The 230,686-nt window shown below is 37.5% G+C and carries 207 protein-coding genes and 8 tRNA genes (2 of these 215 only partly in view); 73 read left to right on the top strand and 142 right to left on the bottom strand.

All coding sequences use genetic code 11. The features are described from left to right. A protein-coding gene (locus APB85_RS13900; protein WP_057482030.1) for a tetratricopeptide repeat-containing hybrid sensor histidine kinase/response regulator crosses the window boundary here: on the bottom strand, positions 1 to 321 show its beginning. Its footprint begins 1,893 nt before the window's first position; 321 of the gene's 2,214 nt are visible here — the first part of the coding sequence; the start codon lies at positions 319 to 321; the stop codon falls past the left edge of the window. Positions 322 to 460: 139 nt separating this feature from the next. Between APB85_RS13900 and APB85_RS13905 the strand changes: the two genes are divergently transcribed. Together APB85_RS13905 and APB85_RS13910 are read left to right on the top strand one after the other, a co-directional pair. Further along, positions 461 to 820: a DoxX family protein gene (locus tag APB85_RS13905; RefSeq protein ID WP_057482031.1), complete on the top strand. Its 360-nt coding sequence runs from the start codon at positions 461 to 463 to the stop codon at positions 818 to 820. A gap of 3 nt (positions 821 to 823) precedes the next feature. After that, a complete protein-coding gene (locus APB85_RS13910; RefSeq protein ID WP_057482032.1) occupies positions 824 to 1,408 on the top strand; it encodes an alpha-ketoglutarate-dependent dioxygenase AlkB family protein in 585 nt (194 codons plus the stop codon). A 59-nt stretch (positions 1,409 to 1,467) separates the two neighbouring features. Here APB85_RS13910 and APB85_RS13915 read toward each other — a convergent pair whose 3' ends face one another. Next, on the bottom strand, positions 1,468 to 2,250 hold the full coding sequence (locus APB85_RS13915; RefSeq protein ID WP_057482033.1) for a S1/P1 nuclease: 783 nt from the start codon (positions 2,248 to 2,250) through the stop codon (positions 1,468 to 1,470). A gap of 163 nt (positions 2,251 to 2,413) precedes the next feature. Here APB85_RS13915 and APB85_RS13920 point away from each other — a divergent pair, with 163 nt between their 5' ends. The 8 genes from APB85_RS13920 (at position 2,414) to mqo (ending at position 10,487) form a co-directional block, all read left to right on the top strand. Next, on the top strand, positions 2,414 to 3,274 hold the full coding sequence (locus APB85_RS13920) for an SPFH domain-containing protein (RefSeq protein WP_057482034.1): 861 nt from the start codon (positions 2,414 to 2,416) through the stop codon (positions 3,272 to 3,274). A gap of 8 nt (positions 3,275 to 3,282) precedes the next feature. Beyond that, positions 3,283 to 4,221, top strand: coding sequence for an alpha/beta hydrolase family protein (locus APB85_RS13925; RefSeq protein WP_057482327.1), 939 nt, complete (start codon positions 3,283 to 3,285; stop codon positions 4,219 to 4,221). Between the two features lies 1 nt (position 4,222). Further along, the gene (locus tag APB85_RS13930; RefSeq protein WP_070053311.1) at positions 4,223 to 4,390 is read left to right on the top strand and encodes an Arc family DNA binding domain-containing protein; all 168 of its coding nucleotides are present in this window, start codon (positions 4,223 to 4,225) and stop codon (positions 4,388 to 4,390) included. After that, positions 4,390 to 5,211, top strand: coding sequence for a Cof-type HAD-IIB family hydrolase (locus APB85_RS13935; protein ID WP_057482035.1), 822 nt, complete (start codon positions 4,390 to 4,392; stop codon positions 5,209 to 5,211). The genes APB85_RS13930 and APB85_RS13935 overlap by 1 nt, the downstream gene beginning before the upstream one ends. 61 nt (positions 5,212 to 5,272) lie before the next feature. After that, on the top strand, positions 5,273 to 6,538 hold the full coding sequence (locus tag APB85_RS13940; protein WP_057482036.1) for a DUF819 family protein: 1,266 nt from the start codon (positions 5,273 to 5,275) through the stop codon (positions 6,536 to 6,538). Between the two features lie 144 nt (positions 6,539 to 6,682). Next, positions 6,683 to 7,444 (top strand): DUF4369 domain-containing protein, encoded by a 762-nt coding sequence (locus tag APB85_RS13945; RefSeq protein ID WP_057482037.1) that lies wholly within the window; start codon positions 6,683 to 6,685, stop codon positions 7,442 to 7,444. A 170-nt stretch (positions 7,445 to 7,614) separates the two neighbouring features. Next, on the top strand, positions 7,615 to 8,889 hold the full coding sequence (locus APB85_RS13950) for an L-lactate MFS transporter (protein ID WP_057482038.1): 1,275 nt from the start codon (positions 7,615 to 7,617) through the stop codon (positions 8,887 to 8,889). Between the two features lie 86 nt (positions 8,890 to 8,975). After that, entirely contained in the window at positions 8,976 to 10,487 is a 1,512-nt protein-coding gene (gene mqo, locus APB85_RS13955) for a malate dehydrogenase (quinone) (RefSeq protein WP_262506258.1), read from the top strand. Between the two features lie 73 nt (positions 10,488 to 10,560). On the opposite strand, the gene APB85_RS13960 is transcribed toward mqo, so the two are convergent. From APB85_RS13960 to APB85_RS13985, 6 genes are all read right to left on the bottom strand, one after another. Then, a tRNA-Thr gene (locus APB85_RS13960) sits at positions 10,561 to 10,634 on the bottom strand. Positions 10,635 to 10,643: 9 nt separating this feature from the next. Continuing rightward, positions 10,644 to 10,907 carry a hypothetical protein gene (locus APB85_RS13965; RefSeq protein WP_037316387.1) on the bottom strand — a complete coding sequence of 88 codons (264 nt, stop codon included), beginning with the start codon at positions 10,905 to 10,907 and terminating at the stop codon, positions 10,644 to 10,646. Positions 10,908 to 10,970: 63 nt separating this feature from the next. Further along, the gene (locus APB85_RS13970) at positions 10,971 to 11,429 is read right to left on the bottom strand and encodes a peroxiredoxin (RefSeq protein ID WP_057482040.1); all 459 of its coding nucleotides are present in this window, start codon (positions 11,427 to 11,429) and stop codon (positions 10,971 to 10,973) included. Beyond that, entirely contained in the window at positions 11,430 to 11,840 is a 411-nt protein-coding gene (locus tag APB85_RS13975) for a 6-pyruvoyl trahydropterin synthase family protein (protein WP_057482041.1), read from the bottom strand. It abuts the gene before it with no gap. Next, complete coding sequence (gene idi / locus APB85_RS13980; RefSeq protein WP_057482042.1) at positions 11,837 to 12,355, bottom strand: isopentenyl-diphosphate Delta-isomerase; 519 nt, start codon at positions 12,353 to 12,355, stop codon at positions 11,837 to 11,839. The genes APB85_RS13975 and idi overlap by 4 nt, the downstream gene beginning before the upstream one ends. A 102-nt stretch (positions 12,356 to 12,457) precedes the next feature. Continuing rightward, positions 12,458 to 14,059 carry an OmpA family protein gene (locus APB85_RS13985; protein WP_057482043.1) on the bottom strand — a complete coding sequence of 534 codons (1,602 nt, stop codon included), beginning with the start codon at positions 14,057 to 14,059 and terminating at the stop codon, positions 12,458 to 12,460. Positions 14,060 to 14,291: 232 nt separating this feature from the next. On the opposite strand from APB85_RS13985, the gene APB85_RS13990 reads away from it, so the two are divergent. Next, a complete protein-coding gene (locus APB85_RS13990; RefSeq protein ID WP_057482044.1) occupies positions 14,292 to 15,881 on the top strand; it encodes a peptide chain release factor 3 in 1,590 nt (529 codons plus the stop codon). 103 nt (positions 15,882 to 15,984) lie between these two features. Beyond that, entirely contained in the window at positions 15,985 to 17,355 is a 1,371-nt protein-coding gene (locus APB85_RS13995) for an alanine/glycine:cation symporter family protein (protein ID WP_057482045.1), read from the top strand. Between the two features lie 3 nt (positions 17,356 to 17,358). On the opposite strand, the gene APB85_RS14000 is transcribed toward APB85_RS13995, so the two are convergent. From APB85_RS14000 to APB85_RS14120, 25 genes are all read right to left on the bottom strand, one after another. Next, complete coding sequence (locus tag APB85_RS14000; RefSeq protein ID WP_057482046.1) at positions 17,359 to 18,939, bottom strand: Ppx/GppA phosphatase family protein; 1,581 nt, start codon at positions 18,937 to 18,939, stop codon at positions 17,359 to 17,361. Positions 18,940 to 19,089: 150 nt separating this feature from the next. Next, entirely contained in the window at positions 19,090 to 19,407 is a 318-nt protein-coding gene (locus APB85_RS14005; RefSeq protein WP_057482047.1) for a DUF3467 domain-containing protein, read from the bottom strand. 162 nt (positions 19,408 to 19,569) lie between these two features. Then, the gene (gene rpoC / locus APB85_RS14010; RefSeq protein ID WP_057482048.1) at positions 19,570 to 23,871 is read right to left on the bottom strand and encodes a DNA-directed RNA polymerase subunit beta'; all 4,302 of its coding nucleotides are present in this window, start codon (positions 23,869 to 23,871) and stop codon (positions 19,570 to 19,572) included. Positions 23,872 to 23,944: 73 nt separating this feature from the next. After that, the gene (rpoB, locus tag APB85_RS14015) at positions 23,945 to 27,757 is read right to left on the bottom strand and encodes a DNA-directed RNA polymerase subunit beta (protein ID WP_057482049.1); all 3,813 of its coding nucleotides are present in this window, start codon (positions 27,755 to 27,757) and stop codon (positions 23,945 to 23,947) included. A 128-nt stretch (positions 27,758 to 27,885) separates the two neighbouring features. Next, entirely contained in the window at positions 27,886 to 28,263 is a 378-nt protein-coding gene (rplL, locus tag APB85_RS14020) for a 50S ribosomal protein L7/L12 (protein WP_057482050.1), read from the bottom strand. Positions 28,264 to 28,321: 58 nt separating this feature from the next. Continuing rightward, positions 28,322 to 28,843, bottom strand: coding sequence for a 50S ribosomal protein L10 (gene rplJ, locus APB85_RS14025; RefSeq protein WP_057482051.1), 522 nt, complete (start codon positions 28,841 to 28,843; stop codon positions 28,322 to 28,324). 11 nt (positions 28,844 to 28,854) lie between these two features. After that, positions 28,855 to 29,553 (bottom strand): 50S ribosomal protein L1, encoded by a 699-nt coding sequence (rplA, locus tag APB85_RS14030; protein WP_057482052.1) that lies wholly within the window; start codon positions 29,551 to 29,553, stop codon positions 28,855 to 28,857. An 18-nt stretch (positions 29,554 to 29,571) separates the two neighbouring features. Beyond that, positions 29,572 to 30,009: a 50S ribosomal protein L11 gene (gene rplK / locus APB85_RS14035; protein ID WP_057482053.1), complete on the bottom strand. Its 438-nt coding sequence runs from the start codon at positions 30,007 to 30,009 to the stop codon at positions 29,572 to 29,574. Between the two features lie 76 nt (positions 30,010 to 30,085). Further along, the gene (nusG, locus tag APB85_RS14040) at positions 30,086 to 30,637 is read right to left on the bottom strand and encodes a transcription termination/antitermination protein NusG (RefSeq protein ID WP_057482054.1); all 552 of its coding nucleotides are present in this window, start codon (positions 30,635 to 30,637) and stop codon (positions 30,086 to 30,088) included. 11 nt (positions 30,638 to 30,648) lie between these two features. Beyond that, positions 30,649 to 30,846, bottom strand: coding sequence for a preprotein translocase subunit SecE (secE, locus tag APB85_RS14045; protein WP_057482055.1), 198 nt, complete (start codon positions 30,844 to 30,846; stop codon positions 30,649 to 30,651). Between the two features lie 19 nt (positions 30,847 to 30,865). After that, positions 30,866 to 30,938 (bottom strand) — tRNA-Trp (locus tag APB85_RS14050). Between the two features lie 62 nt (positions 30,939 to 31,000). Further along, on the bottom strand, positions 31,001 to 32,188 hold the full coding sequence (gene tuf / locus APB85_RS14055) for an elongation factor Tu (protein ID WP_057482056.1): 1,188 nt from the start codon (positions 32,186 to 32,188) through the stop codon (positions 31,001 to 31,003). 56 nt (positions 32,189 to 32,244) lie between these two features. Continuing rightward, positions 32,245 to 32,316, bottom strand: a tRNA-Thr gene (locus tag APB85_RS14060). Between the two features lie 145 nt (positions 32,317 to 32,461). After that, positions 32,462 to 32,534, bottom strand: a tRNA-Gly gene (locus tag APB85_RS14065). Between the two features lie 80 nt (positions 32,535 to 32,614). Next, positions 32,615 to 32,697, bottom strand: a tRNA-Tyr gene (locus tag APB85_RS14070). A gap of 200 nt (positions 32,698 to 32,897) precedes the next feature. Next, a tRNA-Thr gene (locus tag APB85_RS14075) sits at positions 32,898 to 32,971 on the bottom strand. Between the two features lie 100 nt (positions 32,972 to 33,071). After that, entirely contained in the window at positions 33,072 to 33,374 is a 303-nt protein-coding gene (gene hpf, locus APB85_RS14080; protein WP_057482057.1) for a ribosome hibernation-promoting factor, HPF/YfiA family, read from the bottom strand. A gap of 29 nt (positions 33,375 to 33,403) precedes the next feature. Further along, positions 33,404 to 34,297 carry a tyrosine-type recombinase/integrase gene (locus tag APB85_RS14085; protein ID WP_057482058.1) on the bottom strand — a complete coding sequence of 298 codons (894 nt, stop codon included), beginning with the start codon at positions 34,295 to 34,297 and terminating at the stop codon, positions 33,404 to 33,406. Between the two features lie 98 nt (positions 34,298 to 34,395). Next, positions 34,396 to 34,590, bottom strand: a complete 195-nt coding sequence (gene rpsU / locus APB85_RS14090) for a 30S ribosomal protein S21 (RefSeq protein ID WP_037316435.1) — start codon at positions 34,588 to 34,590, stop codon at positions 34,396 to 34,398. 90 nt (positions 34,591 to 34,680) lie between these two features. After that, complete coding sequence (locus APB85_RS14095) at positions 34,681 to 35,850, bottom strand: acyl-CoA dehydrogenase family protein (RefSeq protein WP_057482059.1); 1,170 nt, start codon at positions 35,848 to 35,850, stop codon at positions 34,681 to 34,683. A 121-nt stretch (positions 35,851 to 35,971) separates the two neighbouring features. Then, complete coding sequence (locus APB85_RS14100) at positions 35,972 to 36,838, bottom strand: ComEA family DNA-binding protein (protein ID WP_057482060.1); 867 nt, start codon at positions 36,836 to 36,838, stop codon at positions 35,972 to 35,974. A gap of 12 nt (positions 36,839 to 36,850) precedes the next feature. Beyond that, a complete protein-coding gene (locus tag APB85_RS14105; RefSeq protein ID WP_057482061.1) occupies positions 36,851 to 38,929 on the bottom strand; it encodes an amino acid carrier protein in 2,079 nt (692 codons plus the stop codon). A gap of 170 nt (positions 38,930 to 39,099) precedes the next feature. Further along, positions 39,100 to 39,330, bottom strand: a complete 231-nt coding sequence (locus APB85_RS14110) for a PspC family transcriptional regulator (protein WP_057482062.1) — start codon at positions 39,328 to 39,330, stop codon at positions 39,100 to 39,102. Between the two features lie 18 nt (positions 39,331 to 39,348). Continuing rightward, entirely contained in the window at positions 39,349 to 40,629 is a 1,281-nt protein-coding gene (locus tag APB85_RS14115) for a DUF2851 family protein (RefSeq protein WP_057482063.1), read from the bottom strand. Positions 40,630 to 40,672: 43 nt separating this feature from the next. Then, positions 40,673 to 41,383 carry an SGNH/GDSL hydrolase family protein gene (locus APB85_RS14120; protein ID WP_057482328.1) on the bottom strand — a complete coding sequence of 237 codons (711 nt, stop codon included), beginning with the start codon at positions 41,381 to 41,383 and terminating at the stop codon, positions 40,673 to 40,675. Positions 41,384 to 41,452: 69 nt separating this feature from the next. Between APB85_RS14120 and APB85_RS14125 the strand changes: the two genes are divergently transcribed. The 3 genes from APB85_RS14125 (at position 41,453) to APB85_RS17215 (ending at position 42,660) form a co-directional block, all read left to right on the top strand. Further along, on the top strand, positions 41,453 to 42,007 hold the full coding sequence (locus APB85_RS14125; RefSeq protein ID WP_057482064.1) for a hypothetical protein: 555 nt from the start codon (positions 41,453 to 41,455) through the stop codon (positions 42,005 to 42,007). A gap of 114 nt (positions 42,008 to 42,121) precedes the next feature. Then, positions 42,122 to 42,316, top strand: coding sequence for a hypothetical protein (locus tag APB85_RS14130; protein WP_057482065.1), 195 nt, complete (start codon positions 42,122 to 42,124; stop codon positions 42,314 to 42,316). A gap of 125 nt (positions 42,317 to 42,441) precedes the next feature. Continuing rightward, positions 42,442 to 42,660 carry a hypothetical protein gene (locus APB85_RS17215; RefSeq protein ID WP_146035384.1) on the top strand — a complete coding sequence of 73 codons (219 nt, stop codon included), beginning with the start codon at positions 42,442 to 42,444 and terminating at the stop codon, positions 42,658 to 42,660. Between the two features lie 94 nt (positions 42,661 to 42,754). Here the strand turns inward: APB85_RS17215 and APB85_RS14140 are convergent, their stop codons facing one another. The 3 genes from APB85_RS14140 to APB85_RS14150 all read right to left on the bottom strand — a co-directional run bounded on the left by APB85_RS14140 (position 42,755) and on the right by APB85_RS14150 (position 47,317). Continuing rightward, positions 42,755 to 44,851, bottom strand: coding sequence for an amino acid carrier protein (locus APB85_RS14140; RefSeq protein WP_057482067.1), 2,097 nt, complete (start codon positions 44,849 to 44,851; stop codon positions 42,755 to 42,757). Between the two features lie 171 nt (positions 44,852 to 45,022). Next, positions 45,023 to 46,003: a PLP-dependent cysteine synthase family protein gene (locus APB85_RS14145; protein ID WP_057482068.1), complete on the bottom strand. Its 981-nt coding sequence runs from the start codon at positions 46,001 to 46,003 to the stop codon at positions 45,023 to 45,025. An 81-nt stretch (positions 46,004 to 46,084) separates the two neighbouring features. Then, positions 46,085 to 47,317: an ABC transporter permease gene (locus APB85_RS14150; RefSeq protein WP_057482069.1), complete on the bottom strand. Its 1,233-nt coding sequence runs from the start codon at positions 47,315 to 47,317 to the stop codon at positions 46,085 to 46,087. 9 nt (positions 47,318 to 47,326) lie between these two features. Here APB85_RS14150 and APB85_RS14155 point away from each other — a divergent pair, with 9 nt between their 5' ends. Together APB85_RS14155 and APB85_RS17705 are read left to right on the top strand one after the other, a co-directional pair. Next, positions 47,327 to 48,559: an exo-beta-N-acetylmuramidase NamZ family protein gene (locus APB85_RS14155; protein WP_057482070.1), complete on the top strand. Its 1,233-nt coding sequence runs from the start codon at positions 47,327 to 47,329 to the stop codon at positions 48,557 to 48,559. Between the two features lie 58 nt (positions 48,560 to 48,617). Continuing rightward, complete coding sequence (locus tag APB85_RS17705; protein ID WP_057482071.1) at positions 48,618 to 48,821, top strand: PLDc N-terminal domain-containing protein; 204 nt, start codon at positions 48,618 to 48,620, stop codon at positions 48,819 to 48,821. On the opposite strand, the gene APB85_RS14165 is transcribed toward APB85_RS17705, so the two are convergent. Then, positions 48,818 to 49,312 carry a YkgJ family cysteine cluster protein gene (locus APB85_RS14165; protein WP_057482072.1) on the bottom strand — a complete coding sequence of 165 codons (495 nt, stop codon included), beginning with the start codon at positions 49,310 to 49,312 and terminating at the stop codon, positions 48,818 to 48,820. The two genes, APB85_RS17705 and APB85_RS14165, sit on opposite strands and share 4 nt — an antisense overlap. Positions 49,313 to 49,347: 35 nt before the next feature. Between APB85_RS14165 and APB85_RS14170 the strand changes: the two genes are divergently transcribed. Further along, positions 49,348 to 50,082: a class I SAM-dependent methyltransferase gene (locus APB85_RS14170; RefSeq protein WP_057482329.1), complete on the top strand. Its 735-nt coding sequence runs from the start codon at positions 49,348 to 49,350 to the stop codon at positions 50,080 to 50,082. A 30-nt stretch (positions 50,083 to 50,112) separates the two neighbouring features. Further along, positions 50,113 to 50,895 carry a hypothetical protein gene (locus APB85_RS14175; protein WP_057482073.1) on the top strand — a complete coding sequence of 261 codons (783 nt, stop codon included), beginning with the start codon at positions 50,113 to 50,115 and terminating at the stop codon, positions 50,893 to 50,895. A 130-nt stretch (positions 50,896 to 51,025) separates the two neighbouring features. Here APB85_RS14175 and recQ read toward each other — a convergent pair whose 3' ends face one another. Beyond that, positions 51,026 to 53,224 (bottom strand): DNA helicase RecQ, encoded by a 2,199-nt coding sequence (gene recQ, locus APB85_RS14180; RefSeq protein ID WP_057482074.1) that lies wholly within the window; start codon positions 53,222 to 53,224, stop codon positions 51,026 to 51,028. A gap of 84 nt (positions 53,225 to 53,308) precedes the next feature. Between recQ and APB85_RS14185 the strand changes: the two genes are divergently transcribed. The 4 genes from APB85_RS14185 to lptB are packed head-to-tail and all read left to right on the top strand — an operon-like array spanning position 53,309 to position 56,241. Beyond that, positions 53,309 to 54,274, top strand: coding sequence for a KpsF/GutQ family sugar-phosphate isomerase (locus APB85_RS14185; RefSeq protein WP_083482208.1), 966 nt, complete (start codon positions 53,309 to 53,311; stop codon positions 54,272 to 54,274). Continuing rightward, a complete protein-coding gene (gene tatC / locus APB85_RS14190; RefSeq protein ID WP_057482075.1) occupies positions 54,274 to 55,101 on the top strand; it encodes a twin-arginine translocase subunit TatC in 828 nt (275 codons plus the stop codon). The genes APB85_RS14185 and tatC overlap by 1 nt, the downstream gene beginning before the upstream one ends. 2 nt (positions 55,102 to 55,103) lie before the next feature. Further along, on the top strand, positions 55,104 to 55,457 hold the full coding sequence (locus APB85_RS14195; RefSeq protein ID WP_057482076.1) for a carboxymuconolactone decarboxylase family protein: 354 nt from the start codon (positions 55,104 to 55,106) through the stop codon (positions 55,455 to 55,457). Between the two features lie 43 nt (positions 55,458 to 55,500). Then, positions 55,501 to 56,241, top strand: coding sequence for an LPS export ABC transporter ATP-binding protein (gene lptB / locus APB85_RS14200; protein ID WP_057482077.1), 741 nt, complete (start codon positions 55,501 to 55,503; stop codon positions 56,239 to 56,241). Positions 56,242 to 56,548: 307 nt separating this feature from the next. Here the strand turns inward: lptB and APB85_RS14205 are convergent, their stop codons facing one another. Beyond that, a complete protein-coding gene (locus APB85_RS14205; RefSeq protein WP_057482078.1) occupies positions 56,549 to 57,307 on the bottom strand; it encodes a CDP-alcohol phosphatidyltransferase family protein in 759 nt (252 codons plus the stop codon). 159 nt (positions 57,308 to 57,466) lie between these two features. On the opposite strand from APB85_RS14205, the gene lnt reads away from it, so the two are divergent. Then, positions 57,467 to 59,062: an apolipoprotein N-acyltransferase gene (lnt, locus tag APB85_RS14210; RefSeq protein WP_057482079.1), complete on the top strand. Its 1,596-nt coding sequence runs from the start codon at positions 57,467 to 57,469 to the stop codon at positions 59,060 to 59,062. Between the two features lie 42 nt (positions 59,063 to 59,104). Here the strand turns inward: lnt and APB85_RS14215 are convergent, their stop codons facing one another. The 20 genes from APB85_RS14215 to APB85_RS14310 all read right to left on the bottom strand — a co-directional run bounded on the left by APB85_RS14215 (position 59,105) and on the right by APB85_RS14310 (position 84,179). Further along, complete coding sequence (locus APB85_RS14215; protein ID WP_057482080.1) at positions 59,105 to 60,499, bottom strand: sugar transferase; 1,395 nt, start codon at positions 60,497 to 60,499, stop codon at positions 59,105 to 59,107. A 263-nt stretch (positions 60,500 to 60,762) separates the two neighbouring features. After that, the gene (locus APB85_RS14220) at positions 60,763 to 61,776 is read right to left on the bottom strand and encodes a glycosyltransferase family 4 protein (protein WP_057482081.1); all 1,014 of its coding nucleotides are present in this window, start codon (positions 61,774 to 61,776) and stop codon (positions 60,763 to 60,765) included. Further along, complete coding sequence (locus APB85_RS14225) at positions 61,773 to 62,789, bottom strand: glycosyltransferase family 4 protein (protein ID WP_057482082.1); 1,017 nt, start codon at positions 62,787 to 62,789, stop codon at positions 61,773 to 61,775. Before APB85_RS14225 ends, APB85_RS14220 begins: the two co-directional genes overlap by 4 nt. Next, entirely contained in the window at positions 62,746 to 64,107 is a 1,362-nt protein-coding gene (locus APB85_RS14230) for an O-antigen ligase family protein (protein WP_057482083.1), read from the bottom strand. Before APB85_RS14230 ends, APB85_RS14225 begins: the two co-directional genes overlap by 44 nt. Then, positions 64,095 to 66,545: a glycosyltransferase gene (locus APB85_RS14235; protein WP_063870584.1), complete on the bottom strand. Its 2,451-nt coding sequence runs from the start codon at positions 66,543 to 66,545 to the stop codon at positions 64,095 to 64,097. Before APB85_RS14235 ends, APB85_RS14230 begins: the two co-directional genes overlap by 13 nt. After that, the gene (locus APB85_RS14240; protein WP_057482084.1) at positions 66,542 to 67,351 is read right to left on the bottom strand and encodes a class I SAM-dependent methyltransferase; all 810 of its coding nucleotides are present in this window, start codon (positions 67,349 to 67,351) and stop codon (positions 66,542 to 66,544) included. Before APB85_RS14240 ends, APB85_RS14235 begins: the two co-directional genes overlap by 4 nt. Positions 67,352 to 67,365: 14 nt before the next feature. Continuing rightward, on the bottom strand, positions 67,366 to 68,433 hold the full coding sequence (locus APB85_RS14245; protein WP_057482085.1) for a glycosyltransferase family 4 protein: 1,068 nt from the start codon (positions 68,431 to 68,433) through the stop codon (positions 67,366 to 67,368). 36 nt (positions 68,434 to 68,469) lie between these two features. Then, complete coding sequence (locus APB85_RS14250; RefSeq protein ID WP_057482086.1) at positions 68,470 to 69,204, bottom strand: hypothetical protein; 735 nt, start codon at positions 69,202 to 69,204, stop codon at positions 68,470 to 68,472. 61 nt (positions 69,205 to 69,265) lie between these two features. Then, complete coding sequence (locus APB85_RS14255; protein WP_057482087.1) at positions 69,266 to 70,246, bottom strand: glycosyltransferase family 2 protein; 981 nt, start codon at positions 70,244 to 70,246, stop codon at positions 69,266 to 69,268. Further along, a complete protein-coding gene (locus tag APB85_RS14260) occupies positions 70,243 to 72,084 on the bottom strand; it encodes an asparagine synthetase B family protein (protein ID WP_057482088.1) in 1,842 nt (613 codons plus the stop codon). Before APB85_RS14260 ends, APB85_RS14255 begins: the two co-directional genes overlap by 4 nt. A gap of 9 nt (positions 72,085 to 72,093) precedes the next feature. Continuing rightward, positions 72,094 to 73,629: a glycosyltransferase family 2 protein gene (locus APB85_RS14265; protein ID WP_057482089.1), complete on the bottom strand. Its 1,536-nt coding sequence runs from the start codon at positions 73,627 to 73,629 to the stop codon at positions 72,094 to 72,096. Between the two features lie 347 nt (positions 73,630 to 73,976). Further along, entirely contained in the window at positions 73,977 to 74,969 is a 993-nt protein-coding gene (locus tag APB85_RS14270) for an N-acetylneuraminate synthase family protein (RefSeq protein WP_057482090.1), read from the bottom strand. A 95-nt stretch (positions 74,970 to 75,064) separates the two neighbouring features. Further along, the gene (locus APB85_RS14275; RefSeq protein ID WP_057482091.1) at positions 75,065 to 75,934 is read right to left on the bottom strand and encodes a class I SAM-dependent methyltransferase; all 870 of its coding nucleotides are present in this window, start codon (positions 75,932 to 75,934) and stop codon (positions 75,065 to 75,067) included. Positions 75,935 to 75,988: 54 nt separating this feature from the next. Beyond that, positions 75,989 to 77,077 carry a glycosyltransferase family 2 protein gene (locus tag APB85_RS14280; protein WP_057482092.1) on the bottom strand — a complete coding sequence of 363 codons (1,089 nt, stop codon included), beginning with the start codon at positions 77,075 to 77,077 and terminating at the stop codon, positions 75,989 to 75,991. Then, positions 77,077 to 78,222 (bottom strand): glycosyltransferase family 4 protein, encoded by a 1,146-nt coding sequence (locus tag APB85_RS14285; RefSeq protein WP_057482093.1) that lies wholly within the window; start codon positions 78,220 to 78,222, stop codon positions 77,077 to 77,079. Before APB85_RS14285 ends, APB85_RS14280 begins: the two co-directional genes overlap by 1 nt. A 3-nt stretch (positions 78,223 to 78,225) precedes the next feature. After that, positions 78,226 to 79,104, bottom strand: a complete 879-nt coding sequence (locus APB85_RS14290) for an N-acetylneuraminate synthase family protein (RefSeq protein ID WP_057482094.1) — start codon at positions 79,102 to 79,104, stop codon at positions 78,226 to 78,228. Beyond that, entirely contained in the window at positions 79,091 to 80,254 is a 1,164-nt protein-coding gene (locus tag APB85_RS14295; RefSeq protein WP_057482095.1) for an acylneuraminate cytidylyltransferase, read from the bottom strand. Before APB85_RS14295 ends, APB85_RS14290 begins: the two co-directional genes overlap by 14 nt. A gap of 97 nt (positions 80,255 to 80,351) precedes the next feature. Then, a complete protein-coding gene (locus tag APB85_RS14300) occupies positions 80,352 to 81,815 on the bottom strand; it encodes a hypothetical protein (RefSeq protein ID WP_057482096.1) in 1,464 nt (487 codons plus the stop codon). A 29-nt stretch (positions 81,816 to 81,844) separates the two neighbouring features. Then, positions 81,845 to 82,894, bottom strand: coding sequence for a class I SAM-dependent methyltransferase (locus APB85_RS14305; RefSeq protein WP_057482097.1), 1,050 nt, complete (start codon positions 82,892 to 82,894; stop codon positions 81,845 to 81,847). Between the two features lie 28 nt (positions 82,895 to 82,922). Further along, positions 82,923 to 84,179: a glycosyltransferase family protein gene (locus APB85_RS14310; RefSeq protein WP_083482217.1), complete on the bottom strand. Its 1,257-nt coding sequence runs from the start codon at positions 84,177 to 84,179 to the stop codon at positions 82,923 to 82,925. A gap of 326 nt (positions 84,180 to 84,505) precedes the next feature. On the opposite strand from APB85_RS14310, the gene wecB reads away from it, so the two are divergent. Both wecB and APB85_RS14320 read left to right on the top strand, forming a co-directional pair. Continuing rightward, positions 84,506 to 85,600: a non-hydrolyzing UDP-N-acetylglucosamine 2-epimerase gene (gene wecB / locus APB85_RS14315; protein ID WP_229792178.1), complete on the top strand. Its 1,095-nt coding sequence runs from the start codon at positions 84,506 to 84,508 to the stop codon at positions 85,598 to 85,600. Positions 85,601 to 85,610: 10 nt separating this feature from the next. After that, entirely contained in the window at positions 85,611 to 86,768 is a 1,158-nt protein-coding gene (locus APB85_RS14320; RefSeq protein ID WP_057482099.1) for a glycosyltransferase, read from the top strand. 4 nt (positions 86,769 to 86,772) lie between these two features. Here APB85_RS14320 and APB85_RS14325 read toward each other — a convergent pair whose 3' ends face one another. The 5 genes from APB85_RS14325 to APB85_RS14345 form a co-directional block, all read right to left on the bottom strand. Then, positions 86,773 to 87,636 (bottom strand): glycosyltransferase family 2 protein, encoded by an 864-nt coding sequence (locus tag APB85_RS14325; RefSeq protein WP_057482100.1) that lies wholly within the window; start codon positions 87,634 to 87,636, stop codon positions 86,773 to 86,775. 5 nt (positions 87,637 to 87,641) lie between these two features. Further along, positions 87,642 to 88,352: a class I SAM-dependent methyltransferase gene (locus APB85_RS14330; RefSeq protein ID WP_160319252.1), complete on the bottom strand. Its 711-nt coding sequence runs from the start codon at positions 88,350 to 88,352 to the stop codon at positions 87,642 to 87,644. 28 nt (positions 88,353 to 88,380) lie between these two features. Then, entirely contained in the window at positions 88,381 to 89,649 is a 1,269-nt protein-coding gene (locus APB85_RS14335; protein WP_057482102.1) for an ABC transporter ATP-binding protein, read from the bottom strand. A 147-nt stretch (positions 89,650 to 89,796) separates the two neighbouring features. Beyond that, a complete protein-coding gene (locus APB85_RS14340; protein ID WP_057482332.1) occupies positions 89,797 to 90,549 on the bottom strand; it encodes a class I SAM-dependent methyltransferase in 753 nt (250 codons plus the stop codon). 248 nt (positions 90,550 to 90,797) lie between these two features. Then, a complete protein-coding gene (locus APB85_RS14345) occupies positions 90,798 to 91,661 on the bottom strand; it encodes an ABC transporter permease (protein ID WP_057482103.1) in 864 nt (287 codons plus the stop codon). Between the two features lie 119 nt (positions 91,662 to 91,780). On the opposite strand from APB85_RS14345, the gene APB85_RS14350 reads away from it, so the two are divergent. The 5 genes from APB85_RS14350 (at position 91,781) to APB85_RS14370 (ending at position 98,028) form a co-directional block, all read left to right on the top strand. Beyond that, complete coding sequence (locus tag APB85_RS14350) at positions 91,781 to 92,755, top strand: polysaccharide deacetylase family protein (RefSeq protein WP_057482104.1); 975 nt, start codon at positions 91,781 to 91,783, stop codon at positions 92,753 to 92,755. After that, positions 92,727 to 93,515, top strand: a complete 789-nt coding sequence (locus tag APB85_RS14355; RefSeq protein WP_057482105.1) for a formyltransferase family protein — start codon at positions 92,727 to 92,729, stop codon at positions 93,513 to 93,515. The genes APB85_RS14350 and APB85_RS14355 overlap by 29 nt, the downstream gene beginning before the upstream one ends. Before the next feature lie 176 nt (positions 93,516 to 93,691). Further along, entirely contained in the window at positions 93,692 to 95,086 is a 1,395-nt protein-coding gene (locus APB85_RS14360; RefSeq protein ID WP_057482106.1) for a glycosyltransferase family 28 protein, read from the top strand. Positions 95,087 to 95,446: 360 nt separating this feature from the next. Beyond that, complete coding sequence (locus APB85_RS14365) at positions 95,447 to 96,736, top strand: hypothetical protein (protein ID WP_057482107.1); 1,290 nt, start codon at positions 95,447 to 95,449, stop codon at positions 96,734 to 96,736. Positions 96,737 to 96,891: 155 nt separating this feature from the next. Further along, the gene (locus APB85_RS14370; RefSeq protein ID WP_057482108.1) at positions 96,892 to 98,028 is read left to right on the top strand and encodes a glycosyltransferase family 4 protein; all 1,137 of its coding nucleotides are present in this window, start codon (positions 96,892 to 96,894) and stop codon (positions 98,026 to 98,028) included. A gap of 270 nt (positions 98,029 to 98,298) precedes the next feature. On the opposite strand, the gene APB85_RS14375 is transcribed toward APB85_RS14370, so the two are convergent. Continuing rightward, positions 98,299 to 99,138 carry a polysaccharide pyruvyl transferase family protein gene (locus APB85_RS14375; protein ID WP_057482109.1) on the bottom strand — a complete coding sequence of 280 codons (840 nt, stop codon included), beginning with the start codon at positions 99,136 to 99,138 and terminating at the stop codon, positions 98,299 to 98,301. Positions 99,139 to 99,574: 436 nt separating this feature from the next. Here APB85_RS14375 and neuC point away from each other — a divergent pair, with 436 nt between their 5' ends. The 3 genes from neuC to asnB all read left to right on the top strand — a co-directional run bounded on the left by neuC (position 99,575) and on the right by asnB (position 103,470). Next, positions 99,575 to 100,732 (top strand): UDP-N-acetylglucosamine 2-epimerase, encoded by a 1,158-nt coding sequence (neuC, locus tag APB85_RS14380; protein ID WP_057482110.1) that lies wholly within the window; start codon positions 99,575 to 99,577, stop codon positions 100,730 to 100,732. A gap of 21 nt (positions 100,733 to 100,753) precedes the next feature. Next, a complete protein-coding gene (locus tag APB85_RS14385; protein ID WP_057482111.1) occupies positions 100,754 to 101,467 on the top strand; it encodes an acylneuraminate cytidylyltransferase family protein in 714 nt (237 codons plus the stop codon). 290 nt (positions 101,468 to 101,757) lie between these two features. Continuing rightward, positions 101,758 to 103,470 (top strand): asparagine synthase (glutamine-hydrolyzing), encoded by a 1,713-nt coding sequence (gene asnB / locus APB85_RS14390; protein WP_057482112.1) that lies wholly within the window; start codon positions 101,758 to 101,760, stop codon positions 103,468 to 103,470. A gap of 401 nt (positions 103,471 to 103,871) precedes the next feature. Here the strand turns inward: asnB and APB85_RS14395 are convergent, their stop codons facing one another. Both APB85_RS14395 and APB85_RS14400 read right to left on the bottom strand, forming a co-directional pair. Next, positions 103,872 to 106,343 carry a polysaccharide biosynthesis tyrosine autokinase gene (locus tag APB85_RS14395; protein ID WP_057482113.1) on the bottom strand — a complete coding sequence of 824 codons (2,472 nt, stop codon included), beginning with the start codon at positions 106,341 to 106,343 and terminating at the stop codon, positions 103,872 to 103,874. Next, positions 106,344 to 107,141 (bottom strand): polysaccharide biosynthesis/export family protein, encoded by a 798-nt coding sequence (locus APB85_RS14400; RefSeq protein ID WP_225573077.1) that lies wholly within the window; start codon positions 107,139 to 107,141, stop codon positions 106,344 to 106,346. A gap of 165 nt (positions 107,142 to 107,306) precedes the next feature. Between APB85_RS14400 and APB85_RS14405 the strand changes: the two genes are divergently transcribed. The 5 genes from APB85_RS14405 to APB85_RS14425 all read left to right on the top strand — a co-directional run bounded on the left by APB85_RS14405 (position 107,307) and on the right by APB85_RS14425 (position 113,452). Then, the gene (locus APB85_RS14405; protein ID WP_057482115.1) at positions 107,307 to 109,172 is read left to right on the top strand and encodes an ABC-F family ATP-binding cassette domain-containing protein; all 1,866 of its coding nucleotides are present in this window, start codon (positions 107,307 to 107,309) and stop codon (positions 109,170 to 109,172) included. 67 nt (positions 109,173 to 109,239) lie between these two features. After that, on the top strand, positions 109,240 to 109,602 hold the full coding sequence (locus APB85_RS14410; RefSeq protein WP_057482116.1) for a four helix bundle protein: 363 nt from the start codon (positions 109,240 to 109,242) through the stop codon (positions 109,600 to 109,602). 105 nt (positions 109,603 to 109,707) lie between these two features. After that, positions 109,708 to 110,451, top strand: coding sequence for an O-methyltransferase (locus APB85_RS14415; protein WP_229792177.1), 744 nt, complete (start codon positions 109,708 to 109,710; stop codon positions 110,449 to 110,451). A gap of 45 nt (positions 110,452 to 110,496) precedes the next feature. Beyond that, positions 110,497 to 111,195 (top strand): ABC transporter ATP-binding protein, encoded by a 699-nt coding sequence (locus APB85_RS14420; protein WP_057482118.1) that lies wholly within the window; start codon positions 110,497 to 110,499, stop codon positions 111,193 to 111,195. Positions 111,196 to 111,403: 208 nt separating this feature from the next. After that, positions 111,404 to 113,452, top strand: a complete 2,049-nt coding sequence (locus APB85_RS14425) for a dipeptidyl-peptidase 3 family protein (protein WP_057482119.1) — start codon at positions 111,404 to 111,406, stop codon at positions 113,450 to 113,452. Positions 113,453 to 113,595: 143 nt separating this feature from the next. Here APB85_RS14425 and APB85_RS14430 read toward each other — a convergent pair whose 3' ends face one another. After that, on the bottom strand, positions 113,596 to 114,177 hold the full coding sequence (locus APB85_RS14430; protein ID WP_057482120.1) for a PhnA domain-containing protein: 582 nt from the start codon (positions 114,175 to 114,177) through the stop codon (positions 113,596 to 113,598). A gap of 239 nt (positions 114,178 to 114,416) precedes the next feature. Here APB85_RS14430 and APB85_RS14435 point away from each other — a divergent pair, with 239 nt between their 5' ends. Both APB85_RS14435 and APB85_RS14440 read left to right on the top strand, forming a co-directional pair. Next, positions 114,417 to 114,782 carry a BlaI/MecI/CopY family transcriptional regulator gene (locus APB85_RS14435; protein ID WP_057482121.1) on the top strand — a complete coding sequence of 122 codons (366 nt, stop codon included), beginning with the start codon at positions 114,417 to 114,419 and terminating at the stop codon, positions 114,780 to 114,782. A gap of 2 nt (positions 114,783 to 114,784) precedes the next feature. Beyond that, positions 114,785 to 116,284, top strand: coding sequence for a M56 family metallopeptidase (locus tag APB85_RS14440; RefSeq protein WP_057482122.1), 1,500 nt, complete (start codon positions 114,785 to 114,787; stop codon positions 116,282 to 116,284). 74 nt (positions 116,285 to 116,358) lie between these two features. On the opposite strand, the gene APB85_RS14445 is transcribed toward APB85_RS14440, so the two are convergent. The 9 genes from APB85_RS14445 to ruvC form a co-directional block, all read right to left on the bottom strand. After that, positions 116,359 to 118,068 (bottom strand): DUF885 domain-containing protein, encoded by a 1,710-nt coding sequence (locus tag APB85_RS14445; RefSeq protein WP_057482123.1) that lies wholly within the window; start codon positions 118,066 to 118,068, stop codon positions 116,359 to 116,361. Positions 118,069 to 118,309: 241 nt separating this feature from the next. Further along, positions 118,310 to 119,317: a metal-dependent hydrolase gene (locus tag APB85_RS14450; protein WP_057482124.1), complete on the bottom strand. Its 1,008-nt coding sequence runs from the start codon at positions 119,315 to 119,317 to the stop codon at positions 118,310 to 118,312. Between the two features lie 92 nt (positions 119,318 to 119,409). Next, on the bottom strand, positions 119,410 to 121,188 hold the full coding sequence (locus tag APB85_RS14455; protein ID WP_057482125.1) for a MutS-related protein: 1,779 nt from the start codon (positions 121,186 to 121,188) through the stop codon (positions 119,410 to 119,412). Then, on the bottom strand, positions 121,181 to 121,546 hold the full coding sequence (locus APB85_RS14460; protein ID WP_057482126.1) for an MmcQ/YjbR family DNA-binding protein: 366 nt from the start codon (positions 121,544 to 121,546) through the stop codon (positions 121,181 to 121,183). Before APB85_RS14460 ends, APB85_RS14455 begins: the two co-directional genes overlap by 8 nt. Before the next feature lie 119 nt (positions 121,547 to 121,665). Continuing rightward, positions 121,666 to 122,280, bottom strand: a complete 615-nt coding sequence (locus APB85_RS14465) for a DUF4230 domain-containing protein (protein ID WP_037316639.1) — start codon at positions 122,278 to 122,280, stop codon at positions 121,666 to 121,668. 1 nt (position 122,281) lies between these two features. Further along, a complete protein-coding gene (locus APB85_RS14470; RefSeq protein ID WP_057482127.1) occupies positions 122,282 to 122,632 on the bottom strand; it encodes a DUF4260 domain-containing protein in 351 nt (116 codons plus the stop codon). Beyond that, on the bottom strand, positions 122,629 to 123,375 hold the full coding sequence (locus tag APB85_RS14475; RefSeq protein ID WP_057482128.1) for a cyclase family protein: 747 nt from the start codon (positions 123,373 to 123,375) through the stop codon (positions 122,629 to 122,631). Before APB85_RS14475 ends, APB85_RS14470 begins: the two co-directional genes overlap by 4 nt. A 230-nt stretch (positions 123,376 to 123,605) precedes the next feature. Beyond that, positions 123,606 to 124,751 carry a radical SAM family heme chaperone HemW gene (hemW, locus tag APB85_RS14480; RefSeq protein WP_057482333.1) on the bottom strand — a complete coding sequence of 382 codons (1,146 nt, stop codon included), beginning with the start codon at positions 124,749 to 124,751 and terminating at the stop codon, positions 123,606 to 123,608. An 84-nt stretch (positions 124,752 to 124,835) separates the two neighbouring features. After that, positions 124,836 to 125,435, bottom strand: coding sequence for a crossover junction endodeoxyribonuclease RuvC (gene ruvC, locus APB85_RS14485; RefSeq protein ID WP_057482129.1), 600 nt, complete (start codon positions 125,433 to 125,435; stop codon positions 124,836 to 124,838). A gap of 187 nt (positions 125,436 to 125,622) precedes the next feature. Between ruvC and APB85_RS14490 the strand changes: the two genes are divergently transcribed. Both APB85_RS14490 and APB85_RS14495 read left to right on the top strand, forming a co-directional pair. Further along, positions 125,623 to 126,771 (top strand): glycosyltransferase family 2 protein, encoded by a 1,149-nt coding sequence (locus APB85_RS14490; RefSeq protein ID WP_057482130.1) that lies wholly within the window; start codon positions 125,623 to 125,625, stop codon positions 126,769 to 126,771. Between the two features lie 2 nt (positions 126,772 to 126,773). Beyond that, the gene (locus APB85_RS14495) at positions 126,774 to 127,049 is read left to right on the top strand and encodes a YciI-like protein (protein ID WP_057482131.1); all 276 of its coding nucleotides are present in this window, start codon (positions 126,774 to 126,776) and stop codon (positions 127,047 to 127,049) included. A gap of 1 nt (position 127,050) precedes the next feature. Here the strand turns inward: APB85_RS14495 and APB85_RS14500 are convergent, their stop codons facing one another. The 5 genes from APB85_RS14500 to APB85_RS14520 form a co-directional block, all read right to left on the bottom strand. Further along, positions 127,051 to 127,620: a hypothetical protein gene (locus APB85_RS14500; protein WP_229792176.1), complete on the bottom strand. Its 570-nt coding sequence runs from the start codon at positions 127,618 to 127,620 to the stop codon at positions 127,051 to 127,053. A 69-nt stretch (positions 127,621 to 127,689) separates the two neighbouring features. Continuing rightward, a complete protein-coding gene (locus tag APB85_RS14505) occupies positions 127,690 to 128,088 on the bottom strand; it encodes an ExbD/TolR family protein (RefSeq protein ID WP_057482132.1) in 399 nt (132 codons plus the stop codon). Between the two features lie 129 nt (positions 128,089 to 128,217). Continuing rightward, positions 128,218 to 129,336 carry a tetratricopeptide repeat protein gene (locus APB85_RS14510; protein WP_057482133.1) on the bottom strand — a complete coding sequence of 373 codons (1,119 nt, stop codon included), beginning with the start codon at positions 129,334 to 129,336 and terminating at the stop codon, positions 128,218 to 128,220. Between the two features lie 22 nt (positions 129,337 to 129,358). Further along, on the bottom strand, positions 129,359 to 130,816 hold the full coding sequence (locus tag APB85_RS14515) for a M56 family metallopeptidase (protein WP_057482134.1): 1,458 nt from the start codon (positions 130,814 to 130,816) through the stop codon (positions 129,359 to 129,361). Further along, the gene (locus APB85_RS14520; RefSeq protein WP_057482135.1) at positions 130,816 to 131,178 is read right to left on the bottom strand and encodes a BlaI/MecI/CopY family transcriptional regulator; all 363 of its coding nucleotides are present in this window, start codon (positions 131,176 to 131,178) and stop codon (positions 130,816 to 130,818) included. The genes APB85_RS14515 and APB85_RS14520 overlap by 1 nt, the downstream gene beginning before the upstream one ends. Positions 131,179 to 131,529: 351 nt before the next feature. On the opposite strand from APB85_RS14520, the gene APB85_RS14525 reads away from it, so the two are divergent. Continuing rightward, the gene (locus APB85_RS14525; RefSeq protein ID WP_057482136.1) at positions 131,530 to 132,027 is read left to right on the top strand and encodes a DUF456 domain-containing protein; all 498 of its coding nucleotides are present in this window, start codon (positions 131,530 to 131,532) and stop codon (positions 132,025 to 132,027) included. 104 nt (positions 132,028 to 132,131) lie between these two features. On the opposite strand, the gene APB85_RS14530 is transcribed toward APB85_RS14525, so the two are convergent. From APB85_RS14530 to APB85_RS14550, 5 genes are all read right to left on the bottom strand, one after another. Then, positions 132,132 to 132,431, bottom strand: a complete 300-nt coding sequence (locus tag APB85_RS14530; RefSeq protein WP_057482137.1) for an HPF/RaiA family ribosome-associated protein — start codon at positions 132,429 to 132,431, stop codon at positions 132,132 to 132,134. A 96-nt stretch (positions 132,432 to 132,527) separates the two neighbouring features. Further along, positions 132,528 to 132,968: a hypothetical protein gene (locus tag APB85_RS14535; protein ID WP_057482138.1), complete on the bottom strand. Its 441-nt coding sequence runs from the start codon at positions 132,966 to 132,968 to the stop codon at positions 132,528 to 132,530. Between the two features lie 78 nt (positions 132,969 to 133,046). Continuing rightward, the gene (locus APB85_RS14540; protein WP_057482139.1) at positions 133,047 to 135,674 is read right to left on the bottom strand and encodes a cation-translocating P-type ATPase; all 2,628 of its coding nucleotides are present in this window, start codon (positions 135,672 to 135,674) and stop codon (positions 133,047 to 133,049) included. 106 nt (positions 135,675 to 135,780) lie between these two features. Beyond that, positions 135,781 to 138,147: a phosphoenolpyruvate synthase gene (ppsA, locus tag APB85_RS14545; protein ID WP_057482140.1), complete on the bottom strand. Its 2,367-nt coding sequence runs from the start codon at positions 138,145 to 138,147 to the stop codon at positions 135,781 to 135,783. 11 nt (positions 138,148 to 138,158) lie between these two features. Further along, complete coding sequence (locus APB85_RS14550; protein ID WP_057482141.1) at positions 138,159 to 138,545, bottom strand: hypothetical protein; 387 nt, start codon at positions 138,543 to 138,545, stop codon at positions 138,159 to 138,161. Between the two features lie 167 nt (positions 138,546 to 138,712). Between APB85_RS14550 and APB85_RS14555 the strand changes: the two genes are divergently transcribed. Then, positions 138,713 to 139,984, top strand: a complete 1,272-nt coding sequence (locus APB85_RS14555) for a cation:proton antiporter (protein WP_057482142.1) — start codon at positions 138,713 to 138,715, stop codon at positions 139,982 to 139,984. Here APB85_RS14555 and APB85_RS14560 read toward each other — a convergent pair. The 3 genes from APB85_RS14560 to APB85_RS14570 are packed head-to-tail and all read right to left on the bottom strand — an operon-like array spanning position 139,961 to position 141,785. After that, positions 139,961 to 140,665, bottom strand: a complete 705-nt coding sequence (locus APB85_RS14560; RefSeq protein ID WP_057482143.1) for an LrgB family protein — start codon at positions 140,663 to 140,665, stop codon at positions 139,961 to 139,963. The two genes, APB85_RS14555 and APB85_RS14560, sit on opposite strands and share 24 nt — an antisense overlap. Next, positions 140,665 to 140,997: a CidA/LrgA family protein gene (locus tag APB85_RS14565; protein WP_057482144.1), complete on the bottom strand. Its 333-nt coding sequence runs from the start codon at positions 140,995 to 140,997 to the stop codon at positions 140,665 to 140,667. The genes APB85_RS14560 and APB85_RS14565 overlap by 1 nt, the downstream gene beginning before the upstream one ends. Positions 140,998 to 141,011: 14 nt before the next feature. After that, a complete protein-coding gene (locus APB85_RS14570) occupies positions 141,012 to 141,785 on the bottom strand; it encodes a creatininase family protein (RefSeq protein ID WP_229792175.1) in 774 nt (257 codons plus the stop codon). 93 nt (positions 141,786 to 141,878) lie between these two features. Here APB85_RS14570 and APB85_RS14575 point away from each other — a divergent pair, with 93 nt between their 5' ends. Continuing rightward, entirely contained in the window at positions 141,879 to 142,931 is a 1,053-nt protein-coding gene (locus APB85_RS14575) for a flavin-containing monooxygenase (RefSeq protein ID WP_057482145.1), read from the top strand. Between the two features lie 256 nt (positions 142,932 to 143,187). Here APB85_RS14575 and APB85_RS14580 read toward each other — a convergent pair whose 3' ends face one another. The 10 genes from APB85_RS14580 to APB85_RS14625 all read right to left on the bottom strand — a co-directional run bounded on the left by APB85_RS14580 (position 143,188) and on the right by APB85_RS14625 (position 150,004). Next, the gene (locus tag APB85_RS14580) at positions 143,188 to 143,544 is read right to left on the bottom strand and encodes a GIY-YIG nuclease family protein (RefSeq protein ID WP_317039032.1); all 357 of its coding nucleotides are present in this window, start codon (positions 143,542 to 143,544) and stop codon (positions 143,188 to 143,190) included. Between the two features lie 29 nt (positions 143,545 to 143,573). Beyond that, positions 143,574 to 143,822, bottom strand: coding sequence for a GIY-YIG nuclease family protein (locus tag APB85_RS17710; RefSeq protein ID WP_057482146.1), 249 nt, complete (start codon positions 143,820 to 143,822; stop codon positions 143,574 to 143,576). A 46-nt stretch (positions 143,823 to 143,868) separates the two neighbouring features. Further along, positions 143,869 to 143,943, bottom strand: a tRNA-Val gene (locus tag APB85_RS14590). 196 nt (positions 143,944 to 144,139) lie between these two features. Further along, positions 144,140 to 144,217: transfer RNA gene (locus APB85_RS14595), tRNA-Val, on the bottom strand. Between the two features lie 66 nt (positions 144,218 to 144,283). After that, the gene (locus APB85_RS14600) at positions 144,284 to 145,474 is read right to left on the bottom strand and encodes a bifunctional folylpolyglutamate synthase/dihydrofolate synthase (protein WP_057482337.1); all 1,191 of its coding nucleotides are present in this window, start codon (positions 145,472 to 145,474) and stop codon (positions 144,284 to 144,286) included. 30 nt (positions 145,475 to 145,504) lie between these two features. Further along, positions 145,505 to 146,323, bottom strand: coding sequence for a hypothetical protein (locus APB85_RS14605; protein WP_057482147.1), 819 nt, complete (start codon positions 146,321 to 146,323; stop codon positions 145,505 to 145,507). A gap of 8 nt (positions 146,324 to 146,331) precedes the next feature. Then, positions 146,332 to 146,724, bottom strand: coding sequence for an ExbD/TolR family protein (locus APB85_RS14610; RefSeq protein ID WP_057482148.1), 393 nt, complete (start codon positions 146,722 to 146,724; stop codon positions 146,332 to 146,334). A 1-nt stretch (position 146,725) separates the two neighbouring features. Then, a complete protein-coding gene (locus APB85_RS14615; RefSeq protein ID WP_057482149.1) occupies positions 146,726 to 147,427 on the bottom strand; it encodes a MotA/TolQ/ExbB proton channel family protein in 702 nt (233 codons plus the stop codon). Between the two features lie 220 nt (positions 147,428 to 147,647). Continuing rightward, complete coding sequence (locus APB85_RS14620) at positions 147,648 to 148,874, bottom strand: Glu/Leu/Phe/Val dehydrogenase dimerization domain-containing protein (protein ID WP_057482150.1); 1,227 nt, start codon at positions 148,872 to 148,874, stop codon at positions 147,648 to 147,650. Positions 148,875 to 148,939: 65 nt separating this feature from the next. After that, on the bottom strand, positions 148,940 to 150,004 hold the full coding sequence (locus APB85_RS14625; RefSeq protein WP_057482151.1) for an anhydro-N-acetylmuramic acid kinase: 1,065 nt from the start codon (positions 150,002 to 150,004) through the stop codon (positions 148,940 to 148,942). A gap of 93 nt (positions 150,005 to 150,097) precedes the next feature. On the opposite strand from APB85_RS14625, the gene APB85_RS14630 reads away from it, so the two are divergent. The 3 genes from APB85_RS14630 to APB85_RS14640 all read left to right on the top strand — a co-directional run bounded on the left by APB85_RS14630 (position 150,098) and on the right by APB85_RS14640 (position 157,464). Next, the gene (locus APB85_RS14630) at positions 150,098 to 151,240 is read left to right on the top strand and encodes an acyl-CoA dehydrogenase (RefSeq protein ID WP_057482152.1); all 1,143 of its coding nucleotides are present in this window, start codon (positions 150,098 to 150,100) and stop codon (positions 151,238 to 151,240) included. Positions 151,241 to 151,477: 237 nt separating this feature from the next. Continuing rightward, positions 151,478 to 156,001 carry a glutamate synthase large subunit gene (gene gltB / locus APB85_RS14635; protein WP_057482153.1) on the top strand — a complete coding sequence of 1,508 codons (4,524 nt, stop codon included), beginning with the start codon at positions 151,478 to 151,480 and terminating at the stop codon, positions 155,999 to 156,001. Between the two features lie 2 nt (positions 156,002 to 156,003). Beyond that, complete coding sequence (locus APB85_RS14640) at positions 156,004 to 157,464, top strand: glutamate synthase subunit beta (protein ID WP_057482338.1); 1,461 nt, start codon at positions 156,004 to 156,006, stop codon at positions 157,462 to 157,464. 52 nt (positions 157,465 to 157,516) lie between these two features. Here APB85_RS14640 and APB85_RS14645 read toward each other — a convergent pair whose 3' ends face one another. Continuing rightward, positions 157,517 to 159,358: a T9SS type B sorting domain-containing protein gene (locus APB85_RS14645; RefSeq protein ID WP_057482154.1), complete on the bottom strand. Its 1,842-nt coding sequence runs from the start codon at positions 159,356 to 159,358 to the stop codon at positions 157,517 to 157,519. 131 nt (positions 159,359 to 159,489) lie between these two features. On the opposite strand from APB85_RS14645, the gene folE reads away from it, so the two are divergent. The 5 genes from folE (at position 159,490) to APB85_RS14670 (ending at position 163,403) form a co-directional block, all read left to right on the top strand. Then, positions 159,490 to 160,167, top strand: a complete 678-nt coding sequence (folE, locus tag APB85_RS14650) for a GTP cyclohydrolase I FolE (RefSeq protein ID WP_057482339.1) — start codon at positions 159,490 to 159,492, stop codon at positions 160,165 to 160,167. A 37-nt stretch (positions 160,168 to 160,204) separates the two neighbouring features. Further along, entirely contained in the window at positions 160,205 to 161,695 is a 1,491-nt protein-coding gene (gene cysS, locus APB85_RS14655; RefSeq protein WP_057482155.1) for a cysteine--tRNA ligase, read from the top strand. A gap of 102 nt (positions 161,696 to 161,797) precedes the next feature. Beyond that, on the top strand, positions 161,798 to 162,043 hold the full coding sequence (gene yidD, locus APB85_RS14660; RefSeq protein WP_057482156.1) for a membrane protein insertion efficiency factor YidD: 246 nt from the start codon (positions 161,798 to 161,800) through the stop codon (positions 162,041 to 162,043). A 50-nt stretch (positions 162,044 to 162,093) separates the two neighbouring features. Further along, the gene (gene lgt / locus APB85_RS14665) at positions 162,094 to 162,915 is read left to right on the top strand and encodes a prolipoprotein diacylglyceryl transferase (protein WP_057482157.1); all 822 of its coding nucleotides are present in this window, start codon (positions 162,094 to 162,096) and stop codon (positions 162,913 to 162,915) included. Further along, positions 162,912 to 163,403, top strand: a complete 492-nt coding sequence (locus tag APB85_RS14670; RefSeq protein ID WP_057482158.1) for a DUF192 domain-containing protein — start codon at positions 162,912 to 162,914, stop codon at positions 163,401 to 163,403. Before lgt ends, APB85_RS14670 begins: the two co-directional genes overlap by 4 nt. Before the next feature lie 217 nt (positions 163,404 to 163,620). Here the strand turns inward: APB85_RS14670 and APB85_RS14675 are convergent, their stop codons facing one another. The 5 genes from APB85_RS14675 to gyrB form a co-directional block, all read right to left on the bottom strand. Further along, positions 163,621 to 164,172, bottom strand: coding sequence for a hypothetical protein (locus APB85_RS14675; RefSeq protein ID WP_057482159.1), 552 nt, complete (start codon positions 164,170 to 164,172; stop codon positions 163,621 to 163,623). A gap of 188 nt (positions 164,173 to 164,360) precedes the next feature. After that, on the bottom strand, positions 164,361 to 167,357 hold the full coding sequence (gene secDF, locus APB85_RS14685) for a protein translocase subunit SecDF (protein WP_057482161.1): 2,997 nt from the start codon (positions 167,355 to 167,357) through the stop codon (positions 164,361 to 164,363). Between the two features lie 164 nt (positions 167,358 to 167,521). Continuing rightward, the gene (gene mdh / locus APB85_RS14690; protein ID WP_057482162.1) at positions 167,522 to 168,448 is read right to left on the bottom strand and encodes a malate dehydrogenase; all 927 of its coding nucleotides are present in this window, start codon (positions 168,446 to 168,448) and stop codon (positions 167,522 to 167,524) included. 92 nt (positions 168,449 to 168,540) lie between these two features. After that, a complete protein-coding gene (locus APB85_RS14695) occupies positions 168,541 to 169,563 on the bottom strand; it encodes a DUF6588 family protein (protein WP_057482163.1) in 1,023 nt (340 codons plus the stop codon). 123 nt (positions 169,564 to 169,686) lie between these two features. Continuing rightward, a complete protein-coding gene (gene gyrB / locus APB85_RS14700) occupies positions 169,687 to 171,627 on the bottom strand; it encodes a DNA topoisomerase (ATP-hydrolyzing) subunit B (RefSeq protein ID WP_057482164.1) in 1,941 nt (646 codons plus the stop codon). Between the two features lie 526 nt (positions 171,628 to 172,153). Between gyrB and APB85_RS14705 the strand changes: the two genes are divergently transcribed. Next, positions 172,154 to 172,729, top strand: a complete 576-nt coding sequence (locus APB85_RS14705) for a DUF2911 domain-containing protein (protein WP_057482165.1) — start codon at positions 172,154 to 172,156, stop codon at positions 172,727 to 172,729. A gap of 53 nt (positions 172,730 to 172,782) precedes the next feature. Here APB85_RS14705 and APB85_RS14710 read toward each other — a convergent pair whose 3' ends face one another. The 5 genes from APB85_RS14710 to APB85_RS14730 form a co-directional block, all read right to left on the bottom strand. Next, positions 172,783 to 173,415, bottom strand: a complete 633-nt coding sequence (locus APB85_RS14710) for a 7-carboxy-7-deazaguanine synthase QueE (protein WP_057482166.1) — start codon at positions 173,413 to 173,415, stop codon at positions 172,783 to 172,785. A 57-nt stretch (positions 173,416 to 173,472) separates the two neighbouring features. Further along, positions 173,473 to 174,930 (bottom strand): M14 family metallopeptidase, encoded by a 1,458-nt coding sequence (locus tag APB85_RS14715; RefSeq protein WP_057482167.1) that lies wholly within the window; start codon positions 174,928 to 174,930, stop codon positions 173,473 to 173,475. Continuing rightward, positions 174,927 to 175,598 carry a peptidoglycan recognition protein family protein gene (locus APB85_RS14720; RefSeq protein WP_057482168.1) on the bottom strand — a complete coding sequence of 224 codons (672 nt, stop codon included), beginning with the start codon at positions 175,596 to 175,598 and terminating at the stop codon, positions 174,927 to 174,929. The genes APB85_RS14715 and APB85_RS14720 overlap by 4 nt, the downstream gene beginning before the upstream one ends. A gap of 71 nt (positions 175,599 to 175,669) precedes the next feature. Further along, positions 175,670 to 177,082, bottom strand: coding sequence for a SusD/RagB family nutrient-binding outer membrane lipoprotein (locus APB85_RS14725; RefSeq protein WP_057482169.1), 1,413 nt, complete (start codon positions 177,080 to 177,082; stop codon positions 175,670 to 175,672). Between the two features lie 17 nt (positions 177,083 to 177,099). After that, complete coding sequence (locus tag APB85_RS14730; protein ID WP_057482170.1) at positions 177,100 to 180,186, bottom strand: SusC/RagA family TonB-linked outer membrane protein; 3,087 nt, start codon at positions 180,184 to 180,186, stop codon at positions 177,100 to 177,102. 169 nt (positions 180,187 to 180,355) lie between these two features. On the opposite strand from APB85_RS14730, the gene dacB reads away from it, so the two are divergent. The 6 genes from dacB (at position 180,356) to APB85_RS14760 (ending at position 185,865) form a co-directional block, all read left to right on the top strand. Then, positions 180,356 to 181,690, top strand: coding sequence for a D-alanyl-D-alanine carboxypeptidase/D-alanyl-D-alanine endopeptidase (gene dacB, locus APB85_RS14735; protein WP_103294476.1), 1,335 nt, complete (start codon positions 180,356 to 180,358; stop codon positions 181,688 to 181,690). A gap of 24 nt (positions 181,691 to 181,714) precedes the next feature. After that, a complete protein-coding gene (locus APB85_RS14740) occupies positions 181,715 to 182,767 on the top strand; it encodes a S66 peptidase family protein (protein ID WP_057482172.1) in 1,053 nt (350 codons plus the stop codon). Positions 182,768 to 182,843: 76 nt separating this feature from the next. After that, positions 182,844 to 184,373: a helicase HerA-like domain-containing protein gene (locus tag APB85_RS14745; RefSeq protein ID WP_057482173.1), complete on the top strand. Its 1,530-nt coding sequence runs from the start codon at positions 182,844 to 182,846 to the stop codon at positions 184,371 to 184,373. Between the two features lie 25 nt (positions 184,374 to 184,398). Continuing rightward, positions 184,399 to 184,956 (top strand): hypothetical protein, encoded by a 558-nt coding sequence (locus APB85_RS14750; RefSeq protein ID WP_057482174.1) that lies wholly within the window; start codon positions 184,399 to 184,401, stop codon positions 184,954 to 184,956. Between the two features lie 10 nt (positions 184,957 to 184,966). After that, positions 184,967 to 185,572, top strand: coding sequence for an inorganic diphosphatase (locus tag APB85_RS14755; RefSeq protein WP_057482175.1), 606 nt, complete (start codon positions 184,967 to 184,969; stop codon positions 185,570 to 185,572). 89 nt (positions 185,573 to 185,661) lie between these two features. Next, on the top strand, positions 185,662 to 185,865 hold the full coding sequence (locus APB85_RS14760) for a hypothetical protein (protein ID WP_057482176.1): 204 nt from the start codon (positions 185,662 to 185,664) through the stop codon (positions 185,863 to 185,865). Positions 185,866 to 185,947: 82 nt separating this feature from the next. On the opposite strand, the gene ftsZ is transcribed toward APB85_RS14760, so the two are convergent. The 13 genes from ftsZ to mraZ all read right to left on the bottom strand — a co-directional run bounded on the left by ftsZ (position 185,948) and on the right by mraZ (position 201,895). After that, positions 185,948 to 187,993: a cell division protein FtsZ gene (ftsZ, locus tag APB85_RS14765; protein ID WP_057482177.1), complete on the bottom strand. Its 2,046-nt coding sequence runs from the start codon at positions 187,991 to 187,993 to the stop codon at positions 185,948 to 185,950. A gap of 118 nt (positions 187,994 to 188,111) precedes the next feature. Continuing rightward, positions 188,112 to 189,479 (bottom strand): cell division protein FtsA, encoded by a 1,368-nt coding sequence (gene ftsA, locus APB85_RS14770; protein WP_057482178.1) that lies wholly within the window; start codon positions 189,477 to 189,479, stop codon positions 188,112 to 188,114. A gap of 3 nt (positions 189,480 to 189,482) precedes the next feature. Then, positions 189,483 to 190,199, bottom strand: a complete 717-nt coding sequence (locus tag APB85_RS14775) for a cell division protein FtsQ/DivIB (RefSeq protein ID WP_057482179.1) — start codon at positions 190,197 to 190,199, stop codon at positions 189,483 to 189,485. Continuing rightward, positions 190,189 to 191,544, bottom strand: a complete 1,356-nt coding sequence (murC, locus tag APB85_RS14780) for a UDP-N-acetylmuramate--L-alanine ligase (protein WP_057482180.1) — start codon at positions 191,542 to 191,544, stop codon at positions 190,189 to 190,191. Before murC ends, APB85_RS14775 begins: the two co-directional genes overlap by 11 nt. Positions 191,545 to 191,613: 69 nt before the next feature. Further along, on the bottom strand, positions 191,614 to 192,705 hold the full coding sequence (gene murG, locus APB85_RS14785) for an undecaprenyldiphospho-muramoylpentapeptide beta-N-acetylglucosaminyltransferase (RefSeq protein ID WP_057482181.1): 1,092 nt from the start codon (positions 192,703 to 192,705) through the stop codon (positions 191,614 to 191,616). A gap of 11 nt (positions 192,706 to 192,716) precedes the next feature. Then, on the bottom strand, positions 192,717 to 193,925 hold the full coding sequence (locus APB85_RS14790; protein ID WP_057482182.1) for an FtsW/RodA/SpoVE family cell cycle protein: 1,209 nt from the start codon (positions 193,923 to 193,925) through the stop codon (positions 192,717 to 192,719). Positions 193,926 to 194,075: 150 nt separating this feature from the next. Next, a complete protein-coding gene (murD, locus tag APB85_RS14795) occupies positions 194,076 to 195,440 on the bottom strand; it encodes a UDP-N-acetylmuramoyl-L-alanine--D-glutamate ligase (RefSeq protein WP_057482183.1) in 1,365 nt (454 codons plus the stop codon). A 6-nt stretch (positions 195,441 to 195,446) separates the two neighbouring features. Next, positions 195,447 to 196,685, bottom strand: a complete 1,239-nt coding sequence (mraY, locus tag APB85_RS14800; protein ID WP_057482184.1) for a phospho-N-acetylmuramoyl-pentapeptide-transferase — start codon at positions 196,683 to 196,685, stop codon at positions 195,447 to 195,449. Positions 196,686 to 196,721: 36 nt separating this feature from the next. Next, the gene (locus tag APB85_RS14805) at positions 196,722 to 198,188 is read right to left on the bottom strand and encodes a UDP-N-acetylmuramoyl-L-alanyl-D-glutamate--2,6-diaminopimelate ligase (RefSeq protein ID WP_057482185.1); all 1,467 of its coding nucleotides are present in this window, start codon (positions 198,186 to 198,188) and stop codon (positions 196,722 to 196,724) included. Next, positions 198,185 to 200,176, bottom strand: coding sequence for a penicillin-binding protein (locus tag APB85_RS14810; protein ID WP_057482186.1), 1,992 nt, complete (start codon positions 200,174 to 200,176; stop codon positions 198,185 to 198,187). The genes APB85_RS14805 and APB85_RS14810 overlap by 4 nt, the downstream gene beginning before the upstream one ends. Beyond that, entirely contained in the window at positions 200,177 to 200,494 is a 318-nt protein-coding gene (locus tag APB85_RS14815) for an FtsL-like putative cell division protein (RefSeq protein ID WP_057482340.1), read from the bottom strand. It lies immediately after the preceding gene. A gap of 50 nt (positions 200,495 to 200,544) precedes the next feature. Then, complete coding sequence (rsmH, locus tag APB85_RS14820; protein ID WP_057482187.1) at positions 200,545 to 201,441, bottom strand: 16S rRNA (cytosine(1402)-N(4))-methyltransferase RsmH; 897 nt, start codon at positions 201,439 to 201,441, stop codon at positions 200,545 to 200,547. Continuing rightward, complete coding sequence (mraZ, locus tag APB85_RS14825) at positions 201,428 to 201,895, bottom strand: division/cell wall cluster transcriptional repressor MraZ (protein ID WP_057482188.1); 468 nt, start codon at positions 201,893 to 201,895, stop codon at positions 201,428 to 201,430. The genes rsmH and mraZ overlap by 14 nt, the downstream gene beginning before the upstream one ends. 280 nt (positions 201,896 to 202,175) lie before the next feature. Between mraZ and APB85_RS14830 the strand changes: the two genes are divergently transcribed. Then, positions 202,176 to 202,940, top strand: a complete 765-nt coding sequence (locus APB85_RS14830) for an alpha/beta fold hydrolase (RefSeq protein WP_057482189.1) — start codon at positions 202,176 to 202,178, stop codon at positions 202,938 to 202,940. Positions 202,941 to 203,019: 79 nt separating this feature from the next. After that, entirely contained in the window at positions 203,020 to 203,637 is a 618-nt protein-coding gene (yihA, locus tag APB85_RS14835; RefSeq protein ID WP_057482190.1) for a ribosome biogenesis GTP-binding protein YihA/YsxC, read from the top strand. Here yihA and APB85_RS14840 read toward each other — a convergent pair. The 3 genes from APB85_RS14840 to gldB all read right to left on the bottom strand — a co-directional run bounded on the left by APB85_RS14840 (position 203,634) and on the right by gldB (position 205,372). Beyond that, the gene (locus APB85_RS14840; protein WP_057482191.1) at positions 203,634 to 203,999 is read right to left on the bottom strand and encodes a hypothetical protein; all 366 of its coding nucleotides are present in this window, start codon (positions 203,997 to 203,999) and stop codon (positions 203,634 to 203,636) included. The two genes, yihA and APB85_RS14840, sit on opposite strands and share 4 nt — an antisense overlap. Before the next feature lie 75 nt (positions 204,000 to 204,074). Further along, on the bottom strand, positions 204,075 to 204,413 hold the full coding sequence (gldC, locus tag APB85_RS14845) for a gliding motility protein GldC (RefSeq protein ID WP_057482192.1): 339 nt from the start codon (positions 204,411 to 204,413) through the stop codon (positions 204,075 to 204,077). Continuing rightward, on the bottom strand, positions 204,413 to 205,372 hold the full coding sequence (gene gldB, locus APB85_RS14850) for a gliding motility lipoprotein GldB (RefSeq protein ID WP_057482193.1): 960 nt from the start codon (positions 205,370 to 205,372) through the stop codon (positions 204,413 to 204,415). Before gldB ends, gldC begins: the two co-directional genes overlap by 1 nt. A 105-nt stretch (positions 205,373 to 205,477) precedes the next feature. Here gldB and nadE point away from each other — a divergent pair, with 105 nt between their 5' ends. Both nadE and APB85_RS14860 read left to right on the top strand, forming a co-directional pair. Next, positions 205,478 to 206,269 carry an NAD(+) synthase gene (nadE, locus tag APB85_RS14855; protein ID WP_057482194.1) on the top strand — a complete coding sequence of 264 codons (792 nt, stop codon included), beginning with the start codon at positions 205,478 to 205,480 and terminating at the stop codon, positions 206,267 to 206,269. Between the two features lie 114 nt (positions 206,270 to 206,383). Further along, positions 206,384 to 207,022, top strand: coding sequence for a response regulator (locus tag APB85_RS14860; RefSeq protein ID WP_057482195.1), 639 nt, complete (start codon positions 206,384 to 206,386; stop codon positions 207,020 to 207,022). Here APB85_RS14860 and dnaG read toward each other — a convergent pair. The 4 genes from dnaG to APB85_RS14880 all read right to left on the bottom strand — a co-directional run bounded on the left by dnaG (position 207,015) and on the right by APB85_RS14880 (position 211,475). After that, a complete protein-coding gene (gene dnaG / locus APB85_RS14865) occupies positions 207,015 to 208,979 on the bottom strand; it encodes a DNA primase (protein ID WP_057482196.1) in 1,965 nt (654 codons plus the stop codon). The genes APB85_RS14860 and dnaG overlap by 8 nt on opposite strands. 87 nt (positions 208,980 to 209,066) lie before the next feature. Then, complete coding sequence (locus tag APB85_RS14870; RefSeq protein ID WP_057482197.1) at positions 209,067 to 210,116, bottom strand: porin family protein; 1,050 nt, start codon at positions 210,114 to 210,116, stop codon at positions 209,067 to 209,069. 56 nt (positions 210,117 to 210,172) lie between these two features. After that, on the bottom strand, positions 210,173 to 210,928 hold the full coding sequence (locus APB85_RS14875) for a hypothetical protein (protein ID WP_057482198.1): 756 nt from the start codon (positions 210,926 to 210,928) through the stop codon (positions 210,173 to 210,175). Beyond that, the gene (locus APB85_RS14880) at positions 210,915 to 211,475 is read right to left on the bottom strand and encodes an RNA polymerase sigma factor (RefSeq protein ID WP_057482199.1); all 561 of its coding nucleotides are present in this window, start codon (positions 211,473 to 211,475) and stop codon (positions 210,915 to 210,917) included. The genes APB85_RS14875 and APB85_RS14880 overlap by 14 nt, the downstream gene beginning before the upstream one ends. 134 nt (positions 211,476 to 211,609) lie before the next feature. On the opposite strand from APB85_RS14880, the gene rluF reads away from it, so the two are divergent. The 4 genes from rluF to APB85_RS14900 all read left to right on the top strand — a co-directional run bounded on the left by rluF (position 211,610) and on the right by APB85_RS14900 (position 214,399). After that, on the top strand, positions 211,610 to 212,416 hold the full coding sequence (gene rluF, locus APB85_RS14885; RefSeq protein WP_057482200.1) for a 23S rRNA pseudouridine(2604) synthase RluF: 807 nt from the start codon (positions 211,610 to 211,612) through the stop codon (positions 212,414 to 212,416). 89 nt (positions 212,417 to 212,505) lie between these two features. Then, on the top strand, positions 212,506 to 212,928 hold the full coding sequence (locus APB85_RS14890; RefSeq protein WP_057482201.1) for a VOC family protein: 423 nt from the start codon (positions 212,506 to 212,508) through the stop codon (positions 212,926 to 212,928). Between the two features lie 18 nt (positions 212,929 to 212,946). Further along, the gene (locus tag APB85_RS14895; protein WP_057482202.1) at positions 212,947 to 213,966 is read left to right on the top strand and encodes an AI-2E family transporter; all 1,020 of its coding nucleotides are present in this window, start codon (positions 212,947 to 212,949) and stop codon (positions 213,964 to 213,966) included. A gap of 31 nt (positions 213,967 to 213,997) precedes the next feature. Further along, complete coding sequence (locus APB85_RS14900; RefSeq protein ID WP_229792173.1) at positions 213,998 to 214,399, top strand: YkvA family protein; 402 nt, start codon at positions 213,998 to 214,000, stop codon at positions 214,397 to 214,399. A 91-nt stretch (positions 214,400 to 214,490) separates the two neighbouring features. Here the strand turns inward: APB85_RS14900 and APB85_RS14905 are convergent, their stop codons facing one another. From APB85_RS14905 to argS, 4 genes are all read right to left on the bottom strand, one after another. Beyond that, complete coding sequence (locus APB85_RS14905; protein WP_057482203.1) at positions 214,491 to 215,399, bottom strand: bifunctional 5,10-methylenetetrahydrofolate dehydrogenase/5,10-methenyltetrahydrofolate cyclohydrolase; 909 nt, start codon at positions 215,397 to 215,399, stop codon at positions 214,491 to 214,493. A 34-nt stretch (positions 215,400 to 215,433) separates the two neighbouring features. Continuing rightward, a complete protein-coding gene (locus tag APB85_RS14910) occupies positions 215,434 to 215,802 on the bottom strand; it encodes a four helix bundle protein (protein ID WP_057482204.1) in 369 nt (122 codons plus the stop codon). A gap of 34 nt (positions 215,803 to 215,836) precedes the next feature. Continuing rightward, positions 215,837 to 217,165, bottom strand: coding sequence for a signal recognition particle protein (ffh, locus tag APB85_RS14915; protein ID WP_057482205.1), 1,329 nt, complete (start codon positions 217,163 to 217,165; stop codon positions 215,837 to 215,839). A gap of 342 nt (positions 217,166 to 217,507) precedes the next feature. Then, a complete protein-coding gene (argS, locus tag APB85_RS14920) occupies positions 217,508 to 219,289 on the bottom strand; it encodes an arginine--tRNA ligase (RefSeq protein WP_057482206.1) in 1,782 nt (593 codons plus the stop codon). A 180-nt stretch (positions 219,290 to 219,469) separates the two neighbouring features. Here argS and APB85_RS14925 point away from each other — a divergent pair, with 180 nt between their 5' ends. Together APB85_RS14925 and APB85_RS14930 are read left to right on the top strand one after the other, a co-directional pair. Then, entirely contained in the window at positions 219,470 to 219,895 is a 426-nt protein-coding gene (locus tag APB85_RS14925) for a hypothetical protein (RefSeq protein ID WP_057482207.1), read from the top strand. A 107-nt stretch (positions 219,896 to 220,002) separates the two neighbouring features. Beyond that, on the top strand, positions 220,003 to 220,635 hold the full coding sequence (locus tag APB85_RS14930) for a MarC family protein (RefSeq protein ID WP_057482208.1): 633 nt from the start codon (positions 220,003 to 220,005) through the stop codon (positions 220,633 to 220,635). A 2-nt stretch (positions 220,636 to 220,637) separates the two neighbouring features. On the opposite strand, the gene APB85_RS14935 is transcribed toward APB85_RS14930, so the two are convergent. Beyond that, positions 220,638 to 220,841, bottom strand: coding sequence for a hypothetical protein (locus APB85_RS14935; RefSeq protein WP_057482209.1), 204 nt, complete (start codon positions 220,839 to 220,841; stop codon positions 220,638 to 220,640). A gap of 69 nt (positions 220,842 to 220,910) precedes the next feature. Here APB85_RS14935 and APB85_RS14940 point away from each other — a divergent pair, with 69 nt between their 5' ends. Both APB85_RS14940 and APB85_RS14945 read left to right on the top strand, forming a co-directional pair. Then, the gene (locus APB85_RS14940; protein ID WP_057482210.1) at positions 220,911 to 222,356 is read left to right on the top strand and encodes an SDR family oxidoreductase; all 1,446 of its coding nucleotides are present in this window, start codon (positions 220,911 to 220,913) and stop codon (positions 222,354 to 222,356) included. 60 nt (positions 222,357 to 222,416) lie between these two features. After that, a complete protein-coding gene (locus APB85_RS14945; RefSeq protein ID WP_083482210.1) occupies positions 222,417 to 223,907 on the top strand; it encodes a BCCT family transporter in 1,491 nt (496 codons plus the stop codon). Positions 223,908 to 224,017: 110 nt separating this feature from the next. On the opposite strand, the gene ctlX is transcribed toward APB85_RS14945, so the two are convergent. The 6 genes from ctlX to carA form a co-directional block, all read right to left on the bottom strand. Continuing rightward, on the bottom strand, positions 224,018 to 224,941 hold the full coding sequence (gene ctlX / locus APB85_RS14950) for a citrulline utilization hydrolase CtlX (protein ID WP_057482211.1): 924 nt from the start codon (positions 224,939 to 224,941) through the stop codon (positions 224,018 to 224,020). A 4-nt stretch (positions 224,942 to 224,945) separates the two neighbouring features. Then, positions 224,946 to 225,893, bottom strand: a complete 948-nt coding sequence (locus tag APB85_RS14955; protein ID WP_057482212.1) for a dimethylarginine dimethylaminohydrolase family protein — start codon at positions 225,891 to 225,893, stop codon at positions 224,946 to 224,948. 47 nt (positions 225,894 to 225,940) lie between these two features. After that, entirely contained in the window at positions 225,941 to 227,221 is a 1,281-nt protein-coding gene (locus APB85_RS14960) for a citrate synthase (protein ID WP_057482213.1), read from the bottom strand. 200 nt (positions 227,222 to 227,421) lie between these two features. Continuing rightward, positions 227,422 to 228,708: a phosphopyruvate hydratase gene (gene eno / locus APB85_RS14965; protein ID WP_057482214.1), complete on the bottom strand. Its 1,287-nt coding sequence runs from the start codon at positions 228,706 to 228,708 to the stop codon at positions 227,422 to 227,424. 252 nt (positions 228,709 to 228,960) lie between these two features. Next, complete coding sequence (locus tag APB85_RS14970) at positions 228,961 to 229,644, bottom strand: hypothetical protein (protein WP_057482215.1); 684 nt, start codon at positions 229,642 to 229,644, stop codon at positions 228,961 to 228,963. 178 nt (positions 229,645 to 229,822) lie between these two features. Beyond that, positions 229,823 to 230,686 carry the 3' portion of a glutamine-hydrolyzing carbamoyl-phosphate synthase small subunit gene (gene carA, locus APB85_RS14975; RefSeq protein ID WP_057482216.1) on the bottom strand. The gene runs 249 nt beyond the window's last position, so only the last 864 of its 1,113 coding nucleotides appear in the window; its start codon lies beyond the right edge, outside the window; its stop codon occupies positions 229,823 to 229,825.

Genomic DNA, 230,686 nt, shown 5'->3' on the forward strand with positions numbered 1-230,686 from the left:
ATCGTTTTCCAAACTATGGGCAATCTTCAACGCTTTTACATAATTAGATTTTGCGCGCGGGTTATCTTTTAATTCATTGTAAGCTATCCCTAAGTAATTGTGAGCATGGAATTTGTAGTAATTATCTCCTGAATTTTCGGCGTGTTCAAGTAGAATATAGGCATGCTCAATACCATCCTTATAATTGTATTTGGTTAAATATTCTGTAGTAATCTCGGTTAAATGCTCAAGACTATCTTTAGAAACAGGCTTATTATTTTGCGCAGAAAGCAAATTAAAACCTATTAAACAAAAAGTAAGCAGAAGGTAATTATGTTTCAATATTCCAGTAAGTTAGGTTGTAGAAAAGGGTCTCGAAAATTACTTTATTTTTGCCAAATACACAAGATTTTCAGTATTTTACAGACAATTTTCTTAAAAAATATAATTGATGCTGAAAATATATTTTTATCTTTAAAATATGCAATACCCCTGGCATCTTTATCTCATGGGCGCGATGTATATCGTAGCCGGAACAATACACTTTATAAAACCTAAAATGTATATGCGTATTATGCCTCGCTATTTGCCTGCGCATAAAACTCTGGTTTTACTCAGCGGCCTGGCCGAAATCTTTCTTGGATTTATGCTATTCTTTCCTGAAACAAAAGATCTTGCGATCTACGGAATTATTTTAATGTTACTGGTTTTTCTCCTGGTACATTTCTATATGCTTTCCTCAAAAAAAGCCGGTGCCGGTATTCCAAAATGGGCTTTGTTGCTAAGGGTCCCACTGCAATTTTTTCTTATGTATTGGGCCTGGTTCTATTTACAATTTTAAAAGATGAAATCAGAAATTTTTAGTTTACCTGATGCAGAGCTGGAGTATTTCCCAAATTTTCTAAACAAAGAAAAAGCTGATCTTTTGCTCGAGAAGTTGTTAAAAGAAGTTCACTGGCAACAACAAAATATTAAGCTCTTTGGGAAAGAGATTCCGCAGCCACGCTTAACATCATTCTATGCCGAACAGGGAATTTCCTATACTTACTCCGGATTACAGCTTAAACCAAATAGTTTTTCAACTGAATTGTGGGAATTAAAACAAGCTACCGAAGAACTTTCAGGCTTTGATTTCAATACCTGCCTTGCCAATCTTTATCGGCATGGAAATGACAGCATGGGCTGGCACGCCGATGATGAAAAGGTGCTAGGTAAGAATCCCGTGATCGCTTCAATTAGTTTAGGAGGCATCAGAAGGTTTCAATTTAAACATAAAACCAATAAAGATTTAAAGGAAAGTATTGAACTACAACACGGCAGCCTGCTAATTATGAAAGGCAGTATGCAGCATTTCTGGAAACACCAACTCCCAAAAACTAAAAAAGAAGTTGCTCCCAGGATCAATCTTACTTTTAGGAAAATAAATTAAAAAAGCCATTGCGAATGGTGCTCCACAATGGCTTTTCTAAAATAATTTCAGGCTTAAATTTATCCGTAAATCTCATTTAATATTTTCGCTAAGCGTATGCCGCCTTTTTGCAATTGCTTTAGCACAGTTGGTAAATGCTTATACATATACTCGTAACCCAGCTTCTCTCCTACTTCAACCGAATCGTAAAGTTCATCTGCCATTTCGCGAGACTCATATACCCAGTCTATAACCTCACCTTTTTCAATAGCTTCTATTTGCGCTCGGCTTAGTGTGCGGCTATTTTCAGCAAGTTCGGTATAACTCATCTGGTAAGAATCTATCATTTGGCTATCCCAAACCCTGTGAATATTAGAACCCTCATTGTACCAACGCACCTGTATATCGTTTCCACCTTTATCAGCTCCTCTTCCTACGTGAAAAGGCTGATGAAGGTCACCCACAAAATGCACCAACATTTTAAGGTAGAATTGTTTGTCTTCTTTAGAGGCATTTTCGTCCTTTAAAACCTCTTTACATTTTAAAATTGCCTGGTATAGATCTCCCTTAGGATTTGCGGTTTCTTCATTATATTTTTCCTCATCTGGAGCTAGATTCACGTAATGCCATGGCCCATATTTTCTAAAATCTGGATCACTTTTAATATCATCGGCATAATTTGCTACAAAAGCTAAGCCCTGTCCGTTTAAAATTTTATCAATTGCTTTTTTAGCTTTCTTGTTCAAATAGTTTTCAGCTATTTCTCCGGTAGCACGGTGTCCCGTTTTCCCCCAGTCATTATCATTGGCAAAACCAGCGTTTCCCATCAATAATACAAAAGCTAACATCAGTAATTTTTTCATCTATAGATTTTTTTAAAGATTAACGAAGATAAAAGCCTATCTCCATCATATTTTTTGCAAATATAATGAAGCCCATATTTTTTATATGTTAAATCTTTTCCAGGTTTAAACTAATATAATATATTTATGATATCAATTTAATATCAACCAATTTTAGAACATCATGACTCAGGAAAAAGAACTCAAGGCCTCAAACGGTTATATAATGCTGTTTGTTTTTTTAATTTTATTCTTTGGAAGCATTATAGGTTTCATTGTACTCAGCAATGCCTGGTTTATTCTTGGAATAATTATCGCACTATTTATCCTTCCCGGACTTATTCTGGTTAATCCAAACGGTTCCAGGGTACTTTTACTTTTTGGAGATTATAAAGGCACGGTTAAGCAAAACGGACTCTTTTGGGTAAACCCTTTTTACACCAAAAAGAAAATTTCTCTCCGCGCCAGAAACTTTGACAGTGAACGCCTAAAAGTGAACGATAAGTTGGGAAACCCAGTAATGATAAGCACTATCCTGGTTTGGAGGGTACGCGATACTTATAAAGCCTCTTTTGATGTTGATAATTTTGAAAATTTTGTAGTGGTACAAACAGATGCTGCGGTTAGAAAACTTGCCAGTCTATATCCTTATGATAATTTTGCCGACGAAGGTTTAGATGAAGATATCACCTTGCGTTCCAGCGTAAATGAAGTTAGTGATGCTCTGGAAAAAGAGCTGGAAGAACGCTTACATATAGCAGGAATTGAGGTTCTGGAAGCTAGAATTGGTTACCTGGCTTACGCCAACGAGATTGCCAGTGCGATGTTAAAACGCCAACAAGCAACAGCAATTGTTGCTGCCCGACACAAAATTGTTGAGGGTGCGGTGAGTATGGTAGAAATGGCCTTACATCAGCTAAACGAAAAAGAATTAGTAGACCTTGATGCCGAAAGACGTGCAGCAATGGTTAGCAATTTAATGGTGGTTCTTTGTAGTGATAAAGACGCTACACCCGTAGTTAATGCCGGTACTTTAAATCATTAAAAATGCCTATGAGACATTTAAAGTTTAGTTTAATCTTAATTTTCCTAGGAAGTTTTAGCTCCTTCGCCCAGGAAACAACATTTTCTGAAGAAGAGATTGCTATAGATAAATTTACCGATGGAACTCTCACAATGCCTTCTGATGTTAAAAATCCTCCTTTGGTTATTTTTATTCAGGGCTCGGGCTTAACCAATCGCGATGGCAACCAAAGTGGTATGCAGAGTAATTTTTCAAAAAAAATTGCTCATCAATTAGCTGAAAATAAAATTGCAAGTTTCAGATTTGATAAACGAAGTATTAAAGCAAAGGAGTTAAACCTGGAGACAATTTCATTTGACGACTTTATAACCGATGTAGAAAATATTCTTAGCTACTTTAAAAAAGAAAACTTCAGCAAATATGTTATTGCAGGACATAGTCAGGGTTCGTTAATAGGTATGATTGCTGCAAAAGATAATGCAGATGCTTTTATCTCGCTTGCGGGCCCAGGAGAAAGTATTGATTCTCTTTTAGCCAAACAACTTTCAGCACAATTACCTCAGCTAAAAGATGATATCACGAAAAGTTTACAGGAAATTAAGATAACCGGAAGTACTTCAGATTACCCGAAGATCTTTCAAATGGTTTTACATCCTAAAAATCAAGCTTTTTTATCTTCCTGGATGAAATATGATCCTTCAGAAGAAATTGCCAAACTTAAAATTCCCGTTTTGGTGATAAACGGAACAAATGATGCCCAGGTAAAAGAAGAACAAGCCAAAATTCTGCATAAAGCTGCTCTTAATTCCGAATTAGTATTATTGGAGAATATGAACCACGTTTTTCGTGAAATAGTTTCTAATGATTTGACTAAAAACTACCAGACATATAATAATCCTGAATTACCCTTGCATCCCGAATTAATTCCGGTTTTAACCGATTTTATTAAAAATCTGGAAATTAAATAAAATGAGTAATAAAAAAGCATTCGCCCTTAGAGTTGACGAAAAGATGCTGAAAGCCATTGAAAAATGGGCTGCTGATGAATTCAGGAGTACCAATGGGCAGATCGAGTGGATGCTAAATAAAGCACTTAAAGAAGCAAATCGCCACCCTAAGAATAAAAAAGAAGAATAATGGAATACAAAATAGTTTTCTCAGACATTGACGGGACTTTATTAAACCATGACAGGGCATTATCTCCTGCTACAATTTCAACGATAAAAAATTTAAAAGATAAGCTGCCCTTCGTGCTCATTTCGGCAAGAATGCCGGCAGCGATGAGACACCTTCAGGCAGATCTGGATATAAACGAGCAACCCATAATTTGCTACAATGGTGGATTGATCTTAGTGAATGGAAAAGCGGTGAGTTCTACTGAAATTCCAATAAACACGCTTGAAAATCTTTGTGATTTTAATAAGAATATGAATTGCCATTTAAGCCTTTACCATAGTGACGAATGGTATGTTCCGCAGTATGATCAATGGGCGGCGCGTGAAGAAAACAACACCAAAGTAAAACCGGAAATTAAGTCAAATAGAGATGTGCTTTCTTCCTGGAAAAAAGACAATAAAGGTGCGCACAAAATCATGGCCATGGGAGATGAAGCGCATATAGATGAAATTAAAGATTTTCTTTCCCAAAACTTCCCAGATCAATTGCATTTATACCGTTCTAAACCCACTTATCTGGAAATTGCTAACAAAGAAATTTCAAAACTTACTGCAATTAAATTTCTTCTTAAAAATCATTTTGATCTAAGTCCTGAACAAACTATTGCATTTGGCGACAACTATAACGACGTAGAAATGATAAAAGGCGTAGGTATGGGCGTAGCAGTTGGAAATGCAAGAAAAGAAGTGCTGGAAGTTGCTAATATTGTAACGCAAAGTGGTAAAGAGGATGGAGTTGCAAATAGTTTAAAAGAATTGTTTAAAATCAATGTACAGGATTAGTGACAATCCTTAAGAAGAGTTTAAGAAAAATTGTATTTTGGCGCCGCTTAAAACTTTTCTAATGCAAGATACACCTGTTTTTACCAATGATGCGATAGTATTCGGACTTTTAATGCTCGCCCTGGGTTTTGTGTTTGTCACTTCTTCCCAAAAAGAGGGGTTCTGGAAAAAATTCTATGCAGTTGTTCCTGCACTTCTCATGTGCTATTTAATTCCGGCGATTTTTAATTCGCTTGGATTAATAGATGACAGCACCTCTCAACTTTATTTCGTGGCCAGTCGCTACCTCTTACCTGCCTCCCTGGTTTTAATGACACTTAGTATAGATCTAAAAGCCATTTTTAACCTTGGGCCAAAAGCACTTATTATGTTTTTTGCAGGTACCGTTGGAATTATCGTTGGTGGTCCGCTTGCCATTTTAATTGTTTCAGCAATTTCTCCTGAAACTGTTGGCGGCGTTGGCCCAGATGCCATTTGGCGTGGTCTTTCTACCATTGCGGGAAGCTGGATTGGCGGTGGAGCTAACCAGGCAGCAATGCTGGAAATATATGAGTATAACCCAGAACTGTACGGTGGGATGGTACTGGTAGATATCGTAGTAGCTAACTTGCTCATGGCAGGTTTACTTATGGGTATTGGAAAAAGCGAAAAAATTGATGAATGGCTAAAAGCAGACAACTCAGCTATAACCGAACTTAAAAATAAAGTTTCCAATTATGCTGCCAGCGTAACCCGAAATCCAAGCCTGCCAGATTATATGGTGATGTTAGGGCTTGCTTTTGTTGCGGTTGGGCTCGCACATTGGGGAGCCGATGAGATTTCAGCATATTTATTAGCAAATTTTGAAATTTTCAACGATAGCAAAAGTGCACTTTCTTCCTTCTCTTCTTCTTTTTTCTGGATGATCACTATCGCAACAGCTATTGGTATAGCTCTTTCTTTCACTAGATTTAAAAAGTACGAGGGCGCCGGTGCCAGTAAATTAGGAAGTATTTTTATTTATATTCTTGTAGCAACCATTGGTATGAAAATGGACCTGGGCATGGTTTTCGACAATCCGGGTCTCATCGGCATCGGACTTATATGGATGTCTATCCACGTGATTTTTCTATTTGGTACCGCCAAACTTATTAAAGCACCTTATTTTTTCCTTGCGGTAGGCAGCCAGGCTAATGTTGGAGGAGCAGCATCAGCACCTGTTGTTGCAGCGGCATTTCACCCATCCCTTGCGACCGTAGGAGTATTACTTGCGGTTTTTGGATATGTAGTAGGTACCTATGGTGCAATTCTAACTACTATTTTAATGCAAATCGCAGCCGGGAGTTAGTTTAAAATAGAAAATTATAAGATATTTGCCGCCTGAATCAGAAACCTGAAACCAGCTTGATTCTGAACACAACAAATCAGGAAAACACAAAAGAAGATTGATCAACTTGTGAAAATTCCTACATCGAAAGAAAATTAGAAACAAATGAAAAAAATTAGCATTCTTTTACTGGCAATTATTGCCCTAAGTTCTTGTAACAATAAAGAAAGCAACCTTACCGTAAACGCCAATATTGAAGGCCTTAAGAAAGGAACGGTTTATCTTCAAAAGATAGAAGATACGCTTATGGTAGATGTAGATTCGGTAGAAGTTAACGGCAATGCTAATATAAGCCTGGAAGCTTTCATTGAAAGTCCGCAAGTGATGTACCTTTATCTTAAAAAGGTAGACAACTCTCAGTACGACGATCGCATAGATTTCTTTGCTGAAGAAGGAGAGGTGACCATTAATACCACTCTAGAAAAGTTTGTAACTGATGCAGAGATAATCGGTGCAAAAAACCAGGAAAAACTGGAAGAATATCGTAAAATGATGACGCGTTTTAATGACAAAAACCTGGAGTTAATTAAGGAAAATTTTGAAGCACAGAAGGAAGAAAATGAAGAAAAATTAATAGAAGTAAATAAGCAATATGAAAGCTTGCTTAAAAGAAAATATCTTTACACAGTAAACTTCGCTATTAACAACAAAGACCTGGAAGTGGCTCCTTATTTAGCCCTTTCTGAAGTTTTTGATGCTAATATTAAATACCTGGATACTATTTATAATTCTTTGGAACCAAAGGTGAAAAAATCTATGTACGGGAAAGAGTTAAAAGATTTCCTAAAGGAGCGAAAAGAAGAACAAAAAGAAATAGAAAATATTAAGACTGAAGAAACAGATACCACTGAAGAAAGTGTGAGTTAATTCAGCATTTTATTTAAGAAACTAAAAGCCCGCAATTAAAAAATTGCGGGCTTTTTTATTATATCATTTCTAAGAACACAGTGATTTCATATCTATTTTCACAATAAAAACTTATACTTGTTATCTTATTCAGCTTAATAGCATCATAATATTGAAAAATTCTTTGTAAAATGGAAACCACCACGAAAAATCGTTGGCTAATTGCCGCTTCTGCAGTTTTTATTCATATATCTATTGGGGCGGCATACGCTTACAGCGTTTACACGCAACCTCTTGTTGAAACAAAAGGATGGTCTATGGCTTCGGTTACCACTGCATTCACGATAATGATGGTTCTTGGTGGAGGTTCCGCAGCATTATTCGGAAAATTTGTAGAGAGAAGTGGTCCACGAAAATCGGCCATGTTAGCCGCGGTATTATTTGGATTGGGCCAGGCAGGGTCTGGTTTCGCAATTTCTATGGATTCCTTAACAGGTTTTCTGCTCTCTTACGGGCTTCTAAGCGGCCTTGGGCTTGGAATTGGCTATATAGCGCCGGTTTCAACATTAGTGAAGTGGTTTCCAGATAAACGGGGGCTGGCAACAGGAATGGCAGTGCTTGGTTTTGGTACCGGCGCATTAATAACCGCACCGGTAGCGGCAAGCTTAATAGAATCTATAGGGATAAGTTATACTTTCTATATTTTAGGAATCTCCTATTTTGTTTTAATGACACTTGGTGCATCTTATATAGCTCCACCCCCAAGAAACTGGATGCCGGCAGGAATGAAAGCAGCCGTAAAAGCCGGAACCAGGAAAATCAAAAAGGACTTATCGCAAGCAACATCTGGCGAAGCTGTAAGAACTAAGCATTTTTGGATGCTATGGACTATGATGCTCATTAATACCAGTGCAGAGATCATGATGATCTCGGTAGCATCTCCAATGGCCCAAAACATCGTTGGGTTATCAGCCGGGGCGGCTGCCACAATGGTAGGGATTATGGGAGTATTTAATGGTGGCGGAAGATTAGGCTGGGCAGCAGCCTCAGATTATATTTCCCGCCCAAAGGTTTTTATTATTTTCTTTATCATTCAGCTAGCTGCCTTTATTACACTGCCAATCATTACCAGTGCATTCATTTTTCAAATTTTCATCTTTCTTGTGGTAAGTTGCTACGGTGGCGGATTCTCTAATCTTCCGGCTTTTATAGGCGATCTCTTCGGCACTAAAGAACTGGGAGCAATACATGGTTATCTTTTAACCACGTGGTCTTTGGGCGGACTTATAGGTCCTACCCTGGTCTCACAGATCTACACGAGAACTGGAAGTTATACCCCCGTATTTTATGTTTTTACCGGGTTAATCATCATTGCACTTATCATTAGCATATTATTAAACAGAAGTATTCAAAAAGTTAAAAGCAAGGAAGAAAAACTTCAATACGAGACTGCAACCCCGGAATAATCAATCCTTTTGAAGTTTCTACTAAGTATCGACCTTTAATATTTTATTGGCTAAGATTGGTTTCCTGTTTTTCTAAATTTGAGAAAATCCAAACCATGAATCAAAAAGTACTTGAAGAAAACAACTACGATCTTATTTGCGTGGGTGGCGGAATTATGAGTGCCACGCTCACATTAATGTTGAAATTAGTTGATCCAAAGCTTAAAATAATCATATTTGAAAAGCTAGGTGAGGTAGCTAAAGAAAGTTCTGGGGCGTGGAACAACGCCGGCACGGGCCATTCTGCCTTATGCGAACTTAATTACACGCCAGAAAAACCCGATGGTAGCATAGATATTAGCAAAGCCATTGAAATATTCAGCCAGTTTGAAACCAGTAAACAATTTTGGGCCTACCTGGTAGAACAAAATCTGGTAAAAGATCCTAAAAATTTTATCCATTCGGTACCACATCATAGCTGGGTGACGGGAAATGATAATATTGAATTTCTTAAAAAGCGTTTTAAAGCTTTAACTCAAACAGCAATGTTTGAAGAAATGAAGTTTTCTGAAAACTCGGAGAAACTAAAAGAATGGTTCCCATTAATTGTTGAAGGACGAGAGAATGAGAAAATGGCCGGCACAAGGATGGAAATTGGAACCGAGGTTAATTTTGAAGCGATCACGCAACAGTATATCAAGATTTTAGAAGAACAATTTAATGTACCGGTTTTAAGAAATACAGATGTTTTAGACGTAGACCCAGATGAAAACCTGGAGTGGACGGTAGAAGCTCAAAATTTAGATACTGGAGAAGTAACTTATTATGATGCAGAACACGTGTTTATTGGTGCCGGTGGTGGCGCTCTACCCTTACTTCAAAAGGTAGAGATCGAAGAAAAAGATGGTTATGGCGGCTTTCCGGTAGATGGACAGTGGTTAGTATGTAAAAACCGAGAGGTAATTGAAAAACATTTAGGGAAAGTTTATAGTAAAGCGGGGCCAGACGCTCCACCAATGTCTACACCGCACTTAGACACACGATATATAAACGGAAAACAAGAGTTGCTTTTTGGACCATTTGCAGGATTTACCACTAAATTTTTAAAAGAAGGTTCTATCATGGATCTTCCCTTAAGTATCAATAAAGACAATATCCCCTCTATGTGGGGAGTTTTTTGGCACAATCTACCACTTACCAAATACCTTATGAAACAGGTCACCATGGATCATTCAGACAGGATGGATGATCTTAGAAAATTTATAAAAGATGCAAGGGCCGAAGATTGGGAGTTAAAAGTAGCCGGAAAAAGGGTGCAAATTATCAAGAAAGATGAAGAGCAAGGCGGCGTACTAGAATTCGGTACCGATGTAGTACATAGCAAAGATGGTTCTATAACTGCTTTACTTGGTGCTTCTCCGGGAGCTTCAGTAGCAGTTTCTATTATGCTGGAAGTTATTAATACTGCTTTTCCGGAAAAAGTAAAATCTAAAGAATGGCAACAGAAACTTTCAGAAATGATTCCTTTCTGGAATAAGAATATTGAGGGAAATGAAGCTGAATTCAAAAAAGTACAGGCCAATTCTTCCAAAAAACTGGAGCTCGATGTTCTGCATTAACTTTCAATAGCAGCTTTAATACAGAAGTATACAAAATAAAAAATCCCCTTCAATTCTGAAGGGGATTTTTTTGAGCCGATGGAGGGACTCGAACCCACGACCTGCTGATTACAAATCAGCTGCTCTAGCCAGCTGAGCTACATCGGCCAGTAATTTTTATAGCGCGTTGATCTTCGCTATAAGAGCTTCAGCTTTTGCTTCCAACTCTTTTTCTATTGCTTTAAAATGTTGTTTTTTATTCTCAACATCTTTTTGGTTGATCTTAGTGATCAATTCGTCAAAATCTGCAATGGCTTCGTCTACAATCGCTTCAGTTTTAGATGCGTCTTCAGGGTTAGCCATTTGATGTATGTATGCGGCATCAATAATGTCTCCCATTACATAATTCACATCTCTTTTTAATAATCTTTTACTTGCCATATCACTTAAATTTCGGCTGCGAATTTAGTATATTTTTCAATACAAATAACCTTAGCCCTAAAATTATTTTTCCTGAATTTTCTTTAAGGAATTAAGTGCTTCGGGAATGTGCTGGGAAGCCCCCATGCTATTGAATCTATGTATTAACCTTTTATCTTTATCAAATACAAAAGTTTCTCGTCCTGGTAATAGCCCCATTAAACCTGCTTTTACACCAAAAGCTTTTCGGGCTCGTTTTTCTTTGTCAGAAAGTAGCACGTATGGTAGCTTATGTTTAGAAGCGAACTTTTTATGCGAGTTTTCATTATCGGTACTTATTCCAATAACCTCAGCTCCCAAATCCTGAAATTCTTCATAATGATCACGAAAACTACAAGCTTCTTTAGTGCAGCCCGGTGTAAAATCTTTTGGATAGAAAAATATAACCAGAGCCTTGTCTTCCAGCCTCGAAAAATGAAAGTTCTCCCCTTCCTGGTCTTTTAAGGTTAATCTCGGTAATTTATCGCCAATTTTAAGTGCCATCTATTCTCCTTTATAGGTTACATAATTTCTTGGAGTCTCATAGAGGGTAATCTCCAAATCCAATTCGGGTTTTAACTTTGCCCTGATTTTATTCCAAATCACCACCGTAATATTTTCAGCAGTTGGATTAAGTTCATCAAAAGGAGCCACCTCTTCGTTTAAGTTCTTATGATCAAAAGGCACTTCCACTTCTTCGTAAATTAGGTCCTTGAGTCTTTTTAGATCCATCACAAAACCCGTTTCAGGGTCTATTTCACCGGTCACTTTTACTATTAAATCGTAATTATGCCCGTGGTAATGCGGATTGCTGCATTTCCCAAAAACCTTCAGGTTTTTTTCATCGCTCCAATCTTTACGGTAGAGCCTGTGCGCCGCATTAAAATGAGCTTTTCTGTGTACACTTAACCTCATTTTTGAATGCTTGTATAGTATTTATCGAAAATAATCTTGAACCATTCGGTATAAACTCCGGGATTCACTTCCATATCAGATTTAATTTCACCGAGGCTCATCCATTTCCAGTTAGCCACTTCATCGGGATTAGGGTCTGGATCATCTTCGTAGTTTCCAATAAGAATATAATCGAACTCATGTTCTGTAAGCCCGTTATCAAAAGGAGCTTTATAAATAAAATTCATCACTTCCTTTAGTTCGGTACTAAAGCCCATTTCTTCCTGAAGTCTTCTTTTTCCGGCAGTAATATTGCTTTCTCCTTCCCTTTGGTGACTACAGCAAGTGTTGGTCCATAAACCAGGAGAATGATATTTGGAATGTGCACGCTGCTGGATCATCAATTCGTCTTTTTCATTAAAAACAAAGACTGAAAATGCCAGGTGCAACAAAGCTTTTTCGTGAGCTTCTATCTTTTCCATCAAGCCAATCTGCTCGCCTTTCTCGTTAACTAATACTACGTTATCTGTTCCCATTTTTTTCTTTGAATGCCAAATGTACGAAATGAAGCGCGGCTTTTACAAGTCCACATTTCCTAAAATTATGTTGCAATTATTATTCCCAATAAGGCTTTAAAACTAATTTAAACCCTTCTCCGAATATAAATCACAATCTATACTGAGGATAAATTCTGAACGTCGGTTTTTTCTCTGCTCTTCTTCGGGACAGTTATTATTATTTCCGCAATAATTAACCAATTCAGTTTCCCCATAACCTCTTCCTGTAATTCGTGAACCAGAAATCCCTTTTTCAATTAAATATTGAATTGTAGCTTCAACTCTTCTTTGAGAAAGCTGCATATTATATTCATCATTAGCCCTGCTATCGGTATGTGATCTTATGTCCAGCAAGAGAGCGGGATGAGTGTTCATGAATTTTACTATACTGTCTAAAGCAGGTTTATCTTTAGTTCTTATTTCAGCCTTATCCAGGTCAAAATGAATGGGATCTAAGCTCAAGGCTCCCGTAAGATCGTCGCCAACTTTAGCATCAACTACCGGCAAGCCTTTCCTATTCCCAAATTCCAATGAATTTTTTCTTCGTTTTACTTCTGCGGCATAAAAACTCCAGTTAAAAAAAGCGCGCATCGCTGCAACATGATGAGGATCTCTTCCATAAATACTATGTCCCGCCTGGTACATTACCAATCCATTTTCTGTATTCCCATAAGCGTGGCCGTAGGCAGTAATCACTGCAGTATCTTCGGCAATTTCAGGAATATCGGGCGCATTAGAATCTATTACAATTTTCTTTGTTTCCTTTCGCCACCTGTTTATTTTCTTCGGAAGAAAAATTCTTTCCGAGCCGTTTAGATGAGCCTCATCCGGGCTTCCAATATATTGCGCTACCGGATCTGCCGGCAATAAATTTTGATAAGGCGGTGTGCCGTGTCTATGTTTTTTATAGGGAATTAAACCTGCACTTTGAGCTCCCGGAAACCCGGAACTTAAAAAATTTAACTGAATAAATTCTGTGCTATCACTATTTTCCAGTTTAATATTTCCGGTAAGATTTTCTAATTTACTTACTGCGTGGCAACCCGCCCAAATGGCTCCTTTATATTTCTTATTCCATTTATATAGATTCTTATGAGAATTAAAGCCGGGATCGGCGTGGGGCATTACAAAAATATCATCGCAAATTCCAAGATCTTCAGGGCTTTTCCAATTTTTCCTATTGCTTCCACCGTAAGCATCTACAGGGATTGCTGCAGCTTTAAAAAAAGGCACAGCAATATGCCCATTTTCCCTATCCAGTGTCCATCTGGGCGTTACGGATAAGCTTGTAAAAACCGGAACTTTAACCGATTCCTCCAAATACATTCCCGCAACTCCTTTTTCTTCCCACGCGCTAATTAATTCCCTAATATCATCAGTTAAATAGGAAACGGGGATAATAAATGCCCCACCCCTAAAGGTTGTGTCGCGATAGGTAAAATCGGCAGCATCTTTTGTTTTCTTTGGGTTAATGCACCATTTAATTTCAATCTCTTCATTCTTCAACAAACTATAGATCAATCCATAAGGCTGTATAGAGTTTTCTACAGTTTGTGGATTTGAACCCATATTTATCACATAAGCTCCCTTTGCTATTTGTTGTTCGCCAGGTTGTGCGTAAAAAATTAGACCCTTCAATAAAACAGCCCCAACAACCATTATTATTCTAAAAAATTGCCCCATAATGTAAAATTACTGAATGTTTTCAAAGCCTAAAGTTTTTGACAGATTTTTGAGAAAAGCTTCAGGTATGTTATCATCAGGAGCTTTTAAATAATCCTTAATTTTCCTTAAAATAATAGTACTTTTGCAGCTCTAAATTATCTGGGGTTAACTCCGGGAATTAGCGTTTTACCAAAGAGGTTTTCTTAGCTTTACTATACAACAGGCAGGAAACCCATTAATATTTTTATAGATGAAGAGTTTTCAAAAAGAACTAAAGCGAAGAAGAACTTTTGGGATCATTTCCCACCCCGATGCGGGTAAAACCACACTTACTGAAAAGTTACTGCTTTTTGGTGGTGCTATTCAGGAAGCCGGGGCTGTAAAATCTAATAAGATCAAAAAAGGCGCGACCAGTGACTTTATGGAAATTGAACGTCAAAGAGGAATCTCGGTAGCGACTTCGGTTTTAGCTTTTGAATATAGAGATATAAAGATTAATATACTGGATACTCCGGGTCACAAGGATTTTGCTGAAGACACTTTTAGAACCTTAACTGCGGTAGATAGTGTGATCGTGGTGATAGATGTTGCCAAAGGTGTCGAGGAACAAACTGAAAAACTGGTAGAGGTTTGTAGGATGCGAAACATCCCGATGATCGTTTTCATTAATAAAATGGACCGGGAAGGGAAAGATGCCTTTGAATTACTTGATGAGATTGAACAAAAATTAAACCTTACCGTAACTCCTTTAAGTTACCCAATTGGAATGGGTTACGACTTTAAAGGAATCTATAATATTTGGGAAAAGAATGTAAACCTATTTACCGGCGATCCTAAAAAAGATATTGAAGATACTATTAAAATTTCTGATTTAACTTCTAATGAATTAGATGAATTAATTGGTAGTACTGCCGCAGATAATTTAAGAGAAGAACTGGAACTCGCCCAGGGTGTTTATCCTGAATTTGACAAAGAAGCTTACCTGGAAGGCCGATTACAACCGGTGTTTTTTGGTTCGGCTTTAAATAACTTTGGAGTTCGGGAATTATTAGATTGCTTTATTAATATCGCTCCCACTCCAAGACCTAAAGAAAGTGAAGAACGTGTAGTTAAACCAGACGAAGATAAATTTACCGGCTTTGTGTTTAAGATCCACGCGAATATGGATCCTAAGCATCGTGATAGGCTTGCTTTTATAAAGATTGTTTCCGGAAAATTTGAGCGAAATAAAGCTTACTTGCACGTGAGGCATAATAAAAATCTTAAGTTTTCCAGCCCAAATGCCTTTTTTGCTGAAAAGAAAGAAATTGTAGATGTTTCATATCCCGGTGATATTGTTGGTTTACACGATACCGGCAATTTCAAAATTGGCGATACGCTTACCGAAGGTGAAAATTTAAATTACCGCGGAATTCCAAGTTTCTCTCCAGAGCATTTTAGATATATCAACAACGCCGATCCTATGAAATCAAAGCAGCTTGCCAAAGGAGTTGACCAGTTGATGGATGAAGGTGTAGCCCAACTTTTTACCCTGGAATTAAACGGAAGAAAAATTATAGGAACCGTGGGAGCACTTCAGTTTGAAGTTATTCAATACAGGTTAGAACACGAATACGGTGCTAAATGTACCTACGAAAACCTAAACGTTTACAAAGCCACCTGGGTAGAAGCCGAAGATGAAAAAAGTGAGGAATTTAAAGACTTTAAAAGGCTAAAATCCAAGTTCCTTGCGAAAGACAAAAAGGGACAATTGGTGTTTTTAGCAGATTCTCAATTCTCTTTACAAATGACCAGGGATAAATATCCGAATATTAAATTTCATTTTACTTCAGAATTTTAAGCTTCTGATTCTAAACTATTAAGGAATAAGAAAAAAGAAACCTACTAACACGCTGTATTAAATAGGAGTTAATTTCATATATTTTCAGCGTAATTGAGGTTTTATGAATGCAATAGATGAACTCGTTTCCCAGTTCGCTTCGGCGGTTTGGGGACTTCCTTTGGTAATTTTATTAATTGGCGGCGGATTTTACCTGCTTATTTTATCTAATTTCCTTCCATTTAGGTACCTGGGACATTCATTAGATCTTCTGCGCGGGAAATATAATAATCCCAATGATCCCGGGGAAATCAATCATTTTCAATCGCTTTCTACTGCCCTCTCCTCTACTGTAGGAATGGGAAATATTGCCGGCGTAGCCGTGGCTATAGCTTTGGGTGGTCCGGGAGCTATTTTCTGGCTTTGGGTTAGCGCTGTGGTTGGTATGGCTACGAAGTTCTTTACCAATACCCTGGCAGTAATGTACAGAGGCAGGGATACACAAGGAAATATTCAGGGTGGAGTAATGTACTTTATTGAAGAAGGTCTAGGAAAGAAATGGAAGTTTCTGGCCATCTTTTTCAGTGTGGCAGGCCTTATTGGTGCTTTACCCGTTTTCAATGTAAATCAACTTACGCAAGCTATAAATTACATTCTTTTAGAACCAAATGATATTCCTACCGGTTTTGGCACGAATCTAATTATCGGTATTATTTTGGTGATTCTTACGTCAGTGGTGATTCTTGGTGGATTGCAAAGAATAAGCAAGACCGTTTCTAAACTGGTGCCGGCAATGGTGGCGCTTTATTTTATTTCGGTAATTATTATTTTAATTGTAAACTTTGACGTTGTTCCTTATTATTTCTCCTCAATTTTTACTGATGCTTTTGCGGCAGAAAATTATAAAGGCGAACCAATGCTTGGCGGCGTGCTGGGTGGTTTAATTATTTTAGGAGTAAGAAGAGGTGCTTTTTCTAACGAAGCCGGGATAGGAACCGCTACAATGGCTCATGGAGCCAGTAAAACTTCAGAGCCGGTCAGAGAAGGTCTGGTAGCAATGTTAGGGCCGGCGATAGACACTTTAATAGTGTGTACACTTACCGCACTCGCTATTTTAGTGACCGGAATTTGGCAAACTACAGATGTAAATGGGGTAAGCCTTACTGCAGCTGCTTTTGAAGATTCAATTCCGTATGTTGGAGATTATCTTTTATTGCTCTGCATCTCCGCTTTTAGTATTTCGTCCTTATTTTCTTTTTCTTACTACGGAACAAAATGTCTCTCTTATTTGGCCGGTGCAGAAAACAAACATTATTACAATTATTTCTATATTATAAGTATTCTTTTGGGAGCCACAACTTCTTTGAGTATGATGATTAATCTTATTGATGGATTCTTTGCCCTTATGGCAATTCCAACCATGATTTCCACCTTAATTCTGGCTCCAAGAGTGATGAAAGCTGCAAGAATTTATTTTAAGAAACTTAAAGAATAATTTTTATTTCTTATCCAGAACCTGAAAAACCTTTAGCTTTTTACCGGTTAATTTTTCTAGCAGATCGCCTTTTCGCAAAGTGCCCCAAATCTCAAGTTCGGGATCACTATGGGTGGTAATTAATAATTCTATAGTTTCTTCTTTATTATTTATTTCCAGCTTTTGTACGTTTTGATAGTGACTGCGATCTAAACCATCGGCAACTCTTAAGATAGCCGAAAGCTTTTTCACTCTTTTCCGTAACTTTTCATTCAACTGTTTGTACGGTTTATGGCGCTTACGCGGTTTAGATTTTCTATGATACCTACTTACATTAGCCATAATATTGATCTCATCTTCTTTAAAACCGAGTAGGTCTGAATATTTAATAAGATATAAAGCATGTTTATGGTGTTTTCGGTAGGAAATATAATAACCTATATCGTGCATTAAACTGGCATATTCCAACAGCTCCCTATCTGACTCTTTTAAATTTAATTCTTCTTTAAATTCATCAAAAAACTGTAACGAAAAATTAGTCACGTGCCGGGAATGTGCTTCAGCCCAATTGGTCTTTCGCAGTAATTCGTAGATACTTCTTCGGCGTGGATCTTTAAAATTAGCTACAAGGTCCAGGTTAAGCTGCTCCTTCTTATTTTCGATATAATTAAGGATCATACCCTCCCGAAGTGCTCCTTCCGAAATTTTAATATTTTCAAGGTCTAATTTCTCTATAAGAAATTTCACTAAAACCATCCCGGGGTTGATAATATCTATTCTTTTTTCATCGAGATCTTTTTCCTTCTTTCTTTGCTTGCGATCCAGTTTTATAAAATCCGAATACAAATCATTAAAATCGTTCGTAGAAAACTCAAGTTCATTTAGGCTTCTCTCTGCAGTTAAAGATTTTCTACTGGCCACCATCTCGGCAATGTTTTCCATAGTGCCCGAAGAACCTATAATGGTTTTTACCTTATGCTTTTTGGCCAATTTGATTATTTCAGAAAGTTCCTTTTTAAAGTGATCTTGAAGCTTTTTAATATCCTTTTCTGTAATAGGATCTGATTCTACAAATGCGGCAGCCATCCTGGCAACTCCCAATTTTAAGCTATTGTAATAAATAAATTCCTTGTCGTTGCCAATAATAAATTCCACACTACCTCCACCAATATCTGCCATAAGCACCATTTCTTCATTTAAAACGATACTGTGCATTATAGCAAGGCCAATCATTTCGGCTTCCATTTTCCCTGAAATGGCGCGCACTCTTATTCCAATATCTTCGCCAACCTCTTTAATAAAATCACCTCCATTTTCTGCTTCCCGAATAGCACTGGTAGCAAAAGCAAGAATATTCTCTACGTTATGGCTATCACACAAGAATTTAATGCGTTTAAGCGCTTCTAATCCCCTGTCCATAGCTTCGCGACTCAATCTGTCTTCCAGGCCTTTTTCCGCCAGGCTAACCATTTCTTTCAGTTTATTAACTGTTCGAAAACTGCCATCAGGATAAATATCGACCAAAACGGCATGAAAGGAATTGGTTCCAAGATCTATTGCCGCTATTCTTTTGGTTGGTTCAGAGTTATTTTGCTTATCGGTCATTATTCAGAAGGTTTAAGCTGAAGAAAAAAATGATTTACAATACTTCTAAGTTAGGCAATATTTATAAAATCTATTTTCTTAGGAAAAAACCAATAAAAAACCCCGCAGATTAAAATATCTGCGGGGTTTTAAAGTATATTTTTTGCCTAATTAAGCCTGGCCGGTTGGTCCAAAATTTAACGGCATTGGCGCCTTTTCGTAATCTCTAATTTCGCCATGGGCTTTTTCAAAACGTTGAATATTGTCGTTTAAAGCTTTTAATAATCTTTTGGCGTGTTGCGGAGTTAATATAATTCTCGATTTCACCTTGCTTTTAGGCCTTCCAGGCATGATGTTCACAAAATCTACCACAAATTCTGAAACCGAATGATTGATTATAGCTAAATTAGAATAAGTTCCTTCTGCTACTGCTTCATCCAGCTCTATATTTATTTGACCTTTCTTAGGTTTCTTCTTTTCTTCACTCATAATATTATATCGAATTTTATTAAATACTTCTAATTTGTATCGGAAAGCCCCGATGCCTTTATTTAAGGTGAAATATAAAAGTACAAAAAATCCCGACTATAGGTCGGGATTCCTTATTTTATAAAAAGAAAAGAGCCGCTTTTGCGGCTCTTTTCATAGGCATTAGTTATAATTAACTTCTTGCTTGTGTTCCATCATTTCGTCAAATTCTTCTTTAGAACCAACGATAATGCTATCGTACTTGCGCATACCTGTTCCTGCAGGAATTCTATGTCCTACAATTACATTTTCTTTCAATCCTTCAAGCTTATCGATCTTACCGCTTACGGCAGCCTCGTTCAATACTTTGGTAGTTTCCTGGAAGGAAGCCGCAGAAATAAACGATTTTGTTTGTAGCGATGCACGAGTAATACCCTGAAGAACCGGTGTAGCGGTTGCAGCAGTTACGTCTCTTGCAGTTGCAAGGTTTTTATCTTCACGTCTCAACAATGAGTTTTCATCTCTAAGCTCTCTAGGTGAAACGATTTGTCCTGGTCTTAAATTCTCTGAATCTCCAGCGTCTTCAACCACTTTCATTCCGAAGACTTTATCGTTCTCTTCAATGAAATCTGATTTATGAACAAGTTGGTTTTCTAAGAAAATAGTATCTCCCGGATCCTGAATTCTAACCTTACGCATCATTTGTCTTACTACAACCTCAAAGTGCTTATCATTAATCTTCACACCCTGCAGTCGGTAAACTTCCTGAACTTCGTTTACAAGATATTGTTGTACCGCGTTTGGCCCTTTGATATTAAGAATATCTTCAGGAGTTACAGAACCATCAGAAAGTGGCATACCTGCACGAACATAATCGTTTTCCTGAACAAGGATCTGGTTAGATAACTTCACTAAGTATTTCTTAACCTCTCCTAATTTAGATTCAACGATAATCTCGCGGTTACCTCTTTTGATTTTTCCGAAGGAAACAACACCATCGATCTCACTCACAACAGCTGGGTTAGATGGGTTACGTGCTTCGAAAAGCTCGGTTACCCTTGGAAGACCACCGGTAATATCACCTGCTTTAGATGATTTACGAGGAATCTTAACCAAAATCTTACCAACTCCAATTTTCTCTTCGTTATCTACCATAAGGTGAGCCCCTACCGGAAGGTTATAAGAACGAATTACTTCGTCTTTTTTACCTAAAATATGTAGGGTTGGAATAAGCTTTTTGTTACGAGATTCAGAAATTACTTTTTCCTGGAATCCTGTTTGCTCATCTATCTCTACCTGGTAAGTAACACCTTGCTCAACATTTTCATATTTAATCTTACCGGCAAATTCTGAAATAATTACCCCGTTATATGGATCCCATTGGCAAACAAGGTCGCCTTTGGAAACTTCAGTTCCGTTATCGATAAAGATTTGAGAACCGTAAGGAATGTTATTGTTACTCAATACCACCCCGGTTTTCTTATCTTTTATTTTAAGCTCGGCAGTTCGTGAAATTACAATTTCAGCCTGGCTACCATCAGGAGCTTCTCCTTTTACTACTTTAAGGTCTTCAATTTCGGCAATACCGTCAAATTTAGCCTCAAGTTTATTATCTTCTGAAATGTTACCTGCAATACCTCCCACGTGGAACGTACGTAGTGTTAACTGTGTACCAGGCTCTCCAATAGATTGCGCGGCAACAACACCTACAGCTTCACCTCTTTGTACCAGTTTATTGGTAGAAAGGTTTCTTCCGTAACATTTTACACAAATTCCTTTTTTAGCTTCACAGGTTAATGGAGATCTTACTTCTACGCTTTCAATTGGAGCGTTTTCAATTTTCGTTACAATTTCTGAAGTAATTTCTTCGCCTGAAGCTACTAAAAGTTCATTATTAGAAGGATTAAGAACATCGTGCAGAGAAATACGTCCTAAAATACGTTCTCCAAGAGATTCTACAATTTCTTCGTTCTTTTTAAGTGGTCTAACTTCTACTCCTCTTAAAGTTCCGCAGTCTTCTTCATTTACAATAACATCTTGCGAAACATCTACCAATCTACGGGTTAAGTAACCAGCATCGGCTGTTTTAAGTGCGGTATCGGCAAGTCCTTTACGTGCACCGTGAGTAGAGATAAAGTATTCAAGAATTGAAAGACCTTCTTTAAAGTTAGAAAGAATTGGGTTTTCAATAATTTCCCCTCCACCAGAGTTAGATTTCTTAGGCTTGGCCATAAGACCACGCATACCGGTTAACTGACGAATCTGTTCTTTAGATCCACGAGCACCAGAGTCAAGCATCATAAACACAGAGTTGAATCCTTGCTTATCTTCACGAATACGTTTCATAGCCAATTCGGTTAGACCGGCATTGGTAGATGTCCAGATATCAATTACCTGGTTATAACGTTCGTTGTTAGTAATAAGACCCATATTATAGTTTCCTACAATACCTTCAACCTGCTCATTAGCCTCATCAATCATAGATTGTTTCTCTTCAGGGATAATAATATCACCTAAACTGAAGGAAAGTCCACCACGGAAAGCATATCCATAACCCATTTCCTTAATAGCATCAAGGAATTCTCCGGTTTCAGGAACACTGGTTTTAGCCAATACATCACCAATAATATCCCGAAGGTTTTTCTTGGTTAATACTGTATTCACATATCCTACTTTTTCTGGTACAGCTTGATTAAACAATACTCTACCAACCGTAGTTTCTATAATCTGGTAAGTTAACTCACCTACTTCATTAAAATCTTTAGCGCGAATCTTGATTTCGGCGTTAAGGTCTACTCTCTTCTGGTTATAAGCGATTACCACTTCTTCATCAGAATAGAAAGTAAGTCCTTCTCCCTTAACCTTAACCTCGTCTGTAGATTTTCTAGACTTGGTCATATAATAAAGACCAAGAATCATATCCTGAGACGGTACTGTAATAGGAGAACCGTTTGCTGGGTTAAGAATATTATGAGAAGCCAGCATTAATAGCTGAGCTTCTAAAATAGCCTCTGGCCCAAGCGGTAAGTGAACCGCCATCTGGTCACCATCAAAATCGGCATTAAATGCCGTACAGGCTAATGGGTGTAATTGTATCGCTTTACCTTCAATAAGTTTTGGCTGGAATGCCTGGATACCTAAACGGTGAAGCGTAGGAGCACGGTTAAGTAATACAGGGTGTCCTTTAAGAACGTTCTCAAGGATATCCCAAACTACCGGCTCTTTTTTATCTATTATTTTCTTGGCAGATTTTACTGTTTTTACAATTCCTCTTTCAATTAGTTTTCTAATTACAAAAGGCTTGTAAAGTTCAGCAGCCATATTCTTTGGAAGACCACATTCGTGCATTTTCAATTCTGGCCCAACAACAATTACCGAACGTGCTGAATAATCTACACGTTTACCAAGTAGGTTTTGACGGAAACGTCCCTGCTTACCTTTAAGAGAATCTGAAAGCGATTTTAACGGACGGTTAGAGTCTGTTTTTACCGCTGAAGATTTTCTTGTGTTGTCAAACAATGAATCTACTGATTCCTGAAGCATACGTTTTTCGTTACGTAAAATAACTTCAGGAGCTTTGATCTCCATTAATCTTTTTAGACGGTTGTTACGAATAATTACCCTTCTATAAAGATCATTTAAATCTGAAGTCGCGAAACGTCCACCATCAAGAGGTACAAGAGGTCGTAATTCTGGTGGAATTACAGGAACCACTTTCATAATCATCCATTCCGGAAGATTTTCGCGATTGTTATTGGCATCACGGAAAGCTTCTACAACCTGAAGACGCTTAAGTGCTTCAGTTTTACGTTGTTTTGAAGTTTCGTTATTTGCCTTGTGTCTTAACTCGTAAGAAAGTTCGTTAAGATCTATTCTTCTTAGTATTTCAATAAGACATTCTGCTCCCATTTTAGCGATAAACTTATTTGGGTCGCTGTCTTCTAAATACATATTTTCCTGCGGAAGGCTATCTAAAACGTTTAGATACTCTTCTTCAGTAAGGAAATCCATTTTCTTTAATGGTTCACCTTCTTCGTTTTTAGCAATACCGGCTTGAATTACTACGTAACGCTCGTAGTAAATGATCATATCTAATTTCTTAGATGGAAGACCAAGCAAGTATCCAATTTTATTAGGTAAAGAACGGAAATACCAGATATGTGCTACAGGAACTACCAAATTAATGTGCCCAACACGGTCTCTACGTACTTGTTTTTCGGTTACTTCTACCCCACAACGGTCACAAACAATTCCTTTGTAACGTATTCTTTTATATTTACCGCAGGCACATTCGTAATCCTTTACAGGACCAAAAATACGCTCACAAAACAAACCGTCACGTTCGGGTTTGTGCGTACGATAATTGATAGTTTCCGGTTTTAGAACTTCACCACGAGATTCTGCGAGGATAGATTCCGGGGAAGCCAAACCGATAGAGATTTTATCAAATCTCTTTACTGTATTCTTATCATTATTTCTAGCCATAATAACTCTGCTGCTATAATTATTGTGAAAAATCTGTTTTTGGGGCGTCGAAACGCCCCTTTAAAACAGTATTTTATTCTTCTAATTTAATATCCAAACCAAGACCTTTCAATTCGTGCATAAGTACGTTGAAAGATTCCGGCAGGCCGGGTTCTGGCATAGGCTCTCCTTTTACGATAGACTCGTAAGTTTTAGCCCTTCCTATCACGTCATCTGACTTTACTGTTAAGATTTCACGCAGGGTGCTTGATGCTCCATAAGCTTCAAGTGCCCAAACCTCCATCTCACCAAAACGCTGTCCACCAAATTGTGCTTTACCACCAAGTGGTTGCTGTGTAATAAGCGAGTATGGTCCAATAGATCTGGCGTGCATCTTATCTTCAATCATATGTCCTAGTTTCAACATATAGATTACCCCTACAGTTGCAGGTTGGTCAAAACGATCTCCTGTTCCACCATCGTAAAGATAGGTATGTCCATATCTTGGAATTCCGGCTTCGTCTGTAAGCTCGTTAATCTGGTCTATGGTAGCTCCATCAAAAATTGGAGTTGCATATTTCTTTCCAAGCTTTTGTCCTGCCCATCCAAGTACAGTTTCGTAGATCTGACCAATGTTCATACGTGAAGGTACCCCAAGTGGGTTCAACACAATATCAACCGGTGTACCATCATCAAGGAATGGCATATCCTCCTGGCGAACTATTCTAGCAACAATACCTTTGTTACCGTGACGTCCCGCCATTTTATCACCTACTTTTAGTTTACGTTTCTTAGCGATGTAAACCTTAGCAAGCTTGAGGATACCGGAAGGAAGCTCATCTCCCACAGAGATTGTAAACTTCTCTCTTCTTAGGTTACCCTGAAGATCGTTTTCCTTGATCTTATAGTTGTGAATAAGATCTGCTACTAAAGTGTTCAAATGATCATCTGTAGTCCAGGTACCGTGAGTTAAGTGAGTATAATCGTCTACAGAGTTAAGCATTTTCAACGTATACTTCTTACCTTTTGGCATTACCTCTTCTCCAAGATCATTCTGAACTCCCTGAGCAGTTTTTCCGCCGATAATAGCGAATAACTTATCTACAAGTTCAGCCTTTAAATTGGCGAATTTAGCATCGTACTTTTTCTCAAGCGCTGCAACATCTTCCTTATCCTGAGCTCTTTTACGCTTATCTTTAATGGCACGAGCAAAGAGTTTCTTCTCTATTACCACACCATTTAAAGATGGAGAAGCTTTAAGCGATGCATCTTTAACATCACCGGCTTTATCTCCAAAGATAGCACGAAGTAATTTTTCTTCTGGTGTTGGGTCACTTTCACCTTTTGGAGTAATCTTACCAATAAGAATATCTCCAGGTTTAACCTCTGCACCAATTCTAATCATCCCGTGCTCATCAAGATCTTTAGTAGCCTCTTCTGAAACGTTAGGAATATCATTAGTTAATTCTTCGTTACCTAATTTAGTATCACGAACTTCAAGAGAATACTCATCTACGTGAATAGAAGTAAAGATATCTTCTCTAACCACTTTTTCTGAGATTACAATCGCATCCTCAAAGTTGTAACCTTTCCAGGGCATAAAGGCAACTTTCATATTTCTACCTAGTGCAAGTTCCCCAGCTTCGGTAGCGTAACCCTGACATAAAACCTGACCTTTAGTTACTCTATCTCCAACCCTAACAATAGGCTTAAGGTTAATAGAAGAACCCTGGTTAGTTTTACGGAATTTTATAAGATCATAGCTCTTTGAATCACTATCAAAGCTTACCATTCTATCTTCTTCAGTTCTATCATACTTAATGATGATCTTTCTGGCATCTACATATTCTACTTCTCCTTCTCCTTCAGCATTAATCAATACTCGAGAATCTGTAGCTACCTGGCGCTCAAGACCGGTTCCTACAATTGGAGAATCTGCCTGAAGCAATGGTAGTGCCTGGCGCATCATGTTAGATCCCATCAACGCACGGTTCGCATCATCGTGCTCCAGGAACGGAATTAACGAAGCCGAAATAGATGAAATCTGGTTTGGTGCAACATCGGTATAATGAATCTCTTTAGGATCTACTACCGGGAAGTCACCTTCCATTCGAGCAATTACCCTATCTGAATCTATAGTACCATCGTCTGTAAGTGGAATGTTAGCCTGAGCAATTTTCTTATCCTCTTCCTCTTCAGCACTTAAATAAATAGCTTCTTCTGAAAGATTTAATTTTCCATTCTCAACCTTACGGTATGGCGTTTCAATGAAGCCCATTCCGTTCACTTTAGCATAAACTGAAAGTGAAGAAATAAGTCCAATGTTTGGACCTTCAGGAGTTTCAATAGGACAAAGTCTTCCGTAGTGAGTATAGTGAACATCACGTACCTCAAACCCTGCTCTTTCTCTTGATAAACCACCTGGCCCTAATGCCGAAAGTCTACGCTTATGTGTAATTTCTGCAAGCGGGTTAGTTTGGTCCATAAACTGAGACAACTGGTTGGTACCAAAGAAAGAGTTGATTACAGAAGAAAGTGTCTTCGCATTAATCAAATCTATCGGGGTAAACACCTCGTTATCACGAACGTTCATTCTTTCACGAATGGTTCTCGCCATACGAGCAAGACCAACTCCAAACTGTTGAGATAATTGCTCACCTACAGTTCTAACACGACGGTTAGATAAGTGGTCAATATCATCAATCTCAGCTTTAGAATTAATAAGCTCGATTAAATATTTAATTATGGTAATAATGTCTTCTTTGGTAAGCACTTGCTTATCCATAGCCACATCAAGACCTAATTTTTTATTCATTCTATATCGACCTACTTCTCCAAGGCTGTAACGCTGATCTGAGAAGAATAATTTATCGATAATACCACGTGCAGTTTCCTCATCTGGCGGTTCTGCATTACGAAGTTGACGATAAATATGTTCTACCGCTTCTTTTTCAGAGTTGGTAGGGTCTTTTTGTAATGTATTATGAATAATGGCATAATCACCGGTTTGGTTATCCTCTTTATGAAGAAGAATAGTTTTACTTCCGGTTTCAAGAATTTCTTCTATATGCTCTTTTTCAAGTTCTGTATCACGATCTAAAACGATCTCATTACGTTCTATTGAAACTACCTCTCCTGTATCTTCATCAACAAAATCTTCATACCAGGTATTCAATACACGGGCCGCTAGCTTACGACCTAATACTTTTTTAAGTCCTGTTTTTGAAACTTTAACCTCTTCAGCAAGGTCAAAAATCTCTAAAATATCTTTATCACGCTCAAAACCAATAGCACGGAAAAGCGTAGTAACAGGTAATTTTTTCTTTCTATCGATATAAGCATACATTACGCTGTTAATATCGGTAGCAAATTCTATCCACGAACCTTTAAAAGGAATTACACGGGCAGAATAAAGTTTTGTTCCATTTGCGTGGAATGATTGTCCAAAGAAAACTCCGGGAGAACGGTGAAGCTGAGAAACTACTACACGCTCAGCTCCATTGATACAAAAAGTACCGCTGGGAGTCATGTAGGGAATAGTCCCCAAATATACGTCCTGTACGATGGTTTCAAAATCTTCGTGTTCAGGGTCAGTACAGTATAGTTTTAATCTAGCCTTTAGTGGCACACTATACGTTAGACCACGCTCTATACACTCCTGAATGGAATATCTTGGCGGGTCCACAAAATAATCTAAAAATTCTAGTACAAATTGATTACGGGTGTCCGTAATTGGGAAGTTTTCCAGGAAGGTATTATAGAGACCTTCATTTCCCCGCTCTTCTGATTTGGTTTCTAATTGAAAGAAGTCCTGAAAAGACTTGATCTGGATATCCAGGAAGTCCGGGTAATCAGGTCTGTTCTTTACAGAAGAGAAACTCACTCTTTCAGTTTGCTTTGCTAACATCAATGGACGGATTATAATTTATAAAAAAACGGGCGCGCTATAGGTTATCCTCTATATACGCAAAAGGGTTTAGACCTTCAGGAGCGAATCCTGAGGTCTAAACCTAAATAATATTGCTTTCGTCAAGCTTATTTAAGCTCAACCTCGGCTCCTGCTTCTTCTAGCTGTGATTTAAGTGCTTCAGCTTCGTCTTTAGCAACTCCTTCTTTTACTGGAGCTGGAGCGCCATCTACTAATGCTTTAGCGTCTTTAAGACCAAGACCGGTAAGCTCTTTTACAAGCTTAACAACCGCTAGTTTAGATCCACCTGGAGCTTTAAGAATTACATCAAATTCTGTTTGCTCTTCAGCTTCTTCACCACCACCAGCAGCACCGCCACCAGCAACAGCTACTGCAGCAGCTGCAGGCTCAATACCGTATTCTTCTTTTAAAATATCAGCTAACTCGTTTACTTCTTTTACGGTTAGGTTAACTAATTGTTCTGCGAAATCTTTTAAATCTGCCATTTTCTATCGTTTTTAAAAAGTTCTTTAAATTTATATTTGTTAAAAAGTGCGTACTAGGTTATCCTTCCTTTTCAGAAAGTGTTTTAAGAATTCCAGATAATTTACCACCACCAGACTTAAGTGCTGAAATAACATTCTTAGCAGGTGATTGTAACAATCCAACGATATCCCCAATAACTTCTTCTTTAGATTTGATGTTAACCAAGGTATCAAGGTAGTCATCACCTACATAAATTCCTTCATCAACAAACGCACCTTTAAGAAGTGGCTTCTCGTTTTTCTTTCTGAATTCTTTAATTACTTTAGCTGGTGCATTACCAACCTCAGAAAACATTATGGATGTATTGCCTTTTAAAACTGAAGGAAGTTCTCCAAATTCTTTATCTGAAGCTTCCATAGCTTTAGCAAGCAATGTATTTTTAACTACAGCCAGCTTTACGTTAGCTTTAAAACAAGCTCTACGTAAGTTTGAAGTTGTTCCGGCATCAAGGCCAGATATATCTGCTAAATAAACAACAGAATTATCTGTTAACTGGGCAGTTAAATCTTCAATTACTATTGATTTTTCTTCTCTTGTCATAATCTATACTATTATTGCTCAGTGAACCTTTTAGTATCAACCTGAACGCTCGGGCTCATTGTAGAAGACATGTGAATACTTTTAATATACACACCCTTAGCTGCCTGAGGTTTCAACTTCACTAAAGTAGTTAATAATTCTCTTGCGTTTCCAGCAAGCTTTTCGGCGTCAAATGATGCTTTTCCAATTCCAGCGTGAACAATACCAGTTTTATCAACTTTAAAGTCAATTTTACCAGCTTTAACATCAGATACTGCTTTTGCAACATCCATAGTTACTGTTCCTGTTTTTGGATTTGGCATAAGCCCTCTTGGTCCAAGTACTCGTCCCAAAGGTCCTAATTTACCCATTACACTGGGCATAGTGATAATTACATCAACATCTGTCCATCCACCTTTTATCTTGTCAAGATATTCATCAAGACCAACATAATCAGCTCCGGCTTCTTTAGCCTCTTCTTCTTTATCTGGAGTAACTAACGCAAGTACTTTTACATCTTTACCAGTACCGTGTGGTAGGGTTACAACACCTCTTACCATTTGGTTGGCTTTTCTTGGATCTACGTTCAAACGAACCGCTAAATCCACAGATGCATCAAAGTTTTCGTTAGCAACGTCTTTAATTAAAGCAGAAGCTTCTGCAACCGAGTACATCTTATTGCTCTCGATCTTAGATTGGGCTTCTTTTTGCTTTTTAGTCAATTTTGCCATTTTTAATTTCTTTTTGGATTAAAACGGTGCATCACCTTTTACAGTTATTCCCATTGAACGAGCTGTTCCAGCAACCATTTTCATTGCAGATTCTACGGTGAAGGCATTTAAATCCTGCATCTTATCTTCTGCAATAGTTCTAACCTGATCCCAAGAAACACTTGCTATTTTCTTTCTGTTTGGTTCTCCTGAACCTTTTTTGTTCTTAGATGCTTCCAACAATTGTACTGCAGCTGGAGGAGTTTTAATCACAAAGTCAAAAGACTTATCTGAATAAACCGTAATCGCAACCGGCAATACTTTACCTTGTTTATCCTGGGTTCTACCATTGAATTGCTTACAGAATTCCATGATATTTACCCCGGCAGCACCTAAAGCAGGTCCAACTGGTGGTGATGGGTTAGCAGCACCTCCGCGAACTTGTAGTTTTACAACTTTACTTACTTCTTTTGCCATTTTCTAAATTTTTAAGGTGATAGTTTATTAGAGTGGAAGCTTTAAAAAACCATCAAAAAATATGTAACTAAAATCTTTATACTTTTTCTACTTGCATATAGCTTAATTCCAACGGTGTTTTTCTTCCGAAGATTTTCACCATTACTTCAAGCTTACGCTTTTCTTCATTAATCTTTTCTACTGTACCATTAAAGCCGTTAAACGGACCGTCTATAACTTTTATGGTTTCCCCAATAGTAAAAGGTATCGCAACATTATCGGTTTTTACTGAAAGCTCATCTACTTTTCCAAGCATTCTGTTCACTTCAGATTTTCTAAGCGGAACAGGATCCCCTCCTTTTGTTTCCCCTAAAAAGCCAATAACGCCGTTAATATTTTTTATCACGTGTGGCATCTCTCCATCAAGACTAGCCTGAATCATTACATAACCAGGAAAATAAACACGCTCTTTATTTACTTTCTTACCGTTTCTAATTTGAATTACTTTCTCGGTAGGAACTAAAACCTGATCTAGATAGTCTTCCATCCCAAGATGGTTAACTTCCTTCTCAATATAGTCTTTAACCTTATTTTCCTGACCGCTAACGGCACGAACTACATACCATTTTTTTTCCTTTCCCTCTGCCATTGTAATATTTTTTAAGATTTAATCCATTCGAAATATTGCTCAATAGCCGAGCTGAAAACGGTATCAATTCCCCAGATAGCCAGAGAAAAAATTATAGAGAATACCGCCACCAATATGGTTAGCCTTTGTGCTTCGGGCCAGCTTGTCCAGGTAACGTGGTTTGTTAACTCGTTGTAAGATTCTGATATATAATTGCTAATTCCTGCCATGTGATTCTTAAGGTATTTGCACGGGTTGAGAGGCTCGAACTCCCGACACCTGGTTTTGGAGACCAGTGCTCTACCAACTGAGCTAAACCCGTAAATATAATATAAAGGAAGGTTTCCCGCCCTGGCGGGAAACCTTTTTATATATAAACTGTAATTAGTCTAAAATTTCAGTAACCTGTCCAGCACCTACTGTTCTACCACCTTCACGGATAGCGAAACGTAGACCAACATTCATTGCAATTGTCTGGATAAGTTCAACAGTAATTGTAAGGTTATCACCAGGCATTACCATTTCAACTCCATCAGGAAGACTAATTGTTCCTGTTACGTCAGTTGTACGTACGTAGAACTGAGGACGGTAGTTGTTGTGGAATGGAGTGTGACGTCCACCTTCTTCTTTTTTAAGGATATAAACCTCTGCTTTAAACTTAGCGTGAGGAGTTACAGATCCAGGCTTGGTAATTACCATACCTCTAGAGATCTGAGACTTTTCAATACCTCTTAATAAGATACCTACGTTATCTCCAGCTTCACCTCTATCAAGGATCTTACGGAACATCTCAACACCAGTAATAGTAGAAGTAAGTTTTTCAGCTCCCATACCGATGATCTCTACAGGATCTCCAGTGTTAGCTACACCGGTCTCAATACGACCAGTTGCAACAGTACCACGTCCAGTAATAGAGAATACATCTTCGATAGGCATTAAGAAATCCTTATCAACATCACGCTGAGGAAGTTCAATCCAATCATCTACAGCCTCCATTAAATCAAGAACAGTCTTAGACCATTTCTCATCTCCTTCTAAAGCTCCAAGTGCAGATCCAGAAATAACAGGACCATTATCACCATCATACTCATAGAAAGAAAGAAGATCTCTAACTTCCATTTCAACAAGCTCTAAAAGCTCCTCATCATCAACAAGGTCAACTTTGTTCAAGAATACAACGATTCTTGGAATACCAACCTGACGTCCAAGAAGGATGTGCTCACGAGTTTGTGGCATAGGCCCATCAGTTGCAGCAACTACAAGAATTGCACCATCCATTTGAGCAGCACCAGTAACCATGTTCTTCACATAATCGGCGTGACCAGGACAGTCAACGTGAGCGTAGTGACGGTTAGCAGTTTGATACTCTACGTGAGAAGAGTTAATTGTAATACCTCTTTCTTTTTCTTCAGGAGCATTATCAATTTGATCAAAAGCACTAGCTTCTGAATATCCAGCATCAGCCATTACTTTAGTAATCGCTGCTGTTAAAGTCGTTTTTCCGTGATCTACGTGTCCAATTGTACCTATATTAAGGTGCGGTTTGGAACGATCATAAGTTTCCTTTGCCATAATTAATACTTATTTAATCTTAGTTATATATTAGTGTTCAATTTAATACAATCTAGAGCCAACGACGAGAATTGAACTCGTGACCTCTTCCTTACCAAGGAAACGCTCTACCCCTGAGCTACGTCGGCAAGCCGAAAGTTCCACTTTCAAGGTTCACCGGTTACAACAAGAAAAACCATAAACCAACACTGGTTTACGGATATTTAATTGTTACTCAAAACCGGAAAAATAAATCAAGAAAACAGAAATTAAATTTTCTGTTCCCCAATTAAGAGCGGGAGACCGGGTTCGAACCGGCGACATTCAGCTTGGAAGGCTGACGCTCTACCAACTGAGCTACTCCCGCATTGTTTTAATTCAAATCCTATTATTTAAAGCCAAGAAACGAATTCTTAAACTTTTAAACGTAAAACCGAATCAATTAAGTGGGGAGAGCAGGATTCGAACCTGCGAAGTCGAAAGACAGCAGATTTACAGTCTGCCCTCGTTGGCCGCTTGAGTATCTCCCCAATTTATTTTTCCACTATTTCATAGAACCGTAGCCGGCGTGCCAGCTAAGCTTTATGACGGTTTGTTTTTTTAACGGCTGCAAATAAACGTAATTTTACAGCACCGTCCAAAGCATTTTTAAAAATTTTTCTATAAAATTTTTAGCAACTTAATTTTCAATAAATTAAGCTTAAAAAAATACTTACTTCAAAATTTCAAGAGCCGATGGAGGGACTCGAACCCACGACCTGCTGATTACAAATCAGCTGCTCTAGCCAGCTGAGCTACATCGGCCTTTACGCTACTTTTCAGCATAAAAAAGTCCGCTATTTCTAACGGACTGCAAATGTATATAAATTATTCCTTTCACAAAACAATTTTTCAAAAAAAATATCTAAACATGCGCACTTAATTTTTCCTTACGCTTAATTAACTGCCGTTGCAAGGATGAAGCACATTCATCTACACATTCTTCAAATTTCTTACACGTTTTCTTAACCATAATGTCTCCACCAGGAATGCTCAATAAAATCTCGGTAATCTTGTTATCTTTTCCACTGGTATTTTGAACCTTTAGAAAGACGTCAGCATAGATAACTTTATCATAGTAATTCTCAAGCCTATCCAATTTTCGTTGGATGAAATCAATTAATTTTTGATCGGCGTTGAAGTTGACAGACTGCACATTTACTTTCATATTCTGTAGAATTTAATTAAACAATTATTTCAATTGACCTTTTTATTCCGTGGATGCGCCATTTGATGCACCCTACTAAGCTCTGAAATGCTATTATGAGTATACACCTGCGTAGCCGCAAGGCTTGAATGCCCAAGCAATTCTTTTACAGCGTTAAGGTTAGCGCCCTGGTTCAATAAATGTGTTGCAAACGAATGCCGCAGGATATGCGGACTTCTCTTTATTTTGCCAGATACCTTACTAAAATAATTATTTATAATTCTATAAACAAGACTTTCATATAATTTAATACCTTTTTGGGAGACAAATAGATACGGCATCTCCTGCCCGGCTAAAATATTTTCACGTTCCTTTAAATAAACCTTCAAGTTTGAAATCACACCCGGCAGGATTGGAATAATTCTTTCTTTTTGTCTTTTACCCAAAACCTTTAACTGCTTCCCGGCAATATTCACATCCTGGACTTTAATATCTATTAACTCTATACGCCGCATCCCAGTGGTGTAAAAAAGCTCCACGATTAGCCTATCTCGTAATCCTTCAAAATCTGAAGTATCAATCTGTTCTAACACTTTTGTTATTTCAGCTTCAGAAAAAGGAACCTGGATCCTGGAAGCGGTTTTTAAAGCTTTGTGTTTTGCTAATGGCGAGAATTCTATATCACCTGTTTTTTGCAAAAAGCGATAATACGCTTTTAAGGAAGAAATTTTGCGGTTTATGCTTCGGTTAGAAACTCCCTGATCTACCAGACTAATTATCCAATTTCTAATCTGAGAATAATGTAATTTACTTAAATCTTTTTCTTCAAATTCATAAAAGATAAATTCTGAAAAAGATTCTAAATCGGCTTTATAAGCAGTGAGGGTGTTGGGAGAATATTTTTTCTCTAATTGAAGGTAATCTATAAACTGGGAAAAGGGCATAAAAAAACTGTTGATAGACAAAGTTAGCAAACTTTAATCTATCAACAGTTATATTGCTTTTCCGAATAACTTCGGAAAAATTCGATTATATCCTTTTACTAGATATCTTCCTGATCTCTCAAATGCTGAATGTACTCGGCTTTTTGAACCTGAGCTCTCTTCGCAACAGAAGGTTTCGTGAAATGCTGGCGGCTTCTCAGCTGGCGCATTGTTCCGGTTTTATCGAATTTTCTCTTAAAACGCTTCAGCGCTCTATCAATATTTTCTCCGTCTTTTACTGGTATTATTAACATAGTGTCATCACCCCCTTTCTTTAGAAATAGGCTGCAAAGATAATTTAAATCTAAGAACCTACAACCAATATTTTAATTAATTCTTTCAGTCTATTTTGCCGCTGGCTTATACTCTTTTTTATCGATCACCATCTTGGCTATGATTTCCCTAAGTATCTCTGAAGTTCCTCCTCCAATAGGCCCTAAGCGGCTATCTCTAAACATTCTCGCTAAAGGATAATCTTCCATATACCCATAACCACCTAATAATTGCAGGCAGTCGTAAATAACCTTATCGGCCATTTTAGTAGAAAGTAGCTTAGACATACTGGCTTCTTTCACCACATATTGCCCATCATTAAGTCGCTTAGCAATAGAATAATTAAATTCCTTATTCATTTCCACTTCGCTGGCCATATCGGCTACCGAATGTCTTAAAGCCTGGAATTTATCTATGGTGGTACCAAAAGCTTCTCTTTCGGCCATATAACCTAAGGTATAATCCAGTGCGTATTCAGCACGAGCGTGAGCGTTGATTCCCATAATAAGGCGCTCTAAAGCAAAATGCTGCATAATATAAGAGAAGCCTTTCCCCTCTTCTCCCATAAGATTTTCAGCAGGAATTTCAACATCATCAAAAGCAAGTTCAGCCGTATCTGAAGCTCTCCAGCCCAATTTATCTAGTTTTGAAGCAGAAATTCCGGCAGTATCCCTGTCTACAATAAAAATACTCATTCCTTTATTTCCTTTGTCAGGATCAGTTTTGGCAGCAATTACCAAATAATCTGAATAAACCCCATTTGTAATAAAGGTCTTGGAACCGTTAAGAATATATTTATCTCCTTTTTTGATCGCGGTACTACGCATTCCCGCAACATCAGAGCCACCAAAAGGTTCGGTAATACAAAGACAACCAATTTTTTCGCCTTCAATACTGGGCGTTAGGTACTTTTTCTTGATCGCATCGTCTCCTTCTTTGTTTACGTGCGTCATTGCTAAATAGGCGTGAGCCCACATAGCAGCTGCGAAACCACCGCTGTTTATCTTTTGAAGTTCTTCCAAAAAGATTACGGTATAGAAAATATCAAGATCCATCCCGCCATATTCTTCCGGTTGATTAAGGCCAAAATAGCCCATCTCACCAAATTTTTTCCAAATAAAACGCTCTATAGTTCCAGATTTCTCCCATTTATCAATATGCGGAACCACTTCTTTTTGCAAAAAGTCCTGAAAACTTTTTCTAAAAAGTTCGTGTTCCTCGGTAAAATACATTGTATTCATGCTAATTTCTTTTTTCTTTTATTTTCAAATCAAAGCTATTTTCAAAACCTTAATTAAATCAATGTTTGATTCTATTAATTTTTGATAAGTTAATATCTCCATAGCCTAATATTCCGAATATTCAATTTAAGCTCAAATATAATTGAATTCTATCGATTTTATCTGAAGGAAAACTTTCTATTTTTGATAATTCCTCAAAAGATTCAATTTTTTCGTATAGCTGTCGATAATCTATAATTTCACGAGCTAATTCGTACTTAATATAAGGCACCTCTAACAGTTCTAAAAGCCTGGCCTGGTTAATATTTATTAAGCCAAAATTTTCCTTCCCGATAACACGAAAATGTCTTTGAAGCTTTTCCCGGGTTTCATAGTTTAAACCATAAATATCTTTTAATTGCAATTCACTTCTGAAACCACCAATTTTATTCCGATAATTTAATATTCTATTTGCCAACACCTCACCTATTCCATTTACTTTTTGTAGGTCTTCCGTTTCAGCTTTATTTAAATCTGAAACAGAAATTGGAGTTGTTGTTTTTACTTTGCTTTTTTTCTTCTCAGCCCCAATCACCCAATCCGGGAACTTAAAATAAGGAGCAATTGAAGCAAGTAAAGAATCTGAAACACCCGTAACTTTTTGAAAATCTTTTGCAGAATTAATCCAATTATCACTATCTCTAAACTTATGAAGCCTATCAATTTCTTCTACACTCATTCCTAAAGTATAAGCTTTAAAATCGGTTATATAATTTGGATTAAAAGGATAGATCTTTACAGAGTCTGCTTCAGCCCTGGCTAGTTTTATAGAATCTATCTGCGCCTGAAAAGACTCTAACTCTTCCGGGTTTAAACTTTCAGCTGAGTCTTCAGTAGAAAAATCTAAAAAATAATAGATCGCCTGGAGTACGATTATAATTATCACCAAAAGAAAAATCCCATTTTGTTGGCTCCTGTTGAACACAAAATGGGATTTTATCGATTTCATAATTTCACAAGATTAGCTGGCTTTTGCCTCTCGTTGTTTCTTGAATAATTCTCCTGCTTTTAGCTTTCTGGAATATTCATTAAGATCTCTTCTAACTTCACTAGACATAATATAAAGTCCTATTATGTTCGGGAAGGACATTGCCAGGATCATCATATCAGAGAAGTCTAATACGGCTCCTAAACTAATGGAAGCTCCTACTACAACAAACACAAGGAATAATATTTTATATGCTAATTCTGTTTTTTTACTTTTTCCGAACAGGTAAGTCCAGGAACGCATCCCGTAATAAGACCAGGAGATCATTGTTGAAAATGCAAATAAGAAAACCGCCATTGCCAACACATATGGGAACCAGGAAACTACACTCGCAAAAGCATCTGAGGTTAATTGAACCCCACCTACTCCTTCAACTTCGTGCATCCCAGTAAAGATCAATACTAAAGCGGTTAAAGTACAAACCACTACGGTATCAATAAAAGGTTCTAATAAAGCTACAAAACCTTCAGATGGCGGATGATTTGTTTTTGCTGCCGAGTGGGCGATCGCTGCCGATCCCACACCTGCTTCGTTAGAGAAAGCTGCACGTTGAAAACCAACAATTAGCACTCCTATAAATCCACCTTTCAATGCTGTGGCGTTAAATGCACCATCGTATATAGCTCCAAATGCCGGAACAACATTTTCTATGTTTATAAATATCACCGTTAAAGCACCAAGAACGTAAACTGCAGCCATAAATGGCACCACTTTACCGGTAACTTTAGCGATACTTTGAATACCTCCAATAATAACAATACCAACGAGCACTGCTACTCCAACTCCAAACCAGAAACCATTACCGATTAAGAAAGTAAACTGTCCGGAAAGGATTTCAAAAGACTGATTGGCCTGGAACATATTTCCACCACCAAAAGAGGCACCAATACCTAAAATCGCGAAAAAGGCAGCAAGGAATTTACCTAAACCACGCATATTTCTTTTTTCAAGTCCGTAGCGCAAATAATTCATTGGTCCTCCAAAGATTCTTCCTTCAGAGTTTATAAAACGATATTTTACACCAAGTGTACATTCTACAAATTTTGATGCCATACCAAGTAAACCGGCAATAATCATCCAGAAAGTTGCTCCTGCACCACCAAGGGAAATTGCAACAGCTACACCGGCAATATTACCAAGACCTACGGTAGCAGAAACTGCGGTAGCCAGCGCCTGAAAGTGGGTAATACTACCTGGCGCGTTAGGCTCGTCATATTTCCCTCTAGCAAGTTCTATAGAATGTTTAAATCCTTTAAAGTTGATGAAACCCATCTTTACGGTAAAGAATGCTGCTCCAAAGATTAACCAAACTACAATAAAAGGAATATTATGTTTTTGTGGAGTTCCGTTAGGATTTGTTAAAATCTGAGGTTCATCATATTGAATTTGAGCCAACATATGGGCATTGGTTTCAATAAGGTCGGCACTATTTTGATAATCCCAAATCGTTTCTCCTTCTCCTACCAGATAATCTACTGTTCCGGTAGCATTAGCCATAACTTGCAGATCACCACTATTTTGAGAGCCAACGATAGCAATAAGGTCACCTTCTTCTACGTGAGCTCCTTCTTCTACTCTCCATTCTTTTAAAGTAAATTTATCTTCTGCATCGGCGCTCCAATCTGGAGTAGGAACTAACCTTTGTTCCGCATACACCTTTGGATCGTAGATTCCTACAGCAGTAAATGGATCCCAGAAAAGAATAGCCGTCATTCCCTCTACAATTGGAACAAAAGTACCATTGAAATGTTCAGTAATGGCTTCAGCTTCTATTTCAAAACTTCTGGTAACAGAGTTGTTTTGGCTGTCGGTTACAGTAACTTCGTAAGGCACACCTTCAGTTAAACCTTCGGCCCGCGAAGACTCTAGCGAAGTTTCGGGGTCTGACCACTTGTATTGATAGGGAGGTTCACCTCCTGTTACTTCAAGGTCTATAAACCCGTTGTTAATAATATTTGAAGGATTGCCAACTTTGGCCTTCACATCCAGTTCTTGTGCATTAATCGCCAAAATTGAAAACAAAAAGAACATTGAAAGTAGATACTTTCTCATACAGTATATGGGTTGTTTAATTTAGAATTAATATTTCCGCGAAGCAAGATGCTAAAAAATTAGGCTTTTTCAAATTTTTGGGAGTTAAATTGTAAAGATATTGTTAAATAATATTTGAGGAAATTCGCCCTATCTCTGTTTTAATTATAAAAAATGCAGTCAAATCTAGCTTATAAATCAAAAACTGAAGTTCTTTTAGTATACACTAAGTCCTTAAGCTTTAACCAAAAGGCCAAAACTAAATAAACCACAAACCAGGAACCCAGCGTAAAAAATGAAGCATAAATAAAAAACAAACGTACGCTTTTAGCGCGCATCCCTAATTTATCGGCTACACGCGAAGACACATAAAAGCCGCGTCTTTCAAAATAATATCTAATATTATGCACCATTTTTGTCATCACTACAAATATAACATTTTAAGCTTTTCCTTGCAGCAATTTTACACCAATAGCACAATCCAGGCATTTATTAGCTTCACAATATATCTTTTTTAATTGCACCATTGCCTGGGATTGCAGGGAAGTCTCCACACAGCCTTCTCGAAGCTTTTTAAAATTTTGAACGATCTTATTATTCTCAGCAGGAATTTGTTCTATTAAAGAAAGCAACTCCTCCACTTCATCATTTCCAATTGCTCGGGAATAACAAAAACGCAGCGGAATAATAGTATTGATAAGCACCAGGTCTTTAAAAGCATCACTTAAAACCTTCTTTCTCTCTTTGTGTTTCTTCGGAAAGGTATAATGTGAATTCCAGAATGATGAAGTTCCTATATCCAAAATAGAATAAATCGCTTTTAAAGATTTTGAAGCCACTAATTCCGAAAATAAATTTTTATGCTTAAAATAAAGAGAAGCTAACTGAGACAACCTGATGTTGGGAAAATTATCTGGGCGAAGTCTAAAATATTTAGGCCGAATTACTCCGGAATTAGTTAGTTTATATTTGTGACTTAAATAAGCATACTCCTTTTTAAGCTGATTAAAATAAGGGATATTGAACTGCCTGTCCAGCAAACCACACTGCCCAAAAAGCAAAGCTTCTATTTGAAGACTATGCTGAGCAGCTTTTTGTACAACCGAGAAATCTAAACTTTGAGCCATACTTAGAAATGCATCTCCATTAAGGTTGAGCCCAAAGTTTTTAGCTAACATCTGGAATAAAACCGCCTCCCAATTATTTTCAGATTTTAGCAGTAAATCCTGAATAAGAATAGATTTCTCTTCCAAACGTTCCAGGTAAAGGCGTTCCTGCCAGTGCCGTAGGGTGAAATAGTCTATATATTTAAAACTTTTCTCACAATTAATCCAGCTTTGTGAAAAAGCAAAAAGCTTTTGATAGCCAGTAATCAAGTCTCTATCTACAAGGTTTTTTAAACTTAAAGAAGGAATCGAAGTTTTATTATGCCGCCTTACTTCTACATCATCTTCCCAAACTACATGTAGAATTACATTATCGTAATTCTTATCTTTTTCGTGCTGATGAAAATACCAATCTGAAGCTTTGGTGTGTAACTCCACATTTCCCGCCCACACCTGCTCTCCTATTTTTAATCGGGCATTAAAAAAATCGGGGCCAGAATTAAAATTATGAGTACCGCTGTCTATAAGAAGTACTTTTTCTCCCTGCGTTGTTTCAGCATTGGTGAAATCGAATTTCTTGTATTTCCAGAGATAATGTAAAAAGTCTTCCCGCATCTTTCAAAATTAAAAAAATGCGATTCAAAATGGAGCTTTTAGGTTACTGCGGTAGCATTTGGGGGATTTCATCTATAATTTCATCTACCCAATAACGGTACATCAGGCCGCTAGGATGCAACCCATCTTCAGCAATAAGATCGGCATCGCGTTCGGCTTCACGAGAAATTGGAGTAATGTTATAAAAATCGACATTAAATTCTGCAGCCACTTTCTTAAAAACAGAATTAAATTCATCGATTTCAGCTCCAATAGTTTCGGCATTTTCCTGTCCAAAAGGCGTCACCCCATAGTCTGGAATACTTAAAGCAAAAACCCCTTTTTCTCTTCTTTTAGAATGATTAAGCGCCAATTTAAAGATCTCACGCAATTCCTCTTCGTAATCTTCAATGCTCTTTCCCTGGTATTGATTATTCACACCAATTAAAATAGAAACCAAGTCAAACTTCCTGGTATAATTAAGTTCAGATCGCATGGCGTTTAAAAGATTTCCGGTAGTCCAGCCCGTTTTAGCTATAATCTTAGGCGGTGCAACTTTATAGCCATTTTCATTTAGACGTGCTACCAGCTGTACCGGCCAGCGTTTGCTTTCAGGAACACTTTCTCCAATAGTATAAGAATCTCCCAGCGCGAGATAACTGTAATTCATACCTGAAGGATTATCTGTACCAGATTCTGTGTTGGTATTTACTGAATTTGACGAACTACAACCAATTAATAAAGCTGCGAAAAGTAGCAAGTATAAATTTTTCATAGGAAATATTTCTAAGGCAATAATTAATGTATTTTGCAGCAATTTATGACTTTTACATCATTTTTAAATATGAAATTCTATTACTTTTTATTCTTTTTCAGTACGGTTTTAATGGCCCAAAATAGTCCGGTGGAAGAATTTTGGCACAATTTGCAAGACCATTGCGGTAAATCTTATGAAGGCACTATAAGCCAGGGAATGGGCAACGATAATTTTGATGGGAAGACATTAATTATGCACGTAAGATCATGTAAAGAAAATGAAATTAGAATTCCATTTTTCGTAGGAGAAAATAGATCCCGAACCTGGATTTTAAGACTTCAGGATGGCAAAATTCAGCTTAAACATGATCACCGCAAACCCGATGGCAGCGAAGATAAAATAACTCAGTATGGCGGCACGGCTTCTAATACCGGGTTAGCAAACATCCAGGTATTTCCTGCTGATGAAGAAACGGCCGAATTAATTCCCGCTGCAGCAACTAATGTTTGGTGGATTACGTTAGATAAAGAAATTTTCAGATATAATCTAAAGAGAATAGGTTCTAAAAGTAATTTAACGGCAGAATTTAATCTCTCCAAACCTTTAAATACTCCAGAGGCACCGTGGGGATGGGAAGAGTAATAGAACTTAAAATATTTTAATAAGCTCCGTTTAAATTCAGGTTAAATTTTACAGTAAAACTCAATTTTAATGATTTGTTTACCTTATTTTTAAAAGAAAACCGGCAGGTAAACTATGAAACCTAATCAAAAGAAGGAGGTTGAAACCAGGGAAACTTCCAAAAAGGCACAGTCTAATTCTGAAGCGGACCAGGAGAAACCTAAAAATGCCTTTATTCGATTCTTTTCAAAAATGGGATATTCAATTTGGATAGCGGTAATGGTAGTAGGCGGTATAATTGCCTTCCTGATTTCCTTATTGGTACTATGAAAAGCTTAAAATGGTCCTTTTTTATATTTTGTATTCTTTTTACTCTTCTGCAAACTCTTTATTTTTTTGAAATCCCACTCCCCGATTTCATCAATTTCTACCTGGCAAATTTTCTTTGTATACCTATGGTATTAAGCATTTGTCTCTACGCGATACAGTTCTTTAAAAAAGACAAAACTTTACGTTTAAACCTTTTTACCGTGCTTTCAGTATTTGCGATGTATGCCATTTATTTTGAATTAATTCTGCCACCACTGCACTGGAGATACACGGCCGATATTATTGATGTGTTTCTATATTTAATTGGAAGTTTTCTCTTCTATTTTCTTCAGAAATTACCATAAGTAAACTACCTCGAAGCGAGCTCACGAAGTATTTAAAAAAGAATATTCAGGCAAACATCGTAGGATTAAAATCTCTAATATGAGCTTAGCTTCCTTAAGCTGCCTTTCTGAATTTTTTACTAATATAAACTTCCCCGGCCTTAAGTCTATCCAGGTAAATTTTCATATCGTTTCTTACTTCAGAAGACATGATATACAAACCTATAATATTAGGAAAGGACATAGCTAAAATCATCATATCTGAAAAGCTCAAAACTGCCCCCAAACTTGTTGTTGCTCCAAGAACTACGAACAATAAGAACATCACTTTATAAACCATTTCTGATTTTAAACTCTTCCCAAATAAATAGGTCCAGGATCTCATTCCATAATAAGACCAGGAAACCATAGTAGAAAAGGCGAATAAAAATACGGCGAAAGCGAGAACTGCCGGGAACCAGGAAATTACACTACCAAATGCATCTGAGGTAAGCTCTACCCCTCCAAGTCCGTTTACTTCGTGCATACCTGTAAAAATAAGAACCAAAGCAGTCATGGTACACACTACCATGGTATCAATAAAAGGTTCTACTAAAGATGTAAAACCATCGGCTATAGGATTATTAGTTTTAGAAGCACTGTGGGCAATAGCAGCAGAACCCACCCCGGCCTCACTGGAGAAAGCGGCACGTTGTAGTCCAATAATTAACACCCCAATAAATCCTCCTTTTAGAGCATCGGCAGAGAGTGCACCATTAAAAATTGCAGAAAATGCTCCACCTATATTCTCTATATGAGTACCAATTACAATAGCACACCCCACAATATAAACCATTGCCATAAAAGGAACTACTTTGCCTGTAACCTTAGCAATACTATTAATACCCCCAATAATTACTACTCCCACAAGGATAGCAAAACCAACTCCGAACCAAAATCCGTAACCTTCTAGAAAAGGTAGTTGTTCAGAAACAATCTTAAAGGCCTGATTGGATTGCAGCATATTACCACCACCAAAAGAAGCTCCTACTCCCAACACTGCGAAAAAAGAAGCCAGGAATTTCCCCAGCCCTCTCATATTTCTTTTTTCCAGGCCATAGCGCAAATAATTCATTGGGCCACCAAAAATTCTTCCCTCGTCATTTATAAAGCGGTATTTTACTCCAAGTGTACATTCCACAAACTTCAGGGACATAGCGAAGAAACCTGCTAAAAACATCCAAAAAGTTGCACCGGCTCCTCCAAGGGAAATAGCCACCGCAACACCGGCAATATTACCCAAACCTACTGTTGCAGAAACCGCCGTGGCCATAGCCTGGAAATGCGTAATGGTTCCCGGCGCATTTGGATCGTCATATTTTCCTCTGGCAAGATCTATTGAATGTTTGAATCCGCGAATATTTATAAAACCAAGTCTGAAGGTAAAAAAGATACTCCCAATAATTAGCCACATTACAATAAAAGGGATCGCATTCTTTTTTACATCTCCGTTAGGGTGTAATAATGGTTGTGGCTCATCATAAATTACTTCAGCAAAAACATGAGCATCCTGCTCTACCACATCACTGGTACTATTGGGATCAAAAATTACATGGCCTTCCTTTATGAGGTAATTCAATTTTCCTTTTACCGGAGAGTAAACATCAATCTCTTCTCCTGTATTGGTTTCCAGGATAGCAATCTTGTCGCCTTCATCAACCTCTGCCTTTTTATCGACTAGCCATTCTTTTAAAGTATAGGAATTATCACTGGTTGCATCCCATTCAGGGATAGGAATTTGTTTACTGGGTGTATATACTACAGGATCAAATAATCCCACTGAAGCAAAGGGGTCCCAAAATAAAATTCCGCCTAGAAAATCTACGGCAGGCTGGACATTACTATTAAAAATTTCGGTAATAGATTCTGCTGGAATCGTAAAGGACTTAGAGATGGAATTATTATTAGCATCGGTAACTTTAACAGAGTGCTCCATTCCCTCTATCAACCCGGTAGACTTCCGGGCATCTAAAGCAGTAGATTGATTACTCCATTTGTATTGATAAGGCTTTTTACCTCCCTGCACTTTTACTTCGGCAACACCATCGTTAATTTCACGAGAAGGATTTGTAAGATCTACTTCTATTTGAAATTCTGTATTTTCATCTACCTGTGCATTTGTAATGGCTGTTAGCATTAGAAATATACTCGTAAAAAGCCATAAATTCCTCATAAACAAAATCTATTTTATTATTACCTAATTTAAAAAAATACTCTTTTAGATGGCGGTTAATAGTTTACTAAATTTTCAACCAATCAATTTTTTTAGTAAAGTCTACTTTTCTGGAACCAAAATCATCTTCTGAAAAAGAACGTACTAACTCGCTTTAAGCCGACAGTGGTATTAATCAATAAAACCCTGTGCTTTCATCCATTCATCGTTGAAAATTTTTCCAACATACCTACTTCCATGGTCGTGAAATAAAACAACTACTACATCATCTTTGGTAAAATGCTCTTTTAACTGAAGTAATCCTTTTGCCGCAGCTCCAGCCGAATTTCCTAAGAAAAAGCCTTCTTCTTCAGCAAGTTTTCGGGTATAAATTGCCGCATCTTTATCGGTCACTTTAGTGAAGCCGTCAATTACGCTAAAATCTACATTTTTTGGCAAAATATCTTCTCCAATTCCTTCAGTGATATAAGGATAGATCTCCTTTTCATCGAACTCACCGGTTTCATGGTATTTCTTAAAAACTGAACCGTAAGTATCAATTCCCCAAACTTTAATATTCGGATTTTTCTCTTTTAAATATTTACCAACTCCAGAAATAGTTCCGCCGGTACCAACACCTACAACAAAGTGAGTCACTTTTCCATCGGTTTGTTCCCAAATTTCCGGCCCGGTACTTTCGTAATGTGCTTTAGTATTGGCCAAATTATCATACTGATTCACGTACCAGGAATTTGGCGTTTCCTCGGCCATTCTTTTAGAGGTTGAATAGTAAGAACGTGGATCTTCGGGTGCAACTTCAGTAGGGCAAACAATTACTTCGCAACCTACAGCTTTTAGAATATCAATTTTCTCTTTACTCTGCTTATCAGAAAGTACACAAACCATCTTGTATCCTTTCACAATTGCTGCAAGCGCCAGACCCATCCCGGTATTCCCGGAAGTTCCTTCAATAATAGTCCCGCCTGGTTTTAATTTCCCACTAGCTTCCGCTTCTTCTACCATTTTTACCGCCATACGATCTTTAACCGAATTTCCAGGGTTAAAAGTTTCATATTTAGCTAAAACAAGCGCATCAATATCTTTAGTGATCTTATTCATTTTAACCATTGGCGTATTACCAATAGTTCCCAATATATTTTCTACGTAATCCATTTTTTTTATTTTTGAAGCTGCAAAGGTAAAAAATTGAATTTACTTCAATAGAAATACCTAAACCACTTTATTTTTTAAACTTTATTCAAACTTAATTGCTCTTGAAGGAGAAATCTTCGAAATTATTATTGAAGGAATTATAAGCATTAGCATACATAAAACCAATGTTCCCAGGTTTACTGCCAGAATATAGTCCCAGTTTAAATAAACAGGAACTTCTGTCACGTAATATGTACTGGGATCTAGTGGAACGAGCTTAAAATACTTCTGAAGCAATAAAAGCCCCAGCCCAATTAAGTTCCCCCAAAAAAGTCCCTTAATAATAAGGTAACCTGCGTTATAAAGAAAAATCTTTCTAATGCTCCAATCGTTTCCACCCAATGCTTTTAAAATACCTATCATTTGGGTGCGTTCCAGTATTAAAACCAGTAAAGCGGTAATCATATTTATTCCCGCTACCAGGATCATAATTCCGATAATCAGCGCGATATTAAAATCGAAAAGCGCCAGCCATTCAAAAATAGAATAGTATGTCTGGGTAATGGTTTGTGTGTCTAAAAAAGAGCCGGTGTTCTCATAAACTTCCTGGCCTTTTTTATCAATTTCATTAAAATCATTTAGAAAAACTTCAAAATTCCCTACTTGATTTTCTTCCCAGCGATTAAGACGCTGAATATGCCGAATATCGGCCAGCACATATAGTTTATCAAACTCCATAAACCCCGAATCGTAAATTCCGGTGATCACAAAACCACGGGTTAAAGGGCGTTCGCTGCCATCCCTTAAAAAGTAAGTAGGTATTTTATCACCAACATTTAATTGAAGCCTATTGGCCAGGTATGAAGAAATTAAAACCTCATCATTAAGTTTATCAGCAACATTTGGCAGCTCACCTTCTACCAGAAAATCTTTAAAATAATTCCAGTTATAATCGGTTCCCACCCCCTTTACAATCACTCCTTCAAAATCGGTTTCGGTTCTAATTATCCCAAACTTAGTAGCTACCGCCTGAACGTGAGCAATACCTTCAACCTTATTGAATTCAGGGTAAAATTCCTGGTTTTTATCTACAGGGGTAAGCGTAACCTGCGAACTATTATTGTCGTAATTTGAGATATTGATATGCCCATTAAAGGCGGCGATCTTATCTCTTATTTTTTCCTGCAAACCAAGCCCGGTGGCAAAAGAAACGAGCATCATTACCACTCCAATTGCAATTGCCATAATTGCTATTTTTATAATAGGAGCAGAAATACTACTTTTATGGCTCTTACCGCCAATTAGGCGTTTAACAACAAAAAATTCAAAATTCAAACTATCACGATGCTTAAAAGGTTATTCAAAAGTACATTTTTATTCGCTTTTATAGGTATTCTTTCCTGCGGAAACCAAAATAAGAAAGAGCAAACTTCAGAAGAAATTGCATTAAATAATAAGAAGCAACAAACTGTTGCTGAAATTATCCTTGCAGCAAATCGCACAGAAGCTTATTTACCTCTGCTAGAAAACAAAAAAGTAGGGATTGTGGGCAACCAAACTTCAATTATGAAGAATAGAAATGGTGGTTATACGCACGTGGTAGATTCTTTACTTGCCTTAGATGTAAACCTGGTTAGAGGTTTTGCTCCCGAGCACGGCTTTCGCGGCACTGCTGATGCTGGAGAAGCAGTAGAAGACGGTAAAGATACACAAACCGGCTTACCGGTAATTTCTCTTTACGGGGATAATAAAAAGCCCAAAGCTGAACAACTTGAAGATCTTGATATTTTAATTTTTGACCTGCAGGATGTGGGCACCAGGTTTTATACATACATTTCTTCACTACATTACGTAATGGAAGCCTGCGCTGAAAATGATGTAAAACTTATTGTATTTGATCGTCCAAATCCAAATGGGCATTATATAGACGGGCCTATCCTTGAAACAGAATTTAAAAGTTTTGTAGGTATGCATCCAATTCCAACAGTTCACGGATTAACTATGGGAGAATATGCGAAAATGATCAATGGAGAAAAGTGGCTAAAAGACGGAATTCAATGTGAACTGGAGGTGATAAAAATGGAAAATTACGAGCACTCTAAATCTTATGATCTTCCGGTTAAACCCTCACCAAATTTACCTAATGCACAGGCTATAAACTTATATCCTAGTTTATGTTTTTTTGAAGGAACCAATGTAAATGCCGGCCGCGGAACCGACAAGCAATTCCAGGTATTTGGCTCCCCATTTTTAAATGAAGATTATTTTGATTTCACCTATACACCAGAATCTAAAGCCGGAGCAAAAAATCCGAAGCACCTGGGAAAAGAATGCTACGGAAGAGATCTTAGCCAAATAGCTCCTTTAAAGCAAATAAATTTAGAATGGCTCATAGAAGCTTATCAGAATACTGAGAATAAAGATAAATTCTTCAATGCTTTTTTCACAAAACTGGCAGGAACAAAGAAGCTGCAAGCTCAAATAGAAGAAGGTTTATCTGGACAGGAAATAAGGGAAACCTGGCAGAAAGGATTGGCAAAATTTTCAGAAAAAAGAAAAGAATATTTGCTATATTAAGGGAAAATAATTCCCTGTGATCAATTTAGAAACTTTCAGCTTTTGGCCTTCGGCTTTTATGTTGGCAATTCTATTGCTAGCAGTATTAGCCATTGTTAGTTTACTGAGACAGAAGTTAAAGGCGAGACATCAATTGATCTGGTTACTTATAATTATCTTACTACCCTTTTTCGGGCCAATATTGTATTTTCTAATTATAAAAAGATACAAAGAAGCAAATCTCGTAAAAAGAAGGGTAGGTCAATTCAAACAAAAGATTTAAGCTTTAATTCTTCTCTTCATTTCTTCAACTATATTATAAGCCGCAGGACAAATGGCGGTGTTTTTTAGTGTGAGGTTAGAGATCTTATGAAAATCCTTCCGGTCGGTATGCGGGAATTCCCGGCAGGCTTTCGGTCGCACATCGTATATTAGGCAGTAATTATCTGATGCCAGAAAAGTACAGGGCACTTCCTGTAATACATAATCTTTGTCTTCATCAATTCGCAAATACTGCTCAATAAACTGTTGCGGCTTGAGTTTTAAATGCTTGCTAATGCGTTCTATATCTTTATTGGTAAAAAGCGGCCCTGTAGTTTTACAACAATTTGCGCAATCCAGGCAATTGGTTCGGGAAAATTCTTCATCGTGCATTTCCTGCATTTGCTTATCCAGATCTTTAGGCGGCTTTTTTCTAAGCTTTGCAAAAAACTTTTTATTTTCCTTATGCTTATCTTTGGCCTTCTCGGGGAGATTTTTCAGAATTTCTTCCATTGGGCAAAGATATAAAACGAACCTACACCGCATCCATGAATCAGCAAACTTCAGTAAAAGACATTTTTGGAAAAGCAATTTCCGCTTATTACCACGAAAAAGATAAAACCAATATTGAGGTACATTCGCCAGATTTTGATGATGATGTAATTCCTGTTCCCTATTTATTCCGAAATTATGCCGAAATGCCGCCTCTGGAACGAAAGGCTTTACAACTTGCTAAAGGCCGGGTTTTAGATGTTGGTTGTGGTGCAGGAAGCCATTCCCTTTATCTTCAGAATAATAAAAAACTTAAAGTAACCGCTATTGATACTTCTGCAGGCGCTATAGAGATTTCTCATTTACGCGGAATTAAAAATGCCCTTAACATCGATTTTTTCGACTTAAAAGATGAAAAATTCGATACGATTTTAATGCTTATGAATGGCAGCGGAATTATTGGAAAGCTCAGAAATCTGGACAAATTCTTTAAGAAAGCTAAAGAACTACTCAATCCTGGCGGAAAAATACTCCTGGATTCTTCCGACTTAAGTTATTTATTTGATCGCGACGAAGATGGCGGAATTTGGATAGATTCTGAAGCTGCTTACTATGGAGAGTTAGAATTTAAAGTGACATATAAAGGAGAAAGTTCAGAATATTTTGACTGGCTTTATATAGATTTTAATACCCTGAAATTTGCCGCAGAATCAAATAATTTCACTTGTAAACTTATTAAAGAAGGAGAGCATTTCGATTATTTAGCTGAATTACAGCCTTTAAAACAATAAATTTCTATTTTTACAAAAAAATGCTTTTCCATGTTTAAATTTAAGTACGCACTTCTCATATTTTTTATTTCTCTGGTGAGTGTTTCGTGTTCTTCAGACAACGATGAAGATGATGGGAATACTCCCGGCATAGACAAAACAGCTAATTTACAGGGACTTGGTGATTCTGCCTCACAACTTTTAAGCGATGCCGAATTCACTTCTATGAATATAGAAATTGTATATGTAAATGGTTTTGCACCTAGCGAAACGGCCCTTGCAAATTTTAAAAGTTTTTTAGAAGAGCGAACTTTTAAACCCGATGGAATAAAGATCGGCCTGAGAGCCGTTTCATCGTCGGGTAAAGCGCCATTTTCTATAGATGAGATCGTTGAAATTGAGCAAGAAACCCGTACTGCTTATAACGCCGGAGACGAAATTGCAGTCTATATTTATATAGCCGATGGAAAGAGTGATAAAGATGAAGAAAATAAACTCACCCTTGGCTCTGCATTTAGAAATACTTCTATGGTACTTTATGGAGAAACTATAGAAGATTTTGCTTCAAGGCCAAATGCACCAATTGAAAGTGATATTGAAGCTGCTGTTTTAAATCACGAATTCGGTCATTTATTCGGTTTAGTAGATATTGGTACCGAACCTCAATCTGACCATAAGGATGATGATAGCGACGGGCATTGCAATGTCCCCAATTGCCTGATGCGTGCTTCTATTGAATTTGGAAGCGGAATAATAGATGAAATTGAAGGTGGCCGTATTCCTCAATTGGGAACGCACTGCATTAGAGACCTTCAAGCTGCCGGGGGTAAATAATTTCACCTTCTCGTCAAGCTGAGCTTGTTTCAGCTTTTAACATATTTAGAACTACAAGTATCTTAGATCCTGAAACAAGTTCAGGATGACGATTCTAAAAGTTAATAAAACGCTTCTGTACCTTCACCCACTAATTCGCTACTTCGCTAATAAATTTAATGCGATATAACCGAAGTTCTTCATCGTCATAATCGCCATCAAATTCTTTAATAGCTTCATCAATTTTATCGGTATCAGCTTCCAAAAAATATTCGTGAATTTCTTCCTGCTGGTCTTCGTCTAATATATCGTCTATCCAGTAATTTATGTTCAGCTTTGTTCCGCTATAAACAATGGCTTCCATTTCCTTTATAAATTCTTTCATCTCCATGCCCTTGGCAGAAGCGATATCATCTAAAGGTAGTTTTCTATCTACATTCTGGATAATATATAATTTTAAAGCCGAATTGGCGCCGGTAGATTTAACCACCAGATCATCTGGCCGTACAATCTCATTTTCATCAACATAGCGCTGAATTAGATCCAAAAATTCTTTACCGAATTTTTTGGCTTTGTTCTCTCCTACCCCAAAAATATTAGTGAGTTCTTCAATATTCACCGGGTATTTAATCGCCATATCTTCGAGCGAAGGATCCTGAAATACCACAAACGGAGGAACCTCATTTTTTACAGCAACTTTCTTTCTAAGATCCTTTAACATTTTTACCAGCGTTTTATCTACCCCGCCACCACTAGATTGGCTTGCAGTAGAAACAGCTTCTGTAGTACTGTCAAAAATATGATCGTCGGTCATCATAAAAGATGTCGGATTCTTTAAAAAATCTTCTCCTTTAGCGGTAAGTTTTATCACGCCATAGGTTTCAATATCTTTCTTTAAATACCCTGCAACCAGCACCTGCCTGATTAAAGCCATCCAATATTTTCCATCCCGGTCTTTCCCTTTTCCGAATAAAGGATGCGTATCGGTTTTATGTGATAAAATAACCGCGTTCGATTTTCCTATAAGCGTTTTCACTACTTCTTTAGACTTATAAAGCTGCTTGGTTTCCTTAACCGTCTTCAACAGCAATTCTACCTCGTCTCCGGCTTCGTGTTGCTTTTTAGGATTTCTAACATTATCGTCCATAGACGCGCCTTCGCCGGTTTCCCCGTCAAATTCTTCTCCAAAATAATGCAAAATAAATTTTCTACGGGAAATTGAAGTTTCTGCATAAGCCACTACTTCCTGCAAAAGGGCGTGACCTATTTCCTGTTCGGCAACAGGTTTTCCGCTCATAAATTTTTCGAGCTTTTCTATATCTTTATAGGAATAAAAGGCAAGACAATGCCCTTCCCCGCCGTCTCTACCTGCCCGGCCGGTTTCCTGGTAATAACTTTCTATACTTTTTGGAATATCGTGGTGAATTACAAACCTAACATCTGGTTTGTCTATTCCCATCCCAAAGGCTATGGTAGCCACAACCACATCAATTTCTTCCATAAGAAATTGATCCTGATGTTTGCTGCGCTTCTTTGCGTCTAACCCTGCGTGATAAGGCACGGCGTTAATTCCGTTTACCTGTAAAGTCTGGGCAAGTTCTTCAACCTTTTTTCTACTTAAACAATAGATAATCCCAGATTTCCCACTATTCTGTTTAATAAAACGAATAATATCGGCATCAACATTTTTAGTTTTGGGCCGCACCTCGTAGTATAAATTAGGTCGGTTAAAACTGGCTTTAAAGGTATTTGCATCGGGAATTCCCAAATTCTTTAAAATATCTTCCTGTACTTTAGGTGTTGCCGTTGCAGTAAGCGCAATAATTGGAATATTATCTCCTATTCGCTTTATAATGCTTCGCAAATTCCGGTATTCGGGTCTAAAATCGTGTCCCCACTCACTAATACAGTGCGCCTCGTCTATAGCTAGAAAAGATATCTTTTGTTGTTTTAAAAACTCAACATGATCTTCTTTGGTAAGCGATTCGGGAGCTACATAAAGCAGTTTACAAACGCCACTTTCTATGTCTGCTTTAACTTGTCTAACCTCGGTTTTGTTAAGGGAAGAATTTAGCACATGGGCTACGCCATGCTCTTCAGAAATACTACGTATAGCATCTACCTGGTTCTTCATTAAAGCTATTAGGGGCGAAACCACAATTGCCGTTCCTTCTTCAATCAACGCAGGGAGTTGGTAACATAGGGATTTCCCTCCTCCGGTAGGCATTACCACAAAAGAATTATTTCCTTTTACAATGCTGGTAATCACCTCTTCCTGAAGTCCTTTGAATTGGCTAAACCCAAAGTACTTCTTTAGCTGTTGGTGTAAATCAATTTCCGTCAAACTCATTCAATTGTGTTACAATTTTACATACATTTGCATAACTAAAGATACATATTTCTTTAAACTCACAATCCTTAATTTTATCAAAATTTGAAACTGAAGGAAAAAATTCTTACCGCAGCTAAAGAAACCATTTCCATTGAAGCCAAAGCAATTGCAAACCTGGAAAATTTTATTGATAGTGAGTTCGCTGAAGCTGTAGAACACATTTACAAAGCTAAAGGAAGGGTAATTGTTACAGGCATCGGAAAAAGCGCCGTTATTGCCACTAAAATAGTTGCCACACTTAATTCTACAGGCACTCCCGCAATTTTTATGCATGCTGCAGATGCTATTCACGGCGATCTGGGAACCATACAAAAAGAGGATGTAGTAATTTGTATTTCTAAAAGTGGAAATAGTCCAGAAATTAAAGTGCTAGTACCTTATATTAAAGATTTCAAAAACCTACTTGTCGGCATTACTGCCGACAGAGACTCTTTCCTAGGAAAAGAATCTGATTTTGTTTTGAATTCTTATGTTGAAAAAGAAGCCTGCCCAAATAACCTTGCACCTACAACAAGTACAACTGCGCAAATGGTTATTGGTGATGCACTTGCTATCTGCCTTTTAAAGCTGAAAGGTTTTTCAAGGAAAGATTTTGCAAAATATCATCCCGGTGGCTCCCTGGGGAAAAAGCTATATTTACGCGTTAGCGACATTACCGCTCAAAATATGAAACCGCAGGTTGCCCCAGAAACTTCGGTTACCGATGCAATTATTGAGATTTCAGAAAAAATGCTTGGTGTAGCCGCAGTAATTGAAAACGATAAAATTATAGGTATAATTACCGATGGTGACATAAGGCGTATGCTTAAAAACAACACCGAATTTAAAGATCTTACTGCAAGAGATATAATGAGCCCAGCGCCAAAAACTATAGACCAGGATGCCCTGGCGGTAGATGCTTTAGAAATGCTGGAAGAGAATAAGATCTCCCAATTACTGGCACTGGAAAACCAAACCTATTCGGGTGTCGTACATATCCATAACCTAATTCGAGAAGGAATTTTATAATGAAGCAAATTGGCACCCCTGAACCAGAGATGTCCTTTTTGGACCATTTAGAAGATTTAAGATGGCACTTAATACGTGCGGTTATCGCAATAGTTGTAGCCGGCTCTATAGCCTTTCTTTTAAAAGGATTCATCTTTGACGTATTACTTTTTGGCCCTAGTAGAGGCGATTTCTTTTCTTACGATATGCTTTGTAAGATATCTTCTTCACTTGGCCTTGATGCCGGATTTTGTTTTGACGAAATGCCTTTTAGAATTCAAAGTAGAACTATGGGCGGGCAATTCTCTGCCCACGTTTGGACTTCAATTACGGCCGGTTTTATAATTGCATTTCCTTATGTAATTTACCAGTTTTGGCAGTTTGTGGCGCCTGCAATGCATGATAACGAACGCAAGCACGCAAAAGGATTTATTTTCATAACCTCATTCCTGTTTTTTATTGGAGTAGTTTTCGGATATTACGTAGTAACTCCTTTATCAATAAATTTCCTCGGAAAATACCAGGTTAGTGAAGCCGTTTTTAACGATTTTGACCTGAGTAGTTATATTGGCCTGGTTAGAGCCTCAGTGCTTGCCAGCGGACTTATTTTTGAATTACCCATAGTAATTTATTTCCTAACCAGAGTTGGCGTAGTAACTCCGCAATTCTTAAAAAAATATCGAAAATATGCGTTGGTAATAGTACTGATTCTATCAGCTGTAATAACTCCTCCTGATATTGTTAGCCAAATAATTGTGGCCATTCCGGTATTGATACTTTACGAAGTAAGTATTCTTATTTCAAAAGTGATCTACAAACAAGAACTAAGAAAAATTAATAAAAAATAGCTATGATCAATAAAGTTGACGAATTCAATGCTTACCGTCAGCAGATGAATGATAAAATTCTGGGTGAGAACAATAAAGTTCTTAAAAGGATTTTCAATTTAGATACCAACGCCTTTTCGGAAGGTGCTGTAGATAAAAAAACAAAAGAATTACTAGGTCTTGTAGCCTCGCTTGTTTTACGTTGTGATGATTGCGTAAAATACCATTTAGAATCCAGTTTTAAAGAAGGTTTAAGCCGGGAACAGGTAATGGAAACCCTTAGTATTGGAACTTTGATTGGGGGAACGATTGTTATTCCTCACCTTAGAAGAGCTCATGAATACTGGGAAGCTTTGGAAACCGCACATCAGGAATAGGCTGGCATAAAAAATGTACTTTAGGTCTTAAATGTCTTTTTAAATGAAATTACGCGCCGAGAATTTAGTTAAAGCCTACAAAGGAAAGAAAGTTGTAAAAGGGATCTCGCTGGAAGTAAACCAGGGAGAGATCGTTGGATTACTTGGGCCCAATGGTGCCGGGAAAACCACTTCTTTTTATATGATCGTGGGGCTTATTAAACCAAATTCCGGTAAGATAGTTTTAGACCAAGAGAATATTACCAAATTTCCAATGTATAAAAGGGCTCAATATGGAATTGGGTACCTTGCTCAGGAAGCTTCAGTTTTTAGGAAACTCAGTATTGAAGATAATATTATGAGTGTACTGGAACTCACCGATCTTTCTAAAGAAGAACGCCACGAGAAAATGGAAACCCTTATCGAGGAATTTGGATTAGGCCATATTCGCAAAAACCGGGGTGATCTTTTAAGTGGTGGTGAAAGAAGACGTACAGAAATTGCCCGTGCACTGGCAACAGACCCTAGTTTTATTCTGCTGGATGAACCTTTTGCAGGTGTAGACCCTGTGGCGGTGGAAGATATTCAAAGAATTGTTGCGCAATTAAAAGACAAAAACATCGGTATTCTTATCACCGATCACAACGTGCAGGAAACCCTTGCTATTACCGACAGAACTTACCTGATGTTTGAAGGAAGTATCCTAAAACATGGTCAACCGGAAGAACTCGCAGAAGACGAAATGGTAAGAAAGGTTTACCTGGGACAGAACTTTGAGCTAAGGAAAAAGAAATTATTTAAGTAATAAAGTGGAGAAAAGAACACTGGGCTAAACTCGTTTCAGACTTTATTCCAAATTCATTTTCGGGAATCTAATACAAATTGAGGTATTCTCTGAAGCCAACCCGAACCGTCGAAAACGTTATGCTGAACTTGTTTCAGCATCTAACAACCTAGACCCCCGAAAAAAATCGGGGCAGGCTCTGAAACAAGTTCAGGGTGACGACACAAACTCATCAATAATATATTATAAAACTATACCTTCTTTAAGAATAAGATAATAATCTTAAACCTCACAGATTCGAAAAATTTGTGAGGTTTTTATTTTTCTCTTACACCTCTTCTTTCTTCGGAAAAACTACCGACAATAGCACATAACTCAGTATAATAAGCGGCACAGCTACAAACTGGAACACCAGGATAAGCGCCAGGCATAAAAGCAGGAAGAAGTATCTCAATTTATTATCGGCAAAACCCCAATTTTTAAATTTAAGTGCGAATAGTTTTATTTCTGCATTTAAAAGATAACAACTTAAAAAAGTAAGACCAATCAAAAACCATTCGTTTAAAATTAAGCCGGTTAAAAAGCTATCGGGTTGGTAAGTGAGAATAAGCGGAAAACTTAAAATCAAAAGTGCATTGGCCGGCGTGGGAACGCCTATAAACGAATCGGTTTGGCGATCGTCCACATTAAATTTTGCCAATCTATAGGCTGAAGCTAAACTAATCAATAACCCAATTAAAGCAAGCGTATTAAAATTCCAATCCCACCAGCCCGGATCAACTTCCCAGCCGGTATTTTCTACACCCGAATTTCCCGGAAGTGCATTGTCCAGTAACTGATACATCACAATTCCCGGTACCACACCACTCGTAACCACATCGGCTAGCGAATCTAACTGCAGCCCAAGTTCTCCGGCTACATTTAGGCTTCGGGCAGCCAAACCATCAAAGAAATCGAAAAAGATCCCACCAGCAACAAATATTGCAGCCATAATTAGACTTCCCTGTACAGCAAAAATTACCGCGATGGTTCCGCAGAGAAGATTTAAAAGCGTAATAATATTCGGAATATGTCTTTTTATAGTCATAGATCGGTTTTCTAAAATACTAAACTAAGCAATTGCGATCTGTTTCTACAAGTTTTTTTAATTTCAGAAAGAACAATTACAAAAGCTTTAACTTCAAAGAAATTATCTAAACACCTATAAAAAGTAATAGTTTGCTATTTTTGAGCAGAATTTCCTTGTATGAAAAATCTTATTTACGCGATATCAAGCGGACTTTTGTTAGCATTAGCCTGGCCAACTTATGGCTTTCCCCTACTTTTATTTTTTGCATTTGTTCCACTATTATATGCAGAATTTAAAGTTAGAAATTCTGAAAAAAAGTTTATAAAATGGAAGGTATTTGGACTGGCGTATCTTAGCTTTTTCCTTTGGAATCTTATTACCACTTACTGGATTTATTTCTCTACAGCCTTTGGTGGTGCATTCGCTATTTTGGTGAACTCCCTGCTTATGGCTTTCGTATTTATGCTGTACCACATAGTAGCGAAAAGAACCGGATTTAGCGCAGCTTCAGCCTTTCTAATCAGTATATGGATGGTTTTTGAAAAACTCCATCTCGCCTGGGAATTTTCCTGGCCCTGGCTAAATCTAGGGAATGCTTTTTCTGAATTTCAAAACTGGGTCCAGTGGTATGAATATACCGGCACTTTTGGCGGTACACTTTGGGTGTGGCTGGGCAATATCGCTGTTTTTAAAGCCGTACTTCTTTATAAAGAATTCAAAGATAAAAGTTTAATTTACCGCGGAATTTTCAAGTTGAGTTTACTCGTTTTAATTCCGATAGGGATTTCATACCTATTATTGAGCCAGGTGGAGGAAAAAGGAGAAACGATGGATGTGGTTATTCTACAACCCAATATTAATCCGTACACCGAAAAATATAATACCACTGACACCCGAATTGGAGAATTATTACTGAAATTAAGTGAAGAAAAAGTTAGTGACAGCACTCGACTAATTGTGGCTCCGGAAACCGTTTTTGCTGACGGCACGGTATTATCAAATTTTGAACAATCTGAAGCGGCGTTCTTCTCAAGACAACTTATCAATAAATATCCGCAAGCCAATTTCCTTAGCGGAATTTCCTTTTACGAGAGATTCAATGACCCGGCGAAAGTTAGAGAGCAAAGTAATCAAATAGGCCCTATGGATTGGTACGACGATTATAATTCGGCATTTTTAATGAATGCTGAAGATATTCCACAGTTATATCACAAATCCAAACTAGTGGTTGGCGTAGAAAACTTTCCATACCAAAATATATTAAAACCTATTTTGGGAGATGTAATGATTGATCTGGGAGGAACTGTAGCGATGAAAACAACCCAGGAAGACCGCGAAGCTTTTGTTCTAAATAACCAATCGTTTACAGGACCAATTATTTGCTACGAATCTGTATATGGCGAATATGTAACAGGCTACGTAGAAAATGGCGCCGATTTTCTTAGCATAATTACAAACGATGCATGGTGGGGAAATACGCAAGGCCACCAGCAACACCTTAGTTATGCAAAACTACGCGCCATTGAAACAAGACGGGATGTTGTGCGAAGCGCCAATACAGGTATTTCAGCATTTATAAATCAAAAAGGAGAAGTAACTAAAAGTCTTGGCTACGAAAAACAAGGAAGTATAAAGTCTGATATTCACCTTAATTCAAATAAAACTTTTTATGTAAAGCACGGAGATTATTTAGCGAGAGTCGCGCAGTTCCTGGCCTTGTTTATTTTCTTATTTGCAGTGGTAAAATATAAGCGCAACCGACCAGGAATTTAATGTATATAGAGCATTATAAAATACTGCTTACTGACAACTGAATTACTGTCCCCGAAAGAAAATTATGGTGCTCAGTGTTTTTAAAATGATGTTGAGATCTAAAAAAATGCCCCGGTGTTTTATATAATAAAGATCGTATTGCAGTTTTACAAGACTATCGGCCTGGCCATTTCCATAATCCGCTTTTACCTGGGCCCAACCTGTTAGTCCGGGTTTTATCACATGGCGGGTTTCATAAAAAGGAATTACTTGAGATAATTCCTCAACAAAAACAGGTCTTTCGGGTCTAGGACCAATCAGGCTCATCTCTCCTTTTAAAACATTATAAAACTGCGGAATTTCATCAATTCTTGATCTTCTTAAGAACTTTCCGAAACGAGTAGTTCGTAGATCATTCTTTTCGGCATATTGCGGTCCGTTTAGCTCTGCATCCTTTACCATAGTTCTCAATTTCAAAATCCTGAAAACCTCACCGTATTTACCTATTCTTTCCTGCCGATAAAAAAGCGAACCGCGGTTTCCCATCAAGTTTGCCACTAATAAGACGGGAAGTATTAGAATAAAAAATACTAACCCCACACACGCGATAATCACATCAAATATTCTAAAGAAAACCTGGTAGAATTTATTCTGGTTGCTTCGGCTAAAAGGAAAATATCTATAGAAATCTTTATCTACGTGCTGCACCGGAATTCTTTGTGTTACTTCCTCGTAAACCTGTGTATAGTCTTTAATTGGAAAGCCTGCTTTAAGCAAATAGCTCAGTTGATTATACAATGACAGCATTAAACCTTTTTTATATCCGCTGGCAACCACAATTTCGTTGATATGATGCTCTTTTATCGCTTCCCTAATATCTTTGATCTCAAATCTTATCAATTTATCTTCATCAATTTCTGACTGTATTCGGTCTTCTGTCTTTATATAACCGACAACCATATAATTGGGATCAGACTTTTGAAGATCGGAGCTTATAAGATTAATATCAAAAGAGTTTCCAACTACCAAAACACGCTTGTAAAAGCGCGGGGAAGAAATTAAAGTGATATAGACAAGGCGCCATAAAAGTAGCGGAATTAAAATAGCCAGGAAGAAAAAGAGAATCTGGAGCCTATTTTCAGGCAGGCTGGGAGTTAAAATAGGCGTAAGCATATAGAATAGCACAGTCGCTCCGGCACTCAATATCGAATTTTGTAATACACTATCAAATTTTGAAGCCTTTTGCAGATCGTAAAGCTCAAAAATACTTGCAAAAAGATTGAAATATAGCAGTAAAACCAGCGTCCAATACCAGTTTTGAGAATCTACCCGAAAATAATCAAATTCAAAGATAATTCCTATGAGACTGAGGCTGGTTAGAATACACAGAGAGTCCAGCAAACGCAGTAGGACCTTACGCTCAGAGATTTCAAAATGTACAAGGGGTCGTTGAGACATGAATTACCTGCTTACGGGATAAAGATAGAATTTTTTTGATTTCTACATCTTTCTATCGGGGGAAATGAAACAAGGTTTAAGAAATAAGAGGCGGGACTAAAAAAGAGGAGGAGCTTTTAGAGATGACCCTGAAAAAGATAATGCATTCGTCATTGCGAAAAAGGTACGACTGAAGCAATCTTTTCAATTGGAAACCTTCGCATTAAAAAGATTACCACGCACCTATGTCGCTAGAAATGAAGAGTAACAGTGAAAATCATCAATTAATCGAGTAAAACTTCCTTCCACTCCTTTTTCACTATTTTCCAATCAAATTTTTTTGCCTGGTTACGAGCGTTTCGGCTTAGGTTTTCCGCTAAATTCGAATTTTCTAACAGGGATTTAATAGCATCTAAAATTGCCAATTTATTTTTAGGCGGAACTAGCAGGCCGGTTTCTTGATCCTTGACCAAGTAGGGAATTCCACCAACATTAGTGGAAATAATTGGAAAGCCTAAAGCCATCGCTTCAATTAAACTTACCGGGGTGTTATCCACATTCGTAGTATTTAGAAAAATATCATATTCCTTTGAAAGATCAGTCCATTCCTGCTTAGTTAGTTTCCCTGTAAACTTTACAGGCAACTTATTACTTTCAGCATAACTTACACATTCTTTATAAGATTCATCCTTTTGTGGCCCCACCATACAAAGTCTTGCATCGGGATATTCTTTTGATAAATCCTCTAACACGTTAATCGCCAACATCGGATTATAAATTTCGGCAAAAGCGCGCACCCAAAGCAATTTAGGTTTCAAGTTTTTTCTTGCTTTAAAAGTATAGTCTTTCAGAAAAATGGAATTTGGGATATATTCAATATTTTTAAATCCTGCTAGTTGAAATTCTTCAAATAGATAAAGTGAAGGCGCAATATTCAGTTTTGCTTTTTTAAATAGAGAAGCTGATAATTTTGGAATATTTTTTAATCTTTCAGGGAGACCTCCTCCGTGAAGTAAAAGGATATAATCCAGATTCAATTTACTGCAAAGTTTTGCCGTCAGTACGGCGTACCAAAAGTTCCGGGTGCTATAGGTATCGATAAGCACCACATCTGCCCAGGATTTATTTCTAATTATAGAAGTCATCATCTCAGCTAACCTCAGCAACTGATTCTTTTTAGCAGATGAAGTTCTTACCGGGAAACCTTCTTTCCTAAATAATGGGGCTAAACGATCTATAGATGTGGGGGCACCTCCTCTAAGCTCCAGTACATTGCCGATATAAAGCAGATTTTTCATGAGTTTAAGACCTCATCCCAAGCGGCTTTCACTTTTTTCCAGGCAAAGGCCTCTACTTTATCACGGGCATTTTTAGCAATCACTCTTGCTTCTTCAGGCTGTTTGATGAGTTTATCAATTTCTGAGGCCATGGCTTTAGCGTTATTAACCGGCACCAATGTACCATCTGTATTATTATCAATAAGCATTGGCATACCGCCTACATTGGTAGAAACTACCGCTAAGCCAAGGCTCATGGCTTCAATAACACTAATGGGAGTATTATCAATATTGGTGGTATTGATAAAGAAATCGTAGTTTTTGGAAAGTTTAGCCCAGTCTTTTTTCTTCAATTTCCCCGTGAATTTCAGGTTGAGTTGATGTTTGGCCGCGAATTTTTTACAGGTTCTCATAGTCCCGTCTTTATCGGGCCCAACCATACATAATTCAGCATTGGGATAATCCTTCTTCAGCAACAATAAAACCTCCAAAGCCATCACCGGATTGTATCTTTTTTGAAACCTTCTTACCCATAATAATTTAGGAGCAAAATTTTCTCGCTTTTTAAACGGATAATTCTCCATTTGAATTGCATTGGGAATAATCCTGGTATTATTAAAACCTTCAGCCTTAAAAATATCGTACAAAAATTTAGAAGGCGCTATATTGATTTTCGCTTTTCCAAAGAGACTCTTACTGTATTTTTTGGAAGCGTGTAAGCGTTCCGGAAGGTTCCCACCGTGTAGAATTGGTATATAGTCCAAATCGTAAGCCTGGCAGGTTTTAGCCACTAGATAGGCGTAGTAAAAGTTCATCGCCCCATAAGTATCGATAAGCACAACATCGGTAGTTTTATGATAGCGCACAATGAGTCCAAGCATTTCGATTAGACGCAGGCCTTTGTTGCTTCGGGTAGAAGCCGTTTTCACCTTATAACCTTCCTTCCGCAACATTTTGCTAAAAAAAGATATATAGGTTGCCGTAAAGCTGTTAATCTGTAAGTCGTTTCCTATGTACAGGATGCTTTTTGTCATCTACTATATATAATAAGGCCAATCCATAAACAAAGCCCGGTAGGGCAATTCTCATTGCCGAATGATTAATGGTTAAAAACCAAAATGCTAAGAACGCCAAAAAATAATAATTGTTCTTAAACTTTGTCCAGAAAATTATAGGGACTAAGATAAGAATAAGAATAGCAACAAGCCCCAGAAGGCCATGTTCTGATAACATTCTGCTAATCTCATTATGAGTGGCAATCGATATATCCTGATTTTCCAGTCGGTACTCATATCCCTTTCCAACACCTATACCAGTAACCGGATGGTTTAAAAAAGCTTGTAGTTCTGTTTCTACCAGTTCAGCCCTGCCTGTGGTTATATCTTTTTTCAATTGTCCTGCTGCATTCCGGTTAGTATAGCGATTACCTAATAAACCTCCAGTTTGGGCCAAAGAAAATAACCATATTATCAAGCTTGCAACTCCAAGGAGGAGGATCTTAAAGTTTAAACGGTATTTTTCCCGAGAGCCTTTCTTATAATATAGAAAAACAAGGAATGCGACAATACAAACAATAGCTGTAAATACGCCTCCGCGGGAAAAAGTGATTAAGGCTCGATACCCCATCATACCCAGTAAAACAATATCTATAAGATTTATAAGCTTATGTTTGATAATAAATAATCGCATAGCCAATAAAACAGCGCCAAGACCAAAAACCGTAGAAATCTGATTGGGGCCGTACCCCCCCGTAGCAACATAATTCGCTTGAAGGTTGATTCCCACATCCACCATATTGGGAGTATAGAGATATAAATAAAACATATGTGCAATTAGAGGCATCAATAAAAAAGAGATCACTGCTTGAAAATCCTTTTCCCTAATCTTTTTGTAATAACAATAAATTGCTGTGATCCCCAAAGCAACAGGACCGCTTAGATTAAATGCAACCAATTTTCTAATTTCAGCTTCATAGCTCATAGTTATAGATGCAACAACTACTCCCGGGATAAGGATTAAAAGGTAAGTCCAATAAGGCGAGGTACGGGATGAGGTGCCTTTAAAGAACATGCCTATCAAAAGGAAAATAATTACCATATATTTCCCGGTTTCATAAAAAAACATTGCATCAGTTTGCCGGAAAAAGACTTCACCTCCCGCGATATAAGCAGCCCCCATAAGAGCTTCATTGTTATTGTTTTCCTTTACTATAGTTAAGAACAGGAAGTAAACAATAACTCCTAGCAGAATAAATGAAGATGAAGGACGAAAGAAATATACAGACAGCGCCATCCCTAAATGGATAAGAACTAACTCTATATAATTAAATTGATATCTACTTATGCCAGCCATTTTCTGCTTCTCAAGTTATTATAAAATTTTAGAAAAAAAGGAAGCACCTCTTCCTTTGAATAAGCTTTTTTGACCCTATTCTGCAAGGATGTGGCATCGCGTTCTCTACTTTCCTTATCTCTATAATATTCCTTAATAGCAGCAACAAGCGCGATGGGATTACCCGCAGACACCAGTAAAGCATTCTCATCAGTAACCTCTTTGCACTGGCCAACATCGGTACAAACCACCGGTAAGCCTGCAAAGGCATATTCCAGCAAGGCTAGCGGTAGTCCTTCGGAACGGGAACTCAGCACCCCAAGATCAGCCTGTTTCAATAAGCCTGAGACTTCGGGAAGGCTACCATAATAATAAATTTTCTTTTCCGAATTGAATATTTTCTCGCGAACTTCTTTCGAATAAGCTGTAACCGGATCTATTCCAATAAGATGCAGACTAATTCCATCTATGTTGAGCTTTTCAAAAGCCGTAAGCAGGTTCAAATGGTCTTTCTGAGGACGGAGGTTAGCTACACAGACAACTTTAAAATCGTCGGAACTACCTTTTAAAGTCTCTTCTGAATTCGCATCATTATGAGTACAAATAAAATTATTAAGTTTTATCACGGTTCGGGACTTTAATCGTTTTCTAGCCCAGCCTTTAAGATCACTGTTTACTGAAATTATTCCGTCGAAAAATCGGGAAAGGGGCTTTAATAATTTAATATCCCTTTGCTCCAAATGTTCCGAATTCCCATAATGATCGTGCCAGATCAGCTTTATTTTTAATCCAGATAATTTTAAAAGCACAGCCCAAAACCAGGAAGTCCCATGGGCGTGAACCAGTTCTATTTGTTCTTTTTTCACAAAGCTTTTTAACTTCAAAAATGCCCGCACATCGATACTTTTTTTCTTATTTAAGAATAAATATCGTACTTCTTCTTTAAGCTCCTCTTTTAATAAGCCTTCCTCCCGGGTACAACATAAATAAGAAGTTACTATCTCTGCTACTAACGAATTCGCAAGATTAACCGCCATCCTTTCCGCTCCGCCGGGGTTTAGGGTATCGATAAGTTGTAATACCCTTAGTTGTGTGTGGTTTGTTGTTTTTTGTTTTTTGATGTGGGTTGTTTGTTCTGAGTTGTCGGTTTTCAGTTGTGGGTTTTCGGTTATTGAGTTTTGCTTTCCTAAAATATCGTGAATTGCCTTTTCGAATTTTTCTAAAGTATATTGCTGACTCCATTTCTGAGCAGCAATAGACATTTGCTTTAACTTTTCTGGATTTTTTATAAGGCTAATTATTACTGCCAAATTTTTTTCAGAAAAACCTGTTCTCGATATATCCCAAATCCCGTCAGAACTCTCGAACTGACGGCCTTTCTGAAATTTAGCTGGCACTTCTTCAATCAGAAAATTTTCTTTATTATCTCTTCTCTCTTCTCTTTTTTCTGTATTCTTTTTTCTTTTTTCTATATCCGAAATTATTATACCACGCTCCCCGTAATTTAACATCCAGGGCACACAACTAACGGGTGTAGCTATGGGAATACAACCATACCACATCCCTTCTGCCAGGGCTTTAGGCCAGCCTTCACTTTTTGAAAGTAAAACAACAAAATACGCTTCTCTATAAGCCTGCTTTAGTTCTTCAAGGCTTTTACGGTCGTTTAGAGTTACGCAATTTTGAAGTTTTTGTTTTTGAATATACGATCTTAGAGAATCCTCCAGAACTCCGTCACCATAGATATCTAGTTCTGAAATGACTCCCTTATTATTTAGGCTTTCAATAAAATCAATAGTCTCAAAAATTCCCTTGCCTTTTACCAGGTTTCCAGTAAAGATGAATTTATATGGCGAGCTGAAATCTTTTTGAACCCATTCTCTATCCTTTTCAGAAAAACTTGCGGTAAAAAAAGGAATTATATTACCTGACTGATTTGGCCAGACCCCGTATACTAATACCTTGAGCTTCCGGCTCAAAAACGTATTGCTTAATATCCATTTCTGAAGCCTGTAGCTGAGCGGTTGCTTGGCATCGGGATCCCAGTTCCCCGCGTATTTAACCGATTTGGGTTTCTTCGGAAAAAAGATCTGGGCAATAGCGGCAAGTAATCCAATATTCCCGGGGCATCGCAGATGCAAATGATCGGCACGGTGCATTGCCCCCATTATTCTGAAAAAAATCACCGGTATTTTAAAAATTGCGGTAAAGATATTTTTAATACCAAGTAGATTAAAAGATGGGATAGCCGTAAAAGTCAAATTTTCGTGAAGATAGGGATCCTCCATTCCCCTGGTCTCCTGGTCCCCAATTCTCCTTTTCTCCTCCAAAGCCGCCACAACTTCAACTTCTTCTGGATATTTAAACCACAAATTCATCTCACGCACATAAGGACTGTAGGCATAATAACGACCCTCAAATCTATGATGAATCACGTGAGTAAAAATGGCAAATCTCATTTTGCAGGTTTTTTAGCCATGCGCATACTTAAATGCATACATGAAAACATATGTTCATCAGAACTGGCAGACATATCCCAGTCCTCCTGATGCCAGGCTCTGGCCGTTGTTAGTTTTTTTTCTTCAGATAGCGGCAAAAATCCAATAAGGGCACTCCATTTGGTCTTTCCAAGCACAGCCCTGCGCTCCTTTATTTCAAATGCCATTTTGAACTTATAATATGTTTTTTTGGAAAAAGGCCACTCCCAATCCCGGTCGCTTTGGAAAGGACGGTAGATGTTTCTTAAGAACTTTATAGGCTTGCTGGTTTGAAGTGGATCATAACTAATAATCTCGCCCCCTGCCACAAGTTTTTCCAGCAATGTATTTATTAATTCATCTACATCTTTAAAATGATGTAAGACCCCATAGGCATAGATCAGGTCGAAATCTTTTTCTTTAAATTCTTCCGATAGAAAATCCATCACCTCAGCCCTGGCACCCGGGATATTCTCGAGTCTTCGGTTAAAGAGGGCAATGCCTTTAGGGCTAAGATCTATTCCCAGATACTCCTTCGAGTGCTGGGCGAGATGCATACTCAAAACATTTCCTGCATAACACCCAAGGTCCAGTACCTTTTTTTGTGAAAGCTCTCCAAACCAGCTTTTATGCAAATCGTAAATATCCTGTTCTACACCAATCTGTTTCTTAAGACTGTTCAAAGCGTTATTCCTAAAATAAGACCAGATCTTACTGGGTAAATTCTTATCAAAATTTTGATAAAAATCTCTTTGTCGCTTATTTATTTCCTCTCGTTCCTTATTCATTTAACCGGAAAACCTTATTTAAAGATAATAGATTGCTCAATAAAATTATCAACTACATTATTTAATTCATATTTCCCCAAAAACCTTTTATAAGCCTGTTCCGCAAGTTCATCTCTAAATTGCGGTTGTTCCAATAATCTTAGGAGTTGTGATGCCAATTCCTGATGATTTCCCGGCTCAAATAATAGACCGCTCACCTCATCCTCTATAATTTCGGCTATCCCGGTCGTATTAGAACCGATAACCGGGGTTTGCACCGAAAAACTTTCTATCACCACATACCCAAAAGCTTCATAATAAGAAGGAACAATACTGCAAAAGGCTGTGGAAAAGGCTTGCAAAACATAATCTTTTGATTGATTCCCTACAAATTGAATATTCTTCTCCAGGTTTAATTGTGCCGTAAGTTTATTCAACTCCAGCAGAAGCCCCTGCTCATCTTCTCCTCCAATTACTTCTAAAAAAACTTTTGGATATCTTTCCTTAAGAATTCCCAAAGCTTTCAGAAGCACTTTAATCCCTTTAACGCTATGTAATCTCCCGGCATAAACTAATTTGTTTGGATTAGTTTCACTCTCAATCAGGGGGTCATTTACGGCGTTGGGAAGAACTTCTATTTTGTTATTCTTTATATTAAAGGCGCTGATGACATCTAACTTCGCCGATTCTGAATTTGCTATTATCCTGGTAACCAGAATGAATAGGTTTTTTTTCCGCCAGAATAGGAATCGCTTAAATTCTAATTGACTTGTCAAGGTATGATACCAGGCCACCCGGTGCTTTACCCCCATTAAAAAGCCTGCCAGAATAAAAAGATTAACAGCTCCGAAGCTCGCGATTAAGATTTTAGGCTTATACTCCCTGATATTTTTTACTAAAAACCGGAAATCGGCAAATTTTGTAGGTCTTCTGGACGGCCATTCCAGAATGCTTATCGATTCATCAAGGAGTAGATCATGAGCTTCAGTGGCATAAGTAAAAATAATTACGTGATGAGTTTTTGATAGTTTATTCGCCAGGCTTACAAAAAATTCGGCAACCGAAGAATTCTTTAAAGTAAAAGCTATAAAAACTGTTTGCATCGGTTATCAATTAATCATTATTCATTTGAAAACACCTCATTTTAAAATCTCCCGATAAGCGATAGGACATAGAAAATGTTTAAGCTGTTTGACGAAAATTATTAAATTCCCGTGTTTATATGGTATGCCAAAACCTCCACTAATTCCTTTTATTCTCAAGGGTTGGGAGAATTGTCTATAATCCCCCTTCCCTTTGAGTTTAAAATCCATAATTGCCTGCCATAGGGCTTTTTCAAAAGAGAACCCCAAATTAATGGAATTTCCGTTTTCCTTAAGATAAGGCCAGAATTCCTTTGTAAAAAGAAAACACCTGGAATCCATTTTTAATCTTTGGTAAATATTACTCATCACTAATTTATTATTCGATGAGATAAGCTTTTGAGCAGGATTTGCTAACTTATTAATATTCAAAACCTTTAATCTCCCGGTTATTTTTACGATTAAACTGGTACCCTTAATAAATCTTGATTTTCTTAAAGTATAATCTATAATTTCTAACTCTTTCCAACCTTTCCCTCTATCGGGAGAAGATACCGGAGATTGAAAAGTTATAAATTCCAACCTCTCCGACCCTGGAAAATACTCAGCCAGGGAATATCCGGAATTTTCAGAAAAAACAATTTTATAAGGGGTATTAGCTAAATAAAATGAAATTGCTTCCAAATATTGCTGCTTTCTGATTTCAGGATCCTTCACCGCCAGGACATCTGAAGAGTTTCTTTCAATAGTCCCGGTTAATAATAAGATAATTTCTTTGTTAGCAGTAAGCATCCTTGTAAGTTATATTCCCGCCTATGCGGTTTCAAAAATAGTATAAACAAATACTAATAGATCAATTTGTTTTTATTACTTCAATTAAACCTTTGAGTCTCCCCCGGGCATCATCAAACCCACTTTTATCTTTACTAAAGCCATTTACAAATCTAATGATTAACAATAAGATATGTATTGCCCAGAATTTAAAGGCTGCTTTAAAAGAGGGATTGGGATTTTTCAATTTCCATACGTGATATCCATTCTCAACAACCATTCTCCCATATTTAATATAATCGGGCCTACCGGCTTCATCATGAAGATGCTCTACTTTTGCAGCCGTATTCACATATAATTGCCCAATTGCGGAGGCTCGTAAACAAAAATCCAGGTCTTCATACAAACCATAACCTATAAATTTTTCTGAAAAATTTATTTCTGAAAAAAGCTCATGCTTATAGGAAGCCACCCCTCCCATAAAGAATTCTACCGGGTAAATCTTTTCCGAAGGAGGTAAGAATCCGGTTGAAAAACCGTGGGAGAATTCAGGCATGAAGCCCGGTGGTTTACCTGATAATAGCCCTAATCGTTTTCTTAAAACATTTCGTTGTCCCAGGGGTCGGGCAAACCCATCAAATTGAAATTCATCAAACTTGATTTTATAGTTCCCCGATACCTTTTTCCAGACAATATCATCCTTTATTCTACCACCAATTCCAATGGCCCCTGGATGTTTAATATAGCTATCAACCAGATTCTCAAAATAATCAGGTTCAAGTACTATATCATCATCCAAAAAACAAAAAACATCCATATCGGAACTTGAATGTTTTACCCCAAAATTGCGCTGGCGGGTTAATCCGATATCATCTTTTCCTACTTTGTAATATTTTAAACTAGGGTAAGGCTTTTTCTCAAATAGCTTTTTCGTTAAATCATCGGGAGAAGCATCAATGACAAGTATTTCATCAGGATATAACTTTTGCTCCCTAACCGATTCTAAGAGTCGCTCTATGGCCTGGCTCCGTTGATATGTACAGATGATTAGATTAAATTTCATTCGTCTTTGAGGGCTTTTAGCAGGGCTAATTCTGCATTTAATGCTGCAGCATTAATTATATTGATATTACTAAGCGGCCATTGCTCCAGGTCTCTACGTTTGAGAGCTCCATAAATTACAGCATTTGTATATCCTTCTCCTAAATAATTTTTCTCGAAGTAAGACCATAATTTTGCCTCCATTTTCGGCTGCTGATACACTTCTACCCAATTAAAAGATTTTAATACCCGGTATCTCTTCTTTGGGTTACCAGATTTCATTACTCTCTTTATAAGAAAATCATCTATTTCCGATCTTAAAAACCATATAGGAACTTTAAATATCTCTGGCGAATTAAAAGGCACGAATGGAATCTGGCTGGTAGGTTCGCTCGCTCCCAGTTTTAATTCCTTAACCGAGGCAAACAAAGATTTTATATACCTGCCATTCAGTCTAAGATTTGGATGAAGATTGCTGGTTAACCGAAGAATTTGAACAGACATCGGAACACAAAAACTTTTAAAATTGGAATTTAAGATCAGTATCTGTTTCCCCATCGGAATTCGGGAATGAGTAAACCAGGTAAATATCTCGGAAACCAGTTCCAGATAAGGAAGATTATGCTGTTCAATTCTTAAAAATAGTTCTTCTAGATCTGCAGTAATCTCATTGTTTATTTGTTCCTCCGTAAGTTGCACATTTATCCGGTTGAGATGCTTTTGTGATATCAAACCGGTATATTTACTTATGACACCATCTTTCCAATCCTCAAATTTCTCCCTGGTATTTTCAGTTAAAGGATATTCCTTGCGTCCCAGGTAATACTGCTTAAAGTTTTTCCAGTTTTTTTTCATCGGAAGGTTTCTTCCCTGCAAGGATTCCGTCATATCCCCTACCAACATGTTTTCCCTGTTCTCTATCTCGTGCTCCTCTAAAATTTCAAGCCAATGGTTTAAATAAATAGCCTCTGTTTCAATAGTATATTTTTCAAGGACTTCCTTCCCAGGAAAATTCAATTCCGGCTGCGAATAACTTCTGAAATTGGCGTCATATAAACCAGCAATGCGTTTTGCTATAAGGCTTTCATAATAATCCTCCTGCCCGTATGTGTGACAGAATAATTGTTTTTCCCTGGGGACACTCCCCATAATCAGACGGCTATCCATTCCTCCGCTTAAGGCAACATGAACGTTTTCTTCTTCTGCCAGGCAATATGACACTTCCTTTTTAAAGGCTTTCCAATATTTTAAAGGAGCGACACTATCAGAAAGTTGCTGGTATAATTCATTATCATATTTTCGCTCTCTTATCTCTCCAGATTTTCTGAATCTAATCCATTCTCCTGGCAGAAGACGCTTTACATTTTTTAATAGAGTTCTAGACCCGATATTCGCAAATTCAGGGCAATATGTGCGTTGAAATAAGCCAACCTCATCGACTGATGCTTTTGATACCACCCCCAGCCAAATGAGACTGTTAGAGATATAAAATTCATTTTCCCCCGCAAAGTAATAAAGAGGATACACTCCTATTGCATCATTGCAAACAACTATTTCCCCGGTTTTTTCCTCAATTATCGCAGTGGAAAAAGATCCACTTATCGAGTTTGGGACGGGCCATTGTTTAGTAATTAAGCCGATGGCATTTTCAGTTTGAGAAGCTACATCCGGCATTGCACAATTAAAATCCCGTATATACCCATCTATAAAAGACCTAAGCCCCTGCCCACTGTAACCGCTGGTGTCTTTTTCTGTGACAATACTATATGGCCCTGCAGTTCCTGCCTCAACCTGATATTTCAGTTCCAGTTTCTGAAAATCATCTTTTCCAGGGCTTCTTTGACTGATTAAAAACTTCATCCCCTAAAATTATTTTAGCAAGAGTTTTTTAGCCCAATCTTCACTTATATTCCAACGTACCTGCATATTCCTCCAATATTTTATGGGGTTAAGGTTTTTGCCTAAGTCATAATTCCGCAGAAAAAGTTCCGTTTTAAAGCCCTTCATCTGCTGGGGAGTAAAATATTTTTTAGCAAAAAGCATAATGGTGGGTGCCGGCTTAGGTTCATCTATTTTCCACGGCGGCAAAGAAACATCCCTAAATCCACCCCTGGGCGCTTTTAGATGCAGAATCTTGAATTCAGGATGATAGATGATATCACAACCGGCCATGCGCAATTGCATGCCATATTCCATATCTTCCCCATAGCCATGATTAAAAGCCGGATCAAATCTAATTTTTTTAGCCAAATCTCCTCTAACTATACTATTGCCGGCACCAAAGGTCCCCCATTGTTTTCTTTTACCAAAAAATAAAGTTTCCCCCTGCTGGATATAATTAAGCGTTAAGCAGTCTATGTTAAAGGACCTCATCTCTTCCAATGAATCTTCTAAGACCTCAGCTTCCATCCTATTGTCATCGTCAGCAAAAAACACCCAATCGGCATCTACTTCTTTTAGGGCTATATTACGAGCGGTACAAGCACCGGTTTTATGAATAAAATGATGAACGATTTCAAAAGGCCAGGTATTTGAGCTTAGCTCTCGTAATTCTGTTTGTGATTTGGGGTCGGGATTTTGCTCTACCACAATTACCTTTTTCGGCAATAAGCTTTGTTTTTTCAAATCATCTAAAACCTGTAACAAATATTCTCTTCGCCCCAAGGTAGGTATGATTACATCAAGACTACCCGGTTCAGTGATTTTTTTTATCTTCTTTTCAACTGAATCCCTTAGGTTAATTTCTTTTAGGAAATACTTTTTCCTGAAAAATGAACGCAACAGAGATAAAAGCGGAAAGGAGTGCTCAAACTTTATAAAATACCAAAATAACAACCAAACCCGAACTGTTTTATAATGCATATATACAAACGAGAAAAGCTCTGAAATGCCCGTAACCGGCTGAGGTATATGTTGCTTTACCAGGCTGGCCTTGAAGAAACACGGCTCTGAATAACAGAATAATCCGTTATGCTGACCGGATTTAGCAATTGAATTTAATAAAAATCCAAAATCTTTTATTTTCCCAAAAGACTTTCGGAAATTCAATAAAGTTTTTCCTTTTATACCTCCGGCATCAGTACTCATTCTCCAGGTTCCGTAACGCACTTCCTGGTTAACATTTATTGAGGGATACTGATCAATATAACCTATTTGTTCTGGAAAATACGAATGCTCCAGGGCATAAGAAGCCATGATTAAATCATGCGGAAATATTTCCTTTAAAAGGCTCCTGTTAAATTCTTCAACATAACTTTCTTCACACCAACATATCAATTCCTCAGGATACTGTTTCGCTAAATCCCAAAAAATCCTGCAAAGATCAGCTTCCTTTACCGCCAAACTATGCTCTTTATAGTAGACACGGACAAGCCTGGCAGCATGTTGATGGATGATGAGGAGCATAGGTGATTTTCGGGTTTGAACAAATGTAAATAAATTAGACGTTAGTTTTAGTCGGTAGTCTTTAGTTTTTGGTAGCAGTCAAATCTAAATTGAATTTAGTAGTCATAATTTCTCCCGTTGACTTCGGGTGGTTTTTTCCGGAGCGGAGCGCAGGTAAAAAATTGCATTGAGAAGTCTTAGGTATTTGTACTTCTCTCCTGTTCTCGATACACCTTTGCTTTGCTATCGCTCTACAAAGACACTAGAAACCAACGATTTGTAGATTAATAAATTGATAGCACTTACGTTGACTGCGAATGATCCCGATGTAAATCGGGAGTGTAGCGAGAAGTCTGGGCGTTCTAAAATCAAATGAAATCCTCGTTCAAAAACTCCCACTGCTTCATATTATTCTTAATTTTCTTACCAATCAGCTTTTCGAATTGAGAGGCATTTATGCCAGCGCCTTTAGGTTTTTTCGCTTCGAGATCATCAAAAGTCAGTTTGTGGCCTGCGGGAAGGTCTTTATTTACTGCTAAAGATTTTTCAAAAATATCCTTCAAGTCTTTATACCGGAAATTATCTGATTTATCAACGGGATGTTCAAGAGAAGTTTCAATATTCCTTACCGCCTTCACCAGGCTTTTGATCTCATCGATCTCCAGGGACGAAGTGGCATCAGGGCCAAAGCTTCGGCGGTCGAAGACTGCATGGAATTCCAGGATCTCAGCGCCCAAAGCAGTTGCGGCGATGCAGGTTTCTCTTTTTGCGGAATGATCGGAATAACCTACCATCACCCCGTAACGTTGCCTAAGTTGTGAGATTACATTAAGTCCGTAGTCTTCCGGCTTTGTGGGATAAGCCGTGGTACATTGAAGGATGAAGAATTCCACCTTTCTTTTCCTCAGGAATTCAACAGTTCGATCCAGTTCTTTAAAAGAGCTCATCCCTGAAGAAAGAATGACCGGTTTCCCGGTTTTAGCTATTCTTTCAAGCAACAGGAAATTACTAACCTCCCCCGATCCAATTTTATATCTTTCTACTCCGAGCTCTTCCAGAAGCTCAACTGCAGCATTGCTGAATGCTGAAGCCAGGAACTCCACTCCCTTTTGATCACATCTTGCCTTAATTTTTTTCCATTCCGCCAGGGTAAATTCCATCCGCTTCCAGTAATCAAAACGGGTTTTATCCTGCTGACTAAATTTTACTCTGAAAGGTTCAAATTCACTGCTTTCGGCCTCCGCAATATGCAACTGGAACTTCACGGCATCCACCCCGGTATCTGCCAGGGCATCAATATAAGATAAAGCCAAGCCTAGACTTCCTTCATGGGCCTGGCCCACCTCAGCTATTATAAACATATTTTTAGGATTTAAAATTAAACTTCCCTTTTAGAGAATGTAACGTATTCAAAACAGAAGGATGAAGTTTGTCCAGGTTTTGCCCAAAAGAACTTTTATACCTTCAACACCACATTAATAGATCCGGCTGTTAATTCTTCATCTGTAAATTTCTTAAAATCTTCGTGAATTGGAACAGCACTAAACTTATTAAATGTTTTAGCACTGGGTTGATCATATTCCACATGCAAGAGCTCCAAGCCAGCTGCCTTAAAAATAGCTAAATATTGCGGAAGTCTCAGGCGATTGTGGTAATCAAATTTGGTTTGCTTCTTTTTCCATTCGGCTTCACTGTATTGTAAGAAGTCCTGCAGACTCAAATTCTTATCCACATAAGCGCGATGATCGCTAGGAGAAATCAGGTGTACAATTAAACTCCCCGGTTTTAAGCCTCTTCTAAATTTTTTATGCATTAACGTGAGGTCTTCAGGCTTTACATGCTCCAGTACAAATCGAGAAAAAATAAGGTCTGTTTCAGGTAAGTCGGCAGCTATCAGGTTAGTATTGGGGTAATACGCAATATTTTTTGGCATTTGATATGCGTTTTTAGGTTCCGAAGTGATCCTGATCCCGTATTCCGAAAAGAAAACCTCGTTCAACCTATAGACGCCCTTCTTATTAAAATGCCTATTAAGATCGAAAGTAGAGACTGATTTCGCTCTTCCCTGGAAAAGCATAAAGTAAGGCATCACCGGTGCCCATCCCGAACCGATTTCTAAAATATTTTTGCCTTCTAAGGATAAGCCCTTTTCCTGTAATAATCTTTGTAAAACTCCAAAACTGGGCTTGTTGGTTTTTACCCGCTGTAACATATTCTCTCCATTAACAGCGTCTTGAATTTTATGATAAAAATAAAATCCCTGTTTTTCAGGTAACAGATTTAATATGTGTAATAAGCCTTCTTTAAGTTTTAATTTTAAGGACATTCAATTCATTTTATAAATTCTTCGCTCGTAAGGAATCACCAAATTTATTTTCAATCAAACTTCTAAAATGAAGTCGATCCTTTTCAAATCTTTCCCCAGCCTGAAGGAATAATTATGATCTCTGTAATTATAAAGGATCTCCTTTAGGACCATATCATTAACTTCCTTCATAGAGATATAGGGCTGCGTCTGCTTGCCCAGGCCTTTTTTCAACCTGTGTTTTAAAGAAGTATAAAATTCGTCTTCAAAAAACTCCACCTGAACCACTTCTCCTTTTCGGGAAGGTAATTCTTCTCTTAAAAAATGTTCTACCCGGGCAAGTATATTGGGAATTTCAAGATTCATATCCGGATTCTTTAAAGCTTCTGATCTTTCCGCAGCTATAAAGTTCCCCATTTCCCCCTGCCTCAGAGGTTTTATAATTCCCCGGTCCCGGTTGCGTTCAAAATGCCGTTGATTAATGCGCATGATATATTTTACCCTTGGATTTCCTGTGAGCAATTTATCTTCAGTCCCTGAAAAACTTTGGTGCCAGTTATGGCAAAAATACTCTTCCTTTCTTTGCTCTTCCTGATACCCCGCATTTTCCAATCGGACAAAAAGATCTTCGTCTTCGGATCCGTAAAAATGAAAAAACTCATCCAGGCCGTTCACCTTCATCAGGCTTTCCCTGGAAGTCAGAATCATTCCATTCACCTCCCCAACCCGGGCGGACTTTAGATCGCCAAATTCATAATTCCCTGAAAGCTTCTGTGATTCTGCCTTATCTAAATAACCAAGTTGGAATAAATAAAATTTATCCGGGCTCTGGAGCTTTTCCCATAAAATAGATGTTTCAGGATGAAAAACAAGGTCAATATCTGCAATGAAAACGTAGTCTCCTTTCGCTTTTGTAATCCCAAAATTAAGGGCTTTGCTTTTATTCCATAAGAGCTGCGGTACTGCTAAGTGATAAAAGCGAACAAAAGGAAATTCCCTTTCAAGCTTTTCCAGTTCTTTTACAAGCCCTTTCTCGCTTCCATAATCTACAAAGATCACTTCAAAATTCTGAAGTTGTTGTTTCCGCAGGGAGTCAAAGGAGATTTTAATCCTTTCAGAATCCCGGTTACGGTGGGCAAATAGTATTGAAAACACTGGCTCCATTACAGATCTTTCTCTATTAATTCATAAGCTTTTAAAACCCGGGCTTTAACCCGTTCTCTTTCCAGCTTCGGTTTGATGTTTTCTGAATTCCAGGCAATAGCTTTTCTTCTAAACTCTGGATTGAACAAAGCCTCCCTTATTAATTCTGCAATTTGGCCGGGATTCTCAGGCTCCTCAATTAGGAGTCCATTTTTTTTATGTGTTATTACTTCTGCGGTAGCTCCTCCGGGATTAGACTGCATTGGAAAAGCGCCCATTATAATTGCCTCCAGAAGGGTATTAGGCATCCCATCAGAACTACTATTCCCGATATAGATTAAGGCCCGCCCCATCAATTCCATTAGGTTTTGGTAAGGTAGTTTTCCATATACTTCCAAATTTTTAAATGCTTTTAAAGAAGAAGACCCCACAAATTTAAATACTTCTGGTGCAGCTCCAAATACAACTATCCGGTAATCTTTTAAATGCATTTCTAGTTTTTGAAGCGCCTCTAATACAGAAATACATTTTCCGTGTAGCCCCTGATAGCCCTTTATTAGAATCATACTTCTGTTTTCCTTATCCTTAATAAAAGGGTCCAAACCTCTGAGATCAAAACCGCCTCCACCCGGAAAAACTCCGAGAAACCTGCCTTCAAAACCATGTTCCTGAGCAATGCTATAATCTCTCTGGCAATCGGCAAACATGTAATCCATCTGGGCTAGGGTTTCTTTCATATCCTTAAGATGTTTTGGTTGGTGTTGATAATAATACATATCACTGCCCCAGGCGGTGTAGGCCCATTTGAGGTCGAGAACCTTTTTCATCACCGGTAAGGCAGGCGCCCCTCCAAGATACATCACAAAACTATGGACTACATCAGGTTTTATTCTCCTAATTTGCTCTTCCAGTTGTTCCTGGAAATTGCGTTCATTGAAAATATTAATGAGACGGGTTATATCAGGAGTTTTACTTTTAAGGAAATACCTACCGGGATAATCCCATTTATATCGCCATCCAAGGATCTGCTCAACAAAATCTATCTGCTTAACTTTGGATTTGGAGTCGTATACATCCAACCAATATACCTCATGCCCAGAATCTCTCAACTGTTCGGTCCAGTTAAAGAAATGTGGCGCGAAGATGGAGAGCATTAAGATTTTCATTAATTAAAAATCAGTTCTGAATTTCAATTTATCCCTTTGTTCCTCCTCAATATCTAAAATATCTTTTTCTTTATAGGACAATGCATCATATACCGCCCAAAGATCGCGGTTGAGTTTCCGCAAACCGGCGGGCTCAAGTGAAGCCGCATGATCTGTACCTCGCCAGGTTCGATCTAAAGTAAAATGTCTTTCTACAACAGATGCTCCTAAGGTAAAGGCTGCTACATCTACTGCTATCCCCAAATGATGTCCTGAAAACCCAATTTGTTTAAAAGACTTGGCATATTTATTCTTCAGCTTACTAACCTCTAATAAACATACATCCTTAAAAGGCACGGGGTAACCTGAGGTACAGTTATACAGGATCAGATCCTGATTTCTGTTTTTTTCCTTAAAAAGATCTACGATTAAAGATATTTCCTGGGGAGTGGTCATTCCAGTCGAAACATGAATTTCACCCTTATAATTGGCACATAACCATTCTAACATAGGGTAATTATTGTTGCAGGCTGAAGGAATCTTTATAAACTTAGGATTTAAAGATGCTATCTCTCTAGCCGATGTCAGGTCCCAAACTGAAGAGGAATAGATTAGCTCCATTTCCTCACAATATTCTTTTAGTTCCCTATGTTGTTCGATATTAAACTCCAGAAACTCGCGGTGTTCCCCATAAGTATCTCCATAGGCGTTGATGGGGTTAGGATGTGGTGCCTCAAACTGTTCTTTACTTAACAATTCTCTATTACTGCGCTTCTGAAATTTGACCGCATCAACTTTGCAAAATATTTTAGCAACCCTAATCATTTCTTTAGCGATCTCGAAATCACCTTTATGATTACAACCTATTTCGGCTATAACAAAGGGAGTATTATATTCTTTCAAATCGTTTATTATATTTAGTTATAAACCGGCAGGCTTCCCGGATCGCTCCCGAACCGGAATCGGATGTTAAAATTATATCTGAAATTCTTTTTATTTCTTCCATGGCATTATTAGGACATATAGACCAACCTGCACCTGCCATACAAGTCATATCATTAACATCATCTCCCAGATATGCGATATTATTTAAGTCAATATTCTGAGTTAGGGAAAGATGTTGCAGCATCCCCAATTTATCCTTAACCCCTAAATAAACTTTACCAATATTCAGTTTCTTCATTCTGGCAGCAACCAGGGCTGAATTCTCTGAAGTCATTACAGACACCTCAATATTATCCTGTCTCAAAATTTCAAGCCCCATTCCATCCCTCATATCAAATACCTTGGCAAATTCTCCATTTTCAGAATATAATACTCTACCATCTGTAAAAATACCATCAACATCTAAAAAGAGGTGAGTGATCCTTGAAGGATTCCTTTCCGACTGAAGTCTTTGAAGTAAAAGGTTTTCAACAATATTCCAATCTGTAACCGAATCAATTTCAGTATAAGAATCCTCAGGCATTTCTATAAGGCCTATATCTCCGCTAATCCTGCATTTACTTTTCCGTAGTGCCTTACTGGTGGTACAGTAAATAGCACCGTTTTCGACCAGGGTGCCTTTAAAATCCTGACGCCGGGGTCGTTCCCGGAAGTCATAATTGATTGGCTTACCATCTTTATCCCAAAAAAATCTTTGAGTTCTAACTACACTTAGCGCTGAATCCATACCGGATTTAATTTCCTCTAAGGTTTTATTGATTTCTATTCTTGTGGTGAAGGGCGAGGTTGCCTGTAGCAAACAAAAAACATCAAATCCATAAGAGATTTTCTCGCTAAATTCCAGAATAGCAGTTTCTGTTGAAGCTTCATCAGTAGCGCTTTTAGCGCTTCTTTGCAGAACCTTTATTTTGGAGTTCCAGGAATATTGTTGGCTTATAAATTTAATTATCTCTTCATCATCGGTGTATACAAAAACCTCATCAAGTGTCGAAAACGCTGCCTCTGTCAGCACCCAGGAAAATAAAGGACGGCCTAATAATTTACGCTTATTTTTCCCTTTAATTCCCTTGGAATCTTTTCTAAGAGGAATAAAACCAATTGACTTCATGAAGTATTTTTAAGACTAATATAAGATTTATACACCGGGAAAATCAATTCACTCCCGGTATTTTAGTGTTTATCCAAATTCAAAAACCATAACTACTTTATTCCAGAGGCTTTGGAACCTCCCGGATTTCTCTTTCTATATTCTTTTCAGGTAGTTTCTTAATAATATTGAAAAATGATTCTTTAAATCCTGCCTCGTCCGGATTCAAATAATAAACCGAATTATCATCAATATACGCACGAAAAATCTCCTTACCAGATTCATGAATTATGAGACTTGGTATATTCAACATCCCGGCCTCAAGCACACAACCTGAAAAGTTTGTTATGTGAAGTTTAGCACCAGATAAAGCCTCGGGCAAGGGGGTATTTATGGCATCCTGAATCTCATAAATATCCTTGTGGATTTTATTCCGGTTCAAAAAGAACTTAAGTTCCTCTTGCGTGAAGTTACTTCTTGGGTGCATTCTTAAGTTCCATTTCAATCCTGATTCTCTAATCAGGTTCAGCAGAGCACCGGGAAGCATCTCCTCCAAACTAAGTGTTTGGAGACTAAAAAACATTTTTTCGTCCTTCTGCCGGAATAATTTCTTCTTTTTAAAATAAGCCAGGTAAGGATGCCCAACATTTTTAACTTCTATAAAACCTGTTTTTCGAGCCCATTCCTCAATATTATCCCTTGATCTTTGGTCCCAGGTCCAGTATTCTAGGGGCATTATATTATAAGGCCTATCGGGATGTTTATTCCAGGCCGTGTATGCCATATGCACATTGGTTTGTGGACCATGCTGGAAGTCAATCGTTTTTACTCCAAGTTCATGGGCAGCCAAAAGTGCGGCCGCCAGGTCATCGTAGCCGTAATAACTAAGGAAAATAATTTTTTCTGGTTTTGTTTTTTTGAAAAGTCTAGAAAAGAAGCCTTTCGTATGGTTTATCTTTCGGGCCCATCGGGTCAGGGCCTGAATGGAGATATTTAAATTTTTTGCCCCCGGAAAATCATTGCTTAACTCTTCATAAAAAGCTTTATAGTCTTTTAATTCTATATTTTCTTTAACTGGTTGAGAAAATAACTCATTCAGTTTATTAAGCAATTTATATTGATCCAGATATTGATGAAGAGGTAGGATAGCCTTTTGGTTAAAATTCTTGTCAAAAAGTTTCTCAAACTCGATTATATATACTTCATCCTGGAGTTGATATTCCTCAATCATAGGATCAAAAAAGCGATTAAAATACACTCCCTCGTGCCTGGTACGATGAAAATGGGACCCGAAGAATAATATCTTTTTTGGTTTGAGCTTTTTATAGAATTGATGTAAACCAAACAAGGCTTTCATTATAGCCCCGGGAATTTTAATTAACCTTCTTATTGCCAAATGTTTTTTGTTCTTTGCACTATAAGAATTATTTATTTCAGGCTTATCAGTATCAAGATTCAATAATAAGAAGTAGAGTTTAATCCGAATATGAGGCCATACATCTACCCCTTGAATCTGCCATTGATTCACGGGATACCTCTGTTCTAACTCTAGGATATATTTCTTAATTTCCTTATTGGACATACTTCGAATCATTGCAGGACTTCACTTGGTTAGGGTAGACTCTGGTGTTTCCATTTTAACAAACGACATCTAATCTTAACTAAAATATTCTTAATAAAAAGATAGAATTTTCTTTTTATTACGGAAAAACTGAATTGTTTTTTATTCCAAGCTCTTTCGGTATTTTCAAGATAAGAACCTATCTCTTTAAAATCATTCTGAAAATATTCCTTTGATTCCGGTTCTTCCCTTTTCACAAATACACTTCTAATAAACTCATCTCCTTTGATAATTTTAAAATCATTTTTATACATCAAATTCCTCAGGGTGGTAAGACTAAAATGAAAAGTATGAGCATTTTGAAGATAATGCAGAAAATTAAAGTTATAGGAAGCATGAATATTTTTTATACCCGGAACTTCTATATATAACAAAGTATTCTTAGTACACACTGATTTTAATTTCAAAAGTTCTGCTTTTATATCAAGTATATGCTCCAAGACGTGGGAGTATATAATTATATCAGGAGTAAAATCAGAAGGAACATCTCTTAAAGTACCTTCAACTAAATTAAGGCCTAATTTCTCTCTACCATATCCAATATAATTTGCATCTAAATCAACTCCTAAGGTCTCACATCCCGCATTTTTAAAATAAGATAAAATACCTCCTGCACTACAACCTATTTCCAGAACTTTTACTGGTCTATTCTTAATTTTTATAAATTGTTCTAAATAAGAATAAATTTTTTCACCTCTTGCTTCATTAATTTTTAGATTATCCAAATTGGGAACTTCCCTACCTGAATATAATCTTCTGTATTCCAATGCGTAAAAATTATTATAAGCATCCTGGACCATGCGAGGGCTTGTATAAACCAGACCACAATTTTCACAAACCCTTACTGTATAATGTAAACCATATCTGTCTTTTTCAGAAAGTATTCTACTTTTTATAGAATTACAAACCTGACAGCTTACATTTTCGAAAGGGTAACTACCAAATTCAACTTTATCTTCAATCTCCTTTTTTGCTCTTTTTTGAGTCGAGTTTAGATTAAAAATAGATTTTGTGTTATGTTTTAATCGGTTTGATAACATTATTGCAGAAATATTAAATCCTGATAATTTAATTAATTAATTCGTTCAATTGATTTAAACTTGAAGCAGATAGGTACTCCCTTAAAAAAGAATAATCACACCCCATAAACATCTGGTTATTAAGCCACTTAAAATAAATTTCACCTATCTGCTGAGTGATTTTCTCCTCATTATCTATCTCACTCCACCAGGGGTAATCAGCTCCAAGTAATCTCCTGGATTCACTATAATAAGGCCCCAACAACAAGATAGGTTTTCCAGTTTGGATACAATGCGGGAATTTCCCCGGCAGGAAAGGACTGATTGGCCCCTTAGCTTCCAGGATCACATTAACTGCGGCATTTTTCTGAATGGCCTGAACCTGGGTAAAAGGCAAATAATCATCACTGCTATAAAACTGCGGTATTTCCTTTTTAAGTTCTTCAAACTCCGGGGTATATTTTGATTTCTTACCAATAAAAAGAAGCTGACTATGTTCAGCCGCTTCCGGTACTTCTTTCAGGAATTTTCTAAATGCTTTAATCAATCCCATCGGGTTCCTTGCGTTCATTAAGGCTCCTGCATGTACAATAGTAAAAGTATTTTTTTTAAAATACTCTGGTAGTTCCGGAGAATCAATCTCCTCTTCATCAATCTGATGCGGAATTATCACCGATTTCCCCTTTAAAGGAGGGAAGTAGCTCTCCATCCACCTTGCAAGTAATTCGCTGGGATAAGCTGCAAAGCAGGCTTTTTCTGAAACATTGAGAAAGAATTCTCTCTTTTTTTGATGCCCGGGTTCCACATAATCATAAGGCCGGGGGTATGAAGCAAAGGGATAAGGATCGTGAATATAGGCCATCCACTTTGAATGCCACTTCGGAATTTTCAGAAGTGCATGGTGCGGCCTAAAACTGGTTCCTTTACTTAAGCTTAGCACCAAATCGGGCTCGAATCCTTTGATTTTATTTAAAGCGGCTAAAATACTGTTGCGATCGTTGAAAAGCGTAAAGGAAAACCCCAGGACTTGCTCGATGAGTTTATATAACTTTAAATTAAACCAATACCGTAAATAACGTTCCGTTCTGCTTAGAAAAAATAAGATAGTTTTTCGGTTCTCTTTGATAGAATGACAAGGGATGCCATCCAGCTGAATTTCTTTCCGGGTATAATGATACACAATGACCTCGAAGCCCGATTTATGCAAGTTTTTTATGAGGGCGACCCTGCCTTTTGTGCCACTACTATCCTCTAAATCTATAGATTCTGCAACAACGAGTATTTTTTTGATGGATTTGTCTTTCAAATTAGCCCTGCTTTGGGGTAAAGCTATTACTTCTGAATAGAATTTGCAACACCACTTCTCTTCTCCATACAATTCCGTTGCTCTTCCTAGAAAATCACTCGAAGTGACAATACATGTCCGTTCGAGTAGACTTTGTAGAGTGATAACGGGACAAAGACATATCGAGAACAGCTTCGAATTGACAAATGAAACTTCCCCGATTACCATCGATTACTCGAAATGACAGACGAAGAATATTTTAGCTCGAGTTAATTCAAATTGCGAGACAAGATTGAATTAGTATCGAGAACCTCAAAGACCCGAAACAATTCCTTAAATTCGCCAAAATGCCATTGACCAAAATGAAAATAGACCTTATCGCCGGGGCAAGGCCGAATTTTGTGAAAATAGCCGCCTTAATTCACGCAAACCGGGAAATAGGAAACCCGCTTGATTTTCGCCTGATACATACCGGGCAACATTATGATGAGGCTTTAAGCGGGAGTTTCTTTAAAGACCTGGAGTTGCCAGAATCTGATATTAACCTGGGAACTGGTAGCGGAAGCCAGGCGGAACAGACTTCGGCTATAATGATGGCTTACGAAAAAGTACTACTGGAGAAAAAACCAGACCTATGCCTAGTAGTTGGGGACGTCACATCCAGCATGGCTTCTGCTATTACTGCTAAGAAAATGCAAGTTAAAGTGGCTCATGTGGAGGCAGGAATTCGGTCCGGAGATTGGAGAATGCCAGAAGAAGTAAATAGAGTGTTAATCGATAGTATAGCCGACTATTTCTTTACAACAACCCAGAAAGCAAAAAATTTCCTTTTACACACCGGAAAGAACGAAGAACAAGTATTCTTTGTAGGAAATACAATGATAGATACTTTACTAAGGTTTAAACCTTATTTCCGGAAATCAGCAATATGGAACGCACTCAATTTAAAAGAGAAAAGCTACCTCGTGCTTACCTTACACCGGCCGGCAAATGTTGATGAAACCAAAAAATTAGAAGAAACTTTAACGGAGATCCTGAGAAATGCAAACGGACTTCCTGTAATTTTCCCGATTCATCCAAGAACGAGAAAAGCACTAATAGCTTTAGATCTTCCAGGAGAAAAACTTCACCTTATTGATCCCTTGGGTTACCTGGAATTCAATTACCTGGTACAAAATGCTAAAGCTGTTCTAACCGATTCCGGAGGTATTACTGAAGAAACTACCGTACTAGGAATTCCCTGTATCACTTTAAGGGATAATACCGAAAGACCGGAGACCATTACCGAAGGCACTAATGAACTTATTGGGACTAATCCTGCAACCATTGCTCCTGCCCTGGCAAAATTGTTTAATGATAGTTGGAAGCAAACCACTGTTCCTGAATTATGGGATGGGAAAACGGGGGAGAGAATTATTGAGAAACTGAATCAACTTTTATAAGTTCTCATTAATGGAAGAAGACAAGAAATATTTAATTTTTTCACCTATAAATGAATACGGAGGTGTCAATATAGAGGTAAGTTTTATAGCCAACCTTATCAATGAAAAAAATCCTGTTGAAGTGATTTCCTTAGGAGACTATTACTCCAATGCTTTAGGTAATCTCAACTCGAATGTGAATTACAATTCCCTTGACAGAATTATATATAATCAACATTCTTTAATTCGATCAATTACAGATCTAATTTGTAAAGTCAAGCCATTATCCTCTCCAAATCACTTTAGGGTTGAAAATAAGCTCACGACGTCTTCTTTAATCAAAGTACGCAATAAAAAAATTAAGGTTATTGAAAAAGCTATTTCAAGATCTGATGTTGTTGTTATCTGTTCCCAATTAACTGCTCATTTTGTAAAAGAAATAGTGCAATTTGCTTTTCAACAAGACAAAAAAATTATATTTAGGTTAACTGGACAAATTCAGTCCCAACACTTAAAAAAAGAAAACATCCCATGGTTTAGAAAGGTATCTACATTTATTCATCATTCTTCAGAAAGCCAGGAAAGATTATCAAATTTCCTGAAAAATTCAAATAACGTAATCATAGACCAAACTACAATTTTAGAGAAAGAACTTCTACAAATTAAAATTAAGCCAAAGAAAGTGAATAAATTTTTCACTTTGTCAAGACTGCATAGTTTAAAAAATATTGATGCTGTAATTAAAGCTTTTATTAATCAATCCGAAGGAGACGATGAATTAAACATTTATGGTGATGGTGAAGAGTTAATATTTTTGAAAAAATTGGCACAGAACCAACCGAACATATTCTTTAAAGGTAAAGTGGAATTTAAAGATGTCCCAAGAGTTTTTGAAAAAAATGATTGTTTGATAATTTCTTCATCAAGCGAAGCCGGCCCATTGGTTGCCATTGAAGCCATGGCTGCGGGGGTTTTAATAATTACAGCTGATATAGGAGCAATGAAAGACAGACTTCCCAAGTATAAATTTTTATACAAGAAATATTACTTAGGTTTAACTCAAGCAATAACAAGTGTTAAGAAACTTAATTCTCTCCAAGTTCAAAAATTTTCTATTGAGTTTAGAACCAGATATTTAGAAAATTATTCTTTATCTAGCATCACGGCCTTATATAAAAAAGTACTATAATATTTTAAAAATTAACAGACCTAAATAGCTTTTTTATTGCTTTTATTCTGGGGTATATACTTCCATAGATGCGAAAAAATCCTACAGTCAGAGAATTGGTGACATTTTCAAGAAAAAGGAATTTACTATCTGAAATCTGTTTTTGAAAACTTGAATTTTTATTTAATTGACTAGTTGATTCTCCGCCTAAATGACCTATTTTTATATTCGGAATTATCACACTCTGATACCCATTTTTCTTATACCTATAACCTAAATCCATATCTTCAAAATACATAAAATATCTTGGATCAAACAATCCGAATTTTTTAATAACCTCGCTTTTTATCATGATTGCGGCACCACTTACATAATCAACAGCAGTAGGTTTCTTAAGATCACAAACCTTTGATGTGGCTAAATGTTTATAGTAATAATTTCGAGAAGTCTTTCTTATTCCGAAATCGTGTAGCATTTTTTTAACGCTTAGATAATTTCCGTAAGAGATATTTGGTCTTCCATTATCATTCACAAGGTTACCCCCTACACATGCAACCTGCTCATTTCGTTTAAGGAATGATAAAAAATCCGTAATTGTTTTTGAATCAATTAAAAAAGCATCTGAATTTAGTAAAAAAACATATTCTCCTTTAGCTTTATTGAATCCCAAGTTATTAGCTTTTCCAAAGCCTAAATTTTCAGCCATTTCATAGTATCTAATACTTCTGAACTTTTTCAGCAAGAAGTTGAACTCCTCCTGTTGAAAACTGTTATCAATTAAAATTATTTCAAATGAATTTTCCTTTACATGTTTGTATATGGATTTGACCGCCTTTGCGACTAAATCAACGGTTTTATAATTTACAATAATAAAAGAAACTTGTGGCATTGAAACTAGTAGTTTTCGTACTTGATTTCATCAACTAAACTAATCATTTCTTGGGGTTTATTAATTAGATCTTCATAGTTCAATTTGTCTATTTTATTTACTAAATCGTAATCAATATTTAAATCTAATATTGTATCAATTTTATATTTAATGATACCTATTCCATAGTCATTATTTAAAACTTGGATATCCAGTTGGCTGGAATATTTATGTTTAAGATAAACAATAGTTTTCCAAGTATCCCCGCACCATTCACCGGTCCAACCTTTAATTGTATGTTTCCGTGATATTACTTCAGCAGCATTATCTCCTTTGGTTGCCGCAGCTTTGTGAGGTGGAAAACAATCGTGCATAACTATTGTTCCGTTATCGTCTAAATATTCCAAAGAGTTTAGCGCATCTTTTAAGGATGCGGAAAAGGTATGAAGGCCATCTATAAAAACAATTTCTAATTTTCCAAGATTATTTAAAAATGATTTTCTGTTCAGGAAAAAATCATCACTTGTCATTTCAAAATATTTATTATTAAAATTCGTATAATTTTGGAAACAGGCTTTTAACTTATCTTTGTTTTTCAAAAGAAAACAAGGATCCACAGCTATTTTTTTTCTACATTTTATAGGTAGCAAAGATTCTCCTCTTTGACTCCCTATTTCTAAGTAAGTGGAGTATCCATTTTTATCAATTAAATACTGAATTAACATTATTCTATTCATATGAGCCATTATTGGAAATTAAAAAATTTTACAGCCGTTCTATTTTCTCAAACCAATTTGGTCGTAGTAAAGAACTATACTCTGTATGTCTGTCTAAGAAAAACCTATTACCATAACTGCCTTCAGATGAAATTTTAAAGGAAAGACTTGATATATTACTTGTATACTTTTTTACATTTGGCAAGGATAGATTAAAATCGCTATTATAATCTCCAACTGCCAAATGATAAGGAGGAACTTTAAACAATACTTTATACCTACCAGGTTTAATGCCAGTCATCTTATTATAATCATTGTACAATAAACCAATTATAGGATTTCCAGTTGCAGATTTTATAGAAACTCCAATAACGATATCCTTTAATTCTTTTACTGTTAAAAATTCCATTTCAATCCAGATCGTATCTGAATTTTTCAAATTTTTACCGGAGGTATTATTTCTTATTTTCGTTTTTAATAATTGTATTTCTGTATCACCATCTCTGCCCTCCCATTGAGCAGCAGCGTTATTAGAACTTAAATAACAATTTACCACATCATTTATATTTCCCGCTAAATTCATCTGCCCATTTTGCAGCAAAATTCCCTTAGTACACAGGCTACTAATACTGCTCATATTATGACTTACAAAAAGCACCGTTCTTCCTTCACCTTTAGAGAGTTGGTTCATTTTGCCAATAGCTTTTTTCTGAAATTCGGCATCACCTACGGCCAGCACTTCATCAACAACTAAAATCTCAGGCTCCAGGTGTGCAGCAACAGCAAAGCCCAGGCGCACTTTCATCCCACTACTATAGCGCTTTACCGGTGTATCTATATACATTTCACAACCGGAGAATGCAATAATCTCATCAAGTTTAGCTTTTATTTCAGATTTGGTCATACCCAATACTGCGCCATTCATAAATATGTTTTCCCGACCAGTGAGTTCGGGATGAAAACCGGTGCCAATTTCTAAAAGGCTTGCAATACGGCCTTTGGTTTTTATACTTCCGGTAGTGGGAGAAGTTACACGAGACAGCAATTTCAGCAGAGTAGATTTTCCTGCACCATTTTTACCAATAATTCCCAACACCTCTCCTCTTTGTACTTCAAAATTTATATTCCGCAAGGCCCAAACATAATCCTCGGTGGCTTTGGCACTGCGGTCGTTTACACCACCAACTTGCAAGTAAGGATCTTCCCTACCTCTAATTGTATGCCACCAGCGGTTAAGATCATGGCTAAGTGTACCGGTACCTACAGTTCCCAAGCGGTACTGTTTTGAAATATTTTCGGCTTTTAATATTACACTCATACTACAAATATAAAATTTCCCCAATAAGGGTAATAGAGTGCCGGTATTGTTTAGAGAACTTATCGGCCATTAAAATGATATTTATTTAATAAATATGGGTGATTTTATAATGGGAAATTAGGAATACCCTTTTAAAAAAACACTTCTCTATAATTTTATTTTCGAAATAGAATTTTCCAGATTATTCCCCTTATAAATAAAAACTAAATTATGATAGAAATGTAATGATATTATATGTTTGTCTAAATAGTTTGGTCGATAATTATCTATTTGGTATTCAGTATGATTAATTCCATCCGTAAGGCTTTTAAAAAAGTTCATAGCAGTATTTGGTTTATTTAAATTTTTACTGTTTCCCCCATATGAGTCCCAATATGATGTTTGTAAGTCTTCTACAACATAAATCCCTCCATTATTGAGGTAGGGAAAAAGAGTATTAAAGGAAATTATTATATGTTCATTTATATGACTACCATCATCAATAATGATATCAAAGGGACCAGCCTCGTTTCCTAATTTATTTAAAAAAACCCTATCCGATTGATCCCCCCGAAAAATCTTAATTCTTTTTTCCTGAAGTGCTGACTTATCGTGTATATCAATTCCATTGATATATCCTTTTCTAAAATAACTTTTCCACATTCTTAAAGAGGCACCTCCATGTATTTTGGATTCATTTCCTCCAACCCCTATTTCTAAAAGTTTTATTTTTTTTCTTTTATATGTTTTGAAATGATCTTCATAATGAGGGGTATAATTATGGTTTCCCCACTTATCACTTCCAAAGATTATTGCAAGTTTTGTTAGATCATTCCTTAAAAAAAAACCCATGAAATTTTTAAATCTTCTAAAAAATTTTATTTGGGGATCTGACAAGACCTTTTTTAAATAGTTCTTCAAAAAGATTAATTTCATATTTGCTAAGATATCTATATAAATCGATCTATGGTTGCTTGACACCACCTACTCATTTCCAAGTAGGATTTTAAATATACTGCTTTGGCTGAACTCAGTCTTACCATCATATCTTTGCTGGAATTTTAAGGAAAGGAAATTTATGAGAATTATATTTCCCTCGGAATTTAAAATATACAATCTGTCCTTAGCATTAATTTAAACCTAAATTCAGAAAAATTGCCGAAATATCTTTAAACCGTATCAATAAAGTTTTTCTCAGTTTTATTAAAAACGATAAGCCCAATTAAAAACAGGCTCATAGAGAAGGCCAGGGTATAGAAAAAACCGCTCCAGCTAAAAATACCAGTATCGAGGATCATATAACGAATGCCTTCTATAATTTGAGCTAAAGGATTATAATTCACCAACCAGGCAAGCTGAGGTATTTTCTCCGAAACTTCACTTAAAGGGTATGGGACCGCCGAGATATACATTAACAGTGAAGTTGCAAATCCTACCATCACCGTTAAATCTCGATACTTTGAAGTAAAAGCTGAAATAATCATTCCTGCACCTAGACCTAATAAAGCCATCATTAGCACATAAACGGGAAATAACATAAGATTCGAGTTCGGACTTAGGTCATAACCCTTGATGAAGAAATAAAAGTAAAAGACAATTAGGATCAGTAATTGAATTCCAAATTTAAAAAGTCCCGAGATCACAGTTTTAAGCGGCATAATAACTCTGGGGAAATAAACTTTACCAAATATCCCGGCATTGGCGGTAAAAGTGTTAGATGTTTTAGTTAGGCTCTCATTAAAATAATTCCAAGCTGTAATTCCAGCGAGATTAAATAAAAATGGTGGCACATTACCGGTAGGAATATTGGCTATATTATTAAAGACCAGGGTAAAGATCACCGAGGTAAATAATGGTTGAATAAAAAACCACAGCGGCCCAAGTATAGTTTGTTTATAAACCGTTACTATATCACGTTTTACAAACAAAATAAGTAAATCTCTATACTGCCAGATCTCCTCAAAATTAAGATCGATGAGCTTTCGTTTGGGGCTTATCTCGTAGAGCCAGTCGTTATTATTGTTTTTTTCCATCTTTTCAGGCGGTGAAAATAATAATTATTTGTCTGGAAGAATAATTAGCCTATATATATTTCAAATTATATCTATAGTCAGTAATTTGGCCCTACATTTCACAAAGCAAAGAACTTTAAATGCTTATCGTCTCCAATTACCATTATATCCGTGAAAATTTCGCTACTCCTTACCCGAGTATTTTTGGGCTCACTCCCTTGCAATTTAGAACGCAGCTGGAACAACTTTCCCATTTCGGGGAGTTTATTTCGCAAGATGATTTATTGAATTTCCGCGATAAGCCATTAGACAAAAACTATTTCCTCATCAATTTTGATGACGGATTGAGAGAACAATATGAGCTGGCAAAACCTATTCTGGAAGCAATGGGAATTCCCTACATATTTTTTATCAACACCTCAAACTTTAGCGAAAAAAAAGTTTCCCTGGTACACAAGATACATTTATTGAGGTCGCAAGTCGCTCCTGGAAAGCTATTGAAAAAATTAAAAGCTAATACGCTTACGGATATGGAAAAAAAAGCTGCCTTACACCACTATAATTATGACACAAAGGAAAACGCCATCTTAAAATACTTTCTTAATTTTAAATTAGGTCTTGAAGAGCAAAAGGGTTTTATTGAGCCTTTATTTTCAGAGGTTTTTAATGAAGATGAAGTCGTGCAAGATTTATATTTCTCAGAAGCAATGCTTCAGGATTTACATAAAAAAAATGTTTTGGGTTCCCATTCTCATCTACATTTACCATTAAGTAGAATTGAAACTTCAGAAGTAAAAGAAGAATTAATAAACACCCAGAACTTCTTTTTAGAGAAATTTGGACAAAAGGCACAAGCTTTAAGTTACCCTTACGGATCTAAAGATTCTTGTGAAGGAATTGGGGATTTATTGCAGGAAGCAGGATTTCAACTGGGTTTTACTATGGAAAGGGCTGCTAATCAGTCGCTCGAGGAAGACAGTTTACTGCTGGCAAGATATGACTGTAATGACCTGCCCGGCGGAAAAAACGATTTATTTAATAACCAAAATCCTTTTGAAAAAGCGGCTTTAAGAAAATGGCATACCGATGAAAATAGTGGTACTCACAAGCGATAGTTTACGGCATAAATATATAGCGCATTGCCTGGCAGAGCAATTGAACCTGGTTTTGGTAATCACTGAAAAGAAATCTCCTGCTATAACCGATACTTCGTCTCTTGATAAGGAAGATGCAGCTCTTATTGAACAACATTTTCTAAAGAGAAAAGAATCGGAAGAAGAATATTTTGGCTTGTATCGGGATTTCCCTTCTACCTCTGAATTACTGGAAATAAAACACGGCCAGATAAATTCACCAGAAGTAATGGAAGCAATAAAAAATACGCAGCCAGACTTCATTATTCTTTTCGGCACTTCTATAATTAAGGAAAAACTCTTAAATAAATATCCCAGGCGTATCATTAATTTACACCTGGGGCTTTCTCCTTATTACCGGGGTTCGGCCACCAACCTGTTCCCATATTATTACGAGGAACCCGAATGTGTTGGTGGAACCATCCACCTGGCCACCCCGAAAGTTGATAAAGGAGAAATACTACACCAGTTTCGGCCTGATATAAGGCTGGGAGACAGCTTGCATTATATTGGAAATAAGGTAATATTAAAGGGAGGAGAAGTACTACCCGAAATTCTAAGAAAATACGAGAAAGGAGAGCTTAAACCGAAAAAACAAACAGGTTCGGGACGCATATGCAGGAACAAGGATTTGAGTCCGGATTTACTCAGGAATATTTATAAAGAATTTGAGAAGGGGCTCATCACAGAGTATCTTCGGGAAAAGGAGAAGCGGGATGCGGAAAAACCTATTATTGAGTAAAGGGGTTTCACGGATTAATATTAAATGAAAATAATACAATTGCCGTCACTTCGAGTGAATTCAAACCGGTGAAAGCAGGTTTGAATTTGTATCGAGAACCCCTGACATTAATCTCAATTATAAATCAACGGTTCCCAAAAAATCCTATATTTGAACCAAGCTATCTACCACCTAATTTGAAACCCAAAAAGAAAATACTAATCCTCCTCCCCGATGGGGTGGGACTGCGAAATTTCGCTTTTACCTCCTTCGTGGAGATTGGGGAACAAATGGACTGGGAAGTGATCTTTTGGAACCATACCCCTTTTGATCTTGAGGAATTGGGTTATAAGGAGATCAAACTAAAAGGAAACGCCTGGGCGAAAACCGATTTATTGAAACGAGCTAAAATCGAAGCTGAACTAGACCATTTTACCGAGAAATTCAGGGATCCGGTGTACCAAACTTATAAGTTTCGAGCTTCCAACAAAAATCTTAGAGGAAAAGTAAAAGCTGGAATAGCTCAAGGCCTGGTGACCACTCATAAAGGTGAAAAAGGACTGCACAAATTGAGAACTAAAATGAAATCTTCCGAGCGAAAAGGAGATTATTATCAAAAGTGTAAAACAGTTCTAGAAAAAGAAAATCCAGATTTTATTTTTTGCACCAATCAACGTCCGGTGAATGCCATAGCTCCACTAACCGCGGCGCAAGACCTTGGAATTCCTACTTCTACTTTTATCTTCTCCTGGGATAATCTTCCAAAAGCTACCATGGTAGTGGAAACCAATTATTATTTTGTTTGGAGTAGGTATATGCAGGAAGAGTTGCTTACTTACTATCCTCATATCAATGCAGAACAGGTTTTGATCACAGGCAGTCCTCAATTTGAACCACATTTTGATCTAAGCCTGAGACAAGGTAGGGAAGATTTTTTCAAGGAACAAGGACTTGATCTCGCGAAAAAATATATCTGTTTTAGCGGAGATGATATTACCACCTCCCCTGATGACCCTCAATATTTAAATGATTTGGCCCAAGTCATCAGGAATTTAAACTCCAAAGGACATAAATTGAGAATCATCTTTCGGCGCTGCCCGGTAGATTTCTCAGACAGGTATGATAAGGTATTGAAAAAGCATAAAGACCTAATAATTTCTATTGCTCCCAAATGGATGAAAGCCGGGGAAAGTTGGAATTCTGTATTACCGACTAAAGAAGATTTACAACTGCAAATAAATACCATTTTACACTCAGAAGCTGTAGTAAACCTGGCCTCGTCTATGGTGTTTGATTTTGCCGTTTTCGGAAAGCCTTGCTTATATCTTAACTATGAAGCAGAGGAAAAAAACAAGCCTGCCTGGTCTCCTGGAAAGGTTTATAATTTTGTTCATTTCAGGTCGATGCCCACCGGGGAGGAAGTGTTTTGGATTAATTCGAAAGAAGAGATCGAGACTAAACTGGAAGAAGCTTTAAAAAACCCAGGAAAAAAAGTTGTACAAGCCATGGAATGGTTGAATAAAATAAATATTGACCCGGCCGATAAAGCGTCCTTCAGAATCTGGAAACAGATAGATAAGATTATAAATTAAATAACAGGTTCCGGATAGGCAGATTGTCACGCCCTCCCTTGTCGGACTCGCAATGAAAATAAAATCAGTTTATGCATATGCTTTTCTAACCCCAGAATATTCTCACCTCTACTCCAGCCCTTCAGGTGGACTGGGTAACTGCATAAAAAAACCTGGCGGAGCAGCCGGTGAAGAAATATTAATGTATTCGTGTTATTATAATATAAGCAGGAGTATAGACTAAGCTACTATTTAATAAGATCAAAACAATAAGATTAAAACTCCATATATTAATTTGATGAATTAAATTTAGCAATTATGTATCAAAACAGCATAAGCCAATATTTTCATGCTATTCACTTATTTATTAAAGAGTAAAAAATGAATATTCTAAAAAAGGCCCCTTCCATCGAAGGATTTCATAAATTCACTTATAATATTTTAGTTATTACACTAATATTCTATGGTTTTTTTCTCTTTCGAGATATTTTTTTAAAATTTTACCCTTCGGGAGATGAAAACAAATTCCTAAAAGATCTGGTAACAGCAAATGAATTAGGGATCGGACAAGCTGTTTTAGATGGAACTTCAATGCCTTACTTATTTCTCACCTACCTTTTTAATTTAATTATAGATAACCCAATTCTTTCGTTGAAAACCACTAGTCTTATTGTTGGCGTTATCCTATTTTTCGTACTTGTATTATTCGATAAAAAAATTCTACGCATAAGTTCTCAAATCAATACCACTGTGTACTTATGGCTTGCCTATTTAATTGTGACTCAAGCAACTATTTTTCAGGGAATCAATGATATTCTTTTAGCCTTATTTGGTAACTTATTTTTCATCTCATATTTAATGATAAAATCTAAAAAATGTAAAAATGTTTTATTAATAAGTACTTTATTAGCACTCATGTTGCTCACCAGAAAGATGGCTTTGACTTATTTACTCTTATTCTTTTGCCTATACTTTATTCTTACCTTTTTCTTTAATAATATCCATTTCAATTATAGGAATGGACTCCAACTACTGTTTACATTTAGTTTTGTTTTCATAATCTTGAATTCCTATTCATTGATTAAACAACAGACATTTTCCTTCGATGATAAAATTCTTTCTGGCCCAGTAAACTGGGCCCAATGGGATTATCATAATGCATTATTAGTAGATTCAGGAGATCAAGAAAGATTCAAGCATATTAATATAAAAGAAACTGAGATTTACCTAAATGAACACGGTCAAAACTCCTTACCAAATAATTTTTATGAAATGATTTTTTTTAATCCAATCCTTACAATCAAAGAATTCTTTATAGATTGTACAGTAGCGACAAAATATTTAATACGACAAACTGGCTTATTGATTTTCCCTTTTCTTATTTTCTTATTGGTTAGGATTAAAAAAGTCTATCAAACAAAATCAATAACCAAAACTGACTTTATATACTTTTATTCACTACTCTATTTTTTAATGATTTGTTTCATAGTAATTACAAATATTCAACCAAGATGGTTTTTGGTATTTCTTCCAATTACTATACTTTTAATCTCAAAAGACCTAACCAAATTGTCTAAAGAAAATCAGCGATTTTTTTCAATCTTGAATAATCTAACTTTAATTATTATGTGTCTTCCATATCTTATTAATAAGTTAAATTTATTTATTTAGTGACTATTCTGATGGTATTTTCCAAAATTTATCCAGACCAAAGGATGTAAGTGAATTCAATAATTTGGTTAATCCTAAACTAAGGGGCACTTAATCAAATATGAGCCTTTCCTAATAAATATAATCAATCGCTTATTCTAAATTGCTTTGCCGATATGCACCTAGCCTTCCTCACCCCAGAATACCCACACCCCAACTCCACCCCCTCCGGAGGACTTGGCACCAGCATTAAAAATCTGGCGGAGCAGCTGGTAAAAAAAGACCACAAAATTAGTGTTTTTATCTATGGACAGGAAAAAGATCTTGTTTTTCGGGAAGAGTGCATCAGGTTTCATTTTATCAAACAATTAAACTATGATTTCTTTGGTTGGTACCGCTATCGGAAATATTTGCAATCTTACCTAAATAAAGTTATCCTCGAAGAAAAGATAGATGCCGTGGAAGCTCCCGACTGGACCGGGATAACTGCTTTCATAAAGCTGAAGTGTCCTCTAGTGATAAGAATGAATGGGAGTGACTCCTACTTCTGCAGGCTGGAAGGGCGATCCCAAAAGAAAAAAAACTTTTGGTTTGAGAAGTCGGGTTTAAAAAATGCAGATCATTTGCTCTCGGTAAGTAAGTTTACGGCAGAAAAAACCAGGGAAATTTTTAAGCTAAAGAAAGAAATCACAGTCATTCCAAACTCAGTGGATTTAAATAATTTTAGCCCGACAGGTGAAGTTGTGATCCAGGATAGCATCCTGTATTTTGGGAGTATCATAAAGAAAAAAGGAGTGCTGGAATTGGCGGAAATCTTTAATCTCATCTACAAAAAGAATCCCAATGCCCGTCTAATAATGGTCGGTCGGGATGTAGGTGATATCCAAACCGGAAAATCAACAAAGGTCTTGTTCGAGGACATCTTAAATGAGGAGTCTCGTGGGAATGTTAGCTGGTTAGGGAGTTTGCCTTATGAAAAAGTAAAGGCGCAGATTTCTAAAGCCGTGGTTATCGTCTTACCCAGCTTTGCCGAGGCGCTACCTATGACCTGGTTGGAAGCGATGGCGATGGAAAAGGCGATAGTAACCTCAGATATCGGCTGGGCAAAAGAGGTAATGATTGATGGGGAAACCGGTTATACCGTAAATCCTAAAGATCACGCTGCCTATGCAGAGAAAGTTCTAACACTGCTCAGCAACCGGGGTTTAACAGAACAGATGGGAGTTGCAGCGAGGAAACGGGTGATTGAAAAATTTTCTACGGAAGTAACCGTGGAGAAGAATATTTGGTATTATGAATCGGTGATTAGTTAAATTCGGAATTCATTGTTTAAGGATTCCTGTCTTTTCTATATATCACTTAGCCGCCGGCCGCTGGAGTAGCAATCAGTTAAAAACTTCCACTACTTCTACTAAAAGACGACAGCCCAAGTGAATTCAATCGGAGGTAGCAAAATGGAATCTGTATCGATTCTTCTCAATACGCGTTATACTCCTCGATCGCTACGTATAACACGAAGCGACGGGGAGATTTCAAAGATAAAACCAACCTGTCCAGAATCTGGTCGAGAGGTCAACCCAAGTCTAATGAAAAGGGCAACTATCCAGCAATCCTTCCTGTACTTTTTTCAACTTCTTTTGTTCCGGCAAAAGTGGTTTGCCCTGCATTAATTGTAATAATTCTTCAACCGATTTGCCAGTTTCTATAAAGTCGGCTTTATAATATTTTATTTTTAAAGATTTGAAATAATCCTGATACTTTATCCCATTTCCGAAGATCTTATCAGAAAATTCTACCCAAAGCGCCGGGATTTTATAGGTATGGGCTACAATAAGTCCGTGCAAAGAGGAAGAAATGATATTCTTACAGCTCAGGATTTCTCTTGTAGTTTCTTCCACATCCATAGTGAGTAGATCGATTACTTTAATCCCAGACTCATGTTGAAAAAGCTCCACCGCTTTTTTGTAATCGTGATAATGTGGAACAATCCCAATTTTATATTTTCTCTCTACTTGTGGATTATAGTATTTTGGTAATAAAAGCACCGGATCCCCATATACTTTGGGACAGTGATAACCGAGTTTCAATAAGAATTCCCTGGTTTGTGGTCCCCGTACCGCCCTAAAATCGGCTTCGGCAATTTCCTGTTCGTGATCTATAATTCCGCTTCCCCAAACAATACTATTTTTATCGGCGTGATGCAAAATACTTCCTACCGCCAGAAAATTTGTTTTATTTCTTTTATACCACGGCTGCTTTTTAGGATGAACAAATTTCACAGATTTGCCGCTTATTTTCTCTACCAGGTACTTTGATAGCAAATCCCCATAATTCTCTTTTTCTCTAAAAATAAATTTGATCTCACTCCAATAAAACAAAGGAATTTCTTTTCCCTGGAAAGAGTTTCGTTTTTTATTTTTCAAAATATAGAACTGGATTTTTAAAGAATATTAATAAGGTCAAGCCTTCAAATATATTGAAAATATGTTTAGTTGGCAGTCCTTAGTCTTTAAACTGTAGTTTTATAGTTCCGACGTCAAACTTCTGAATTAATTTGGAGGATAATATTAAAAAATCCCACGTTATTGCAATGGAAGAACGATTGAAGAAATCCAATTTATAAATCTCATCAAAAGATTACCGCGTTCCTTCTTCACTAGTAATGACGAATAGAACCAATAATAAAGAGAAAATATTGTTCATTCTTGTCTATTCAGTTTCCAGTGTGGAGTCCCAGTGGTAAAAACAAAAACAATAAACGGCATTTCCCAACAGATTTGCTACTTTAGCGATACCAGCCTTCCAACCAAATGAAGGAGTTCAAGAAATTAACTGATAACCCACAACTGACCACCGAAAATGCTCAAACGAAAAATCTGCGTAGTCGTAACCGCAAGGCCTTCTTACAGCAGGATAAAAACTGCACTTACTGCAATAAATGAGCATCCTGAGCTAGAGCTTCAATTGGTAATTGCAGGTTCGGCTTTATTAGATCGCTATGGAAACGCGGTAGATTTTATTGAAAAAGATGGTTTTGAGATCGCCGCAAAAGTATTTATGGTACTGGAAGGAGAAAATCCTACTACTATGGCCAAAACAACAGGGCTGGGAGTAATGGAGCTCACTAATGTTTTTTATAACCTAAAACCCGACGCCGTACTTACCATTGCCGACCGGTTTGAGACCATTGCCACTTCTATCGCTGCAGCTTATCAAAATATTCCCCTGGTACATATCCAGGGAGGTGAAGTTACAGGAAGCATTGATGAAAAAGTAAGGCACGCCAACACCAAATTAGCCGATCTTCACCTAGTAGCTTCAGAAGATGCCAGGGATCGAGTTATAAAACTGGGAGAAATTCCTGAAAAGGTAATCAACACCGGCTGCCCTTCTATAGATTTAGTAAAAGAGATATTGAAAAGTCCCAAACTGGATTTTGATCCTATCGAAAAATATGGGGGTGTAGGCTCTAAACTTGACTGGAAGACCGGTTATATTGTGGTTATGCAGCATCCGGTTACTACCGAATATCAACAGGCAAAATCACATATAACCGAAACTTTAAAGGCCATAAAAAAATTAGACCTACCAACTTTCTGGTTTTGGCCTAATGTGGACGCAGGATCGGACGGAACATCTAATGGGATAAGAACTTTTAGGGAAATTGAAAAACCGAAAAACATTCATTTTTTCAAAAATATGGAACCGAAAGATTTTTTAAGGCTCTTAAAGAACTCCAAAGCTTTGGTAGGTAATTCCAGTGCCGGTTTGCGGGAATGTGCCTATTTAGGCGTACCTGTGGTAAACATTGGAAACAGACAGTACAGACGTATACGCGCAAAGAATGTGACCGATGTAAATTATGATTTAGATAAAATTTTAAAAGCAACCCAAAAATCAATTAATACTAAGCATTTTGAGTCTTCAGAGATTTACGGAAAAGGGAATTCCGGAGAAAATATTGCTGAAATTTTAGCGACTTCAGAACTAACTTATAGCAAAACAATTACCTATTAAATTTCAAAAATCTGCTTCATTATGAATATTTTAGGTCTTATTCCCGCTCGCGGTGGCAGCAAAGGTATTCAGGGTAAAAACATTCAACTCCTGGGAGGAAAACCATTATTGCAATATTCCTTAGAAGCAGCAAGAAAAGCAAAACTTTTAAATAAGGTTATTCTGAGCTCAGATGAGGAAGACATTATTCAAATCGCAAAACAGCTTGAGATCGAGGTCCCTTTTAAGAGACCTGAAAACCTGGCTGAAGATTCCAGTTCTAGCCTGGAAGTTGTTCAGCACGCCTTAAATTTTTACCTGAAGCAGGGAATTAATTTTGATGCCGTATGTTTATTACAGCCTACAACTCCATTTAGAAAGCCCGAATTTATTGATGAATGCATACTAAAATTTAAAGATGGTAATTTTGACTCATTAGTTTCGGTGCGAGAAGTGCCCAAAGAATATAATCCGCATTGGGTATTTGAAGAAAATGAGGGAGCGCTAAAAATTTCTACTGGTGAAAAGGAAATAATAAGTAGAAGACAGGATTTACCGAAAGCTTATCATAGAGATGGGGCGATTTACCTGACTAAAACCGAAGTGCTTTTGAACGAAAACTCTCTTTACGGGAAAAATATTGGTTTTGTAGACATCACCCCCTTTCCTTATGTAAATATTGACACACCGGAAGATTGGAAAAAAGCAGAAGAGATATTGGAAAAAATGAGAGATAAAAATAATGTTGGAGATTAATTATGAATCTATTTCGTCACCCTGAATTTATTTCAGAGCCTGCTCCGAAATTTATTTGGAGGTCAAACTCGATTAGAATTACTATCATATTAGATCCTGAAACAAGTTCAGGATAACGATTAAAAATTTCAAAAAGTATTGGAAGTTTATAAATGGACTGATACCATCTATCAATAAATTAGATTCTGAAATAAATTCAGAATGACGATAAAATGTATTTTCAATAAGCTCAGATCCAGAAGTATTTGGATAGATCTTATTTAAAAATAAAAGCAAAATATAATTAAAACATGTGCGGAATCGCAGGGATAATTTCAGCAAAACATAACATCGGAAATCTTCAGGAAATACTGAAACTCCAGCAGCATCGCGGCCCCGATCATACCGGGGAATATGTTGATCCCGGATATTGTGCCCTGGGTCATAACCGACTTTCCATCATTGATCTTACCTCAAAAGCGAATCAACCCTTTAGAGATAATTCCGGGCGTTATCACCTTACATTTAATGGTGAAATATATAATTATATAGAATTAAGACAGAAGTTACAGGCTTACTATAATTTCAAAACAACATCCGACACCGAAGTTTTACTGGCTGCATTCATAGTTTGGGGGAAATCCTGTCTGAATCATCTCAACGGTATGTTTTCTTTTGCTATTTGGGATAGTTATAAGAAAAAACTATTTGCTGCGCGCGATAGATTTGGCGTAAAACCTTTATTTTATTCCGAAGAAGATCAGGAATTCTATTTTAGCAGTGAAATTAAAGCCTTACAGAGCATATTGGAGCGGAATCAGCCGAATGAGAAAGTCTGGGCTAATTATTTTGCTTATGGCTCTTACGGGATGCCCAGAGAGACTTTTTACCATAATATCCAGCAGCTTCCTGGAGGACATTTCTTAGAATATCATGATGGAAATTTAAAGATCAGTAAGTGGTATGATTTTGAAGAACGGGTGAAGAAAAGTGCTAAAACCCTTTCATTTGAAGATGCCAAAAAGGTTTATTCTGAAATTTTATCTGATAGTATTTCGCTGAGATTTCGAGCTGATGTGCCTATTGGGTTTAATATTAGTGGTGGGGTTGATAGCTCACTTTTATTGGCTTTGGTAAATCGACTTCAAAATAACAAAAATATTCAGGCTTATACATTTTATACCGGGAACGAAAATTATGACGAACTACCTTGGGTAGAGAAAATGATTGAAACTACGCAGAATCTACTAAAAAAAGTAAAGATACGGCCGACTGATGTTATAGAGAATGCACAATTTTTAAGTGATATTCAGGACGAGCCTTATGCCGGCTTACCTACTTTATCCTATGCTGCTTTATTCCAAGCAGCAAAAGAAGACGGAATAAAAGTACTACTGGACGGCCAGGGAATGGACGAGCAATGGGCCGGGTATGATTACTATCAGAATTCCGGAAATAGTACTACCATCCAGGGAATGGGAAAAGTAAATCCATTTCGAGTAAATATTCTCAAAAAAGATTTTAGTGAACTGGTTGAAAAGCCCGTCTATCCTACTCCCTTTGACAATGATTTACAAAACCTGCAATACCGGGATATTTTTTATACTAAAATACCACGGGCGCTAAGATTCAACGACCGGATCTCTATGGCTTATAGCACAGAATTGCGAGAACCATTTCTGGACTACAGAATGGTAGAATTTGCTTTTGCACAGCCTAGGAAATACAAGATTTCCAATGGAGTTCAAAAATTTTTAATCAGGAAAATCCTTAAAGAAATAGCTCCGAAAGATCTAAGCTATGCACCCAAACGACCTTTACAGACACCACAAAGGGAATGGCTAGGCAATGAGCTAAAAGACTTTACAGAAGAAAATTTAGAGAAACTTCGATTTTCAAAAGCTTCAGGTTGGTTTGATTTTGATGAAATGCAAAAGGAATGGAAAAATTATCAAAACGGAGACAATCAAAGCGGTTTTCACATCTGGCAGTGGATTAATGCTGCGCTTTTACTTAGTCGATAGACATTAGTGGAGAAAATAATCCTTAGGACGTAGTCTTTAGTCGGCAGTTTTTTCTAACATCTAATACATAATATAGAGTGAGATTCTGATTAGCTTTAGCGGGGCAAGAAGCGTTCTAACTACGAAAAGAACCTTCCGTCGCTCTTAATGACGAGAAGAAAAAATTGAAACTAGAGAATAAAAAAGACAACATATTCGTATATTTGTGGCGCAAAAAATAGATCGGGAGATCTTAGTCTTAAAACAGTAGTTTTTATGTTCTAACGTTTAAACACTACAAACTACTGACTATCTTCAAAAGATTACCACGCTCCTGTGTCGCTCGTAATGACGACGAGAATCAAGAAGCAAATATTCGAGTATTCGTGGCTAAGTAGTCTACAGACTTACGACTATAAAACCTACTCAAAATTTCGCATCGCTTTCTTCCACCAGCGTTTGAATTTTCGGGTGGGATCAGATTTTTCTACGTAGCCTTTAGAATATCGGTTATATCCATACCCGTAGCCATAGCCGTAACCATATCCATAGCCGTAACCATAACCGTATTTAGCCCGGTGTACAAAGTGGTTTAATACAAAACTGATGTTCTTAATTTCCCCTTTACTGTATTTCTCGTTGATAGACTCCAACATGCCACGCTTGGTGTAATCCTGGCGCACCAGGTAGATTGTGGCATCGGCATGTTTTACAAGGTTTAAAGCATCGGCAACCATCCCAATTGGTGGGGTATCCAGGATGATATAGTCGTATTTCTGTTTTAATTCCTCCATCAGCTTATCCATTTGCTCATTGATAAGTAACTCTGATGGATTTGGAGGAACCGGTCCGGCGGTGATCACATCCAAATAAGGAATTTTACTTTGCTGAATAATCTCATCACTACTCGCCTGGTCTATCAAGTAATTTACCACTCCCAGATCGTTATTCAGTTGGAAATCATCAAAAATCTTCGGCTTTCTTAAATCGACCCCAACAAGTACCGTTTTTCGTTCGCTTAGCGCAAAAACGGTCGCCAGGTTCATTGCGCAAAAAGTTTTTCCTTCCCCTGAAACCGAAGAAGTAATCAATAAAGTTTTAGAACCGGTAACGCCCTGTTTTTTATACATAAACTGCAAACTAGAGCGCAAGCCTCTAAAACCTTCTGAAATAGAGGATTTTGGATTATTAAAAACAACCAGGTTAGAATCGGTTTTACTTTTTCCAATCATCCCCAGGATAGGGATTGGTGATAAACGTGTTACTTCCTGGGCGTTATGAATATTGGTGTTCATAAAAACTAACAGGAATACAAAAGTTAGCGGAATTACGCCCCCTACCAATACAGCCATCACATAGTTAAGCTGGGTATTCGGGCCAATTTGTCCGCCACCGGTATCTTTAGCCGAATCGATCACCATCACATCACTTACATTCGCTGCTTTAATTAATCCGGCTTCGCTCCTCTTTTCAAGGAACATATTGTAAGATTTTTCATTAAGGCTGTAACGACGTTGAATTTTAAGCAAATCCTGCTCTTCCTGTGGAAGTTTACTGATCTCGGATTCCAGTTGGGCGATTTGCCGATTAATATCCTGCTGCTCTTCTCGCAATAAGCCTCTGGAAGAGCTGATATTCTCCAGCAAAATAGATTTAACCGAATTTATTTGCCGGTCTATATCGTCAAAAACCGGGGAATTTTCTTTTAGAGAATACTGGTAATTACTTCTTTCTTCTGCCAGGGCAATAATTCGGGATACGCCGCTGGCAATACTTCCTTCAGAAATTCCCGCTACAGAAGGCGCTGGAACATTGGAATAATCTTTACGGGTTTCCAGGTAATTTCTTAAGGTTTCGTAATAAGAAAGTTGCCGCCTGATATCTTCTTTTCTAAGATCTAAAGTTGAAAGCCTATTAGAAAGCTGGGAGCTTTCCGCAGAAATATCCATTATGGCATTTTCATTCCTGAATTGATTCAGCTCTGCTTCAACCAATTTCAAAGCTTCAGATTGAACTGCCAAACTGGAATCTATAAACCGAATGGTTTTTGTGGCAAAAAGGTTCTTCCGCGCCAGCATATTTTCACTAAGCACGCGAACAGTTCCATTAAGGTAATCTACAATCCTGTCTTTATTTCCTCCGGTTTGACTCATTTTCAGCACAGACGAACCTTGAGATTCAGGACTTACATTTACATTTCGATATTTCCCAACGGCGGAGTCAAAATTCATAAAACTCACATAAAAAGGAGTTCCCGCCTGCAAAGGTTGATCTACCCTTAGTATAGTTCCATTAAAAAAAGGAAGCCGAACCTGTTCTCCCGATTTATAAGTCTTACTAAACTCTTTAGGTTCTACCTCGCGGTAAGTTTTTTCTTTAGTTTTATAATTTTGAAGACTCAAACTTGCCGGTACATTGGCTTTTAAGTTGTAGGTAAGGGAATCTACAAATGTGATCGTCATCGTTACATTTATAGCCTGAGCTTTTGCCGTATCTGCCACCACTGTGAACGGAGTGCTGCCATAAGCATCTATACGTTGATATTCACCTTCCTTTAAATATTGAGTATAAAACTGAAGTTCTTCTACCACCTCTTCGTTATGCGACCGTGATCGTAAGATGGTCATTGCCGTATTAACCTTATCTGAAGTTCCTCCCCAGTTAAAAGTTAAACTGGTATTGCTGGTAAAGAATGGATTCTGATCATCTTTTATAGAAATGGAATTTCCCAGGTTATAAACCGGTAATTTCCTAACATTATTGTAGTAGGCAACCGCCAAACTAATCCCCACCGAAAGTAAAATTAGCTTCCAGTAACTTATAACTTTTAGTACAAAACCTTTAAAATCGAAGGTTGAGCCAACATCTGATATGTGATCGTCTTCGTGCGCCATTTAAATCCTGCTAAATAATAAGATGGTTGTGGTTACAAAAGATAAAATAGTTACTCCAGTTCTAAATATTTCCAATCCGGTTGTACCCAATCCCAGCGCCTTTTGTGGCAAAGCGTTTACCAAAATAAGATCGTTGGGTTGTATATAATAATATTCACTTTGGGTAGCATCAATATCGGTTAGATCTATTTTATGAACTTCTTCGCCGTATGGATATTGCCTTATAATCTTTACATTTTCCATATCGCCATATTCAGAAATTCCACCGGCATTCGCCACGGCTTCCATGATGGTTACTTTTTCTTTATAGATTACCTGGCTGCCGGTTCCTATTTCTCCAAGCGTGGTATATCGTATCCCCGCCAGTTTTACAGTTACAAAAAGATTGGCTTCCTCTCTAAAGTAATTTTCCAGCAATAAATTTTCTATTTTCTCTCTTATCTCCCTTTCGGTATAACCTAAAACGTTTACTTCTCCCAGGGTTGGCACACGAATATTCCCGTGATCGTCTACCGTGAAACCATCAAAATAAACCCGCTCTTCGGTCGTAGCATTATTATCAGCTTCTCCTACGGGATTAAACATGCCCACAAGTTCCTGGTCCAGCGCTTTAACCCTAATACTCAAAAGGTCTCCGGTTTGGATGCGATATGGTTTTTTTAATTGTTGAATCTGGATAATACTATCCATTTCTCGATCCTTACCCTGCAGGTAAGTTGTTTTTTTAGTAGAAATACAAGACGAGAAACTTAAAACTCCCGCCATTAAGATTAAAATGAGATAGTATCTTTTCAGCATATTTTGCTATTGATTCGGGATATCAAGATGATTTAAATCGACCAACGACTATTTTCACAGCCAGCCTGTATCTTAATTTAGATAGTTTTAACAAATATAGTTTTTGTAGGCTAATAATAAAATTAAGTCGCAATTTTCCTTTTATTTTGCACAAAACTCAAGTCTGTGAATTATTTAAGTGTAGAAAATATTGCTAAAGCCTACGGGGAACGCGTGTTATTTGAAGATATTTCCTTCGGAATCAATGAAGGTCAGAAAGTAGGATTTATAGCTAAAAATGGAACCGGAAAAACTTCGCTGCTGGATATCCTGGCCGGTTTCGATGCGCCAGATGCCGGTAAAGTGGTGTACAGGAAGGATATTACTACTGCCTTTCTTCCGCAGGAACCCAATTTAGATCCGAATTTAACGGTAGAGGAAACTATATTTTCTTCAGATAATGAAATCCTGAATATAATAAATCGTTACGAAAAAGCCCTTAAAAACCCTGATGATGCCGAAGCTTATCAAAAAGCTTTTGAAGAAATGGACGCTGCACAAGCCTGGGATTTTGAAACCCAATACAAGCAAATTTTATTTAAACTGAAGCTGGACGATCTTTCCAAAGAAGTGAAACATCTATCAGGCGGACAAAAAAAGCGACTTGCGCTTACCGTGATGTTACTCCAAAAACCGAATTTCATAATAATGGACGAGCCTACCAACCACCTGGACCTGGATATGATCGAGTGGCTGGAAGAATATTTTAAGAAGGAGAACTTCACCATTTTTATGGTTACTCACGACAGGTATTTCCTGGAACGGGTTTGCAACGAGATCGTTGAGCTGGATCACGGCAATCTTTACACCTATAAAGGGAATTACGGCTATTACCTTGATAAGAAAGATGCAAGGATGGCCCAGGAAGCCACCAATACCGAAAAAGCCAAACAACTTTACAAAAAAGAACTGGAATGGATGCGCCGCCAACCCAAAGCGCGTACCACAAAATCTAAATCCAGGATAGACGATTTTCAGGATATTAAAGATCGTGCTCACAAGCGCCGGCAGGATCACGAAGTGCAGCTGGAGTTAAATATGGAACGCCTGGGAAGCAAAATTGTGGAACTTCATAATATTGGTAAGTCTTTCCAGGATAAACAACTGCTGGAAAATTTCAGCTATAATTTTAAGCGCGGAGAACGCATTGGTATAATCGGGAAAAACGGTACAGGAAAATCAACATTCCTTAATATTCTAACCGGAGGAATTAAACCCGATACCGGCAAAGTAGTGATAGGGGAAACTATAAAATTCGGTTATTACACTCAGTCGGGAATTAAAATTAAACCCGGTCAAAAAGTTATTGAAGTGATTCGGGAGTTTGGCGATTATATTCCTTTGAAAAAAGGCCGCCAAATTTCGGCACAGCAACTTTTAGAGCGCTTTTTATTCGACCGTAAAAAACAATATGATTTTGTTGAAAAACTAAGTGGTGGCGAACGAAAACGACTTTACCTATGTACAGTGCTTATTCAAAACCCCAACTTCCTGATTCTAGATGAACCTACTAACGATCTTGATATCGTTACGCTGAACGTATTAGAAAGCTTTCTGCTAGATTTCCCGGGATGCTTATTGGTGGTTTCCCACGACAGGTATTTTATGGATAAGATTGTTGATCACCTTTTCGTATTTCAGGGCAATGCAGAAGTTCAGGATTTTCCAGGAAATTACACCGATTATCGTGCATATGAAGATAGTGCTATTATAGAAGCCAGGGAAGAAACTTCAGAAAACGATACTAATAAGAAAGATTGGAAAAAAACCAGTTCGGGCACCAAACTAAGTTATAACGAACAAAAAGAGTTTGAAAAACTGGAAAAAGAAATCGCAAAACTAGAGCAGAAAAAAGAGAAACTTCAACAAAAATTCTTAGAAGATCTGGATCCCGATGAAATTAAAGAAAACTCCATAAAACTTCAGGAAATAGATGATACCATAGAAACTAAAACCGAACGCTGGTTTGAGCTTGGTGCGAAGGCGGAGTAGTTTCAGTTGTGAGTTGTGAGTTGTGAGTTGTGAGTTGTGAGTTCAAACTAATTTTAAAATTCAACATATGAAAAGTTATAGGGATTTAGATATCTACAATCTTTCTTTTGAATACGCACTGGAAGTTCACAAAGTTTCACTCAAACTTCCTAAATTCGAATTATATGAGCAGGGTAGTCAGGTAAGAAGGTCCTCAAAAAGTATCAAAGACAATATCGTTGAAGGATATAGAAGAAGAACTTACAAACAAGATTTTATAAAATTTCTGGTATATTCACACGCTTCACTTTTAGAATGTTTATCACAATTGGAAACGATTGACGAATTATATGAAATCGAAGAAATAAAAACGCTAAGATCAAAATACGACCTTTTAGGCGGTAAAATTTATTCATTTATTCAATACGTAGAAAAAAACTGGAAGTCCTGATTTTTCAACCGAAAACTGAAAACGGAGAACTCATAACTGACAACCGCTAGCTTGCATCTAAAATCCTACATAAAATTCCTTTTAAAATCCCAGAATCAACACGGGTTGCACTCACCATTTGTGTACGATTTGGTGACAAATTGCTTTTATGATAAAAGAAAATATAAAGAATATAAGCTTCTACACAAATACCGGAAAGATCTCTTAAAGAATAATAAAAAAATTCGGGTGACCGATTTTGGTGCCGGGAGCAGGGTGTTTACCTCAAACAAACGTACAATTTCAGCGATTGCTAAAAATGTTGGAATTCCGAAGAAAAGGGCCAGATTTTTATTTCGGCTATCCAATTACCTAAACTGCAAGAATATTTTAGAACTGGGCACGTCCCTGGGAATCGGTACCGCTGCACTAGCTGCGAATAAAAAAAGCAAAGTTCTAAGTATCGAAGGTTGCCCTCAAACGGCCGATGTGGCCAGAAATCAATTAGAGAAATTCGGGTTCAATAATATTGATCTTAAAGTGGGAGAATTTGAAGAAATTCTTTCAAAATTTGTAGTATTTCCTAATAAAACCACAAACAACGAACAACAAATCCAGTACGATTTAATTTATTTTGATGGCCACCATACAAAAGAAGCGACCTTAAACCATTTTAAGCAGTTGCTTCCAACCGCCCATAACGATACTGTATTTATTTTTGATGATATTCATTGGTCTCCCGGAATGGAAACTGCCTGGGAAGAGATTAAAGCGCATCCAGAAGTAAGAGTAACGATTGACACATTTTTCCTGGGACTTGTATTTTTTAGAAGGGAACAGGCAAAACAGCATTTTACAATAAGGTTGTAACAAAAAGAGCAAAGCAGCGTCCTATAAACACAAAATTATTTTGGCATGAGTAAAGTCATTGAAATTAGGCAAATTACCAGGGATTTTCCACTGGGAAATGAAGTGGTAAAAGTTTTAAAAGGTATAGATCTCGATATAGATAGAGGGGAATATGTAGCGATTATGGGACCCTCTGGATCAGGAAAGTCTACTTTAATGAATTTACTGGGCTGTTTGGATACGCCAACTTCCGGAACTTATATTCTAAATGGAAAAGACGCCAGCCAAATGGGAGACGATGAACTTGCTGAAATTAGAAACAAAGAGATCGGTTTTGTTTTTCAGACCTTTAACCTGCTTCCCAGGACTACCGCTTTAGAAAATGTTGCTTTACCAATGATCTACGCCGGTTATAGTAAAACCGATCGAACAAAACGGGCTGAGGAGGTTTTAACAAATGTTGGGCTTGGAGATAGAATGGACCATAAACCCAACCAGCTTTCGGGTGGACAGCGTCAAAGAGTTGCCGTTGGTAGAGCTTTGGTGAATAAGCCTTCTATAATCCTGGCTGATGAGCCTACCGGAAACCTGGATTCCAAAACCTCTGTAGAAATCATGAATCTTTTTGATGAAATTCATGCCGCAGGAAATACGGTAATCCTGGTTACCCACGAAGAAGAAATCGCAGAACACGCTCACCGTATTATACGCCTTCGCGATGGAATGGTAGAAAGCGATGAACGAAAAGAGGTTATTAGCCAATAGGTGGTTACCCGGGATAAATTTCTTTCCAAAATTGCCTAAATCAGATTTTTTCATCCGACTCAAAAAAGCTTGCATATAAGCCGGACTTCTGCATTTTTCAGAAATTATCAGGTCGTTTTATGGAATTACAACGTAGGCTGATTTCCAAATCTGAAAGCTTCACATAAAAAGGATTATTCTTAACTTTGAAATCTAAATAATCATTAAAATGAAGCATAAATTTGGAATTTTACTGCTTGCACTTGCAAGCATTTTTATTTCCTGTAACGACCAGGAAAAACAAGCGAATAATAACCAGGAACAGACTGAAACCACAAAGAATAGTTCTGTTAAGGTAGATGAATTCGCAGATATTAAGATTCTTAGGTATGAAATACCGGGATGGGAAAATTTAGACCTCAAAGAACAAAAGTTAGTTTATTATCTAACCCAGGCAGGCCTTGCCGGGCGAGATATTATTTGGGCTCAAAACTACAAACACAACTTAAAGATTAGAAAAGCTTTAGAGAATATTTATGCCAATTACGAAGGTGACAAAGATTCTGAAGATTGGAAAGCTTTTGAAACTTACCTAAAACGAATTTGGTTTTCAAATGGTATTCACCATCATTATTCTAATAGTAAGATCAAACCAGATTTTGATAAAGAATATCTACAATCATTATTAACTGCTACCAATACAGAACTTAGTGGTGAGCCTTTAGAAGTTATTTTTAACGACAAGGATGCTAAAAAAGTAAACTTAGATGAAGCCGAAGGTTTACTTTCTGGATCTGCAACCAATTTTTACGGAGCAGATGTTACTGCTGCTGAAGTTGAAGAATTCTATGCAAATAAAAAATCTCCTAATCCAGAGAAACCACTTTCTTTCGGCCTTAATTCTAAACTTATCAAAGAAAACGGCCAGTTAAAGGAACAGGTTTACAAGGTTGATGGCCTATATGGTGATGCAATTGCTGAAATTATCAAATGGTTAGAAAAAGCTGAAGCGGTTGCAGAAAACGAAAAACAAGCTAATGCTTTAGGACTTCTTATAGAATATTATAAAACCGGAGATCTTGAAGTTTGGGACGATTATAATGTTGCCTGGGTGGAAGCCACAGAGGGAAATATCGATTATATCAACGGGTTTATCGAAGTGTATAATGATCCATTAGGTTACCGCGGTTCTTATGAGAATATTGTACAGATAAAAGATTTCGATATGTCTCAAAAAATGAAAGTTTTGGAAGACAATGTGCAGTGGTTTGAAGACAACGCGCCTATTATGGATGAGCACAAAAAAGAAGAAGTAGTTGGTGTAACCTATAAAACCGTTATTGTTGCCGGGGAAGCCGGAGATGCTTCACCGAGCACACCTATTGGTGTAAATCTTCCTAATGCAAACTGGATAAGACAGGAGCATGGAAGTAAATCGGTTTCTTTGGGTAATATTATTAACGCCTACAGCAAAGCTGGCGGAAGCGAGAAACTTAAAGAATTCTCTCACGATGAAGAAGAGATTGAGCTAAGTGAGCAATACGGCGAACAGGCCGATAAATTGCATACTGCACTCCACGAAGTAGTGGGCCACGCATCTGGTAAAATCAACCAGGGAGTTGGCCAGACCAAAGAAACCTTAAAAAGTTATGCCTCTACAATGGAAGAAGGTCGCGCTGATTTAGTGGGACTTTATTACCTGATGGATCCAAAATTAGAAGAATTAGGATTAACTGATGATCATACGAAACTGGGAAAAGCGGCTTACAACGATTATATCAGGAACGGAATGCTGGGCCAATTAACCAGGATCGAGATGGGCGAAGACATTGAGGAAGCTCACATGAGAAACAGGATGTGGGTAAGTTCCTGGGTTATTGAAAAAGGGAAAGAAGATGGAGTAATAGAAAAAGTTCAAAAAGACGGAAAAACCTATTACGACATTAAGGATTACGAGAAACTTAGAGAACTTTTTGGAGAGTTATTACGCGAAACTCAAAGAATTAAATCTGAAGGTGATTACGAAGCTGCCAAAAACCTGGTAGAAAATTATGGCGTAAAAGTAGATCAGGAAATTCATAAAGAAGTTTTAGAACGAAATGAGGTTTTTAAGTCAGCGCCTTACAGCGGTTTTGTAAATCCTGAGTTAGTAACCGAAACAGACGAGAATGGTGAAATTACCACTATCAAAGTTACTCAGCCGGAAAGCTTTGAAGAGCAAATGCTGGAGTATTCAAAAAAATATAACTTTTTAAAAGAAGACGCTGGAGCGGAGTAAAAAATTAAGAAGCGAAAATTAATAAATTCCCTTCTTTAATTTTTCTGTAAAATCTAAAACCACGAATACAAATTGTGTTCGTGGCTTTTTATATAAAAAATATTGAAGAGGCTTATTTGAAATAGTTGTTCTAAAAATTCAACTTATACTTTCTTCACGAATTTGGTTAAAATAACGATCTGCTGTCCTTCAACTTTGCCCTCAATTTGTTCTGCATTGTCGTGTACTAGAGAAACCCGGCGCACAGCGGTTCCGCGTTTAGCGGTTAAACTACTGCCTTTTACATTTAAATCTTTAATAAGAACTACAGTATCACCGGCTTCGATTACTGCACCATTGCTATCCTTATGAATAATTTCAGCCGTAGCATTTTCTTTGGAAACCAACTGGGATTTGGCAAAAGCTTTCAGCTCTTCTTCCATATACATCATATCAAGCAAATCCTGTGGCCAGCCTTCGGCTTTTAGTTTAGTCAACATTTGGAAAGCCGTTACCTGAACAGCAGGAACAGTACTCCACATAGAATCGTTTAAACAACGCCAGTGGTTTACCTCTACTTTATCAAAATTTTCCAGTTGCTCGGTGCAAACCTGGCAGGCCATAAAACTTCCATCGGTAGTTTCTCCCGGGAAATTCTCAAGGCTATAAACCTGTAAATTATCTGTAGCACTGCAAAGCTCGCAGGTACTATCGCTGCGTTCCCTTAATTCTTTTTCTAAATTCATTCTTGCCTTTTGAAGTCGCGAAGATAGGTAAAAGAAGAAATTAATAGTTCAGCCATTTCGAAATTTGTTAATTTACTTCTTCCCTGGCCAAAATAACCTTCATTTTCCAATTTCATCCCTCTTTATAAAAACAGTATTTCAATACTACTCAGCTGCTTGAGGCAAAATTATTTAATTCTATGTTTGTAGAATTAAATAATTATTCTACATTTGTAGAGAATAATCTAAACTTGTAGAAAATGAGTCTTTCAAAATCTGAAGAACAATTAATGCAAATCCTCTGGAAACAAGAAAAAGCTTTTATGAAAGACCTTATAGAAGCATACCCGGAACCTAAACCCGCACCTACAACTATTGCCACACTCTTAAAAAGAATGCAGGACAAAAGTTTCGTAGACTATAAACAATATGGCCGTTCCCGGGAATATTTCCCGCTGGTAAAAAAGAAAGACTACTTCTCTAAGCAGTTTAATGGAATTATTAAGAATTTTTTCAATGATTCTGCTTCCCAGTTTGCTTCATTTTTCACCAAAGAAACCAATTTAACCAAAGAAGAATTGGAGGATTTAAAGAAGTTAATAGATAACGAGATAAAAAATAAGTAGTTATGGAATGGTATATTTTAAAATCTGTGACAATCCTGGCCACTTTACTTCTTTTTCACAAGTTGCTTCTTGAGAAAGAAGACATGCATACGTTTAAGCGTTTTTACTTACTCGTTGCGGTAATAGCATCTATTGGAATCCCGCTTATTACCATTACTACCTATATTGATCCTACTTCTCAAAATATTGACCCTGCTTTGCTTCAATCTTCCAAGAAAACTTCAGTAGCAGAAAACCAATCTTTTATGGATTATCTGCCGTTCGTTCTTTGGACCATCTATGCATTGGGAGTGATTTTCTTCAGTATAAAATTCATAAGAAATCTAAGAAAATTATTACTAAAGGTTAGAAAAAATCCCAAGGTGAAGAAGAAAGGTTTCTTGCGAATATTGTTGCAAGAAGAAATTGATCCACATACTTTTTTGAACTATATCTTTCTAAACAAACAGAAGTATGAGCAGAAACAAATTCCAAAAGAAGTAATTATTCATGAAGAAGCACACGCTAATCAAAAACACAGTTTAGATATTATTTTCGTAGAATTTCTGCAGATTATTTTCTGGATAAATCCGCTTATATATTTCTTAAAAGATTTTATCAAACTCAACCACGAGTTCCTGGCCGACCGCGAGGTGCTTAAAAAAGGAATTCAGAAAGCAGAATATCAAACCACATTATTATCATTTTCATCGGGAGATTTACATAGTGATTTTGTAAATCCTATTAATTATTCATCAATCAAAAAACGTTTTACAGTTATGAAAACACAAACATCAAAATCAACCATTTTAGTAAAAAGTCTATTGATCTTGCCTTTAATTTCTATTCTATTTTTTAGCTTCATTAATAAGGAAAAAGTAGAGAATGATCTAAATTCCACCACTCTTATTCTTGAAGTAGATAGGATCGGGCAACTCCTGATGCACGAGAATAAAATTACCATAGAAGAATTGAATAAGCACATAAAAGAGAATAGTTTTACTTCATACCACGTTGAAGTTGTCGAAAATTCTTCACCGGCTATTTTAAAAGACCTAATTCAACTAATGGCTGAAAATAAATTGAAAGGAAGTGTGGCTACCTGTACTACTAACAATAAAGATCAGGAAAAAGCCACTCCTGATATGATTTCAGAACACAACAGGCTGGTTAAACATTATAATTCTATTCCGGAAGAAGACTTTAAAATGACTCAGGAACACGCCAATAGAATTATGTATATAAGAAGTCTAATGACCGCAACGCAAAGAAAGAAAGCTGAAAAAATAAGATTTGAAATTCTTCCGCCACCCCCACCGGCTCCTGTAACTCCACCTACACCTCCAGCACCACCAAGCTTTGAAAAATTGCTGGCCGATGGTGCAATCTTTTATTACCAGGAAAAAACTATTGAACCACAAAAAGCTCGGAAATTGGTTGAAGACCAGAAAAAGGTAAATGTTCATATTACCTATAACAACCAGGAAAAACCAATAGTTAAATTAACCGACAAAGAGAATTAGAAAAACTGATTAAAAAATAAAAAACCTCTTCGATATTAGATGGAAGAGGTTTTTTATTTAATTTTTAGCACCTATCAATCGGTATTACTTTCAATAAACGCATTCACCCGTTTTTCCAAAATAGGAAGTGTAACCACTCCCTGCTCTAAAATCACTTCGTGGAAATCCCGAATATTGAAATCTGAACCAAGGGCTTCTTCAGCCTTTTTTCGTAATTCCCTGATTTTGATTTCTCCAATCTTATACGACACCGCCTGGCCCGGCCAGGAAATATAACGATCTACTTCTGTATTGATATTATGCATAGAAAGCGCGGTATTCTTCTCGAAATATGCTACCGCTTCCTCCCTGCTCCAACCCATTGCGTGAATTCCTGTATCGATAACTAACCGGCAGGCACGCCATTGCTCGTAGGTAAGTTTACCAAACAGCTCGTAAGGCGTGGTATAAATTCCCATATCTTCAGCTAAAAATTCAGAATATAAACCCCAGCCTTCACCGTAAGCCGATAAATACATATTTCTACGGAATTTTGGAATACTGTCACCTAATTCGGCATTCAACGCATTCTGTAAATGATGTCCGGGCACCGCTTCGTGGGCGGTTAAAGAAGGCAAAACATATAGCGGACGATTAGATAAATTATAAGTATTCACCCAATAATAGCCCGGCTGGGTTTCATTTGAAGCGCCGATATAACGTCCCGTGGTATACTTTGGAGCGATAGCATCAGGCACTTTTGTCACTCCATAAGGTTTTCTGGGTAAGGTTTTAAAATAAGCGGGAAGTTTAGCATCAATACGCTTAGCGATATCCCGTGCTTCCATTAATAATTCGTCGCCGGTTTTTGCGTAAAATTGTTCGTCCGTTCTTAAAAAATGAATGAATTCTTCGAAACTTCCCTCAAACTCAACTTCGGCGATTATTTTTTTCATTTCTGAATTAATCCGCGCTACTTCCTCCAAACCAATTTGATGAATTTCTTCTGCCGTTAAATCTAAAGTGGTATAATACTCCAGCCTGTTTTGATAATATTCCCTTCCATTTGGAATTTCAGAAACTCCCAAACTTGTTCGGGTATTGGGTAGATATTCGGTTTCAAAAAATGTTTTAATTCTCTTAAACTGCGGAATCACATTATTGGCAATCGCATATTCAGCGGCCGATAAAACCGAATCTTTTTGTTTTTCTGAAAGTGTTTTTGGAAGATTTTCAAAAGGTCCATAAAAATAACTTTCTTTTGGATCTTTTAAAATCTGGTCGTTATAAGTAGATTCATAACCTTCAAAAATCACGCGCGGCTGTGTATTTCCTTTCTTTAATCCTTTACGTAATAATACGAAATGCTGATCTACATAAGCGGGAATCGCATTTAACCTATTCAAATAAGCTTTCACTTGCTCATAATTATTTAAATCTCGAACCTGGTAAGCAAGGCTTAAATGAAACCCCGAATCTGAAAGCAACGGATTTAAATAAGCTTCGTATTTATAACGATCTATGGTTTCCTGGAGTTTAAATTTTAGCATTTCCAGTGAAATCTGTTCAGTTTCACTTAAAGAATCGATCTTTATATCCTGGAGCTGCTCCAACTGTTTTTCAGCAAATTCTGATTCTTCCTTGTAATAATTCTCAGTATATAATCCCAAAGGAAATTCTTCGCGATCATAAGCTTTATGATCTTCTATTTTACTGATGATGGAGTCTAATTTTTCTGAAGCTTCCTGGGCAGATAAAAAAGAAACACAATAAAAAGCGAGGGCAAGGTTGAACAGTTTTTTCATAAGAAAGTAGAATTTTCAATAAAGATAAGGTTTCTGAAGAAGTTTTTAAGGGAGTTGGTTTTGCCACGAATTCACGAATATTCTTAGTCTCTAGCTGGTAGTCTTTAGTTTGTATAATTTATATTACAAATACATATCGTCTAATACTAAATGCTAATTTACAGCGCCTTTTACCAGGAATACACGAATGTTTTGTCTTTATTCTTTATTCTTTTCTCTTGGTTCTTGGTTCTCGAAAAATCTAATTCCCTAAGATCCTATTTCCAAGCTGCGACAATAACTCCTTTGCATCTCCCCTGGTCTTTTCTGTTTCTATGGCTTTAATTTTGCCATTTTCCTCAACCAATTTATAGCTAAAAGCGAAGTCGGCATCTGCCCTGGCAATTGGGCTTAACGTTCCAAAACGAAGATCATTAAAGTAAATGTCTCCTTCTCTTTCTGAAATGGTATACCAGCCTTCCGAAATATCGATAAGCCGTTTTACATTGCGCTTTTCAATCCAGTCGCCAAGCAATTGATGATTTTTAGGATGTGCTACAAACTCTATTGGTTGTGTATCAAAAATTGAATAGTTCCCAATTAAATATGCATCATCAACCTCCACATTAGCCGACCATAAAACAGCATTTAGCGGAGACGGTTTGGTTTCAATTTTATAATAAGCAATATCCTGGTCTTCCAAAGCTTCAGTAAACTTATCAAACGTGTAAAGTTTCAATGCAGGAGTAATAATCAACAAATAGATACTGCTTACTAGGAGTCCAAGATTATTCAATTTTCTCCTTTTTTTAGTTCCTCTTTCCTGTCGCATTGCCAGGATTAAGAACACCAAAAATGGTAACGTATATAATGGATCTATTACAAAAATGTTCTTATAGGCCAAACGGACTTCTAAAGGCCAGAATAACTGTGTGCCCCAGGTTGTATGCGAATCTAGAAGTGGATGCGTAAACAAGCCCCAAAACATCAACCAGGACCAGTTTTGCCGGGTGGCAATAGATTTTTTTTCAATCTTTGAAATTAGCCAGCCAAAAATGGGTGCAAAAAGTATGGAGAATACGATGGAGTGTGTAAAGCCACGGTGTATTTCAATAGCAGTAATAGTATCTGTAAAAGCGCTTGCAAAAGTATCCAGGTCGGGTATTGTGCCCGCAATGGCTCCATAAAGCATCGCTTTGTTCCCCACTTTTTTGCCGAGAACTGCTTCCCCAACCGCTGCGCCTAATACTATTTGTGTTAGTGAATCCATTTATATTTTCCCTTTAGCTTCATTCTCCTTGATAAATTAGATCCTGACTTCTCGACTCCGCTCAAAGTGACAAATTCAGGGTGGCGATGCTCTTAATCATCAACAATCTCCATTTTTCTTAGAAGGAATGAGGCATTCATGTTCTGGCAAATTCCGTCTTTGAATTTATAATCAAAATGCAGCTCATCATTGATAATTTCAGCATCAAAATAATGGTTTTTCACCTGACTTAATTCTGAAGTAATTTCGCATAAACTCAAATCGTGCGTAGCGATGATTCCGGTTGAATTAGAGTTTACCAACTTCCTGATAAACTTTTTAGAACCTATAGCTTTATCGCTGCTATTGGTTCCTTTTAAAATTTCATCAAGAATAATAAAATACCTATCGGTTTTGATTTCGTCTACTATAAATTTTAAGCGCTTTAATTCTGAAAAGAAATAAGATTCGTCATCGCTTAACGAATCGCTGGTGCGCATACTGGTAATGAGTTTAATGGGCGAATATTTGCAAGCTTCAGCACAAACCGGAAGCCCTATATTGCTCATTAAAATTTGAAGGGAAACTGTTCTTAAAAAAGTACTTTTCCCGGCCATATTTGCCCCGGTAATAATAAAGAATTCTTCGTCTCCAATCGTAAAATCATTAGCAACCCTCTTTTTAGGATCTAAAAGCGGATGTGCCAATTTGTTAGCCGAAATCCCTCTTTTTTCGTTGATGATCTCAGGAAAAATATAGTCTGGATGGTTAAACACAAAATTCCCCAGCGAATTATAGGCGTCAGTAAATTCAATTACCTCAAACCAGTTCTTTACGTGCTGGCGGTAAGCCAAAATCCATTTTTCTAATTTATAACTTTGGCGAAGATCCCAAAGCAAAAAACCATTCCCAAAAATGCCAAAAAGCATATTATTTCGCTGATCTAAAGCGTCAATCGCCTTGGAAAATTCTTTAAAAATTGCTGATGCCTTTTTCTTTTCTGAATGAATTAATGCCTGGTTCTTTTTTAATATTTCTGAAGAAAAATTTTCCTGCTCCAAAAGTCCCAGTAAAAAATGATATTGATGAAAAGTATCTTGAATCTTACTTACGCTACCTGAAAGCAGGTTGATTCTCTTAAGATAAATTCCAGTAAAAAGTATTCCTGCCAAAAACCATAGAAAAAGGTGAATTCCCTTTAAATAATCAAACGAATAACCCGCGATCACTAGAACTGAAATTGCCGAAAATACACCAGGCAACCATTTCATATAATTTGGGACAAAATTCTTATAATTCTTAAACCATTTAACTACAGTTTTTGACGCCGTTTCAGTCTTTACCAGTTTCGCCAGGGCAGTAAACTCCTGTCTCCATTCTGCTTTAGTTGCCAGTTCTTTAACGGCTTCCTGTTTCTGCGGAATATTTTCAATGCTATTTTCAGTAAAAATACCGGCAAGTATTTTTGTACCCTCATAAAGCGCGGTTCGGTTGGAATACTGAAAAAACGAACCCCGCCCGAATAAATCGATATCCTGACTGTAAGGATGTGTGGGATTTTCAAATTCGCTTCCTTCGGGTAATTCCTGGAAATTGCGGGTTTTTAAAATATCAATTTCCAGTTCGTTTAGCCTGATGATTTCCTTTTGCTTATCGCTTTTATCCTTAAGATTGCTGTGCCTGGAAACTAAAAAAAGGAAAAGCGCAATCCCGCCAATAATTACCGGAACGATCACATTCATATTTCCGAAGAAATAATAGATCGTAAAACATATGACTAGAAAAATGAAAAGCCTGATTAAACTGGATACCAGCAATTTTTTGGAGATCTTGCTTAATTCCTGCTGATGTATTTCTTTTTGCTTTGAATAAAATTCTAATGGATTATTCATCTAAATCTTTAAGTTCTTGTTGTTGCTTTTTGCTTAATCCTGCTATTATCAAATTGTAAGAATCGTCTATTAATTGATAAATAAAATCAGGTTTTAGGTGGCCATCCAGGATTACGGTATTCCAATGTTGTTTATTCATATGGTAACCGGGTAAAATATTATTCTCGTATTCCTCCCGTAAAATTATAGCCTTTTCAGGATCACATTTCAAATTTACACTAAGTGGAATCGCATCAAGACCGGCCAAAGCAAACATCTTGCCCATAACTTTAAAAACGAGGGTATCTGGACCAAAAGGTAAACCTTCGGTTACGCCTTTTTTGCTGATGCAGTAGTTTCTTAGCGTTTCAATGTCCATATTTTAAGAATTGTCATTTCCGTGAAGACGGAAATCTATCTAATAATCAATATGCCAGATCCTGACTTCTCGACTCCGCTCGAAGTGACGAGTTCAGAATGACTTACTTCCACAGGTTATTATTTCTCAATTTTCTTCTGATTTCTATCTTCTAAAGTCAGTGCGGTATAGTCGAGTTTCCAGCCTATGGTTTCCACTATTTTTTCCATCAATAAAATAGTATCCAGTGCCTCTTTTCGTGCCTGGTCTAAAAGTCCGCTTTGGGGAATTTTATCAACTATATAGTTCTTTGCGTCTCGGTTAATATCGGTGAGATCTGAAGTTGTAAAAGGGTTTGCCCAGCCCTCGCGCTTGTCGTAATATTTGAAATCTGTCTCTACAGTAAGTAGCTCCGGTTGTGGAAAATTGGTAAGTACAATGGTTTTCTTTTCATTTTCGCTATTCATTCTAACTTTGCTAAGATCAAAACCCACATGCGCTTTGGCGTTAACTAAAACAATAGCCTTTTTCTTTCCCAAAAGTAAACTCAGGTATTTTTCCTTTAAATTCTCGTAATGATAAACTTCAGAAAAATCGCCTTCAACGGTTATAAATTTGCAAACGCTCCTTATTTTATCCATAATCACCAACGACTGCTCATTCGTTTTAAGCTTTGATTTCTCCTTATTAAACCTGGCAAAAATAAAATAAGCCACCACCGCTCCCACGGCCAATCCGATAAATAAAAATTCCATATTAATTTCCTATTTCTCCCAAATGTGTGAACTTAAAGCCTTTTTCATACTTGAGTCCGTAGCCTAAAATACGATCAAAAGCCGCGTGTGAAAACAAAATTACACCTATTAATTGAAATACTTCACTTTGCACATAAAATCCCAGGAACCATATTAAAATTGCAAGCCCTTTATGATGAAAAAGATTATAAATAAAAGCACTAATTCTATTATTGAAGAGATATCCCAGCATTCCAAAATCTGGTGTAAAAAATAAAACTAGAAACCACCACCAGGCAAAGTCTAATCGGCTAAAAACGAAAATTCCCAACATTAACATTGCGAATTCTTCAAGTGCGAGTGTTATTTTCATAAGAATTTATATAAAACCGGTTTTGAGGGGCTTGCATCGTTTTCAAAAGAAGCTATTTGCAGGTTTAGCAAATAATTACCATCCTCAATAGAATTAGGAACATAAACCAGTTCGGTAATGGTCGCATCAAAACGAGTGTTTTTCGGGTAATTCCAAAAAGCTTTATGCGCTAACAACTTCCCGCCATCCTTTTCCTTATCTACCGAAGGTAAATCTATAAGCAAATGTTTTATACCGGAATTTCTGAGATAAACCGCAGCCTCTTCACTAAGATAAGGCCAATTAGTATGTGAATACTTTTTTGTTTGCTTTTCCCTGAAATTGGGCAGCGTTCGTATAATTAAAGCTTCAGTTGCGTTAGGCTGAATTTTCTCCTTTAAAATTGCTTCGGAAATCACTTTATCTTCTCCTTTTGTTTCAGGCTCTACTGAAATCAATTTAGCAAAAAAGAAAAAGGTTTTCAGCGTTTGATTAATACTGTAAAACTCCCTGGAAATATGCCCCACGCATTCGGTATGCGTACCATGAGCGTGTGGGTTAAATTGAATATTATTAAAATTAACAGAAGCTCCTTCTGAGACTTTCCCGATAAAATCGCCGTCCTTCACCGGGTTTATTTTAGGAGCATCTAAATACCAGGCTACGGGATTTTTTTCATCGCCCCGCAAACCAATGGAAATATCAAGGGGTTTGGAAAGATCCGTTTCGTAAGTTTTCCTGTTGAGTTCTATACTTGTTTTCACAAGCTAAATGTATTAAAAACTTTTTGCTCTAAAATAAGATGAACATAGAATGAGATGAGTCTTCCAATAATCTTATGAAATGGTCTTTCTGAACTTGTTACTTCGAGCGGAGTCGAGAAGTCAGGATCTAAGTTGTTCGTAACTAAAACATGTTATAAGCTGAAATAAATTCAGCTTGACGAGGTTTGAATTTTTTGGATAATTTTAAATTGAAAGTCAAAAACAAGCTTTTATTCCAGGAAAAACAAATCTGCAGCAATACCATCACTTAAAAATTTCCCTTTAGAAGTGATATGATAGATTCCATTTTTCTCCTGAAGTAAATCTTCCTTCTGTAAAGGTTTTGCAAGTTCCAAAAAGTGAGCTTTATAAGCTTCTCCAAATTTCCCGGAAACCTCAGCAAGCTCCACTCCAAATTTCGTTCGAAGCCTTGTCATCACATATTCATTATACTTGTCTGAAAGTGATAAGACCTCAGTTTCCTGCGGAATCTTATCATTTTCTATAGCTTTTATATACAAAAGATTATTCGAGATATTCCATTTTCGGGAGTTTCCATCATAAGAATGTGCGGCAGGGCCAATACCCAAATAAGGTTTACCAAGCCAATAGGCGGTGTTGTTTTCTGAAAAAAAGCCCGGCTTACCAAAGTTGGAAAACTCGTAATGTTCAAAACCATTTTTAGTTAGGGTTTCAACCAGAATTTCAAAATGAAGTTTAGCGGCTTCATCATCTACCGGTTTTATTTTTCCTCTTTCAATAAATTTTTGAAGCGCGGTATTCGGCTCTACGGTAAGCGCATAACTGGAAATATGCGGCACGCCAAGTTCAAGTGAAATTTCTATATTATTTTTCCATTGTTCCGCGCTCATTCCCGGAATTCCGTAGATAAGATCTATAGAAATATTATCGAAATATGATTTTGCGAGTTTTATACTTTTTAGAGCTTCTTCAGAGTTATGTGCTCGGTTCATCAGCTTTAAATCTTCTTCAAAAAAAGATTGAACTCCAATACTCAACCGGTTTATTTTAGAAGCCTGGAGCATTTTTAACTTTTCTTCGGTTAGATCGTCGGGATTTGCTTCCAGGGTGATTTCAGGACTTTCGGCAATTCTATAATTCGAGTAAATGGTCTCAAAAATTTGCTGAAGTTCATCTGCTTCTAACAAACTGGGTGTTCCGCCGCCAAAATAGATCGTCTGGATTTCGGGAGAATTGAGCTCATTTTTCCGGAGCACTAATTCCCTGCATAACATTTCTACAAGCTTCCTTTTCTTTTTTAAAGAGGTAGAAAAATGAAAATCGCAATAGTGACAAGCCTGCTTACAAAAAGGAATATGGATGTAAAGGCCCGCAGCCCCTCCCGGCCTCCCCAATGGGGAGGAGTTTTTATCTTCACTCTGTATAGGATTTTCTAACACAACCTATTCTTAATTATTAATAATCTCCAGAATCTCAGACTATTTCTTGTTTTTCTTTCCTCGTAGATTTACTGAGCTAACTCCCCCTTTGGGGGTTGGAGAGCTATTTTGCTTTACGAATGCAGCCCAACCGGAATAGCTTTTTCCCACTTCGGTTCTACCCGAATTGTAAAAATGACAAACCGCAGCGGCAAGTCCATCGGTTGAATCGAGATTCTTTGGTAATGATTTCAAACCGAGTAAACTTTGTAGCATTTTTGCTACCTGCTCTTTACTGGCATTTCCGTTACCGGTAATTGCCATTTTAATTTTCTTGGGTAAATATTCGGTAATTGGTATTTCTCTTGAAAGTCCTGCGGCCATTGCCACGCCCTGTGCCCTTCCCAACTTAAGCATAGATTGTACGTTTTTACCAAAAAACGGGGCTTCAATTGCAATTTCATCTGGATGATAAGTGTCTATCAACTCTATGGTACGTTCAAAAATCAATTTTAGTTTCACATAATGATCGCTGTATTTACTAAGCTGCAATTCATTCAGCTGCATAAATTTCATCTGTTTGTTTTCCACTTTTATAAGTCCGAAGCCCATAATCGTGGTACCGGGATCAATTCCTAAAATGATTCTTTCGCTTTTCAAAATAACTTTTTCAATTTAAAACCTACCAAAATTCATGTAGCTAGGCAAAGCTAAGCAATTTCATTTCCTTACTCGCTAAGCGAGATTTCAAATACAGAATAGCTTAAATATTTTCTCTTACTACTGTTGTTGAATTTGCAGTGATTTGGTTTACTTTACGCGGAAAACAAGAATTAAAAAACCGAATATGTTCATCTTTATTATAATCTGCATTTGTTATTCGGTTTTAATGCTAATGCTACTTTATGGATGGAAAAAAATCCAAGAATTCCCTGCGGAAAATTCACCTGCCGAAATACGGTTTTCTATTATTATCCCTTTTAGAAATGAAGCTAGAAATCTACCGATTTTACTGAAATCTTTAACTGAAATAAATTACCCAAATTCTAAGTTTGAAATTATCCTGGTAAATGATGAATCTGAAGATAATTCGATGGAAATAATTGAGGGATTTCCGCAACTTCACTCAGATTTCAGAATAAAGGTTTTAGACAATGAACGCACTTCAAATTCGCCAAAAAAGGACGCAATTAATACGGCAATTGATTCAGCTCAATTTGAATATATCATTACCACCGATGCAGACTGCCAGGTCCCTGGAAACTGGTTAAAATCTTATAATGATTTTATACTTAAAACTGGAAATAAACTCGTTGCGGGACCGGTTGCTTTAAATTCTCTTCCGGCAGCAAATACAAATAATAAGCGCAAAAACATCTTAAGGAATTTTGAGGAATTAGATGTTTTGAGTCTTCAGGCATCTACTGGCGGAGCCTTCGGCATCAAAAAAGCATTTATGTGCAATGGCGCCAATTTATGTTATAAGAAAGATGCCTTTTTAAAGGTTTCAGGCTTTGCCGGAAATGATAATATAGCAAGCGGTGATGATGTTTTTTTACTTCAAAAATTTCAGCAAGAGAATTATAAAATCGGATTTTTAAAAAGTCAAGAAGTACTTGTTTATACCAAACCTCAACAAAGTTTTGGTAACCTGGTTTCACAGCGAATTCGTTGGGCTTCTAAAGCGCCGGCTTACAAAAGCTTATTTGCAAAATTCACCGGAATAAGCGTGCTTTTAATGAACTTAAGTCTTGTGATCGCTGTTTTTTTAGTCTTCTTACAAATCCTGCCCTACCAGCCTATTTTGATCATTTTCCTGGTAAAATTTAATCTTGATTTTATACTAATCTACAGCTCAGCTAATTTTTTTCAACGAGAAACAGTATTACGAAGTTATTTTTGGAGCAGTATCTTTTATCCTTTCTTTAGCACTTATGTCGCAGTGAAATCCCTATTTTCGGATTTTTCCTGGAAAGGAAGACAATTTAAAAACTAAAGATGAATTATTATATTTTAGATTATATCACCTCTGACAATTACCTGGAGGAAAGGGTAAAATACCGAAAAGAACACTTAAATCACGCCACCGAATATTTTAATGAAGGTTATCTTATACTTGGTGGAGCCATAGATGCGGCAAACGAAGCAGTATTGGTTTTTAAAGCAGACAGTGATAAAATCGTGGAAGCTTTTGCCCAAAAAGACCCCTACGTAAAAAACGGACTTATTGAAAGCTGGTCAGTAAAAAAATGGAATGTGGTTATTGGGGAATAATCTATTCCGCTTTAATAACAATAGGCATCTTAAAAACGGTAGAAATAGGTACACCGCGCTTACTGGCCGGGTAAATTTTTGGAAGAGAATCTATGCTTTGGTCTAACCACATTCGCAATTCTGGCAGTTGATTGTTTAAGGTAGAATCTATTTTAACCGAATCTATCTCGGGACGGCCCGCACTATTTATTTCCAGGTAAAGATACAGGGTATCGTCTATAGATTCTGTCACTACCGGTTGTTGTTTAGACAGGTAAGCATAAATATTTTCGGCTACTTCCCGCTCAAAACATTCCCGGGCCGCAAGTAGTTCGGTTTCATTCTGGCAGTCTTCAAAAGCCGGATATTCGTCTACTTCTTTCCAATTAAGCGTTTTGGATTCCAGCTCCAGCACTTCCTCTGAAGAAATTTTTTTGGTCTCAAAATTACAGGAGGAAATTACTAAAAGTGCAATTACAAATAATCCACGCCGAAAGAAGACTAACAAACAATTATTGAAGAAATAAGACTTAAAACTTGAAGTAGGTTTCAGAGCATTTAAATCTCGAGTATCGAGTAAAGCTTTTTTCATTGGCAAACGCACTTGGACTTTAAGCAAAAGTAAGGAAAATTAAAAGAAAGCCTGGGTAAAATAAAAAAACTAATCTTCTATGGCGTCCAGTTTTAAAGCCTTTATCTCTAACTGCCACGCAGCCTCATCAAGATCGAGGTTTTTATACTCCAAAAGATATTTATTCGTCTTTGATTTTAAACCTTCCACGGCTCGTAAAAGTTGATGATTTATATCCATAATAAAACCGTGTTTCAGGTTCTTATCTGCATAGATATTGTAAACAAGCCGGTTATATTTTACCGCCGGCTGTTTATAAACCAAAGCTTTTGTTTCTTCTAAAAGTTCGTTCAGGCTCAACTTTTGCTCTTCTAAAAAGATATTTTTATCGGCATCTACAAAAACATTGATTTCAAAAGCTTCCTGGGAAAGTCCAGTATAAGTATTGAAAAAAAGACTGAAAAAGAGTAGAGTAAGTTTAAATTTCATAGGTGTTAATTTAAAGCTTTTTCAAATAAAGAGATTACTTCACTTCGTTCGTAATGACGCTGAAATCGAGCAAGATATCCAATAAGCCTGTATGGAATATCTACAAATGCTCGATGTTGGAAAATTAAATTAATTCTCAGCTAAGTGTATTTTTTGTTTTAGATCACTAATTCTGGTTTTTGCCCTATAAAGCATTCCATCGTTTCCTATACTCTCATATTTATCAAAGTACATCTGGTAATAGCCAATTACGGTTTCGTCATCGGCCATATAGTTATCGGCAGCTACTGCACGCTCATATAAAGCTCTTTCGTGATCGGGGTTTTCTTCCAAAGCTTTATTGAAATACTCCAGCGCGCTTTTATGTTTTTCCTGCATTTTGTAAGTGAGTCCCAGACTAAAGAACTCGGCATCTACCGGCTGCTTCTTAATAAGAATTGACATCAATAAATGAGTTTCAGACTTATCTAAATCGCCGATTAAAGCATATAATTTTCCGAGGGTATAATGCGTAGCCGAATTTCTGTCTTCAAAATTCAAAGCTTCGTTATACATCTTTACGGCTTTTTTATAGTCGCCAAGTCTGTAATAAGCAAACCCGAGTTTATTATAGATGAACTCAGTATCCTCTCCCAGCTGGATCAATTTTTCATAATGTGGAATCGCCTCTTTGTAAAGTTTTAGGAAGGAATAAGTTTGTGCCAAAATAGATAGCAAAGAAGCATTGTTTGCATTAGCCCGAAGCCCTTGTTTGCTGTAATGTTCGGCCATGGTATACTGGCGATTTCTTAATTTATCTTTTGCCAATTTATACAGCGCTCCCTGATGTGTGGTGTCCAGGATCATGGTATGCATAAAGTATCCCAACGCAGTACTGTCTTTTAATTTCTCCTTAATTAAACCCTGCTGAAATTTAAAATTGGCGTTTTTAGGATATTTTTCGGCTAAAATCTTAAACAGGCTGTCGGCGCTATTTAATTTTCCGGTTTTTACCAGTAACTCACCATAATCTACCGCGGTTAAAACGCGATCGGGATTTTTACTTAAAACCTTTTTATAATTTTCGAGTGCGATTTCAGGTTGCCTGTTGGCCGCATAATTTTTAGCAAGTTTTAAGTAGGTCTTCTCTGTTTGGGGATCTATCTCCTGAAGTTTATTTATGGCCCCGGCATATTCGCCCACGGCATACAAACTGTCTGAAACAGCCAAAGCCGAAGTTTGAGCTTCGGCTTTAAAGGCTACTAACATTAAAATAATTATTAGACTAACTCTATTCACTGCTACCTACTTGAAAAACTATAGGAAGAGAATACATCACACTTATGTTTTCACCATCTTGTTTCCCGGGTTGCATTTCAGGAAGTTCGGAGATAACACGGATGGCTTCGGCTTCAAGTTCAGGTCGAGAAGCTCGTGCTTTTACATCAACAATTTGTCCCGTATCATTTATTCTAAACTGAGCAATTACGCGATGTATTCCGGAAAGATTTAATTCTTTTCCCAAGCCGGTATTAAAATTTCTATTTACAAATTGCGAAATCTTATTAGACATACATTTTTTCCTCTCTTCATTAGAACTTAAGTCTTCACAACCCTCAAATACTGGCACTTCTTCGATTACTCCAAACGGAATAGCGTTTGAGTTGTCTTTTGAAGCTTCCGATTTTTCAAAAGGTGGCAGTGGTGGTGGAGTTGGACGATCTTCATTATCCATTACAACTTTCATTATTTCGAATAACTCTTCTTTCTCTTCAAGCGATAGTTCTTTACCTTCCTGAACGGCTAACTTAATTTCAGTCAATTGCTGATAGATCGGTTCGTCCTTTTCTATTCCTTCTTTATTTTCCGAACATGACACATAGGTAAGCATCATAAAGAGTAAAGGCAGCACAAATAAATACTTGAATTTCGCAATTGTTTTTGATCTTGATTTTTGTAACATAATAATTCGTTTTTTGATTAATGAATGATTAAAAAATTGATTGATGAATGAAATATTCTGCGTGTTAAACGCGGTGTTAAGCAACTGTTCATAATAGCTGCGTTTGGTTGTGGTTTTTACCACATTTGCATCGGCGATGAACTCGTGCAAAGTGGCAATCCTGCTTTGGTAGATATACACCAGCGGATTAAACCAAAATATGATCTTTAAAGCTTCAAAAAACACCAGGTCCAGGCTATGTTTTTGTTTTACGTGAACCAACTCGTGAGACAAAATTTGTTGCTTTTCTGCTTCAGATAATTTATCGCCTAAAAACACGGTTTTATAAAAAGTGCAGGCAATTTTCGAGTTAGGAACTTCAATAATTCGCAGCTCTTTATCTTCTGAAATTCTTCGGAATCGAAATAAATGATTTAGATTTTGATATTTTTTCAGCAATAAAATTAAGCTAAGTATCACACCCGCAACATAGGTAACCAGCCACCAATTTATTTGTAACCCCTGCTCCTGCACTACATTTACAGCAGGTAATTGTCGAATATTCTCCGGTTCACCGCCAATATAAACTTCAGGGAGTAAAACCTGCGAAATTTCAGAAATAGAGTCTGCCGGAACCAATGTCGATAAACTTTCAATTTTCAATAGAGGCAGTAACAGGGAAACAAGCGGTGTTACCAATAAATACAGCCTGTTTATATTGAAAAACGTCTCTTTTTTTAGCAGCAGTTCATACATCAGCAAAAAACCGAGTTGAAACAATACCGCCTGAATTATATACTGTAACATTATTTCTCTTTTTTATTGATCTCCTTTAAAATCGCTTCCAGGTCTTTAGTGTCCATATCGTTCTTTTTCATAAAAAAGGAAACCATACTTTTAAAAGAGCCGTTAAAATAATTGTTCATCAATTTATTGATGCTTTGATTGCTATACGTCTCACGAGCTAAAAGCGGAAAATATAAATAGCCCTTCCCCTTCTTTTCGTGATCTACAAAACCTTTATCTTCCAGGATTCTTACAATGGTAGAAACTGTGTTGTAAGCCGGTTTAGGCTCTGGCATTTCTTCAATAATTGAAGCCACATTGGCTTTCTCCAGTTTCCAAAGAATCTGCATGATCTCTTCTTCGGCCTTAGTTAGTTGTTTCATAATTAATTTTTGTCATTTCCGCACCGATAAAAAATTGGGATAAACTCCGGCGGAAATCTCTTATTAATTTACTTTGAATATTAAACGTCTAATTCGTCAAGCTGAATTTATTCCGGATTAACTTCGGGATTCTAAGTCGATTTAAAATTAGATCCTGAAAAAAGTTCAGGATGACGTTATATCTATCAGATCCTGACTTCTCGACTACGCTCGAGATGACGAGTTTATAATACCGTAAAATTCAAATTCAATACCGCTAATATAAACTAACATTTTAGTTTAACCTAATAATTTAGTTAAAAACTTCTTCGGAATTAAATTATATTTGGTACTCTAAACATTTAAAAGACTATGGATCTAATATTATTTGGAGTTGGAGCGGTTTTAATGATCCTTGGAATTATGGGGAGTTTTTTACCGGTTTTGCCCGGTGTACCGCTTAGTTGGGGAGGATTACTTCTACTCTATTTAGCACCATCGGTGCCAATAAATTATTGGGTTTTGGGAATCGCTTTTATTCTCGCTGCTATAATTTATGCATTACAACTTGTGATTCCCGCCATGGGAACAAAAAAGTATGGGGGCAGTAAAGCCGGAATGTGGGGCGCTACTATTGGATTGGTAATAGGGATCTTTGTTCCAATTCCGTTAGGAATAATAATAGGAGCTTTTGCCGGAGCCTTTATTGGCGAGATAATTAATAAATCTGACTCTAAATCGGCTTTACGAGCTGCCTACGGATCTTTTATTGGCTTGCTCGCTTCTACCTTTATGGAAATGGTTGTGGCCGTGGGGTTCTTAATTTTCTTTAGCTATAAAGCCTGGGAGTTCCGGGAATTAATATTTTAAAAAAGAGACTGTTTAAAAAAAGGTTTTACCAAAAGTCGGGTAAATTGAGCTTAACCGCAATGGGTTGTAGAACCTGTAATTTTTAAACAGTCTCTGCAAGCATCCTAATATGCTGCGAAAACAGCTTTACGTTTTTTGAGTTGCTGTTCCAGTTCGAAGACGGTCTTTTTGATGGCTAATTCAAAACTTTCTTCTGTAGAGGAAGCAAAAATTCTTGGTCCGGGAGCACTGAGCTCGATCTCACAAATTTTTGATTTTCCCGTAGGATCATTTTCTTCTTTAAAATAAACTTCGGCTCTAATAAGCCATTCATATTTTTCTGATAATTTATCTAAGTGTTCTGATACAAATTGAGTTAAATTCTGACTTCCTTTTATTTTTATAAATTGAATATTAATGAGCATAATAGTAGTAGTTTTAAGTTTAATCAAAGATAAGTTGAAGGCAGTTTCTAAAATATGACAACGGTCACTTTGCCTGCTTTAATTTCTTCTCTCCTCTTAGTAGGTCTCGGGAAGCCTATCTGTATCCTTAATATATTCAGTTACTTTAAAGAGTTCTAAACGGTTCAACCTGAAAGCTTTCACAAAACTTGCAATCTCATCTTCCAAGTGTTCGTGCTCTAATCTAAAAACCCGGGAATCTTTAATTTTCTCCAGAATCATTTTTCCTATTTGTTGCCTATGCTTATCGGTTTTTTCCAAAAGATCTTCGCAACGCTCCCTAAGTTTTAATAATTCATTCTTCATTTTGGAAGCCACTTTGTAATTCTCATCCTTATCTATCCAAATAAAGTAGCTATCTAAAAGTTTATGCAGAAAATTGAGGTCGTCTTTAAAGAAATGTAGATCTGAATTCCAGTGTTTGGTAAGCGCATAGAGCTGCTCCATATTGGCCTCAGCAATAAAATCGCCTTTTGGCCTTTTCCTTATGCTTTCCATCTTTTTAAAATTTTAAGTTCTATTGAAATTAATATAAACTGAATTAAAAAAGTATGATTTCCGTCAGTCTCAATAAGATCAGTTGGTTAATTTTAAATGCTTCAGTATTTGGGAAATCACCAGCGAAGCAGCACCAAAAACAATTATCACTAAAAGGTGGTTTGCCGAAAGAGGCACCAGGGATAAGGCTTCAGCCATCACAGGGATGTGATAAACTATTACCATCACCAAAATTGAAAAAGCTGAAGCTGCCCAAACCCAGGGGTTGGTGGTTACCTCATTCTTTAAAAAAGATATTTTTCTTCTGGGGAGATTGAAGACATTGAGTAATTGAGCCAAAATAAGCGTATAAAAAGCAATATTATTTACCAGAATTGCACTTAAGCCCATCTCAAAATGGGTATAAGCCACTACGCCAATCACAGCAGCCGTAATACTCAAGCCATACAAAACTGTGGCTCTCCAAAGCTTTTTAGTTAGAATAGGCTCCTGCGGGTCTCTTGGAGGATCTTTCATAATATTGGGATCTCCTTTTCCCACGCCTAGCGCCAAAGCAGGAAAAACATCGGTTATAAGATTTAGAAAAAGAATTTGCAGCGGCAATAAAGGCATAGGCAAATTACTCAAAGACGCCAGCGCTACCGAGATTATTTCTGCCAGGTTACACGAAAGTAAAAAGATTACAAATTGCCTGATATTTTCAAAAATTGTGCGACCCTGCCTTATGGCAAGTTCTGTAGAAGTAAACTTATCGTCCATCAAAATCACATCGGCAACTTCTTTGGCAGCTTCTGTTCCCCTAATTCCCATAGCAATCCCAATATCAGCCTTTTTAAGAGCGGGTGCATCATTTACACCATCGCCAAGCATACCTACAATTGCTTTATTTTTCTGATAGAATTCTACCAAATCCAGTTTTTGACCCGGAACCATCCTGGCAAAAATCCCCGCTTCCATTAAAGTTTTTTGCCGATCTTCTGTTATCGTTTTTATATCTTCTAGTTCACTGCCTTTTATCACCATGTCGGCAGGGGCATCTTCCGTAATAAGCCCGACTTCCTCTCCTATTTTTCTAGCGGTATCTGGGTGGTCTCCTGTAATCATTACCACTCTTATTCCGGCGTTTTTGTAGGTTTCAATAGCTTGTTTAATATCTTTTCGCGGTGGATCTAAAAAACCAAGAATCCCAACAAATGTGAGATTGTCCATCAAGGATTCTTTCTCTGGCTCTTCTTTACTTTCTTTGTAGGCGAAAGCCAAAACCCGCATCCCCTCGGCAGCGATTAATTCGGCTTGTCTTTCCCACCTTTTTTTATCCTGAAACTCTTTTGGCCCTTTTTTAGTTAAAACTAAATCGCAAGATTCCAGCAAAGCTTCCAGGGCGCCTTTTACACATACCAGGAAATTATCTTCAACGCGGTTAAGCGTGGCCATCTTTTTGATTTCAGCATCAAAAGGAATTTCCTGACTCCTGGGATATTTTTGCTGAATTCCTTTACAATCAAAACCCATTTCAGCCGCAAATTCTACCAGGGCGATCTCTACGGCGTCTCCGGCCATTTCCCCATTTTTCATTTTTGAATTATTGCAGAGGCAACCAATATCTATAAACCTTTCAAAAGCTGGATCTTTTTTGAATTTTTCAGCTTCGGTGGCAGGGAATTCTGAAGAACCAAGCACTAAATGATGAACGCTCATTTTGTTTTCGGTAAGTGTACCGGTCTTATCAGTGCAAATTATCCCGGTTTCACCCAAAGTTTGAACGGCTTCCAGTTTTTTAATTATCACTTTCCTTTTGGAAAGTCGAAGCATCCCTCTAGCCAGCGCGATGGTTGCCACAATAGGCAATCCTTCCGGGATAGCTGCCACTGCCAGAGCGATCCCGGTTTCTATCATCAGCATTAGATCTTTACCTTGAAAATAGCCGGTAACAATGATAAGCAGGGCGAGAACTAAGGTAAGCCAGATGAGCCATCTGCTTAATCTTTTCAGTTTTTTCTCTAAAGGTGTACTTTCTTTTTCGGCACTACTGGTTAGTTCACTAATACGCCCTATTTCGGTTTTGAGGCCTGTAGCCACTACAATTGCTTTCGCATTTCCCCTAACCGCAATAGTACCTTTATAAAGCATATTTTTGCGATCGGCCAGGGCTACCTGGCCAGAAATTTTTTCTATACTTTTTTCAATCTGATTGCTCTCACCGGTAAGAATGGCTTCTTTTACCGCGAAACTTTCAGTTTCCAGCATTCGGCAATCGGCGGGGATAACATCGCCACTTTCCAGAATTACAATGTCGCCGGGAACCAATCCCGCTGCCTTGATTTGTTCTTCCTTACCACCACGCAAAACATTGGCCTGGGTTTCTACCATTTTCTGAAGAGCCTCTACCGAGCGAAGCGCTTGCCACTCCATAAAAAAGCCAATTAAGGCAGTAATAAGAATAACTATTAAAACCGCGGTGCCTTCTAACCATTCACCAAAAAAATAAGCCAATGCCATGGCAGCAGCCAGAATATAAATTATGGGATCAAGGAATTGCTCTAAAAATATGAGCCCTATATTCTTAGATTTTCTCTTTTTTAAACGATTATAGCCGTGCTTTTCTAATCTTGATTTAACCTCAGAACCAGTTAATCCTTTATTGGGATCTACATTAAATTCCGAAAGGATTTGTTCAACAGAGAGCGTGTGCAGATCTTTAGACATTTCTTAGTATTTTACGCGGTAATAGCGATTAAATGTTCTGTGGCTTATCTCGAAATCAGATTATATTTTTCAATATCAATGCTTCGTGAGCTTGCTCCGAATTTATTTACTGCACGGCCTCGGCCTTATTAATATTTTCTATTCCTTTTAAAAGTGCATCAGGATTAAACGAAATACTATCAATTTTTTCTTTTACCAGAAATGAAGCGAACTCGGGAAAATCACTTGGCGCCTGCCCGCAGAGTCCTATTTTCTTGCCAACTTTCCTGGCTTTTTGTATCGCTGTGGCAACCATTTCTTTTGCAGCAGCATTATTTTCATCAAAAACACTTACCATTAATTCTGAATCGCGATCAACGCCAAGCGTTAGTTGGGTGAGATCGTTAGATCCTATGGAGAATCCATCAAAATATTCTGCAAATTCTTCAAGGAGAATTACGTTAGAGGGAATTTCCACCATCATATAGATTTCGAGAGAATTCTTTCCGCGTTCCAATTCGAATTCTTTCATAAGATCGATTACGGTTTTTGCTTCTGTTATCGTTCTGCAAAAAGGGATCATCACTTTTAAATTATCGAGGCCCATTTCTTCCCTAACTCTTTTAATAGCTTTACATTCAAGTTCAAATGCCTCTTTATAGTTAGGGTGCGGATAGCGCGCAGCGCCTCTAAAACCAAGCATAGGATTTTCTTCTAAAGGTTCAAATTGGCGACCTCCAATTAGGTTTGCATATTCATTACTCTTAAAATCACTAAGCCTCACAATTACCTCTTTTGGGTGAAATGCGGCAGCCATTACGGCTATTCCCCGGGATAATTCTTCAACAAAAAAATCGCGTTTATCTTTATATTGCCAGGTAAGTTCATCTATAGCCTTTTTCGCCGTTTTTTCTTTAACCTCATCATATTTCACCAAAGCCATTGGGTGAATTTTTATTTTATGGGTAATTATAAATTCCATTCTTAATAATCCAATTCCTGTATTAGGATAAAAAGAGAGTTGAAAAGCCCTGTCTGGATCTGATAGAATAAATTTAGCTTCGGTTTTGGGAAGTGAAATTTTTCCAAAATCAATTTCTTTCGTATCAAACTCCAGGGCACCTTTATAAACAAAACCGGTTTTACCTTCACAGGAAACGGTAATCATTTCGCCGTCTTTAATTTTTGTAGTAGCATCGTTTGTTCCCACTACTGCCGGCACACCAAGTTCTCGGGCTACAATTGCTGCGTGACTGGTTCTACCGCCTCTATCGGTTACAACTGCAGCTGCCAATTTTAATAGCGGGTCCCAATCTGGGCTGGTGTTATTGGTAATAAGAATTTCACCGGGATTTAATTTATGTCCTTCTTCAGGTGATTTTAAAAATCGTGCTTTGCCAGTAGCAATGCTGGAACCAATCGCGCTTCCGCTGCTTAAAATTTCGCCTTTTTGTTTTAGGTGATATTCAATATAATAACGTTTATCTTCATCTTTATGTACTGTTTCCGGCCGGGCCTGGGTAATAAAAAGTTCCTTTGTTAAACCATCCTTTGCCCACTCCACATCCATTGGGCGATTGTAATGCTTTTCTATTAATAAAATCCAACGGGAAAGTTTAATTACCTCATCGTCAATTAAAACAAAGCTATCCTGTTTTTCCAGAGGTGTTTCAATGTTTACGGTTGAAGAATGACCACTGGACTCGGCGTAAACCATAGAAAGTTCTTTATGTCCCAGTTTCTTCTGAATAATAGGGTTTTCGGCTTTATCAATAGTTGGTTTAAAAACATCAAACTCATCTGGGTTCACCAATCCCTGCACTATATTTTCACCCAATCCCCAAACACCCGATAAATGAATAATATTCCTGAAACCAGATTCGGGTTCAAGACTAAAGCCAATTCCCGAGCAACTAATATCAGATCGCACCATCTTTTGCACCCCAACCGAAAGCGCTATTTCGTGATGCAAAAAGCCCTGGTCTTCCCTGTATTTAATGGCCCTATTGGTATAAAGAGAAGCAAAACATTTCTTAACCGCATCAAGCAAAGCTTCGTTTCCTTTAATATTTAAAAAAGTATCATGCTGGCCGGCAAAACTCGCACCCGGCAAATCCTCGGCCGTAGCACTACTTCTCACGGCAACCTGGATATCTTTTCCTTTTCCCAAATCGCTATAAGCCGCAACAATTTCTTCGGAAAATTCTTTGGAAAATTCTCCTCCTAAAATTAGTTTTCTGGCTTCAGAACCAATATTGCTAAGGTTCTCGTAATTCTTCCTGTCAAGTTTTTTCAACAGACTTTTTATCTCTTCTTCAATATTATTTGACTTTAAAAAGGCCCAAAAACCTTCAGAAGTGGTAGCGAAACCATCTGGCACTAAAACACCTTCAGAAGATAATTCGTTATACATTTCGCCCAGAGAAGCATTTTTCCCGCCTACCTTTGTGACATCTTTTATAGATATCTCTCTAAATTTTTTAATGAATTTCATAAGCTTAATTTTTATTGTAACACGAGTCCATAACCCATATTCAGTAGAAAAATCCCCAATAAGAAAAGCAACACATAAATTGTTTGTACAAATTTGAGATTTAGTACAGCAAGTTTGCGCGTAGTAGGTTCAGGAAAAACAAAGAGGCCAAGACCTATAAAAAGTGAAGTCCAACCCAGAATGGTAATTATAAATTTCCAATTTAGTTCCCAGATATTATGAAAAAGAATATTCAGCAAGCCAATAATTATAGCGGCAAAAGCAGCCAATATCAGGAACTTTTGATCTTTTAGATCTTCAAAGATCTGTTGTATTCTCCTGGGATTAAAACTCAGTACAAAAAAGAAAATAAGGAGATACCAACCCCAGAATTTAGCGAGAAATAAGGAAGTATCCATCTTTTACAGGCCTTGGTTACTCTCTCAAAGTTAACCTGTATAAAAAGATTTTAATATGATAAATATCAGCTGAATAACTAATAATCTATCTTATTTAAACTGTTAGACTTTTGTAAAAAAACCCGGTGTTTTAAGCAAGATCAATTAAAAAAGTTAATTTTAAATATATGAAAGAACATTACTGGATCTTAGCGGGAATTGGTTTCACCACACTTATTATGGCCTGGCTGCCATCAATTTCAAAGCGTATTAAAATCAGCGGACCTATAATTTTACTTCTTATAGGGTTTTTATTATTCGCATTGGGACTACCAATTGGATGGCCAGATCCTATATGGGCCGATAAAGGTCTTATGTATTTTTCTGAAATGATCGTAATTATCTCCCTGATGGGCGCCGGTTTAAAAATTGGTAATAATTATAGTTTTAAGGCCTGGAAAAGACCTTTTTTATTGGTTTTTCTAACTATGCCGCTATGTATAATTTCAGCATATTTGCTGGGACAACATTTTCTATATTTAAGTGTTCCTTCTTCTTTGCTGCTAGCTGCCGTTCTTGCTCCCACCGATCCTGTTCTGGCTGCCGAAACTCAACTTGACGACCCAGAGAGAGAAAAAGAATACAAAGGAAAAATAAGATTTGCACTTACCGCAGAAGCGGGTTTAAATGATGGGCTTGCTTTCCCATTTACCTACATGGCAGTTTTGGTAGCCCAGGCCGGGAGTTGGGCCGCATTCGATTTTTCTGACTGGGTACTGGATAAATTCTTTTTAAAAATTATAATTGGAACTATAGCAGGTTTTGCCATTGGGCGATCTATAGGCTTTTTACTGGATAGAGTTCATAAATACACCGGTATTAAAACTTTTGACGGTTTTCTTGCACTTTCCCTCACGCTATTTAGTTATGGGGCCACAGAGCTAATACACGGTTACGGCTTCCTGGCGGTCTTCTTTACCGGATTAAGCCTGCGGCATTATGAGAAAGTTAGTGGAGATTATAAAACAAAAATGCACGATTTTATTCACGAGGTAGAACGTTTGCTCCTGGTTGTATGGATCATTCTTTTTGGAGCTTCTATAATGAATGGAATGCTTAGCCTTACCGACTGGAAAGGAATTGTTTTCGCTTTCGCTTTTGTATTAATTATTAGACCCGTTGCCGGTATAATAAGTATGATTGGGATAAAAGATAGTTTTAAAAATAAGCTTGCAATTAGTTTCCTTGGAATTAAAGGAATTGGTTCGGTTTTCTATCTTTCCTGGGCTTTTGTAGAATTTGAAGGTTTTGAACATAAAAATGAACTCTATGCTATTACCGCATATATTATTTTAATTTCTGTTGTCCTTCACGGACTTACCGCACCTTCAATTATAGAATATTTTAAGCGAAAAACTGAACAAAACGAAAACGAATCAGGAGAAACTCCCAAGGAATAACTGAAGCAAATATGGAGTAAGAAGTGCTGTGATAATTCCGTTTACGCACATTGCAAGTCCGCTGTAAACTCCCGCCAGTTTGCTTTCCTCAAAAGCGCGGGCAGTTCCTATTCCGTGAGCTGCGGTTCCCAGCGCCGTCCCAATGGCAATTTTACTTTTAATGCCTAATTTCTTCAGGATAAAAGGGCCAAAAGCATTTCCAAAAATCCCAACTGCAATTACAATTCCGGCCGTAATTTCAGGAATTCCACCGGTAAGTTTGGTAATTTCAATAGCAATAGGTGTGGTAACCGATTTTGCTGCGAGCGATTGAATAATAAAGTCGGGAACTTTTAAAAGCAGAAGAAAAATAATTATCGTCAAAATTCCGCTTACTCCACCAACCACTACAGAAAGTAAAAACACCTTTAAATTCTGCTTTACTTCTTCATATTTCTCATAAAAGAAAACCCCAAGCGCAACTACCGATGGTCCCAGGAAAAAACTAATAAACTTACCGCCCCGATTATAATCTTCAAAATCAATATTAAAGATCAATAAAAATGAAATGATAAATAAAATAGCTAACAATACCGGATTCAGCAGAACATAATTAAACTTTTTGCGAAGTTCGCGCCCTCCCGCAAAGGCAAGTATGCTTATAAAAACTCCAAAAACCGGTAATTGGAAAAACTCCTGCATTATTTTTCTAGCTTTTCAATAATTATAGCTGAAATATAAAGGGTGATCACGGTGCTGGCAATTACTGCCACAGATATTGGCATCCAGTAATCGGCGATAATTTCAAAATAAACCATTAATCCTACACCATACGGAATAAAGAACAATACCAGGTATTTTATGAGTTTATCTGAAGCCGGTTTTACATCCTGAAGCTTTATGAGCTTTAAACGCAGAGCTATAAAAATCAAGAACATTCCCAGAATATTTCCTGCAATTGGAATTTCAAAAAAATAGGTAATTAACTCACCCAAAAGTAAAAATCCAAAAATATACGCCAGGGCTTTAAGCATTGGTTTTTCTATAATTAATGGTACATATCTTCAAGATCTGCTGAATGTAATTCTACAAAGAAATCAGCGATCATATCGGTAGTTTTTTCAATAAATCTTTTTCCTTTTTCAGCAGTTGCAGCTTTTGGGTTCCCCACACCTGTATCTTTTGTTACGCTTGTCCATTCACGCTGTGCACTTGCCCAACCTTCTTTTAAAGCTTTTATTTTAAAAGTTTTGGCGCTGCCATCACCGGCTTCTTTAAGTGGTAAAACCAACTCGGGTCGCAAATGCATCACCGCAGCGGTTTCGAGTTCACCGGCGTGATCGCCGGGCTCATCAAAATAAGGTCTTGCATCTGTAGTTTGCCACCAGTTTACAGAACAGGCGAAAAGCTTAGGATATTCAAGGCTTAGTTCCCTAATCATTTGCTTAAAATTATTTCCACCATGAGAATTTAGAATCACCAGTTTATTAATCTTGTGCTTCTGCAAAACCTGCGCTACATCTTTTAGAATAGCATACTGGGTACTGGGATTAAGATTCATACACAATTTCACGTCCATTTGGCCGGTATTAACCCCAAAAGGAATTGTAGGTAAGACCACAACTTTAGCTTTCTTTTTCCAGGCTTTTCCCGCAGTATATATCGCTGCTTCTTCGGCAAGAATATTATCGGTAGCATACGGCAAATGGTAGTTATGTGCTTCGGTAGCGCCCCACGGCAAAACCGATACGCTAAAATCTTCATCTTTTACGTGCTTCCAGTTTGTTTCAGCCAGAACATAAGGCCTGATTTTTCTTTCCATAAGCTAAATTTGATTTAAAATTAGCAATTCTGAATCTTTTCAACCGATTTAACGGTTAGAAATTAAAACTTACCTTTACAAAAACCTGAATAAATGTTAGATTTTGTAATTGTTGGTGGCGCTCAAGCCGGACTTTCTATAGCTTATTATCTCAATGAACTTGACAAAAGTTATGTTGTGGTAGATAAGGAGAAAGAAGTAGGCGCTTCCTGGTTAAATCGCTGGGATTCCCTTAAGCTTTTTACGCCTTCAGAATTCAATAATTTACCGGGAATGGATTTTCCTGCGAAAAAAGGTTATTATCCTACTAAAGAAGATGTTGCTGAATACTTTAAAAACTATGTAGCTAAATTTAATATTGATGTTCGTCTAAATACATTGGTGGAGCAAGTTAGCAAAGAAGAAGATTACTTTATTCTGAAACATCAGGAGGGCGAGATTAAGTCCAAAAATGTAGTTATCGCTACCGGGCCATTTCATATTCCATACACACCTTCCTTTTCCAAGAAAATATCAGAAGACATTTTTCAAATTCATAGTAACTATTATAAAAATCCGGGTCAATTAAAAAAAGGTCCAGCGATGGTTGTTGGAGCCGGAGATTCGGGTTTTCAAATCTTAGATGAAGTCTCCCAGACAAATAGAACAACTTATTTTTCGGGCGCTACCGATGTGCGTGTGCTTCCGCAGGAAATTTTAGGAAAAACTTTATGGTGGTGGTTTACTAAAATAGGTTTCCTAAATTTTAGCCGAAAAACCTGGTTGGGGAAAAAGTTGAGTCAGTCTAAGCAACCTATTATTGGCACGGATGTAAAAGGTATCCTGAAAAGAGATAATGTAATACCTGTAGGAAAAACTAAGAACGCAAAAGGTGAAATTATAATTACTGAAAATCGAAAAATTGAAGAGCTAAAGAATATCGTCTGGGCCACCGGCTACCGACCTAATTTTAGTTGGATAGAAGGTTTAGAACTTACTAAAGACGGTTACCCAAAGCATAATCGCGGCATAAGTAATATTGAAGGACTTTACTTTATAGGTCTTCCCTGGTTGCATACAAGAGGCTCAGCAACTTTAGGCGGAATTAAAAAAGACGCTCAATACCTTGCCAATTATATTGAAGCTGAAGAAAAAACACTTGCTTAGCAAAACCTGTGAGGTTTTTCTTAAATATTTTGACACCAATTTTTGCTTAGTCGCAAACCATCTTTCTTGATGTCTATTAGCGCTTCAGAAAATATTATATAGACGTAAAAAATAGGCATAAAAAAATCCCTAAAGTAGGTATACTTTGGGATTTGGGAATAAAAGTGGGCGCGAAGGGATTCAACTGCCTGATCCTCCCGATGTGAAATCGGGATGCTCTGAACCATACCTTGTCCCGAATTTACTTCGGGATGAGCTACTTTTTAAATAATTTCTCAATCATTATTCGACTTTTGCACTTCTTAATTTGTCGCTCTCTTCGAATTGCTTCTGTTCTGGTTTTAAACTCTTCAGAATACACCAGAACCCAATCTTTAGCTTTCGATGTAAAAACTTTATTACTTTGTAAATGCTTTTCTAAACGAATATTTATATCTTGAGTAGAACTGATATAATATTTATTCAGCGCTTCAGAAAATAGTATATAAATGTGAAATTTTGACATAAAAAAATCCCTAAAGTAGGTGTACTTTGGGATTTGAGAATAAAAGTGGGCGCGAAGGGATTCAATTGCCTGATCCTCCCGATGTAAAATCGGGATGCTCTGAACCATACCTTGTCCCGAATTTACTTCGGGATGAGCTACTTTTTAAATAATTTCTCAATCATTATTCGACTTTTCCACTTCTTAATTTGTCGCTCTCTTCGAATTGCTTCTGTTCTTATTTTGAATTCTTCAGAATACACCAGAACCCAATCTTTAGCCTTCGATGTAAAACCTTGCTTGCTTTGTAAATGCTTTTCTAAACGTATATTAATATCCTGTGTAGAACCGATATAATATTTATTCAGTGCTTCAGAAAATAGTATATAAACGTGAAATTTTGACATAAAAAAATCCCTAAAGTAGGTATACTTTGGGATTTGGGAATAAAAGTGGGCGCGAAGGGATTCGAACCCCTGACCCCTTGGGTGTAAACCAAGTGCTCTGAACCAACTGAGCTACGCGCCCTAAATAATTTTAATAAATTCTACTTACTAATAAAAGAAAGCACAATATTTTATGGGATTTTAATCCCTGATCCTCCCGATGTAAAATCGGGATGCTCTGAACTAACTGAGCTACGTCTTAAAATTTCAATAAAAACCTTACTCTATTGAAGGTTTTGCTAAAAAAAGGCTTCCTTTTATAGAAGCCTTTTGAATAGTGGTGGGCGCGAAGGGATTCGAACCCCTGACCCCTTGGGTGTAAACCAAGTGCTCTGAACCAACTGAGCTACGCGCCCTATTCTTGAATTCGGATGCAAATATAGACTAGTTTTTAATCTACACCAAGAAAAATTTCAAAAAAATTAAATTATTTCTGCAACGGTAAATGTGCTCCCACCAACAAAGACCAAATCTTCATCTAAGGCCGCATCCACGGCAGCATCATAGGCTTCTGAAACAGAATTAAATACCCTTCCTTCCAACTCAAATTCTGAAGCTTTTTCCTGTAAAATTTTAGCTTCCAGCCCACGAGGAACTTCTGGTTTTGAAAAGTAATAAATAGCCGTTTTTGGAAATAAGGGTAAGATTTTTTCTAAATCTTTATCGTTTACCACACCCAAAACTATATGCAAATGCTGAAATTTTTCCTTTTTTAGTTGCTCAAAAACTAAAGTTAAGCCTTCGGTATTATGTGCGGTATCGCAAATCACCCTGGGTTTTTCCTTTAATATATCCCAGCGACCCTGCAAGGAAGTATGCAACTTTACACTATTAAGTCCGTTTTTAAGACATTCTTCCGGGATTTCCCAGCCCTTTTCTCTTAAAATTTTTACCCCGGCAATTGCGGTATTCATATTCTTATTCTGGTAATCTCCTTTAAGATCGGTATGGTAGGTTGGGAATTTCAAATCCTGAGCAAAATATATCGCTGAATTATGTTTTTTAGCTTCAGCCTTAAAAATGTCGGTAGTTTCTTTTTGCTTTTCGCCAATGATTACCGGAATATTATCTTTTATAATTCCTGCTTTTTCCCGGGCTATTTCAGGAAGAGAATTTCCTAAAAACGCGATATGATCTATCCCAATATTAGTAATTACCGAAACCTCTGGTATGATAATATTTGTAGAATCTAGCCGACCGCCAAGGCCTACTTCTATAATAGCAATATCAACTTTCACCCTTGAAAAGTAATCGAAGGCCATTCCTACGGTCATTTCAAAAAAAGAAAGTTGATTTTCAGTTAGGAAATCTTTGTTTGCATATATAAAACTTACTACAGATTTCTTCGGAATAAATTTACCGTTTACCTTAATCCGCTCCCGGAAATCCTTTAAATGTGGCGACGTATATAAACCTACTTTATAACCGGCTTCCTGAAACACCGAAGCCAACATATGGCTGGTAGAACCTTTTCCGTTGGTACCGGCAATATGAACCGACTTAAAGTTTTTATGCGGATTATTTAGATGTTTTGCAAGTTTAAGGGTACGCGAAAGATCTTTTTTGAATGCCTGCGCACCTATTCTTTGGTACATAGGCAACTGCTGAAACATCCAGTCAACAGTTTGGGTATATGCATCCACTTATTCCGAAAGTTTAAAGTTATAAATAATGGTTCCAACCTGGCGGGAAGGTGCATTGCTATCACTATTAAAGCGAGTGGCCATGGCCGCCCTTCTAGCCGGATCTGATAAACAGGCAGCGCTATTTGTAGTTCCTTTTACACCGGGCGTGGCATTGATTACCTGCCCGTTTTGATTAACTTCTATACGAACCACCACGATTCCAGATTCATTACAATCCTGAACAAATTTTTCTTTGTTTAGAGCCCTTCTTCCACCTAAACGGTAATTCCCATCTCCATCAAGTCCAGAGCCACTTCCGTAATAAGAACTGGCATTAGGATCCCCGTTGGGATCACCTTTATCCCCGGCCTGATTATCATTCCCTTCTCCTCCACTTTCGGTTCCCGACCTTTCGGGACCGTTCAAAATACTACTCATAGCATCGGTAGTAGATTGATCTGGTTTGGGTTCTGGCTTTTTAGCCGGTGGTTGTTCTTTAGGTTCTTCCGGCTTCTTCTTTTCTACCGGTTTCGGCTCTTTCTTTTCTTCAATAACCGGAGCTTCTTCTATTTCCTGGGTCACTACTTCCTCTTCTATTACAGGTTCCGGTTGTGTTTGGGTTTCAGGCACCGTAGTTTGTTGAGGAGCCGATTTAACCGGCTCGGTAGGTTGCTCATTTCCGGAGCCAACTTCAGAAGTCCCAAAATTTATGGCTATTCCACTCTCTGGTGGCGGATCTAAATATTTAAAGCCTAACAGAAATAGCAATGCAATTAACAGCACGTGTAAGATAACCGTGATGGTAAAAGATTTTTTTTCGTGTTTGGTTTCTAACATAATTAGATTTATTCGGGTTTAACCGCTAAAACGATCTTATAACTATTTCGATTCGCGATATCCATAACATTTACTGCCTTTTCTATAGGAACCCCTTCTTCTGCTCTCAAAATAATTGTTGGCTTTTCTTTACCAGACAATTTGGTTTTTAAAGTACTTTCTAATGAAGACTGTGTAATACGCTGATCATCTACATAGAATTGAAGGTCTTTTGTAATACTCACCGATACATTCTGAACGCTGGTAGTTTTTCCTTTCGCCTTTGGAAGTATTAGATCTAAAGCTTCTGGAGTAATTACTGGCGAGGTGAGCATAAAAAAGATCAATAACAGGAATACAATATCTGTCATTGAGCTCATACTGAACTCTGGGCTTACTTTATTTCTTCCTCTTAAATTCATATTAAGCGGGCTCGTTTAACAGGTCTAGGAAATCTACTGCGGTAGCTTCCATTTGGTGCACTACTTTATCGGTTTTTACCACTAAGTGGTTATATCCAATATAAGCGATAATGCCTACAATAAGTCCGGCAACGGTTGTAGTCATCGCGGTATAAATACCTTCAGCAAGTGCTCCCATTTGCGCCTGGCCACTACTAGTTGCCAGCTCATGAAAAGCAATTACCATACCTATTACTGTTCCAAGGAAACCAATCATTGGTGCAGCCCCGGCAATAGTAGCCAAAATACTTACATTCTTCTCCAGTTTGTAAACTTCTAAGCGGCCTGCATTTTCTATAGCGGTATTAATATCTTCTAACGGACTTCCAATTCGGGAAATTCCTTTTTCGGTTAACCTGGCTACGGGAGAATCACTTTGTGCACAACGCATTTTAGCCGATTCTATATTTCCGTTTAAAACGTTATCCTTAATTTGAAGCATAAAATTTTTATCTACCTGGCTGGCCGATTTTATCGCAAACAGCCTCTCGAAGTAAATATAAACTGCCGCAAACAACAGGATAAAAAGAATAAGGATGATGATTTGGCCTCCAAGGCCTCCACTAAGCATTAAATCGAATAAAGACAGGGTTTTTTCTTCTACTACCGGTTCTGCCTCCTGGGCGGCTTCGGCAACGCCGTCCTGCTGAAAAAAGTATAGCATAGGTTTCTATTAGGGTTTTTAATGTAACGTGATAAACCAGATTTAATTGTAAATCAAATTTAGTAAAATAATCAGCAGTGCAAACTGCATTATCCCAATTGGGAATTTTTTATTTCCTGAAGATGAATTTCATTAAATTTTATTCATAAAAAATCCCGCTCGAAAGCAGGATCTTCAGAAATAATCTCAATCAACTAAAATTAAAAGATTAATCAAAAACTTATACCAATTGCTTCAGCGCAACTTCAAAGGCTGTTTTGCTGATATTGGTTTTACTGCTATTGTTATCGTAGGTATTCTGGATGGCATTTTTAATGGTCATTGAAGTATCGTTAAAAATAGACTCATCGGTCATTTGCACTCTTCTTTCCATAAAATAAGCGAAAACTCTCGCCATTCCGCAGTTTGCAATAAAATCAGGGATTAAGCTAACTTTCTCGTCGGTAGATTCCATAATTGAGCCGAAGAAAATTTCTTTATCAGCAAAAGGAACATTAGCTCCACTGGTAATCACCTCTAATTTTCTTTCAATCAAATTATTAATTTGATCCTGGGTAATTAATCGGGAAGCAGCACAAGGCGCAAAGATCTCGGCATCAAGCTCCCAAATCTTTTCATTAATTTCTTCAAAAGGAATTAAATTATCGTGTTTAATTGTATTCCCTTCTTTATTAAGAAAAAGCTCCTTAATTTCTTCAAAAGTAAATCCGTCTTCATTAATTAAACCACCAACACGGTCTATTATTCCCACAATCTTAACGCCCATTTGAGCCAGGTAATAAGCTGCCGCAGAACCCACATTTCCAAAGCCCTGAACAATGGCTCTTTTTTCGGTTACATCACCGCCATAAATATCGTAGTAATGTTTAACCGATTCGGCTACGCCATAACCGGTAATCATATCGGCAACGGTATATTTACGGGTTACATCTGGAGAGAATTTGGTATTTTCCAGGACTTTAATCACACCCTGGCGCAACTGTCCAATTCTATTAATTTTGTCGGCTTCGCTGGGTTTAAAGTGCCCGTTAAAAACACCTTCCTGCGGGTGCCATACGCCACAGTCTTCGGTAATAGGAATTACTTCATTTATCTCATCTACATTTAGATCGCCACCGGTACCATAGTAACTCTTCAACAAAGGGGAAACTGCTTTATACCAACGCTCTAAAACGCCTTTTTTACGCGGATCTTTAGGATCGAAGTTTATACCCGATTTAGCTCCTCCAATTGGAGGGCCAGAAACGGTAAATTTCACTTCCATAGTTTTGGCCAGGGAAAGCACTTCATTTTGATCTAATCCTACACGCATTCTTGTACCTCCACCGGCAGCACCACCGCGTAAAGAATTTATTACGGTCCAACCTTCAGCTTCCGTTTCAGAATCTTTCCAGTTGAAAACGATTTCGGGTTCTTTATTTTCGTATAATTTTAATAATTCCTTCATTTATACTCTAATTTTTCGCAAATATATAAACTAAGTAGAATATTTTTAATTTTTCAGCAAAAAGTTTAGATCTCATAAATAACTCCGGAAGAATGATCTTTTTTAGCGCCGGTAACAGATGTTAATACATTTACCTCATCTCGAAGTTTTAAAACTCCCAGTAAACCGAAAATCAGAGCTTCTTTATAATTAATAATTTCATCTGAAGGAATCGTAAAATGACATTTAGATTCCGTTTTCAAAAGACGCAATAGAAAATTATTAAATGTTCCACCGCCAGTCATTAATACTTTAGTTTCAGGATCATCGTCTAAAGTTTTAGCGATTTGCTGGGCTACGTGCAGGGTATAGGTGTGTAGAATATCTGGAATATTATCTTCATATTTCTCCAGGATTGGAAAAACTGTAGACTTCACCCACTCTATTCCCAAAGATTTAGGTGGTTTTTGAGTATAAAAAGGGAGCTTATTTAACTCCTTGAGCAAATCTTTATTTACTTCTCCGGAAGCCGCTAATTTCCCGCCTTCATCAAATTCTTTTCCTAATTTTTGAGCATAATAATTTATTACGGTGTTTACGGCACAGATATCATAGGCCAGGCGTTTGTTATCTTTTTCGGTAGAAATATTTGCAAATCCGCCTAAGTTCACGCAATATTTATAGTCTGAAAAAAGCAATTGATCTCCAATAGGTACCAATGGCGCACCCTGACCGCCCAATTCTACATCTTGCACTCTGAAATCACAAATCACGGTTTGGCCCGAGAGATAAGCCAGTTCAGGCAAATTACCAATTTGCAGCGTATAGTTATTTTCAGGCTCGTGTTTAATGGTATGGCCGTGACTACAAACTGCATCTATATTTTTTATTTGGTGAGTTTCAATAAAACGGGAAATAATCCCGGCCAGAAAATTGGTGTATTTCTTATTCAATTCTTCCAATCGTTCCTCAGAATAATTAATTGCCTCGGCCAAAGTCTCCTGCCAGTTTAAAGGGTACGGGATGGTTTCAGCCTTTAGTATCTTATAACTCCAGGAGTTTTTAAAATCAAAATTAACATAGACCAGATCGATGCCATCTAAGGAAGTTCCTGACATTACACCAATAACCTTATAGTTTGCTTTTTTCATATTCGTAAAATTTATTAAACTAAATTGAAAATTACACACCAAAACTTTATCTTTGGTGACCAAAATTAGATTTTCCTAAATTAAAATAATAATATGGATTTCAAACTTACAGAAGAACATATAATGATTCGCGATGCCGCGCGTGATTTTGCAAAAACAGAATTACTGCCCGGTGTGATAGAGAGAGATGAGAAACAGGAATTCCCAAAAGAGCTGGTAAAGAAAATGGGAGATCTTGGTTTTCTTGGAATGATGGCTTCTCCAGAATACGGTGGAGGCGGAATGGATACCATTTCTTACATATTAGTAATGGAAGAGCTTTCTAAAATAGATGCGTCTGCATCTGTGATGGTATCGGTGAACAACTCGTTGGTATGCTGGGGACTGGACACCTACGGAAGCGAAGAACAAAAGAAAAAATATTTATCTAAGCTTACTACGGGTGAGAAACTCGGTGCCTTCTGTCTTTCAGAACCTGAAGCAGGAAGTGATGCGACTTCACAACGCACTACCGCTATAGATAAAGGTGACCATTATGTTCTTAACGGAACCAAAAACTGGATCACTAACGGTAGCTCTGCCGATTATTATTTAGTGATCGCCCAAACCGACCGTGAGAAAAAGCATAAAGGAATTAATGCCTTTATTGTAGAAAAAGGAGTAGAAGGTTTCGAAATAGGCCCTAAAGAACAAAAAATGGGAATTCGCGGAAGCGATACACATTCATTAAATTTTAATGATGTAAAAGTTCCAAAAGAGAATAGAATTGGTGAGGATGGTTTCGGATTTAAATTCGCCATGAAAACACTTTCTGGTGGAAGAATTGGAATCGCTGCCCAGGCATTAGGTATAGCTTCGGGAGCTTACGAGTTGGCTTTAGATTATTCTAAACAACGCAAAGCTTTTGGCACCGAAATTTGTAACCACCAGGCAATCGCTTTTAAACTTGCCGATATGTATACTTCCATTGAAGCTTCAAGACATATGGTTATGAGAGCAGCCTGGGATAAAGACCAGGGCCAGAATTATGACCTTACCGGAGCAATGGCGAAAGTATACGCTTCAAAAACTGCAATGGATGTTACCACGGAAGCTGTACAGGTACACGGTGGTAATGGCTATGTAAAAGAATACCACGTAGAACGTTTAATGCGTGATGCTAAAATCACCCAGATTTACGAAGGAACTTCAGAAATTCAAAAAATCGTAATCTCCAGAGGGATTTTAAGAGACTAGTATTTTCCATCTCATTATTTTAAAGCCCGGTTTTTTCCAAACCGGGCTTTTTTATGCCCGAAAATCAACCATAAATTTTATAGAATTTATAATATTAAAGGGGTCAAATTATATAATTATCATTTATAATAATTTTAATTGATTTTACTGAATTTCTTCTTACTTTAAGAGGTGAACGCTTCATATTATTTATCTAATTAGGTAATTTTGAGACGATAACTTAAGGACGAAAAGGACATGAAATTAAAAAAACAGGGGCTCTATTCACCCGAATTTGAGCATGATAATTGTGGAGCAGGATTTATATGTAATCTAAAAGGCAAACGAACAAACGATATTATTCACAAGGCCTTAGATATTCTCATTCGGCTGGAACATAGAGGCGCAGTTAGCGCAGATGGAAAGACTGGTGACGGTGCCGGTATTTTGATAGAAATTCCTCACGATTTTTTTAAAAAAACCTGTGAATTTAAATTACCAGACTTTAAAGAATATGCGGTTGGAATGGTTTTTCTTCCGCAGTCCAAAAATCAGCAAAAAATTTGCCGTGAGATCTTTGAAGAAGAAATCATTGGGCAGGGGCTAAATCTTATTGGCTGGCGTGAAGTGCCTGTAAACAGAGCCTGCCTTGGAAGCATTGCTTCACTCTCTGAACCTAATGCGCAACAGGTCTTTATCGGAAAAGGAGACGATGTTTCTGCTGAAAGTTTTAATGCAAAACTATTTGCAGCCAGAAAGATCGCTGAACATAGAATAGAAAAATCAGAACTTTCTGAATCAGAATATTTTTACCTGCCAAGTTTATCAACCAACACCATTATATACAAAGGTTTGTTGATGCCGCAAGACATAAACGTTTACTATCGCGATCTAAACGAACCAGATGTAGTTACCAAATTGGCACTGGTTCACCAACGTTTCTCCACGAATACTTTCCCAACCTGGGATTTAGCACAACCCTTCCGCTATATGTGCCATAATGGAGAAATAAATACGCTTCGCGGAAATCTTAGTCGAATGAAAGCCCGGGAAGAGCTTTTTGAAAGTGAGAAATTTGGAGAGGATTTAAAAGAAATTATCCCTATTGTTCCCGAAGGAAAATCAGATTCAGCTTCTATGGATATGGTTCTGGAATTGCTTTTACAAACCGGCCGATCTCTACCTGAAGCAATTATGATGATGGTACCTGAAGCCTGGGAGAAAAATCCTTCCATGCAAGATGAGAAAAAAGCATTTTACGAATATAATTCCTGTATTATGGAGCCCTGGGATGGGCCCGCTTCCATTCCATTTACCGATGGAAATTATATTGGTGCACTTTTAGACCGAAATGGTCTTAGACCTTCCCGCTATACCTTAACCAAAGATGGTTATGTAATTATGTCTTCAGAAACCGGGGTATTGGAAATTCAACCCGAAAATGTTGAGCGACACGGAAGGTTAGAGCCGGGAAGAATGTTTTTGGTAGATATGAACGAAGGCCGAATTATCGAAGATAAAGAAGTTAAACAAAAAATAATTTCAGAAAGACCTTATCGCAAGTGGCTTGATGAAAACCTACTAAACCTATCTGAAGTTCCATACACCGGCAACAAAACGCCGGTTGAAAATATTGATATAAATACCCGGCAAAAATTATTCGGTTATACACAGGAAGACATTAAAACCATAATCACCCCAATGGCCACGCAAGGGAAAGAGGCAATTGGTTCTATGGGCGCCGATATTCCACTGGCGGTACTTTCAGATAAATCGCAGCTATTATTCAACTATTTCAAACAATTATTTGCGCAGGTAACCAACCCGCCTTTAGACGGAATTAGAGAAGAGATCGTTACCGATATTAGCCTTTCTATTGGGGAAGACCGAAACTTATTCGATATTATTCCGGAGCAATCCAAGAAATTGAGAATTCAAAATCCCGTTATTTCTAACGAAGATCTAGATAAAATAAAATATATAGAGCATCCAGATTTCAAGACTGCTTCTATTTCAATTTTATACGAAGTCGAAAAAGGCCTTAACGGACTTGAAGCACGTTTAGATGAAATTATTTATGAAATTAATGATGCCGTAGACGATGGTTGTAATGTAATTATTCTTACCGACCGAAATTCAGATTCTAAATTAGCGCCAATTCCTTCGCTTTTGGCTTGTTCATTTGTGCACCATCGCGTGAAGAAATACAACCGAAGATCTTCCTTCGGAATTGTTATCGAATCAGCAGAACCAAGAGAACCGCATCATTTTGCATTATTATTCGGTTATGGTGCCAGCGCGATTAACCCATATATGGTTAACGAAATTATTTACAACCTGGTTGAAGAAAAAGAAATTGAGGTTGAAGATCCTGAAGTTGCCGTTGAGAATTTTAATGTTGCCATTGGAAAAGGGATTGTGAAGATTATGAACAAAATTGGTATTTCTACTCTTCACTCCTATCGTGGTGCTCAAATTTTTGAGATCCTGGGATTAAACCAGAAATTCGTAGATAAATATTTCACCAATACGCCAACCCGAATTGAAGGTATTGGATTGTATGAAATAGAAAAAGAAATTCAAAAACGTTTTGACAACGCCTTTGCGCCTAAGAAAACAGATACCGATCTTGACCTGGAAATTGGTGGAGACTACCGCTGGAGAAGAACAGGAGAAAGACATATGTTCAACCCGGCCAGCGTTGCAAAACTGCAACAAGCGGTAAAACAAAACAGCACTAAAGCTTACGAAGAATATTCAAAATTAATAAACGACCAAAGTGAACGTTTAATGACGCTTCGCGGAATGTTTAAATTCCGTGATTTAAATCCTATTCCGGTTGAGGAGGTTGAGCCCTGGACAGAGATCGTAAAACGATTTAAAACCGGAGCTATGTCTTTTGGCTCTATAAGTAAAGAAGCTCACGAGAACCTTGCAGTTGCAATGAACCGTATGCAGGGAAAAAGCAACTCGGGAGAAGGCGGTGAAGACCCACAGCGTTTTCATAAAGATCTTGATGGAAATTGGAGAAATTCTGCCATTAAGCAGGTAGCTTCGGGAAGATTTGGAGTTTCTATTAATTATTTAAGCAATGCGAAAGAGATTCAAATTAAAATGGCCCAGGGTGCAAAACCCGGGGAAGGTGGGCAATTACCAGGACCAAAAGTAAATCCCGATATTGCTAAAACCAGAAATTCCACTCCTTATGTAGGATTAATTTCACCACCGCCACACCACGATATTTATTCAATTGAAGATCTAGCGCAGCTGATCTTCGACCTTAAAAACGCGAATCGCGAAGCCAGGATCAATGTAAAACTGGTTTCTAAAGTTGGCGTGGGAACTATTGCCGCCGGGGTAGCAAAAGCAAAAGCTGATGTGGTTTTAATTTCAGGTTATGATGGCGGTACGGGAGCTTCTCCCCTAACTTCCCTGCGCCACGCAGGTTTGCCCTGGGAACTAGGAATTGCTGAAGCACAACAAACACTGCTTATCAATAATCTTAGAAATAGAATTGTTGTAGAATGTGACGGCCAGTTAAAAACCGGTCGGGATGTGGCTATCGCCGCGTTGCTGGGAGCTGAAGAATTTGGTTTTTCCACCGCTCCACTTGTAGCTTCTGGCTGTATTATGATGCGCGCCTGCCATTTAAATACCTGTCCCGTGGGAATTGCTACGCAAGATCCTGAACTTAGAAAGAAATTTAAAGGTACTCCTGAAGATGTGATCAACTTTATGTATTTCATCGCCCAGGAATTAAGACAAATAATGGCCGATCTTGGCTTTAGAAGTATCAACGAAATGGTGGGTCAAAGCCAGAAGTTAGATATGAACCGCGCAATTGAACATTATAAAGCACAGGGATTAGATCTTTCTAATATTTTGTATAAGCCGAAAATCGATGAAGATATGCCGCTATACAATACCGAAAACCAGGATCACAACCTGGAAAATGTATTGGATTTTGAAATTTTAAAACAAGCGCATCCAGCTATTTACCGAAAAGAAAAAATGAGCCTGGATTTCCCAATCAGCAATATCAACCGTACAACGGGTGCTATTTTAAGTAATGAAATTTCAAAGATTCACGGCGCAAAAGGTTTGCCTAATGGTACGCTTACTTTAAATTTCACAGGTTCCGGCGGACAAAGTTTTGGAGCATTTGCAACTAAAGGCCTTACGATGAATATTGATGGAAATTCTAACGATTATTTAGGGAAAGGTCTTTCGGGAGCAACTTTAAGTGTTAGAAAACCAAAAGAAGCTTCCTTTAAATCTAATGAAAATGTGATCATTGGGAATGTAGCGCTTTATGGCGCTACAGATGGAGAAGCGTATATCAATGGAATTGGCGGGGAACGTTTCTGCGTAAGAAACTCCGGCGCAAAAGCAGTTATTGAAGGAATTGGCGATCACGGTTGTGAATATATGACCGGTGGAGTTGCTGTAATTTTAGGAACTATTGGAAGAAATTTCGCTGCCGGAATGAGTGGAGGAATCGCCTATATTTATAATCCAGATAACAGCCTGGACAATAATAATTTCAATATGGAAATGATTGGTTTAGAAGATCCTTCCGAAGAAAATAAAGAAGAACTTAAAGAACTTATTTCAAATCACTACCAGTATACCGAAAGTGATGTGGCCAGGGAAATTCTTGAAAATTGGAAAGAGAGTTCTGGCAAATTCATAAAAGTAATGCCTACAGAATTCAAAAAGGCTTTACAGAAAATGGAAGAAGAGAAAATGGAACAAGAACAAAAAGAACTCAAAACAGCATAATTATGGGTAAGATAAGAGGTTTTATGGAATACGACCGTAAGGTTGAAGAGACAGTAGCTGTAGAGAAACGAGTTAAAGATTACAAAGAATTCACGAAAGAAATGTCTCCCGAAGAACTTGGCGTTCAGGGAGCAAGATGTATGGATTGCGGAATTCCGTTTTGCCATAGCGGTTGCCCGGTTGGAAATTTAATTCCGGATTTTAACCACGCGGTTTATAAAAACGACTGGAAAAAAGCGCTCAAAATTCTACACGGAACAAATAACTTCCCTGAATTTACCGGAAGATTGTGCCCCGCGCCTTGCGAATCTGCTTGTGTATTGGGTATTACAGATCCGCCGGTAGCGATTGAACTTATTGAAAAATACATTGTTGAACGCGGATTTAAAGAAGGATGGATCACTCCACAACCTCCAAAATCCAGAACCGGAAAAACCGCAGCTGTAGTAGGTTCTGGCCCAGCAGGTCTTGCAGCGGCACAACAGCTTAACCGTGCTGGTCACGAGGTTACCGTATTTGAACGCGACAATAAAGTTGGCGGATTATTACGCTACGGAATTCCCGATTTTAAAATGGAAAAACATGTAATTGACCGTAGGGTTGATGTTATGAAAGAAGAAGGAATTACATTTAAAACCGGAGTACACGTAGGTGAAAATTATGAAGCCGAAAAACTGAAGGAATTTGATGCTGTAGTACTTTGCGGTGGCGCTACCAAACGCCGTCATTTACCAATTGAAGGTGCCGAAGGCGGTGGTGTTATGCAGGCGATGGATTTTCTAAAAAATAATAATGAAGTTGTAGACGGTTTAAAAGAGCAAACCGAAGAATATTCGGCTAAAGGCAAAAATGTGATTGTAATTGGTGGTGGTGACACAGGTTCTGACTGTGTTGGAACTTCTAATCGACATGGAGCAAAATCGGTTACCAATTTTGAGATCATGCCGGTTCCGGGAGAACATAGAGATAAAGAAAATCCCTGGCCGTATTGGCCGTTCACCTTAAAAACTACTTCTTCTCACGAAGAAGGTGTAGAGCGTAACTGGAGTATTAATACCAAAGAGTTTATTCGGGATAAAGAGGGCAATTTAAAAGCTTTAAAAACCGTAAATATAGAATGGGTAAAAGGTAAAAATGGAAGACCACAACTTAAAGAAGTTGAAGGCTCAGAAAAAGAGTGGCCTTGTGAGCTGGTACTTTTAGCTTTAGGATTTACCGGACCTGAAAAAACATTAAGCGAGCAATTAGGCCTTGAACTGGATAGCAGAACAAATATTAAAGGAGATGATGGCTACCAAACCAACATACCAAATATCTTTACTGCCGGAGATATGCGCCGCGGACAATCCTTAATTGTCTGGGCAATTTCTGAAGGCCGTGAAGCCGCTTATCACGTAGACAAATACTTAATGGGAAAATCTATGTTGCCAAGAAAAGGAGAAGGCGACCTTCCCGCTGCTTAATTTAATTTTTTAAATAAATTGTTGTTTAAGAGCGTCCAGATTTCGGGCGCTTTTATCTTTTTAGGGTGAAATTAGCCCCAAAATGATCACGAGTGCCATCCAACATTTCAAACTCTACTTTAAACCAATAATCATCTGCAGGTAAAGACCGGCCATTATAAGTGCCATCCCAGCCCTGGCCACCGGGCGATAATTCCTTTAATAGTTTTCCGTAGCGATCAAAAATATAAAGTTCTAAAATTTGAATTTCAGCGGTATTAGCAATATTCCAGGTATCATTATATCCATCGCCATTTGGAGTGAAGAAACGCGGATAACCAACTAAATAAAATTCTTCCGAACTAGTAATTCCGCAGCCATTTATTTCGCGGGCGCTAATAGTATGATAACCGGGATTTAAGTTTCTAAAAACCGGATTTTCCTGCCAAACTCCTTCATCTAAGCGATACTCGTAGGTAGTATTATCTCCCAGACCGGGTATGGCTTCTGCAGTAATCACATAGCCTCCCGTAAAATCACTCCCTTCAATTTCAACTACAACACTTTCGGGCCTGGAATAAACAGCAAGATCTGTTTGAAAGCTTACGCTGCATCCAGACTGGGAATTGGTGACAATAAGTTCTATGATTTCAGCCTCTGGAATTTCGGTAAAATCTAATAAAGCATTGGTACTAATCACCGTTCCATTAGCCAGCCACTCGTAAGTATAATTATTCCCAAGATCCTCGCCTATTTCAATTTGTTGAGTGATATCTCCATTAAGATCGACACAAATTATGCTTTCGGTGGGAAGATAATTTTCAGGAAGAAGTTCTACTTCTACATTAAATGAAATTTCCTGGGAAAGGCAACCACTTTCCACTCCTTCTACCTGGGCAAAAATTTCAATAGTTTCTGCAATTGGAAAGCTAGATGGATTTTCAATAGGATTTTCGTCTTCCAGCTCCTGTAAAGATTCATAAAAATTCACTCTATAATTTTCTTCAGAAGTATTTCCGTCTAAAATTTCTGCTGAAGTTAAACTTAGGTCTATACTCGTTTGATTTGGATCGCATATATAGAGATCTTCAGGAGTATTTGCTATTGGCTCACTATAAAAGCTAACTTCAATCTCATCTTCATCTGGACGTAAAGTTTGATTTTCATAAACGATCACTTTATAGCGGCCGGAATCATCTATTGTTAATGTTGATTCTTCCTCCCCTGCTATCAATTGAAAATCGTTCATATTTTCGTCAAAACGGTACCATTCATAAAACGCCACCCCATCTGTGGTGGCATCTAAAGTTGTTTCGGTTTCACCACAAAGCAACCTATCAGGTCCCAGCACCTCGTCTAAAATTCCACAATCTGTAGAGCCGGAATTAGGCTGATTTGCATTGGTTTGCCGTAAACTTATAAACCCGGGAAGCTCTTCATAATTAGTAATTAGCACCACGTAAACTTCTCCAGCTTCGGCATTAAGAATATTCATCTGTTCTACCGTATCGGGCTCATAGCTACAATCCACAATCTTTTGCGCGCTTAGAGATTCATCTTCACAATAATTATCTGTTCGCTCAAACGGCCCCCAAACAATATAATCTACATCATATTGCGAACCGCTACCATCTTCATTTTGAAACTGTGAAATATTAAATCTCAAGTCTCCCGTTTGTTCAACTTGCAAATAAAACCAGGCGGGATATGGCTGAGAAAGTAAACATCCATAATCTGGACCGGGCTGCCCATTAGCCTGATTACTGTTATTTATATTGGAATTAGGAAATACCAGCTCTTCATTACCGGCACAAAAAGGATCTAAACTTTCGCAAGAACTACCCTGGCCAAAAACCACCTGAATACTTCCGTAAAGAAGAAAAATACAAAAGATAAGTAGGGATCCTTGTTTCATAATAGGTTTAAGAACTTACAAAATAACAAATATCTATTTAATCCCAGTCTTTTATGATTACATAAAAACCTATTAAATATGTATCTTTGCAAGCCAAACAATCGGTTTACGACTATTATTGTAAAAACGGTATGAAAATAGACAAAATTTTGAATGAAATTGATGAGCAGGGAGATGCACATGTAGGAAGCAGTGCAGAAACCCCTATTCGTGAAGATGCTTTTGAACTGAGTGATATTGAAAAAGTAGCGCTCATCAATAAAGATGTAAAACATATTATGGAAACTTTAGGCCTTGATCTTACAGACGATAGCCTGAAGGGAACTCCACAACGGGTGGCAAAAATGTTTGTAAATGAGATTTTTGCCGGATTAAACCCGGAGAGAAAACCCATTGCATCAACTTTTGAAAACAAATACAAATATGGCGAAATGTTGGTAGAAAAGAATATCACTGTATATTCTACCTGCGAGCACCATTTACTTCCTATAGTTGGAAAAGCTCACGTGGCCTATATTTCTAAAGGGCGCGTTATCGGGCTTTCAAAAATGAACCGAATAGTAGATTATTTCGCGAAAAGACCACAGGTACAGGAGCGAATGACGATGCAAATTGTTCAGGAGCTACAAAAAGCTTTGGGTACACCAGATGTTGCTTGTGTAGTTGATGCCAAGCACCTTTGTGTGAACAGCCGCGGAATTAGAGATATAGATAGTAGCACCGTGACCAGTGAATTTGGTGGAGCTTTCAAAGAACAGTCTGTAAAAAGAGAATTCCTTGACTATATAAAATTAGACACTACTTTTTAAATAATTCTATTTCTTAATAATCAACAACTAACTATCTATGGCGCTATACCAGGAACAAAGCTTGAAAATGTACAATTCAATGACGGGGGAAAAAGAAGTCTTTAAACCCATAAACGAAGGAACCGTTGGAATGTATGTTTGCGGCCCTACTGTTTACAGTAATGTTCATTTAGGTAATTGCCGAACTTTTATCTCCTTTGATCTTGTTTTTCGATATCTGAAGCATTTGGGATATAAAGTAAGATATGTTAGAAATATTACCGATGCCGGTCATCTTGAAAATGATGCCGACAGTGGAGAAGATAGAATTGCCAAGAAAGCACGATTAGAACAAATAGAACCTATGGAAGTAGTACAACGCTACACCATAGATTTTCATAATATCCTGCAGAAATTCAATAACCTGCCGCCAAGTATAGAACCTACGGCTACCGGCCATATTGTTGAACAAATCGAGATCATTAAAACCATTATCGAAAAAGGATTTGCCTACGAGGTAAACGGTTCGGTTTATTTTGATGTAAAGAAGTTCAACGAAACCAACCATTATGGTAAGCTAAGCGGAAGGGATATTGATAACATGATCGCCAATACACGAGAACTTGCCGCACAGAGCGATAAGAAAAATCCGCAGGACTTTGCACTTTGGAAAAAAGCCGAACCACAGCATATTATGCGCTGGCCTTCGCCCTGGAGCGATGGTTTCCCTGGCTGGCATTTAGAGTGCACCGTGATGAGCACAAAATATTTAGGGGAAGAATTTGATATTCACGGAGGCGGAATGGATCTAAAATTCCCGCACCATGAATGTGAAATTGCCCAGGGAGAAGCCGCTACCGGGAAAAACCCGGTTCATTACTGGCTACACGCCAACATGCTTACTTTAAACGGTAAGAAAATGGCTAAAAGTACGGGCAATAATATTCTTCCTGAAGAAATTTTCTCTGGAAATAACGATGTTTTAGACAAACCATTTTCACCGAATGTGACCCGATTCTTTATGCTTCAGGCCAATTACCGTAGCATCCTGGATTTTTCAGATGAAGCACTAAAAGCAAGCGAAAAAGGTTTTAACCGATTAATGGATGCTTACCACGCCATAGATGAGCTTCCGATTTCAGATAAATCGAGCATAGATATAAAGAGTTGGAAACAGTCTTGCTACGATGCGATGAACGATGACTTTAACAGCCCGATTCTAATTGCCAAGCTTTTTGATGCGGTTAAGATGATTAATAACATCAAAGAAGAAGCCGCTACAATCACTTCTGAAGATAAAGACGAATTGCAAAAAACAATGTCGGCTTTTATGTTTGACGTGTTAGGTCTTTTAGACAAGGTTTCTGAAAATAATGATACTTCAGATAAGCTTTCTTCAACAATAGAATTACTTATAAAACTGCGAGCTGAAGCAAGAAACAATAAAGATTTTGCTTTAAGTGACCAGATAAGAGATCAATTACAGGAAATGGGTATTCAGCTTAAAGACGGAAAAGAGGGCACTACTTTCACTATCAAACCAGCATGATGCTGGGCACAATAGCGGCAAAAATTAGAGTAATAATTAAAGTTCTATGCTGAATTTCAGAGTTTCTATCCAAATTACAAACCTCTAAAAACAGGAAAGACGATGCTTAAAAAATGGTTAGCATATCCGTTTATCCTGTTAGTGAGATTTTATCAGAATTTCATTTCGCCACTTACACCGGCAACCTGTCGTTATACACCAACCTGCTCCCAGTACAGCCTAACGGCTTTACAGCGTTTTGGCGTTTTCAAAGGTGGCTGGCTTAGCTTAAAACGCATTTTTAGCTGTAACCCCTGGGGCGGAAAAGGCTACGATCCCGTTCCCGAAAAAACAAAAACCAAAATATAGGGCAACTACTTCCAAATATGTATCTTTACCCTACTAATCAATTTTAATTTATGCTTTTTAACGCGATCACCTGGAGCCCTTCAGAAGGTTTAGACTTAGGTTTTTTCACCCTTCACTATTACAGTTTAATGTTTTTGATAGCCTTTGGATTAGGCTGGTATATCATGAAAAGCATTTATGTAAGGGAAAAAGTATCTATAGAAAAACTGGATTCGCTTTTTATTTATACGGTTCTGGCAACGCTAATTGGTGCTAGGCTGGGACACGTAATTTTTTATGATTGGGATTACTTTCAAAATCATTTATTAGAAATATTCTTACCGGTTAGATTTGAACCCGAATTTGAATTTACCGGTTTTAGAGGTTTGGCCAGTCATGGTGCAGCAATTGGGATTATCATCGCAATGTATCTTTATCGAAAACGCGTTTTAGACAAACCAGTGCTATGGGTTTTAGATAGAATTGTACTTCCTGTAGCCAGTGGAGCTATTTTTGTAAGAATAGGAAATTTTATGAATTCTGAAATTATAGGAAAACCCACCAATTCCGATTACGGAGTGATTTTCGCAAATCTAGGCGAGACTTTTCCACGCCACCCAGCCCAGTTATATGAATCTTTTTGCTATTTACTTATCTTTATATTGCTATGGTTCTTATACTGGAAAACCGAAAAACGCCATAAAATAGGTTATCTTTTTGGCCTATTCCTGGTTTTACTTTGGACGGTGAGATTCTTTATCGAATTTATAAAAGAAGCCCAGGTAGAAGAACGAACCACCTGGTTGTTAAATACCGGGCAATGGCTTAGTATTCCCTTTATAATTGCTGGATTGTATTTTATGTATCGTCCTACCAAACCAAGAACCGTATGATACGTAAATGCATAATCTTATCGGCTATTTTAACCATTTCCTTCCTATCTTCCTGTAAAGATGATGAGACTGAAGCACCCATAGAAACCGAAGAGATCACTTTCACTAAAGAAGGTGAAGCTACTTTGCTGAAACCTAATGGAGATACTATTCAGCAAATCGATATTGAAATTGCCGATAATTCTTATGAACGCCAAACAGGTTTAATGTATCGCGAAAGTATGGAAGACAACCGGGGAATGCTCTTTATTTATGATAACGAAGCTCCACGAGCCTTTTATATGAAAAACACTTATATCCCTCTAGATATTATTTATTTTGCTGCAGACAGCACCGCAGTGAGTTTCCAGAAGAACGCGCAACCGCAGGATGAAACTTCGTTACCATCTGGAGAACCGGCCCAGTTCGTCCTTGAATTAAACGCGGGACTTGCAGACGATTGGAACATTGAAGTTGGCGACAAGATAGATTTCGAAAGGGTAGATTAGGTTTAGACCTACAGGTTTTATTCCTTACTATTTATATAAAGTTTATCATTGAATAGGGCGGCTTAATTTCCGCTTTTACCATACCTATTAAATGAAATTGATCCTAGTTCCTGAGCTGAGCAGGGAAGATACTTCCGCGTGGATTTGATACAAGCTTCATCCTCGTATTCATAATAGTACTTTTATTTCCCACTAATACCTATGCTCTCCTCTATAATTAAGGTTTAGGGAAAAACTTATAAGCTTCATCTAAAAATTCACTAAACAATATGTAATTCTTTTTATCTGGATTGTGAATAGGATAAAAATATCCTATTCCACTTTTATTGGTTACCGTTACACTCACTTGAATCCCATCTATAATAACTCGGTTCTTATTATTTTTTATTTCGAATAAAATTTCCTCTTTCGAATTTATTATAGAATCAGCTAGTTGAATAAGTCTATCTTCATGTGAAAAAACCATGCATTTTTTTGTAAATATTTTACTTGCATCTATAATATTCATCATCTCTCGATTATCCTCTGCGGTACGATTTTTTTTATATCGCAGTTGTCTATATCTAAGACTATCGGTTTTACTTAAATCATCTTCTCCAGTATACTCTGAAAAATAAACTTTGATATCCTCCTCATTATAGTGGCGAACATCAAAAATGTGTTCAAAAGCAGGAAAGGTTCCACTTGATTCTATTTTTAGCTTATAAATCTCTTGTGAATAACAATTTATGCTAATAAAAATAACTAAAAGAGTAATAACTTTTTGCATATCGAGCTTTATTTGAAAAGAGTGGCAAGGTGAATCAAATATACAGGTTTAGCCTAAAATCAAGCAGTCCAAACCCATTTTCTCTGAATTGAGCATAAGAACTATAAAACCCGGGTACAACAAAACCAATCCATAAAAAAAGCGCCCCTTTTGGAGCGCTTTTTACTTTATCTATTTCCGAAGAAATCTTAAGCAGTAGTTGCTTCAGAGTCTTCTTCAATTTTCTTCTTCTTTTCAATCTTAGATTTATCAGTCACACTGTCAAACATAACAGGAGTTGCGATAAATAAAGAGGAATAAGTACCTACAATCACACCAATGATCAAGGCAAACATAAAGCCTCTAATGCTTTCTCCACCAAAGATAAAGATAGCAAGTAAAACGATTAAAGTAGTAAGCGAGGTATTCAAGGTACGGCTAATAGTACTATCTAAAGCCACATTTACTGTTTTACCTAATGGCCAGCTGGTGTGTTCGTTTACAAATTCTCTAATTCTATCAAATACAACCACGGTATCGTTTAATGAGTAACCAATTACCGTAAGGATTGCAGCAATAAATGCCTGGTTAATTTCCATACTAAATGGCATCACTTTGTATAATAAAGAGAAGACACCCAAAACAATTATAACATCGTGAGCTACTGCAGCAACAGCACCAATACTAAACTGCCATTTTCTAAATCGCAATAAGATATACAAGAAAATTACTACTAGCGATCCTAAGATAGCCCAGAAAGAGTCGTTCTTAATATCATCGGCAATAGTTGGACCTACTTTCATAGACTGCATAATACCAATTTCTCTTTCGGCTCCACCTGTAGTAAATTCATCGAAAGTAAGATCTTGCGGAAGGTAAGATTGTAAAGCATTAAACATAGATTGTTGGATCTCGTTATCTACCGCTGTACTTTCTTCATCAACCTTGTATTTAGTCGTGATCTTAAGCTGATTATTTGGTCCAAAAGTTTTTGCTTCGGCACTTCCAAATTCAGCGATCAGATCCTGTTCTACATCAGTTGGATTCACATCCTGATCAAAACGCACGGTATAAGTTCTACCCCCTACAAAATCAACTCCCGGGTTTAATCCTTGTACTATTATAGAACCAATACTTATTATGATTAAAATTCCAGAGATTATGTAAGCCATTTTACGCTTTCCGAGCCAATCTATTTTTACATTTCTGAAAAGGTTTTTGGTTGCGCCCGTAGCAAAATCAAGTGACTTTCCGTTTTTACCATAACCATCAATAAATAATCTAGTGATGAAAATTGCGGTAAATAAAGAAGTCGCGATACCTATTAATAAAGTAGTGGCAAAACCTTTAATTGGCCCTGTACCTAAAATCAATAGAATGAAACCAGTTAAACCGGTAGTAATATTCGCATCTAAAATTGAAGACAGTGCGTTATTAAACCCGTCTTTAATGGCATCTTTTTGTACTTTTCCTTTAGCAAGTTCTTCACGAATTCTCTCAAAGATAAGTACGTTAGCATCTACCGATATACCAATAGTTAATACAATACCGGCAATACCAGGTAACGTTAACACAGCTCCAAGACCCGCAAGGATTCCGAAGATGAAAAGAATGTTCACTGCAAGGGCAACATCAGCAAAAAGACCGGCTTTACCATAGTAGAAAATCATCCATAGCAATACAAAAACAAGGGCGATGGCAAATGACCAAATTCCGCTGTCTATAGCTTCCTGACCTAAACTTGGTCCTACAATTTCGCTCTGAATAATATCTGCGGAAGCAGGAAGTTTACCAGCTCTAAGAACATTGGCTAAATCCTGACCTTCGGTAATAGTAAAATCTCCACTAATTTCGCTTCTTCCACCTGAAATAGGTCCGGTAGAAACTCCCGGAGCAGAATAAACTGTATTATCTAAAACAATTGCGATATTGCTCTGTTGTGTTGAAGCCAGACCGGTCATTTCTTCCCATAGCTTAGCTCCTCTTCCATCCATTTGCATAGAAACCGCAACCCGACCCATTTGGTCATAAGTTTGTTGTGCATCTGTAATCACATCACCACTAAGTGGTGGCTCCATATTACGGTTACCTTTTAAAGCATAAAGACCAACAACACCTTCTTCTTCTGGAATTCCCCAGGCGAATTTAGCGTAACGTTGCTCTGCAGGAAGTAAAGATCTTACCTGCGGCATACTTAGATATTTGTTCACTTTAGCGGTATCCTGAACAGAGAAATATGCCAAAACAGGACCTCCCTGGAATCCAGGACCTTCTACAAGTTCGAATAAAGGATTATTTCCTGTGCTTACTTCATCAGTAGATTCTTCACTTTCGGCAAGTAATTCATCTATGTCGCTATCGCTTTCAGCAGCAGTAGTATCAGCTTGAACTTCTGTTTCTTCGCCAACTACATCCTTAAGCACATTATTAGCCTGAGCCAGGAAGTTACCTAACTCATTATTTTTATAAACGTGCCAAAACTCTAATTGCGCAGTACTCTGCAACAATCCCTGTACACGGTTAATATCTTTTGCACCAGGTAATTCAACAAGAATTCTTCCTGAATTCCCTAAACGCTGAATATTTGGTTGGGTTACCCCGAATTTATCGATACGTTTTCTTAAAACTTCAAAAGCAGAAGTAATAGACTCATCAACCTTCCTTCTAATTACTGTTTCAACTTCGTCGTTAGACATTTCGAAGTTAATCTCATCACTTAGTGTTTTATTAGCAAACACATCTGGAGATGCAAGCTTAGCATCAGGAATATTATTAAAAGCCTCAAAGAAAAGGTCTACATAATCGTCCTGGCTATCTGTAGAAGCTTCATCAGCTTCTGCTATCGCCTGGTTAAAGGCAGGATCGTCGGTATTATTTGCTAAGCCGGCAAGAATATCTTTAACCGAAATTTGAAGAATTACGTTAATTCCTCCTTTAAGGTCAAGCCCTTTGTTAAGCTCTTTGTCTTTGGCGTCACTGTAAGTAATACCTGCAACAATCTCGTTGTTCCCAACCGAATCGAGATAGTTTTGCTGTTCAACATCTCTCAATGCTGAATAATTTTCTACATTTTCGCTAATTTTTTGCCTGGCAAAATCTTCAGCTTCACTTTCTACATTATTGGTAATAAAAGTAAAAGACAACTGATATATACATACCAGTCCAAATAAAATTGCAAAAACCTTAATCAGTCCTTTGTTCTGCATTATTCCTTAAGTTATAATTAATTAGGTCGATTTTAAAAACGGACAAATATAGGGTTTCAAAAATGAAATGCCAACAATTTTTTTTTGAATAATTTAACTTTTAAACATAAAAAAGACCGCAAGTTTTGCGGCCTTTTTTAACATATATTCAAGTTTAAAACTACTTATAGTTCTAATAGGGCATTGGTTTTATTCACGCCCTCTGCACTTTCTTTAATCTTATTAGACTCTGCATCATCAAGCTCTATCTCAACAATTTTCTCAAGTCCGTCTTTACCTAAAATTGCAGGCACTCCAATGCAAATATCATTTAATCCGTATTCACCTTCCAACATTGCAGAGCAAGGGAACATTTTCTTTTGGTCGCAAGCAATTGCCTGAACCAAAGCTGAAACTGCCGCACCAGGTGCATACCATGCACTGGTTCCTAATAATTTTGTAAGGGTTGCGCCACCTACTTTAGTATCTTCTGAAACCTGGTTTAAACGATCTTCAGATAAAAATGCAGATACAGGTACAGAATTTCTGGTAGCCAATCTTGTTAGCGGCACCATCCCGGTATCGCTATGACCTCCAATTACCATCCCATCAACATCTGATGGCGGACATTCTAAAGCTTCACTCAATCTAAATTTAAAACGTGCGCTATCTAAAGCTCCGCCCATTCCAATAATTTTATTCTTTGGAAGACCGGTAGTTTTATGCACAAGGTAAGTCATAGTATCCATAGGATTACTTACCACTATTAGTGTTACATTCGGAGAATGCTTAATAAGGTTTGATGAAACTTCTTTTACGATCCCGGCGTTTATTCCAATCAATTCCTCGCGAGTCATTCCTGGTTTACGCGGAATACCACTTGTAATCACAGCAATATCACTACCCGCAGTTTTAGAATAATCGTTGGTTGTTCCGGTGATTTTAGTATCAAAACTGTTAAGGGTTGCAGTTTGCATTAAATCCATTGCTTTCCCTTCAGCTACTCCGTCTTTAATATCGAGTAAAACCACTTCTGAAGCAAAATCTTTAATGGCAACATATTCTGCACAGCTAGCACCAACGGCACCTGCTCCTACTATAGTAACTTTCATCTTATATTTTATTTAAATCGGTTAATATTTGATTCCAAAAATACAAATATTGCTATAGTATTACTATAAGATATGGTTAAAACTGGCGTACATTATATTCTAAAATGCAGCCCGGCGTTAATATGAAAAAATTTACCGGCAGTCGCCATGGTACTAATTTTAAATCTATTGAAATAAATATTAAAACCAAGATCGGCTTTAAATTGCGCCTGGCTTTGGTCTAAGCCTCTCAGCGCATTATTAATAGGACTTAATGCTATACCAGATCCTCCCATAGCATAGCTAAAATTAGAATTCGTTGCTCCTAAAGCTCCAAATACTTCAAAATCATCTCCATACTTTTTAGAGCCTAATACCGAAGCCATCCAAAGATTGGAGTTCACATTTACTAGCGTTAAGTTTCCGAAAGAACTACCGTCAGAAGATAGGTCTACCGGATCAATAAATTCATATTCTACATCAAACTGGCTAAATGCAACTATTGCTGAAGCCTGAAAATCATCTTCATTATTAAATTTAAAATACTGTGTAAAATTATGTTTTAGCGCTGCACCGTAAGTAGTAAATGCCACGCCGTCTACAGTTAGCTGCGGAAGGATTCTTGCTGAAAATTCTGTCTCATAGGGCAAGCCAACAGTAGCTTGCACAAAAGGATAGGCAAGTACACTTTTATTAATTCCTTCTATAGCCTGAAATCTAATGGGTACAGTATTACCTGCGTAATCAATATCTCCAACAAAATAAGTATCGGTTTCTCCACCAAAAGCAGTTGGCACCACCGCATTACTGCCTTCACCTTCAATACTTAGAATTGCCCCGCCATTTTCGTGAACACCGGCAAGATCGTTATTTGAAATAGTAAAACTTTGACGGTTAGAAGGAACAATTAAAGCATTTCCCTGAAAGGAGATCTCTACTTTCCATGGTTTTAAAGCAGTTGCTGAAGTAAACCAACCGGCTCCTGCCTGATAGGCAGCCCCTTCGGCTGCAGGTCCTGCAAATTCATCTGCGATATACAGCATCTCATTTGCAAATTTTGTAAGATCATCTTCCTGAGCGTAGGAATTAACTGAAAATAAAATAAATAGAATGAGGTATTTAGCTTGAAATTTCAAAATAAGTAGGTGTTAAGTTAGGCGGTAAAAATAACAAAAAAAGTTTTCTAAAAGCAACATTAAACAAGAGCATAAAAAAACCCGCAAGAACACTTGCGGGTTATATTTAATACTCGTTAAGCACTAGGCATCAATATTCGCGTACTTAGCGTTCTTCTCGATAAATTCACGTCTTGGCGGCACCTCATCTCCCATAAGCATAGAGAAGATTCTATCAGCCTCACCACTATTGTCTATACTTACCTGTCTTAGTTTTCTTCTTTCAGGATCCATAGTAGTATCCCAAAGTTGTTCGGCATTCATCTCCCCAAGACCCTTATAACGTTGAATTTGAACTCCACCGCTATAACTTTCAGCAATCTCATCGCGTTCTTCCTCGCTCCAGGCATAACGCTTCTTGCTTCCTTTTTTCACCAAATATAAAGGTGGGGTTGCAATATAAATATGTCCTCCTTCTATCAATTCTTTCATATATCTATAGAAGAAAGTTAAGATAAGGGTTTCAATGTGACTACCATCTACGTCGGCATCACACATTATTACCACTTTATGATATCTTAATTTATCGGTATTTAAGGCCTTACTATCCTCCTCAGTACCAATAGTAACTCCAAGAGCAGTGTAAATATTCTTTATCTCTTCATTATCAAAAACACGATGTGTCATCGCTTTTTCAACATTCAGAATCTTACCTCTCAACGGAAGGATGGCCTGGAATTTACGGTCACGACCCTGTTTGGCTGTACCACCCGCCGAGTCACCCTCAACAAGAAAAACTTCACTCTGTGTAGGATCCTGTTCAGAACAGTCAGATAATTTCCCGGGCAAGCCGCCAATACTCATCGCGGTTTTACGCTGAACCATATCACGGGCTTTCTTCGCCGCATTCCTGGCCTGCGCTGCAAGAATCACCTTTTGAATAATGGTTTTCGCATCATTCGGGTTTTCTTCCAGGTAATTTTCAAGCATTTCTGAAACCGCCTGTGAAACAGCCGAAGTCACTTCCCTGTTCCCAAGTTTTGTTTTTGTTTGCCCTTCAAACTGAGGCTCTGCTACTTTTACTGAAATAATCGCGGTTAATCCCTCACGGAAATCATCTCCAACGATCTCAAACTTCAGTTTATCCAGCATACCCGAAGCATCGGCATATTTTTTAAGCGTGGTAGTTAAACCACGTCTAAAACCAGATAAGTGTGTTCCACCTTCGTGGGTATTAATATTATTAACGTAAGAATGCAGGTTTTCGTTAAAAGAGGTATTATAAACCATCGCTACCTCAACAGGAATATCGTTCTTTTCGCCTTCCATCGAGATCACATCTGCGATAATAGGCTCACGGTTTCCATCAAGGAATTTTATAAATTCTTTTAATCCATCTTCAGAATAAAATCTTTCAGAAAGATATTCACCTTCTTTATTAACCTCACGCTTATCGGTAAGTGTAATTTGAATTCCTTTGTTCAAATATGCCAACTCACGCATTCTGCTAGACAAAGTTTCGTAGCTATAATCTACACTTTGCTGAAAAATACTTGGATCTGGCTTAAAGGTGATCACCGTTCCATTAAGGTCGGTTTCACCCACAGGTTTAACCGGATAAAGCGGCTTTCCTATTTCATATTCCTGCTCCCAAATTTGACCATCTCTGTAAACCGTAGCTTTAAGAGCGGTAGAAAGCGCGTTAACACAACTTACCCCAACCCCGTGTAAACCACCGGAAACCTTATAAGAGTCTTTATCGAATTTACCACCGGCACCAATCTTGGTCATTACCACCTGCAACGCAGAAACACCTTCTTTCTTATGAAGGTCTATCGGGATTCCCCTCCCGTTATCCTCGGTAGTTACCGAGCCATCTTCATTTATGGTAACTTTAATGGTATCACAATGGCCGGCCATAGCCTCATCTATAGAGTTATCTACCACCTCATACACCAAATGATGCAAACCTCTTACGCCGGTATCTCCAATATACATAGAAGGCCGTAAGCGCACATGCTCCATTCCTTCTAACGCCTGGATACTATCGGCCGAGTAATTGTGTTTTTTGGCTTCTTCGCTCATATATTTTGCTAATTAAATTCGTCTATTTTGAATAACGAACAAATATAACAAAACGCATATTTTTAATGACCCCACAAGCTCTTACAAGGCTTTAAGTTATTAACAATTTGTGCAAAAAAAAGCCTAAAATAAAGCAAAATTAAAGCTGTCATCGTGCATAACAAATCACACGATTGTAAACCTAAAAATCTTCTAATTATTACATTTCGTTTTTCTGGATTTAATCCACGTAGAGAACTACTTATAAAGAACTTGTAGTAAAAACTGCCTGAAATTGGGAAGCCATAGAATTACTGCTTTTACAGCTTTTACCCTCTACAACTTTTGCCATAGTCTTAAGAATCATATTTTCTCTCCAATCATAAACAACACTTCTCTAAATGGTTTCTCAATTGTTATAAACAAACACTTTGCAAGACTAACATTTTCAGCTCTTTAAAAATTTAATATTTTAACAGCAACTAAATAAATCTTTAACATCTTAAGAAATAGCAGTGAACTATCTTTAAGCTTAAAATAAAACACCATGAAAAAAATACTTTTAACAGCAGTTTGTTTAATAGGATTTCTTGGATTCCAGGATGTACTGGCACAGGAAACAGAGCAAAGCAGTGATCCTAATTTCCCGAAATTAGATACCAGCCCTCTTGATATGATTATACACCGAAATCAAAAAGACGAGGTAATCATGAGAGTAATATACAGCCGTCCTCAAATGCGGGATCGTGAAATTTTCGGAAAACTGGTACCTTATGGAGAAGTTTGGAGAACCGGAGCTAACGAAGCTACGGAAATTACTTTTTATAATGATATGACCGTTGGTGGCGAAACTGTAAAAGCTGGCACCTATACGCTTTACACTATTCCAGATGAAAAGCATTGGACCGTAATCCTGAATAAATCAGTTCACACCTGGGGCGCTTACGAATATACCGATGAAAGAGATTATGTAAGAATTAAAGTTCCAGTTAGAAACGCGAGTCATAATATTGAGAATTTCTCTATGACTATAGAGCAGAAAGAAAATGAAGAAGGCGCTAACCTATTGATGGGTTGGGCAGATAAATATGTAAAAGTACCCTTCTCTCCTGCGGGACAATAAAATAATTGAACTAAAACTAAAACGGCTGTTTATAAAAGGAACAGCCGTTTTTTTTACGGAATATTGAGGTATTTATGCGTTTGAAGCGAAACCTTCCATTTTGGATTTTTCATTACAAAATCAACTATCAAGGGCATCATTTTATCTCTATTGCTCCACTCCGGTTGCAAATAAAGAATGCAATTCTCACTAACTTTTTCGGCTTGCTCCTCAGCAAATTTAAAATCGTGCTTATTAAAAATAATCACTTTAAGCTCGTGCGCTAATGGATAAATCTCTTCAGTAGGTAATTTTATTTTCTTTGGGGATAAACAAATCCAATCCCACTGTCCGGTTAATTTATAAGCTCCCGAGGTTTCTATATGAATATCACAACCTTTTGCTTTTAATGCCCCGGTAAGCCTCGTCATATCCCAGGTAAGCGGTTCCCCACCGGTAATCACAATAGTTTTACTGCTTGCTACCGCTTTTTCTACAATCTCACCTATATGTGTTGGCGGATGAATAGATGGGTCCCAGCTTTCTTTAACATCGCACCAATGGCATCCTACATCGCAGCCTCCAATTCTTATAAAATAAGCGGCAGTTCCTTTATGAAATCCTTCTCCCTGTATGGTATAAAACTCCTCCATTAAAGGAAGCATTATTCCATCATCTACCAATGCCTTAGTTTCTTCTGTAATCATAGCCGGCAAAGATACGGAATCTCTTTTTTTATCCTGTGCTTCAGGTCAAATTCCTCTCTAATCTAAAATAAGCGCATTTTCCACATCAAATTTTTCTTCTGAAAGATCTATGAAAAACCCATTAATTACAGCATACTCTAAGTTTCCATCTTTTTTTAGAAAGAAATTAGGCTGCAAATTTTCCGGAATTTCGAAATCTTCGGTTACCAGGTTTATAGGTAATTTGGTAAAATCATCTTTCGGCAACTCTTTTAAAACGACATAAGAATAACCCTCTTTAAGTATTTCTGAAATATTCACTTGTTGAAATTTCTCTAAATTTTCAAAGGTCTCCGGGTAAATTTTCCCCTGTTCAAATTTATAACCAGAAGCTTCAAATTCTTCGTATCCGTAATAGGTAGAAAGATCTCCCTGATCTGAAATACTGGAATTATAAAAATAATCCAGATCCTCATCCTGAACTTCGTATTGGTTAATCCCTAAATCTAAAATATAGTCTTCTCCTAATAATTCATAAGTAAGCCCGGTAAGTTTTAAATCAAATAGCTTCCTGTCGTTATTGGGAATCTCTTCATATTTAGAAATTTCAGCATTTTTATAATCCCCATCGGCAATAGAAAATATGGCGGCAAGAATAGAAACGAAATTCAACTTTCTAATTTCCTGTTTTTCCGGATCTTTTGGGTAACCACCAGATTCAATTAGAATAGTACTTGTCCCCCATTTTTGAATATTATCTCCAAAAGCACGAGGCTCAAAATCGTCGTTATAACGTCCCACCTGGCCCGGCGCATATTCCTGCAGAATGTTATTCATTTGCACAATTACCTGCATCGCTGCTCCACGCACTTCATTTATTGATTTTTCGTAATTATAGGCCGGCGCTAAATAAGAAATGGTTGCAGGCTTTGGAGTTCTTTCAGCATTATAATAGGTACTTTGATCATGAAGATTAAAACCAAAATCGGCATCCAGGCTATCACGCACATTTTTTAAAGCTTTACTTTCCGGTGACTGTAATCTCAGGGCATCACGATTAATATCTACACCCAATAAGTTTCTACGCTGAAAACGGGCTGCACCATCAGGATTTAGCATTGGCAGAAAATGAAGTTTTACATTTTTCAACATTTCTTCTTTTTCTTCTAAAAATGCTTCGGAATCCAGGAAATTGAGAATATCGAAAATTGCCATGGTAGCGGTAGATTCATCGCCATGCATTTGCGACCATAGAAAAATATCTACATCGCCTTCACCTACAGAAATTAACTGAAGTGGCCTACCCTCTATAGATTCCCCAACCTTAGTGACTTTAAAATTTTCCTTTTGATTGAAATTATCGATTAAAGGCCGAATTTTAGTCTGCGTAAAACGGCGCTTTTCAATAGATTTCTCTTTAAAATTTTCATAAGAATTGTATAGTTCTCTATAGAGTTCTTTATCCTGTGCTGTACTACTTGAAAGGGTGAAAAAAGCGCATACAAAAAACAGGAAACTTAATTTTTTAAAATTCATTTAGCATCGTTTTTAGGAACAGGTTTAAAATTAAGGTTTTTAGTTTTTTTCCGAACTTTTTGCATAAATTCTTTACCGGGATCGGTCTTTTGAGTTCGATAAGATTCGTCTTTCTCCAGCCATAATTCATGGCCTTCAAACTGCGGATATTCATAATGTCCCAGCAAATATTCTATATCATGTTTTTCAGCTAAATATTTCACTAAATCAATATTAGACTTAAGCTGGGCTTTAGTAAGCGGGGTTTCTTTAGTACCTCCGACATTTTCGACTCCAATTGCTGCGTGGTTTAAGCCAATTACGTGTCGCGCCATTGTAGTTTCTGGCATTAACCTGTAAATTGTACCATCGTGATCCACCAGAAAATGAGCAGATACATTTAAAGCACCGGCTTTTTGAATATCTTCTCTGGCGCCAGGTAATTTAACCGAATTAAATGCACGAAACGAACTTTCTAAATCTGGAATTGCCGTCCAGTGCAGCACGATCATTTTTGGAGAAATTTCAGGAGAAGATTTTTCTAAACCGTAACGTTCCTCCAGATAATCCAGGCTAAGCTGCATTCGTTCTTCATTAAAAATTATAGGACGATCTATTATTCTCTCGGAAACGTCAGCACTTTTACAACTGAATAAAAAGAGTGTGAAAATGATAATTATATACCTCATTGAAAACATATTTAAAACTAAAATCTCCCGGGCAAGCCGGGAGATTTTTTCATTAATAATATTTGATAATCTTATTCATCCCAAAAAATCTTATCGGTAAGACTTACATCAGGAACATTACTTCCATTTCTACTAACTTCAGAATCAGGATATGCTAACCTACTAATAAACTCCCCATTAAGATCTGGGTTTACGTTTGCCGGCAGATCAAAATCTTCATAAGAATAATCATACCTACGAGCATCAACCCAGGCTTCAGGATGTAGGAACATGGCAATCCATTTCTCCTCGAATATTTCATCCATGGTAAAATCTGCTTCACCCATGCTTACTTCAGGATTACTCATATAAGCATCAATTTCAGCCGGCTCAACCCCTATTTTAGTCATATGAGCTCTAATTCCTGTTAAATAGGCTTCATAAGATCTACTTTTATCAATTTCAAAAGCAGCTTCAGCTTCAATGAATTTCTGCTCAAAATAAGTAGCTATTAATATTGGCGCCAACTCACTCGAGTAATAGTCACCAGGTTCAAGCACAGACCGAGCTCCTTGCTCCGGAGCATTTCCTCTACCAGCTCCATTCTCTACGCCAATGTATTCACCATCATCTGTGGCACCAACCATATAAGGCAGCCTTGGATCCTGGACCCCATAAAGTGTCCCGTCCAAACTTTCTATAAATTGCTCTGAAATCCAACCTCCTAAAAGTAAATTGGCGTTATTTATAGCTACGTTTGCCCATGGATTAAACTGTTCTGGAAAATATTCTACCTGAGCATCATCTGCATTGGACTCCATTCCACTGTCTAAAGCAGCAAGCACCGCAGCAGGATCATAAGAACCTGTCTCACTGTAGTGATTAAGATACCTTGCTTTAAGCATGTTCCCCAGTTTCATCCATTTACTAATATCTCCGCCATAAATAAAATCGTCTTCTCCCACTGAAACTTCGGTAGGGTTAGATAAATTTACAAGTCCCTCGTCTAACAAGTTCAAGATTTCCTGGTACAATGCACTATCATCGTCATAAGACGGAGTGATAGTTTGAAAATCCAGTCCTTCACTATAAGGAATACTTCCCCAGGCATCTACCGTCATTCCCAGGTTTATGGCCATTAAGATTTGTCCTACACCTTCATAGTGGTTTGCTCCATTTTCTCTGGATTGATTTATAAGGTCGCTCAAATCTGTCATTACATTATACATACTGGACCAGGTGCCGCTATAATTTACCGGGTCCATAACATCTGAAGAACTGGCCGGGTTAGGGGAAGCGAGATGTTGCACATAATTAGTAGTAATATTTCCCATTCTAAAGGTATTCTGGGCCGTTTCAAAAGTGGAATTCACCATTAAGGCTGAAATTGGAGCCTCTGTAGGATTATTCGGGTCATCGTTAATATCCAGGTAATCATCGCACGATGAAAACATAAACATACTGGCAATGACAAGGTATGTGTATTTATTTTTTAGAAAATTCATATTCTTTATCTTTTTAATTATAGTCCTAGATTAAGCGTGAAAAATAAACTTTGCACTCCCGGGTAACCTAACCCAGTAAAACCAACAGCATTCCCGCCGGCTCCCGCGCTAAAAGATTCGGGATCAAAGCCATCCCAAGGGGTATAGAGGATAATGTTGTTAGCCGCTACGGAAACACGTGCTGAAGTAAATGGCAAAACATTTAAAACATTTTCCTGGAAGCTATATCCCAGAGAAATATTCCTCAATTTTATAAAAGAAGCGTCGTTTACAAAATTCTCACTCACCGTTCTATAAGTATTTCTATAAAAACCAGCACCATAATCTCTACCATCTGGACCCACACCCTGTCCTAACCAAACTTCTTGACTGTTCGGAGAACCATCAGCTAAGACACCATCAAAAACACGGGTGTCATTTCTGGCAAGGGTATATTCTGCAATCCCAAAGGCAGAAAAGAAGTTATCATATTGGCTATATTGTTCTAATCCGGTTCTAAAATCTATTAAAAAAGAGAAATCAAAACCTTTATAAGTGAAGTCGTTTTTGAGACCTCCAATCCATTTTGGAGTGGTGTTTCCTAGAACAAGTTGTGCTCCATTTCGTGCAGGGAAACCATTTTCCCCAATTACTACTGGCAAGTCTTCGTTTAAAAAGATGCTATTTTCATCCGCACCAAATCTTTCATAGCTAGTGCCAAAAATATTCCCATAAGCTTCACCTTCTATAAGCTTCATAGTTACTGAGCTTCCACCATAACCAAATTGACTTCCAACAACAATCTCATCTATACCTTCTCTAATATTTACCACTTCATTTTGATTATAGGCAGCGTTCAACGAAACATCCCATCTAAAATCTTCAGATTTAATTGGAGTACCCCGAATAATAAATTCCACCCCTTTATTTTCTATCTCTCCTGCATTTGTTACAAATGTTGAAAACCCTACACTTTCTGAAACCGGAACAGGAATAATCTGGTCTTTACTATTAGATTTATACCAGGTAAAATCTATTCCCAAACGATTTTCAAGGAATCTAAGATCTGTACCAAATTCAATAGAAGTAGTTTCTTCAGGTTTTAGCAATGGGTCTCCAAACCGGCTAAAACGTGTAAAACCAACCTGCCCGTTTAACGGATAATTTGAAGGCGAAGTGTAAGTTTGTCCTATTAAGTATGGATCTGTATCCTTACCAACCTGCGCCCATGACCCTCTTAATTTACCAAAAGTTAAAAATTCTGGTGTTTCTACAACTTCACTAAAAACCCAACCCACATTCACCGAAGGATAGAAAAATGAATTATTTCCTATTGGAAGTGTAGAAGTCCAGTCGTTCCTGGCAGTTATGTTAACGAATAACATATCATCATAACTTAACATTAAATCTCCATACAAACCAACAAGTCTTTTCTTACGCTTATCCTGCGAATTTGAAATTTGGCTCGTATAACTTAGATCATAAAATTGAGGAATTACAAAGTTGGATCCCGAAGCATCAAATCTTTTATAATCTCTCTCAAAAACATCATTTCCTATTCTTAGCGTACTTCCAAATTTTTCAGTCCAATCTTTTGTAAGCGTAATAAAGAAATTAGAGTTGATATCGCGACTTTCAATACTTGTTTCTGAAATAGAACCGGTACTACTTAGCGGCACTTCTCCATCTATTCCTAATGGACCAGGAGTAATCTCTGTTCTATTTTCACTGTAATAGTCGGTACCAATCAGGTAATTAATATCCAACCACTCAAAGGGGCTGTAGGTGAATTTAAAATTCCCAATAGTTCTGTTAACCTCATCCTCAAAAGTGCTAAAACGAGCATCATACAATGGGTTCGTATTCCCATAGGTTTTCATGGTCCCATCTGGATTTATATAATCTGTAACATCATGGTTTGGTGCCCAGTACATCATACGTTCCATAAACCTATCATGAGGAACACGATTACCCCCCGAAATAGTATAATTCAAATTTCCTGAAAACGTAAATTTTTCGCTGAATTTAACCTGACCATTTAATCTGGCCGAAGTTCTGTTCCAGTCACTAAAAGGCATAATCCCTTCGTGACCTAAATTACCTAACGAACCATAAAAAGTAGCTTTTTCATTTCCGCCAGAAATGCTAACAGAGTTATCTATTTGAACCCCGGTATCAAAAGCATCTCTCCAAATATCATAAAATTTAGCATCTGGATCTATGGCATTAATCTCCTCCATAGAAGGCCCCCAGTTAGGCCAAAAAGAGTCTGGATCGTATTCTCCAGAAAATCCTTGCCCATACACTTCCTGAAAATCGGGATATCGGTTAATCTCTTCAAAACCTATTGAACTATTAAGGTTAATTCTAACCTGTCCTTCCTTACCTTTCTTTGTAGTGATGATAACAGCACCGTTTGCAGCTCTAACTCCATATAGAGCAGTAGCCGCAGCTCCTTTCAACACGTTTAAAGATTCGATATCATTAGGATTAATATCTGCTGCCCTGTTCGTTAAACCACGAGGCGTACCTGCAGATTCGGTTGTAGAGTTATCAATAGGCACACCATCTACAACAAATAAGGGTTGGTTATCAGCATTAGGATCTAAAGAGTTTACACCCCTAATTATAATCCTGGCACTTTGCCCGGGAGCCCCACCAGAGTTGGTTATTTGTACACCAGCAGCCTGACCCTGCAATGCACTTACCACGTTCTGCTGTTTAGTTTTAGTAATTTCTTCTGCATTAATTTCTTGCACGGCATATCCCAGTGATCTCTTTTCCTGTTCAATACCAAAAGAGGTAACCACTACCTCATCAAGACCTTCAAGATTCTCAACCATGCTAACATTAATTACGCTTCTTCCATTTACAGGTTGTTCCTGTTTTTCGAAGCCTAAAGAAGAAAATACCAAAACAGCATCTTCTCCAACTTCCACAGCGTAATTACCTTCCATGTCAGTAACAGTACCTTCGTTTGTCCCTTTTACCAACACATTAACGCCCGGTAAAGGCATTCCATCACTGGCCACAGTAACCGTACCGGTTACTTCCTGCTGCTGGGCAAACATCCCGGTAAGTTGGAAAAAAGCCAGCAAAGCCATAATTGTAATTTTGTTTTTCATTCCTTTCTGTGTTAAAGTTTTCTGAATTATAAACTAAATATACCTAAAACGCGCATATTTAAGCCAATTAGTCACATTAAAATTTAAACTTTTATTAAGTTCTTGATTATTAATTTAACTTCGTATTAATTTTTTAAAAATATCTCAACCTATTTAAAAGTTTATAATTGTGAAAAATTGCCACCCACTTAAATTTCCCCTAAAAGCTTTTATACTTTTTGCAACTATCATAATATTTGGCTCCTGTTCAAGCACGAGAAAAATAAGCAAGCCACTAGACAAAATTTTTGAAGAATCCCCGGTTTTCCAACAGGGGTTCTCGGGTTTTATGGTAGTTGACCCCGAAGAAAACAAAACCCTTTACAGCCATAACGAAGAAAAATATTTTACTCCGGCTTCAAATACCAAGCTCTTTTCTTTTTATGCAGGCTTAAAAATATTAGGCGATTCTATTCCCGCACTTCAATATCGAATTGACAACGATACGCTTTATTTTAAGGCTACCGGAGATCCCTCTTTTTTAAATGAGGATCTACCAGGATCAAAGGTTTTTGAATTCTTAAAGCAGACTGACAAACACCTGGCTTACATTGCGCCAACATTTACCGAAAAGCACCAGGGACCAGGTTGGGCCTGGGACGATTACAATGCATACTATTCGGCTGAACGTACCGCCTTTCCTATTTATGGCAATATGGTGGGATTTGAGTTTCAAAAAAATAAGGAGTTTCCCGTGGTTTCACCTGCAATTTTCACAGATTCCCTGGTAAGCTCAAAAGACAGCCTAATTTCTTCACGGCTTAGGCGCGATATAGTCAAAAACCGTTTTACGTTCAACAATCAAAAGAAAGATTCAGAGTTTTCTCAAGTTGTTCCCTTTAAGTATTCTTCAGAAATTCTGGTAAATCTCTTAAGCGATACACTTCAAAAACCGATTAGTTTCATTCAGAATTCAGCATTAAATAAAAATCTAAATAATACCTTATATAGTATTCCAAGCGACAGTATTTACAAAAGGATGTTGAAGGTGAGCGATAATTTTATAGCTGAACAAATTTTACTAATGGCGGCAAATAAAGTTTCAGATACCCTAAAATCTGATATTGCCATAGATTATATGAAAGAAAATCATCTAAAAGATTTGCCAGATGAACCTATGTGGTATGATGGTTCTGGCCTTTCTCGCTATAATCTTTTTACACCCAGAAGTATGGTAAAATTACTTCAAAAAATTAAAGCTGAAGTTCCGCAGGAAGAATTGTTAGATATGTTACCTGCCGGCGGACATTCTGGAACGATAAAAAATTACTATAAGGCTGACAAGCCTTATGTTTTCGCCAAAACCGGTACATTAAAAAACAATCACAGTCTTAGCGGATATTTAAAAACGAAAAATGGCAAGCTATTGATTTTTAGTTTTATGAATAGCAACTACACGGTTCCCACTACTGTTTTAAAGGCGGAAATGGAAAAGGTGCTGCTTCAAATTCGTGATAATTACTAACTTTAACCTTCTAAAATCATCCCCATGCAACGTAGAAAATTCATTCAGAATATAGGAATTGGAAGTTTAGCTTTTCCGCTGGCTAGTTTTACCCAAATTGATAAAATCGCTCCTACTAATAATTCGGTGATAATTCCGCAAGGACTAAAAGAAGGAGATACGGTGGGCGTTGTAAGTCCGTCTAGCGCTATTTTTGAAACCGAACCCTACGAAATTGCCAAAGAAAACCTGGAAGCCATGGGGTTAAAGGTGAAATTCGGAAAATTCGTAAAAAGCCGTTACGGGCATCTGGCAGGAACCGATGAGGAACGTGCCGGGGAATTAAACAAGATGTTTCGCGACGAAAATATTCAGGCCGTAATGGCACTTCGTGGAGGATCTGGTGCAGCAAGAATTCTGGATAAATTAGATTACGATACGATTAAAAACAATCCCAAGATCTTTATAGGTTATAGCGATATTACCGCACTGCACCTGGCCATTTACGAAAAAACCGGACTTGTAACTTTTCATGGGCCATTGGCGGTTTCTACCTGGAATTCTTTCAGTTTTGATTATTTTAAACGTTTGCTATTCGATAAGGAAAAAATCACCTTCACCAATCCTACCGATAAAGGCGATAACCTGGTACAAGTAGAAAACAGGATCAGGACTATTAGAGAAGGCGAAGCCACCGGCAGACTAATTGGCGGAAACCTTTCGGTGCTTACCGGAATTATGGGATCGGAATATTTCCCATCAGATTGGGAAGGCAACATACTTTATTTAGAAGATGTTGGCGAACAAATTTATGCGGTAGACAGGATGATGAGCCAATTGCAATTAGGCGGTGTACTGGATAAAATTAGCGGCTTTGTCTTCGGAAAATGCACTAGCTGCAATCCCGGCGGCTCCGGTTACGGATCTTTAACAATGGAAGAAGTTATAGATCATTATATAAAACCTCTAAATATTCCTGCATTTTCAGGGGCGATGATTGGACATATCGATGATAATGTTACAATTCCTAACGGACTGAAAGCGAAGATAAACGCAACAAAAGGAAGCATAGAACTTCAGGAAAACCCCGTTAAATAATTATTTCATAAAAAGTAAATTGGCTTAAACCTGTCGATTATTCCCAACAATTCTTATTTTTAAGAAAATTTGAAGCGTGGATAAAACAGAAGAGTTTGTAGAACATATCAGCCAGGCCTACAATCCTAAAGGCGATTATATCCATTTGGGTGCCGCAATGCTTAACGATGAAACTTTCGCCGATGCTGCAGTGAAAATTCCTTTGAAAACAATGAACCGGCACGGGCTTATAGCCGGAGCTACAGGAACGGGAAAATCTAAAACGCTGCAAATTTTAGCTGAAAACCTTTCTCAAAAAGGAGTTCCGGTTTTACTGATGGACGTAAAAGGTGATCTTAGTGGTATTGCAAAACCCTCTGCAGGAGAAGAATTCTTACACGAACGCCATAAAAAACTTGGCTTTCCATTTGAATCTTCAAAATCGCCCGTTGAATTTCTTACTATTTCTGAACAGAATGGGGTTCGATTAAGAGCAACGGTTAGTGAATTCGGGCCAATTTTATTATCACGAATTTTAGATGTTACTCCAACCCAGGAAGGCATCTTAGCCATCATATTTAAATACTGTGACGATCATCATTTACCTCTTTTGGATCTCAAGGATCTTAAAAAAATGCTTCAGTACGTAACTGATGAAGGTCGCGAAACCATAGAAAAGGAATATGGAAGAATTTCAAGTGCATCAACCGGCGCCATCCTTAGAAAGATTGTAGCGCTGGAGCAGCAAGGTGCCGAACGCTTTTTTGGCGAACGCTCTTTTGAAGTAACCGATCTTACCAGGAAAGATAAAAAAGGTTATGGCTACGTAAATATTATGCGGCTTACCGATATTCAGGATAAGCCAAAGTTGTTTTCAACATTTATGCTTAGCCTTTTGGCTGAAATTTATACGACTTTTCCTGAAGAAGGTGATAGCGACAAACCTAAACTGGTTTTATTTATAGATGAAGCTCATCTTATTTTTAAGGAAGCTTCAGATGTTCTGTTAGATCAAATTGAAAGTATTGTAAAACTAATTCGATCTAAAGGTGTAGGCCTTTATTTTGTTACACAGAACCCAACAGATGTTCCTTCGGAAGTATTGGGACAGCTGGGATTAAAAATTCAACATGCCTTACGAGCCTTCACTGCAAAAGACCGAAAAGCAATAAAATTATCGGCCGAAAATTATCCAATTTCAAAATATTACGATACCAAAAATGAGCTCACCTCGTTAGGTATTGGAGAAGCTTTGGTTTCTGCATTAGATGAAAAAGGAAGACCTTCAGCACTTGCCGCCACGATGTTGAGAGCGCCAATGAGCAGAATGGATATCCTATCCGATAGCGAGCTTGAAGAACTCATGTTTCAGTCTAAATTAAGATCAAAATATAACGAAGAAATTGATCGCGAAAGCGCTTATGAACTTCTGAATAAGAAAATTGAGGAAGCCGAAGCAAAAGAGGCCAAAGAAAAGGCCGAAGCTGAAGCTTTAGAAAGAAAAAAGGCTGTAACTACTACTAGCAAGAGCAACTCGAATAAAACCCAGGGGGCTATCATTAAAGTGCTCACCAGTGCCACTTTTATCAGGGGCGTCATGGGCGTGCTCAATAAACTATTAAAATAATTATCATCAATATTCAATCTAAGAAATGAAAAAATCTTTGCTACTTATTCTGGGCTTAACTTTAGGCCTAACGTCCTGTCAAAAAGATGAGGACAATCCTTTTTTAATTACCGCTAACCAGGTGGGTCCTGTAAACCGGGACATCAAGATCAATCAATTAGATTCCTTATTTGCAGAAGATTCCCTGGTAAAACAAAAAAGTGGCGCACAGGAATTTCGCGCTACCGATGAAATTAAGGTTTTTGAAAAAGGAGGAAAACCACTGATGATATTAGAACCTCTTCAGGAATTCGATTCTACCAGCACTATTGGTTATATAAGGGTTTTAGACCCTCGTTACGAAACTAAAAGCGGTTTAAGTACCCAAAGTACTTTTAAAGATATTATGGAAGATTATAACATTTCAAGAATAGAAAACACCCTGAACGCCGCGGTTGTTTTTCTAGATGAAATAAACGCATATATCACCATAGATAAAAAAGAACTTCCTGCAGATCTTAGGTACGATACCGATTCTAAGATTAGGGCTTCACAAATTCCTGATGATGCTAAAATCAAATATTTTATGATCTATTGGGATTAAATTTATTGAGATGAAAAGCTTGCTATGCGGTTTAAGTTTAGGGTTTTTACTCGTTTTTTCTGGCTGTAAACCTTCAAAAGATTTAAGTAAGTTACCTGGCAAAACTGAGAGCGGAAACTACCAGGCGGTGATTGAAATTCCTGCAGGAACCAATAAAAAAATAGAATATCACAAAGAGAAGAAGGAGTTTTTAATAGACAAAAGAGACGGGAGAGACAGAATTATCAATTTTCTTCCTTATCCCGGCAATTACGGTTTTATCCCTTCTACTTTTTCTAGCCCTAAACTTGGTGGTGATGGTGATGCCGCCGATGTTCTTGTACTGGGCGAAAGCCTAAAAACCGGTAGCGTTATAGAGATTATTCCTATTGCCGTTTTAAAATTAATAGATGAAAAGGAATTGGATTATAAGATTATAGCCATCCCGGCAGAACTAAAAGACCGAACTATTATTTCCGAAAACTACCAAAACTTTAATTCAGATTATCCTGAAGTAATTAAAATCCTGGAGAGCTGGTTCACTTATTATGACAAATCTCAAGTGTTAGAAGTTGAAGGTTGGGGTGATGAAACTGAAGCGGTTATGGAAATAGAAAAATGGAGTTCCCAGCCTTAAAAACGTATACTTTCTTTAAGAAATGTTAATCACAAGATAATTTTCAAACATTTGGCTACCTTTATTTTCCTAACCAAAACACTTTAGTTATGATTAAAATCTTAGGAATTATCTTAACCGTTGGCGGTGCAATTGCACTGGTAATGGGAATTCTTGGAATTTTTGGGAGTATTGCCCTTATGTTAAGCCCCTGGGCATTGGCTATCATTGGTTTTATTTTCTTTATTTCGGGTATTTCCCTAATTAAAAGAAGGAAGGATACCGAAGATATTCAAGCAGAAAAAAAAGCTTAAAACCAGTTTTTTATAAAAGAAAAAAAGGTGCCCATTGCGAGGCACCTTTTTTATGAACAGTAATATATAATAAAGATTGGTGTTAGTCTACATTATCGTGTAAAAAGGAATTATTTCTTCTAAAGTGAAGATCATCATTATCGTCCTGCCCAAGGGTAGTTCTAGATAACTTTCCTTCTCCTTTATCGTTTTTATCCAAATCTACTCCCTGTCTTTTATAAGCAGGTTGCTTTTCAATCTCGTCAATTTGGGCTGCATTACTTCTAAATTTGTAATTAAACTCCTTCATTTTAGCCCTGCGCTCTGCTGCACGTTCTATAAGCACTTCAGAAATTGGGTTATTAAACGGATCTTCCTCCCCGTGCTCTTCCTGCTTTTTTTCAGGATTTTGAGGTTCTGGTTTCACCGTTTTCTTTTCAAAAGCAATTGTTTCATCTTTTGGCTCCTCTTTCTTTTTGGCCTGGGGTTTTGAGCTATCTAAAGATTGCTCAAATTCCATATAATCATCCAGGCTGTAACGCTTAACTCCACGTGTAGAACTCTCGGTTACCGGAACAATTTCTACAGGTTCATTTACCTCTATATTCTTAGACTCATCTTCTTCAAGCTGATGTCTAATTTCTTGCTTTCTTTCCTGTTGTGGCTGTTGTGGTCTGGATTGTGGTTGTTGCTGCTGTTGTTGTTTTGGCTGCTCCCGTTGAGGCTCTTCTTTCTTTTCCTGGTTTATAGGAAAATCGAAAGTGAACATAAACTGATCTTCATTATTATCCTGAACCTCTTCCGGCTCATTAACATCCATCTTCTTTACTTCTTCTGAAGTATCATTAATAATAAAATCGTCGGGATTTATTTCTTCATAAGAAACTTCCATATTCCTCGCCGAAGGTGGCGTTTGCAATAATTCTTCTTCTTTATTCTGAATATTTCCCAATTCGTCTACCTCTTCTACACTATCATCTAAAGTATGAACGATAGGTTTTTCTGGTTCCTGCGCTTTTGGTTCTTCTTGCTGAGGCTCTTCCACCCTTTGGTTGAATTCAGGATAAGAACGGGTTTTCTTCGGATTTAAATTTTGTTCCGCTTTCTGGTCGTCCTCCAGCGTGTGGATTATTTTTTTGGTTTCGGTATTTACAATTTCGTTTTGCTGTTCTACGTTAAATCCCGTGGCAATAATTGTAACCGAGATCGCTTCATCTAAAGCTTCATCTTCACCCACACCCATAATAATATTGGCACTGTGACCGGCTTCAGCCTGAATATGATCGTTGATTTCCCCTATTTCATCAATAGTAATTTCCTCAGAACCCGAAACGATTAGCAGTAATACGTTTTGAGCACCGGTAATCTTATTATCGTTCAATAAAGGAGAATCCAGAGCTTTACTAATAGCATCCTGCGCCCTGGTAGCACCTGTAGCCTGGGCAGATCCCATTATTGCAGTACCACTATTGCTCAATACTGTTTTAGCATCCCTAAGGTCAATGTTTTGCGTGTAGTGATGCGTTATTACTTCAGCAATACCTCTAGAGGCAGTTGCTAAAACCTCATCGGCTTTAGAGAAACCGGCTTTAAAGCCGAGGTTACCGTAAACCTCACGCAATTTATTATTGTTGATCACAATTAAAGAATCAACGTGATTTCTTAGGTTTTCTACCCCAAGTTGAGCTTGCTCGTTTCTCATTTTCCCTTCAAACTGAAAAGGAATGGTCACGATCCCAACCGTAAGGATATCCATATCTTTAGCTTGTTTCGCAATTACCGGTGCGGCACCTGTACCGGTACCACCGCCCATACCTGCGGTAATAAATACCATCTTGGTATTTACATCAAGCATTTGTTTAATTTCGTCAAAACTTTCTACTGCTGCCTGCTCCCCAATATGTGGGTTAGCTCCGGCCCCTAAACCTTCTGTTAAGCTAACACCTAATTGTATTTTGTTGGGAACTGAGCTGTTATCAAGGGCTTGCGCATCGGTATTGCAAACCACAAAATCTACACCTTTTATCCCTAACTGGAACATATGGTTTATGGCATTGCTGCCTCCACCACCAACACCAATAACCTTAATGACGTTCGATTGATTCTTTGGCAAATCGAATGCAATGTTGTCGAATTCTGTACTGCTCATAAATTCTGTTTTACTGGTTCTATCTTTTACTCACTAAGTGAGTTTTATTATGCTTCGACGCTTCCGTCGAAATGTCTTTATTTTAATTTTAATCCTCTTAGACTTGCCTAGAGGTATTTTACTCTGCGTTATCTAAAAAATCTTTAAACTTCTCTGCCCATTTATCGAAAATACTCTTCTTGGGCGGTCCTTTTGAAGCTTCGGGATCTTGTTTCAAATCTTCACCTTCCGGTGGATTTTGCTCAAAATCTTCCTGTAATTCTGCTTCTTCTTTTTCTCTTTCTTCTTTGCTCTTCAGCACTACTTCTTCCTGAAACTTCTTTTCGCCGTGTTCCAGGCTATTCATTACCAAACCGACCGCGGTAGCATAAACCGGACTGGTAGTTTCGGTATCGTTATTTCCTGCCAGGTGCTCGTTTGGATAACCAATTCTTGTATCCATCCCGGTGATGTATTCGGCAAGTTGTTTTAGATGCTTCAACTGTGCGCCACCTCCGGTTAAAACCATCCCGGCAATCAATTTTTTCTTTTGCTCTTCGTGCCCGTAGTTTTTAATTTCAAGGTAAACCTGCTCAATAATCTCTACTACACGGGCGTGGATTATTTTTGAAAGATTCTTTAAGGTAATTTCCTTAGGCTCTCTTCCACGCAAACCAGGAATAGAAACAATTTCATTGTCTTTATTTTCTCCCGGCCAGGCAGAACCGAATTTTATTTTTAGCAATTCAGCCTGCTTTTCTATAATTGAACATCCTTCTTTGATGTCTTCGGTAATCACATTTCCTCCAAAAGGAATTACCGCGGTATGTCTAATTATTCCGTCTTTAAAAATCGCTAAATCGGTAGTTCCGCCACCAATATCTATAAGTGCAACTCCGGCTTCCTTTTCTTCCTGACTCAATACTGCATTAGCTGAAGCCAATGGCTCTAAAGTCACTGCTGAAAGTTCTAAACCGGCACTTTTCACACATCTTCCAATATTTCTAATGGAAGAAACCTGGCCAACCACTACGTGGAAATTAGCTTCTAATCTTCCGCCATACATTCCAATAGGCTCCTTGATCTCTGCCTGCCCGTCTACCTTGAATTCCTGGGGTAAAACATGAATAATTTCCTCGCCTGGCAGCATTACCAACTTATGAACCTGATTGCAAAGACTATGAATATCATCGGCATCAATTACCTCTTCAGGATTTGTCCTGGTTATGTAATCGCTGTGTTGCAGGCTTCTTATATGCTGGCCCGCAATACCAACTACAATATCACTTATCTTTAAACCGGAATCTGCTTCCGCTTCCTGAATAGCCTGTTGTATAGACTGAATGGTTTGAGTGATATTATTCACTACTCCACGGTGCACGCCAAGGCTTTTGGATTTCCCAATACCTACGATCTCCACTTTTCCATACTCGTTCTTACGCCCAATCATGGCCACAATCTTTGTGGTCCCAATATCTAATCCTACGGCTATGTCGCTGTGTTCCATAATTTACTTTTTAGTGCAAACAACCTGATCTCCAAATTGTAAATTCACTTTTTTGTAGGTCTCTAATTTCTCGTCTTGTAAAGCTTTTTTATAAAATGCTTTAAAATTATTCAACTTCAGGGCTATATTTTCGGCCTTCCCGAAATAAACCTTAAAATCCAGTTTTCTCATTTGTAACTCAAATTTATTCCCAGGTAAACGCCTTACGCCGGTTATATGTTGAGTTAAAAATTTATCCTGCTGAATATATGATACCAGCGGGTATACTTTCTCTATATTACTTGAATCTATATCTAACAATAACGGCACCCGAGCCGAATAGTAGGGTGACAAAGGCATTTCAAGCCCATTTTTATCTAAATAAAACGAAGAGCTTCCTACTATTCTGCCAATAGGTTTACGCTGACTTATTTTAGTTTGGAGTTTCCCATCCAGACTTAAAAAAGCTTCAGCATTTTCTATCATATCGTGATTATTCAAAAGGCGCTCTACCCTATTCAAATCTAAAATTTCTTTATCTATGCCCGCCGCCGCTACATCATTTTGTATCAACAACTTATTAACCGCTTCCTCGGTCACATATAGGTTTTCACCTGCTATAAATTGCACCTTAACTTCGCTTACTTTTCGAGCATTATTGCGTTTTTCAGCAAAACCGAAAAGAAAAGCCACTAAAATCACCAAAACAGGTAGTTTTATGTACTTAAGTTTATGCTTCATCTTGCAATGCAATTTTTACAGATTCCACTTCTTCTCCAATACTACCGGCGCCCATAAGCACCACAACTTCCGGATTTGATCTTTTTATTTCTTCCGCAATATTTTCTATCTGAATTAATTTCTTTTTTGAATTCTCAACTTTCTCTAAAAGCCAGCTTGAAGTAACCCCTTCAATTGGCATTTCTCGCGCTGGATAAATATCCAGCAACATCAATTCATCAAACAAAGACAGGCTTTCAGCAAAATCATCAACAAAATCTTTAGTTCTGCTGAATAAATGCGGTTGAAAAACTGCCAAAACCTTCTTCCCGGGATGCATTTCCCTTATGGCCTGGTTCACTGCAGCGATCTCTGCCGGATGATGCGCATAATCGTCTATAAGCACCAGCTTATCTGACTTAATTTTATAAGAAAATCTACGTTTCACACCCTTAAAACTATATAGCGCCCTGGCTAGCTTGGGGATTGGGGATCCATATTGGATAGCCATCGCCAGGGCGGTTATAGCATTTAGCAAATTGTGTTTGCCGGGTAGATTAAACTTAAAATCTTCTAGAACTCCGTTAGGAGTTTTTAGATCAAAATGATACGTCCCATTTTCGATCTTTATATTTTGTGCCGAATAATCGGCGTTGTCTTCTATTCCAAAAGTAATTCCCTCCAGCGGCAAGCCATTTTTCACAAATAGTGTTCCGTCTTCTGGCACGAGAGCGGCAAATTGCCTGAAGGTGTCTTCCAGCTCCTCTTTTTTACCATAAATATCCAAATGATCGGCATCCATAGAGGTTACCGCTGCAATGTTTGGGGAAAGTTGAAGAAAAGATCTATCGAACTCGTCGGCTTCCACCACGATAACTTCTTCACCTTTAAGAATTAAATTGCTTTGAATATCCTCACTTATTCCGCCTAAAAACCCGGTTACTTTCGCATCGGTTTCTTTAAGTAAATGTCCTAAAATTGCCGTAGTGGTCGTTTTACCGTGAGTTCCACCCACGGCCAATGTTGTTTTTCCTTTAGAGATCAATCCGAGTAAAGCGGCTCTTTTCTTTAGGTTAAAATCATTATTCTTAAAATAAACCAGTTGCGTGTGAGCAGCAGGAACTGCGGGTGTATAAACCACAAGTGTATTTTCTTTCTGCATAAAGTCAGCAGGAACAGCACTTAAATTTTCATCATAAACCACAACTATACCTTCAGCCTCCAGCGTTCTGGTAAGCGAAGTTGAAGTCTTATCGTAACCGGCTACATTTTTTCCCTGGAATTTAAAGTAACGCGCCAGCGCACTCATCCCAATACCGCCAATACCGATAAAGTAAATGTTTTGTATGTGGTTTAAATACTGCATTTATATTTTTAATCTCACTTTTCTGTCCCGAATTATCGGGACATTTCAGAATCTATTTCTCTTTATATTTTATTCAATCAATTTTTCAATTTCGTCTACAATCCTTGCGGTTGCATTTGGCAAGGCCAGTTTCTTTATATTTTCTCCTAATTCTTTTTGCTTTTCTTCGGAAGCCATTAATGCGAAAAACTCGGTTTCAAATTTTTCATCCAGCTCATTTTCCTTCAACATCATCGCTGCATTTTTCTTTACTACTGCCAGTGCATTTTTAGCCTGGTGGTCTTCAGCTACATTTGGAGATGGCACAAAAAGCACCGGTTTTCCCACAATACTCAATTCTGAAACCGTACCTGCTCCGGCTCTTGAAATAATAACATCGGCAGCGCCGTAAGCAAAATTCATTTCATTCAAGAATAGATGCGTTTGCACTAAACCTGAATTGTACTTTTTATAATCTTCGAAATACAGCTTCCCGGTTTGCCAGATTAGCTGAATATTTTCCTTTTTAAACTTTTCTAAATTGGCTTCCACCAATTGATTAATTCTTCTAGCGCCAAGACTTCCGCCTAACACCAAAACAACTTTTTTATCTTTATCAAGACTAAAGTGTTTAAGCGCCTTTTCCTTATTTACATCAATCTTCAACAGATCCTGTCTTACCGGGTTTCCAGTAATTACCGTTTTTTCAGCAGGAAAAAATCTTTTTACCTCCTCATAAGCTGCACAAATCTTATCGACTTGTTTTGCCAAAAGCTTGTTGGTTATCCCTGGAAATGAATTCTGCTCCTGTATTAAGCTCGGAATTCCTTTTGAGCTCGCTACTTTTAGTAACGGCCCGCTGGCAAAACCGCCGGTTCCAATTACTACATCTGGCTTAAATTCCTTTATTATTCGTCTGGATTTCGCCAAACTGCTTAACAGCTTAAATGGAAACATCAGGTTTCTCATTGTTAACTTTCGCTGAATTCCACTAATCCAAAGACCTTCTATCTTATAACCTGCTCGCGGAACCTTCTCCATCTCCATCCTGCCACTGGCACCCACAAATAATATATCCACTTTAGGAAAACGCGTTTTTATCTCGTTGGCAATAGCAATGGCCGGGTAAATATGCCCGCCGGTGCCGCCTCCAGATAATATTACACGTAAATCCTTTTTCATCATTTTAAATTCTATATAGCTTCACTTAGAATATCTAGCGGATTTTCATTATCCAGTTCCTTTTCAGCTTCTTCACGTTCTTTCATTTCCTCGCGTTTGGCGCTTACACTTAAAATAATTCCAAGTGCCATACAGGTCATCCAAATGGAAGTTCCACCGCTACTAATAAGTGGCAGCGTTTGTCCCGTAACCGGAAATAATTCTACCGCAACGCCCATATTGATTAAAGCCTGAAAGATTATTGGCAAACCAACGCCCATAACCAGTAATTTTCCAAAAACCGTATTCGATTTTGTGGCAACAATTACGATTCTAAACAGCAATAATAAATATGCTCCCATCACGCCAAATGCGCCTATTAAGCCCATTTCTTCAACTATTATCGCGTAGATAAAATCTGAAGAAGACTGTGGTAAAAAATTTCTTTGCACACTTTTTCCAATTCCCGTTCCTGCAACACCACCACTAGCGATAGCAATTTTTGCCTTTTCTATTTGGTAATCGGCTTCAGTATCTTCATCATTTGTAAAACTTTCAATTCTACTGGCCCAGGTATCTACCCTGTTAGGTAAAAGTCCCGGAAAAGCCTTGGCTGTTAAAATGAACATCGTCAATAAAAGCAAGCCGACAGCGACTATAATTCCGAGGTATTTTACCGGATACCCTCCTAAAAACATGAGTACCAGCACCATAGAAAAAATGATAGCTGTTGTAGAGAAATTGGCCGGCAAAATTAATAATAATACCAGTCCTACAGGCACCCAAAGCGGTAAAATTGACTCCTTAAAAGTGAGATTATCGTTAGTTTTTTTAGAGAGGTAACGCGCCACATAGATCATTAAAACTACCGAGGCCAACGTAGATGACTGAAAGGAAACGCCTAAGCCCGGAATTTGAATCCATCTACTTGCATAAGCCCCGTCAATCATTGTTCCCTGGGCAACGGTATAAATCAATAACACAATGACAACCGGCAAAAACAATATGGAAAGCCCTCTAAAATAATGATAGGGAATTTTGTGTACAGCAAAGAGCAAACAAAAACCTAAAAGCAAATGGAAGAAATGCACCACCACATACTGGAAAGTGCTTCCGTCTCCATATAGATACGCAAGGTTACTACTGGCACTGTAGACCGGCAAAAATGAAAATATTGCCAACAGCCCGGCCGTAGCCCAGATAACCTTATCGCCTTTAAGATTTGAAAAAATACTGCTCATTTAATTTTTATAATTCTTTTTTAGTCTATCTAACTTTTTACGTCAAGCTGAACTAGTTTCAGCTTCTAATGTGTTTTAGATTCTACAGGTTCCAGATCCTGAAACAAGTTCAGGATGACGAACTATCAATAATTTTGGCAGCAAACACCATTAAAGATTTCTTACCGCCTCCTTAAACTGGCGCCCTCTGTCTTCGTAATTCTCAAAAAGATCAAAACTCGCACAGGCCGGTGAAAGCAAGACCGAATTTCCTTTTTCGGCAAGACTGTAAGCCATTCTCACAGCTTCTTTCATAGACTGAGTTTCTACCATAGTATCTACACAGTTGCCGAAGTTTTGCATCAGCTTTTGGTTATCTACGCCAAGACAAATTATAGCTTTTACCTTCTCGTTAACCAATGGCAAAAGATCGTCGTAAACATTTCCTTTATCTACACCTCCAACAATCCAAATGGTTTCGCTTTCCATACTCTCTAAAGCATAAAAAGTAGCGTTTACATTAGTTGCTTTAGAATCGTTGATGTACTGCACATTATTAATTTTCAGCACTTTTTCAAGTCGGTGTTCTACTCCCTGAAAACTCTCCATACTCTCACGAATAGTTTCTTTTCTAATTCTTAATAGCTGGGAAACAGTGGCCGCAGCCATAGCATTTTTAGTGTTATGCTTACCCTGTAAACCTAATTTTGTTGTTGGCATGTTAAATTGGTTGTTTTTTATATTGACAATAATATTTTGGTTCTCTATATATGATCCGTTTTCTACTTTTTGCTGAAGGGAAAACGGTAATTTTTGTGCTTTCACCGGGTTTTTCTCTAACCACCTGGTAATAATCTCATTATCTAAATCGTAGATGAAAAAATCTTTTTCTGTTTGATTTTCGGCAATTCTAAATTTTGAAAAAACATAATTTTCCAGTTTATGCTCGTAGCGATCTAGATGATCTGGTGTGATATTGGTCAATACCGAAATATCTGGCCTAAAATCTTTAATTCCGTCTAACTGAAAACTGCTTAATTCCAAAACAAACCAATCGGGAGTAGTTTCAGCCACTTGTTTCGCAAAACTGTCTCCTACATTACCGGCCATTCCTGCTTTTATGCCCGCACTTTTTAAAATATGATGCACAAATTTGGTGGTGGTGGTCTTCCCGTTACTTCCTGTAATCCCAATTATTTTTGCTGAAGTAAAAGCAGCAGCAAATTCTATTTCTGAAATTACCGGAATACCTTTCGCTACTAATTGCTTTACAATTGAAACAGTTTCTGGAATTCCAGGACTTTTCATCACTACCTCAGCATTTAAAATTTTAGCTTCGGTATGTTGCTCTTCTTCCCAATCGATCTTTAATTCTTCAAAAACCGACTTATATTTTTCTTTTATTTTCCCTTTATCTGAAACAAAAACCTCAAAACCTTCTTTCACCCCAAGAATAGCAGTTCCCGCACCGCTTTCACCGCCGCCAAGAATTACCAGTCTTTTACCGGAATTATTATTTTGAGTTTTAGTGTTCACTATTTGTTATCTTACTTTTAGCGTGATTATAGTTACAATGGCCAGGAAAATTCCAATAATCCAAAAGCGCACTACTATTTTACTTTCGTGATATCCTCTTTTCTGATAATGATGATGCAAAGGAGACATCAGGAAAATTCTTCGGCCTTCGCCATATTTTCTTTTGGTGATCTTAAACCAGGCTACCTGTAATACCACCGATAAGTTTTCCATCAGAAATATTCCGCATAAAACTGGGATCAATAATTCTTTCCTGGTGGCAACAGCGAGTACGGCTATAATCCCGCCAATCGTTAAACTCCCGGTATCGCCCATAAAGATTTGCGCCGGATAAGTATTATACCATAAAAAACCTACCAAAGCTCCCGCAAAGGCACTTATAAAAATGGTCATCTCGCCAGATCGCGGGATATACATAATATTCAGGTAATCAGAAAAAATAATGTTACCCGAAACCCAGGCGAAAATCCCCAGCGTGAGCACAATTATTGCCGAAGAACCGGCTGCGAGGCCGTCTATTCCATCGGTTAAATTGGCCCCATTAGAAACGGCAGTGACAATAAATATTACGATTGGAATAAATATTAACCAGGCATAATTCTTTAAAGCAGGATCTATCCAACTTATTAAACTGGAATAATCGAATTCGTTATTCTTTACAAAAGGAATGGTGGTAGTGGTGGTTTTAATTTCAGGTCCCATCTCCCGAATATTCTGAAAACTATCTACCAGTTCCTGTTTTTCTGGAGCCGGCTCATTGGTTTCCTCTTTTACGGTAACACCAGGATGAAAAAACAAAGTACCTCCCACAATAATACCTAACCCAACCTGGCCAAGAACCTTAAATTTACCCTTTAGGCCTTCTTTGTCCTTTTTAAAAGTTTTAATATAATCGTCTACAAACCCAATTGCCCCCATCCAAAGGGTGGTTACAATAAGCAGGATCACATAAATATTTTCAAGTTTCGCAAAAAGCAAAACCGGAACAAGGGTTGCAAAAATTATAATCAAACCACCCATTGTAGGTGTTCCAGCTTTCTCACTCTGACCTCTTAACCCAAGATCACGAACGCTTTCTCCCACCTGTTTCGCCAACAAATAACTAATAATTCTTTTTCCGTAAATAGTAGAAATAGCCAAAGAAAGAATAATAGCCATGGCAGATCTAAATGAGATATACTCAAATAAACGCGCCCCGGGCACCTGGTATTCTGCTTCTAAATATTGAAATAAGTAGTATAACATGTTTTCTAATTACTCTTCCCTGGGAAAGTTTTGGGCTTACTTATTTAATTCATTTAAAAATTCGGTTACTATCTTGAGATCATCAAAATCGCTGCGTTCTCCATTTACTTCCTGGTAGGTCTCGTGACCTTTTCCTGCGATTAGAATGATATCATTCTCTCCCGCGATCTGGCAGGCCGTTTTTATAGCCTGTTTTCTATTGGTCACAGACACAATTTTCTTAAAATTCTGCGGCTCTACCCCGGCTTCAACATCTTCAATAATCTTATCGGGATCCTCAGTTCTTGGATTATCGCTGGTAAAGATCACTTTGGTACTTAAAGCAGAGGCGATATGCCCCATTTTTGGTCTTTTGGTAGTATCACGATCTCCACCACAACCAACAACAGTTATAAGCTCTTCATTTTTTGTACGGATGCTGTTTATGGTTTCCAGTACATTTTTCAAAGCATCTGGCGTATGCGCGTAATCTACGATCGCCGTAATTTTTTCTTCTTTTGAAATGATATATTGAAATCTTCCGCTAACAGAATTTAACTCGCTGATAATCTTTAAACTTTCCAGGTTTTCAAGGCCTAAAAGTTCTGCAGTAGCATAAATTGCCAAAATATTATAAGCGTTGAAACTTCCAATTAGGCGCGTCCATAATTCCTGGTCATTCACTTTCAGCAGTAAACCTGTGAAAGAATTTTCAAGGATCTGCGCTTTATAATCGGCGTAAGATTTTAAGGCGTAAGTATATTTCTGGGCTTTTGTATTTTGAAGCATTACCTGCCCGTTCTTATCATCAATATTGGTTAAAGCAAATGCTGAAGCCGGTAATTCATCAAAAAAGCGCTTTTTTACATCGCGATATTCAGCAAAACTTTTGTGATAATCTAAATGGTCGTGGCTTAGATTCGTAAAAATTCCACCGGCAAACTCCAGCCCGGTAGTTCTATGCTGATCTATACCATGAGAACTAACTTCCATAAAGCAAAACTCAACACCTTCATCATTCATTTGCTTAAGGTAATCGTTGATAGTAATAGAATCTGGCGTGGTTCTTACCGCATCAAAAGCATTTTCAGCAACCATTACTTTTACGGTAGAAAGTAAGCCAACTTTAAAGCCGGCTTTTGTAAATAAATTATATAAAAGCGTAGCAATAGTAGTTTTCCCGTTGGTTCCCGTAACCCCTACAAGTTTTAATTTCTCTGAAGGATTATCGTAATAATTCGCAGCCATAAAAGCTAAAGCCTGCTGGGCGTTTCCAACTTTTATATAAGTAACTCCGTTTACAATTTCCTTCGGAAGTTCTTCGCAAATTATCGCAAGCGCACCCTTATCTATTGCCTGAGCTATATACTCGTGACCATCTGAAATACTTCCCCGAATAGCCACAAAAGCATCATTCAGTTCAACTTTTCTCGAGTCAAACTGAAGCTTGTTAATAGTTACCGAAGTATTACCTACTACGGCATCGATCTCTACTTTATATAATATGTCTTTTAAGACTCTCAACCTATATTTAAATTTACTTGTTGGTTAGTTTTTATTTTTTGTCCTGCAGATATTGATTGCGCTCTAACTCTTCCAGTGCCTTTGAAATTCACTTTTAAACCAAGGTTTTCTAAAAGAGAAACAGCATCCATTGCAGGCATTCCGGTTACATCTGGCATTATTAGTTTTTCATTTTCAAAACTTGCATAATAAGCTTCAAAATCCTCTACCACCTTATCATTTTTAATATCAAGAGATGGCAGGGTATCCATAACCGGAGTGTCGGTATAGATCTTTTGGGCGATTTGTTTAAAAACCGGCGCAGCAACAATATTCCCGTAATAACCTTTTCTTTTATTTGGTTTGTGAATAATTACAATACAAGAATATTTGGGATTTTCGGCAGGAAAATATCCGGCGAAAGAAGAGATATATCTTCCCGGCTCTATCCAATATTCAACCTGGCAGGTTCCTGTTTTTCCGGCCATAGAAAAATTTGGGGTATAAATATTTGCGGCAGTACCTCTTTCTACGGTATGCTGCATCATATTTTGGAGTTTTTTAGCAGTTTCAGGAGAACAAATTCTAGGATTCATTACCTCCCGCTCAACTTTTAAAATACTTTTATCCCATTCCTTGACTTCCTTTATAAATCTCGGTTTTACCATTTCTCCATTATTGGCGATGGCATTATAAAAATTAAGCGTTTGCAGAGGCGTCAATGAAACTCCGTAGCCAAAGGCCATCCAGGGCAAACTCAATCCATTCCAGTTTTTATCTTTTGGATGCGGAATTCTTGGAGAGCCTTCTCCTTTTATATCCAGGCCTATTTTATTATTAAGCCCCATATCGTATAAACGATCAACAAATTTGGACGGATTACTTTTATAACCTTCGGTAATAATTTTAGTGAAAGCGGTATTAGAGGAAACCTCGAAAGCGCGTGCTGCCGAAACTTTACCATAACCTCCACGACGGGAATCCCTAACCGGTCTTCCGTAATATCGTACCACACCATTTTCGGTATCGATAACCGAACTGGTATCTATCACATTATCTTCCAAAGCGGCGGTCATCGCCATTAATTTAAACGTCGATCCCGGCTCACTAGATTCGTAAACTGCGTAGTTTCTTTTTTCGAAATAAGTTCCGGCTTCTGTGCGACCAAGATTAGACATCGCTTTGATCTCGCCGGTTTTGGTTTCCATAACCACCACAGTACCATGATCTGCTTCAAAATACTCGAGTTGTTTTAATAAAGCATGATGTGCAATATCCTGGATGTTCACATCTATAGTAGAAATCACATCGTAACCATCTTTAGGCTCTACCTCGTTATTATCACTAATTGGTTTCCACTGGCCTTTGGCTATTTTTTGTTTTAACCTACGGCCATCGGTTCCTCTTAAATAAGAACTAAAAGCACCTTCAAGACCTACCCGCGTAAAATATCCATTCTCATCCTGACGCTCGTAACCAACCGTTCTTTCTCCCATTTTCCCCAACGGATGCTCTCGAACAGTTCTTTGCTCTACAATAATACCTCCTCTATATGCACCTAAATTGAACATGGGAAAGCTTTTAACCTTCATATATTCTGAATAACCAAGATTTTGAGCGATAGGCAAATAACGTTGACCATTAGCTCTCGCCTGTCTTAAACGCTGAGACCAATATGCGGCCGATCTCCCAAACATCTCGGTTAGATTATTGGAAAGTGGCACTATATTCTCCTGGAAATTTTTATCTGAAACGGTAACCGCATCAAATCTTATATCGTATTTAGGGACTGAAGTTGCCAAAAGATTTCCATTGGCATCGTAAAGGTTTCCACGGCTGGCAGGAATTTTAAAGCTACGCACAGTACGTTCTTCGGCAAGATTTCGGTAATAATCTCCCTCCACAAACTGAATATCGAGCAGCTTCACACCTACCCCAACAGCAAAAATGAACATACAGGCCGCAACCACGTATAATCTATTTAATATGCCTTTTTCTGATGTAGCCATTTACTCCTTTATCTTCACTTTAATTTTATACGGCGGGTTCTCGGAAGGAAGAATCCCACGATCTTTCATTTTTTGGGTAATCGTCGATTCCATTTTAATTCGCATTAAAGCCGAACGACGATCTACAAATTCACTTTTTAACTCTCTTACTTCTGTATGAAGTTTTGCTATTCTATGCACCTTACGCTCTGCACTATGCGAACTCGCAATCATAATTATCGCCAGCAGCGTACAAAAAACTATAAAGCGCCAGTTGTTTACCGCATCCCTGCTAATAAGAAAATTAGCACGTAGTATGTTGTAAAAACCTTTCCTCATCTCTTTTAACTTCAACCTCCTCGCGAGAATTCATTATAGTTTTTCAAAAACTATAATTTCTTCGCCACTCTTAATTTGGCACTTCTCGCCCTATTGTTTTCTTTAATTTCTTCAGCCGAAGGCACTATAAGTCCTCCTACTTTTTTGAAAGGAACCGAAATATTCCCGTAGAAATCTTTTTCAGGCTCTCCCTCAAACAAACCACTTCTTATGTATCGCTTCACCAATCTATCCTCCAAAGAGTGATAAGAAATAAGACTAATTCTCCCATTTTTTACCACCAGCTCTTCGGTTTGCTTTAAAAAATTTTTTAAAACCTCGATCTCCTGGTTCACTTCAATTCGAATTGCCTGGTAAATCTGCGCCAGTATTTTATTCTCTTTACCTTTAAATAAATGTGGTTTCAGCAAATCGTTTAATTGTTCGCTGCTCTCTATCGGCTTTTCCTTTCTTGCATCCACAATAAGCCTGGCAAGCTTTGGCGCATTTTTTAAATCGGCGTATTCGTAAAACAGCTTTTTAAGCTGATCTTCTCCGTATTCATTGATCACCTCATAGGCACTCAACTTACTTCCCTGGTTCATTCGCATGTCTAAACGCGCGTCAAAACGAGTAGAAAAACCTCTTTCTGCTTCGTTGAATTGATGCGAGGAAACGCCAAAATCACCTAAAATCCCATCGACTTTCTTAACTCCGTAAAACCTCAAAAATCGTTTTATGAATTTGAAGTTTTCGTGAATTAGCGTAAACCGAGGGTCTTCAATAGTATTCTGCAAGGCATCCTTATCCTGATCAAAACCAAAAAGTTTTCCTTTAGGACCAAGCCTGCTTAAAATTTCGCGGGAATGACCACCACCTCCAAACGTAACATCTACATACACGCCATCTTCCTTAATATTAAGGCCGTCTACAGACTCTTTTAATAATACCGGATTATGATATTGCATCTAAATCATCGTTTCCCATTACTTCTTCAGCTAATTCAGCAAAATCATCTGAAGTCTCATCAATGGTATTTTCGTATTTATCTTTATCCCAGATCTCTATAATATTTACTGCAGAAGAAAGCACGATCTCTTTATTAATCCCTGCGAATCCAACAAGATCTTTCGGAATTAAAAGCCTACCGTTAGAATCTACTTCTACCATCTTCACACCGGCAGTAAACCTTCTAATAAAATCGTTATTCTTCTTTTTGAAACGGTTCAGCCCGTTAATTTTCTGCATTAAAACATTCCATTCCTGCATAGGATACAACTCTAAACAAGGTTGAAAAACCGAACGTTTTAGCACAAAACCATCCTGCAACATAGGCGCAAGCTGCTTTTTTAATGCGGAAGGAACCATTAACCGGCCCTTGGCATCTGCTTTACATTCGTATGTTCCAATGAGATTTACCACTTCTATACTTTATAGAGTCAAATATATTGAAAAAATTACCACATTTTACCACTTTCTACCACTTTGTTGATAAGTTTCTCCACTGTATTTAGCTGAAAGACTATCAAGTAGCGCTATTCATTTAGGTTTCAGAGTCTTGGTTTTTATTGTGCTTTTGTTGTTAAAAATTTTAGAAATGGAGTAAAAAATGCATTTCCTAAATCACTTTGCTATTTCTTAAAAATGATTATACTTGTAATGAAATCGCTATATTTGCGATTGCTAACCGCAAAGCCAATCAATGAAAAATAATTTAAGGCAAGAGGGAAAGTTTACGTACCTGGAGCAAGGAGAAGGAACCCCGATAGTTATTTTACACGGACTTATGGGCGGTTTAAGTAATTTTGATGGGGTTACCGAATATTTTCCGAAGCACGGTTATAAAGTGGTTATTCCAGAACTTCCTTTGTATTCCATGTCGCTACTTAAAACCAGCGTACAAACTTTTGCTAAATATTTAAAAGAATTTGTAGATTTTAAAGGTTACGATAAAGTGATCCTGCTAGGGAATTCGCTGGGTGGGCATATTGCTTTATTAGCCACAAAATTATATCCCGAAATGGTAGAAGCCCTGGTAATCACAGGAAGTTCGGGACTTTACGAAAATTCTATGGGCGAGAGCTATCCGCGCCGTGGAGACTACGAATTTATCAAGAAAAAAGCTCAGGATGTTTTTTACGATCCTGAAGTTGCCACAAAAGAAGTGGTAGACGATGTTTATGAAACGGTAAGCGATCGCAACAAACTGGTAAAAACTCTTGCTATTGCAAAAAGTGCCATTAGGCATAATATGGCAAAAGATCTACCAAAAATGAAAACCCCAACCTGTATTATTTGGGGGAAAGACGATAATGTAACCCCACCAGAAGTAGCTGAAGATTTCCAGCGTTTGCTCCCGGATGCCGATCTTTATTGGGTAGATAAATGCGGACACGCTGCTATGATGGAGCATCCAGTACGGTTTAATGAACTACTTCACGACTGGTTGCAAAAAAGAAATTTCTAGGCAAAATAACCTATAAAGGTTTAAGGTTTGATGCCTCTGAAGCTGACATTAAACAAGATCACTTTCAAAAAATTTTAAAATGAAAATCAAGTCGGCAGAATTTGTGGTAAGCAATACACGGGTAGACAAATGCCCTGATAGCAAACTGCCCGAATATGCTTTTATTGGTCGAAGTAATGTTGGGAAGTCTTCCTTAATCAATATGCTCACCGACAGAAAGACCCTGGCAAAAACCTCAGCTAAACCGGGAAAAACGCAGCTTATTAATCATTTTTTGATCAATAAGAACTGGCATCTTGTAGACTTACCGGGTTATGGTTATGCAAAAGTCTCAAAATCTACCAAGCGTACTTTTCAAAAATTTATCACCGCTTATTTTGACAAACGCAAACAAATGATTTGCGCTTTTGTTCTTATAGACAGCAGGCACGAGCCACAGCCCATAGATATGGAATTTATGCAATGGCTTGGAGAGCACCAGGTTCCATTTTGCATTATTTTTACAAAAGCCGATAAGCTAAAGCCGAAGATGCTTGAGAAAAATATCAATCATTACCAGGATAAAATGTTGGAAATTTGGGAAGAAATGCCAGAGTTTTTTGTGAGCTCGGCAACCTCTAAACTAGGGCAGGATGAAATACTGGACTATATTGAGGCTATTAATAATGAATTAAGTTCTAATAATTCACCTGGCTAGATTTTAAGCCGCTCTTCAATAAGCACAATTAAAGCTTCAGTATTTGGTACTCGTTCCAGTTCTTCAGTAGTGATAAAAATACCCATTTCAGCTTCGTCTTCCCACAAAACGATGGGAAATGTATATTTATAGCTAAACTTAGAAGCGTACTTCTTTCGGAATTCATCTATATGCAGGAAATTCATTTCTACATTAGATTTTTGCCGAAATTCTTTCCATTGTGAGTTTTCAGAAAAAGTTCCGTAGGTAAGCTTGCAAAGATTACAAGCATAAGATTTGGGACTTACAATTTTATGCAGCGCATCCAGAACAGCATTATGTGTTCCGGAAAACGCGTTATAAACAAAGATGAGTTTCTCCACTCGATAATCGAGATTTATATTCTGTTTCTAATCCAATTTTTTCCTACGCAGGTCCCAAGGACTCACTCAAGGTAATTATTTTTGAGTGATTTCTAATTTCTCGGCAAAATAATCGCAGAAATCTTTCATCGTGGCGGTCATCTTTTCGTCCTGTGTTGCACGATTAAAGGTATCGCTCATAGAAACAAGCGTTTGGTGAAAGAATTTCTTCATTTCATCTACCGGCATATCTTTAGTCCAAAGATCTATTCGCAGTGTTTCCTGAGATTTGCTATCCCAAACCGAAAGCATTAAAGCCTTGGCATCTTCTTTATAGACATTTCCGTCTTCAGCACTCCAGGTAATCTCTTCTGGCACTCGATTCTCATCGGTTACCACTTCTATATTTATTTCTGACTTTTTAAATTCTGACATTACTTTCTTGGTTTAAAATTGGCTTTATTAAATATTGTTTCGGCATCTGTTGCTATCAATTCCTCTAAAGATGCATCGGTTTTATCCATATAGCTACGCACAATTTGCCATCCTATATATTGCCCCAGCATTGCCGGAGAATCGGCGTCTAACTGCAGGTAAAATTTTGAAAAAGGTGCAGGATATAGAAACCGCGAATAAAGTTCGGTATCGGTATCAAAAAACAATTCGTTCTCTACGAAATACCGCCATATCTGGGCTTCGTTATTTTGCGCCCAGGTGAATTCTTCTGCAGTATACCCTATTTTTTCTGCATCAGGTACTTCAGGAATAAACCTGTCTTTTAAGTATAATAGTTTTCCGTAGTAAACCATATGCGCTAGAAAAGTTCTTGACTCGGGTCTATCCAGATATTTTTCGGCATATGCATTGGCAACATCCGGAAGTATTTGTTCCTTCTTAAAATTCTTCTTCAAGAACTCCTGAATTCCAATATAGAAATGATGATCCTCTCCTAAATAGGTGTCCAGTGAAATAAATAAATAATCATCCTGCAGAATCACCTTGTTTTTGTAATCAACTTCTGATGTTACCGTAAATACTTTTGGCGCTTCAAATTGTGGGAAATAATATTTTATATGCTGAAAAAGACTGTGAAGTTCTGCCTTTTTATTTTCAAAAGAAGGAAAAGCTTTACCAACTTCTCTATCTATTTCCTGCTGGATGGTATCATTCAGTTTTTCTATCCAAACACTATCTGAAAATTGCTGCGGAAACAAAAAAGGATATTCCTGTTTTAGCTCCGGAATATCTTCAGGTTTAGCTTCGGCAAATTGCCTATCAAAACGCACCACCTCAAACTCTACCGGCACCTCTGCGATCTCCTTTTCAATTTCAGCTTCCTTATTACAGGAAACAAAGGCGACAATACAGAATAGGAAAATTATTTTCTTACACATAGGGATTCTTTATGAAGGCTTTAACGCCCTGCCCTTTTTATAATTATGTTTAAATAGTAGATTTGTGTGCAAAGGTATTATTTACAAACTTAACCACCCAAAATTATGCAAACTGAAAAAGTGGTAGACCACATAGTTAACTGGTTAAAAGACTACGCTACAAATGCAGGAATGAACGGTTTTGTACTTGGAATTAGTGGCGGGATCGACTCTGCAGTAACTTCAGCACTTTGTGCAAAAACCGGTTTGCGCACACTTTGTCTTGAAATGCCAATACACCAACACACCGATCAGGTAACCAGGGCGCAACAACATATTGGCTGGTTAAAAACTCATTATGCGAATGTGAGCAACCTGGAAGTTAACTTAACGCCGGTGTTCGACAATTTTAAAAAGGCAGTTCCAGCTGTGGAAAATTCTGAAGCTTTAGAGCTTACTTTAGCGAATACCAGGGCAAGATTAAGAATGTCTACACTATATTATTTTGCCGGCTTGCATAGTTACCTTGTAGCTGGTACCGGCAATAAAGTAGAAGATTTTGGCGTAGGGTTTTATACTAAGTATGGAGATGGCGGTGTAGACTTAAGTCCAATTGCCGACCTTTTAAAAACAGAGGTTTATGAAATCGCCAAATTTCTGGAAATAACAGAAGAGATAGTAACCGCTGCACCAACTGACGGACTTTATGGCGATACGCGTACAGATGAAGACCAAATAGGCGCATCTTATCCAGAATTAGAATGGGCCATGGAGGAAGCGGAAAATGGTAAATCTGTCGAAGATTTTGAAGGACGCAAAAAAGAAGTTTTTAAAATATATGAAAGCCGACATCGCGCTAACTCTCACAAAATGAATCCGATACCCGTGTGCACTATACCCGTTAATCTTAAAAAATAATCACTTTATCGAATAATATACTCATAAAACAGAACGAAAGATAAATTCTGTTAAATTTAGTAGTGTAAATGCGCTTGTCCTACCCCGGCGTGTTTTTCAACCAAACCTAAAATTATGAGTACAGTATTAATTGCAGATCATCACCCTGTGGTGCATGAGGGTATTCGATACATTCTTAAAAACAATCCAGCGCTAGAAGTTGTGGGTAGCGTGCATAGCGGGATGGAGTTGTACGGTTTCTTAAGCGAGCGCCAACCCGATGTTTTGATTATTGAAATAGATCTTCCAGAGATAAATGGAATAAACGCGCTTCGCACCATTAAAAACGATTATACTAAAACAAAAATCCTGGTTTGCACCGGGCACCCAGAAGAAGTTTACGCTTTAAGTGCTATTAAAGCGGGCGCTGCAGGTTATATTTCCAAAATGGCAAAACCTGAAGAACTTGAAAAAGCCATTTACCAGGTTGCCAGAGGTGGAATTTACCTCAACAAAAAAATTACCGACAAGCTCAATGCAGGGATGTCTCCCGGAAGAAATTTAATCGCAAAATTTAAAAAACTTTCAACCAGAGAATCTGAAGTTTTAAACCTCATCTCTTCGGGTAAACGAAATAAAGATATCGCCGAAGCTCTTTCCATAAATGAAAAAACAGTAAGCACTTATAAAACAAGGTTACTTAAAAAATTACAGGTAGATAACGTGGCCGATCTAATTACGCGTTCTCGCTTATTACAAATAAGCACTACATAACTCGATTCAATTTTTCTGAAAGTACTTTTTTTAGTGTTAAATAGTCTTTCACGTCTTCCAGTATATGCTGTGTTTGCTGTTCTCCATCTGGAGTTTTCACTTTTTCTGAAAGCTCATTAATTTTCTGATTTATTAAAAACCTGCGTAAGGAAAGAATGGTTTCGCTAACGTGCCTGGAGATAGTCTCGGTTTTTGCTTTCACGAAAATATTTTGCCGATCCCATTCGTGCAGCTTATATTGTTCCTCTTCCATTAGAATTGAAGTAATCTCTGAAGCCTGATCTGGATCTATATCGTTGATGAAATTCTTTACTTCGAATTTCTCTTCACTATTGAGACGCGAGATTAACTCGGCATAAATATCCCTGAACTTAGGATTAGCAAAAGCAATCTCATCTTCCTGAAGATCCAGGAATATCTTTTCAAAGACCCTGGTTCTCTGCATTTCCTTTTCCAGACCAAATTCCCCATCTTCTTTTTCTTTGAGCACAAGGTCTTCAAATTCTTCCTCTACCGTACCATATTGAAGCAAAAGACTAATGATCTTCTTTTCAAGTTCGTACTGCTCATCTACTTTAGAAGTTTTTGGCTGGGGATCTTCTTTTACTACATCAAAGGATTTCTTCTGTTGCTGTTGTTGAGGAGAAGTTCTTCCACTTTTCGCATTTAACTGCGCGAGGCTAGAAAACAGCACATTTTCAGAAATATCCATTATCCTGGAACATTCCTGTAAGTAAACTTCCTGCTGAATAGTATCTGGAATCTTAGAAATACTGTTTACTATATCCCGAATTAATTCTGCCTTTTTAACCGGATCTTTCTTCGCTTCCTCCATAAGCAAAGAAGCTTTGTAACTAATAAAATCCCGGGCATTCTCCTCTAAATATTCTGCTAAAGCTTCATCTGAATTATTTCTTGCGAAACTATCGGGATCTTCCCCTTCCGGAAAAGTACAAACCCTAACATTCATTCCCTGTTCCAGGATCAAATCTATTCCGCGCAGCGAAGCCCTTATCCCGGCGGCATCACCATCAAAAAGTACCGTGATATTTTTTGTAAGCCGATTAATTAATCTTATTTGCTCTGGTGTTAAAGCAGTTCCTGAAGACGAAACCACATTTTCAATTCCACTTTGGTGAAACTGAATCACATCGGTATAACCTTCAACCAGGAAACAATTATCTTCTTTGGCGATGGCCTGTTTCGCGAAATTTATCCCGTATAAAACCTTACTCTTGTGGTAGATATCACTTTCGGGTGAATTCAGGTATTTGGCAGCCTTTTTATCATTGGTAAGAATTCTTCCACCAAACCCTAATACCCTACCAGACATAGAATGAATAGGAAACATCACTCTTCCTTTAAAGCGGTCAAATTGTTTTTCGCCTTTTACAATGGTAAGTCCGGTTTTTTCCAGGTATTCCAGCTTGTAGGCTTCAGCGAGCGCTTCTTTAGTAAAATCGTCCCATTCGTCTAAAGAATAGCCTAGTTCAAACTTCTTGATTGTTTCCAAGGTGAAGCCTCGTTCCTTAAAATAACTTAACCCAATAGCTTTCCCTAAATCGGTTTTATGCAGGTTTTTCTGAAAATGCTTATTGGCAAATTCTGAAACCAGGTACATACTTTCCCGCTCGTCGGCTTGCTGTTTTTGCTCATCACTTTGCTGAGTTTCCTCGATCTCAATTCCGTATTTTTTGGCGAGATATTTTATGGCTTCAGGATAGGTGAAATGCTCGTGTTCCATTAAAAAAGCTACGACGTTTCCTCCTTTTCCACTTGAAAAATCTTTCCAAATTTGCTTTACAGGAGAAACCATAAAACTAGGCGTACGCTCATCACTAAACGGACTCAAACCTTTAAAGTTCGAACCCGATTTTTTTAGCTGAACAAAATCACCAATAACCTCCTCTACCCGGGCGGTTTCAAATACATTATCTATGGTAGTCTTAGAGATCAAATTCTTTGTGGTTTAAGCATTTAAACCTCACAGATTTTAGTAACCTGTGAGGTTTTCAACGAAAACAAAATTACAATTTAAAATTGGCTAATCAACATCGAACCTAAGTCCTAAAGAAAAGTTGTGTAATTCTCTATTTGGATCCTGAAATATAGGGTTTAGATCATATTTTCCGTAGAGCGTGGCGCCACCCCAGCCCAGGTAAGCACTTAATCCGTAAACCAAATCGTTGGTATTATAATTGTTTTTAAGTTTTTCCTTCACTTTATCTCCATCATCCTCGTACTTTAATTTTTGGCGTTCTCCAATATTGAAACCGGCATAACCACCAAATCCGATTTTTAACATTTTATAGGTTGAAAAATGTAAACGGCTTTCAGTTTCTGTTCTTTTAGATGGTCCAATTTCAAAGTGAACTGGTACAACCAGGTTATCCATTCTAAACTTAGATTTATCGAGATCTAACGCAAATTCCTGGAGATAGGTTTCATTTCCATCTTCTACAAAAATGCGATTATTGGTAGGCTTTAAGCCATTGAATTGAAAAGAAAGTCCGTAACGAACGCGCAGCCAGTTGGTTTTCTCAAAAACCCGTGTTTTCCAGGCCCACCCAATTTCAAAAAAGCGACTTCCTGCCAGTTTAAAATCTGAATTATTTAGGGACTGGCCTTTTTCTAAGGCGTTATTAAATCCTGCCGCAACTACCAAATCGCTTGTGGTACGTTTATCGTATTTTTTGGTGTTTATATTAATATCAAGAGCTTTTCCTTTACCCCCAATAGCAATATAGCTTCCAGAAGAATCGGCATTTCTATCTCTTAATTCCATTTCGTTCTCCAAAATGGCTATTTTATTTTCAATGTTTTTAGCGTGTTTTTCAGCCAATTCCTTTTTTCTCTTTTCGGCTTCTTCGCTCGTGATCTCACCTCTTTCCAGTTCTCCATTTATGCGCTCTACCTGGTATTTGAGTTTTTCTTTTTCCTTAGCAACAATTTCTGCCTTCTCTTTTTCAAAAAATTCTCTGGCTTTTTCTTCTGAGGTGAGCTCTACTTCTTTCGAAGCAACTTCCTGCGCACTAACTTCCTGTAATCCTACACTTAACAACGACAGGGTGATGTAAAAAATAATTGTTTTCATGATAATTGATTTTAAAGTTTGATGAATGACCCCTTGTGGGGATTTTTTGATGATTATTAATAATTCCTGTTGGCAACCGCCGTTTTTGCTTTGAGGTAACCTTCCTTAAGCACCTCGAAAACTTTAGCTTTAAACGATTGATAAATTTCGTCTTCTACTTCGGCTAAAAGTGCATTAGCATTAATTTCATTGCCCGAAGCGTATATGCTTAAGTTTCTTTGTCTACTTATTTCTGATGCAGCTTCAGCCAGTAAAATATCAACTTCATCCTCAGAAATCTCGTCGTTCTTAGCGGCCGAAGCAATGATTTCTTCAAGTTTAGATTGAATTAATTTTTCTTTAGAAACCGGCGGTTCCAGGCTAATTGTTTCCAACACAACGGCTTCTTCAATTTCAACTTCTTCCAAAACCGGTACTTCCGGAGCTTTTTCTGCTAATATTGAAGGTTTAGACTTACTGAGAACTTTATTTTTTATCTCCTTTTCAGCTGAAGTTTTTTCTTCCCGATTATTTTCTTCCGAAACGATTTGTACATCATTTTCAGGTTTATTTATTTCCGGCTTTTCAATAATCTCATTTACAGGTTCCTCTACAATTTGAGGACTTTCTGAAGTATTTGGGTTCCAAAGAAAAGTTCCAGCGACTAGCAAAACGGCAACGGCCGCCGCAATATATTTCCAGGACTTTTGGGAAGCTTTATTTTCTTTGGCATCTAATTTAGCCTCCAACTTCTCCCAGCTTTGAGCAGAAGGCTTAATTTGCCTTTTCCCCATTTTTTCTCTTACGCTTTCTTCGAATTTATTTAATTCCATAATCCGATGTGTTTTGTGTTTTTAATTGCTCCTGCAACATTCTTCGCGCTTTAGATAATTGCGATTTTGAAGTTCCTTCAGTAATCTTCAGCATTTTCGCAATTTCGGCGTGTTTATATCCTTCTACCGCATACATAACAAAAACCATCCTATAGCCTTCCGGCAAATTGTCTATGAGGTTTTGAATATGCGCAACATTAAGCTCCGTATTCATTTCAGCAGTAAAACCAGGGTCTGCGATTTCTTCATTGCTAAACACAATTTTCTTTTGTGACCGAAGAAAAGAAATTGATTCCCGCACCATAATTTTACGTATCCAGCCTTCAAAACTTCCTTTAGATTCAAAATCTTTAAGGTGGGTGAAAACTTTTAAAAATCCGTTTAGCATAACTTCTTCGGCGTGATGCATATCTTTAATATATTGCCGGCAGACGCTAAGCATTTTCCCTGAATGCAACTCATACAATTCGCGCTGCGCCTTACGATCTTTTTTAGCCGCACGCTTTATTAGTTGAGTTTCGCTTTTAAAAAGTTGAATTACTTTCACCCGATTTCTTTATTAAAAAGGCCTTCTATTTACATAGACGCAGGAAAGTTACAAAAGGTTGCCTGTACCCTGATTATTTTTTAAAAAATTAGTTTCGTGTTGAATTCTTGTATCTTTGTAGCACAATCTTTTTTATGTCTGAACAGAAGCTTACCCGAATAAATAAATACTTAAGTGAAATAGGTTATTGCTCACGCCGCGCCGCCGATAAACTTATAGACCAGGGTCGCGTGACCATTAATGGAACTGTCCCTGAAATGGGAACCAAGATTGCACCCGGCGATCTGGTAAAGGTTGATGGAAAAGCGGTTTCTGAAGCAGAAAAAAAAGAGCCCAATGTTTACCTGGCTTTTAATAAACCGGTAGGCATCGTTTGCACCACAGATACGAGGGTAGAAAAAGACAACATTATTGATTTTATAAATTACCCTAAACGAATTTTTCCTATTGGCCGGCTCGATAAACCCAGTGAAGGTCTTATTTTTCTTACCAACGATGGCGATATTGTGAATAAGATCTTACGTGCCAGGAACAACCATGAGAAGGAATATATTGTTTCGGTGAACAAACCAATTACTTCAGATTTTATAAGAAGAATGGGGAATGGTGTTCCCATTTTAGGAACTACCACCAAAAAATGTGAAGTGGAGAAATTGGGGAGAAACGAATTCAGAATCGTGCTTACCCAGGGATTAAACCGACAAATTCGAAGAATGTGTGAATTTCTAGGTTATGAAGTTACCACACTTAAACGCATTAGAATCATGAACGTAAGCCTGGATGTTCCCGTAGGTACCTATCGTGACCTTACTCAAGAAGAGCTCGCCACCATTAACAAAATGGTAGATGAATCCAGCAAAACAGAAGAAGCTTCCAGATTAGAAAATTCAGGTAAAAAATCTTCAAAAAGAGCTACAGATTCCCGTAGAAATAAATCTTAACACATTATTAGCGCAATGGCTTGCCGGCATGTTAAGATTACATGTTAATTTTAATAGCGTAGAATATTCGACTAACTAAGTTAAGATTTATGAAGGTACAGCCATTTCATTTAGCCATACCGGTTTCAGATTTACAAAAAGCAAGGCAATTTTATAAGGAAATTCTGGGTTGCGGCGAAGGCCGTAGCAGTGATCACTGGGTAGATTTTAATTTTTTTGGTCACCAATTGGTTATTCATTATAAGCCAGCAGAAGAAACAGAAAGAGCGCATAGCAATCCGGTAGATGGCAAAGATGTTCCTGTACCACATTTTGGGGTAGTCCTGGAATGGGATGTGTTTCAGGAATTTGCCAATTTGCTGAGATCAAAAAATATTGAATTTGAAATTGAACCGTATATTCGTTTTGAAGGACAGGTTGGCGAGCAAGCTACCATGTTCTTTAAAGATCCCTGCGGGAATGCCTTGGAATTCAAAGCCTTTAAAAATAAAGAACAACTATTTGCAAAATAACCAACCAACTACTAAAATATGAATAGATTAAAACCGGCACTGGTACGGCAAATTTTCGTGCTAATGCTCATCCTATTTTTAACGGTTTTAATTTTTAAAGAAATTATCCCTTACCTCTCCGGGGTTTTGGGAGCGATTACTTTATATGTTCTTTTGCGTAATTGGATGAAAAAATTGCTGGACAGAGGCTGGAAACCACCGGTAGCGGCAGCACTTTTAATGGCAGGCTCTTTTGTTGGAATCCTGGTACCCATTACATTAATTGTTATTATGCTATCCTCTAAAGTGAGTAAAGCAGTTGCTAATTCAGAACGGGTAATTAGAGCTGTAAAAGAACAATTAACCGAAGCCGAAACTTATATAGGTTACAGTTTAAGCGATTCTATAGAGACTTCATCTATCACCAACTGGATGTCTGGGAATTTACAAAGTCTGGCGGGCGGCACATTTAATGCATTTATCGCTATCGGGATTATGTATTTTATGCTGTATTATATGCTGGTAAAACGGGATTCTATGAAATCTTCACTCATTTCATATATTCCTTTAGGCAATGAAAATTTAAAAATAATAGGAAAGGAAAGTGACCAACTGGTAAGATCTAACGCATTGGGAATTCCTCTTGTAGCAATTTTCCAGGGAATTATAGCGCTTATTGGATATTTGATCTTAGGCGTGCCAGACCCCTTCTTTTGGTTTGTAATAACCGCTATAGGTTCTATGATCCCGTTTATAGGCACTGCCATTGGTATTATTCCAGTGGTAATACTTTTGATAGCCCAGGGCGATAATTGGCAAGCTATAGCCATGTTAATCTATGGTTTCGTGGTTGTTGGATCTACAGATAATTTAATTAGGCTCTATATTTTAGATAGACTGGCCGCGGTACACCCGCTTATTACTCTATTTGGGGTAATTGTTGGCGTACAGCTTTTTGGTTTTATAGGATTAATTTTTGGGCCTTTACTCATATCTCTATTTTTATTAATTCTGAAGATTTATAAAAAGGAATATGGTAATGCCCACGACCGACTTTAAAAATAACTACTAATCAACAAAATGAAGAATTATGAATATGTTAAGTAAAAAGAAGAAAGAGATTGATGAGGAATACCTAAAAAAAGGTGTTGCCAAAGTAAAAGATGGAGACGTAGAAATTGCGGCAAAAAATCAGGACACCATAGAGGATAAGATTGTAAATGCAAGCGCACTTAGAAAATATACCGAACTTGGAAAATTAATGTTCGGGATGCTCCAGGATTATAGAAAAGGTGTTTACAGTAGTGTACCATGGTTTACCATTGCATCTATAGCTTTTGCTCTTTTGTATGTTCTAAACCCCTTAGATCTAATGCCAGATTTTATTCCGGGATTGGGCTATGTAGATGATTTTGCAATTTTGACTATTACCTTAAGATTTATTGAAACAGATCTTCATAAATATCTGGATTGGAAGCTGGAAGAAGAATAATTCCACTACCTACTTTAAAATAAAAAATCCTATCAACCTAAAAGTAATATTTAGATTGATAGGATTTTTTTATTAGCTAACCTTTTAAAAGTTATTGGTTAGCCTTAATTCTTTCCTTCGCTCTCTTTTTATGCCGTTCTGTAGCCAACAATGTATTTTTAAGCAACATAGAAACCGTCATTGGTCCTACCCCACCTGGAACAGGCGTAATATATGAAGCACGTTTGCTAACATTATCAAAGTCTACATCACCTTTAATCACATAGCCTTTTTCAGCTTCATCATTAGGCACTCTGGTAATTCCAACGTCAATAATAACGGCGTCATCCTTGATCATTTCCGCTTTCAGAAAATCTGGAATTCCAACTGCGATAATGATGATATCTGCCTGGGAAGTTATTTGTGTAATATTTTTAGTGAATTCGTGCGTTAAAGTTACGGTTGAGTTTCCGGGGAAACCACTTCTTCCCATCAAGATACTCATTGGTCTTCCTACAATATAACTTCTGCCAATCACAACGGTATGTTTTCCTTTGGTCGGGATATCATAACGCTCCAATAACTCTAAAATCCCAAAGGGAGTAGCGGGAATAAAAGACGTCATATCTAACGCCATTTTCCCAAAATTGGTAGGATGAAAACCGTCTACATCTTTATCGGGATCTACAGCATTTAATACTTTTTGAGTATCGATTTGTGGGGGTAATGGCAACTGAACAATAAATCCGTCTATATCGTCATTCTGATTTAGCTCTTCAATTTTATCAAGAAGCTCCAATTCACTTACCGTATTTGGCAATCTATAAAGAGAAGATTCAAAACCAACGCGCTTACAGGATTTTACTTTTGCGTTTACATAAGTTAAGCTCGCACCGTCGTTCCCAACAATAATTGCAGCTAAGTGAGGTACTTTTTCTCCTCTTTTTTTAATCTTTTCAACCTCAGCAGCAATCTCGTTTTTAATATCGTTGCTGGTTTTTTTTCCGTCTAAAATGATCATCTCAGTTAGCAGTACTTTAGTTGGCAGATAGCAGTCAGATTTTGACTCCAAATTTACCAGGGTTATTTTTCATATAATTTATCAATTTCCCAACCTCTTCACTTTGAGATTGTAAAATTATCTTACGTTCTGCCGGCAAATATTCACAGGCTTCTGCAAAGTCAAGCCATAATTGAGTTTCAGCATTCTCAGAATCAGCATCTGTGAGTTTATTCGTAAAATATTTAGGGTATTCCCTTTTTCGATAAGCCTCAGCGATGGCAGAACAAACACTTCTTGAAGATCGAATAATTTGATTGCTTAAAGCAAATCTTTCTTCAACAGGAAAAGTCTTTGAAAGTTTAAAAACTTCCATAGCAAGATCAAAAGCTTTCTGATATGCGTATAAGGTTTTAAAACTCATTTTACTGTTAACTGCCGACTGAAACACTGCCAACTTACTTCATTCCCTTCATCATCTGCATCATCTTCTGGCCGCCGCCACCTTGCATCATCTTCATCATTTTCCCCATTTGGTTGAATTGCTTCAACAACTGGTTAACTTCCTGTACCGATGTTCCCGAACCTTTACTAATTCGTTTCTTACGGCTTGAATTTATAACCTTTGGATTGCTTCGTTCTTCAGGGGTCATCGAGTGGATTATTGCTTCAATTCCTTTAAAGGCATCATCATCAATATCTACATCTTTCAGCATTTTTCCGGCTCCCGGAATCATTCCCATAAGGTCTTTCATAGACCCCATTTTCTTAATTTGCTGCAATTGCTTCAGGAAATCATCAAAACCAAACTGGTTTTTAGCAATTTTCTTCTGAAGCTTTCTTGCTTCTTCTTCATCGTATTGTTCCTGGGCACGTTCTACAAGAGACACAACATCTCCCATTCCAAGAATTCTATCGGCCATACGTTCTGGATAGAACACATCCAGTGCGTCCATTTTCTCACCGGTACCAATAAACTTAATAGGCTTATTAACTACAGATTTAATTGATATCGCTGCACCACCACGTGTATCACCATCTAATTTTGTAAGGATTACCCCGTCAAAATTTAATCTTTCATTAAAGGTTTTTGCTGTATTCACTGCATCCTGACCCGTCATAGAATCTACCACGAATAAAGTCTCGTGTGGTTGGATTGCTTCGTGAATATTCGATATCTCGGTCATCATCGCTTCATCCACAGCTAAACGACCAGCGGTATCTATAATAACTACATTATGACCATTTTGCTTAGCATATGCAATTGCGGCTTTAGAAATAGCTACAGGATCCTGGTTGCCTTCATCTGAAAACACCTCAACACCAACCTGCTCACCAACTACGTGCAACTGGTTGATAGCCGCAGGACGATACACATCACACGCAACCAAAAGTGGTTTTTTGGTCTTTTTAGTTTTTAGAAAATTAGCAAGTTTTCCGGAAAAAGTTGTTTTACCACTACCCTGTAATCCAGACATAAGAATAACAGAAGGATCTCCTGAAAGATTAATTCCTTCGGCTTCCCCACCCATTAACTGGGTTAGTTCGTCTTTCACCAATTTCACCATCATCTGGCCCGGCTTCAGGGCGGTTAAAACGTCCTGTCCCAAAGCCTTTTTCTTCACAACATTGGTAAAGTCTTTGGCTATTTTATAGTTCACATCGGCATCCACCAAAGCACGTCTCACTTCTTTTAAAGTTTCGGCAACGTTTACCTCGGTAATTTGCCCGTGGCCTTTTAAAACGTGTAAGGCATTATCTAACTTATCACTTAAACTATCAAACATAATTTTCCTGTGGTTTTATCTCTTCCAAACAATTGGAAAAGAGTATAATTTAGCTGAGGCAAGCCTCTATATTTTAAACTTAATATTATTTTCCTACCGGGATTTTTACCACTCGTAGGTTTGAAATCAGTAATACCTAAATGGTTTTACAAACCTTGTAGGAGACATAAAACTCCTCCTATTTCAATAAGCTTTATACATTCGCTTTTTCAACGAATTGCAAATTTAATGATTTGAGCCTGAAGTGAAAACTTTTATTTCAATTCTCAGTTTTCGCTTATCTGTTTTCCTTTTTTTTTTAAATCATCAGCCTTTATTCTCGAATCCTGGGCAAAGGGCATTCTACATTCTTTCAGGCACCTGGATTCCCAGTAAACTAAAAGAAGATTTTATCACATTCCCTACACTGTTGGCCAATTGCACTCTTAAGGTTTTTTCGGTCACATCCTCAGTACCAAGGATGGTTACATTTTGATAAAATGAATTGAATTCTTTTACCAGTTCGTAGGTGTAATTAGCAATTAATGCCGGACTATGATTTTCTGCCGCCAACTGAATTGTTTCTGGATATAGCTGAAGTTGCTTGATTAACGAACGTTCCTTTTCGTGAAATTTATAACCATCTTCCACCGGTTTCTTAAAATCGAAATCGGCTTTCCTGATTATAGATTGAATTCTGGCGTAAGTATATTGAATAAACGGACCGGTATTCCCCTGAAAATCTACAGATTCTTCCGGATTAAATAAGATGCGTTTTTTAGGATCTACTTTTAAAATATAATATTTTAACGCGCCTAAACCAATAATTCGGTAGAGCTCCTCCTTTTCAACTTCGGTATAACCGTCTAATTTTCCTAATTCTTCAGAAATATTTCGTGCAGTTTCGGTCATTTCAGCAATAAGATCATCGGCATCTACAACGGTCCCTTCCCTACTTTTCATTTTTCCGCTAGGTAAATCTACCATTCCATAACTTAAATGATACAGGTAATCTGCCCAATCAAATCCGAGTTTTTTCAGAATTAAAAATAAAACTTTAAAGTGATAATCCTGTTCGTTACCTACGGTATAAACCATCCCGCTAATATCAAAATCCTTTACCCGTTGGATAGCGGTTCCAATATCCTGCGTCATATAGACAGCAGTACCATCGCTTCGCAGCACGATTTTTTCATCCAGGCCTTCATCGGTTAGGTCTATCCAAACACTCCCATCTTCTTTTTTATAAAAAACACCTTTTTCGAGTCCCTGGTTCACTACATCCTTACCTAAAAGATAAGTATCACTTTCGTAATAATTTTTATCGAAATCTACACCTAAGGCATCATAGGTTTTTGCAAAACCATCGTATACCCATTGGTTCATTTTTTCCCAAAGCGCAACCACTTCCGGGTCACCGGCTTCCCATTTTAGTAGCATTTGCTTGGCTTCCACTAAAATTGGCGCTTCAGCTTTTGCGGCTTCTTCGGAAATCCCTTTTGTTTCCATTAATTCGGAAATTTCCTTTTTATATTCCTGGTCAAATTTTACGTAGTAATTCCCAACCAATTTATCTCCTTTTATGCCCGCAGATTCTGGAGTTTCACCATTTCCGAAGCGCTCCCAGGCCAACATAGATTTACAAATATGAATTCCACGATCGTTAATGATCTGGGTTTTATAGGCTTTATTTCCGGCTGCGCTTAAAATTTCAGCAACAGAAAAGCCTAAAAGAATATTCCTAATATGCCCTAAGTGTAAGGGTTTATTGGTATTTGGCGAAGAATATTCAACCATAATCCCTTTAGCATCTTCTGCAGCGGGAAGTATTCCAAAATCCTTTCTGTCTTTCATTTCACTGAAAAAATTCAGAAAATAAGCATCGCTTAAAACAATATTCAAAAAGCCTTTTACCACGTTAAACCCGGAAACTTCTGCAACATTTTCAGTTAAATAATTTCCAATTTCCTCACCCAGTTTTACGGGATTGGTTTTAAGCGCTTTTAGCATTGGGAAAGTAACCAAAGTGATATCTCCTTCAAAATCCTTACGTGTAGGCTGAAATTCTAAATGATCAATTTCAACATCATAGATCTTTTTAACAGCATCTTTTACGTGGGTAGCGAGGGTACTTTGGAGTTTCATTTCTTACTTTTATTTATTGTTTAAAGCCCTGCAAAGATAACAGAAAATAGGCTTTTGCCTATAATTTACTCGATAATCAAGATTTAATTCGATAAGACTTATCTCAAATTGTAGATTGCTTTTTGTTAGTGCTTTGTAAACTTATCTCAAAGTAATTTACTTATCTTTAAACAAAAAGCTATGTTATTAAATATCTCCTATAACCGAAGCAAAACCAAAGAGAAAATTGATAAGGAAGTCGGCAAGCCTTTTACTCTACTTGCGCGAATGAAATTAAACGGGACAGGATCTCCAAAATTACATATTACCGATACCAGCATTGATATTCACAACCTGTTAGTGCTGGATAATAATGCCAATACCTGTAATGTTGAAATGCGGCCCAATGGAATTATAGTAATGTTCAGGTCTTTACTGGAAACCTACGCCCTGGTTATTCCATATTATAAACTTCATCTTTATAAAGGCAAAACTGAAGAGTATTCTATTTATAAAGATCATTCTAAAATTAAGGTAAAGGCCAATACGCCCGCGATACATAAATATTTTAAAAAGATTTTAGATTATAAATCAGATAATGCGCCTACCCAAATCCAGGATCTTTAACTATAAGTTTACAAGCGTTTCCCGGTTTAGCTATTCTTGATAATCTAAGATTAATCTCTCCTTAATTTTTAATTGGCACTTCTGCTGCAATTTTGCCAAAAAAATTAATGGAATTATTTATTTACGTATTTGCGGCGTTGTTTTCGGTAATAAATCCTTTAGGAACGGTGCCAATTTTTGTAGGATTAACACAAGAGTATTCTGCTTCAGAACGCTCCAGGACTTCGTTGTTAACAGCAGTAAACATTTTTGTGATTCTTCTAATCTCGTTTTTTACAGGAAGATTCATCCTACATTTCTTCGGAATAAGCATTGAATCGCTAAGAATTGCCGGCGGACTCATTATCGTGACTTCGGGATTTGCCCTACTCACCGGTTCCTTCTCTAAACATAAGGGAATGGAAAAAGAAAGAGTAAAGAATGATGCTTTTCAGAGAGATAGTGTCTCCCTTACTCCACTAGCCATCCCAATGCTGGCAGGCCCGGGCTCGATCTCACTGCTTATAGGAATGTATGAAGACTACTCCATAATTTCCGAAAAAATCATTACCATTATAGCTATTCTAGGCGTTTGCCTGGCGACATTTCTCGTATTAAGAAGTTCTCATTATATCGTAAAAATGCTGGGCGCCTCAGGAATAAACGCCATTTCCCGTATTATAGGTTTTATTGTGATCGCCATTGGGATTGAATATATAAGCTCTTCTATAATAATTGTGTTGAGCAATGTTTTCAAATAGGATTAACGCTTCCCAAAAGCAAGTCCGCCAATTAGTGCTAAGACACCAAAACCAATCATCGCGTAAGACTGTGTATTATCGCCGTGAGCTTCAATTTGTAGCGGGCCGGCATCCAGTGCAAACTCTGGAGTAATTAGTCGGTATAACCCATACCCAATCATCCCAACTCCAATTACCAGAAGCACTATTTTAAGTACGTTATTCATTTTATAAAGTTTTACTAATCCGGGCGAAAAGTACTAATTTTATTGGTATTTTAAGCTTAAAATCTTTCTATGAGAATTCTTCTTACAGGTGCCAACGGTTATATAGGAATGCGATTGCTACCCGAACTTTTAGCACAGGGACACGAGGTGGTTTGCGCTGTTCGAAATAAAAACCGATTTACTTCTAATGAAGAACTGCTTGAAAAAGTAGAGATTGTAGAACTTGATTTCCTTAAAGATAAAAACGCTCCTGAAAAAATAAAGAATATTGATGTAGCCTATTACCTCATTCATTCTATGAGTGGAAACACCAAAGATTTTGACACCCAGGAAGCAGAAGCCGCGAGGAATTTCAATAAGATAATGGCCGATACTTCGGTAAACCAGGTAATTTATTTAAGCGGAATTATTAATACTGAGGAACTTTCTAAACACCTTAAATCGAGAAAAAAAGTAGAGGAAATTCTATATAGCGGTAATTTTAAAGTCACCGTACTAAGGGCAGCAATCATTGTTGGCTCGGGGAGTTCGTCCTTTGAAATCATTAGAGATCTCTGTGAAAAGTTACCGGTAATGATCACTCCAAAATGGGTGGAAACCAAATGTCAGCCTATTTCTATTCGTGATATAATCAAATTTCTAACCGGTGTGATTGGAAAAGAAGAATGTTACAATCAATCTTTTGATGTTGGGGGCCCAGATGTACTTACTTATAAGGAAATGATGCTGAAATATGCCCAGGTTCGAAATCTAAAGTTATGGATCTTGAGTGTACCGGTAATGTCTCCCAAACTCTCCTCTTATTGGCTTTATTTTGTAACCTCAACGTCTTACAAACTTGCGCAAAATCTCGTGGATAGTATGAGTGTTGAAGTAATTACCAACGATACCCGATTGCAGGATATCCTAAACATTAAACCTATATCTTACACCGAAGCCATAGAACTTGCTTTTTATAAAATTGAACAAAACCAGGTAATTTCCAGCTGGAAAGATTCTTTAAGCAGCGGTCGTTTTAATAAAGAATTGAACAAATATATACAGGTTCCCAAATATGGTTGCCTTTTGGATAAGCAATCTGTTAAAGTAGAAAATCCAGACGAAGTGCTGGAACGCATCTGGGCTATTGGCGGTTTAAACGGTTGGTATTATGGAAATTGGTTATGGAAATTTCGTGGATATATAGACAAGTTTTTTGGTGGTGTAGGATTGCGACGAGGTAGAACCCACCCCAACAAAATAGCTTCTGGAGATTCTTTAGATTTCTGGCGTGTTCTTTTAGCCGATAAAGAAGAAAGGCGGCTATTACTTTTTGCCGAAATGAAAGTTCCAGGCGAAGCCTGGTTAGAATTCTGTATAGATAAAGAAAATGTTTTGCATCAAACCGCTACGTTTAGACCCAAAGGCATATGGGGCCGACTTTACTGGTATGCTATGTATCCTTTTCATTACTTTATCTTTGAAGGAATGCTAAATAAAATTGCAAAAGGCGAACCCACAAAACAAATAGCTTAGGAATTTCTGAATTCTTTAAATTTGAAAAACCACTTAATATAAACTGATTAGCAATAAATTTTGACGCAATTTTTCCGAGCTTTTCTTAAAAATCCATTGCTTTATATTGCATCGGGAATTCTATTTTTTCTCGCCCTTTTTATCTTTTTCTTTACCGATTTTTTCTACGAACTCATAGAAATTGGATCTGTTTGGGTACGTGAGCATTTTGGAGGCTTTTACCTATGGCTTGGGTTACTATGCGTTTTTTTCCTAATCTTTATCGCTTTTTCAAGGTTAGGAAGAATAAAGCTGGGAAACTCTCCACCAGAATTCGACCGACTTTCCTGGATTGCGATGCTTTATAGCGCCGGAATGGGTTCAGGGATTTTACTAAGAGCCGTACAAGAACCGGTTTTTATGTATTTAAATTCGCCAATAGAAACCAGTTCCACTTCTGAAGTCATTGCCCTGGAATATACCTTTTACCAATGGGGTTTTACAGCCTGGGCATTTTACGGGATTTTCGCATTACTTATTGCTTACTCTCTATTTGTTAGAAAATCTGACATTCTTCTGGGAACCAGTTTACCTCAATTAAAAAAAATAAAATATCTACCCGAGGGAGTAAATTTGCTCACTATTCTTACTACTGTTTTTGGGTTGGTCGCAGCAATTGGTTTGGGGACCACTCAAATTGAAGGCGGCATTAGTCACCTTACTTCCACACCTGCCGGAACACTTTGGCTTATAGTCTTATTAGTATTTATAATCTGTTTAGTAGCATTTATTTCGGCATTTGCCGGGATAACCAAGGGGATAAAACGCATCTCTAATTGGAATATTTATATCACAGTGATTCTAATGTTCTTTGTGTTTTTCCAGATAGACATTCTGAATGTTTTTTCTCGTTTTTTCGAATCCCTTTATAGCTATATTATAGATTTTGTTCCGCTTAGTTTAGCACTCGGAAAATACAATCCAGGAAAAGAATTTCTAACAGATTGGACTTATTATTACTGGGCATTTTGGTTAGCCTGGGCACCATTCACCGGAATTTTTATCGCCAGGATCTCCAAAGGTAGAAGTATCAGAGAAATGATTCTGGGAGTACTGATCATTCCATCGCTGGGCAGTTTCTTTTGGTTTAGCGTATTTGGCTCGGCTTCGTTTGATCTCATAGGAAATATGGAGAGCTACACCGGCGAATTTGATAATGTTTTCACCTCCCTGTTTCGTTTTTTTGAAGGTTTTCCGTTTGCAAATTTCACCAATATTGTCACCATAATTCTACTAATTAGTTTTTTGGTGACTTCGGTAGATTCTGCAATTTATGTATTAAGTATGTTTAGTGATAAAGGAAAGGAACATCCCAGGAAAAAATTCAGGTTGATCTGGGCAATTTTAATCCTTATTTTTTCCGAAGCGATAATAATTCTGGGAAGCATAAAACCAGATAGCAATGTACTTACTGCGATGCAGAAGTTTTTGATAATTAGCTCCCTTCCCTTTGCTTTTTTTACCGCCGCAATTATAATTTTGTTTCTAAGAGATCTGTATAAGAAGTATTGAATTTAAACCAAAACCCCTTCGGCCTGCGGCCACCTCTGCATTCCTCTCGCTCCTTTCGTCGATCGTCGGATGCAAGAAAAAGGGGAGGAACTTTATTTACTTGACGAAAACTAAGCTTTTGGTAAGAAAACTTCGGCCATCATACAGCGGGCGCTACCGCCGCCACAAGTTTCTATTACGTGGAGGTCACTGCTTAAGATTTCACAATGCTTTTCAATTTTAGCAATTTGATCCTTATTTAAACTCCCGTGAGCACGATCACTCATTACCAGAAACTTATTATCCTTTCCCTGTACCTGTAGCATATTCCCGGCAAATTCATGCATTTGCTCTTCAGTGATGGTGATCACTTCTTTCCCATCTTCCTTTAGATGTTTCAATACATTTTTACGCTCTTTAGCATTATCTATGGTATCCAGACAAATCACCGCAAAGTTTTCTGCCAGGCACATCATAACATTGGTATGATATATAGCTTTCCTTTTACCGCCAACACTTTGATTAGCGTTAAAAATTACAGGTGTAAATTCAAAATCTTCGCAAAATTCAATTAGAAGGTCTTCATCTGCACGAGGTGATAGCGCACAGTAAGCTTTACGGTTTACCCTATCCAGCAATAAGCTTCCGGTCCCTTCCAGGAATAGATCGTGTTCTTCAGCTTCTGTATAATCTACAATATTCTTTATTTTAAAACCTTCTTCTTCAAGCCTGGCAAAATATTCTAATCGCCTTTCTTTTCTGCGGTTTTCAGCAAACATTGGATATAGACCTATATCTCCATTTTCGTGAAAGGAAACCCAGTTATTAGGAAAAATAGAATCTGGGGAATCATCTTCCAATTTATCATTTACCACAATAACGTTTACCCCAACTTTTTTAAGCTTTGAGGCAAATTCATCAAATTCTGCCTGGGCGCGTTCATTTACATTATCGGCGGTAAGGTCTTTTTGAAAATAGTTATTCACCGCAGTTTGCTCGTTCGTTCTAAACGCCACCGGGCGCACCATCAAAATTGTATCTGTAATCTGTCTCATAATTCTATTCTCTAATTAACGGTAAGGTTGAACAACGCAAAAGCCCTTCCTGTTTAGAAATTTCAGCGTAAGGCACTTCTTCCACAGTAATGCCCTGTTCCCTTAACCAGGCATTTAATCTTGTAAAATTCTTTTCTGAAATCACTACATCTTCAGCGATAGAGAAAATATTGGAATTCATATAATACATCTCATCACGAGTAATTTCAAAAACATTTTCTTTTCCGAAAAGATTCACCAACCAGGTATATTCTTCTTCTTCCAGAAATCCGTTTCTATGAATAATTGCTTTGCCTTTTCCAACAGGCTGAAAACAACAATCTAAATGCAAAGCATTATCACGAGGCTCGGTATTCGACTTTCTTAAATTGAAAGAAACCACTTTTTTATTCGGAAATAATTCCTGCAAGGCTTCTACCGCCTGTACGTTGGTACGCGCTGTGATATAGTCTTTATAATCGGCGCCGCGATAAGTCCCTACCAAAATATAATCCCCAAACGGCATTACATCTCCACCTTCTATATGTGCCTCTTCCGGTAACTGCAAGACTTTTGAAGGATCTATTTGCTGAATTACATGACTAATAGCTTCAATTTCCTGTTCGCGATCTGGTAGAATATTAGATTTAATGAATTTATCATCGATTACAAAAGCGATATCGCGGGTAAAAATCTGGTTATAATCTTTTATGATCTTTGGTCGAAAAACCTGTACATCATATTTTTCCAGCACTTTGGCTACGGCATCCATTTCAGCAACCATATCTTTTTCTTTAGGATAAGATCCCATTTTGATAAATTCGGCTGATTTTGGATCATAAGCCTCTTCCAAAGAAGGCTCGGGCCCATTGCTTTCTGCTGTACCTAAAACTACCGCCTTAAGGCGTGAAGTTTCATTTTTTATATTCAATTTCACAAGTAAAATTTTCACCAAATATAGAAAAAGCTTCATACGATGATGAAGCTTTTTCCAGATTTATTATTATGTGAGATAGTTTCCTATCTCTTATCAACTTCTTTAAATTCACGAAGGTTTGTACCGGTGTAAATTTGACGTGGACGCCCAATTGGCTCTTTCATCAATCTCATTTCTCTCCACTGGGCAATCCATCCCGGAAGCCTACCAAGAGCAAACATTACGGTAAACATTTCTACCGGAATACCCAATGCGCGATAAATAATTCCTGAATAGAAATCTACGTTTGGATATAATTTTCTATCTACGAAGTATTGATCTTCTAAAGCTTCTTTCTCAAGACCTTTTGCGATCTCCAATACAGGATCGTCTACACCAAGTTGCCCAAGAACTTCATCGGCAGATTTCTTGATGATCTTAGCTCGTGGATCAAAGTTTTTATAAACACGGTGTCCAAAGCCCATTAGACGGAACGGATCGTCTTTATCTTTGGCTTTAGCCATAAATTTCTTAGTATCACCACCATCTTCTTTAATTCTCTCCAGCATTTCTATTACTGCCTGATTAGCGCCACCGTGAAGTGGTCCCCAAAGTGCAGAAATTCCGGCCGAGATTGAAGCAAATAATCCTGCGTGAGAAGAACCTACCATTCTTACTGTTGAAGTAGAACAGTTTTGTTCGTGATCTGCGTGAAGAATTAATAACTTATCTAATGCTTCTATAACCGCTTTATCTACGCTGTAGCTTTTTCCCGGTTTTTCGAACATCATTTTATGAAGATTCTCTACATAACCAAGTGTATCGTCTCCATAGTTCAACGGAAGACTATTTTTCTTTCTAAGAGTCCAGGCTGCAAGAACCGGGAATTTACCAAGAATCTTCACTATAGCTTTATACATATCTTCTTCAGACTCTACATTTACTGAAGATGGGTTAAAAGCTATAAGCGCACTGGTTAAAGAAGAAAGCACGCCCATTGGGTGAGCAGACTTTGGAAAACCGTCAAGGATCTTCTTCATCTCCTCATCTACGGCAGACTCTTCTTTAATATCAGCATAAAATTTATCTAATTGGGTCTTAGTTGGCAATTCTCCAAAAATAAGCAAGTAAGCTACTTCAAGAAAATCAGCCTTTTCTGCTAAAGACTCAATAGAATATCCTCGGTAACGAAGCACGCCTTCTTCTCCATTAAGAAAAGTAATAGCGCTCTCACAACTACCTGTATTTTTATATCCACGATCCAGGGTAATAACGCCTGCTTCAGCACGCAGTTTCTTTATATCTATTCCCTGTTCATTTTCTGTACCTTCTACAATGGGAAATTCGTATTTTTTCCCATTTATTTCAATCGTCGCTTTTGACATATCTTAATTTTATATACTTTGATTCAACTTATTTTCGAGAGTTGCTAATTTAAGAAATCTACTGTTAATTTTCCGTTAAGCGTTGATAAGATTTTCATTCAAACCGTCGATTTCGAGGGCTTTTTTGCTGAATTGTCTCCAAAAAAAATCCCTTTTGAAAAAATATCAAAAGGGACTCTGTTTTTAGCTAAAATCAATAATTAGATTTTAAAGGCTTTGCGCTTCGGAAAATAAGCAACTTCACCTAATTCTTCTTCAATTCTAATTAACTGATTGTATTTTGCCATACGATCACTTCTTGAAGCTGAACCGGTTTTTATCTGACCTGTATTCAAGGCTACAGCAAGATCGGCAATAGTATTATCCTCAGTCTCTCCAGAACGGTGAGACATCACTGAAGTAAAGCCGGCATTATGCGCCATATTTACTGCAGCAATAGTTTCAGTAAGTGTACCAATTTGGTTCACTTTAATAAGAATAGAGTTAGCAATTCCTTCTTCAATTCCTCTAGAAAGTCTTTCAACGTTAGTTACGAAAAGATCATCCCCAACCAATTGAACTTTATCTCCAATCTTATCGGTTAAAGCTTTCCAACCATCCCAGTCGTTTTCGTCCATTCCATCTTCAATAGAGATGATAGGGTATTTAGAAGAAAGTTCTGCAAGATATTCAGCTTGTTCTTCGCTAGATCTTATTTTTCCGCCTTCACCTTCAAATTTCTTATAATCATATTTTCCATTCTCATAGAATTCGGCTGCAGCACAATCCAGAGCGATCATCACTTCGTCGCCTCCTTTATAACCTGCATTTTTTATAGCCTTAAGAATAGTATCTAAAGCATCTTCGGTTCCGTCTAAAGTTGGAGCAAATCCACCTTCATCACCAACAGCAGTACTTAGACCACGCTCGTGTAGTACTTTTTTAAGATGATGGAAGATCTCAGTTCCCATTTTTAATGCGTGAGAAAAGCTCTCAGCTTTTACCGGCATAATCATAAACTCCTGAAATGCGATTGGCGCATCACTATGCGAACCTCCGTTAATGATATTCATCATTGGTACCGGAAGCGTATTAGCGCTTACTCCGCCTATATAACGATACAATGGCAAGCCAAGTTCGTTTGCAGCAGCTTTAGCCACAGCAAGAGAAACACCTAAAATAGCATTCGCTCCCAGCTTAGCTTTATTTGGGGTACCATCTATCTCTATCATTGCCTTGTCTATAAGGTTCTGTTCAAAAACAGAATAACCTAATAATTCTTCAGCAATTACATCATTTACATTCTCAACAGCTTTAGTAACGCCTTTCCCCATATAATCATCGCCACCATCACGAAGTTCTACAGCTTCGTGCTCACCGGTAGAAGCTCCAGAAGGCACTGCTGCTCTCCCTAAAATTCCATTTTCGGTTAAAACATCTACTTCTACGGTTGGATTTCCTCTTGAGTCGAAAATCTGACGGGCGTGAATATTTATTATTACACTCATAATGTTCTTTAATTAGTTAATTGATTTAAATGCAAGATACAAATTGAAGCCCAAAATAGCGAGCGAAACAGGTAGTTTTAAAGCATTTATAACATTATGGAAACACGAAATGGTTTTCTAAAGGAAAGTCTTTAAAGGAATCTCAGGAAAAGGTTTTATTTGTTACGAATTTGCCGAAAAGCAAACTAATTACGCATTTCTAAAATTCCGCAGAATATTTTAGAAATAACTACCACGGAAAATCTAATTATTTTAATCGTTTTTGGAAGCGAATGGATTGTAGTAAAATCTTAAGCCAAGACCAATTGTAGGAGTTGAAGCTGATTGCATAAAGGCATCCTCTGTCGAATACTCCATGGTATACCAAACCTCGTTGGCATCTACCAATGTATAGTGAATGGAAAGAGCAAACCAATACCTGGGAGAAATCTGAATACCTTCAAAGCCAATAGCAAAACTCCAAAAAGAAGTTTTGATTTTAGCTTCCTCACTTTCCTTCACACCTATGTAGCGATTATTATCACCACTATACACTAGATAAGCCGCTTCTCCCATTAATCTGCCTATATGATATTTTGGGGAAAAGGTGATATAAGCATCTTCTTCACCAAATTTAAGTTTCGGGTTTAAGGTGAATACTGAAAATTTAAACCGTTGCCTCAAAAGCCCCTTTCTTGGATCTTGAATGGTAAAATCTTCACCAAAAACAGTTCTTTCTGGGAGCGTGCCTCCCCCATAATCGAAACCAATTTCGGGAGCAAAAAACTTAATTTGATAGATTTGAGATCCTACTGAAAATTTCCCGAAGCTATTATCTTCAAAATCGGTATTCCTGTAGCCTTCAAAACCCGCATAGAAAATAGGATGTTTTTGTGCATGAACCTTAGCAACAAAGAGAAATAAAAAAATGATAAAAATTAGTTTGAAAGAAGTCATCAAATCTAATCAGCGTAATTGGAAAAATATGAAAACAGATAGAAGGTAAAATTTAATAGTTTCTCCATTGATGATTTTTGATGATTGATGCGGCAATTTATAATAAAATCAGTTTTAAGAAAAGAAAAGCCCAAAATCTTTAAATTTTGGGCTTTTGGATTAATTATTGTAAAATAATTTAAGCTTTAGCTCTTTTTATTCTATCCATAAAGTCATCAAACAAATAACTGGCATCGTGTGGACCAGGGCTTGCTTCAGGGTGGTACTGAACTGAAAAACAGTTTTTATTTTTCATCGCGATCCCTCCAACTGTATCATCATTCAAGCAAATATGAGTAATCTCCACTTCGCTGTTCGCCTCTGTTTCGGCTTTATCTACTGAGAACCCGTGATTTTGGGAAGTAATCTCGCCTTTACCAGTGATTAAATTCTTCACAGGATGATTTATTCCGCGATGACCGTGATGCATTTTATAGGTTTTTATACCATTAGCAATTGCTATAATTTGGTGACCCAAACAAATTCCAAATAGCGGATGATCTTTTTCTAAAATTGCTTTAGTAAGATTTATGGCACTTTCCAAAGGTTGTGGATCTCCCGGGCCATTTGAAAGAAAATAGCCATCTGGATTCCATTCACTCATTTCCTCATAAGTTGCATTGTATGGAAAAACCTTTACATACACATCGCGCTTTTCAAAATTGCGAAGAATATTCTTCTTAATGCCAACATCTAGTGCAGCTATTTTATAAGTGGCATTTTCGTTTCCGAAGTAATATGGCTCATTAGTTGAAACTTTAGAAGCAAGTTCTAAACCGTTCATATCTGGCACTTCGGCAAGTTCTTTTTTAAGCCCTTCTATATTATCAACATCGGTTGAGATAATAGCGTTCATCGCTCCATTTTCTCTAATGTATGTTACTAAAGCACGAGTATCTACATCAGAAATAGCAAATAAGTTACTATCATCTAAAAACTCCTGAAGAGAAGAATCGGCAGCGGGACGCGAATGAGTGTAACTAAAATTCTTACAGATAAGCCC

Origin of the sequence: Salegentibacter mishustinae (assembly GCF_002900095.1) — a bacterium.
GTDB classification, from domain to species: domain Bacteria; phylum Bacteroidota; class Bacteroidia; order Flavobacteriales; family Flavobacteriaceae; genus Salegentibacter; species Salegentibacter mishustinae.

What these genes read in the sequence shown, in the direction of transcription:
- APB85_RS13905 (WP_057482031.1), top strand. Translation starts at nt 461, where the DNA reads ATGCAATACCCCTGGCATCTTTATCTCATGGGCGCGATGTATATCGTA.
- APB85_RS13910 (WP_057482032.1), top strand. Translation starts at nt 824, where the DNA reads ATGAAATCAGAAATTTTTAGTTTACCTGATGCAGAGCTGGAGTATTTC.
- APB85_RS13915 (WP_057482033.1), bottom strand. Translation starts at nt 2,250, where the DNA reads ATGAAAAAATTACTGATGTTAGCTTTTGTATTATTGATGGGAAACGCT.
- APB85_RS13920 (WP_057482034.1), top strand. Translation starts at nt 2,414, where the DNA reads ATGACTCAGGAAAAAGAACTCAAGGCCTCAAACGGTTATATAATGCTG.
- APB85_RS13925 (WP_057482327.1), top strand. Translation starts at nt 3,283, where the DNA reads ATGAGACATTTAAAGTTTAGTTTAATCTTAATTTTCCTAGGAAGTTTT.
- APB85_RS13930 (WP_070053311.1), top strand. Translation starts at nt 4,223, where the DNA reads ATGAGTAATAAAAAAGCATTCGCCCTTAGAGTTGACGAAAAGATGCTG.
- APB85_RS13935 (WP_057482035.1), top strand. Translation starts at nt 4,390, where the DNA reads ATGGAATACAAAATAGTTTTCTCAGACATTGACGGGACTTTATTAAAC.
- APB85_RS13940 (WP_057482036.1), top strand. Translation starts at nt 5,273, where the DNA reads ATGCAAGATACACCTGTTTTTACCAATGATGCGATAGTATTCGGACTT.
- APB85_RS13945 (WP_057482037.1), top strand. Translation starts at nt 6,683, where the DNA reads ATGAAAAAAATTAGCATTCTTTTACTGGCAATTATTGCCCTAAGTTCT.
- APB85_RS13950 (WP_057482038.1), top strand. Translation starts at nt 7,615, where the DNA reads ATGGAAACCACCACGAAAAATCGTTGGCTAATTGCCGCTTCTGCAGTT.
- APB85_RS13965 (WP_037316387.1), bottom strand. Translation starts at nt 10,907, where the DNA reads ATGGCAAGTAAAAGATTATTAAAAAGAGATGTGAATTATGTAATGGGA.
- APB85_RS13970 (WP_057482040.1), bottom strand. Translation starts at nt 11,429, where the DNA reads ATGGCACTTAAAATTGGCGATAAATTACCGAGATTAACCTTAAAAGAC.
- APB85_RS13975 (WP_057482041.1), bottom strand. Translation starts at nt 11,840, where the DNA reads ATGAGGTTAAGTGTACACAGAAAAGCTCATTTTAATGCGGCGCACAGG.
- idi (WP_057482042.1), bottom strand. Translation starts at nt 12,355, where the DNA reads ATGGGAACAGATAACGTAGTATTAGTTAACGAGAAAGGCGAGCAGATT.
- APB85_RS13985 (WP_057482043.1), bottom strand. Translation starts at nt 14,059, where the DNA reads ATGGGGCAATTTTTTAGAATAATAATGGTTGTTGGGGCTGTTTTATTG.
- APB85_RS13990 (WP_057482044.1), top strand. Translation starts at nt 14,292, where the DNA reads ATGAAGAGTTTTCAAAAAGAACTAAAGCGAAGAAGAACTTTTGGGATC.
- APB85_RS13995 (WP_057482045.1), top strand. Translation starts at nt 15,985, where the DNA reads ATGAATGCAATAGATGAACTCGTTTCCCAGTTCGCTTCGGCGGTTTGG.
- APB85_RS14000 (WP_057482046.1), bottom strand. Translation starts at nt 18,939, where the DNA reads ATGACCGATAAGCAAAATAACTCTGAACCAACCAAAAGAATAGCGGCA.
- APB85_RS14005 (WP_057482047.1), bottom strand. Translation starts at nt 19,407, where the DNA reads ATGAGTGAAGAAAAGAAGAAACCTAAGAAAGGTCAAATAAATATAGAG.
- rpoC (WP_057482048.1), bottom strand. Translation starts at nt 23,871, where the DNA reads ATGGCTAGAAATAATGATAAGAATACAGTAAAGAGATTTGATAAAATC.
- rpoB (WP_057482049.1), bottom strand. Translation starts at nt 27,757, where the DNA reads ATGTTAGCAAAGCAAACTGAAAGAGTGAGTTTCTCTTCTGTAAAGAAC.
- rplL (WP_057482050.1), bottom strand. Translation starts at nt 28,263, where the DNA reads ATGGCAGATTTAAAAGATTTCGCAGAACAATTAGTTAACCTAACCGTA.
- rplJ (WP_057482051.1), bottom strand. Translation starts at nt 28,843, where the DNA reads ATGACAAGAGAAGAAAAATCAATAGTAATTGAAGATTTAACTGCCCAG.
- rplA (WP_057482052.1), bottom strand. Translation starts at nt 29,553, where the DNA reads ATGGCAAAATTGACTAAAAAGCAAAAAGAAGCCCAATCTAAGATCGAG.
- rplK (WP_057482053.1), bottom strand. Translation starts at nt 30,009, where the DNA reads ATGGCAAAAGAAGTAAGTAAAGTTGTAAAACTACAAGTTCGCGGAGGT.
- nusG (WP_057482054.1), bottom strand. Translation starts at nt 30,637, where the DNA reads ATGGCAGAGGGAAAGGAAAAAAAATGGTATGTAGTTCGTGCCGTTAGC.
- secE (WP_057482055.1), bottom strand. Translation starts at nt 30,846, where the DNA reads ATGGCAGGAATTAGCAATTATATATCAGAATCTTACAACGAGTTAACA.
- tuf (WP_057482056.1), bottom strand. Translation starts at nt 32,188, where the DNA reads ATGGCAAAGGAAACTTATGATCGTTCCAAACCGCACCTTAATATAGGT.
- hpf (WP_057482057.1), bottom strand. Translation starts at nt 33,374, where the DNA reads ATGAAAGTAAATGTGCAGTCTGTCAACTTCAACGCCGATCAAAAATTA.
- APB85_RS14085 (WP_057482058.1), bottom strand. Translation starts at nt 34,297, where the DNA reads ATGCCCTTTTCCCAGTTTATAGATTACCTTCAATTAGAGAAAAAATAT.
- rpsU (WP_037316435.1), bottom strand. Translation starts at nt 34,590, where the DNA reads ATGTTAATAATACCAGTAAAAGACGGAGAAAATATTGATAGAGCGCTG.
- APB85_RS14095 (WP_057482059.1), bottom strand. Translation starts at nt 35,850, where the DNA reads ATGAATACAATGTATTTTACCGAGGAACACGAACTTTTTAGAAAAAGT.
- APB85_RS14100 (WP_057482060.1), bottom strand. Translation starts at nt 36,838, where the DNA reads ATGAAATCGATAAAATCCCATTTTGTGTTCAACAGGAGCCAACAAAAT.
- APB85_RS14105 (WP_057482061.1), bottom strand. Translation starts at nt 38,929, where the DNA reads ATGAGAAAGTATCTACTTTCAATGTTCTTTTTGTTTTCAATTTTGGCG.
- APB85_RS14110 (WP_057482062.1), bottom strand. Translation starts at nt 39,330, where the DNA reads ATGACAAAAATGGTGCATAATATTAGATATTATTTTGAAAGACGCGGC.
- APB85_RS14115 (WP_057482063.1), bottom strand. Translation starts at nt 40,629, where the DNA reads ATGCGGGAAGACTTTTTACATTATCTCTGGAAATACAAGAAATTCGAT.
- APB85_RS14120 (WP_057482328.1), bottom strand. Translation starts at nt 41,383, where the DNA reads ATGAAAAATTTATACTTGCTACTTTTCGCAGCTTTATTAATTGGTTGT.
- APB85_RS14125 (WP_057482064.1), top strand. Translation starts at nt 41,453, where the DNA reads ATGAAATTCTATTACTTTTTATTCTTTTTCAGTACGGTTTTAATGGCC.
- APB85_RS14130 (WP_057482065.1), top strand. Translation starts at nt 42,122, where the DNA reads ATGAAACCTAATCAAAAGAAGGAGGTTGAAACCAGGGAAACTTCCAAA.
- APB85_RS17215 (WP_146035384.1), top strand. Translation starts at nt 42,442, where the DNA reads ATGGTATTAAGCATTTGTCTCTACGCGATACAGTTCTTTAAAAAAGAC.
- APB85_RS14140 (WP_057482067.1), bottom strand. Translation starts at nt 44,851, where the DNA reads ATGAGGAATTTATGGCTTTTTACGAGTATATTTCTAATGCTAACAGCC.
- APB85_RS14145 (WP_057482068.1), bottom strand. Translation starts at nt 46,003, where the DNA reads ATGGATTACGTAGAAAATATATTGGGAACTATTGGTAATACGCCAATG.
- APB85_RS14155 (WP_057482070.1), top strand. Translation starts at nt 47,327, where the DNA reads ATGCTTAAAAGGTTATTCAAAAGTACATTTTTATTCGCTTTTATAGGT.
- APB85_RS17705 (WP_057482071.1), top strand. Translation starts at nt 48,618, where the DNA reads ATGTTGGCAATTCTATTGCTAGCAGTATTAGCCATTGTTAGTTTACTG.
- APB85_RS14165 (WP_057482072.1), bottom strand. Translation starts at nt 49,312, where the DNA reads ATGGAAGAAATTCTGAAAAATCTCCCCGAGAAGGCCAAAGATAAGCAT.
- APB85_RS14170 (WP_057482329.1), top strand. Translation starts at nt 49,348, where the DNA reads ATGAATCAGCAAACTTCAGTAAAAGACATTTTTGGAAAAGCAATTTCC.
- APB85_RS14175 (WP_057482073.1), top strand. Translation starts at nt 50,113, where the DNA reads ATGTTTAAATTTAAGTACGCACTTCTCATATTTTTTATTTCTCTGGTG.
- recQ (WP_057482074.1), bottom strand. Translation starts at nt 53,224, where the DNA reads ATGAGTTTGACGGAAATTGATTTACACCAACAGCTAAAGAAGTACTTT.
- tatC (WP_057482075.1), top strand. Translation starts at nt 54,274, where the DNA reads ATGAAGCAAATTGGCACCCCTGAACCAGAGATGTCCTTTTTGGACCAT.
- APB85_RS14195 (WP_057482076.1), top strand. Translation starts at nt 55,104, where the DNA reads ATGATCAATAAAGTTGACGAATTCAATGCTTACCGTCAGCAGATGAAT.
- lptB (WP_057482077.1), top strand. Translation starts at nt 55,501, where the DNA reads ATGAAATTACGCGCCGAGAATTTAGTTAAAGCCTACAAAGGAAAGAAA.
- APB85_RS14205 (WP_057482078.1), bottom strand. Translation starts at nt 57,307, where the DNA reads ATGACTATAAAAAGACATATTCCGAATATTATTACGCTTTTAAATCTT.
- lnt (WP_057482079.1), top strand. Translation starts at nt 57,467, where the DNA reads ATGAAAAATCTTATTTACGCGATATCAAGCGGACTTTTGTTAGCATTA.
- APB85_RS14215 (WP_057482080.1), bottom strand. Translation starts at nt 60,499, where the DNA reads ATGTCTCAACGACCCCTTGTACATTTTGAAATCTCTGAGCGTAAGGTC.
- APB85_RS14220 (WP_057482081.1), bottom strand. Translation starts at nt 61,776, where the DNA reads ATGAAAAATCTGCTTTATATCGGCAATGTACTGGAGCTTAGAGGAGGT.
- APB85_RS14225 (WP_057482082.1), bottom strand. Translation starts at nt 62,789, where the DNA reads ATGACAAAAAGCATCCTGTACATAGGAAACGACTTACAGATTAACAGC.
- APB85_RS14230 (WP_057482083.1), bottom strand. Translation starts at nt 64,107, where the DNA reads ATGGCTGGCATAAGTAGATATCAATTTAATTATATAGAGTTAGTTCTT.
- APB85_RS14235 (WP_063870584.1), bottom strand. Translation starts at nt 66,545, where the DNA reads ATGAGATTTGCCATTTTTACTCACGTGATTCATCATAGATTTGAGGGT.
- APB85_RS14240 (WP_057482084.1), bottom strand. Translation starts at nt 67,351, where the DNA reads ATGAATAAGGAACGAGAGGAAATAAATAAGCGACAAAGAGATTTTTAT.
- APB85_RS14245 (WP_057482085.1), bottom strand. Translation starts at nt 68,433, where the DNA reads ATGCAAACAGTTTTTATAGCTTTTACTTTAAAGAATTCTTCGGTTGCC.
- APB85_RS14250 (WP_057482086.1), bottom strand. Translation starts at nt 69,204, where the DNA reads ATGCTTACTGCTAACAAAGAAATTATCTTATTATTAACCGGGACTATT.
- APB85_RS14255 (WP_057482087.1), bottom strand. Translation starts at nt 70,246, where the DNA reads ATGAAATTTAATCTAATCATCTGTACATATCAACGGAGCCAGGCCATA.
- APB85_RS14260 (WP_057482088.1), bottom strand. Translation starts at nt 72,084, where the DNA reads ATGAAGTTTTTAATCAGTCAAAGAAGCCCTGGAAAAGATGATTTTCAG.
- APB85_RS14265 (WP_057482089.1), bottom strand. Translation starts at nt 73,629, where the DNA reads ATGCTCCTCATCATCCATCAACATGCTGCCAGGCTTGTCCGTGTCTAC.
- APB85_RS14270 (WP_057482090.1), bottom strand. Translation starts at nt 74,969, where the DNA reads ATGTTTATAATAGCTGAGGTGGGCCAGGCCCATGAAGGAAGTCTAGGC.
- APB85_RS14275 (WP_057482091.1), bottom strand. Translation starts at nt 75,934, where the DNA reads ATGTCCTTAAAATTAAAACTTAAAGAAGGCTTATTACACATATTAAAT.
- APB85_RS14280 (WP_057482092.1), bottom strand. Translation starts at nt 77,077, where the DNA reads ATGGAGCCAGTGTTTTCAATACTATTTGCCCACCGTAACCGGGATTCT.
- APB85_RS14285 (WP_057482093.1), bottom strand. Translation starts at nt 78,222, where the DNA reads ATGAAAATCTTAATGCTCTCCATCTTCGCGCCACATTTCTTTAACTGG.
- APB85_RS14295 (WP_057482095.1), bottom strand. Translation starts at nt 80,254, where the DNA reads ATGAAGTCAATTGGTTTTATTCCTCTTAGAAAAGATTCCAAGGGAATT.
- APB85_RS14300 (WP_057482096.1), bottom strand. Translation starts at nt 81,815, where the DNA reads ATGTCCAATAAGGAAATTAAGAAATATATCCTAGAGTTAGAACAGAGG.
- APB85_RS14305 (WP_057482097.1), bottom strand. Translation starts at nt 82,894, where the DNA reads ATGTTATCAAACCGATTAAAACATAACACAAAATCTATTTTTAATCTA.
- wecB (WP_229792178.1), top strand. Translation starts at nt 84,506, where the DNA reads ATGCCATTGACCAAAATGAAAATAGACCTTATCGCCGGGGCAAGGCCG.
- APB85_RS14320 (WP_057482099.1), top strand. Translation starts at nt 85,611, where the DNA reads ATGGAAGAAGACAAGAAATATTTAATTTTTTCACCTATAAATGAATAC.
- APB85_RS14325 (WP_057482100.1), bottom strand. Translation starts at nt 87,636, where the DNA reads ATGCCACAAGTTTCTTTTATTATTGTAAATTATAAAACCGTTGATTTA.
- APB85_RS14330 (WP_160319252.1), bottom strand. Translation starts at nt 88,352, where the DNA reads ATGAATAGAATAATGTTAATTCAGTATTTAATTGATAAAAATGGATAC.
- APB85_RS14335 (WP_057482102.1), bottom strand. Translation starts at nt 89,649, where the DNA reads ATGAGTGTAATATTAAAAGCCGAAAATATTTCAAAACAGTACCGCTTG.
- APB85_RS14345 (WP_057482103.1), bottom strand. Translation starts at nt 91,661, where the DNA reads ATGGAAAAAAACAATAATAACGACTGGCTCTACGAGATAAGCCCCAAA.
- APB85_RS14350 (WP_057482104.1), top strand. Translation starts at nt 91,781, where the DNA reads ATGCTTATCGTCTCCAATTACCATTATATCCGTGAAAATTTCGCTACT.
- APB85_RS14355 (WP_057482105.1), top strand. Translation starts at nt 92,727, where the DNA reads ATGAAAATAGTGGTACTCACAAGCGATAGTTTACGGCATAAATATATA.
- APB85_RS14365 (WP_057482107.1), top strand. Translation starts at nt 95,447, where the DNA reads ATGAATATTCTAAAAAAGGCCCCTTCCATCGAAGGATTTCATAAATTC.
- APB85_RS14370 (WP_057482108.1), top strand. Translation starts at nt 96,892, where the DNA reads ATGCACCTAGCCTTCCTCACCCCAGAATACCCACACCCCAACTCCACC.
- neuC (WP_057482110.1), top strand. Translation starts at nt 99,575, where the DNA reads ATGCTCAAACGAAAAATCTGCGTAGTCGTAACCGCAAGGCCTTCTTAC.
- APB85_RS14385 (WP_057482111.1), top strand. Translation starts at nt 100,754, where the DNA reads ATGAATATTTTAGGTCTTATTCCCGCTCGCGGTGGCAGCAAAGGTATT.
- asnB (WP_057482112.1), top strand. Translation starts at nt 101,758, where the DNA reads ATGTGCGGAATCGCAGGGATAATTTCAGCAAAACATAACATCGGAAAT.
- APB85_RS14395 (WP_057482113.1), bottom strand. Translation starts at nt 106,343, where the DNA reads ATGGCGCACGAAGACGATCACATATCAGATGTTGGCTCAACCTTCGAT.
- APB85_RS14400 (WP_225573077.1), bottom strand. Translation starts at nt 107,141, where the DNA reads ATGCTGAAAAGATACTATCTCATTTTAATCTTAATGGCGGGAGTTTTA.
- APB85_RS14410 (WP_057482116.1), top strand. Translation starts at nt 109,240, where the DNA reads ATGAAAAGTTATAGGGATTTAGATATCTACAATCTTTCTTTTGAATAC.
- APB85_RS14420 (WP_057482118.1), top strand. Translation starts at nt 110,497, where the DNA reads ATGAGTAAAGTCATTGAAATTAGGCAAATTACCAGGGATTTTCCACTG.
- APB85_RS14425 (WP_057482119.1), top strand. Translation starts at nt 111,404, where the DNA reads ATGAAGCATAAATTTGGAATTTTACTGCTTGCACTTGCAAGCATTTTT.
- APB85_RS14430 (WP_057482120.1), bottom strand. Translation starts at nt 114,177, where the DNA reads ATGAATTTAGAAAAAGAATTAAGGGAACGCAGCGATAGTACCTGCGAG.
- APB85_RS14435 (WP_057482121.1), top strand. Translation starts at nt 114,417, where the DNA reads ATGAGTCTTTCAAAATCTGAAGAACAATTAATGCAAATCCTCTGGAAA.
- APB85_RS14440 (WP_057482122.1), top strand. Translation starts at nt 114,785, where the DNA reads ATGGAATGGTATATTTTAAAATCTGTGACAATCCTGGCCACTTTACTT.
- APB85_RS14445 (WP_057482123.1), bottom strand. Translation starts at nt 118,068, where the DNA reads ATGAAAAAACTGTTCAACCTTGCCCTCGCTTTTTATTGTGTTTCTTTT.
- APB85_RS14450 (WP_057482124.1), bottom strand. Translation starts at nt 119,317, where the DNA reads ATGGATTCACTAACACAAATAGTATTAGGCGCAGCGGTTGGGGAAGCA.
- APB85_RS14455 (WP_057482125.1), bottom strand. Translation starts at nt 121,188, where the DNA reads ATGAATAATCCATTAGAATTTTATTCAAAGCAAAAAGAAATACATCAG.
- APB85_RS14460 (WP_057482126.1), bottom strand. Translation starts at nt 121,546, where the DNA reads ATGGACATTGAAACGCTAAGAAACTACTGCATCAGCAAAAAAGGCGTA.
- APB85_RS14465 (WP_037316639.1), bottom strand. Translation starts at nt 122,280, where the DNA reads ATGGAATTTTTATTTATCGGATTGGCCGTGGGAGCGGTGGTGGCTTAT.
- APB85_RS14470 (WP_057482127.1), bottom strand. Translation starts at nt 122,632, where the DNA reads ATGAAAATAACACTCGCACTTGAAGAATTCGCAATGTTAATGTTGGGA.
- APB85_RS14490 (WP_057482130.1), top strand. Translation starts at nt 125,623, where the DNA reads ATGTTCATCTTTATTATAATCTGCATTTGTTATTCGGTTTTAATGCTA.
- APB85_RS14495 (WP_057482131.1), top strand. Translation starts at nt 126,774, where the DNA reads ATGAATTATTATATTTTAGATTATATCACCTCTGACAATTACCTGGAG.
- APB85_RS14500 (WP_229792176.1), bottom strand. Translation starts at nt 127,620, where the DNA reads ATGAAAAAAGCTTTACTCGATACTCGAGATTTAAATGCTCTGAAACCT.
- APB85_RS14505 (WP_057482132.1), bottom strand. Translation starts at nt 128,088, where the DNA reads ATGAAATTTAAACTTACTCTACTCTTTTTCAGTCTTTTTTTCAATACT.
- APB85_RS14510 (WP_057482133.1), bottom strand. Translation starts at nt 129,336, where the DNA reads ATGTTAGTAGCCTTTAAAGCCGAAGCTCAAACTTCGGCTTTGGCTGTT.
- APB85_RS14515 (WP_057482134.1), bottom strand. Translation starts at nt 130,816, where the DNA reads ATGTTACAGTATATAATTCAGGCGGTATTGTTTCAACTCGGTTTTTTG.
- APB85_RS14520 (WP_057482135.1), bottom strand. Translation starts at nt 131,178, where the DNA reads ATGAAACAACTAACTAAGGCCGAAGAAGAGATCATGCAGATTCTTTGG.
- APB85_RS14525 (WP_057482136.1), top strand. Translation starts at nt 131,530, where the DNA reads ATGGATCTAATATTATTTGGAGTTGGAGCGGTTTTAATGATCCTTGGA.
- APB85_RS14530 (WP_057482137.1), bottom strand. Translation starts at nt 132,431, where the DNA reads ATGCTCATTAATATTCAATTTATAAAAATAAAAGGAAGTCAGAATTTA.
- APB85_RS14535 (WP_057482138.1), bottom strand. Translation starts at nt 132,968, where the DNA reads ATGGAAAGCATAAGGAAAAGGCCAAAAGGCGATTTTATTGCTGAGGCC.
- APB85_RS14540 (WP_057482139.1), bottom strand. Translation starts at nt 135,674, where the DNA reads ATGTCTAAAGATCTGCACACGCTCTCTGTTGAACAAATCCTTTCGGAA.
- ppsA (WP_057482140.1), bottom strand. Translation starts at nt 138,147, where the DNA reads ATGAAATTCATTAAAAAATTTAGAGAGATATCTATAAAAGATGTCACA.
- APB85_RS14550 (WP_057482141.1), bottom strand. Translation starts at nt 138,545, where the DNA reads ATGGATACTTCCTTATTTCTCGCTAAATTCTGGGGTTGGTATCTCCTT.
- APB85_RS14555 (WP_057482142.1), top strand. Translation starts at nt 138,713, where the DNA reads ATGAAAGAACATTACTGGATCTTAGCGGGAATTGGTTTCACCACACTT.
- APB85_RS14560 (WP_057482143.1), bottom strand. Translation starts at nt 140,665, where the DNA reads ATGCAGGAGTTTTTCCAATTACCGGTTTTTGGAGTTTTTATAAGCATA.
- APB85_RS14565 (WP_057482144.1), bottom strand. Translation starts at nt 140,997, where the DNA reads ATGCTTAAAGCCCTGGCGTATATTTTTGGATTTTTACTTTTGGGTGAG.
- APB85_RS14570 (WP_229792175.1), bottom strand. Translation starts at nt 141,785, where the DNA reads ATGGAAAGAAAAATCAGGCCTTATGTTCTGGCTGAAACAAACTGGAAG.
- APB85_RS14575 (WP_057482145.1), top strand. Translation starts at nt 141,879, where the DNA reads ATGTTAGATTTTGTAATTGTTGGTGGCGCTCAAGCCGGACTTTCTATA.
- APB85_RS14580 (WP_317039032.1), bottom strand. Translation starts at nt 143,544, where the DNA reads ATGGTTCAGAGCATCCCGATTTTACATCGGGAGGATCAGGCAATTGAA.
- APB85_RS17710 (WP_057482146.1), bottom strand. Translation starts at nt 143,822, where the DNA reads ATGTCAAAATTTCACGTTTATATACTATTTTCTGAAGCACTGAATAAA.
- APB85_RS14600 (WP_057482337.1), bottom strand. Translation starts at nt 145,474, where the DNA reads ATGTTTCAGCAGTTGCCTATGTACCAAAGAATAGGTGCGCAGGCATTC.
- APB85_RS14605 (WP_057482147.1), bottom strand. Translation starts at nt 146,323, where the DNA reads ATGTTAGAAACCAAACACGAAAAAAAATCTTTTACCATCACGGTTATC.
- APB85_RS14610 (WP_057482148.1), bottom strand. Translation starts at nt 146,724, where the DNA reads ATGAATTTAAGAGGAAGAAATAAAGTAAGCCCAGAGTTCAGTATGAGC.
- APB85_RS14615 (WP_057482149.1), bottom strand. Translation starts at nt 147,427, where the DNA reads ATGCTATACTTTTTTCAGCAGGACGGCGTTGCCGAAGCCGCCCAGGAG.
- APB85_RS14620 (WP_057482150.1), bottom strand. Translation starts at nt 148,874, where the DNA reads ATGAAGGAATTATTAAAATTATACGAAAATAAAGAACCCGAAATCGTT.
- APB85_RS14625 (WP_057482151.1), bottom strand. Translation starts at nt 150,004, where the DNA reads ATGAAAAAAGCAAACTATAAGGTTATTGGTGTAATGTCAGGAACTTCC.
- APB85_RS14630 (WP_057482152.1), top strand. Translation starts at nt 150,098, where the DNA reads ATGGATTTCAAACTTACAGAAGAACATATAATGATTCGCGATGCCGCG.
- gltB (WP_057482153.1), top strand. Translation starts at nt 151,478, where the DNA reads ATGAAATTAAAAAAACAGGGGCTCTATTCACCCGAATTTGAGCATGAT.
- APB85_RS14640 (WP_057482338.1), top strand. Translation starts at nt 156,004, where the DNA reads ATGGGTAAGATAAGAGGTTTTATGGAATACGACCGTAAGGTTGAAGAG.
- APB85_RS14645 (WP_057482154.1), bottom strand. Translation starts at nt 159,358, where the DNA reads ATGAAACAAGGATCCCTACTTATCTTTTGTATTTTTCTTCTTTACGGA.
- folE (WP_057482339.1), top strand. Translation starts at nt 159,490, where the DNA reads ATGAAAATAGACAAAATTTTGAATGAAATTGATGAGCAGGGAGATGCA.
- cysS (WP_057482155.1), top strand. Translation starts at nt 160,205, where the DNA reads ATGGCGCTATACCAGGAACAAAGCTTGAAAATGTACAATTCAATGACG.
- yidD (WP_057482156.1), top strand. Translation starts at nt 161,798, where the DNA reads ATGCTTAAAAAATGGTTAGCATATCCGTTTATCCTGTTAGTGAGATTT.
- lgt (WP_057482157.1), top strand. Translation starts at nt 162,094, where the DNA reads ATGCTTTTTAACGCGATCACCTGGAGCCCTTCAGAAGGTTTAGACTTA.
- APB85_RS14670 (WP_057482158.1), top strand. Translation starts at nt 162,912, where the DNA reads ATGATACGTAAATGCATAATCTTATCGGCTATTTTAACCATTTCCTTC.
- APB85_RS14675 (WP_057482159.1), bottom strand. Translation starts at nt 164,172, where the DNA reads ATGCAAAAAGTTATTACTCTTTTAGTTATTTTTATTAGCATAAATTGT.
- secDF (WP_057482161.1), bottom strand. Translation starts at nt 167,357, where the DNA reads ATGCAGAACAAAGGACTGATTAAGGTTTTTGCAATTTTATTTGGACTG.
- mdh (WP_057482162.1), bottom strand. Translation starts at nt 168,448, where the DNA reads ATGAAAGTTACTATAGTAGGAGCAGGTGCCGTTGGTGCTAGCTGTGCA.
- gyrB (WP_057482164.1), bottom strand. Translation starts at nt 171,627, where the DNA reads ATGAGCGAAGAAGCCAAAAAACACAATTACTCGGCCGATAGTATCCAG.
- APB85_RS14705 (WP_057482165.1), top strand. Translation starts at nt 172,154, where the DNA reads ATGAAAAAAATACTTTTAACAGCAGTTTGTTTAATAGGATTTCTTGGA.
- APB85_RS14710 (WP_057482166.1), bottom strand. Translation starts at nt 173,415, where the DNA reads ATGATTACAGAAGAAACTAAGGCATTGGTAGATGATGGAATAATGCTT.
- APB85_RS14715 (WP_057482167.1), bottom strand. Translation starts at nt 174,930, where the DNA reads ATGAATTTTAAAAAATTAAGTTTCCTGTTTTTTGTATGCGCTTTTTTC.
- APB85_RS14720 (WP_057482168.1), bottom strand. Translation starts at nt 175,598, where the DNA reads ATGAGGTATATAATTATCATTTTCACACTCTTTTTATTCAGTTGTAAA.
- APB85_RS14725 (WP_057482169.1), bottom strand. Translation starts at nt 177,082, where the DNA reads ATGAATTTTCTAAAAAATAAATACACATACCTTGTCATTGCCAGTATG.
- APB85_RS14730 (WP_057482170.1), bottom strand. Translation starts at nt 180,186, where the DNA reads ATGAAAAACAAAATTACAATTATGGCTTTGCTGGCTTTTTTCCAACTT.
- APB85_RS14740 (WP_057482172.1), top strand. Translation starts at nt 181,715, where the DNA reads ATGCAACGTAGAAAATTCATTCAGAATATAGGAATTGGAAGTTTAGCT.
- APB85_RS14750 (WP_057482174.1), top strand. Translation starts at nt 184,399, where the DNA reads ATGAAAAAATCTTTGCTACTTATTCTGGGCTTAACTTTAGGCCTAACG.
- APB85_RS14755 (WP_057482175.1), top strand. Translation starts at nt 184,967, where the DNA reads ATGAAAAGCTTGCTATGCGGTTTAAGTTTAGGGTTTTTACTCGTTTTT.
- APB85_RS14760 (WP_057482176.1), top strand. Translation starts at nt 185,662, where the DNA reads ATGATTAAAATCTTAGGAATTATCTTAACCGTTGGCGGTGCAATTGCA.
- ftsZ (WP_057482177.1), bottom strand. Translation starts at nt 187,993, where the DNA reads ATGAGCAGTACAGAATTCGACAACATTGCATTCGATTTGCCAAAGAAT.
- ftsA (WP_057482178.1), bottom strand. Translation starts at nt 189,479, where the DNA reads ATGGAACACAGCGACATAGCCGTAGGATTAGATATTGGGACCACAAAG.
- APB85_RS14775 (WP_057482179.1), bottom strand. Translation starts at nt 190,199, where the DNA reads ATGAAGCATAAACTTAAGTACATAAAACTACCTGTTTTGGTGATTTTA.
- murC (WP_057482180.1), bottom strand. Translation starts at nt 191,544, where the DNA reads ATGCAGTATTTAAACCACATACAAAACATTTACTTTATCGGTATTGGC.
- murG (WP_057482181.1), bottom strand. Translation starts at nt 192,705, where the DNA reads ATGAAAAAGGATTTACGTGTAATATTATCTGGAGGCGGCACCGGCGGG.
- APB85_RS14790 (WP_057482182.1), bottom strand. Translation starts at nt 193,925, where the DNA reads ATGAGCAGTATTTTTTCAAATCTTAAAGGCGATAAGGTTATCTGGGCT.
- mraY (WP_057482184.1), bottom strand. Translation starts at nt 196,685, where the DNA reads ATGTTATACTACTTATTTCAATATTTAGAAGCAGAATACCAGGTGCCC.
- APB85_RS14810 (WP_057482186.1), bottom strand. Translation starts at nt 200,176, where the DNA reads ATGGCTACATCAGAAAAAGGCATATTAAATAGATTATACGTGGTTGCG.
- APB85_RS14815 (WP_057482340.1), bottom strand. Translation starts at nt 200,494, where the DNA reads ATGAGGAAAGGTTTTTACAACATACTACGTGCTAATTTTCTTATTAGC.
- rsmH (WP_057482187.1), bottom strand. Translation starts at nt 201,441, where the DNA reads ATGCAATATCATAATCCGGTATTATTAAAAGAGTCTGTAGACGGCCTT.
- APB85_RS14830 (WP_057482189.1), top strand. Translation starts at nt 202,176, where the DNA reads ATGAAAAATAATTTAAGGCAAGAGGGAAAGTTTACGTACCTGGAGCAA.
- yihA (WP_057482190.1), top strand. Translation starts at nt 203,020, where the DNA reads ATGAAAATCAAGTCGGCAGAATTTGTGGTAAGCAATACACGGGTAGAC.
- gldC (WP_057482192.1), bottom strand. Translation starts at nt 204,413, where the DNA reads ATGTCAGAATTTAAAAAGTCAGAAATAAATATAGAAGTGGTAACCGAT.
- gldB (WP_057482193.1), bottom strand. Translation starts at nt 205,372, where the DNA reads ATGTGTAAGAAAATAATTTTCCTATTCTGTATTGTCGCCTTTGTTTCC.
- nadE (WP_057482194.1), top strand. Translation starts at nt 205,478, where the DNA reads ATGCAAACTGAAAAAGTGGTAGACCACATAGTTAACTGGTTAAAAGAC.
- APB85_RS14860 (WP_057482195.1), top strand. Translation starts at nt 206,384, where the DNA reads ATGAGTACAGTATTAATTGCAGATCATCACCCTGTGGTGCATGAGGGT.
- APB85_RS14870 (WP_057482197.1), bottom strand. Translation starts at nt 210,116, where the DNA reads ATGAAAACAATTATTTTTTACATCACCCTGTCGTTGTTAAGTGTAGGA.
- APB85_RS14875 (WP_057482198.1), bottom strand. Translation starts at nt 210,928, where the DNA reads ATGGAATTAAATAAATTCGAAGAAAGCGTAAGAGAAAAAATGGGGAAA.
- rluF (WP_057482200.1), top strand. Translation starts at nt 211,610, where the DNA reads ATGTCTGAACAGAAGCTTACCCGAATAAATAAATACTTAAGTGAAATA.
- APB85_RS14890 (WP_057482201.1), top strand. Translation starts at nt 212,506, where the DNA reads ATGAAGGTACAGCCATTTCATTTAGCCATACCGGTTTCAGATTTACAA.
- APB85_RS14895 (WP_057482202.1), top strand. Translation starts at nt 212,947, where the DNA reads ATGAATAGATTAAAACCGGCACTGGTACGGCAAATTTTCGTGCTAATG.
- APB85_RS14900 (WP_229792173.1), top strand. Translation starts at nt 213,998, where the DNA reads ATGAATATGTTAAGTAAAAAGAAGAAAGAGATTGATGAGGAATACCTA.
- APB85_RS14905 (WP_057482203.1), bottom strand. Translation starts at nt 215,399, where the DNA reads ATGATCATTTTAGACGGAAAAAAAACCAGCAACGATATTAAAAACGAG.
- APB85_RS14910 (WP_057482204.1), bottom strand. Translation starts at nt 215,802, where the DNA reads ATGAGTTTTAAAACCTTATACGCATATCAGAAAGCTTTTGATCTTGCT.
- ffh (WP_057482205.1), bottom strand. Translation starts at nt 217,165, where the DNA reads ATGTTTGATAGTTTAAGTGATAAGTTAGATAATGCCTTACACGTTTTA.
- argS (WP_057482206.1), bottom strand. Translation starts at nt 219,289, where the DNA reads ATGAAACTCCAAAGTACCCTCGCTACCCACGTAAAAGATGCTGTTAAA.
- APB85_RS14925 (WP_057482207.1), top strand. Translation starts at nt 219,470, where the DNA reads ATGTTATTAAATATCTCCTATAACCGAAGCAAAACCAAAGAGAAAATT.
- APB85_RS14930 (WP_057482208.1), top strand. Translation starts at nt 220,003, where the DNA reads ATGGAATTATTTATTTACGTATTTGCGGCGTTGTTTTCGGTAATAAAT.
- APB85_RS14935 (WP_057482209.1), bottom strand. Translation starts at nt 220,841, where the DNA reads ATGAATAACGTACTTAAAATAGTGCTTCTGGTAATTGGAGTTGGGATG.
- APB85_RS14940 (WP_057482210.1), top strand. Translation starts at nt 220,911, where the DNA reads ATGAGAATTCTTCTTACAGGTGCCAACGGTTATATAGGAATGCGATTG.
- ctlX (WP_057482211.1), bottom strand. Translation starts at nt 224,941, where the DNA reads ATGAGACAGATTACAGATACAATTTTGATGGTGCGCCCGGTGGCGTTT.
- APB85_RS14955 (WP_057482212.1), bottom strand. Translation starts at nt 225,893, where the DNA reads ATGAAGCTTTTTCTATATTTGGTGAAAATTTTACTTGTGAAATTGAAT.
- APB85_RS14960 (WP_057482213.1), bottom strand. Translation starts at nt 227,221, where the DNA reads ATGTCAAAAGCGACGATTGAAATAAATGGGAAAAAATACGAATTTCCC.
- eno (WP_057482214.1), bottom strand. Translation starts at nt 228,708, where the DNA reads ATGAGTGTAATAATAAATATTCACGCCCGTCAGATTTTCGACTCAAGA.
- APB85_RS14970 (WP_057482215.1), bottom strand. Translation starts at nt 229,644, where the DNA reads ATGACTTCTTTCAAACTAATTTTTATCATTTTTTTATTTCTCTTTGTT.